Origin of the sequence: Phreatobacter aquaticus (assembly GCF_005160265.1) — a bacterium.
Lineage (GTDB): Bacteria > Pseudomonadota > Alphaproteobacteria > Rhizobiales > Phreatobacteraceae > Phreatobacter > Phreatobacter aquaticus.
Genome location: NZ_CP039865.1, coordinates 572,501 through 796,642 on the forward strand (window position 1 = coordinate 572,501; position 224,142 = coordinate 796,642).

At 66.6% G+C, this 224,142-nt stretch carries 213 protein-coding genes and 1 tRNA gene (1 of these 214 running past the window's edge); 107 read left to right on the forward strand and 107 right to left on the reverse strand.

Annotated features, from left to right (window positions below):
• The first annotated feature begins 53 nt into the window (after positions 1–53).
• Positions 54–1,994: a M23 family metallopeptidase gene (locus E8L99_RS02570; protein WP_137098075.1), complete on the forward strand. Its 1,941-nt coding sequence runs from the start codon at positions 54–56 to the stop codon at positions 1,992–1,994.
• Positions 1,995–1,997: 3 nt separating this feature from the next.
• Here the strand turns inward: E8L99_RS02570 and trmFO are convergent, their stop codons facing one another.
• The 3 genes from trmFO to clpB all read right to left on the reverse strand — a co-directional run bounded on the left by trmFO (position 1,998) and on the right by clpB (position 7,108).
• Positions 1,998–3,416, reverse strand: a complete 1,419-nt coding sequence (gene trmFO, locus E8L99_RS02575) for a methylenetetrahydrofolate--tRNA-(uracil(54)-C(5))-methyltransferase (FADH(2)-oxidizing) TrmFO (RefSeq protein ID WP_137098076.1) — start codon at positions 3,414–3,416, stop codon at positions 1,998–2,000.
• 58 nt (positions 3,417–3,474) lie between these two features.
• Entirely contained in the window at positions 3,475–4,332 is an 858-nt protein-coding gene (locus E8L99_RS02580; protein WP_137098077.1) for a hypothetical protein, read from the reverse strand.
• Positions 4,333–4,510: 178 nt separating this feature from the next.
• Complete coding sequence (gene clpB / locus E8L99_RS02585; RefSeq protein WP_137098078.1) at positions 4,511–7,108, reverse strand: ATP-dependent chaperone ClpB; 2,598 nt, start codon at positions 7,106–7,108, stop codon at positions 4,511–4,513.
• 172 nt (positions 7,109–7,280) lie between these two features.
• Between clpB and E8L99_RS02590 the strand changes: the two genes are divergently transcribed.
• From E8L99_RS02590 to E8L99_RS02600, 3 genes are read left to right on the forward strand one after another with little or no spacing between them, the layout of a single operon-like run.
• Positions 7,281–8,072 carry an MOSC domain-containing protein gene (locus E8L99_RS02590; protein ID WP_137098079.1) on the forward strand — a complete coding sequence of 264 codons (792 nt, stop codon included), beginning with the start codon at positions 7,281–7,283 and terminating at the stop codon, positions 8,070–8,072.
• Positions 8,073–8,126: 54 nt separating this feature from the next.
• Positions 8,127–8,852 (forward strand): sterol desaturase family protein, encoded by a 726-nt coding sequence (locus E8L99_RS02595; protein ID WP_168201529.1) that lies wholly within the window; start codon positions 8,127–8,129, stop codon positions 8,850–8,852.
• Positions 8,849–10,048 carry a BaiN/RdsA family NAD(P)/FAD-dependent oxidoreductase gene (locus E8L99_RS02600; protein WP_137098081.1) on the forward strand — a complete coding sequence of 400 codons (1,200 nt, stop codon included), beginning with the start codon at positions 8,849–8,851 and terminating at the stop codon, positions 10,046–10,048. The genes E8L99_RS02595 and E8L99_RS02600 overlap by 4 nt, the downstream gene beginning before the upstream one ends.
• 12 nt (positions 10,049–10,060) lie before the next feature.
• Here E8L99_RS02600 and E8L99_RS02605 read toward each other — a convergent pair whose 3' ends face one another.
• A complete protein-coding gene (locus E8L99_RS02605; RefSeq protein ID WP_137098082.1) occupies positions 10,061–10,453 on the reverse strand; it encodes a hypothetical protein in 393 nt (130 codons plus the stop codon).
• 262 nt (positions 10,454–10,715) lie between these two features.
• Positions 10,716–11,021, reverse strand: a complete 306-nt coding sequence (locus E8L99_RS02610; RefSeq protein ID WP_137098083.1) for a GIY-YIG nuclease family protein — start codon at positions 11,019–11,021, stop codon at positions 10,716–10,718.
• A 377-nt stretch (positions 11,022–11,398) separates the two neighbouring features.
• Here E8L99_RS02610 and E8L99_RS02615 point away from each other — a divergent pair, with 377 nt between their 5' ends.
• Complete coding sequence (locus E8L99_RS02615; protein WP_137098084.1) at positions 11,399–12,451, forward strand: hypothetical protein; 1,053 nt, start codon at positions 11,399–11,401, stop codon at positions 12,449–12,451.
• An 11-nt stretch (positions 12,452–12,462) separates the two neighbouring features.
• Here E8L99_RS02615 and uvrB read toward each other — a convergent pair whose 3' ends face one another.
• Positions 12,463–15,078 carry an excinuclease ABC subunit UvrB gene (gene uvrB, locus E8L99_RS02620; protein WP_137098085.1) on the reverse strand — a complete coding sequence of 872 codons (2,616 nt, stop codon included), beginning with the start codon at positions 15,076–15,078 and terminating at the stop codon, positions 12,463–12,465.
• Between the two features lie 85 nt (positions 15,079–15,163).
• Positions 15,164–15,382 carry a YgaP family membrane protein gene (locus E8L99_RS02625; RefSeq protein WP_137098086.1) on the reverse strand — a complete coding sequence of 73 codons (219 nt, stop codon included), beginning with the start codon at positions 15,380–15,382 and terminating at the stop codon, positions 15,164–15,166.
• A 142-nt stretch (positions 15,383–15,524) separates the two neighbouring features.
• On the opposite strand from E8L99_RS02625, the gene ppk2 reads away from it, so the two are divergent.
• Positions 15,525–16,607, forward strand: a complete 1,083-nt coding sequence (gene ppk2 / locus E8L99_RS02630) for a polyphosphate kinase 2 (protein WP_137098087.1) — start codon at positions 15,525–15,527, stop codon at positions 16,605–16,607.
• A gap of 113 nt (positions 16,608–16,720) precedes the next feature.
• Complete coding sequence (locus E8L99_RS02635) at positions 16,721–17,554, forward strand: FG-GAP repeat domain-containing protein (RefSeq protein ID WP_137098088.1); 834 nt, start codon at positions 16,721–16,723, stop codon at positions 17,552–17,554.
• Positions 17,555–17,768: 214 nt separating this feature from the next.
• Here the strand turns inward: E8L99_RS02635 and E8L99_RS02640 are convergent, their stop codons facing one another.
• The gene (locus E8L99_RS02640) at positions 17,769–20,249 is read right to left on the reverse strand and encodes a methyl-accepting chemotaxis protein (RefSeq protein WP_168201530.1); all 2,481 of its coding nucleotides are present in this window, start codon (positions 20,247–20,249) and stop codon (positions 17,769–17,771) included.
• Positions 20,250–20,349: 100 nt separating this feature from the next.
• Between E8L99_RS02640 and metC the strand changes: the two genes are divergently transcribed.
• Together metC and E8L99_RS02650 are read left to right on the forward strand one after the other, a co-directional pair.
• On the forward strand, positions 20,350–21,513 hold the full coding sequence (gene metC, locus E8L99_RS02645) for a cystathionine beta-lyase (protein WP_137098090.1): 1,164 nt from the start codon (positions 20,350–20,352) through the stop codon (positions 21,511–21,513).
• A gap of 70 nt (positions 21,514–21,583) precedes the next feature.
• Entirely contained in the window at positions 21,584–22,459 is an 876-nt protein-coding gene (locus tag E8L99_RS02650; RefSeq protein ID WP_137098091.1) for a LysR substrate-binding domain-containing protein, read from the forward strand.
• Positions 22,460–22,472: 13 nt separating this feature from the next.
• Here E8L99_RS02650 and E8L99_RS02655 read toward each other — a convergent pair whose 3' ends face one another.
• Both E8L99_RS02655 and E8L99_RS02660 read right to left on the reverse strand, forming a co-directional pair.
• Positions 22,473–23,453, reverse strand: a complete 981-nt coding sequence (locus E8L99_RS02655) for a Bug family tripartite tricarboxylate transporter substrate binding protein (RefSeq protein WP_137098092.1) — start codon at positions 23,451–23,453, stop codon at positions 22,473–22,475.
• Between the two features lie 60 nt (positions 23,454–23,513).
• A complete protein-coding gene (locus E8L99_RS02660; protein WP_168201531.1) occupies positions 23,514–23,972 on the reverse strand; it encodes a DUF3237 domain-containing protein in 459 nt (152 codons plus the stop codon).
• A gap of 287 nt (positions 23,973–24,259) precedes the next feature.
• Between E8L99_RS02660 and E8L99_RS02665 the strand changes: the two genes are divergently transcribed.
• From E8L99_RS02665 to E8L99_RS02685, 5 genes are all read left to right on the forward strand, one after another.
• On the forward strand, positions 24,260–24,754 hold the full coding sequence (locus E8L99_RS02665; RefSeq protein ID WP_137098093.1) for a hypothetical protein: 495 nt from the start codon (positions 24,260–24,262) through the stop codon (positions 24,752–24,754).
• An 11-nt stretch (positions 24,755–24,765) separates the two neighbouring features.
• Complete coding sequence (locus E8L99_RS02670; RefSeq protein ID WP_391527468.1) at positions 24,766–25,404, forward strand: L,D-transpeptidase; 639 nt, start codon at positions 24,766–24,768, stop codon at positions 25,402–25,404.
• A 62-nt stretch (positions 25,405–25,466) separates the two neighbouring features.
• Positions 25,467–26,492, forward strand: a complete 1,026-nt coding sequence (locus E8L99_RS02675; protein ID WP_137098094.1) for an amino acid ABC transporter substrate-binding protein — start codon at positions 25,467–25,469, stop codon at positions 26,490–26,492.
• A gap of 132 nt (positions 26,493–26,624) precedes the next feature.
• On the forward strand, positions 26,625–26,963 hold the full coding sequence (locus E8L99_RS02680; RefSeq protein WP_137098095.1) for a hypothetical protein: 339 nt from the start codon (positions 26,625–26,627) through the stop codon (positions 26,961–26,963).
• A gap of 174 nt (positions 26,964–27,137) precedes the next feature.
• The gene (locus E8L99_RS02685) at positions 27,138–28,109 is read left to right on the forward strand and encodes a Bug family tripartite tricarboxylate transporter substrate binding protein (protein ID WP_137098096.1); all 972 of its coding nucleotides are present in this window, start codon (positions 27,138–27,140) and stop codon (positions 28,107–28,109) included.
• Positions 28,110–28,366: 257 nt separating this feature from the next.
• Here E8L99_RS02685 and rplS read toward each other — a convergent pair whose 3' ends face one another.
• From rplS to E8L99_RS02725, 8 genes are all read right to left on the reverse strand, one after another.
• A complete protein-coding gene (gene rplS, locus E8L99_RS02690; RefSeq protein WP_137098097.1) occupies positions 28,367–28,741 on the reverse strand; it encodes a 50S ribosomal protein L19 in 375 nt (124 codons plus the stop codon).
• A 313-nt stretch (positions 28,742–29,054) separates the two neighbouring features.
• A complete protein-coding gene (trmD, locus tag E8L99_RS02695; protein WP_137098098.1) occupies positions 29,055–29,744 on the reverse strand; it encodes a tRNA (guanosine(37)-N1)-methyltransferase TrmD in 690 nt (229 codons plus the stop codon).
• On the reverse strand, positions 29,744–30,406 hold the full coding sequence (locus tag E8L99_RS02700) for an HAD family hydrolase (protein ID WP_137098099.1): 663 nt from the start codon (positions 30,404–30,406) through the stop codon (positions 29,744–29,746). Before E8L99_RS02700 ends, trmD begins: the two co-directional genes overlap by 1 nt.
• Positions 30,406–30,942 carry a ribosome maturation factor RimM gene (rimM, locus tag E8L99_RS02705; protein ID WP_137098100.1) on the reverse strand — a complete coding sequence of 179 codons (537 nt, stop codon included), beginning with the start codon at positions 30,940–30,942 and terminating at the stop codon, positions 30,406–30,408. Before rimM ends, E8L99_RS02700 begins: the two co-directional genes overlap by 1 nt.
• A 244-nt stretch (positions 30,943–31,186) precedes the next feature.
• On the reverse strand, positions 31,187–31,555 hold the full coding sequence (rpsP, locus tag E8L99_RS02710; RefSeq protein WP_137098101.1) for a 30S ribosomal protein S16: 369 nt from the start codon (positions 31,553–31,555) through the stop codon (positions 31,187–31,189).
• Between the two features lie 57 nt (positions 31,556–31,612).
• Positions 31,613–33,163, reverse strand: coding sequence for a signal recognition particle protein (gene ffh / locus E8L99_RS02715; protein ID WP_137098102.1), 1,551 nt, complete (start codon positions 33,161–33,163; stop codon positions 31,613–31,615).
• A 206-nt stretch (positions 33,164–33,369) separates the two neighbouring features.
• Positions 33,370–34,479 carry an Acg family FMN-binding oxidoreductase gene (locus E8L99_RS02720; protein ID WP_137098103.1) on the reverse strand — a complete coding sequence of 370 codons (1,110 nt, stop codon included), beginning with the start codon at positions 34,477–34,479 and terminating at the stop codon, positions 33,370–33,372.
• Positions 34,480–34,559: 80 nt separating this feature from the next.
• The gene (locus E8L99_RS02725; protein WP_137098104.1) at positions 34,560–34,931 is read right to left on the reverse strand and encodes a hypothetical protein; all 372 of its coding nucleotides are present in this window, start codon (positions 34,929–34,931) and stop codon (positions 34,560–34,562) included.
• Positions 34,932–35,084: 153 nt separating this feature from the next.
• On the opposite strand from E8L99_RS02725, the gene E8L99_RS02730 reads away from it, so the two are divergent.
• Positions 35,085–35,762 (forward strand): DUF2161 domain-containing phosphodiesterase, encoded by a 678-nt coding sequence (locus E8L99_RS02730; protein WP_137098105.1) that lies wholly within the window; start codon positions 35,085–35,087, stop codon positions 35,760–35,762.
• On the opposite strand, the gene E8L99_RS02735 is transcribed toward E8L99_RS02730, so the two are convergent.
• A complete protein-coding gene (locus E8L99_RS02735) occupies positions 35,729–36,523 on the reverse strand; it encodes a hypothetical protein (RefSeq protein ID WP_137098106.1) in 795 nt (264 codons plus the stop codon). The genes E8L99_RS02730 and E8L99_RS02735 overlap by 34 nt on opposite strands.
• Before the next feature lie 327 nt (positions 36,524–36,850).
• On the opposite strand from E8L99_RS02735, the gene E8L99_RS02740 reads away from it, so the two are divergent.
• Complete coding sequence (locus tag E8L99_RS02740) at positions 36,851–37,585, forward strand: EAL domain-containing protein (protein ID WP_137098107.1); 735 nt, start codon at positions 36,851–36,853, stop codon at positions 37,583–37,585.
• A gap of 9 nt (positions 37,586–37,594) precedes the next feature.
• Here the strand turns inward: E8L99_RS02740 and E8L99_RS02745 are convergent, their stop codons facing one another.
• The 6 genes from E8L99_RS02745 to E8L99_RS02770 form a co-directional block, all read right to left on the reverse strand.
• Positions 37,595–38,272 (reverse strand): ankyrin repeat domain-containing protein, encoded by a 678-nt coding sequence (locus E8L99_RS02745; protein ID WP_137098108.1) that lies wholly within the window; start codon positions 38,270–38,272, stop codon positions 37,595–37,597.
• Between the two features lie 102 nt (positions 38,273–38,374).
• On the reverse strand, positions 38,375–38,782 hold the full coding sequence (locus tag E8L99_RS02750) for a hypothetical protein (protein WP_137098109.1): 408 nt from the start codon (positions 38,780–38,782) through the stop codon (positions 38,375–38,377).
• Positions 38,783–38,899: 117 nt separating this feature from the next.
• On the reverse strand, positions 38,900–39,754 hold the full coding sequence (locus tag E8L99_RS02755; protein WP_137098110.1) for an alpha/beta fold hydrolase: 855 nt from the start codon (positions 39,752–39,754) through the stop codon (positions 38,900–38,902).
• Between the two features lie 58 nt (positions 39,755–39,812).
• Entirely contained in the window at positions 39,813–41,162 is a 1,350-nt protein-coding gene (locus tag E8L99_RS02760) for an Nramp family divalent metal transporter (RefSeq protein ID WP_137098111.1), read from the reverse strand.
• Between the two features lie 106 nt (positions 41,163–41,268).
• Positions 41,269–42,456: a Na+/H+ antiporter NhaA gene (nhaA, locus tag E8L99_RS02765; protein WP_137098112.1), complete on the reverse strand. Its 1,188-nt coding sequence runs from the start codon at positions 42,454–42,456 to the stop codon at positions 41,269–41,271.
• 86 nt (positions 42,457–42,542) lie between these two features.
• Positions 42,543–43,445, reverse strand: a complete 903-nt coding sequence (locus tag E8L99_RS02770; protein ID WP_137098113.1) for a hydrogen peroxide-inducible genes activator — start codon at positions 43,443–43,445, stop codon at positions 42,543–42,545.
• 105 nt (positions 43,446–43,550) lie between these two features.
• On the opposite strand from E8L99_RS02770, the gene E8L99_RS02775 reads away from it, so the two are divergent.
• The 3 genes from E8L99_RS02775 (at position 43,551) to E8L99_RS02785 (ending at position 46,356) form a co-directional block, all read left to right on the forward strand.
• Positions 43,551–45,029, forward strand: coding sequence for a catalase (locus E8L99_RS02775; RefSeq protein WP_137098114.1), 1,479 nt, complete (start codon positions 43,551–43,553; stop codon positions 45,027–45,029).
• Between the two features lie 96 nt (positions 45,030–45,125).
• On the forward strand, positions 45,126–45,326 hold the full coding sequence (locus E8L99_RS02780; protein WP_137098115.1) for a hypothetical protein: 201 nt from the start codon (positions 45,126–45,128) through the stop codon (positions 45,324–45,326).
• Between the two features lie 166 nt (positions 45,327–45,492).
• Complete coding sequence (locus E8L99_RS02785; RefSeq protein ID WP_137098116.1) at positions 45,493–46,356, forward strand: c-type cytochrome; 864 nt, start codon at positions 45,493–45,495, stop codon at positions 46,354–46,356.
• On the opposite strand, the gene E8L99_RS02790 is transcribed toward E8L99_RS02785, so the two are convergent.
• On the reverse strand, positions 46,357–46,749 hold the full coding sequence (locus E8L99_RS02790) for a hypothetical protein (RefSeq protein ID WP_137098117.1): 393 nt from the start codon (positions 46,747–46,749) through the stop codon (positions 46,357–46,359).
• Between the two features lie 312 nt (positions 46,750–47,061).
• On the opposite strand from E8L99_RS02790, the gene E8L99_RS02795 reads away from it, so the two are divergent.
• Positions 47,062–47,466 (forward strand): DoxX family protein, encoded by a 405-nt coding sequence (locus E8L99_RS02795; protein WP_137098118.1) that lies wholly within the window; start codon positions 47,062–47,064, stop codon positions 47,464–47,466.
• Between the two features lie 73 nt (positions 47,467–47,539).
• On the opposite strand, the gene E8L99_RS02800 is transcribed toward E8L99_RS02795, so the two are convergent.
• A complete protein-coding gene (locus E8L99_RS02800; protein WP_137098119.1) occupies positions 47,540–47,911 on the reverse strand; it encodes a ComEA family DNA-binding protein in 372 nt (123 codons plus the stop codon).
• Between the two features lie 300 nt (positions 47,912–48,211).
• Between E8L99_RS02800 and E8L99_RS23675 the strand changes: the two genes are divergently transcribed.
• From E8L99_RS23675 to E8L99_RS02815, 3 genes are read left to right on the forward strand one after another with little or no spacing between them, the layout of a single operon-like run.
• Positions 48,212–48,832, forward strand: coding sequence for a TetR/AcrR family transcriptional regulator (locus tag E8L99_RS23675; RefSeq protein WP_168201533.1), 621 nt, complete (start codon positions 48,212–48,214; stop codon positions 48,830–48,832).
• Positions 48,833–48,842: 10 nt separating this feature from the next.
• A complete protein-coding gene (locus E8L99_RS02810) occupies positions 48,843–49,982 on the forward strand; it encodes an efflux RND transporter periplasmic adaptor subunit (protein WP_137098120.1) in 1,140 nt (379 codons plus the stop codon).
• 11 nt (positions 49,983–49,993) lie between these two features.
• On the forward strand, positions 49,994–53,146 hold the full coding sequence (locus E8L99_RS02815) for an efflux RND transporter permease subunit (protein ID WP_137098121.1): 3,153 nt from the start codon (positions 49,994–49,996) through the stop codon (positions 53,144–53,146).
• 93 nt (positions 53,147–53,239) lie between these two features.
• On the opposite strand, the gene E8L99_RS02820 is transcribed toward E8L99_RS02815, so the two are convergent.
• Positions 53,240–54,124 carry a LysR family transcriptional regulator gene (locus E8L99_RS02820; protein WP_137098122.1) on the reverse strand — a complete coding sequence of 295 codons (885 nt, stop codon included), beginning with the start codon at positions 54,122–54,124 and terminating at the stop codon, positions 53,240–53,242.
• Positions 54,125–54,235: 111 nt separating this feature from the next.
• Between E8L99_RS02820 and E8L99_RS02825 the strand changes: the two genes are divergently transcribed.
• Positions 54,236–55,732 (forward strand): CoA-acylating methylmalonate-semialdehyde dehydrogenase, encoded by a 1,497-nt coding sequence (locus E8L99_RS02825; RefSeq protein WP_137098123.1) that lies wholly within the window; start codon positions 54,236–54,238, stop codon positions 55,730–55,732.
• 20 nt (positions 55,733–55,752) lie between these two features.
• Here the strand turns inward: E8L99_RS02825 and E8L99_RS02830 are convergent, their stop codons facing one another.
• Positions 55,753–56,712, reverse strand: coding sequence for a Bug family tripartite tricarboxylate transporter substrate binding protein (locus E8L99_RS02830; RefSeq protein ID WP_168201534.1), 960 nt, complete (start codon positions 56,710–56,712; stop codon positions 55,753–55,755).
• A gap of 177 nt (positions 56,713–56,889) precedes the next feature.
• Here E8L99_RS02830 and E8L99_RS02835 point away from each other — a divergent pair, with 177 nt between their 5' ends.
• Entirely contained in the window at positions 56,890–58,377 is a 1,488-nt protein-coding gene (locus tag E8L99_RS02835) for a M81 family metallopeptidase (protein ID WP_168201535.1), read from the forward strand.
• 5 nt (positions 58,378–58,382) lie between these two features.
• Here the strand turns inward: E8L99_RS02835 and E8L99_RS02840 are convergent, their stop codons facing one another.
• Together E8L99_RS02840 and E8L99_RS02845 are read right to left on the reverse strand one after the other, a co-directional pair.
• Complete coding sequence (locus E8L99_RS02840) at positions 58,383–59,366, reverse strand: ketopantoate reductase family protein (protein ID WP_137098126.1); 984 nt, start codon at positions 59,364–59,366, stop codon at positions 58,383–58,385.
• 36 nt (positions 59,367–59,402) lie between these two features.
• Complete coding sequence (locus tag E8L99_RS02845) at positions 59,403–60,623, reverse strand: NAD(P)/FAD-dependent oxidoreductase (RefSeq protein WP_137098127.1); 1,221 nt, start codon at positions 60,621–60,623, stop codon at positions 59,403–59,405.
• A 78-nt stretch (positions 60,624–60,701) separates the two neighbouring features.
• Here E8L99_RS02845 and E8L99_RS02850 point away from each other — a divergent pair, with 78 nt between their 5' ends.
• From E8L99_RS02850 to E8L99_RS02870, 5 genes are all read left to right on the forward strand, one after another.
• Positions 60,702–61,580 (forward strand): HpcH/HpaI aldolase/citrate lyase family protein, encoded by an 879-nt coding sequence (locus E8L99_RS02850; protein ID WP_137098128.1) that lies wholly within the window; start codon positions 60,702–60,704, stop codon positions 61,578–61,580.
• A gap of 67 nt (positions 61,581–61,647) precedes the next feature.
• Positions 61,648–62,238, forward strand: a complete 591-nt coding sequence (locus tag E8L99_RS02855; RefSeq protein WP_137098129.1) for a shikimate kinase — start codon at positions 61,648–61,650, stop codon at positions 62,236–62,238.
• Positions 62,235–63,371, forward strand: a complete 1,137-nt coding sequence (gene aroB, locus E8L99_RS02860; RefSeq protein WP_137098130.1) for a 3-dehydroquinate synthase — start codon at positions 62,235–62,237, stop codon at positions 63,369–63,371. Before E8L99_RS02855 ends, aroB begins: the two co-directional genes overlap by 4 nt.
• Positions 63,372–63,439: 68 nt before the next feature.
• Positions 63,440–64,723, forward strand: a complete 1,284-nt coding sequence (locus tag E8L99_RS02865) for an HlyC/CorC family transporter (protein ID WP_137098131.1) — start codon at positions 63,440–63,442, stop codon at positions 64,721–64,723.
• Positions 64,720–65,106 carry a methylglyoxal synthase gene (locus E8L99_RS02870; protein ID WP_137098132.1) on the forward strand — a complete coding sequence of 129 codons (387 nt, stop codon included), beginning with the start codon at positions 64,720–64,722 and terminating at the stop codon, positions 65,104–65,106. Before E8L99_RS02865 ends, E8L99_RS02870 begins: the two co-directional genes overlap by 4 nt.
• 12 nt (positions 65,107–65,118) lie before the next feature.
• Here E8L99_RS02870 and E8L99_RS02875 read toward each other — a convergent pair whose 3' ends face one another.
• Positions 65,119–65,385, reverse strand: coding sequence for a BolA family protein (locus E8L99_RS02875; protein ID WP_137098133.1), 267 nt, complete (start codon positions 65,383–65,385; stop codon positions 65,119–65,121).
• Positions 65,386–65,518: 133 nt separating this feature from the next.
• On the opposite strand from E8L99_RS02875, the gene leuD reads away from it, so the two are divergent.
• From leuD to E8L99_RS02910, 7 genes are all read left to right on the forward strand, one after another.
• Positions 65,519–66,124, forward strand: coding sequence for a 3-isopropylmalate dehydratase small subunit (leuD, locus tag E8L99_RS02880; protein ID WP_137098134.1), 606 nt, complete (start codon positions 65,519–65,521; stop codon positions 66,122–66,124).
• A 16-nt stretch (positions 66,125–66,140) separates the two neighbouring features.
• On the forward strand, positions 66,141–66,536 hold the full coding sequence (locus E8L99_RS02885; protein WP_137098135.1) for a RidA family protein: 396 nt from the start codon (positions 66,141–66,143) through the stop codon (positions 66,534–66,536).
• Between the two features lie 29 nt (positions 66,537–66,565).
• Complete coding sequence (locus E8L99_RS02890; RefSeq protein ID WP_137098136.1) at positions 66,566–67,363, forward strand: chorismate mutase; 798 nt, start codon at positions 66,566–66,568, stop codon at positions 67,361–67,363.
• Between the two features lie 32 nt (positions 67,364–67,395).
• Positions 67,396–68,514 carry a histidinol-phosphate transaminase gene (gene hisC, locus E8L99_RS02895; RefSeq protein ID WP_137098137.1) on the forward strand — a complete coding sequence of 373 codons (1,119 nt, stop codon included), beginning with the start codon at positions 67,396–67,398 and terminating at the stop codon, positions 68,512–68,514.
• Positions 68,511–69,431, forward strand: coding sequence for a prephenate/arogenate dehydrogenase family protein (locus E8L99_RS02900; protein ID WP_137098138.1), 921 nt, complete (start codon positions 68,511–68,513; stop codon positions 69,429–69,431). The genes hisC and E8L99_RS02900 overlap by 4 nt, the downstream gene beginning before the upstream one ends.
• Positions 69,428–69,859, forward strand: coding sequence for a cupin domain-containing protein (locus E8L99_RS02905; RefSeq protein ID WP_137098139.1), 432 nt, complete (start codon positions 69,428–69,430; stop codon positions 69,857–69,859). Before E8L99_RS02900 ends, E8L99_RS02905 begins: the two co-directional genes overlap by 4 nt.
• 73 nt (positions 69,860–69,932) lie before the next feature.
• On the forward strand, positions 69,933–70,727 hold the full coding sequence (locus E8L99_RS02910) for a GNAT family N-acetyltransferase (RefSeq protein WP_137098140.1): 795 nt from the start codon (positions 69,933–69,935) through the stop codon (positions 70,725–70,727).
• 4 nt (positions 70,728–70,731) lie between these two features.
• On the opposite strand, the gene yddG is transcribed toward E8L99_RS02910, so the two are convergent.
• The 4 genes from yddG to E8L99_RS02930 form a co-directional block, all read right to left on the reverse strand.
• Entirely contained in the window at positions 70,732–71,616 is an 885-nt protein-coding gene (gene yddG / locus E8L99_RS02915; RefSeq protein ID WP_137098141.1) for an aromatic amino acid exporter YddG, read from the reverse strand.
• A gap of 87 nt (positions 71,617–71,703) precedes the next feature.
• Positions 71,704–71,991: a translation initiation factor IF-1 gene (gene infA, locus E8L99_RS02920; protein ID WP_137098142.1), complete on the reverse strand. Its 288-nt coding sequence runs from the start codon at positions 71,989–71,991 to the stop codon at positions 71,704–71,706.
• Between the two features lie 168 nt (positions 71,992–72,159).
• Positions 72,160–72,372: a cold-shock protein gene (locus E8L99_RS02925; protein ID WP_137098143.1), complete on the reverse strand. Its 213-nt coding sequence runs from the start codon at positions 72,370–72,372 to the stop codon at positions 72,160–72,162.
• Positions 72,373–72,586: 214 nt separating this feature from the next.
• Positions 72,587–74,230, reverse strand: a complete 1,644-nt coding sequence (locus E8L99_RS02930; RefSeq protein ID WP_137098144.1) for a Na/Pi cotransporter family protein — start codon at positions 74,228–74,230, stop codon at positions 72,587–72,589.
• A 269-nt stretch (positions 74,231–74,499) separates the two neighbouring features.
• On the opposite strand from E8L99_RS02930, the gene E8L99_RS23680 reads away from it, so the two are divergent.
• Positions 74,500–74,646 carry a hypothetical protein gene (locus tag E8L99_RS23680; RefSeq protein ID WP_168201536.1) on the forward strand — a complete coding sequence of 49 codons (147 nt, stop codon included), beginning with the start codon at positions 74,500–74,502 and terminating at the stop codon, positions 74,644–74,646.
• A 25-nt stretch (positions 74,647–74,671) separates the two neighbouring features.
• Here E8L99_RS23680 and E8L99_RS02935 read toward each other — a convergent pair whose 3' ends face one another.
• On the reverse strand, positions 74,672–75,427 hold the full coding sequence (locus E8L99_RS02935) for a sulfite exporter TauE/SafE family protein (protein WP_137098145.1): 756 nt from the start codon (positions 75,425–75,427) through the stop codon (positions 74,672–74,674).
• Between the two features lie 102 nt (positions 75,428–75,529).
• On the opposite strand from E8L99_RS02935, the gene recD2 reads away from it, so the two are divergent.
• On the forward strand, positions 75,530–77,716 hold the full coding sequence (gene recD2, locus E8L99_RS02940) for an SF1B family DNA helicase RecD2 (RefSeq protein WP_137098146.1): 2,187 nt from the start codon (positions 75,530–75,532) through the stop codon (positions 77,714–77,716).
• A 616-nt stretch (positions 77,717–78,332) separates the two neighbouring features.
• Here recD2 and E8L99_RS02945 read toward each other — a convergent pair.
• The gene (locus E8L99_RS02945) at positions 78,333–79,073 is read right to left on the reverse strand and encodes a sulfite exporter TauE/SafE family protein (RefSeq protein ID WP_137098147.1); all 741 of its coding nucleotides are present in this window, start codon (positions 79,071–79,073) and stop codon (positions 78,333–78,335) included.
• A 112-nt stretch (positions 79,074–79,185) separates the two neighbouring features.
• Here E8L99_RS02945 and E8L99_RS02950 point away from each other — a divergent pair, with 112 nt between their 5' ends.
• Positions 79,186–79,896: an ArsR/SmtB family transcription factor gene (locus tag E8L99_RS02950; RefSeq protein WP_137098148.1), complete on the forward strand. Its 711-nt coding sequence runs from the start codon at positions 79,186–79,188 to the stop codon at positions 79,894–79,896.
• 222 nt (positions 79,897–80,118) lie between these two features.
• Here E8L99_RS02950 and E8L99_RS02955 read toward each other — a convergent pair whose 3' ends face one another.
• The 4 genes from E8L99_RS02955 to E8L99_RS02970 form a co-directional block, all read right to left on the reverse strand.
• Positions 80,119–82,467, reverse strand: a complete 2,349-nt coding sequence (locus E8L99_RS02955) for a DUF3772 domain-containing protein (RefSeq protein WP_137098149.1) — start codon at positions 82,465–82,467, stop codon at positions 80,119–80,121.
• 86 nt (positions 82,468–82,553) lie between these two features.
• Positions 82,554–84,470 (reverse strand): AsmA family protein, encoded by a 1,917-nt coding sequence (locus E8L99_RS02960; RefSeq protein WP_137098150.1) that lies wholly within the window; start codon positions 84,468–84,470, stop codon positions 82,554–82,556.
• A gap of 236 nt (positions 84,471–84,706) precedes the next feature.
• Complete coding sequence (locus E8L99_RS02965; RefSeq protein ID WP_137098151.1) at positions 84,707–85,366, reverse strand: 3-oxoacid CoA-transferase subunit B; 660 nt, start codon at positions 85,364–85,366, stop codon at positions 84,707–84,709.
• A 13-nt stretch (positions 85,367–85,379) separates the two neighbouring features.
• Complete coding sequence (locus E8L99_RS02970) at positions 85,380–86,090, reverse strand: CoA transferase subunit A (protein ID WP_137098152.1); 711 nt, start codon at positions 86,088–86,090, stop codon at positions 85,380–85,382.
• 233 nt (positions 86,091–86,323) lie between these two features.
• Here E8L99_RS02970 and E8L99_RS02975 point away from each other — a divergent pair, with 233 nt between their 5' ends.
• The 8 genes from E8L99_RS02975 to E8L99_RS03010 all read left to right on the forward strand — a co-directional run bounded on the left by E8L99_RS02975 (position 86,324) and on the right by E8L99_RS03010 (position 94,666).
• Positions 86,324–87,076 carry an SDR family NAD(P)-dependent oxidoreductase gene (locus tag E8L99_RS02975; RefSeq protein WP_168201537.1) on the forward strand — a complete coding sequence of 251 codons (753 nt, stop codon included), beginning with the start codon at positions 86,324–86,326 and terminating at the stop codon, positions 87,074–87,076.
• A 215-nt stretch (positions 87,077–87,291) separates the two neighbouring features.
• On the forward strand, positions 87,292–88,134 hold the full coding sequence (locus E8L99_RS02980; protein WP_137098153.1) for an ABC transporter ATP-binding protein: 843 nt from the start codon (positions 87,292–87,294) through the stop codon (positions 88,132–88,134).
• Positions 88,134–89,024, forward strand: coding sequence for a branched-chain amino acid ABC transporter permease (locus E8L99_RS02985; RefSeq protein WP_137098154.1), 891 nt, complete (start codon positions 88,134–88,136; stop codon positions 89,022–89,024). The genes E8L99_RS02980 and E8L99_RS02985 overlap by 1 nt, the downstream gene beginning before the upstream one ends.
• On the forward strand, positions 89,024–90,067 hold the full coding sequence (locus E8L99_RS02990) for a branched-chain amino acid ABC transporter permease (RefSeq protein WP_137098155.1): 1,044 nt from the start codon (positions 89,024–89,026) through the stop codon (positions 90,065–90,067). The genes E8L99_RS02985 and E8L99_RS02990 overlap by 1 nt, the downstream gene beginning before the upstream one ends.
• A gap of 56 nt (positions 90,068–90,123) precedes the next feature.
• The gene (locus E8L99_RS02995) at positions 90,124–91,305 is read left to right on the forward strand and encodes an ABC transporter substrate-binding protein (protein ID WP_137098156.1); all 1,182 of its coding nucleotides are present in this window, start codon (positions 90,124–90,126) and stop codon (positions 91,303–91,305) included.
• A 60-nt stretch (positions 91,306–91,365) separates the two neighbouring features.
• The gene (locus E8L99_RS03000) at positions 91,366–92,169 is read left to right on the forward strand and encodes an ABC transporter ATP-binding protein (protein WP_137098157.1); all 804 of its coding nucleotides are present in this window, start codon (positions 91,366–91,368) and stop codon (positions 92,167–92,169) included.
• Positions 92,166–94,034, forward strand: a complete 1,869-nt coding sequence (locus tag E8L99_RS03005; protein ID WP_252511241.1) for an AMP-dependent synthetase/ligase — start codon at positions 92,166–92,168, stop codon at positions 94,032–94,034. Before E8L99_RS03000 ends, E8L99_RS03005 begins: the two co-directional genes overlap by 4 nt.
• 26 nt (positions 94,035–94,060) lie before the next feature.
• Positions 94,061–94,666 carry a hypothetical protein gene (locus tag E8L99_RS03010; protein WP_137098158.1) on the forward strand — a complete coding sequence of 202 codons (606 nt, stop codon included), beginning with the start codon at positions 94,061–94,063 and terminating at the stop codon, positions 94,664–94,666.
• 14 nt (positions 94,667–94,680) lie between these two features.
• Here the strand turns inward: E8L99_RS03010 and E8L99_RS03015 are convergent, their stop codons facing one another.
• The 10 genes from E8L99_RS03015 to argE all read right to left on the reverse strand — a co-directional run bounded on the left by E8L99_RS03015 (position 94,681) and on the right by argE (position 104,291).
• Positions 94,681–95,688 carry a zinc-dependent alcohol dehydrogenase family protein gene (locus E8L99_RS03015; RefSeq protein ID WP_168201538.1) on the reverse strand — a complete coding sequence of 336 codons (1,008 nt, stop codon included), beginning with the start codon at positions 95,686–95,688 and terminating at the stop codon, positions 94,681–94,683.
• Positions 95,689–96,025: 337 nt separating this feature from the next.
• Positions 96,026–96,943 (reverse strand): hypothetical protein, encoded by a 918-nt coding sequence (locus E8L99_RS03020; protein ID WP_137098160.1) that lies wholly within the window; start codon positions 96,941–96,943, stop codon positions 96,026–96,028.
• 282 nt (positions 96,944–97,225) lie between these two features.
• Entirely contained in the window at positions 97,226–97,693 is a 468-nt protein-coding gene (locus E8L99_RS03025) for a DUF1178 family protein (protein WP_137098161.1), read from the reverse strand.
• Positions 97,690–98,526 (reverse strand): carbon-nitrogen hydrolase family protein, encoded by an 837-nt coding sequence (locus tag E8L99_RS03030; protein ID WP_252511242.1) that lies wholly within the window; start codon positions 98,524–98,526, stop codon positions 97,690–97,692. The genes E8L99_RS03025 and E8L99_RS03030 overlap by 4 nt, the downstream gene beginning before the upstream one ends.
• Before the next feature lie 4 nt (positions 98,527–98,530).
• Positions 98,531–98,788: a glutaredoxin 3 gene (gene grxC, locus E8L99_RS03035; protein WP_137098162.1), complete on the reverse strand. Its 258-nt coding sequence runs from the start codon at positions 98,786–98,788 to the stop codon at positions 98,531–98,533.
• A 31-nt stretch (positions 98,789–98,819) separates the two neighbouring features.
• Positions 98,820–99,635 (reverse strand): ComF family protein, encoded by an 816-nt coding sequence (locus E8L99_RS03040; protein WP_137098163.1) that lies wholly within the window; start codon positions 99,633–99,635, stop codon positions 98,820–98,822.
• A 292-nt stretch (positions 99,636–99,927) separates the two neighbouring features.
• On the reverse strand, positions 99,928–100,251 hold the full coding sequence (trxA, locus tag E8L99_RS03045; protein ID WP_137098164.1) for a thioredoxin: 324 nt from the start codon (positions 100,249–100,251) through the stop codon (positions 99,928–99,930).
• A 98-nt stretch (positions 100,252–100,349) separates the two neighbouring features.
• Positions 100,350–101,519, reverse strand: coding sequence for a benzoate/H(+) symporter BenE family transporter (locus tag E8L99_RS03050; RefSeq protein ID WP_137098165.1), 1,170 nt, complete (start codon positions 101,517–101,519; stop codon positions 100,350–100,352).
• Between the two features lie 69 nt (positions 101,520–101,588).
• Positions 101,589–102,989: an adenosylhomocysteinase gene (gene ahcY / locus E8L99_RS03055; RefSeq protein WP_137098166.1), complete on the reverse strand. Its 1,401-nt coding sequence runs from the start codon at positions 102,987–102,989 to the stop codon at positions 101,589–101,591.
• A gap of 141 nt (positions 102,990–103,130) precedes the next feature.
• Positions 103,131–104,291: an acetylornithine deacetylase gene (gene argE / locus E8L99_RS03060; protein ID WP_252511243.1), complete on the reverse strand. Its 1,161-nt coding sequence runs from the start codon at positions 104,289–104,291 to the stop codon at positions 103,131–103,133.
• Positions 104,292–104,415: 124 nt separating this feature from the next.
• Between argE and E8L99_RS03065 the strand changes: the two genes are divergently transcribed.
• From E8L99_RS03065 to E8L99_RS03090, 6 genes are all read left to right on the forward strand, one after another.
• Positions 104,416–105,579, forward strand: coding sequence for a M20 aminoacylase family protein (locus tag E8L99_RS03065; protein ID WP_137098168.1), 1,164 nt, complete (start codon positions 104,416–104,418; stop codon positions 105,577–105,579).
• 45 nt (positions 105,580–105,624) lie between these two features.
• On the forward strand, positions 105,625–106,791 hold the full coding sequence (locus tag E8L99_RS03070; RefSeq protein WP_137098169.1) for a M20 aminoacylase family protein: 1,167 nt from the start codon (positions 105,625–105,627) through the stop codon (positions 106,789–106,791).
• Between the two features lie 236 nt (positions 106,792–107,027).
• Positions 107,028–108,194 carry a M20 aminoacylase family protein gene (locus E8L99_RS03075; protein WP_137098170.1) on the forward strand — a complete coding sequence of 389 codons (1,167 nt, stop codon included), beginning with the start codon at positions 107,028–107,030 and terminating at the stop codon, positions 108,192–108,194.
• Between the two features lie 226 nt (positions 108,195–108,420).
• Positions 108,421–109,587, forward strand: a complete 1,167-nt coding sequence (locus E8L99_RS03080) for a M20 aminoacylase family protein (RefSeq protein WP_137098171.1) — start codon at positions 108,421–108,423, stop codon at positions 109,585–109,587.
• A 111-nt stretch (positions 109,588–109,698) separates the two neighbouring features.
• Positions 109,699–110,865, forward strand: coding sequence for a M20 aminoacylase family protein (locus E8L99_RS03085; protein WP_137098172.1), 1,167 nt, complete (start codon positions 109,699–109,701; stop codon positions 110,863–110,865).
• A 2-nt stretch (positions 110,866–110,867) separates the two neighbouring features.
• Positions 110,868–111,860, forward strand: a complete 993-nt coding sequence (locus E8L99_RS03090) for a Gfo/Idh/MocA family protein (RefSeq protein ID WP_137098173.1) — start codon at positions 110,868–110,870, stop codon at positions 111,858–111,860.
• On the opposite strand, the gene E8L99_RS03095 is transcribed toward E8L99_RS03090, so the two are convergent.
• Entirely contained in the window at positions 111,857–113,494 is a 1,638-nt protein-coding gene (locus E8L99_RS03095; protein WP_137098174.1) for a GMC family oxidoreductase, read from the reverse strand. The two genes, E8L99_RS03090 and E8L99_RS03095, sit on opposite strands and share 4 nt — an antisense overlap.
• 229 nt (positions 113,495–113,723) lie before the next feature.
• Here E8L99_RS03095 and denD point away from each other — a divergent pair, with 229 nt between their 5' ends.
• Positions 113,724–114,710, forward strand: coding sequence for a D-erythronate dehydrogenase (gene denD / locus E8L99_RS03100; protein ID WP_137098175.1), 987 nt, complete (start codon positions 113,724–113,726; stop codon positions 114,708–114,710).
• 19 nt (positions 114,711–114,729) lie between these two features.
• Complete coding sequence (gene sfsA / locus E8L99_RS03105) at positions 114,730–115,443, forward strand: DNA/RNA nuclease SfsA (protein WP_137098176.1); 714 nt, start codon at positions 114,730–114,732, stop codon at positions 115,441–115,443.
• Here sfsA and E8L99_RS03110 read toward each other — a convergent pair whose 3' ends face one another.
• Positions 115,444–116,484 carry a lysine-2,3-aminomutase-like protein gene (locus E8L99_RS03110; protein ID WP_137098177.1) on the reverse strand — a complete coding sequence of 347 codons (1,041 nt, stop codon included), beginning with the start codon at positions 116,482–116,484 and terminating at the stop codon, positions 115,444–115,446.
• 230 nt (positions 116,485–116,714) lie between these two features.
• Here E8L99_RS03110 and E8L99_RS03115 point away from each other — a divergent pair, with 230 nt between their 5' ends.
• Positions 116,715–118,328 (forward strand): phosphoenolpyruvate carboxykinase, encoded by a 1,614-nt coding sequence (locus tag E8L99_RS03115; protein WP_137098178.1) that lies wholly within the window; start codon positions 116,715–116,717, stop codon positions 118,326–118,328.
• A gap of 245 nt (positions 118,329–118,573) precedes the next feature.
• Here the strand turns inward: E8L99_RS03115 and E8L99_RS03120 are convergent, their stop codons facing one another.
• Together E8L99_RS03120 and E8L99_RS03125 are read right to left on the reverse strand one after the other, a co-directional pair.
• Entirely contained in the window at positions 118,574–119,401 is an 828-nt protein-coding gene (locus E8L99_RS03120; protein WP_252511244.1) for a tetratricopeptide repeat protein, read from the reverse strand.
• A 74-nt stretch (positions 119,402–119,475) separates the two neighbouring features.
• A complete protein-coding gene (locus E8L99_RS03125) occupies positions 119,476–120,837 on the reverse strand; it encodes a flavin monoamine oxidase family protein (RefSeq protein WP_168201539.1) in 1,362 nt (453 codons plus the stop codon).
• Positions 120,838–121,000: 163 nt separating this feature from the next.
• Between E8L99_RS03125 and E8L99_RS03130 the strand changes: the two genes are divergently transcribed.
• Positions 121,001–121,831 carry a C40 family peptidase gene (locus tag E8L99_RS03130; protein ID WP_137098181.1) on the forward strand — a complete coding sequence of 277 codons (831 nt, stop codon included), beginning with the start codon at positions 121,001–121,003 and terminating at the stop codon, positions 121,829–121,831.
• A gap of 6 nt (positions 121,832–121,837) precedes the next feature.
• Here E8L99_RS03130 and E8L99_RS03135 read toward each other — a convergent pair whose 3' ends face one another.
• From E8L99_RS03135 to E8L99_RS03145, 3 genes are read right to left on the reverse strand one after another with little or no spacing between them, the layout of a single operon-like run.
• Positions 121,838–122,500 (reverse strand): RraA family protein, encoded by a 663-nt coding sequence (locus tag E8L99_RS03135; protein ID WP_137098182.1) that lies wholly within the window; start codon positions 122,498–122,500, stop codon positions 121,838–121,840.
• 9 nt (positions 122,501–122,509) lie between these two features.
• Positions 122,510–123,274, reverse strand: coding sequence for an enoyl-CoA hydratase-related protein (locus tag E8L99_RS03140; RefSeq protein ID WP_137098183.1), 765 nt, complete (start codon positions 123,272–123,274; stop codon positions 122,510–122,512).
• Positions 123,271–124,437 (reverse strand): CaiB/BaiF CoA transferase family protein, encoded by a 1,167-nt coding sequence (locus E8L99_RS03145; protein WP_137098184.1) that lies wholly within the window; start codon positions 124,435–124,437, stop codon positions 123,271–123,273. The genes E8L99_RS03140 and E8L99_RS03145 overlap by 4 nt, the downstream gene beginning before the upstream one ends.
• Before the next feature lie 316 nt (positions 124,438–124,753).
• On the opposite strand from E8L99_RS03145, the gene trxA (E8L99_RS03150) reads away from it, so the two are divergent.
• On the forward strand, positions 124,754–125,668 hold the full coding sequence (trxA, locus tag E8L99_RS03150) for a thioredoxin (RefSeq protein WP_252511346.1): 915 nt from the start codon (positions 124,754–124,756) through the stop codon (positions 125,666–125,668).
• Between the two features lie 215 nt (positions 125,669–125,883).
• Here the strand turns inward: trxA (E8L99_RS03150) and E8L99_RS03155 are convergent, their stop codons facing one another.
• Positions 125,884–126,747: an SDR family NAD(P)-dependent oxidoreductase gene (locus E8L99_RS03155; protein ID WP_137098185.1), complete on the reverse strand. Its 864-nt coding sequence runs from the start codon at positions 126,745–126,747 to the stop codon at positions 125,884–125,886.
• Positions 126,744–128,003: a flavodoxin-dependent (E)-4-hydroxy-3-methylbut-2-enyl-diphosphate synthase gene (gene ispG, locus E8L99_RS03160; protein ID WP_137098186.1), complete on the reverse strand. Its 1,260-nt coding sequence runs from the start codon at positions 128,001–128,003 to the stop codon at positions 126,744–126,746. Before ispG ends, E8L99_RS03155 begins: the two co-directional genes overlap by 4 nt.
• A 235-nt stretch (positions 128,004–128,238) precedes the next feature.
• Here ispG and E8L99_RS03165 point away from each other — a divergent pair, with 235 nt between their 5' ends.
• Positions 128,239–130,332, forward strand: coding sequence for a methyl-accepting chemotaxis protein (locus tag E8L99_RS03165; protein WP_168201540.1), 2,094 nt, complete (start codon positions 128,239–128,241; stop codon positions 130,330–130,332).
• A gap of 36 nt (positions 130,333–130,368) precedes the next feature.
• Here E8L99_RS03165 and E8L99_RS03170 read toward each other — a convergent pair whose 3' ends face one another.
• Together E8L99_RS03170 and E8L99_RS03175 are read right to left on the reverse strand one after the other, a co-directional pair.
• A complete protein-coding gene (locus E8L99_RS03170) occupies positions 130,369–131,052 on the reverse strand; it encodes an alpha/beta fold hydrolase (RefSeq protein WP_137098188.1) in 684 nt (227 codons plus the stop codon).
• A gap of 22 nt (positions 131,053–131,074) precedes the next feature.
• A complete protein-coding gene (locus tag E8L99_RS03175) occupies positions 131,075–131,563 on the reverse strand; it encodes a Fur family transcriptional regulator (RefSeq protein WP_137098189.1) in 489 nt (162 codons plus the stop codon).
• A gap of 161 nt (positions 131,564–131,724) precedes the next feature.
• Here E8L99_RS03175 and E8L99_RS03180 point away from each other — a divergent pair, with 161 nt between their 5' ends.
• Both E8L99_RS03180 and E8L99_RS03185 read left to right on the forward strand, forming a co-directional pair.
• Positions 131,725–132,510 carry a 3-hydroxybutyrate dehydrogenase gene (locus tag E8L99_RS03180; protein ID WP_137098190.1) on the forward strand — a complete coding sequence of 262 codons (786 nt, stop codon included), beginning with the start codon at positions 131,725–131,727 and terminating at the stop codon, positions 132,508–132,510.
• The gene (locus tag E8L99_RS03185; protein WP_137098191.1) at positions 132,507–133,556 is read left to right on the forward strand and encodes a patatin-like phospholipase family protein; all 1,050 of its coding nucleotides are present in this window, start codon (positions 132,507–132,509) and stop codon (positions 133,554–133,556) included. Before E8L99_RS03180 ends, E8L99_RS03185 begins: the two co-directional genes overlap by 4 nt.
• Before the next feature lie 12 nt (positions 133,557–133,568).
• Here E8L99_RS03185 and E8L99_RS03190 read toward each other — a convergent pair whose 3' ends face one another.
• Entirely contained in the window at positions 133,569–133,982 is a 414-nt protein-coding gene (locus E8L99_RS03190; protein ID WP_168201541.1) for a tellurite resistance TerB family protein, read from the reverse strand.
• 173 nt (positions 133,983–134,155) lie between these two features.
• Here E8L99_RS03190 and E8L99_RS03195 point away from each other — a divergent pair, with 173 nt between their 5' ends.
• Entirely contained in the window at positions 134,156–134,506 is a 351-nt protein-coding gene (locus E8L99_RS03195) for a RidA family protein (protein WP_137098193.1), read from the forward strand.
• A 28-nt stretch (positions 134,507–134,534) separates the two neighbouring features.
• Here the strand turns inward: E8L99_RS03195 and E8L99_RS03200 are convergent, their stop codons facing one another.
• Complete coding sequence (locus tag E8L99_RS03200; RefSeq protein WP_137098194.1) at positions 134,535–136,511, reverse strand: methyl-accepting chemotaxis protein; 1,977 nt, start codon at positions 136,509–136,511, stop codon at positions 134,535–134,537.
• Positions 136,512–136,808: 297 nt separating this feature from the next.
• Between E8L99_RS03200 and E8L99_RS03205 the strand changes: the two genes are divergently transcribed.
• From E8L99_RS03205 to yidD, 3 genes are all read left to right on the forward strand, one after another.
• Positions 136,809–137,687, forward strand: a complete 879-nt coding sequence (locus tag E8L99_RS03205) for a DMT family transporter (RefSeq protein ID WP_137098195.1) — start codon at positions 136,809–136,811, stop codon at positions 137,685–137,687.
• A gap of 96 nt (positions 137,688–137,783) precedes the next feature.
• Positions 137,784–139,463: an acyl-CoA dehydrogenase family protein gene (locus tag E8L99_RS03210; RefSeq protein ID WP_137098196.1), complete on the forward strand. Its 1,680-nt coding sequence runs from the start codon at positions 137,784–137,786 to the stop codon at positions 139,461–139,463.
• Positions 139,464–139,580: 117 nt separating this feature from the next.
• Positions 139,581–139,967, forward strand: coding sequence for a membrane protein insertion efficiency factor YidD (gene yidD / locus E8L99_RS03215; protein ID WP_137098197.1), 387 nt, complete (start codon positions 139,581–139,583; stop codon positions 139,965–139,967).
• Between the two features lie 5 nt (positions 139,968–139,972).
• Here yidD and E8L99_RS03220 read toward each other — a convergent pair whose 3' ends face one another.
• The 3 genes from E8L99_RS03220 to E8L99_RS03230 form a co-directional block, all read right to left on the reverse strand.
• The gene (locus E8L99_RS03220; RefSeq protein ID WP_137098198.1) at positions 139,973–140,185 is read right to left on the reverse strand and encodes an alkylphosphonate utilization protein; all 213 of its coding nucleotides are present in this window, start codon (positions 140,183–140,185) and stop codon (positions 139,973–139,975) included.
• Positions 140,186–140,248: 63 nt separating this feature from the next.
• A complete protein-coding gene (locus E8L99_RS03225) occupies positions 140,249–141,241 on the reverse strand; it encodes a TRAP transporter substrate-binding protein (protein WP_168201542.1) in 993 nt (330 codons plus the stop codon).
• Positions 141,242–141,328: 87 nt separating this feature from the next.
• Positions 141,329–142,489, reverse strand: a complete 1,161-nt coding sequence (locus E8L99_RS03230; protein ID WP_137098200.1) for a trans-sulfuration enzyme family protein — start codon at positions 142,487–142,489, stop codon at positions 141,329–141,331.
• A 137-nt stretch (positions 142,490–142,626) separates the two neighbouring features.
• On the opposite strand from E8L99_RS03230, the gene E8L99_RS03235 reads away from it, so the two are divergent.
• Together E8L99_RS03235 and E8L99_RS03240 are read left to right on the forward strand one after the other, a co-directional pair.
• On the forward strand, positions 142,627–143,367 hold the full coding sequence (locus E8L99_RS03235; RefSeq protein ID WP_137098201.1) for a rhomboid family intramembrane serine protease: 741 nt from the start codon (positions 142,627–142,629) through the stop codon (positions 143,365–143,367).
• A 244-nt stretch (positions 143,368–143,611) separates the two neighbouring features.
• Entirely contained in the window at positions 143,612–144,532 is a 921-nt protein-coding gene (locus tag E8L99_RS03240) for a hypothetical protein (RefSeq protein WP_137098202.1), read from the forward strand.
• Positions 144,533–144,541: 9 nt separating this feature from the next.
• Here the strand turns inward: E8L99_RS03240 and E8L99_RS03245 are convergent, their stop codons facing one another.
• From E8L99_RS03245 to tlpA, 3 genes are all read right to left on the reverse strand, one after another.
• Positions 144,542–144,832, reverse strand: coding sequence for a 4a-hydroxytetrahydrobiopterin dehydratase (locus E8L99_RS03245; protein WP_137098203.1), 291 nt, complete (start codon positions 144,830–144,832; stop codon positions 144,542–144,544).
• Between the two features lie 332 nt (positions 144,833–145,164).
• Positions 145,165–145,680, reverse strand: a complete 516-nt coding sequence (locus E8L99_RS03250; RefSeq protein WP_137098204.1) for a prolyl-tRNA synthetase associated domain-containing protein — start codon at positions 145,678–145,680, stop codon at positions 145,165–145,167.
• Positions 145,681–145,696: 16 nt separating this feature from the next.
• Positions 145,697–146,356 (reverse strand): thiol:disulfide interchange protein TlpA, encoded by a 660-nt coding sequence (gene tlpA, locus E8L99_RS03255; protein WP_137101925.1) that lies wholly within the window; start codon positions 146,354–146,356, stop codon positions 145,697–145,699.
• Here tlpA and argH point away from each other — a divergent pair.
• Entirely contained in the window at positions 146,355–147,752 is a 1,398-nt protein-coding gene (argH, locus tag E8L99_RS03260; RefSeq protein WP_252511246.1) for an argininosuccinate lyase, read from the forward strand. The genes tlpA and argH overlap by 2 nt on opposite strands.
• 6 nt (positions 147,753–147,758) lie before the next feature.
• Here the strand turns inward: argH and E8L99_RS03265 are convergent, their stop codons facing one another.
• The gene (locus E8L99_RS03265) at positions 147,759–148,139 is read right to left on the reverse strand and encodes a GFA family protein (protein WP_168201543.1); all 381 of its coding nucleotides are present in this window, start codon (positions 148,137–148,139) and stop codon (positions 147,759–147,761) included.
• A gap of 99 nt (positions 148,140–148,238) precedes the next feature.
• Between E8L99_RS03265 and E8L99_RS23685 the strand changes: the two genes are divergently transcribed.
• Both E8L99_RS23685 and E8L99_RS03275 read left to right on the forward strand, forming a co-directional pair.
• Positions 148,239–148,571: a winged helix-turn-helix transcriptional regulator gene (locus E8L99_RS23685; RefSeq protein WP_168201544.1), complete on the forward strand. Its 333-nt coding sequence runs from the start codon at positions 148,239–148,241 to the stop codon at positions 148,569–148,571.
• Positions 148,572–148,671: 100 nt separating this feature from the next.
• Positions 148,672–148,938, forward strand: a complete 267-nt coding sequence (locus E8L99_RS03275) for a hypothetical protein (RefSeq protein WP_137098207.1) — start codon at positions 148,672–148,674, stop codon at positions 148,936–148,938.
• Between the two features lie 67 nt (positions 148,939–149,005).
• On the opposite strand, the gene E8L99_RS03280 is transcribed toward E8L99_RS03275, so the two are convergent.
• From E8L99_RS03280 to E8L99_RS03290, 3 genes are all read right to left on the reverse strand, one after another.
• Positions 149,006–150,241, reverse strand: coding sequence for an argininosuccinate synthase (locus E8L99_RS03280; RefSeq protein ID WP_137098208.1), 1,236 nt, complete (start codon positions 150,239–150,241; stop codon positions 149,006–149,008).
• Between the two features lie 72 nt (positions 150,242–150,313).
• Entirely contained in the window at positions 150,314–151,060 is a 747-nt protein-coding gene (locus E8L99_RS03285) for a phosphatase PAP2 family protein (protein WP_137098209.1), read from the reverse strand.
• A gap of 78 nt (positions 151,061–151,138) precedes the next feature.
• Entirely contained in the window at positions 151,139–151,750 is a 612-nt protein-coding gene (locus tag E8L99_RS03290) for a septation protein A (protein ID WP_137098210.1), read from the reverse strand.
• A 93-nt stretch (positions 151,751–151,843) separates the two neighbouring features.
• On the opposite strand from E8L99_RS03290, the gene E8L99_RS03295 reads away from it, so the two are divergent.
• Positions 151,844–152,542, forward strand: coding sequence for a fumarylacetoacetate hydrolase family protein (locus E8L99_RS03295; RefSeq protein WP_137098211.1), 699 nt, complete (start codon positions 151,844–151,846; stop codon positions 152,540–152,542).
• Here E8L99_RS03295 and E8L99_RS03300 read toward each other — a convergent pair.
• The 6 genes from E8L99_RS03300 to E8L99_RS03325 all read right to left on the reverse strand — a co-directional run bounded on the left by E8L99_RS03300 (position 152,523) and on the right by E8L99_RS03325 (position 160,123).
• Complete coding sequence (locus tag E8L99_RS03300; protein ID WP_137098212.1) at positions 152,523–153,068, reverse strand: YcxB family protein; 546 nt, start codon at positions 153,066–153,068, stop codon at positions 152,523–152,525. The two genes, E8L99_RS03295 and E8L99_RS03300, sit on opposite strands and share 20 nt — an antisense overlap.
• Before the next feature lie 159 nt (positions 153,069–153,227).
• Entirely contained in the window at positions 153,228–156,332 is a 3,105-nt protein-coding gene (gene infB, locus E8L99_RS03305; RefSeq protein ID WP_137098213.1) for a translation initiation factor IF-2, read from the reverse strand.
• A gap of 38 nt (positions 156,333–156,370) precedes the next feature.
• Positions 156,371–157,069, reverse strand: a complete 699-nt coding sequence (locus tag E8L99_RS03310; protein WP_252511247.1) for an RNA-binding protein — start codon at positions 157,067–157,069, stop codon at positions 156,371–156,373.
• Between the two features lie 20 nt (positions 157,070–157,089).
• Positions 157,090–158,682 carry a transcription termination factor NusA gene (nusA, locus tag E8L99_RS03315; RefSeq protein ID WP_137098214.1) on the reverse strand — a complete coding sequence of 531 codons (1,593 nt, stop codon included), beginning with the start codon at positions 158,680–158,682 and terminating at the stop codon, positions 157,090–157,092.
• Between the two features lie 16 nt (positions 158,683–158,698).
• Positions 158,699–159,505, reverse strand: a complete 807-nt coding sequence (rimP, locus tag E8L99_RS03320) for a ribosome maturation factor RimP (protein ID WP_315862566.1) — start codon at positions 159,503–159,505, stop codon at positions 158,699–158,701.
• A 210-nt stretch (positions 159,506–159,715) separates the two neighbouring features.
• Complete coding sequence (locus E8L99_RS03325; RefSeq protein ID WP_137098215.1) at positions 159,716–160,123, reverse strand: TIGR02300 family protein; 408 nt, start codon at positions 160,121–160,123, stop codon at positions 159,716–159,718.
• A 129-nt stretch (positions 160,124–160,252) separates the two neighbouring features.
• Between E8L99_RS03325 and aroA the strand changes: the two genes are divergently transcribed.
• The 3 genes from aroA to E8L99_RS03340 are packed head-to-tail and all read left to right on the forward strand — an operon-like array spanning position 160,253 to position 162,584.
• On the forward strand, positions 160,253–161,590 hold the full coding sequence (gene aroA, locus E8L99_RS03330) for a 3-phosphoshikimate 1-carboxyvinyltransferase (protein WP_210421791.1): 1,338 nt from the start codon (positions 160,253–160,255) through the stop codon (positions 161,588–161,590).
• A complete protein-coding gene (cmk, locus tag E8L99_RS03335) occupies positions 161,587–162,222 on the forward strand; it encodes a (d)CMP kinase (protein ID WP_137098216.1) in 636 nt (211 codons plus the stop codon). Before aroA ends, cmk begins: the two co-directional genes overlap by 4 nt.
• The gene (locus E8L99_RS03340; RefSeq protein ID WP_137098217.1) at positions 162,219–162,584 is read left to right on the forward strand and encodes a helix-turn-helix domain-containing protein; all 366 of its coding nucleotides are present in this window, start codon (positions 162,219–162,221) and stop codon (positions 162,582–162,584) included. Before cmk ends, E8L99_RS03340 begins: the two co-directional genes overlap by 4 nt.
• Here E8L99_RS03340 and E8L99_RS03345 read toward each other — a convergent pair.
• A complete protein-coding gene (locus E8L99_RS03345; protein WP_137098218.1) occupies positions 162,581–162,772 on the reverse strand; it encodes a hypothetical protein in 192 nt (63 codons plus the stop codon). The two genes, E8L99_RS03340 and E8L99_RS03345, sit on opposite strands and share 4 nt — an antisense overlap.
• A gap of 13 nt (positions 162,773–162,785) precedes the next feature.
• A complete protein-coding gene (locus E8L99_RS03350; RefSeq protein WP_137098219.1) occupies positions 162,786–163,526 on the reverse strand; it encodes a class I SAM-dependent methyltransferase in 741 nt (246 codons plus the stop codon).
• A gap of 101 nt (positions 163,527–163,627) precedes the next feature.
• Here E8L99_RS03350 and gloB point away from each other — a divergent pair, with 101 nt between their 5' ends.
• Positions 163,628–164,395, forward strand: coding sequence for a hydroxyacylglutathione hydrolase (gene gloB / locus E8L99_RS03355; protein ID WP_137098220.1), 768 nt, complete (start codon positions 163,628–163,630; stop codon positions 164,393–164,395).
• A gap of 33 nt (positions 164,396–164,428) precedes the next feature.
• Here gloB and E8L99_RS03360 read toward each other — a convergent pair whose 3' ends face one another.
• Entirely contained in the window at positions 164,429–164,674 is a 246-nt protein-coding gene (locus E8L99_RS03360; RefSeq protein WP_137098221.1) for a DUF1674 domain-containing protein, read from the reverse strand.
• Between the two features lie 126 nt (positions 164,675–164,800).
• Here E8L99_RS03360 and E8L99_RS03365 point away from each other — a divergent pair.
• Positions 164,801–164,882 (forward strand) — tRNA-Leu (locus E8L99_RS03365).
• Between the two features lie 122 nt (positions 164,883–165,004).
• Here the strand turns inward: E8L99_RS03365 and E8L99_RS03370 are convergent.
• On the reverse strand, positions 165,005–167,434 hold the full coding sequence (locus E8L99_RS03370; protein ID WP_168201545.1) for a methyl-accepting chemotaxis protein: 2,430 nt from the start codon (positions 167,432–167,434) through the stop codon (positions 165,005–165,007).
• Between the two features lie 346 nt (positions 167,435–167,780).
• Between E8L99_RS03370 and E8L99_RS23690 the strand changes: the two genes are divergently transcribed.
• A complete protein-coding gene (locus tag E8L99_RS23690) occupies positions 167,781–167,933 on the forward strand; it encodes a hypothetical protein (RefSeq protein WP_168201546.1) in 153 nt (50 codons plus the stop codon).
• 8 nt (positions 167,934–167,941) lie between these two features.
• Here E8L99_RS23690 and E8L99_RS03375 read toward each other — a convergent pair whose 3' ends face one another.
• On the reverse strand, positions 167,942–168,529 hold the full coding sequence (locus E8L99_RS03375) for a ferric reductase-like transmembrane domain-containing protein (protein WP_168201547.1): 588 nt from the start codon (positions 168,527–168,529) through the stop codon (positions 167,942–167,944).
• Between the two features lie 53 nt (positions 168,530–168,582).
• Positions 168,583–169,089 (reverse strand): twin-arginine translocation pathway signal, encoded by a 507-nt coding sequence (locus E8L99_RS03380; protein WP_137098224.1) that lies wholly within the window; start codon positions 169,087–169,089, stop codon positions 168,583–168,585.
• Positions 169,090–169,420: 331 nt separating this feature from the next.
• Here E8L99_RS03380 and E8L99_RS03385 point away from each other — a divergent pair, with 331 nt between their 5' ends.
• The 3 genes from E8L99_RS03385 to E8L99_RS03395 are packed head-to-tail and all read left to right on the forward strand — an operon-like array spanning position 169,421 to position 172,901.
• Complete coding sequence (locus tag E8L99_RS03385) at positions 169,421–170,581, forward strand: acyl-CoA dehydrogenase family protein (RefSeq protein WP_168201548.1); 1,161 nt, start codon at positions 169,421–169,423, stop codon at positions 170,579–170,581.
• Positions 170,578–171,441 carry an amidohydrolase family protein gene (locus E8L99_RS03390; protein WP_137098226.1) on the forward strand — a complete coding sequence of 288 codons (864 nt, stop codon included), beginning with the start codon at positions 170,578–170,580 and terminating at the stop codon, positions 171,439–171,441. Before E8L99_RS03385 ends, E8L99_RS03390 begins: the two co-directional genes overlap by 4 nt.
• Positions 171,441–172,901, forward strand: coding sequence for a class I adenylate-forming enzyme family protein (locus E8L99_RS03395; protein WP_168201549.1), 1,461 nt, complete (start codon positions 171,441–171,443; stop codon positions 172,899–172,901). The genes E8L99_RS03390 and E8L99_RS03395 overlap by 1 nt, the downstream gene beginning before the upstream one ends.
• 251 nt (positions 172,902–173,152) lie before the next feature.
• Here the strand turns inward: E8L99_RS03395 and E8L99_RS03400 are convergent, their stop codons facing one another.
• From E8L99_RS03400 to E8L99_RS03450, 11 genes are all read right to left on the reverse strand, one after another.
• On the reverse strand, positions 173,153–173,782 hold the full coding sequence (locus tag E8L99_RS03400; RefSeq protein ID WP_137098228.1) for a cysteine hydrolase family protein: 630 nt from the start codon (positions 173,780–173,782) through the stop codon (positions 173,153–173,155).
• Positions 173,782–174,804: an ABC transporter substrate-binding protein gene (locus E8L99_RS03405; RefSeq protein WP_137098229.1), complete on the reverse strand. Its 1,023-nt coding sequence runs from the start codon at positions 174,802–174,804 to the stop codon at positions 173,782–173,784. Before E8L99_RS03405 ends, E8L99_RS03400 begins: the two co-directional genes overlap by 1 nt.
• A gap of 101 nt (positions 174,805–174,905) precedes the next feature.
• Complete coding sequence (locus E8L99_RS03410; protein ID WP_215907047.1) at positions 174,906–175,745, reverse strand: ABC transporter permease; 840 nt, start codon at positions 175,743–175,745, stop codon at positions 174,906–174,908.
• Position 175,746: 1 nt separating this feature from the next.
• Positions 175,747–176,550, reverse strand: coding sequence for an ABC transporter ATP-binding protein (locus E8L99_RS03415; protein ID WP_137098230.1), 804 nt, complete (start codon positions 176,548–176,550; stop codon positions 175,747–175,749).
• Positions 176,551–176,638: 88 nt separating this feature from the next.
• Positions 176,639–178,051, reverse strand: coding sequence for an amidase (locus E8L99_RS03420; RefSeq protein ID WP_137098231.1), 1,413 nt, complete (start codon positions 178,049–178,051; stop codon positions 176,639–176,641).
• Between the two features lie 199 nt (positions 178,052–178,250).
• Positions 178,251–179,684, reverse strand: a complete 1,434-nt coding sequence (locus E8L99_RS03425; protein ID WP_137098232.1) for an enolase-like domain-containing protein — start codon at positions 179,682–179,684, stop codon at positions 178,251–178,253.
• Positions 179,681–180,523 carry a sugar phosphate isomerase/epimerase family protein gene (locus E8L99_RS03430; protein ID WP_215907048.1) on the reverse strand — a complete coding sequence of 281 codons (843 nt, stop codon included), beginning with the start codon at positions 180,521–180,523 and terminating at the stop codon, positions 179,681–179,683. Before E8L99_RS03430 ends, E8L99_RS03425 begins: the two co-directional genes overlap by 4 nt.
• A complete protein-coding gene (locus E8L99_RS03435) occupies positions 180,520–181,293 on the reverse strand; it encodes an ABC transporter ATP-binding protein (protein ID WP_215907049.1) in 774 nt (257 codons plus the stop codon). Before E8L99_RS03435 ends, E8L99_RS03430 begins: the two co-directional genes overlap by 4 nt.
• Before the next feature lie 262 nt (positions 181,294–181,555).
• Positions 181,556–182,572: an ABC transporter substrate-binding protein gene (locus tag E8L99_RS03440; protein ID WP_252511248.1), complete on the reverse strand. Its 1,017-nt coding sequence runs from the start codon at positions 182,570–182,572 to the stop codon at positions 181,556–181,558.
• Between the two features lie 32 nt (positions 182,573–182,604).
• The gene (locus tag E8L99_RS03445; RefSeq protein WP_252511249.1) at positions 182,605–183,378 is read right to left on the reverse strand and encodes an ABC transporter permease; all 774 of its coding nucleotides are present in this window, start codon (positions 183,376–183,378) and stop codon (positions 182,605–182,607) included.
• Positions 183,379–183,411: 33 nt separating this feature from the next.
• Positions 183,412–184,446 (reverse strand): NAD-dependent epimerase/dehydratase family protein, encoded by a 1,035-nt coding sequence (locus E8L99_RS03450; protein ID WP_137098233.1) that lies wholly within the window; start codon positions 184,444–184,446, stop codon positions 183,412–183,414.
• A 238-nt stretch (positions 184,447–184,684) separates the two neighbouring features.
• On the opposite strand from E8L99_RS03450, the gene E8L99_RS03455 reads away from it, so the two are divergent.
• From E8L99_RS03455 to E8L99_RS03465, 3 genes are all read left to right on the forward strand, one after another.
• Complete coding sequence (locus E8L99_RS03455) at positions 184,685–185,458, forward strand: 3-ketoacyl-ACP reductase (protein WP_137098234.1); 774 nt, start codon at positions 184,685–184,687, stop codon at positions 185,456–185,458.
• Positions 185,459–185,468: 10 nt separating this feature from the next.
• Positions 185,469–185,972, forward strand: a complete 504-nt coding sequence (locus tag E8L99_RS03460; protein ID WP_137098235.1) for a MaoC family dehydratase — start codon at positions 185,469–185,471, stop codon at positions 185,970–185,972.
• 151 nt (positions 185,973–186,123) lie between these two features.
• A complete protein-coding gene (locus tag E8L99_RS03465; RefSeq protein ID WP_137098236.1) occupies positions 186,124–187,761 on the forward strand; it encodes an ABC transporter substrate-binding protein in 1,638 nt (545 codons plus the stop codon).
• A 109-nt stretch (positions 187,762–187,870) separates the two neighbouring features.
• Here the strand turns inward: E8L99_RS03465 and E8L99_RS03470 are convergent, their stop codons facing one another.
• The 3 genes from E8L99_RS03470 to E8L99_RS03480 are packed head-to-tail and all read right to left on the reverse strand — an operon-like array spanning position 187,871 to position 190,477.
• Positions 187,871–188,701, reverse strand: a complete 831-nt coding sequence (locus E8L99_RS03470; RefSeq protein ID WP_137098237.1) for an amidohydrolase family protein — start codon at positions 188,699–188,701, stop codon at positions 187,871–187,873.
• 8 nt (positions 188,702–188,709) lie between these two features.
• Positions 188,710–189,687, reverse strand: coding sequence for an NAD(P)-dependent oxidoreductase (locus E8L99_RS03475; protein WP_252511250.1), 978 nt, complete (start codon positions 189,685–189,687; stop codon positions 188,710–188,712).
• A gap of 22 nt (positions 189,688–189,709) precedes the next feature.
• On the reverse strand, positions 189,710–190,477 hold the full coding sequence (locus tag E8L99_RS03480; RefSeq protein ID WP_137098239.1) for an enoyl-CoA hydratase/isomerase family protein: 768 nt from the start codon (positions 190,475–190,477) through the stop codon (positions 189,710–189,712).
• Positions 190,478–190,553: 76 nt separating this feature from the next.
• Here E8L99_RS03480 and E8L99_RS03485 point away from each other — a divergent pair, with 76 nt between their 5' ends.
• The 13 genes from E8L99_RS03485 (at position 190,554) to E8L99_RS03545 (ending at position 206,051) form a co-directional block, all read left to right on the forward strand.
• Positions 190,554–191,597, forward strand: coding sequence for a LacI family DNA-binding transcriptional regulator (locus E8L99_RS03485; protein ID WP_137098240.1), 1,044 nt, complete (start codon positions 190,554–190,556; stop codon positions 191,595–191,597).
• A 298-nt stretch (positions 191,598–191,895) separates the two neighbouring features.
• Entirely contained in the window at positions 191,896–192,906 is a 1,011-nt protein-coding gene (locus tag E8L99_RS03490) for an ABC transporter permease (protein ID WP_137098241.1), read from the forward strand.
• Positions 192,903–193,781 carry an ABC transporter permease gene (locus E8L99_RS03495; RefSeq protein WP_137098242.1) on the forward strand — a complete coding sequence of 293 codons (879 nt, stop codon included), beginning with the start codon at positions 192,903–192,905 and terminating at the stop codon, positions 193,779–193,781. Before E8L99_RS03490 ends, E8L99_RS03495 begins: the two co-directional genes overlap by 4 nt.
• Positions 193,782–193,786: 5 nt before the next feature.
• On the forward strand, positions 193,787–195,853 hold the full coding sequence (locus E8L99_RS03500) for an ABC transporter ATP-binding protein (RefSeq protein WP_168201550.1): 2,067 nt from the start codon (positions 193,787–193,789) through the stop codon (positions 195,851–195,853).
• Positions 195,854–195,872: 19 nt separating this feature from the next.
• On the forward strand, positions 195,873–197,489 hold the full coding sequence (locus E8L99_RS03505; RefSeq protein ID WP_137098244.1) for an acyl CoA:acetate/3-ketoacid CoA transferase: 1,617 nt from the start codon (positions 195,873–195,875) through the stop codon (positions 197,487–197,489).
• A gap of 11 nt (positions 197,490–197,500) precedes the next feature.
• On the forward strand, positions 197,501–198,322 hold the full coding sequence (locus E8L99_RS03510) for a shikimate dehydrogenase family protein (protein WP_168201551.1): 822 nt from the start codon (positions 197,501–197,503) through the stop codon (positions 198,320–198,322).
• A complete protein-coding gene (locus E8L99_RS03515; protein ID WP_137098246.1) occupies positions 198,319–198,759 on the forward strand; it encodes a MaoC family dehydratase in 441 nt (146 codons plus the stop codon). Before E8L99_RS03510 ends, E8L99_RS03515 begins: the two co-directional genes overlap by 4 nt.
• Before the next feature lie 28 nt (positions 198,760–198,787).
• The gene (locus tag E8L99_RS03520) at positions 198,788–199,933 is read left to right on the forward strand and encodes an acyl-CoA dehydrogenase family protein (protein WP_137098247.1); all 1,146 of its coding nucleotides are present in this window, start codon (positions 198,788–198,790) and stop codon (positions 199,931–199,933) included.
• Positions 199,934–200,019: 86 nt separating this feature from the next.
• Positions 200,020–200,760, forward strand: a complete 741-nt coding sequence (locus tag E8L99_RS03525) for a GntR family transcriptional regulator (protein WP_137098248.1) — start codon at positions 200,020–200,022, stop codon at positions 200,758–200,760.
• A 93-nt stretch (positions 200,761–200,853) separates the two neighbouring features.
• Positions 200,854–202,047 carry a CaiB/BaiF CoA transferase family protein gene (locus tag E8L99_RS03530; protein ID WP_168201552.1) on the forward strand — a complete coding sequence of 398 codons (1,194 nt, stop codon included), beginning with the start codon at positions 200,854–200,856 and terminating at the stop codon, positions 202,045–202,047.
• A complete protein-coding gene (locus E8L99_RS03535; protein ID WP_137098250.1) occupies positions 202,044–203,456 on the forward strand; it encodes an MmgE/PrpD family protein in 1,413 nt (470 codons plus the stop codon). The genes E8L99_RS03530 and E8L99_RS03535 overlap by 4 nt, the downstream gene beginning before the upstream one ends.
• A gap of 96 nt (positions 203,457–203,552) precedes the next feature.
• Positions 203,553–204,563, forward strand: a complete 1,011-nt coding sequence (locus tag E8L99_RS03540; protein ID WP_137098251.1) for a Bug family tripartite tricarboxylate transporter substrate binding protein — start codon at positions 203,553–203,555, stop codon at positions 204,561–204,563.
• Positions 204,564–204,641: 78 nt separating this feature from the next.
• Positions 204,642–206,051 carry a xylulokinase gene (locus E8L99_RS03545; RefSeq protein ID WP_168201553.1) on the forward strand — a complete coding sequence of 470 codons (1,410 nt, stop codon included), beginning with the start codon at positions 204,642–204,644 and terminating at the stop codon, positions 206,049–206,051.
• On the opposite strand, the gene E8L99_RS03550 is transcribed toward E8L99_RS03545, so the two are convergent.
• Complete coding sequence (locus E8L99_RS03550; protein ID WP_210421792.1) at positions 206,018–207,460, reverse strand: amidase family protein; 1,443 nt, start codon at positions 207,458–207,460, stop codon at positions 206,018–206,020. The genes E8L99_RS03545 and E8L99_RS03550 overlap by 34 nt on opposite strands.
• A gap of 31 nt (positions 207,461–207,491) precedes the next feature.
• Positions 207,492–209,525, reverse strand: a complete 2,034-nt coding sequence (locus E8L99_RS03555) for a molybdopterin-containing oxidoreductase family protein (protein ID WP_137098253.1) — start codon at positions 209,523–209,525, stop codon at positions 207,492–207,494.
• A 232-nt stretch (positions 209,526–209,757) separates the two neighbouring features.
• Between E8L99_RS03555 and E8L99_RS03560 the strand changes: the two genes are divergently transcribed.
• Complete coding sequence (locus tag E8L99_RS03560) at positions 209,758–211,176, forward strand: M20 family metallopeptidase (protein ID WP_137098254.1); 1,419 nt, start codon at positions 209,758–209,760, stop codon at positions 211,174–211,176.
• A gap of 16 nt (positions 211,177–211,192) precedes the next feature.
• Here the strand turns inward: E8L99_RS03560 and E8L99_RS03565 are convergent, their stop codons facing one another.
• Positions 211,193–212,020 (reverse strand): universal stress protein, encoded by an 828-nt coding sequence (locus E8L99_RS03565; protein ID WP_168201554.1) that lies wholly within the window; start codon positions 212,018–212,020, stop codon positions 211,193–211,195.
• A 98-nt stretch (positions 212,021–212,118) separates the two neighbouring features.
• Positions 212,119–212,445: a c-type cytochrome gene (locus tag E8L99_RS03570; protein WP_168201555.1), complete on the reverse strand. Its 327-nt coding sequence runs from the start codon at positions 212,443–212,445 to the stop codon at positions 212,119–212,121.
• A gap of 182 nt (positions 212,446–212,627) precedes the next feature.
• Between E8L99_RS03570 and E8L99_RS03575 the strand changes: the two genes are divergently transcribed.
• The 9 genes from E8L99_RS03575 to E8L99_RS03615 all read left to right on the forward strand — a co-directional run bounded on the left by E8L99_RS03575 (position 212,628) and on the right by E8L99_RS03615 (position 222,362).
• Positions 212,628–214,232 carry an MBL fold metallo-hydrolase gene (locus tag E8L99_RS03575; RefSeq protein WP_137098257.1) on the forward strand — a complete coding sequence of 535 codons (1,605 nt, stop codon included), beginning with the start codon at positions 212,628–212,630 and terminating at the stop codon, positions 214,230–214,232.
• A 12-nt stretch (positions 214,233–214,244) separates the two neighbouring features.
• Positions 214,245–215,771, forward strand: coding sequence for a bifunctional aminoglycoside phosphotransferase/ATP-binding protein (locus tag E8L99_RS03580; RefSeq protein ID WP_137098258.1), 1,527 nt, complete (start codon positions 214,245–214,247; stop codon positions 215,769–215,771).
• A 66-nt stretch (positions 215,772–215,837) separates the two neighbouring features.
• Positions 215,838–216,698 (forward strand): dioxygenase family protein, encoded by an 861-nt coding sequence (locus E8L99_RS03585; RefSeq protein ID WP_137098259.1) that lies wholly within the window; start codon positions 215,838–215,840, stop codon positions 216,696–216,698.
• 9 nt (positions 216,699–216,707) lie between these two features.
• Positions 216,708–217,460, forward strand: a complete 753-nt coding sequence (locus tag E8L99_RS03590) for an SDR family NAD(P)-dependent oxidoreductase (RefSeq protein WP_137098260.1) — start codon at positions 216,708–216,710, stop codon at positions 217,458–217,460.
• A gap of 61 nt (positions 217,461–217,521) precedes the next feature.
• Positions 217,522–218,409, forward strand: coding sequence for a BKACE family enzyme (locus tag E8L99_RS03595; RefSeq protein WP_137101936.1), 888 nt, complete (start codon positions 217,522–217,524; stop codon positions 218,407–218,409).
• Positions 218,410–218,436: 27 nt separating this feature from the next.
• On the forward strand, positions 218,437–219,462 hold the full coding sequence (locus E8L99_RS03600; protein ID WP_137098261.1) for a quinone oxidoreductase family protein: 1,026 nt from the start codon (positions 218,437–218,439) through the stop codon (positions 219,460–219,462).
• A 4-nt stretch (positions 219,463–219,466) separates the two neighbouring features.
• Positions 219,467–219,814, forward strand: coding sequence for a cupin domain-containing protein (locus E8L99_RS03605; protein WP_137098262.1), 348 nt, complete (start codon positions 219,467–219,469; stop codon positions 219,812–219,814).
• Between the two features lie 28 nt (positions 219,815–219,842).
• Positions 219,843–220,829 carry a Bug family tripartite tricarboxylate transporter substrate binding protein gene (locus E8L99_RS03610; protein WP_137098263.1) on the forward strand — a complete coding sequence of 329 codons (987 nt, stop codon included), beginning with the start codon at positions 219,843–219,845 and terminating at the stop codon, positions 220,827–220,829.
• Between the two features lie 75 nt (positions 220,830–220,904).
• Positions 220,905–222,362, forward strand: coding sequence for an amidohydrolase family protein (locus E8L99_RS03615; RefSeq protein ID WP_137098264.1), 1,458 nt, complete (start codon positions 220,905–220,907; stop codon positions 222,360–222,362).
• Between the two features lie 265 nt (positions 222,363–222,627).
• Here E8L99_RS03615 and mtaB read toward each other — a convergent pair whose 3' ends face one another.
• Complete coding sequence (gene mtaB / locus E8L99_RS03620; RefSeq protein WP_137101937.1) at positions 222,628–223,902, reverse strand: tRNA (N(6)-L-threonylcarbamoyladenosine(37)-C(2))-methylthiotransferase MtaB; 1,275 nt, start codon at positions 223,900–223,902, stop codon at positions 222,628–222,630.
• A gap of 4 nt (positions 223,903–223,906) precedes the next feature.
• Positions 223,907–224,142, reverse strand: partial view of a diaminopimelate epimerase gene (gene dapF, locus E8L99_RS03625; protein WP_137098265.1) — the final stretch only. The gene runs 631 nt beyond the window's last position; 236 of the gene's 867 nt are visible here — the last part of the coding sequence; its start codon lies beyond the right edge, outside the window; the stop codon is at positions 223,907–223,909.

The window sequence follows — 224,142 nt, forward strand, 5'->3', positions numbered from 1 at the left end:
TGCCGTCCTTCCGTCGATCGCATCATTCGACAGCAGGCATGCCGGCGGCAGGCATGGCGCCCAGCGCCGTGCTTGGCGACGAGCCGCCGCTGGCCGTCGACGGGTCGCAGCGTCGCGGCATCGAGGGACGCGGCATCAACCTGCGCTGGTTTTCCGGCACCGTCCTGACCGGGCTTTGCGGCGCCGGGCTGATGGGCGGCGCCGTCTGGGCGGCGCTCGAGAACCCGACGAGGCCCCCTGCCCCCGCCGAGCTGATGCAGCCGCTGGCGCGCGGGCCCGGCACGGCCGCCGACCGAATCACCAACACCGCCCGCAAGGGTGACAGGCTGACCCCGCTCGCCGACCTGTTCTCCACCTCCAAGCAGACCATCCGCGTCTCACAGACCCAGACGGTCGGCGACCGCGAGATCATCCGCGTCCGTCCGCACACCCGCGTGGTCGCGAACCTGATCCAGAGCTCCAGCGGCGATTACGACATTCCCGAGTTCAATCCGATGCGCCTGCTCGCCGGCGACCAGCCGGAACGGGCCGAGGATCCGAGCGAAGACAATACCGATGGCGAGGTGACCGTCGTCACCAAGCCGATCGCCGGACTGCAGCCGGCGGAACGCGCCATGATGACGCTCGGCACCGACGAGATCCTGGCGCGGGTTCGCGAGGTGTCGGCGCAGCGCGACCAGCCGGTGACCATTGCCCTGCCGATCGCCCTGTCCTTCGGCCGCCAGGCCAGCGATGCAACTGCTGACGAGGGTGCGACGAACATCCTGCGCGTTGCCAAGCAGGCCGCGGAAGCCGCCGCGCCGAACCAGGCGCCACCCGATCGGAGCGCGGTGGCCAAATCCGGCGACACGGTCACCGTCATCCTGATGGAGCTCGGCGCGACCCGCGACGATGCCCGCCTGGTGGCCACCGCCTTCAACCGCGGTGGCCGCGAGATCACGCTGCGTGAAGGTCAGCGTGTGCGCGTGCTGTTCACGGCGGGCCAGGGCGGCCGCCAGCAGCCCGCCCGCGTCATCCTGATGGGCGAGCGGGGACCGGAAGCCGCTGTCGCGCTGTCGGACGAAGGCCGCTATGTCGCGATGGAAGACCCGACCGACGCCGCCACCATCGCGCAGGATTCCGAGGACGACGACGACAGCCAGGGTCTGCGCCTCTACAACGCCATCTATGAGACGGCGCTGCGCCAGGAAATCCCCAAGCCGATCATCGACGAGATGATCCGCGTCTTCGCCCATGATGTCGACTTCAACCGCCGCGTGAGCCCGAGCGACCTGTTCGAGGTGTTCTATGCTTCGGATGAGGAAGGCACAGAGGCCGGGCGCGGCGACATTCTCTACATGGCGCTGACCGCAAGCGGTGAGACACGGCGCTATTATCGCTTCCATTCGACCGCCGACGGAATCGTCGATTATTACGACGAGAACGGCAAGTCGGCCCGCAAGTTCCTCATCCGCAAGCCCATCGTGTCCGGCCAGATGCGCTCCGAATTCGGCATGCGCCGCCACCCGGTCATGGGCTATTTCCGCATGCATTCCGGTGTCGACTGGGCCGACCGCGTCGGCACGCCCATTCTGGCCGCCGGCAATGGCACGGTGATCAAGGCCGCCTGGTCGAGCGGCTATGGCCGGCGCGTCGAGATCGAGCACGCCAACGGCTATGTCACGACCTATTCCCACATGTCAGGCTTTGCCCGCGGCATCGAGGATGGCCGGCGGGTCCGCCAGGGCCAGGTGATCGGCTATCTCGGCTCGTCCGGCCTGTCGACCGGGCCCCATCTCCATTACGAGGTGATGGTCAATGGCCGCTTCGTCGATCCCATGCGCGTACGCGTGCCGCGTGGCCGCGAGCTGGAAGGCCGGATGCTGGCCGACTTCCGCCGTGAGCGCGAGCGTGTCGACAATCTGATGACCCGCGACCGCGCCGAGGCGCGCGTCACCGCGGCTTCACCCGCGCCGACGCAGCCGGCAGTGGTTCCTGCGTCGGTCAGGCGCTGATCGCTATTCCGCCGCGACCTGGCCGCTGGCGCCAAGCCAGCGCTCGAGATCCACGATGGCGCGCGCCGACAGCACCTTCTTGCGCGCCTGGGTCTTGGCATTGCCGCGCAGCCGCTCGCCGTCCGGCCCCTTGTTCGGGGCGGCTTCCGTCAGGGGCGGGAACAGGCCGAAATTGACGTTCATCGGCTGGAACGAGCGCGGCCCCTCGTCGATCGTGGTCACGTGACCGCCGGTGATGTGGTTGATCAGCGCGCCGTGCGCCGTGGTCACCGGCGGCAGCGCGATCGCGCGCCCCAGCCGCTCGGCGGCGGCGAACCGGCCGACCAGCCCGCCGATCGCCGCGCTCTCCACATAGCCCTCGCAGCCCGTGATCTGGCCGGCGAACCGGATGCGCGGATCGGCCTTCAGCCGCAGCGTCTCGTCCAGAACCTTCGGCGAATTCAGATAGGTGTTGCGGTGGATGCCGCCGAGCCTCGCGAATTCGGCATTCTGCAGGCCCGGGATCATCCGGAATATTTTCGCCTGCTCGCCATATTTCAGCTTGGTCTGGAAGCCGGTCATGTTGAACAGCGTGCCGAGCTTGTTGTCCTGGCGCAGCTGGACCACCGCATAGGCCTTCACCGTCGGATTGTGGCTGTTGGTGAGCCCCACCGGCTTCATCGGCCCCCAGCGCAGCGTCTCGCGGCCGCGCTCCGCCATCACCTCGATCGGCAGGCAGCCATCGAAATAGGGCGTGCCCTCCCATTCCTTGAACTCGGTCTTCTCGGCGGCCAGCAGCGCGTCGATGAAGGCCTCGTACTGCGCCTTGTCCATCGGGCAGTTGATGTAGTCGGCACCCGTGCCGCCGGGACCCACCTTGTCGTAGCGCGACTGGAACCAGGCGGTCTCCATGTCGACGGATTCGAAATGGACGATCGGCGCGATGGCGTCGAAGAAGGCGAGCGAGGTCTCGCCGGATAGCTTGAGGATCGCCTCCGCCAGATCTGGCGAGGTCAGCGGCCCGGTCGCGATGATCACCTTGTCCCATGCGGCGGGCGGCAGGCCCGCCACCTCGCCCCGCTCGATCGTGACCAGCGGATGAGCCTCCAGTGCCGCCGTCACTGCCGCCGAAAAGCCGTCGCGGTCGACGGCCAGCGCGCCACCTGCAGGCACCTGGTTGGCGTCGCCCATCGCCATGATCAGCGAGCCCATGCGGCGCATCTCGGCGTGCAGCAGGCCGACCGCATTGGTCTCGGCGTCGTCGGAGCGGAATGAGTTCGAGCAGACCAGCTCGGCCAGGTCCTGGGTCTTGTGGGCATCGGTGCCGCGCACTGGCCGCATCTCGTGGATCACCACGGGCACGCCGGCCTGGGCAATCTGCCAGGCGGCTTCCGAACCGGCGAGGCCGCCGCCAACGATATGAATGGGGGAGATCTGGGTCATGAGCGGCTTTTAGGCCGGGCTGGTGGTGGGAGCAAGGCAGGAGGCCTAGTCACTCGGGTCAGCGCAGCGGAAACGCCACCGCGCGATATTCGCCGGAATCACTGTGGCCGACGTCGAGCAGGACCAGCACCACGACGCCGAGCGTCGTCGCATCGCTGTTGCGGTAGACGTCGGTCACGTGCACCCCGATGGCGCAGGTCTTCGGCGGCAGGACATAGTCGATCACCGCATTCTGCTCGGCGAAGGCCTGGGGATTGCGGCGCGCACTCTCGCGGTCCGACGCCGGAATTTCGGGCTTCAGCGTCACGGTGAGCCGGGCCGAAGCGCTGGCCTCCCGTTCGCGACACCTGAGCTGCGGATCGTGCGGCGCCGGCATGCGGGCTGTCAGCGTGTATTTCATAGACACGCCGGGATGCGCGCCGATGATATCGGGCCGCGTCATGAAGCGGATAGGCCCGTTGATCCGGGTGAGATCGGTCCAGCTGCGCCCGGCAAGGCGCTGGCCGGGATCGCTCAGACTGATCTCCTGGAGACGCGGCGCGGCGGCGGCCCTCGCCCAGGCGACGATCGCCGGCGTCTGCATGCTGTCATCCTTGTCCTCGTCGAAGGAGAAATCGCGCATTGCCTCGCGGCGGGCATCATTCGGCTCGGAATCCCAGCTGAGCTGTGTCACGCCGCGCGGAAAGCCGGTGGCAGAGCGGCCCGTGTTCCGGTCGATGACGTCGATGGCAAAGGCGCCGCGCTCGCTGGCTCCGTCACCGCCCGATTGCTCGATGCCGAAATGCCGACCATCGGCGGAGAATCCGAGAACGCGAAGTTCTGGCGCGGTGCCGAGTTCGCGGGCGATTGCAGGCTGGCCAATAGCAAGGCAGAGACCGGCAAGGACGAGAGAGGCAAAGACGGGGCGGGAAAGCATGAGGTCGATCCGGTCGGCGCACGCACTGAGCGGGCGTCTGGGCGAACCGACTAGACCCGCAGCCTTTCCCGCCGTTGCCGCTGCCCGGTGGCGGCTGTTTCAGACGATGCGGGGACGCAGCAAACAAAAGGCCCCCGATTTCCCGAGGGCCTTTGCATTCAGCAGTGAAGAACCGGCCTCACTCCGCCGCGAGCGCCTGCGGCGAGGTCTCGAAGAACAGCCGGTCGGCGCCGGCGGTGACCGTCACCCGGTCGCCATCCTTGACCTCGCCGGCGAGGATCTTCTCGGCCAGCGGATCCTGCACCTGCTTCTGGATCACCCGCTTCAGGGGCCTTGCGCCATAGGCGGGATCGTAGCCCTTGTCAGCAAGGAAGCTCTTCGCCTGGGCGTCGAGCTCGATGACGATCTTGCGGTCGTCGAGCAGCTTCTGCAGACGCTTCAGCTGGATCTCGACGATCTGGCCCATCTGCTCGCGCTGCAGGCGGCCGAACAGGATGATCTCGTCGACGCGGTTGAGGAACTCGGGCCGGAAATGCCCGCGCACGATCGACATCACGCCGTCGCGGACCTGTTCCACCGGCTCGCCCTCGCCCTGCATGACCAGAAGCTCGGAACCGAGATTGGAGGTCATGATGATCAGCACGTTGCGGAAGTCGACGGTGCGGCCCTGGCCATCGGTCAGGCGGCCGTCGTCGAGCACCTGCAGCAGGATGTTGAACACATCCGGATGCGCCTTCTCGATCTCGTCGAACAGCACGACCTGATAGGGCCGACGCCGCACGGCTTCGGTCAGCGCGCCGCCCTCATCGTAGCCGACATAGCCGGGAGGCGCACCGATGAGCCGGCTCACCGAATGCTTCTCCATATATTCCGACATATCCATGCGGACCATGGCGGTCTCGTCGTCGAACAGGAATTCGGCGAGCGCCTTGGTCAGCTCGGTCTTGCCGACGCCGGTGGGCCCCAGGAACATGAACGAGCCGATCGGCCGGTTCGGATCCTGCAGGCCGGCGCGCGCTCGGCGCACCGCGGTGGAGACAGCCTTCACCGCCTCGCCCTGGCCGACGACCCGCCTGCCGATCTCGTCCTCCATGCGGAGGAGCTTGTCCTTCTCACCCTCCAGCATCCGGTCGACCGGCACGCCGGTCCAGCGTGAGACCACCTGCGCGACGTGATCCGCCGTGACGGCCTCTTCCACCATCGCCTGGCTCGACACTTTTTCGGTCTCGGCCAGCGTCTTTTCGAGGCCCGGAATGACGCCATAGGAGAGTTCGCCGGCCTTCGCCCAATCGCCCTCGCGCTGCGCCTTGGCGAGCGTGTTGCGCGCCTCTTCCAGCTTCTTCTTGATGTCGGCGGCAGCGCCCAGCTTGTCCTTTTCCGCCTTCCAGCGGGCGGTGAGCGCGGCGCTCTCCTCCTCCAGGCCGGCCAGCTCTTTCTCGAGCTTCTTCAGCCGGTCCTTGGACGCCGCGTCGTTCTCCTTCTTCAGCGCTTCCTGCTCGATCTTGAGCTGGATGACGCGCCGGTCGATCTCGTCGAGCTCCTCGGGCTTGGAATCCACCTGCATGCGCAGGCGGGCCGAGGCCTCGTCCACCAGGTCGATCGCCTTGTCCGGCAGGAACCGGTCGGTGATGTAGCGGTTCGACAGGGTGGCGGCGGCCACGATCGCCGAGTCGGTGATCCGCACCTGATGGTGCTGCTCGTACTTTTCCTTCAGGCCGCGCAGGATCGAGACGGTGTCCTCCACCGTCGGCTCCGACACCAGCACCGGCTGGAAGCGACGGGCCAGCGCCGCGTCCTTCTCCACATGCTTGCGATATTCGTCGAGCGTGGTCGCGCCGATGCAGTGCAGCTCGCCGCGAGCAAGCGCCGGCTTCAGGAGGTTGGAGGCATCCATCGCGCCATCGGCCTTGCCGGCGCCGACCAGCGTGTGCATCTCGTCGATGAACAGCACGATGCCGCCGGCAGCCGAGGTCACCTCGTTGAGGATCGATTTCAGCCGCTCCTCAAACTCGCCGCGATATTTGGCACCCGCGATCAGCGCGCCCATGTCGAGCGCCAGGATCTGCTTGTCCTTCAGGCTCTCCGGCACGTCGCCGTTGACGACGCGCAGCGCCAGACCCTCGACAATGGCGGTCTTGCCGACGCCGGGTTCGCCAATCAGGACGGGATTGTTCTTGGTGCGCCGCGACAGGACCTGAATGGTGCGGCGGATCTCCTCGTCACGGCCGATGACCGGATCGAGCTTGCCGTCGCGCGCCGCCTGGGTCAGGTCGCGGGTATATTTCTTCAAGGCGTCATAGGCGTTCTCGGCGGAGGCCGAATCCGCGGTGCGCCCCTTGCGCAGGCCCTCGATCGCCTTGTTCAGCCCCTGTGGATTGATGCCGGCCGACGCCAGTGCCTTGCCGGCCTCGGTGTCCTTTTCCAGCGCCAGCGCAAGCAGCATCCGCTCGACCGTGACGAAGCTGTCGCCGGCCTTCTCGGCGGCCTGTTCGGCCGCGGTGAAGACGCGCGCGGTGCCCGGCGCCAGATAGAGCTGGCCGGCACCCGAACCCTGGACCTTCGGCAGCTTCTTCAACGCCGCCTCGGTCTGCATGAGCGCCACCTGCGGCTGGCCGCCGGCCGCACGAATGAGGCCACCGCACAGACCCTCGGGGTCGTCGAGCAGCACCTTCAGAAGATGGTCGGGGGCGAATTGCTGATGGCCTTCGCGGGTGGCCAGCGATTGCGCCGACTGCACGAAACCGCGGGCGCGTTCGGTATATTTCTCGAAGTTCATAGGGTCTCTCCTGATGCCCGCCACATGCGTCTCTGATGAGCCCGCAGACAGCGTCCGACCAATGGTGTGGCCCGGCCCCGAAGCGACCGGATCACGCCGGATATGGGAAGTGTCGCGCGAGTTGAAAGAGGGCGCGCTTGACCATTTCAGCGCCTTGCGCCACGTCAAACCGATGACCGAACAATCCCCCCGTATCGCCGCCCTCTATCGCTACCCCGTCAAGGGCCTCTCGGCCGAGCCGCTCACCGAGGCCTTGCTCGAAAAGAGTCGCCATTTCCCCGGCGACCGCCTCTTCGCCATCGAGAACGGCCCCTCCGGCTTCGATGCCGCCGCCCCCGAGCACCAGGCGAAGACCAAGTTCCTGGTCCTCGCCCGGCAGGCGGCGCTGGCCAAACTCCGCACCCGCTATGACGACGTGACCGGCGAGCTGTCCATTGTCGCCGACGAGATCGAGGCGGCTCGCGGCGACCTTTCGACGGCCGAAGGGCGCTCCGCCATCGAGGCCTTCTTCCGCATGTTCCTGGCCAAGGATCTGGCCGGCGAGCCGAAGGTCCTCGTAGCCCCGCCCGCCTTCCGCTTCATGGATTCGCGCTCCGGCTTCGTCTCCATCATCAATCTCGCCACTGTCCGCGCGCTGGAGAAGGAGACCGGCATGGCGATCGATCCCATCCGCTTCCGCGCCAATGTCTATATCGACGGTATCACGGCCTTTTCCGAGTTCGAGTGGGTCGGCCAGGAGATCAACCTCGGCGGCACGCGCCTCAAGGGCCTGAAGCGCACCGAGCGCTGCGCCGCGACCACCGTCAACCCGGCGACCGCTGTCCGCGACCTGATGATCCCGGCCTTCCTCATGCGCACCTATGGCCATGCCGATTGCGGCATTTACTGCGAAGTGACCGAAAGCGGGCGCATTGCAGTGCAGGATAGGCTATCGGTCACGGGCCCCGCTCCATCGCAGTCGTGACGCGGGCCAGTGCCGCAGGCTAATATGCCGGCGGATCACAACAGGAATGCCCCGATGTCCTTGATCGCAGAAATTCCGGCGCTTGGCCGCGACACCATGGTCGTGGTGCGCCAGCGCGAGCCGCGCTTCGCCGTGCTGCTCTATGCCGCCCTCTCGGCTGCCTTCTTCCTCTATGCCCTGCCGACCGCCGGCCTTTTCTGGACGTTGTTCGCGGTGGTCCTCGGCATTGCGACCATGCCCGTCGTTGAGTTCGTCGTGCACAAATATGTCCTGCACATCCTGGTGCTGGCGAAGACGCCGGCAACGGCCCAGTTCTGGGACCGCGTGCACTATGCCCACCACATGGAGCCGAAAGACCCGACCGTCATCCTGGCCCATCCGGCAAGCACGGTGCTGCTGGTTGGCGTCATCGGCACGATCGCCTGGGCCATCGGCATCCAGCCCGCCCCCATGGTCGGCATCGCCTTCGCGCTGTTCGCCTTCTACGAGGTCGTCCACTTCGCCTGCCACATGGACTACGATTTCGAGTCGCACTATTTCCGCATGCGGCGGCAGGCCCACGCGATCCATCATTATGTCGACGAGAACCGCAATTTCGGCATCACCTCGTCGGTGGCCGATCGCCTGCTCGGCACGATTGTCGGCGACAAGAAGGAGCTGAAGCGCTCCCCAACCGTGCGCAATCTTGGCTATACCGGCGCCTTCGCAGACCGCTACCCCTATCTGAAGCGCCCGGACGCGCCGACCGAAGACTCGTCCACCACCAAGTCGCCCCAGTGAGCCGCGCCCCCACGCCCCACCGGGTCGACGTCGTCGTGCTGGGCGCCGGCGCTGCCGGCATGATGGCCGCCATCGAGGCCGGCCGCCGCGGCCGCAAGGTGCTGATCATCGACCATGCCGATGAGCCCGGCGAGAAGATCCGCATTTCCGGCGGTGGCCGTTGCAACTTCACCAATCTCGGCTGCAGCCCGAAGGCCTTCATCTCCGACAATCCGCGCTTCTGCATCTCCGCGCTGACCCGCTACACCCAGCACGACTTCATCAAGAAGGTCGACCAGCACCGCATCCCCTGGCACGAGAAGACGCTCGGGCAATTGTTCTGCGACGGCTCGGCGATGGAGATCATCGCCATGCTGCGCGAGGAGATGGCGGAGGCGAACGTCGATCTCGCGCTGGAAACCTCCATCGACGCAGTCGAGAAGACCGAGAGCGGCTTTGCCCTGACGCTCTCCGGGCGGGCGGTCACCTGCAAGTCTCTTGTGGTCGCCACCGGCGGCAAGTCGATCCCGAAAATGGGCGCGACCGGCATCGGCTATGATCTCGCCCGCCAGTTTGGCTTGGCGATTGTCGAGCCCCGCGCCGGCCTCGTGCCCCTCACCTTCTCACCCGACCTCCTCCACACATTGAGCCCGCTCGCCGGCATCGCCGCCGATCCCGCCGCGGTCTCCTCCGGCAAGACGCGCTTTGAGGAGGCCGTGCTGTTCACCCATCGCGGCCTGTCGGGTCCGGCGATCCTGCAGATTTCGAGCTATTGGCGCGAGGGCGAGGCGATCGAGGTCGCGCTGGCGCCCGGCACCGACGTGCTCGGGCACATGCGCAAGGCCCGCTCGACCTATGGCCGGCAGGCGGCGCAGACGGCGCTGGCCGAGATCCTGCCGAAGCGGCTCGCCCAGGTCATCGTCGAGGACGAGAGGATCACCGGCAATCTTGCCGATCTCTCCGACAAGGTGCTGACCAAGCTCGCCGACCGGGTGAATGCCTGGAAGGTCGTGCCCAATGGCTCGGAGGGCTACCGCACGGCGGAGGTGACGCTTGGCGGCGTCGACACCCGCGACCTCGACCAGAAGACGATGGAAGCCCGCAGCGTTCCCGGCCTGCACTTCATCGGCGAGGTCGTCGATGTCACCGGCTGGCTCGGCGGCTACAATTTCCAGTGGGCCTGGTCATCGGGCTGGGCGGCCGGCCAGGCGGTGTGAGCCCGCCGGACGTCAGCGCGCGGCGCGGCGGAAGGTGCGGGGATTGAAGTCGGGGCAGGTCAGGACCAGGCGGTCGCTGGCGGTGACGCGCAGGGCGCAGGCCGGGGCGGTGCCGTTGGCGCCATTCTCGCATTTGCTGTTCTGGGCGAGCGAGGCGCTGCGGCGGGCAGGATCGTAGGTCCCGGTCAGGGCCTGGGTGCAGAGCGTGCCGTCGGTGCGCCACCGACGCACCGCGGCGATGCGCGCGCCCTCGGTGCGGATCTCCATGCCGCGTTCGTCGCGCGTGTCGGAGGTCCAGCGTCCCGCGAGATCGGCGGCGGCGCCGGGCGTCTGGGCGGAGGCGGCGGGAGCGAGGACGGCGAGCGCCAGGGCGGCGAGGAGAGCGGCGAGCAGCGGGCGGGACATGGTGGGCTCCGGTGGATCAGGGACCCATGGGTCGCGGTGGGATGGGAAAAGGTTCAGGGGGGCGATCAGCCTATTCTGTCTGCTTGCCACTCAAACTGCGCCATTTCTCCCGTCCTCATCCTGAGGTGCGAGCGTCAGCGAGCCTCGAAGGATCGCCTTCCGCTTGTCCGGCGGCATTGCGCTTGCGACGGCAAAGACGTCCTTCGAGGCTCGGTCGCTTTGCTCCCTCGCACCTCAGGATGAGGTATGGAGGGAGTGCGCATTACCCGTCTGAGCCTTGCCGCTTCGCTCTCGATGCGAGCGTCGGCAGTCGATCCCAGTCGCCGGCAATCAGCGCTTCCTTCTTGGCCCGGCTCCAGCCCTTCACCTGCCGCTCAAACGCCACCGCGTCGGATATCCGCTCGAACCCGTTCGACCAGACCAGTTCCACCGGCAGCCGCGTGGAGGTGTAGCCGCCATACGCACCCGTCTGATGTTCATGTAGCCGGCGCGAGACATCCTCGCTGCGGGTCGATCCCACATAATACGAGCCATCACGGCAGCGCAGGATGTAGACGTAGGCGGGCATGGGTGAATGCTCCCATCGCTCGTTCGAATAGGCAATCCGTCCTCGTCCAGTGCACAGGCAGGCGCAACCTCTCCCCACCTCATCCTGAGGTGCGAGCGCCAGCGAGCCTCGAAGGATCGGCTTCCGCCTGCCCGACTGCATCGCGCTTGCGGGGGCAAAGAGATCCTTCGAAGCTCGGTCGCTGCACTCCCTCGCACCTCAGGATGAGGTCAGGAGAGAGTGCGCCCGGCGCAATTGGCGGCGGCGCCGCGCGTCTGGAGGGAGGCATCAGGAACAAGCGCGACGCGCTGGACACGTGGCAAGCAGATCTGGGGGAGGGGCAAATTTCTTGACTGTCTGCCCAAAACTCGCACAGTCTCTAGAGATGGGGGAATATAATGGCAGAACCAACGACGTTGAAACTGATCTATGATGGCGGACTGGCGTCAGAAGGATCTCTTCATTTCTACGAATTCAGCCGCGCAAGTTATGCTTTCGCCCGATTGGTTTCGACTGTCGAGATTTTTCGACGCAGCGGCCACGTTCCTCAGAAAATCGGAAGCAAAAACTACGTTGATCTTGTAATTAAGGCGCCAGAAAAGGGTTCCTTTCCTCTTGATATCATCGTTCCAATAGCGGCAGAAGCTGCAAATATTGCAGCTCAGCTAAAGGGAATCCCATTAGATGTTCTTTTGAAATATGTTATACATATTATAAAAGGAATTTTGCCTAAATCCGATAAACTCGCTCTTGAGCTTGCGAAGGTTTCGCTTGACATGGAGAAAGAGCGGACCAAGCAGACAAAAGAAGAAACAAAACGACACAAAATTCTAAAAGATGTTGTTGAATCTGGAAACATGACCACCAACCTTGCGTTGGAGTTGCTCAAGGAATCGCTTGATAAGAAGAGCGAGCTGTTTAACAGACAAAAGAATACGGTGAGTGAATTGACAGATGCCAAAAATGAATTTGAGGAAAGCGCGAGGCGAGAGGCTGACTTCAGTGAAGTGCGACAAAAATTAGAACAAATTGACAATAGTAAGTTGGTTCAATTAACAACAAAAGTCCGCCCGCAAGTCGAAGAAATCGGATTACCCCTCAGGCGATCCGCGACCATTATGTCGCTCCAAGTCGGAAGGGAGCGACCGATAGCAACGTTTGATTCTGAAGCTATCCAAAATATCAACGATCGAGTCATTGATGAGATTGAGGCAGTCCATGAACTGAGAATGTTTGCTTATGATAGAGATGCTGGTTATGGCAAGTGCGATGTGACTGATATTGGTGTCTATAGAATAACATTCTCCGTTCCAGTGGACATGAGAGGCCGGTTGCGGAAGAAAATACTGGAAGCGATTGATAAAGATGCAACGACAGCAACGGTCCGGTTCGTACGGAATCGCGACAAGACGATTACAAGTGCGATACTAATTGACGTTAGAGACAGATAGTAGGCGAGGTTTCACCTCCCCCGTCCCTTCCCCTTCGGCTTCCAGCCGCCGCCCTTCTTCCTGACCTCGCCCCCCACCGGCACTTCGCGATCCGTGCCCGGGCCCATGCTGTCCAGCCCCGGCTTCGCCGCCCGGGTCGGCGGGAGGTTGGCCGATGAGCCGTATTTCCGGGCGCCCCTGTAACCCCCCGTCTTGTCGTCCACGGCCTCCTGCCGGGCCATGGGGTCGTCCATCACGGCAAGCTCGGTCTCACGCAGGCGCTTGAGCTCGTCGCGCAGGCGGGCTGCGTCCTCGAAGCGGAGGTCGGCGGCAGCCTCGCGCATCCGCTTTTCCAGATCCGCCGTGACGGCCGCGAGATTGTGGCCGACGGCGGCGCCGGACTTCGTCAGGCCCGCATCGACGGTGACGTGGTCCTTCTCGTAGACGCTGTCGAGAATCTGGGCGATGGCGCGCTTGATGGTCTGCGGCGTGATGCCGTGCTCGGCATTGTAGGCGAGCTGCTTCTCCCGCCTTCGGCTGGTCTCGGCCAGCGCGCGCTCCATCGAGCCGGTCATGTGGTCGGCATAGAGCAGCACGCGGCCGTCGACATTGCGGGCGGCGCGGCCGATGGTCTGGATCAGCGAGGTCTCGGAGCGCAGGAAGCCCTCCTTGTCGGCATCGAGAATGGCGACCAGCGCGCATTCCGGAATGTCGAGCCCCTCGCGCAGCAGGTTGATGCCGACGAGCGCGTCGAAGGCGCCGAGACGGAGGTCGCGCAGGATCTCGATGCGCTCGATCGTGTCGATGTCGGAATGCATGTAGCGCACGCGCACGCCCTGCTCATGCAGATATTCGGTCAGGTCCTCGGCCATGCGCTTGGTGAGCACGGTGATCAGCGAGCGATAGCCGGCGGCGGTCGTGGCCTTCACCTCGCCGATGAGATCGTCGACCTGGGTGCGGGCGGGGCGTATCTCGCAGGGCGGGTCGATCAGCCCGGTCGGGCGGATCACCTGTTCGGCGAAGACGCCGCCGGTCTGGTTCATCTCCCAGGGGCCGGGGGTGGCCGAGACATGGACGGTCTGCGGCCGCATGGCCTCCCATTCCTCGAAGCGCAGCGGACGGTTGTCCATGCAGGAGGGCAGGCGGAAGCCATATTCGGCCAGCGTCGCCTTGCGCCGGAAGTCGCCGCGATACATGCCGCCGATCTGCGGCACGGTGACGTGGCTCTCGTCGACGAAGATCAGCGCATTGTCGGGGACATATTCGAACAGGGTCGGCGGCGGCTCGCCGGGGCGGCGGCCGGTGAGCCAGCGCGAATAGTTCTCGATGCCGGCGCAGGAGCCGGTGGCCTCCATCATTTCGAGGTCATAGAGCGTGCGCTGCTCCAGCCGTTGCGCCTCCAGCAGGCGTCCCGCCTTGTTCAGCTCCTCAAGGCGCCAGCGCAGCTCCTCCTTGATGCCGGAAATCGCCTGGACCAGCGTCGGGCGCGGGGTCACATAGTGCGAATTGGCGTAGACCTTGACGAAGGAGAGGTCGGCATTCTTCTGGCCGGTGAGGGGATCGAACTCGGCGATCGATTCCACCTCGTCGCCGAACAGGTTGATGCGCCAGGCGCGGTCTTCCAGATGGGCCGGGAACAGCTCGATCGTGTCGCCGCGGACACGGAACGTGCCGCGGGCGAAGTCCATCTGGATGCGCTTGTACTGCAGCGCGATCAGGTCGGCGATCAGCTGGCGCTGGTCGATCTTCTCGCCCACCTTCACGCCGAAGGTCATGGCGGTATAGGTCTCCACCGAGCCGATGCCGTAGATGCAGGAGACGGAGGCGACGATGATCACGTCGTCGCGTTCGAGCAGGGCGCGCGTCGCCGAGTGGCGCATGCGGTCGATCTGCTCGTTGATCGAGGATTCCTTCTCGATATAGGTGTCCGAGCGCGGAACGTAGGCCTCCGGCTGGTAATAGTCGTAGTAGGAGACGAAATATTCCACCGCATTGTTCGGGAAGAAGCTCTTGAACTCGCCATAGAGCTGGGCCGCCAGCGTCTTGTTGGGGGCAAGCACGAGCGCCGGGCGCTGGGTCTCGTTGATGATCTGGGCGGCGGTGAAGGTCTTGCCCGAGCCGGTGACGCCGAGCAGCACCTGGTCGCGCTCGCCGGCCTTGATGCCGGTGACGAGCTCGGCAATGGCGGTGGGCTGGTCGCCGGCCGGGGAATATTCCGACACCAGCTCGAAATGCTTGCCGCCCTCCCACTTGTCGGGGCGGGCCGGCTTGTGCGGCAGCCAGACCTGGCCGTTGACCTCGGGCCGGCCCTCCTGGATCAGCCGCTCCAGCGCCTTGACCGTGGCGGTGACGCCGGACGTGCCGATCTCGCTCTCGATGTCGAGGGCCTGGGCCTGCTCGACATTGATGCCGAGGCGATGGGCCAGCGCCTTGTCGGCGAGCGTCGCTTCCGCCTTGAAGGCGGCCTGCGGGGCTTCAGAGAAGCCGGCGGACGGGCCGGTGCCCGAGCCGAGGCCGGCCGTGCCGCGGTTGATCGCGGGATTCAGCAGATCGGCCAGCGCCGGCCCAAGCGGCTTCAGCTCCGGCTTGGAGGCCTTGGAGCGGGGAGCCTTGGATTTCGGCGCGGGGGATCTGGGTGCTTTCGACATCGGCCGAATATGGCGACCGAATCGTGGGAACGGAAGGGGTACGGCGACAGGTCCGGTCGCCGCACCCTCGATTGTTTGCGGGACGCTATTTCGTGCCGCAGGTGTTGATGCCAAGCAGCGTATAGGCCGGGCAGAACCGCATGAAGGCGGTGGCGATCATCACGGCGCCCACCACCGGCAGGACCCAGATCCACTTGCCGAGCCCGGCCAGCAGGGCGGCGAGAGCGGGCACCAAGGCCACCGCGATGAGAATGATACCGACGACGATGCGGATGATGCGATCAGTGCTGCCGACATTGGCCATGAGAGCCTCCTGTTGATTAATTCAATATATCTGAAGATACGCAAATAAAAAGACATATCGGCCGGTCGTCAATTGATCCAGAGCATGGCGCAGCGTCACGCAATCATCATTCTGGGTGGGTTCAGCAGGAGACAGCGGCAGAATGACCGGCACACGACCCACCTCGGCGCGCAACGGCAAGACGACTCCCCGCGAGACCACCAGCGCTCCGGCATCGCCGGTGCCGCAGGCCGCTTTGGCAGGGCCAGTCGCAGACCCGGTCGAGCCGCTGGAGGGGGTCGGCGCGATCACGGCGGCAGCCGGTGCGGTCGGATCCTCCGAGCCGGCGCGCAAACCGGCGCGCACCCGTTCCGATCTCGCGCAGATGAAGCGCGATCCAGCGGTGATCCGCCGCCTGTTCGAGAGCGGCGAATATCCTTACGCGACCCGCATGCAGACCAAGCCTTACGAGGCGCACATGGTCGAGCTGCAGCGCGAATTGCTCAAGGCGCAGCGCTGGATCGAGGAGAGCGGCGAGCGGATCGTCGTGCTGTTCGAGGGCCGCGATGCCGCGGGCAAGGGCGGCACGATCAAGCGCTACATGGAGCACATGAATCCGCGCACCGCGCGCGTCGTGGCTCTCGCCAAGCCGAATGAACGTGAGCGCACGCAATGGTATTTCCAGCGCTATATCGCCCATCTGCCGGCGGCCGGTGAGCTCGCCCTGTTCGACCGCTCCTGGTACAACCGGGCCGGCGTCGAGCGGGTCATGGGCTTCTGCTCACCCACCGACTATCTCGAGTTCATGCGTCAGTGCCCCGAGTTCGAGCAGATGCTGACACGCTCGGGCATCCGGCTGTTCAAATACTGGTTCTCGGTGTCGCGCGACGAGCAGCGCCAGCGCTTCGAGGCGCGCGAGACCGATCCCCTCAAGCAGTGGAAGCTGTCGCCGATCGACCGGGCCTCGCTCGACAAGTGGGACGCCTATACCGAGGCCAAGGAGGCGATGTTCTTCTACACGGACACCGCCGATGCGCCCTGGACGATCATCAAGTCGGACGACAAGAAGCGGGCGCGGCTCGCCTGCATGCAGCATTTCCTGTCATCGCTGCCCTATCCGAACAAAGACACCAGCGTGGCGGTCCATCCTGATCCGCTGATCGTCGGCTCGACCAGCCATGTCATCGGCCGCGACGGCGGCATTCTCGGCAAGACCGTGCATCCGGAGCTCAGGCGCGGGGTCTGAGGCTATGACGAGTCGGCTGCAGAAAGGATGAAACGTTTCGCCTCGCAAGGTCGTATTCCAGTATCTGGGCGCGTTGAAGTGACGTGCCTGGCTGGACCCTGAGGCCTCGCGCCATGAACGAATCGCCTGCCCTCTCTCGCCGCCTAGCCGTCGCAGGCCTGATTGTCGCGACCGCATCGGCGACGGCCGAGGCGCCGCGTCGGAGACTGCCGGATACCGAGACGACGATGCACGGCGGCCTGTCGGCCTGGCTGGTCGATCCGACCACCCGCTATGCCCACGGCGTCCTCGGCGATGCCATTGAGGCGGGCGGATTCGTCGTGGACCGCGGCGGACGGCAGTTTCACGTCACTCTCCCGCAGGATGCCGTGTTCGAGGACCGCCGAGTCAGGTTGGAGGACATCGACGGCGATGGGCGTCCCGAGGCCATCGTCGTCAAGTCCAGCCTCAGGCACGGTGCGGCACTGGCCGTCTATCGCATCAGCGAGACAGGCATTGCGCCACTTGCCGAGAGTCAGCCGATCGGCATGCCCAATCGGTGGCTCAACCCTGTCGGGGTCGCGGATTTCACCGGAGATGGTGGGCCGCTGGTTGCCGCGGTGATCACGCCGCATATCGCGGGTTCGCTGCGGCTCTACCGGCTGCAGGCCGGCGCCCTCGTCGAGGTGGCGCGGCTCGACGGCGTCACCAATCACGTCATCGGGTCACGCGACCTCGACCTGGCGCGCATCAGCGATATCGATGGCGACGGTCGCCCCGAGATCGTTCTTCCTGTGCAGGACCGTACGAGCCTTGCGGCGGTCAGCTTTGCCGGCGGACGGGGCCGGATCGTCGCGCGGACGGCAGTGCCGAGCCCGATCGTGCGGGTTGAGCCGATGAACGGCCACGAGGCCGTGGTGCAGCTTCAGGACCGCAGAACGGTCACGCTCGTGCTGAGCCCTGGCTGACCGCGATCCCTCTGCTTTGCGCGCGAGGTTATCAGCATCGGGCAATTGCCTTGGGCCGCCGGAGCCGGTCCACGGCCATCAGCCCTTGGGGATCCCCGGCGCGTCCAACAACCCGCCACTCCTAACGGTGAGCAGCGATTCCAGCAGGCCGCCTGCGGCATTCTCGGCAAGACCGTGCATCCGGAGCACAGGCGCGGGGCCTGAGCGGGGACGATCAGGCGACCCGCTTCAGTTCGGCACTCTCGCTCAAGGGCATGTCGAACTGGATGCCGACCTCGCCGTCCTTGGCCCAGACCACCTTGGCATGCGCCTCGGTGCCATCGCTCAGGACCAGCGTCAGCGGCTTGCCGGTTTCGAGGCCTGGCAGGCTAGCGATCTTGGCGCCGGTTTCCGAAATGTTGGCGATCGCGACCGGATGACGGCTGCCATCCCGCAACGCCACGATGCCTTTGGTCGCACGGCGGCGGACAGCCGAGCGGCGCTCCTTCACGTCCTGGGCAACTTCGGTCAGGAATGTGTCGACGCTCGCAGCGAGGGAGTGCGCCGCGTCCGACAGCAGCTGGCTGGCACTCGACACACGCCCGGCTTCGCCGCTGGTCTTCTGAATGGCACCCGCGACTTCCGCGACATTCTCGGAGGCTACGGTTGAGCCGTCCGAGGCGCGGGCAATGGCGGCCGCGATCTCCTGCGTCGCCGCGCTCTGCTCCTCGACGGCCGCGGCAATGGATCCCGTGAGCCCATCGATTTCTTCAACCGTGGCACCGATTGCCCGAATGGCCGCGACGGCATTGTGTGTCGCCGACTGGATGGCGCTGACCTGACCGGCAATCTCATCGGTGGCCCTGGCTGTCTGACCGGCCAGGGTCTTGACCTCAGCTGCAACGATCGCGAAGCCGCGTCCCGCCTCGCCGGCTCGTGCCGCCTCGATCGTGGCATTCAGCGCCAGAAGGTTCGTCTGTTCGGCGATGGTGCGGATCATGTCGATGATCGCGCCGATCTTCTGGGCCAGTTCGGCCAGTCCTGAGACGTCGCGATCGGTGCTGCGCGACACTTCCGTCGCGCGGGCCAGGCAGGTCGTGGTCGAATGGATCTGGGTCGAAATCTCGGTGATGGAGGTGATCAGTTCCTCGGCTGCTGCCGAGACGGATTGAATGTTGATCGAGGACTCGTTCGACGCGTCCCTGGCGGACTGCGCCTTATCGGACGCCTGACCGGCAACGGAGGTCAGGGTCGTCGCCGTCGATCGCATATTGCCGGTTTCCGTTTCGACGGTGGCAACCACGTCGGCAATCGAGGCTCGGAACCGGCCGATCAGGTCGACCAGGACGCCCTGACGCTGGAGTTCGCGCTGACGTTCAAGCTCGGCCTCTTCTTCCAGACTGACGCGGGCCAGGGCATTCTCGCGGAACACCGCAACAGCCCGGCTCATGGCGCCGATTTCGTTGGTGCTATCGGCGCCGGGGAGCTGGTCGGAAGTATCGCCACGGGCGAGCTTCGCCATATGGGTGGTCAGGACATTGAGCGGGCGGGTAATGGAGCGGGCCGCTGCAAAGGCCGCAATGCCAGCCGCTAGGCTGATCGCGATGACCAGGCCGATCGCCGTGACCAGCCGGCTCCGCGCTTCGCCGGCAGAAATGGCAACGGCGGCGATCAGGTCTGAGGCAAAGCGCTCCTCCAGCCCCTTCATGCCCTCGATATAGGCTGTGGAGATGCGAAACCATTCCAAGGGCTCCACGCCCTTGTCGCCGTTCAAGGCGGCCGCGGCCGCGACGGGGCGGAGGCGTTTCACGGCCTCGGCCGCCGGTGATCGGCCAAGAGTCTGGATCAGGGCGGTCTGCTCGTTCGTGCCATAGCGCTGCGCGACGGCGAGGAAGCTCTCCTGCATGGCGCCGAGGGCAACGAACCGGGGCAATATGTCCTTGGCAAAGCCGGCGGAGGTGAAGGCGCCGGCGCCCGTTGCACGTTCGAGGCCCGCAGCTTCCTTGGCGCGGAGCATGCTGGAATAGACGATCACGGCACGGGCGGTCTGGCCGACCTGGCTGTGGCGGGCCAGAGCCTCCACTGGCGCCATGGCGGCCTCGACGATGGCGGTATAGCGACCAACCGCAGCGGCTGGCTCGATCGAGCCGGCGGCAACAAGCTGGCGGAGCGGTGCAAGATCTTCGGTCCTGGTGAGAGCCTGCCGGGCCGCCTCTGCGCTGGAGCCGGCCTCCGCGACGCTGGCCTGGACCGCGCTGCGCAGCCCCGTCAGGGCCGCGTCGACCTTCACCATCTGGGCGCTACGGGCCTGCGCTGCCGCCTGGTTCTGCGGATTGCGCATCATCGTGTTGGTAAGCCCGCGCTCGATCTGCAACTCATGGATGAACACGCCGAAATGGGGGCCGGATGCCGCGACCATCGCCATGTTGCGCGCGCTGTCGAGCGATCGCCAATCGTCCGCGATGATGAAACCGCCGAAGCCGATGGCGGAGAGCATGGGCACGGAGACTGCGAGCGCAATCCTCCGACCGATCGACCAGTTCTGCAAATTCAACATCGCCGATGACCCCAGGAGAACGGAATCAATGTTGCAGATCATGAATAACAATCTGTTACGGCAAAGAATTTGATGGGATTTTATTTGCCGCCATTTTGGGCACCCTATGTTATCAGTCCCATGAAATGTCGGGTCACCCTTACGGAAAGAGAAGGCCAATCCGACGGGCCTATCAGCTTTCCGCATGAGGTTATGTGCGCCGCTCAATTGCCACGGCGCGCCGCAGGCGCTCCTGTGTGGGCAGTCATCGAGGCCCCCCATGCGCGACAACACCCTCTGCGTGCAACACCCGCACATTTCCCGCGACGGCTTTGCCAGCCTGGCCGTTCCGACCTATCGCGCCTCGACCATCGTCTATCCCGACGCACAGTCGTTCCTGGATCGCAAGCACCGGGGCCCGGACGGCTATACCTATGGACTGCACGGCACCCCGACGACGCGCACGCTGGAGGCGCAAATTTCGGCTCTGCATGGGGCCGAGCGGACCATGCTGGTGCCATCCGGCCAAGCAGCGGTGTCGATGGTGTTCCTCGGCCTGCTCACTCCGGGTGACCGGGTCCTGATCCCGGACAATGTCTATCCGCCTGTCCGGAATTTCTGCGCCGAATATCTGAGACCGCGTGGCATCGCCTTCGCCGTCTATGACCCGATGATCGGCGCCGGGATCGCCGACCTGATCGACGATCGCACCCGGCTGGTCTGGGTGGAATCGCCGGGATCAGGCACGATGGAGGTGCAGGACCTGCCCGCCATCGCCGAGGCGGCCCATGCGCGCGGCGCGCTGGTCGGCATCGACAATACCTGGGCGACGGGGCTCCTGTTCAAGCCGCTGGACCATGGCGCGGACATCGTCTCGGAAGCACTGACCAAATATGTCGGCGGCCATTCCGACCTGCTGCTCGGCTCGATCTCTGTGCGGGATCTCGGCATCCGCAAGAAGATCAAGGATGTGCTGGGCATGCTCGGCATCGGCGTCTCGCCCGACGAGGCGGCGCTGGCCCTGCGCGGCATCGAGACAATGGCGGTCAGGCTCGCCCATATGGGCCGGGTATCGGTGGACATGGCGCGCCGGCTCGCCGCCTCGCCGCTGATCGAGAAGGTGCTGCATCCGGCGCTGCCCTCCTGCCCCGGACACGAAGTCTTCCTGCGCGACTTCAAGGGCGCGTCCGGCCTGTTCAGCGTGGTGCTGAAGCCAGCGGCAGCGGAGCGGCTGGCGGCCGGCATGGACGCGCTGAAGGTCTTCGCCATCGGCGCGTCCTGGGGCGGCACACGCAGCCTGCTCGCGCCGCAGCTTATCGGTCAGGATCGCTCGGTCACGCCCTGGCCTCATAAGGGCCCGCTGCTCAGGATCAGCATCGGGCTGGAAGACCCGGAAGACCTCTGGGCCGACCTTCAGCACATGCTCGCCGTGCTTGCCGGCTGAGGCGGGAGGACCTGGCACAGCGGCGCTGCTTGCGATTGACTCTTCGCCGCCACCCGGCGACCTCTTCCCCATGAACCACCGCCAGCTCGAAACCTTTGCCGCCGTAATGCGTGCCGGAACCGCCTCGCGGGCCGCCGACATTCTCGGCGTCACCCAGCCGGCGGTATCGCGCTCGCTGGCCGAGTTGGAAAAGGCCCTGGGCTTCCAGCTGTTCGCCCGCGTGCAGAACCGGCTGGTGCCGACGCCCGAGGCGCATCAGTTCTTCACCGAAGTCGAAGCCTCGTTCCGTGGCATCGACACGCTGCGCGCCGCTGCAGCCCGCATCCGCGACCATGGCTCGGGACAGTTGCGCATCGGCTCGCTCTCAGCTCTCGGGTCGTCGCTGGTGCCCAGGGCGATCGCGCGGTTCCGCCAGACCCATCCCGACATCGCGGTGACGCTGATTGTCGCCGCATCGCGCGAGATCCGCGATCAGGTGGCCTCCGGCGCCTTCGACCTCGGGCTTGCCGCCGACGAGATCGACACGACCGGCGTCCAGCACCAGCTGTTCGTCGCGCCCGATGCGGTCTGCGCGCTCCCCGTCGGTCACCGGCTCGCGGCAAAGGCGGTGATCACACCGGCCGATCTCGAGGGCGAGCCCATGATCGCCTATGTGCCGGAAGACCGCGCGCGCCAGCGCATCGACCGGATCTTCGACCAGGCCGGCATACGCCCGCGCATCGTGGTCGAGACGATCTATGCCGCGACCGTTTGCGCGCTGGTGTCGGAAGGCGTCGGTATCGGCTTCGTCTCGCGCTATGGCGCCGCCGGCCATGACCAGTCGCGCCTGGTCCTCAGACCCTTCGAACCGGCAGCGCCGATCCGCTCGCTCCTGATCCTGCCGCCGGACCGGCCAAAATCCGACTTGGTGCGCGCCATGATCGATGCGCTCATGGCCACGCGCTAGCGATCCGCTCGCCTCAATTGGTGATGCGGATGCCGGCGCGCTCGATCACCGGCTTCCAGCGGTCGCGTTCGCGCGCCACCATGGCCCTCACCTCGTCCGGGCTGGAACCCACCGCCTCGAAGCCCGCGCCGCGCAGCCGCTCCAGGGCAGCGCTGTCCTTCAACGCGGCAGCGGCCACACGGTGGATCTCGGCAACCGTCGCGGCCGGGACGGCGGCCGGCACCATCAGCACGAACCAGGACGACATCGCCAGATCCGGCACGTTCGCTTCGCGGGCCGTCGGCACGTCGGGCAGCATGTCGGCACGGGTGGCCCCGGTCTGCACCAGGGCACGGATGCCGCCGGAGCGAGCCTGGGCGGCCGCCAGCGGGATCGACAGGAAGGCGCCGGCGGTCTGGCCGCGGGCAATGTCGCCAATGCCATCCGCGACGGCGCGGTAATGGACGGGCTCTCCCTTGAAGCCGGCGCTCTGGGCAAAGAGTTCTGCCGCGATATGGCCGGGGCTGGTGACCCCAAATGTGCCGAGCAGGGTGCGGTCAGCCTTCCTGGCCGCCTCGATGAAGGCGGCGATCGAGACCGGGCCGTTCTGCGCCGGCACCACGAAGGCAAAATTGGTGCGGGCAACCTCGCTCACATAGGTGAAGTCGCGGGCGGGATCATAGGGCAGCGAGGTGAAGGCGAAGGGCGCGATGGCGACCGAACCGACCTCACCGAGCAGGATGGTGGCGCCATCGGGCGCGGCGCGCGCAACGCGGGCCGAGGCCACCTGTCCGCCGGCGCCCGGCACGTTCTCCACCACGACGCTGGCATTGCCGTTGCGCTGCATGGATTCGGCGAGGATGCGCGCCAGCGTGTCCGGCGCGGTGCCGCCGGCGAAGCCGACGACGAGGCTGATGGTGCGCTGTCCCTGGGCCTGGGCCTCGGTCAAGCTGCCGGGCGCAAGGCCGGCCAGAAGCGTCAAGGCGGCCGCGGCCGCGCGGAACAGAATGGTCACGATGTCCTCCCCTGCGGCTTTGCTTGTGAAGACGGCGGCCGCTCGCCGGGATCGAGCCGGTTATCCGACTTCGTAGATGTCGAGCAGCACGCGGTCCGGCAGGCGGGTGCCGACGCAGACGAAGATCGAGCGCATCAGCCACAAATGGTCGGGCGACGCCGTCTCGAAGCGCGGCACGGTGCGGAAATAGATCTTTGAGGCATCGATGACCTCGCCCTGGCGCAATCTCGCGATCAGATCCGGGGGGCCGCGCCGGATGCCGGTATTCTCGACATAGATGCGGGCGCCGTCCGCGGTCTCGATGACATAGCGGGCATGGATGTCGGCGAGGCCAGCATCGCGGATCGACTGGTAGTCGGTGCCGCCGGGCAGGACCTTGCCCGACAGCCGGGGGCCGGTGACCTCGCCGCCCAGGATCGGGATCAGCCGGCGCTCGCCAACCGGCGTCATCCCGACCTCGACAGCCGGCGCCACCTCGGCGGCGATCGAAAAGACGGGGACGAGGCTCGGCGCGGGCATGGGGGGTCTCCGGCTGGAGGCAAAACTCATCATCGGAAATAGTTATTGTCAATAACGATTGGCTGGCCGTTCGACCCAGCCGCAAGGATCCGCTGGCTCCGGATCCGGCCTCCCGCCTGGCCGGCACCGGAGCTTGTGCAAGCCTTGATCGATGGACGGGTGACGACAGCGCTGACGAAGGGGAAACTGCCAGTTGCGCCATTGGAATGTCATGGCATCATGGAACGCTCAGGTCCCGCAGAGAGACCGGCGGCAAGGGGAGCACGATCGTGTCGGTTGATCTTTCAATGACGTCGCAGGCACGCTTGGCAGCGGCCCTCGTCGCGGGCCTCGCCCTTGCAGGCTGTGCATCCGCGCCCCAGCAGACGGTTGCGCCGCAGCGCCCCACGCTCATGCCGGCCGCCTATCCGGTCGACCGGCTGGTCGGCACCTGGGGCATCGCCTCGTTCCGCGAGGAGCGTGACCGGCGGCGCACCGAGGCCATGGCGAGGCTCCATTGCCGGACACCCTATGTGATCACCCGCGGGCCGACCGATGGCGTGATGATGCATATGGCCGATGACGCGCAGCTCTATGAGCTGACGCTGAAAGGGGCTTCCGACGGCAAGACCTATCTCGGCTACGGCGTGCCCTCGCCCCACGAGCAGGATCGCGAGATCATCTCGCTCACCGACAACGAGATCGTCATGCGGTTCGTGGCGCCCGATGTGCACGCCCGCTACGGCACCTTCGTCTATCTGCGCTGCCCGTCGGCTCCCGCCACCGCAGCCCGTCGCTCCTGAAAGGCCCCCGCATGACAGCGTCCAGCCCCCTGCCGGCTCGCCGTTCGCTTCTGGCTCTCGCCCTCGCCGCTGCCGCAACATCCGTGGCGGGCCCCGCCATGGGACAGCCCGCACCGCCCTCGGCGCAGCGCGAGACCTTGTCGGTCGGCGATGAGCCCGGCCGTGTCTCAACCGAGGAGGTGACGATCCAGGAGGGGCCCTTTGCCCGGCAGGTGGTGTTCTTCCGCACCACCGAGGCGCCCGGCACGATGGTCATCCATACCTCCGAGCGGTTCCTCTACGTCGTGCTCGGCAACAACAGGGCACTGCGCTATGGCATCGGTGTCGGCCGCGAGGGCTTCACCTGGTCGGGGCTCGTGCGCATCTCGCGCAAGGCCGAATGGCCGGACTGGACGCCGCCGCCGGAAATGATCCAGCGCCAGCCCTATCTGCCGCGCTTCATGGCAGGTGGCCCCGGCAATCCGATGGGGTCGCGCGCGCTTTATCTCGGATCGACCGTCTACCGCGTGCACGGCACCAACCAGCCGGAGACCATCGGCCATGCGGTCTCGTCCGGCTGCTTCCGCCTCGCCAATGGCGACGTGATCGATCTTTATTCACGGGTCTCGGTGGGCACCAAGGTGATCATCCGCCACGCCGCGAGCCTGTGACATCGGCCCGGCGGGGACCGCCCGCCGCAAGCCCCAGAACACTTCCGAGGAGACATGCCGCCATGACGGTGAGGGCTTTCCGACTTCTGCGCACGCTCGCAACGCTAGCCACCCTGTCGGTTCCGGCGGTCGCCGCGGCTGGAACGCTCGACACCGTGCGCCAGCGCGGCACCCTCCAATGCGGTGTCAGCCAGGGCCTTCCGGGCTTCTCCGACCGCAATGCCCAGGGCGAGTGGTCGGGCTTCGATGTCGATTTCTGCAAGGCTCTTGCCGCCGCGATCTTCGACGATCCCGCCAAGGTGACCTATGTGCCCCTGTCGGCCGCGGAACGTTTCGATGCCCTGAAAGCGGGCCGGATCGACGTCCTGTCGCGCAACTCGACCTGGACGCTGGAGCGCGAGGCCAAGCTCGGCCTCTTGTTCGCGGGCATCACCTATCATGACGGCCAGGGATTTCTGGTGATGCGCCGGCCCAATATCACTTCGGCGCTGGAGCTCACGGGCGCCAAGATCTGCGTGCAGACCGGCACCAGCGGCGAACCGAATGTCGTCGACTTCTTCCGCGCCAATTCCATGCAGATGGAGATCAAGGCCTATCCAACAGCGGCGGAAGCGCTGGCGGCGCTCGCTGGCGGGGCATGCGACGTGCTCACCAACGACCAGTCCGGCCTCTATGCCATGCGCCTCCAGTTGCCGAAGCCCGGCGATGCCTTGATCCTGCCGGACATCATCTCCAAGGAGCCGCTCGGCCCCGTGGTGCGCAATGATGACCTCGTCTGGTTCAACGCGGTGAAATGGGTCGGCCATGCCCTCGTCAATGCCGAGGAGCTCGGCATTTCGCGGGCCACGGTTGCGGAAGCGCTCGCATCGACCAAGCCGGCCGTGCGCCGCTTCACCGGCGCGGAGGGCGATCTCGGCCGCGATCTGGGGCTGGACAATGCCTGGGCGATCCGCTCGGTCCGCGCCGTCGGCAATTATGCCGAGGTCTATGAGCGCAATGTCGGCGCCAATTCGCGGCTCGGCATCCCGCGCGGCCTCAACCAGCTCTGGACCATGGGCGGCATTCTCTACGCGCCGCCATTGCGCTAGGGCGCCTGCCTGCGCGTTGACATTTCGCGCGCATCTGCGCTGGTGGCATACCGCAACGGAATGGAGCGGTGACCGGCGATCCCTCGCCGACCGCGAAAGGACGTGCCTGTGACCCCCTCTCCCGATAGCGACTTGGCCACGGTCGACACGGCCGCGCCGGCAACGCCGTCCGAGGCTGCTCCGTTCGGCCGCCGGTTGTTCATGTTCAAGACCCTGCTTGGCGCCGTGGCGCTGACCCAGATCGCCAGCGTGGCAACCTCCGAGCCGGCCCAGGCCCAGCGCCTGCGGGTGACCGACAGTGATCCGCGCGACGGCGAAGGTCGGGGCCGTGGCGCCTATGTACGCCGGCGCGGCACCGACAATGATCCCTACGATGCGCAGGGCCGGGGCCGGGTGCGCACCTATCGTCGCCCCGTGCGGGTGACCGACAATGATCCGCGCGACGGGCGCGGCCGCGGTCGGGGCTGGTAGTCGCACCTGCGACGACCGCTATCGATAGTCTCGAAAGGCCGCTCATCGAGCGGCCTTTTTCGTTCAGCCGGTGCCCGGCTGTTGCGGAGCGGTCTTGCTTTCGTGCTCTTTGCCGATGGTTGCCAGCCGTGGCACCCTAGACGAGCTGTTCGATAACCGGATCCGGAGTGCATGATGACGACCTTCACCCGCCGCACCACCCTTGGCCTGATCGCATCCGCGGCGGCCGGGCCAGCCCTCGCCCAGGCCGATTATCCCAACCGGCCGGTGACCGTGATGGTGCCGCAGGCGCCAGGTGGGGCGAATGACATTATCGGGCGGATCATCGCCGAGAAGCTGTCCGAGGTGATGGGCCAGCGCTTCGTCATCGAGAACAAGGCCGGCGCCGGCGGCAATCTCGGCTCGCAGGCGGCCGCGCGCTCGACGCCCGACGGCTACACGCTGCTGGTGACCATTTCGGCGAGCCAGGCGATCAACCCGGCGCTCTATGCCCGGACCGGCTTCGACCCCGTCAAGGATTTCGCACCGATCTCGATGCTCGGCACGGTGCCGAACGTGCTCGTAGTCAATCCGAATTTCGAGGCCAAGTCAGTCGCCGACCTCATCCGTCTCGCCAAGGAGAAGCCGGGCTTCTACCAATATGCCTCGGCCGGCAACGGCACGCTGAACCATCTGGTCGGCGAGATGCTGAAGTCGCGCGCTGGCATCGATCTCAAGCACATTCCCTATCGCGGCATCGCGCCGGCCCTGTCGGACGTGATCGCCGGCCATGTGCCGATCACCTTCTCCAACCTGCCGGCCGTGATCAGCCAGATCCAGGCGGGCACGGTGCGGGCGCTGGGCGTCTCGACGTTGAAGCGCAATGCCAACATTCCCGATGTGCCGGCGATTGCCGAGACCGTGCCGGGCTTCGATGCGGAATTGTGGATCGCGCTCTATGCGGTTGCCGGCACGCCGCAGCCGATCATCGACAAGCTGGTGGAGGCGACCCACAAGGCGCTGGCCGCGCCGGAGATGAAGGCGAAGTTCGCCCAGCAGGGCGCCGATATCGTGCCGTCGACGCCGGCGGAACTCGCGGCCAAGCTCGAGGCTGATCTGAAGGTGTGGGCCGAGATCGTGCGGAGCTCGGGCGCCAAGATCGAGTGAGGGTTGAGCGCCGTCCACTGGCAGGCTCTCTCCCTTCCTCATCCTGAGGTGCTCAGCCATAGCGACAAGCTATGGCCGAGCCTCGAAGGACCTCTATCCGCGAGCGCAAAGCCGCCCTTCGAGGCTCGCTAACGCTCGCACCTCAGGGCGAGGTCCGGAGAGTATGTGCTGGGTGGTGAGAACAATGGGCGCGAGCGCCCCCAAACGAAAACGGGGCCCGAAGGCCCCGTCCGAATTCCTAAGATCGTTGGATTCGATCAGGCGTTGGTCTTGATGTCCGTGCGCTCGGCGATACGGGCCGACTTGCCGCGACGATCGCGCAGGTAATAGAGCTTGGCGCGACGCACCTTGCCGCGACGGACAACCTTGATCGAGTCGATCGAGGGGGAGTGGACCGGGAAGACGCGCTCGACGCCTTCGCCGTAGGAAATCTTGCGGACGGTGAAGCTCTCCATCAGGCCGCCGCCGGAACGCGAGATGCACACGCCCTCATAGGCCTGCACGCGCGAACGGTCGCCTTCGCGAACCTTCACGTTGACGATGACGGTGTCGCCGGGACCGAAGGTCGGGATGGTCTTGTCGCCGAGAACGCGGGCGGCTTCTTCGGCTTCGATGGTCTGGATCAGGTTCATGGGTCTCAGGTCCTTGTGGCCGGCGCTTTGCCCGGCATCTTGTTGGTCTTGGTTCGAAGGGATTTCGTCCATCCCGCTGACGGGAGGCGGCTCGATACTGGAAAAAGGCCGGCTTGTCACCCCATTTTCTCGCGTCCTGCGGCGAATGTCAGCCGAGCGGCATGATCACCCTCCCCTGGAGGGGGAGGGTCAGCGACCGGAGGTCGACGGGGTGGGGTGACGTTGTGCAGATGGGGCTTTCACCCCACCCCGATCTCGCCTTGCTCGATCGACCCTCCCCCTCCAGGGGAGGGTGAAGACCCAGCCCTGCCCGTCACTCGCCCTTCAGCTTCGCCCACAGGTCCGGCCGGCGCTCGCGGGTGATGCGTTCGGCCTCGGCGCGCCGCCACTTTGCAACCTTGGCATGGTCGCCCGAGGTGAGAATGGCTGGGATCTCGCGGTCTTCGAACACCTGCGGCCTTGTATATTGCGGATATTCCAGCAGGCCGGCCTCGAAGCTCTCCTCCGTGCCGGACTGGTCATGGCCCATGACGCCCGGCAGGAGCCGCACCACCGCATCGACCAGCACCATGGCGGCAAGCTCGCCGCCGGAGAGCACATAATCGCCGATGGAGACCTCCTCGAGGCCGCGCGCCTCGATCAGGCGCTCGTCGACGCCCTCGAAGCGGCCGCAGAGAATGATCGCACCCGGTCCCGCCGCGAGGTCGCGGACACGCTCTTGCGTCAATGGCCGGCCGCGCGGCGACATGTAGAAGCGCGGGCGGGGATCGCCTTCGGGCGCCGCCGCATCGATGGCGCGGGCGAGCACATCCGCCTTCATCACCATGCCCGGGCCGCCACCGGCCGGCGTGTCGTCGACCTGCCGGTGCTTTCCCGTCGCGAAGTCACGGATCTGGAACAGCTCGAGCTGCCAGGCCTCGCCGAGCGCCCGGCCGGCCAGGCTGGTGCCGAGCGGCCCCGGGAACATCTCGGGGAACAGGGTGAGCACGCTCGCGCGGAACATCAGCCGGCGTCCATCAGCCCGGCAAGGTCGAAGCCGGTGAAGTCCTGGATCGTGGCGATGCGGTTCGGATAGGTCAGGAAGGCCTCGGGTCCGACATGGGTGGTGACAGCGACCGCTTGCATGCCGGCACGGCGCGCCGCCTCGACGCCGAGCGGCGCGTCCTCGAAGACCAGGCAGGCCTCGGGCTGCACGTCCAGCAGTTCGGCGGCCTTCAGGAAGATGTCCGGATTGGGCTTGCCGCGCAGTCCCATCGACGGCGAAGCGATGGCGCCGAAGCGGCGGCGCAGGTCCAGCCTGTCGAGGATGAAGGCGATGTTGACCGGCGGCGCGGCGGTGGCGACCGCGAGCTTCAGGCCGCAAGCGTCGGCGGCGTCGAGCAAGGCCGAGAGGCCGGCGAGTTCGGCGACATGCGGGCCATAGCTCTCGTGATAGAGCGCTTCCTTCTCGGCGCCCCACGCTGCGTGGTCGGCGGCCGTCGAGCCGGGCTTGAGGCTGGCGAAGGTCTCAGCGGTCGTGCGCCCGGCGGTCGAGTGGAAATGCACCTCGGCGTCGAAGGTGAGCCCGTGGCGTCCATACCATTCGGCCCAGGCGGCGTCGTGATAGCGCATGTTGTCGACGATGGTGCCGTCCATGTCGAAGATCAGGGCGCGCAGGGCGGCCATCAGTCGCGGTCCTCGGGCGGGCGCGGCGTGTCCTCGAAATAGTCCGGCGGACAATCGACAGAGACGCGGCCGCCGGCCACGTTCACCTCGGGCACCATGGCCTTGGTGAAGGGGATGAGCACGGATTTGCGCGCCTTGCGGGCGACGTCCAGCATGGCGCCGGCGCCAAAGTCATGGACGGCGGTGATCGTGCCTATGAAGTCGCCTGCGACCGAATAGGCCTTGAGGTCGATCAGGTCGGAATGGAGGAACTCGTCCTCGTCCTCGGCCGGCGGGATGCGGTCCTTCGGCACGAGCAGGTCGAGATTGGTGACCGCCTCGGCGGCGTTGCGGTCCTTCAGCTCGGTGATGCGTGCCACCAGAACCTCGCGGGCGGGGCGCAGGCTCTCGATGTGGAAGAGCCGGCCGTCGCGGGTGGCGAGCGGCGAATAGTCGAGAAGGGCCTGGGGGTCCTGGGTGTAGGACTTGATGCGCACTTCGCCGCGCACGCCATGCGCCGCGCCGAACTTGGCCACCAGGACGAGATCGGAGGGCATGGGTCTATGGTCTCCGGACACCAGGAGGACGTGGTGCGTGCAAGCCGCATGAAGGTCGTCACCCCCGGCGAGCCCGAAGGGCGAGGGAAGGGGGTCCAGAGATGCCCACCGCACGATCGCAATCGATCCGGCGACAGATCAAAGTCTGGCCCCCCTTCCCTCGGCGCTGATCGCGCCTCGCCGGGGGTGACGGAGTGAGCCACGCAGGCAACCGTCTGACGGTCACCCGCGGAGTTCCGTTTCCTTACTCGGCCGAGGTCTCAGCCGGCTCGGCAGCCTTGGCGGCCTTGGCAGCCTTCGAGGCGGCGCGCTCGTCAGCCTTCTTGCCGGGAACGGCCTTCTCGGGGTTCGAACGGGCTTCGCGCTTCAGGATGCCCTCGGAATCGAAGAAGCGAGCGACGCGGTCGGTCGGGGTCGCGCCCTTGGCCATCCAGGCCTTGGCGGCCTCGATGTCGAACTCGAAGCGCTTCTGGTCCTTCGGCAGGATCGGGTTGTAGGTGCCGATCTTCTCGATGAAGCGGCCATCGCGCGGCGAGCGCGAGTCGGCGACGACGATCTGATAGAACGGGCGCTTCTTGGTGCCGCGGCGGGCGAGGCGGATCTTGAGGGACATGGGATACTCCTTGGATAGGTCTTGAGTGGGTTGGAATGGGATAAGTCGTAAGCCGGCTTATTTCTTCTTGCCGAAGGGAAAGCCGGGCAATCCGGGAAGCTTTCCGCCACCGAGCCCGCCGAGACCGGGGAACCCTGGGGGCAGGCCGCCGGGGGGAAGCCCCGGCATCTTGTCGGGCAGACCACCGGGCATGCCGCCCGGCAACTTCTTGGCCATTTCGGCGAGCATCTCAGGCGTCGGCTGCGGCATGCCGCCACCACCGCCGAGACCAAACATGTTGGCGAGGCCGGCCATCGGCCCGCGCTTGGCGCCGGGGCCGCCCATGGCCTTCATCATGTCGGCCATGCCGCGGTGCATCTTCAGCACCTTGTTGACCTCTTCCGGCCCGGTGCCGGCGCCCTTGGCGATGCGGCGGCGACGCTTGCCGTCGATTTCCTTGGGGTTGCGGCGCTCCCAGGGGGTCATGGCCTGGATCACCGCGCGCTGGCGCTTGATCGCCTTGTCGTCCATGGCGCCGGCCAGCTGCTTCTGCATGTTCTTGACGCCCGGCAGCATGCCCATCAGGCCCTGCATGCCGCCGATGTTGAGCATCTGGTCGAGCTGGTCCTTCAGGTCCTCCAGATTGAACTGGCCGGACTGCATGCGCTTGGCGATCGCCATGCCCTTTTCGGCATCGATCGATTCCGCGGCCTTCTCGACCAGCGAGACGATGTCGCCCATGCCGAGAATGCGGTTGGCGATGCGCGAGGGATGGAAATCCTCCAGCCCGTCCATCTTTTCCGACGTGCCGAGCAGCTTGATCGGCTTGCCGGTGACGGCGCGCATGGAGAGCGCCGCACCGCCGCGGCCATCGCCGTCGACGCGGGTGAGCACCACGCCGGTGACGTTCACCCGGCCGGTGAAGGAGCGCGCGACATTGACCGCGTCCTGGCCGGTGAGGCTGTCGACCACCAGCAGGACTTCATGGGGCTTCGCGGCGCGCTCGACCTCGGCGACCTCGGCCATCAGGGCCTCGTCGACATGGGTGCGGCCGGCGGTGTCCAGCATCACGACGTCGTAGCCGCCGAGCCGGGCGGCCTCGACGGCGCGCCGGGCGATCTGCACGGCCGACTGGCCGGCAACGATCGGCAGCGTGTCGACGCCCACCTGCTTGCCGAGAACGGCCAGCTGCTCCATCGCCGCGGGACGCCGCGTGTCGAGGGAGGCCATCAGCACTTTCTTCTTCTGTTTCTCGAAGAGGCGCTTGGCGATCTTGGCGGTGGTGGTGGTCTTGCCCGAGCCCTGCAGGCCGACCATCAGGATCGGCACCGGGGGAACGGCCTGGAAATCGAGGGCGACGCCGTCAGTGCCCAGCGTTTCGACCAGCGTGTCGTGGACGATCTTGACGACCATCTGGCCGGGGGTGACCGACTTGATGACCTCGGCGCCAATGGCGCGGTCGCGCACCTTGTCGGTGAACGAGCGGACGACTTCCAGCGCCACGTCGGCCTCGAGCAGGGCGCGGCGCACCTCGCGCATCGCCTCCTGCACATCGGCTTCGCTGAGCGCGCCGCGGCCCTTGAGGCGATCGAGGATGCCGGACAGTCGTGTCGACAGGCCTTCGAACATGGGTCGTCCCTGGGTTCTGATTTCCGGAGATCCGGAAATGGTCTCAGCCACCCCAAACCGCAACGCGTTTCGCGCCCGAGGGCGCATCAGCGCTGTCGGGCGAGAGCCTCCGGGATCAGGCCCCGGTCGGCGATTGCAGGTCTCGGATGAACGAGAGTGGGAGGGCGATTAAGCGGGATGGGGGGAAAAGTCAAGGAAAGGGGGCGTCACCCCAGCACGGCCTCGACGGGCCGGCGCGCCGAGAAGGGCATGGCTGCGCCATGGCCGAAGCGCATGACGAGGTTCGGGCGGCGGCCCGGCGTGCCGACCAGCGCGGCGAGGTCCGGCCGCAGGCGCGCCACCTCGACCGGCTGGTTGAGGAAGGCGTGCTTCAATCCGAGCCTGGTGGCGGTGAGAGCGAAGCGTTGCGAGGCGCGGCCCGCGCGCATCCAGTGTTCGGGATCATCGCGCTCGGCGACGAAGACCGCCATGCCGGCGGAGCTTGCGATCTGGCGGGCGCACTTGTCGTTCTCGTCCTTCGGGTTCAACACCATGTCGACCAGCCTTGTGCCAAGGGCCGTCGGGATGGTCGGGTTGCCGGTCAGGGCGGAGAAGAGGCCGTCGCCGGTGGAGAGCGCACTTTGCGGATTGAAGCGCAGCCAGGCCTTGAGTTCGGCGCGGAAAGCTGGATCACCCATCTGCACGCTGTTGCCGGCTAGGATCAGGTCGCGCAGCCGGTTGATCTGCGGGCGGTCGGTCAGGAGAACCAGATCGACGCCGGGGACGGCTGCGACAGAGGCGGCGAGGGCGCCGAGCTCGCTGGTGCCGATCGTGCGTCCGTCATAGTCGGCACGTGTCGACTGCCGGAGCGGGATGGCCTGAAACAGCTCCGGCTCGGCGACGGGTCCATCACCGAAGGTGACCGTCACAGCGCCGCCGTCCCGCGGGTCGAAGCCGACCGTCGCGCCGCGCCCCCCAACCCTTGCGGCGAGAGCGAGGTTCTCGGCCGCGCAGCCGAGGCTCGCCCAGAGGTGGTGGTCGTCCGGATCGACCGCCGCCAGACGGCGCGTCGGATCGGGCGAGATGGCAATGTGCCCCTCAGCGACGCGGAAGCGCCAGGGCTGGCTGTTGTGGCTGTTGGCGGCGAGCGTCGCATAACGGACAAGGTCGCGCATGTCCGATGGCACGGCCATCGGCCGGCGCATGTCGGCGACTGCGTCATCGTAATCCGCCTGGCTTCCGATGCTGGCGCGCCAGCCCAAAGCGGCAGCGCCGCCCGCAAAGACACATGCGCCTGCCCCGATGAGCAGGGTCCTTCGACCGGTGGGCCATGCCATGGGAGGACCTCGACGGGTTCAGCTATCCCTTCATCCCACATCGCCGCCGACTGGCGTTGCGCCAGGTCAAAGGGCGACGCTTACCCACCCACTCCATGGTTCATCGGCCGGCCGAACACCCCCTCATAACACCGTCTGCACGTCTCCGATCCCGGGCACGAGGGCACGATCAGCAGCGGCGCGATGATCAGCAGCGCTGCCGCGGTGAGCGCGATCAGGACGCCGAGGGTCGACACCCGCCGTCGGCCGAGCATCATCCACGGAATGACCAGCGCCTGGACCACGCACAGTCCGGTGAGCACGCGCCGCAATCCGAGCGTCTCCGCCTCATAGGCTGTGACATGGCCATCGGGAAAGCCGACCATGGACAGGCTGGCCATGGAGAGGCCTGCGAGGCCGAGGCCGAGGGCGCCCCAGACGAGCGCGAACGAGCGGAGGATGGTGCGTTGCATGCTGGCCTCCATGGGCGCTCGATGCTGCTGCCGTTTGTCAGAGGGGCGGCCCTTCCGACATGATGGCGAAAGATTCGGTCATGCGCCGGGGAACAGGCGCCCGGATCCTGGTGCCTTTGCCGGCGCTGACGCCTGCGGCAGGAACAACGTCCCTTGGAAACCTCGCTCTATCTCCCCGTGAAGACCCATCTCGAAAGCCTCGGCTTCGAGGTGAAGGGCGAGATCATGGGTTGCGACCTCGTCGCCCTGAAGGATGGCGAGCCGCAGGCAGTGGTGATCGGCGAACTCAAGCTCGCCTTCACGCTGGAACTGGTGTTGCAGGCGGTCGACCGGTCCGCCGCTGCCGACGAGGTGTGGCTGGCGGTCAAGGCCTCGGTAAAGGGCCGGGGCCGCGAGCACGATTCAAGGGTCAAGAAACTTTGCCGGCTCTGTGGCTTCGGGCTCCTGTCGGTGCTGCCCATGGGCGGTGTCGAGGTCGTGGTCGAGCCGGGGCCGTGGAAGCCGCGGCAAGACGGCAAGCGCCGCTCGCGGATCGTCGCCGAGCATCGCCGCCGCCGGGGGGATCCGGCGCTGGGTGGCTCCACGCGCCGTCCCATCATGACGGCCTATCGCCAGCGCACGCTCGCCATGGCGATGACGCTCGCCGCCGGGCCGCTGAGGCCGCGCGATCTGAAGGAGCTCGCGCCGGACGCTGCAGCCATCCTCCAGCGCAATGTCTATGGCTGGTTCGAGAAGACAGAGCGCGGGATCTACGGCCTGTCAGATGCCGGGCGGGCCGCGCTGGTCACCTGGAAGGATCACCTGCCCGAGCCGATCGCAGCCGCAGGCTGAAACGGACCGGGCTGAGGCGACGGGCCGGGCCGATCCGTGTGGGGCGATCCAGCGGACGGCGGCGCCGCACGATCCGCGACGATCAACCAGAGCGATGCGCCCGCAAAGGTCAGCGTCAGAAAGATCGGGCGTGGCAACATGGCGATGATCGGCATCCAGATCTTGGTCAGCCAGGCCATGGTTGCCGCCATCCCGCCGGGCTTGGTGATCAGCAGGACGGGCGGCACAAGTGTGACCACGGCATAGCCGACAAGCCCGCAGAAGATTGCGATCCAGACCAGATAGGCGAAGGCGAACCATCGGCCCGCCGGTTGTCCGCCGGCTTGATCACGGAGGATGCCGAGCGTCACGACCGCGATGATCGCGGCCAGCAATAGCCAGGGGGCCTGCAGGCTCAACACGCCAAGCGAGAAGGCAACGCCCCAATGGGAGCCGAACACGGTTGCGAACCCGATATCGCCCAGCATCACAACCGTGATCCCGAGCCCGATGAATGACGTGCGGCCGACCGAGGCTGCCCGGCGAGCGGCGATCCGCATCATCGACAGGGCGAACAGAAGGTAGATGAGGGGTTTCAGGTAGATGCCGAGCACGACAGCAAGAGCGCCCGACGCGCCGCTGACATTGCGTGCGCCCGAGATCTGGATGAGGAACATGACAAGGAACGGGAATCCTGCCGTGACCGCGACGAACAGGCCAATCCGCCCTGCAAGCCCCAAGGCATAGCGGCGGCGCGTGATGGCGCGCGTGAATCCCAACATGCCTGCCTTCCCCTCGTGTGAAACAGCGGGACCACCCTGGTCAGGGAAGCGTTTCAAGCCAGTTAAGTCAGGCGCTGGCATTGGGAGCGACTGCCGATTTTCGCGCCCTTGTGGATCATCGGGCCCGGTGTCCGCCGCCTTGAGGGATCATCTCGGCCCCGGGATCGACGATGGGCGCGGGGGTTGGCAGAGCCGGGTGACGTCCGCGCCCATCAGGCGGATCGCGTCCTCGGAGCGCGCGATCATCTGCCGGCCGAAATGGTCACGGCAAAAAACATTAAGGAATGACTTGTAGCGTCCCAAAAACGCAACTTGAGCGAATTACCGATGAAATGCGAAGCCTGTCGCGATGTGCAAGCATTGCCCTTCTCCTTTTCAATGGCGTTTCAGCCGATCGCCGATGTGAATACAGGCGCGATCTTTGCCTATGAGGCGCTGGTGCGCGGTCCAGCCGGCGAAGGTGCAGCAACTGTGCTGGGCGCGGTCAACGCGACCAATCGCTATGCCTTCGACCAACAGTGCCGGGTCAAGGCCATCGAGCTTGCCGCGAAGGGCGCTCCCGGCGAGACGAGGCTGTCGATCAACTTCATGCCCAACGCGGTCTACGAGCCGCGGGCCTGCATCCGCCTGACCCTGGAGACGGCGGAGCGCGTTGGCTTCGCGCTCAACCGCATCATCTTCGAGTTCACCGAGAACGAGGAGATCGATCCGGACCATCTGATCAATATCGTCCGCACCTACAAGGATATCGGCTTCGCCACCGCGATCGACGATTTCGGCGCCGGCCATTCCGGCCTGAACCTGCTCGCCCGGTTCCAGCCGGACATCGTCAAGCTCGACATGGCGCTGATCCGGGATATCGACACCGATCGCGCCAAGCGGATCGTCGTGCGGCATACGTTGGCCATGCTGGCCGACCTCGGCATCACCCCACTCTGCGAAGGTGTGGAGACGCTGGGGGAACTCGAGGCGCTACGCGATCTCGGCGTCGACCTCGTCCAGGGTTACCTGCTGGCGCGCCCCGCCTTTGAGCGGTTCGAGACCGTGCGTCTGGCGGCCTGAGCGCCACCCCTATTCCAGCAGCCTGACCATCGCGCCGTAGCCACGTCCGCGTGCCAGCATGAGCGGCGTCTGGCCCTGGCGGTCGGCAAGATCGCGTCTCGCTCCAGCCACTGTCAGCAGGCGCACCGTCTCGATGTGACGCGGCCCGCCCTGGCCGAGGATCACCGCCTCGATCAGCGCGGTCCAGCCGAGATTGTTGACGTGGTCGAGCGGCGCGCCGGCGCGGATCAGTTCGCCCACAACCGTGTCGTGGCCGAGATGGGCGGCGGCGATCAGCGCCGTGCCGTCATAGAGGCTGGTGATGGCCTTGGGATTGCCGCCGATGGCAATCGCCACCTTCATCGTCTCGAGATCGTCGGCCACCGCCGCGATGGTGATTGCGTCATAGCGCTGGTGCTCCAGCGCGCGCGGGTCGGCGCCGGCACGCACCAGGGCACGCATGGCGTCGTGGCGACGGGCAAAGGCGGCCACATGCAGCGGCGTGCGGCCCCGTCCGTCGCGGGCATTGAGGTCCTGACCGGACGCCGCCAATCGCTGGATCGCCGCGACATCGCCGCGATGGGCTGCGGCATGCAGCCCGCCATAGCCGGCAATGTCATCGGCCGAGGGCGGCACCTGGGCCAAGGCCGCGGGCATGGCCACGGCAAATGCCACCAGGCCGACTGTCAGCGCGCGTCTGGATATCATCGATGTCTCCCCATGTGCCGGATCGGACGTCCGGCTTGGGGAGCATGGGATCATCGGCTCAGGCGAGGGTCAATCAGGGCCGGCATCACGGTCGCGTGGGGTCTAGCGCGGCGTCTGGCAGAGCCTTGTGACGTCGGCGACCGTCAGGCGGATCGCGTCCTCGGAGCGCGCGATCATCTGCCGGCCGCTGGCCGACACGCAGTCCCAGCGATGATGGGCGCGAGCGGCGAGCGCCCGGCGATAGTGCTGCGCCAGCATGTTGACGGTGGCAGGCTCGATGCAGCCGCGCACCAGGCGGCGAAGGCGCGATTCCAGCGCCGGCGGGCGGCCGCAGGCCTTCAGGAAGGTTTCCACCAGCGCGTAGGAATCGACCCGCTGCATCAGCTGGCCGCGATAGGTCTCCGGCAGCATGCCGAGATGATAGGCCTGCTGGCCTTCCGCGCGCGCCGGCGTGGCCATGGCAAGTGTCGCCGCCACGCCGAGAACGGCGAGGGCGGGACGAAGTTGCAAGGGGGGCGGAATCGAGATCGGCATGGCAGAGGCAAAATCTAGCCGAACCAGACAGGTTGGCAATCGGGGGAGAGCCACGGCCTGGGGATAGCAAAGGTCCTTCGAGGCTCGCTTCGCTCACACCACGGCTTCGATGAACCGGCGAATGAGGTCCATCGCCCGCTCCGGATGATCGCCGATGACGCCATGGCCGCAATCGTCGAAGCGTTCGAACTGGACGGCACTGTTCGTCAGGCTCTGAGCGATGGTCTCGCTGAAGGCGATCGGCGTGATCGGGTCCATCTCGCCGGCGAGGACCAGCACGGGGCAGGTGATGCGGGCGAGATCGGCACGGAAGTCCATCCGGCCCTGCTCGTTGTGCGGCCCATTGAACCAGATCGCCACGTCGTTGCGGATGATGGCGCGCTTGAAGGCGGCGGGATCCCCCGGGTGTCGGCGATAGAGCGGCAGGCAGACCTCGAAATAGCGGGCTCGTGTCTCTGCGCTGGGCCCCAGCCAATAGGCTTCCGCAGCCGCGCGGGCTGCCGGTCCGCCCAGCCGTTCGAAGGCTGCGAAGATCGTCGGAAAATCGACCTTGGCCGCCGTACTGGTCAGGATTAGCCTGGAGAGGTGGTCCGGGTGCCGCGTCGCAAAGGACTGCGCGACGAAGCCGCCGAACGACACGCCATAGACGATGGGTTTCGCGATGCCGAGCGCATCGCAAAGTCCCTTCACGTCGTCACCCCACTGGGCAAGGTTCCAGGTGGCGGGATCGTCGCCGATGCTGCGGCCGCTGCCGCGATGGTCGACATAGACGATCTGGGCGATGTCGCTCAGTTGCGAGAAGGTGGGCTTGAAACCGCTGTGGTCGAAGCCCGGTCCGCCATGCAGAAGGACCAGCGTCGGCTTCCCGCGCATCGCCGGTCCATCGACCACGAGAGACGAGCCTTCGATGTCGACGAAGAGCCGCGCGCCATTGACCTCGACGAACATGGGCAAAGACCTCGGTGGCACCGGCAGAAGGGCCGGCGCATCGAAGCTATCGTGACCCTCAGCCCGTCGCCATGTCGATGATGATCTTGGCGTTCAGCGTGATCAGCGTCACCGCGATGAGCCCGGTAATGGCGGTCAGCCAGCGTGGCGAGACCAGCTCACCCATCCGGGTCTTCGAGGCTGTGAGATGGACCAGCGGCACGATGGCGAAGGGCAGCTGCAGGGACAGAACGACCTGGCTGAAGATCAGCAGCTTCGCCGTCTGCGCCTCGCCATAGATGATGGTGACCACGATGGCCGGCACGATGGCGATGAGCCGCGTCACCAGTCGCCTCGCCCAGGCCGCCATGCGGATGTCGATGAAGCCTTCCATGATGATCTGCCCCGCCATGGTGGCGGTGACCGTGGAATTGAGGCCGCAGCAGATCAGCGCGATGCCGAACAGGGTCGGCGCGATGGCCGAGCCGAGCAGGGGCGCGAGCAGGGAATGGGCCTGGCCGAGTTCTTCGACGCCGCGATTGCCGTTGGCGTGGAAGGCGGAGGCGGCCAGGATCAAGAGCGAGGCATTGATGGTGAGCGCGAACATCAGCGCGACGGTGGAATCGATCGTCGCGTATTTCAGCGCCTCGCGCTTTTCCGGCAGCGTGTCGCCATAGGCGCGGGTCTGCACGATGGAGGAGTGCAGGTAGAGGTTATGCGGCATGACGGTCGCGCCGATGATGCCGAGCGCGAGATAGAGCATGTCTGGATTGGTGACGATCTGCGTCGTCGGCGCGAAGCCCTTGATGACATCGCTCCAGACGGGGTTGGCGAGCCCGATCTGCACGATGAAGCAGATCGCAATGACGCCCATCAGGGTGATGATGAAGGCCTCGATCCAGCGGAAGCCCTTGGTCTGCAGCCAGAGGATCAGGAACACGTCGAGGGCTGTGACGACGACGCCGATCTCGAGCGGCAGGCCGAAGACCAGATTGAGGCCGATCGCGGTGCCGATGACCTCGGCGAGATCGGTGGCGATCACGGCGATTTCGGCGAACAGCCAGAGCGGCCAGGCCATCCAGCGCGGATAGGCGTCACGGCAGGCCTGTGCGAGATCGCGGGTGGTGGCAACCGCAAGCCTCGCGCAGAGGGCCTGCAGAAGGATCGCCATGATGTTCGACAGGAGCGCGATGAAGAGGAGCGCGTAGCCGAACTTGGAACCGCCGGCGAGCGAAGTCGCCCAATTGCCGGGATCCATATAGCCGACGGCGACCAGGTAGCCCGGGCCCATGAAGGCCACGAGCTTGCGCCATGACGACCCGGTGGTCGGCACGCGGATCGAGCGGAAGGTCTCGATCAGCGAGGGTTCGCCGCGTCCGCGCCGCCAGCCGCCGAGGCCGCTGGGGCCGTCCTGTTGAATCGCGCTCATGGTGCCGCCCTGATCCTGCAAATCATTCTCATGAGCATTCTTTCCACGCGTTAGAGAATGCGTCAAGCGTTCTGCAAATCATTCGCAACAAGTCGCGGACGGTAGGTCAGGCCGGGCGCTGCTCCCGCCGTGCGGCCATCAGCACCAGCGTGCCGACGAGGGCTGATGCGACAGAGCCCATGAGCACGCCGATCTTCACCTGGTCCTGCAACGTTTCCGATGTCGGGAACGCCAGAAGCCCGATGAACAGGCTCATGGTGAAGCCGATGCCGCAGAGCAGCGACACGCCATAGACCTGCGGCCATGACGCATGTTCCGGGCGATCGGCGAGGCCGAATGTGACCGCGGCCCAGGTCACCAGGAACACGCCGATCTGCTTGCCGAAGAACAGGCCTGCTGCGATGCCGAGCGGCACCGGCTGGACAAGGGCTGCGAGCGAGATGCCCGACAGCGACACGCCTGCATTGGCGAAGCCGAAGATCGGCACGATCAGATAGGCGACCCAAGGATGCAGCGCGTGTTCGAGGATATGGAGCGGCGAGTGGTGATCGTCGGGGGCGCCGGGGGAACGGCGCAGCGGAATGGTCATGGCGAGCGCGACGCCGGCCAGCGTGGCGTGGACACCGGATTTCAGCACGAAGAACCAGAGCACGGCGCCGATCACCAGATAGGGCGTCAGCTTCTCGATACCGGCGCGGTTCAGTCCGGCGAGCGCACCGATGAGAACCACGGCCCCGCCGAGCCAGGCGAGCGACAGGTCGGCCGTATAGAAGGCGGCGATGATGGCGACGGCGCCGAGGTCGTCGATGATGGCGAGCGCGGTGAGGAAGATCTTCAGCGAGACCGGCACGCGGCTGCCGATCAGCGCCAGCACGCCGAGCGCGAAGGCGATGTCGGTCGCCGTCGGGATCGCCCAGCCCCGCAATGTTGCCGGTGTCGCCAGATTGAAAGCGACGAAGATCAGGGCCGGCGCGATCATGCCGCCGGCAGCGGCCAGGCCCGGCAGGATGCGCCGCGGCCAGGTGGAGAGCTGGCCGTCGAGGAACTCGCGCTTGATCTCCAGTCCGACCAGCAGGAAGAACACGGCCATCAGCAGATCGTTGATCCAGTGAAGGATCGACAGGCCCAGCACATAGGTCTTCAGGACGCCGAAATAGGCCGGCGCCAGCGGTGAATTGGCAATCACCAGCGCGACGGCCGCCGCCACCATCAGCACGATGCCGCCACCCGCTTCGCTGGTGAGCAGGGCGCGCAGAGCGGATTGGGGACGGCGGGAGGCAGGTGCTGCGTTCATGGGGCGGTCCGGTCATGGGGGTCAGGAGCGAGTGCCCCCTTTTAGCCTGCCTCGTCCAAAGCCCCAATGACGTTTACCCCGCCGGTTCAGCCGAGTGATGCGATCGGCCGCATGGCGGTGATCATCTGCCCGAGCTCGATGAAGTCGCGCTTGCGCGGCGAGGTCCTGCGCCAGGCGAGGCCCAGCACGCGGCTTGGCTCGGGTTCGGCAAAGCGCATCAGGCGGATCGGCGCGCTGCGCGTTTCGACGTCGACGGCGATCTCCGGCAGCAGCGTCATGCCGAGGCCGTTCGCCACCATCTGCACCAGCGTCGACAGGCTGGACGCGCCAAACGTGTCGATGTTCTCGACCCTGCGCAGGCTGCAGAAGGCGAGCGCCTGGTCACGCATGCAATGGCCCTCCTCGAGCAGCAGGAGCTTCGAGCCATCGAGCAGGTCGGGCGTCGCCAGGGCCCGGCTGGTCTTCTCCTGATTGGCGGGCATGGCGAGCAGGAAGCGATCCTCGAACAGCCGGATCGTCTCGATCTCGGGATGGTCGATCGGCAGCGCCACCAGCAGGAGGTCGAGCGTGCCTTCCAGCAATTCGCGGGTCAGCTGGCCGGTCTGTGTCTCGCGCAGGTGCAGATCGAGGCCGGGATAGCGGTTGCGCAGTTCAGGCAGCACGCGCGGCAGCAGATAGGGCGCAACCGAGGGAATGACGCCGAGGCGCAGCGGCCCGGTCATCGCGCGGTCGCGATGCAGCGCATAATCCCTCAGGTCGCGCAGATCGGAGAGAATGCGGGCCGCCCGTCGAGCGATCTCGCGACCCTCGTCGGTCAGCTCGACGCCCGAACGGCGGCGCTCCAGAAGCTGCACCTTGAGATCCTTCTCCATGTCGAGGATCTGCATGGAGAGTGCCGGCTGGGTCACGGAACAGGCGTCCGCCGCGCGGCCGAAATGTTTGAGGCGCGCCACGGCATCGAAATAGCGCAGTTGTTTCAGTGAAAGCATGACGATCAGATTTCCTGATGGAGACTGATCGATAATACGATTGGCCTTGATCGCCAAGCCCGCCCTAGAACCATTCCATCCCCTGGACACGAACGGATGGATCCGATGTCAAAACCGCCCACACTGACCACGACAGCCGGCGCACCGATCTCCGACAATCAGAATTCGCTGAGCGCCGGCCCGCGCGGGCCCCTGTTGCTGCAGGACTACCAGCTGATCGAGAAGCTGGCGCACCAGAACCGCGAGCGCATCCCCGAGCGCGTGGTCCACGCCAAGGGCTGGGGCGCCTTCGGCACGCTGACCATCACCCACGACATCACCCGCTTCACCAAGGCTGATCTGTTCTCCAAGCTCGGCAAGACGACCGATCTCCTGCTGCGCTTCTCCACCGTTGCCGGCGAGCAGGGCGCGGCCGATGCCGAGCGCGACGTGCGCGGCTTCGCGCTGAAATTCTACACCGAGCAGGGCAACTGGGATCTCGTCGGCAACAACACGCCGGTGTTCTTCGTCCGCGATCCCATGAAGTTCCCGGACTTCATCCGTACCCAGAAGCGCCATCCGCGCTCCAACCTGCGCTCGCCCACCGCCATGTGGGACTTCTGGTCGCTGTCGCCGGAGAGCCTGCATCAGGTCACCATCCTGATGTCGGATCGCGGCCTGCCGGTCGCCCCCATGTTCATGAACGGCTACGGCTCCCACACGTTCTCGTTCATCAACGCGGCGAACGAGCGCTTCTGGGTGAAGTTCCACTTCAAGACCATGCAGGGCCACAAGCACTACACCAATGCCGAAGGCGCCCAGGTGATCGCCAAGTCGCGCGAGAGCTATCAGGAAGAGCTGTTCGGCGGCATCGAGCGCGGCCAGTTCCCGCGCTGGAAGATGCAGGTCCAGGTCATGCCGGAGGCGGATGCCGACAAGACGCCCTACAACCCGTTCGACCTGACCAAGGTCTGGCCACATGGCGACTATCCGCTGATCGATGTCGGCGTGCTCGAGCTCAACCGCAACGCCAACAATTACTTTGCTGAGATCGAGCAGGCGGCTTTCTCGCCGTCCAATATCGTGCCGGGCATCGGCTTCTCGCCGGACAAGATGCTGCAGGCGCGCATCTTCGCCTATGCGGATGCCCACCGCCACCGGATCGGCACCCATTACGAGGCACTGCCGGTCAACCAGCCGAAGAACCCGGCGCATCACTATCACAAGGATGGTGCGATGCGGTTCTTCCGCAATGATACCGGCAATCCAGATGCCTATTACGAGCCGAACTCAGTCAATGGCCCGGCGGAAGCGCCCGATTTCCGCGAGCCGCCGCTGGCGATCTCCGGCGATGCCGACCGCTACAACCACCGCATCGGCAATGACGATTACAGCCAGGCGGGCGCCCTGTTCCGCCTGATGACGCTCGAGCAGCGTGGCCGCCTGATGGACAATATCGCCGAGGCCATGCAGGGCGTGCCAGTCGAGATCATCAAGCGTCAGGTCGTGCATTTCTATCGCGCAGACCCCGATTACGGCATCGGCGTCGCCACCCGGATGGGCCTCTCCGCCGCCGATCTGCCCCAGGCGATCGCCGCCGAGTGAGCCTGGCGGCCCGTGGCCTACGGGCTGCCCGCGGAGCCGGTTTCCCCCGGCCGGCTCCGCCCCCTTATCCCTTATCACCGATCAGAGGAGGCCCAGATGGCCGCAACCGCCCTGAAGACCAACCGTGCCGCCGCCATCGGCGAGATCTATACCGAGGCCGGCATCGAGGCGCTGAACGCGGCGCTCGCCGATCGCGGCATTGGCGCCGATCGGATCATCTCGATCCTGCCGGTCGCCGCCGAGACTCTGATGTCGGCCAAGGCCGCGCAGTTCCGGGTTCTGTACCGGGCGATCTGAGGGGGCGGATGGAGTGCGGCGCGGCGGGAGTGGTCGGTCCCGGACGCCCCATCGCCGCGCCGATGAACCTTTCCCCTCCCCCGCAAAATCCCGGACGTGACAGGTCGTCTTCCCCTTCGGCACTCTGGCACCACAGGCGCCACCCCGAGGCGCCGGGAGACCGGCCATGCCCCCGAAGCAGCATGAAGTTCGCCGTCCGCGCCGCGTTCTCGCAGCCCTTGTCCTGCTGGCCGGCCTCGGCACCGGCTCGGCGCAGGCCCAGACGCCGCTGGAGCGCGGCCGCTACCTGATGAACGGCATCGTCGCCTGCGGCAATTGCCACACGCCGATCGGACCGCAGGGACCTGTGGCCGGCCAGGAACTGGCGGGTCGGTTGCTCGCCGACGAACCGCCATTCACTGCCTATGCGTCCAACATCACGCCCGATCCGGAAACCGGCATCGGCCGCTGGACCGATGAGCAGATCATCCTGGCGATCCGCGAGGGCAAGCGTCCCGACGGCTCGATCATCGGGCCGCCCATGCCCATCGAACTCTATCGCGGCATGGCCGACGAGGATGTGCGCGCCATCGCCGCCTATCTCCGCGCGGTGCCGCCGGTGCGCAATGCCGTGCCACGCTCCATCTATCGCATCCCGCTGCCGCCGAACTACGGCCCGCCGGTTGGCTCTGTGCCGCGTCCTTTGCCGGCTCAAGGATTGGCCTATGGCGCCTATCTCGCAGGACCGCTGGGCCATTGCACCGATTGCCATTCCGCCCGCCTGCCGACCGGCGGTCCGGACCTGGAGAAGGGCCTCGGCGCCGGCGGCATGCCCTTCGCCGGGCCCTGGGGCATCAGCCATGCCGCCAACCTGACACCGACCGGGCTCTCACGCTGGAGCGATGCCCAGGTGAAGGCGATGATCACCACCGGCGTCAGGCCGGACGGCAGCCGGATGAACCCGCCCATGGGCTATGGCTTCTATGCCACCATGACCACCGCCGACCTCGACGCGCTGGTCGCCTATCTGAGGTCGCTGCCGCCCAAGTGATCAGCGCACCGGTAGCGCGCGCTCGCAGCGGCGGTAGAACCGCACGGGGTCGCGGTCGAGCGTGACGCCGAGCCGTTCGCCCCGGAGCGTCATGACGATGCGGCCGCGCGGCTCGTCGCTGCCATCCTGGCCTTCCTCGACACAGGCAGTCTGCGCGGTCAGCCGTCCGTCGCGATCGATGCGCGGCCGGCGCAGCGCGCAGGCCGAGGCGAAGAACTGGATGGAATCGGCCTCCACCGCGATGCGGCCATCGCTCTCCTGCACTGTGCAGGCCTCGGGGGCATCGTCGGCGGCATAGGTTCCGCGAAACCGCTGCGGCACCTCCTGCGCGATGGCCGCGACGGGGACAACAAGCAGGGCAAGCGCGAGCAGCGGAAGGCGGCGGATGGGCATGCGGGTCTCCTGATGGCGCCAGGCCTCGCACGAAACGGTTTCGCTTCTGTGTCATCGGCGGCCGGAACGAGACCTCTCTCCTGTTCCACGACGGCTCGCGCCAGGGCCGGGAATCGGGCCCGCCGGCCGGACAATGTCGCGGAGACGTTCTGCGACGTTTCGGCGCACCCCGCCGCTTGTGCGGACACGAACCTGTGAGGCCGGGCCTGCGGCGCTTTCGCGCAGGCGGAGCGCTCCCTAGGGTCGCCCGCGTCAACAAGAGCTGCCGGCGATCAAGTCCGGTGGCATTCCGATCCAACTGACGGGGCACACATGGACAACCTTCTTCCCACTCTCAACGCCTGGCAGCCGCGCATCCTCAGCGTGCTGCGCATCATGGCGGCGCTGCTGCTGCTTCAGCACGGCCTGGTCAAGATCCTCTCCTTCCCGACCGCCTTCCCGATGCCGGTTGGCCTGTTCTCGCGCTACTGGTTCGCCGGCGTGATCGAGATCATCGGTGGCCTGCTGCTGCTCGCCGGCTTCTACACGCGCTACGTGGCCTTCGTGCTGGCTGGCCTGATGGCCTTCGCCTATTTCCTCGGCCATGCCGGCCGCAGCTTCTTCCCCATCATGAATGGCGGCTCGCTCGCCATCCTCTACTGCTTCACCTTCCTCTATCTCGTCTTCGCTGGCCCCGGCCCGTGGAGCGTCGACGCCCAGCGCTCGAACACCTACTGAGCCTGCCACAGATACAGGAAAGGGTCCGCAGCCACCCGGCGGCGGACCCTTTTTCATGCGTCAGATCAGTATCTTAGCGCTGGCGCGCGATGATCCGGTCCTTGATGCCGTCATAGACGCCCTGCGGAATGATGTTGCGGTTCACCAGGTCGTCCTTGCCGCGATAGGGCCGGCCGCGGATGATCGCGGCGGCGCGCGCCTCGCCGATGCCGTTCAGCACGCGCAGCTCGGCCTCGGACGCGGAATTGATGTCGATCAGGGCCGAAGCCGGGGTCGTCGCGGCAGGCGCAGCCGCAGGAGCTGCGGGACGCGCGGGGGTTGCCGGGGCGGTTGCGGCCGGCGGTGCGGCGGGCCTGGCGGGCGTCGCCGGCTGGGTTGCGGTCTGGGCGAGCGCCGCCGAGGCGGCAAGGCCCAGGGCACCGGCAAGGAACAAGGTCTTGAGCATGGATGTCTCCCGTGTCGTCGGATGCTGACCGGCCGAATCGGCCTTGTATCCGTGGCACCCGTTTGACCATCCGATCATGACCGGAGGTTGTCCTCAATCCGCGACATTCCCAGTCTGGAGCCTGGTTCGGGCGGCGTGAACCGCCGGGAAACGGCCGCCGTACTGACCCACGCATCCGAAGCCTGAGGCGTTGCACGCGCCTCCGCGCTGCAAGCAGCACGGGTGAAAGCGAACGTTCACTCTCTTTTATGTTGCAGCGCCTGCTACAATTCGTTACCAGAGCGGCCGGAGGAGCAGCCCGTGCCCCGCATCGACAGTGTCCAGCGCACCGATAAAAAATCCGCCATCCTGGATGCCGCCGAGCGCTGTTTCGCGCGCTCCGGCTTCCACGGCGCGTCGATGAGCGAGATCTGCGCCGAGGCCGGCATGAGCCCTGGCAACCTCTATCGCTATTTCCGCTCCAAGGAGCAGATGATCGAGGGTCTCTGCGAGCGCGATCTGGCCGCAGCGGCCCATGGCTTCGATGCCCTGGCGACCGCGCCCGACCTTTGGACGGCCTTTCGCGCGCTCGCCCACATGCATCTGGTGGAAGAGCCGCGCGACAGCTGCGCGGTCTGGATCGAGACCCTCTCCGAGGTGGCGCGCAATCCGCAGATCGCGGCGCTGCGTCTCAGGACCGACAATTTTATTCATGAGAAACTGCTTGGTGCCCTGAAGATTGCGCAGAGCCGCGGCCAGACCGCGCCCCATGCCGATCTCGAGCGCACAGTGCAGTTCATGATGACCTTCGCCGACGGGCTGATGCTGCGCCGCGTCCGCGACGAGGCCTTCGACCCGGCGCCTCATCTCGAGATCATGTTCGAGGTGATGCGCACCATGCTGCTGGCACCCCTGCTGCCGTCCAACGACAACATCACCTGAAGTGTTCGCCATGTCCCCCCGTCTCCGACTTGCCGCAGCCATTCTTGCCCTCTCCGCCGGCGCCAGCCTGGCCGACGATCGCGCGCCCTCTGTCACCGTCGCAACGGCCGTGCGCGGCGAAATCCGCGAGACGGTCGTCGTCACCGGCTCCTTCGTCGCGCGCGAGGAAGTGCTGATCTCGCCCGAGGTCGAGGGCCTGGCGATCATCGAGATCCTGGCCGAAGAGGGTGACAAGGTCGCCGCCGGCCAGGTTCTGGCTCGCCTGAACCGCCAGATGCTCGACGTCCAGATCGAGCAGAATGCCGCCCAGATTTCCCGCGCCGAGGCGGCCATCGCCCAGGCCCGCGCGTCGATCGCGGAGGCCACCGCCAACAAGACGCTGGCCGACCAGCAATTGCAGCGCACCCGCCAGCTCCAGCAGACAGGTGCTGCGTCCAACGATCAGCTCGACCAGCGCCAGACCGCCTCGCGCAGCGCCAATGCGCGGCTCGACAATGCCACCAATGCGCTGCGCCTCGGCGAGGCCGACCTGACGCTCGCCAAGGCGCAGCGGTCGGATATCGAACTCAGGATCGCGCGCTCGGAGATCAAGTCGCGGGTGGGCGGCACGATCTCGCGGCGTACTGCCCGCCTCGGCGCCGTCGCCTCCGCGACAGGCGAACCCCTGTTCCGCATCATCGCGGAATCGGCGGTCGAGCTGGAGGGCGAGGTCGCCGAGACCACCTTCGCCCGCCTGCGTGCCGGTCAGCCGGCCATTGTCGAGGCCGCGGGCTTCGACAAGCCCTTCGCCGCCACCGTCCGCCTCGTCGCAGCCGAGGTGAACCGCACCAACCGTCTTGGCCGCGTGCGCCTGGCGCTTGCCGCCGACGAGCGCCCGCCGCTGGGCGCCTTCGGGCGTGGCACGGTCGAGGTGGCGCGCTCGCAGGGCATCCTGGTGCCGCTCTCGTCCGTCATGTTCGGCCAGCCGGCAACGATCCAGGTCGTCAAGAACGGCGTCATCGAAACCCGCCAGGTCACGCCCGGCCTGCGCGCGGAAGGCCGCATCGAGATCCGCCAGGGGCTGGCCGAGGGCGAACAGGTCGTCGCCGTGTCCGGCAGCTTCGTGCGCAATGGCGACAAGGTGACAGCCGTCACCCTGTCCAACCGCTGAGGAGGCGCACCATGGCGTTCAACGTCTCCGCCAGTTCCATCCGCCAGCCGGTTCCGGCCATTGTCCTGTTCGTGGTGCTCTGCTTCCTCGGCTGGATGAGCTACACCAACCTGCCGATCACCCGGTTCCCGAATATCGACATTCCGCTGATCCAGGTGACGGTGACCCAGTCGGGCGCCGCCCCTGCCGAGCTTGAATCCCAGATCGCCAAGAAGATCGAGGACGGCGTCGCCAACATCACCGGCGTCAAGAACGTCATCACCAATCTGACCGATGGCTCGGCCGTCGTGACCATCGAGTTCCGCCTGGAGGTCAACACCGACCGGGCGCTGAACGATGTGAAGGACGCGGTCGCCAAGATCCGTGCCGACCTGCCGCGCAATATCGACGAGCCGATCATCCAGCGACTCGACGTCGAGAACCAGGCCGTCATGACGGTCGCGGTGGCGACACCCTCGCTGACACTCGAGCAATTGTCGTGGTTCGTCGACGACACGGTGAAGCGCGAGGTCCAGGGTCTGAAGGGCGTCGGCCGCGTCGAGCGCAATGGCGGCGTTCTGCGCGAGATCCGTGTCTCGCTCGATCCCGACCGGCTGATGGCGCTCGGCATCACGGCTGGCGACGTCAACCGGCAGGTCCGCGCAACCAATGTCGATCTCGCCGGCGGACGCGGCGATATCGGCGGCCAGGAGCAGACGATCCGCACCTTGGCCGGCGCGGCCAATGTCGAACAGCTTGCCGGAACCAAGATCGTGCTGCCAGGTGGCCGCGAGGTCAGGCTCTCCGATCTCGGGACCGTCAGCGACCTCTATGAGGAGCCGCGTGCCTTCACGCGGCTCAACGGCGACATCCCGACCGTCGCCTTCCAGGTCTTCCGCTCCAAGGGGGCGTCCGACGCCCGCGTGGCGGCTTTGGCGCGCGCCCGTGTCGACGAGCTGCGCAAAGCCAATCCGAACATCACCTTCAGCGAGATCGACAATTCGGTGAACTACACCGAGGGCAATTTCCATTCGGCGATGACCATGCTGCTGGAAGGCGCCGGCCTCACCGTCATCGTGGTGTTCCTGTTCCTGCGCGATCTCCGCGCAACCCTCATCTCGGCCTTTGCCCTGCCGCTCTCCATCATCCCCACCTTCTGGGCAATGGAGCTGATGGGCTTCTCGATGAACCTCGTCTCGTTGCTCGCCATCATCCTGGTGACCGGCATTCTGGTGGATGACGCCATCGTCGAGATCGAGAACATCGTCCGGCATATGAAGATGGGCAAATCGCCCTATCGCGCCTCGATGGAGGCCGCCGACGAGATCGGGCTGGCGGTCATCGCCATCTCACTGACCATCGTCGCCGTCTTTGCGCCGGTCTCGTTCATGGGCGGTGTTGCCGGCCAGTATTTCAAGCAGTTCGGCCTGGTGGTTGCGATCGCGGTGTTGTTCTCACTGCTTGTAGCGAGATTGGTCACGCCGATGATGGCGGCCTATTTTCTCAGGCCGCACGCTTATCACGAGCCCAAGGACGGCGTGCTGTTGCGCGCCTACCTGAAGTTCCTGTCGGGCACGATCCGCTTCCGCTACCTCACCCTGCTCGCCGGCATCGGCGTCTTCGCCCTGTCAATCTGGGCGATCAAGTTCCTGCCAACCGGCTTCATTCCCTTTCCCGACGAGGCGCGCTTCGTTGTCTCGGTGGAATTGCCGCCAGGCTCGACGCTGGAGGATACCCGCAGGCGCACCGACGATCTCGCCAAGCTGATCCGCAAGGAGATTCCGGAGGTCCAGTCCGTGCTGGTGGTCGGCGGGTCGAACCCGATCGGCACCCGCGAGATCCGGCGCGCCACCGTTATCGTCCGGCTCCAGCACAAGACCGAGCGCACCCGTTCTCAGAGGCAGATCCAGCAGGCGGTGTCGCCACTGTTCAACCAGATCCCGGATATCCGCGCCTGGTACGTCAATGATCGCGGTGAGCGCGAATTGTCGATCATCGTACGCGGCACCAATGCCGCCAATCTGTCGAAGGCGGTTGCCGATATCGAGGCGCAGATGCGCCAGATCCCTGGCTTCGTGAACGTCGCGGCCACAGCGGGTCTCGACCGGCCGGAGATCCGTGTCGTGCCGCGCGCCGACGAGGCCGCACGCTATGGCGTGACGACCGACCAGATCTCAGAGGCCGTCCGCATCGCCACGATCGGCGACATCGCAGCCAATCTCGCCAAGTTCAATGCGGGCGACCGGCAGATCCCGATCCGCGTCCAGCTGGAGACCACGGCACGCACCAGCACCGACACCTTGTCGGCGCTGACAGTCACCACCGCGACCGGGCAGCAGGTGCCGCTGACCGCGGTGGCCGACATCAGCTTCGGCCAGGGCCCCTCCTCCATCGAACGCTACAACCGCGTCCGCCGCGTCAATATCGGCACCGACCTGACCGGCGGAATCGAGATCGGCCCGGCGCTTGAGCAGGTCTTCGCGCTGCCGGCGGCGCAGAACCTGCCCGCGGGCGTGTCGTTCCAGCGCGGCGGCGACGCCGAGGTGATGGCGGAAGTGTTCCAGGGCTTCGCCATTGCCATGGGCACCGGCATCCTGATGGTGCTGGGCGTGCTGGTCCTGCTGTTCCACTCGTTGTTCCAACCGCTGACCATTCTGATGTCCCTGCCGCTGTCGCTCGGCGGCGTGATCATCGCGCTGCTGCTGACCGGCAATGCCATCTCCATGCCGGTGGTCATCGGCATCCTCATGCTGATGGGCATCGTCACCAAGAACGCCATCATGCTGGTCGACTTCGCGGTCGAGGAAGTGCGCGCCGGCGTGCCGCGCCGGGAGGCCATCCTCGATGCCGGGCGCAAGCGCGCGCGACCCATCATCATGACCACGCTTGCCATGGCGGTCGGCATGGTGCCGCCGGCACTTGGCATGGGTGACGGCGGCGAGTTCCGCGCGCCCATGGCGATCGCAGTGATCGGCGGCCTGCTCGTCTCGACCGTGCTCAGCCTCGTCTTCGTGCCGTCGTTCTATACGGTGATGGACGATGTCGGCCGGTTCTTTGGCTGGGTGTTCGGCCGCTTTGTCGGCAAGGCCGACGAGGGCGACGATCAGCCGACGGCGCCTGACCATGGTCATGGAACGTCGCCATCAGCGCCTCAGCCGGGCACGATCCGGATGGCCGCCGAATAGAGGCTCTCCGGCCTCGGCCGGAGCGATGGAAGAGCCTGGTGCCGGCAGGTCCGCCCCTGCTGTCGCCGGGCTCTTTCGCTTTTGATATGCCGGCTAACGAAATAACCCCGCCGCTCCATCCACCTCTTCGACGACGAAGCGATAGGCCTGGTCGACGCGGGCGATGCGCCGGGTGTCGACATGGGCAACCAGGTGATAGGTGCGGTGGATGCTGATCGCCGGCAGGATGCGCACGAGGTCCGCGACGTCGCGGGCGGCGTAGTTGTGCAGGATGCCGACCCCGACGCCAGCGCGCACCGCCTCGAACTGCGCCGAGACGCTGGCGCATTCGAGCCGCCGCTGGCCGGCGTCGAAAGCCGGTTGGTAGTAGATCTGCGCTTCCGAGTAGTGGAGATCCATCACCGAGCTGACCAGCAGGTGCCGCTTCAGACCGGGCTCATCCTCCGGCGCGCCATGACGGTCGAGGTAGGTCCGCGCGGCGTAGAAGCCGAGCCCGTAATCGGTCAGCTTGCGCACTGTCAGCCGGCCGTCCTTCGGCGGGTCGATGACGATGGCGAGGTCGGCCTCGCGCTTCGACAGGGACAGGGTCCGCTGCAGGGGTACGAGCTGGATCGTCAGTTGCGGATGGCGCTCGGCGAGCCGCCCGAGGCGCGGCGCCAGGAAGAACCCGCCGAAGCCTTCCGGCGCGCCGATCCTCACCGTGCCCGACACCACCCGGTCGGCCTGTGACAGACCCGCCTGGGCATCGAGCCAGGCCGTCTCCATATCCTCGGCGGCACCGAGGAAGGTCTCGCCCGCGGGTGTCAGGCTGACGCCGGCGGTTGACCGCGAGACGAGTTGCGCGCCCAGTGCCTCTTCCAGCAGGGCGATGCGGCGCGCCACCGTCGCATGGTCGAGCGACAGCGCGCGCGAGGCCGACAGGAACTGACCCGTGCGCGCAACGGCGAGAAAGACCCGGACATGATCCCAGTTCGACATGGCCGGGTGATCTTACGCCAAAATGCGCACAACGCATGCGCCATTTTGGCGCTTGGGTTCTGCACAGCTTCGCTCTAGTGCTCCACCATCCACGATAGCGGGAGGCTCCCAATGCGCAATTACGGTCATTTCATCGGCGGCAAGCACGTCGCCGGCAAGTCCGGCCGCACGGCCGATGTGTTCCAGCCGCTGGACGGCTCGGTATTCGGCAAGGTGGCCCTTGCCACCAAGGACGAGGTCCGCGCAGCGGTCGAGAACGCCGCCGCCGCCCAGCCGGCCTGGGCCGCCACCAATCCGCAGCGCCGCGCCCGCGTGCTGATGAAGTTTCTGGAACTCTGCGCCCGCGACAACGAGAAGATGGCCGAGCTGCTGGCCCGCGAGCACGGCAAGACCATTCCCGACGCCAAGGGCGACATCCAGCGCGGCCTCGAGGTCATCGAGTTCTCGATCGGCGCGCCGCAGATGCTGAAGGGCGAATATACCGACGGCGCAGGCCCCGGCATCGACATCTACTCGATGCGCCAGCCGCTCGGCGTCGTCGCCGGCATCACGCCGTTCAACTTCCCGGCCATGATCCCGCTGTGGAAGGCCGGCCCGGCCATCGCCGCCGGCAATGCCTTCATCCTGAAGCCCTCGGAGCGCGATCCGGGTGTCCCGATGATGCTGGCGGAGCTGTTCATTGAGGCCGGCCTGCCGCCGGGCATCTTCAATGTCGTCAACGGCGACAAGGAAGCTGTCGATGCCGTGCTGGACGATCCCGACATCAAGGCCGTCGGCTTCGTCGGATCCACCTCGATCGCCGAATATGTCTATGCGCGCGGCTGCGCGACCGGCAAGCGCGTCCAGTGCTTCGGTGGCGCCAAGAACCACATGATCGTCATGCCCGATGCCGACATGGACCAGGCGGTCGATGCGCTCATCGGCGCCGGCTATGGCTCGGCTGGCGAGCGCTGCATGGCGATCTCGGTCGCGGTTCCGGTCGGCAAGGAAGCCGCCGACAAGCTGATGGCCAAGCTGACCCCGCGCGTCGAGAGCCTCAAGATCGGCCCCTCGACCTCGGCCGATGCCGATTTCGGCCCGCTCGTCACCGCCCAGGCGCTGGAGCGCGTGAAGGGCTATGTCGATATCGGCGTCAAGGAAGGGGCCAAGCTGGTCGTCGACGGCCGCGGCTTCAAGATGCAGGGCTACGAGAACGGCTACTACATGGGTGGCTGTCTCTTCGACAACGTCACCAAGGACATGCGCATCTACAAGGAGGAGATCTTCGGACCGGTCCTCTCCGTGGTGCGCGCCGAGACCTATACGGAAGCCCTCTCGCTCGCCAACGACCATGAATATGGCAATGGCGTCGCGATCTTCACCCGCGACGGCGACGCCGCCCGCGACTTCGCCGCCAAGGTGCAGGTCGGCATGGTCGGCATCAATGTGCCGATCCCGGTGCCGCTGGCCTATTACACCTTCGGTGGCTGGAAGCGCTCGTCCTTCGGCGACCTGAACCAGCACGGCCCGGATGCCTTCCGGTTCTACACCAAGACGAAGACCGTCACGTCCCGGTGGCCCTCGGGCGTCAAGGACGGCGCGAGCTTCGTCATCCCGACCATGGGCTGATCCAGCGCCGGCGGGCGGGTCTATTTCAGGCCCGCCTGCCGGACGGCATCGACCACAGACTGGTTCTCGGCTGCCAGGAAGCCCGCATAGGCCTCGGGCGCCATGTCGGCGATGGTCACGCCATGCGGCTCGAGCCGCGCCCTCACGCCGGGATCGGCGAGCGCGGCCCTGACCGCGATATTCCAGCGATCGACGATCGCCGTGGGCGTCCCCGCCTTCATCACCAGACCGAACCACGATTTCGACGTGAACCCGGCCACGCCTGCCTCGGCGACCGTCGGCACGTCCGGCAGCGAGGCGAGCCTCGTCTCGTTGGCAACCGCGATTGCCCTGAGATTGCCCGAGGCCAACTGCTCGCGGACGTTCTGCAGGTCGCCGAGCATGGCCGGCACATGACCACCGATCAGGTCCTTCATGGCCGGAGCGCTGCCGCCATAGGGCACATGCATGAGCTCGATTCCCAGCCGGCGCTTGAGCACTTCGAAGCCCAGATGGTTGGAGGCTCCCCGCCCGAAGGATGCGAAGGCCGCCGTGGCACTGTTGGCCTTTGCCCATGCCGATAACTCGGTAAGTGTCCGTGCAGGTACCGAGGGATGCACCACCAGCACATGCGGGCTCGACGCCATCGGCGCCACGCCGACGAAGTCGCGGATGGGATCATAGGGCGCGCGCTCCGCCAGCAGCGGCGAGACGAGGAAACTGTTGGAGATGGCCAGCAGCGCATAGCCATCGGCCGGCATAGCGGCGACCGACTGGGTCGCGATCATCGTGCCACCGCCCGGCTTGTTTTCGATGACGATGGATGCGCCCCAGGCCTTCGCCACATGTTCGGCGACGATCCGCGTGACCGCGTCGGTCCCGCCGCCGGCCGTGAAGGGCACGACGATGCGGATGGGGCGGCCGGCTGCAGGATAGTCGTCGGCAAAGGCCGTAGAATTGGCGCAGATCGCCAGGACCAGCCCCAGAGCAAGACCCTTCATGTCGTCCTCCATCGCCGCCTCGTTCAGATCGGGCAACCTAGTCGCAAGGTTAGATCACGGGTGTCGGCCGGCGCCACCAACTGTGCCGAGCATGGAAGCCCCGCGCTGGCGGGGATGACGCAGCCGCCACGATCAGTCACCAATAGGCCCCCAAACCGATCACGAGAGATTTCCGACATGCGCATCGCCTGCGGCGGCTTCATGCACGAGACCAACACCTTCGTTCCCGAGCCGACCGGCTGGGCGAGCTTCACGCAGGAAGGCGCATGGCCCGGCTTCACGCGCGGCGGCGAAATCCTCACCAAGTTCCGCCCCTTCAACATCGCGATTGCCGGCTTCATGGATGTCGCGGAGAAGGCCGGGCACACGATCGTCCCGCTGTCCTGGTCGTTCGCCCAGCCGTCCGGCAAGGTGGCCGACAGCGTGTTCGAGCGGGCCTGTGCCTATCTCCTCGCAGACATTGCCGACACGGCGCCCGATGCGGTGTTCCTCGAGTTGCACGGCGCCATGACGGCGGAGTCCTTCGAGGACGCCGAAGGCGAGCTGCTCGCCCGCGTGCGCCGCCTCGTCGGACCCGACATGACGGTGGTGGCCTCGCTCGACCTCCATGCCAATGTCACCACCAAGATGGTCGACAATGCGAGCTTCATGTCGGCCTACCGGACCTATCCGCATATCGACTGGCTGCAGACCGGACAGCGCGTTGCCCAATGGTTCGACCGTGTGAAGGCCTGGGGGCCGCAACCGGCGCGCGCCTTCCGCCAGATCCCGTTCCTGATCCCGATCGCGTCCGGCTGCTCGATGATCGAGCCGATGAAGGGCCTCTATGCCCTGCTCGCCGAGATCGAGGCCGAGACCGGCGTCCATCTGTCGCTCTGCCCCGGCTTCCCCTCCGCCGACATCTTCGACATGGGCGCGACCGTCATCGGCTACGGCGCCGACCAGAAGACAGTGGATGCCGCCGTCGACAGGCTGACCGGCGCGGTCATCCGCTCCGAGGCGGCATTCCTCGAACATCTCGCCAAGCCGCAGGACGAGGCGCTGGACATCGCCTACAAGCGCGCCGCTGGCGCGACAAAGCCCGTGATCATCGCCGACACTCAGGACAATCCGGGCGCTGGCGGCGCATCGATGACCACCGGCTTCCTCAAGGGCCTGATCGACCGCAAGGCCGAGAACACCCTTCTGGCGCTGCTCCACGAACCGGGCATCGCCGCCACCGCGCACCAGGCAGGCAAGGGTGCGATGATCGACGTGACCTTTGCGGCTTCGGGCACCGGCCCAGGCGAGGTCCCCCTCGCCGCCCGCGCCGAGATCATCGCTCTGTCGGACGGCCGCTTCACCGGCACGGGCCCGATGGTCGGCGGCCAGCCGATCAATATGGGGCCGTCTGCCTGGCTGCGGATCGGCGGCATCGACGTGGTCGTCGGCACGGTGCGCCAGCAGCCGCACTGCATCGCGGTCTGCACCCATCTCGGCATCGACATCACCGGCTACAAGGTGGTGGTGCTGAAGAGCTCGGTCCATTTCCGCGGCGACTGGCAACCCTATGCCGATTCAGTCGTGGTTGGCGCATCGCCCGGCGCCGCGCTGGACGACACCGGCACGATCCCCTTCGTCCACCTGCGTCCGAATGTCCGCAGGCGGCCGATGTCCAACCACTAGGGTCGTCAGGCCGGCCGGCTCACCGCCACGTCGAGGCCGCGCAGCATCGGCAGCACCACGTCGATCGCCGGCGTGGCCACGCCGTTCTCGCGGCCGAAAGCCTGGACCTGGCCGACGATCGCCTCGACCTCCATGGGCCGGCCAGCTTCGACATCCTGCAGCATGGACGGCCGGCCGCCGGACTTGTTCGGCCGGGTCGGAACCGCCTTGGCGGGGTCGATGACATCGGTGAGGTCCCAGCCCATGGATTTGGCGACCTCCAGCGTCTCGGTGATCATCCGGACGCCAAGATCAGAGATGCCGGGGGCCTCGACCCAGCGGCCGAGCGGCAGGCGGGTGAGCGCCGCCAGCGGATTGGCCGCGATGTTGAGGGTCAGCTTCTCCCACATGTCGCGCCGGATATCCGGCGAAATGGGCGCATGAAGGCCCGACTTCTCGAAGATGTCGGAGGCCTCCTCGGCACGGAGGGAGGTGCCGCCGCCGGGTTCGCCGATGATCCACTTGTTGGCGGCATAATGGGTGATTATGCCGGGCGCATTGATCGCATTGGACGAGTGCACGACGCCGCCCAGCACGCGCTCCGGCCCGAGATCCCGCCACAGCACGCCTTCCGGGTCGAGCAGCTTCAGGGAGCCGTCCTCATCCATGCCGTGATGCCACCACCAGGGAATGCCGTTGGTGAAGAACAAGGCGGCGGCGCCGAGCCGCAGAAGATTGTGCAGCGGCTTGGCGATGCCCGGCAGGGAATGGGCCTTCAGCGTCACGACGACCAGGTCCTGCTGCGGCAGGGTCGAAGGGTCGTCCGTCGCCGCCGCGGGCTTGCCGCCGATCCGTTGGCCCTCGGTCTCAAGGAACAGGCCTGTGGTGCGGATGGCATCGAGATGGGCGCCGCGCGCCACCACCGAGACCTCGGCGTGACCGCCAGCGATCAGGCGGGCCGCCGCATGGCCACCAACCGCGCCCGCGCCATAGACACAGATCTTCATCATAGGCTTCTGCCCCGCGGGGGATTTGGACGAGGCTCGTCAGATAACGTTGAGTTCGAGCACCGGTTCATTGCGCAGGATGCGCTCGAAACCGAAGACCGAGAGATCAAGGCTGCGATAGCCGCCATGAACGATCAGTTCGGCAATGGCGCGCCCTGCAGCAGGCGCCTGCTGCAATCCGTGGCCCGAGAAGCCGTTGATGAACTGCAGGTTGGCGATCTCCGGATGGGGACCGAGGATGGCGTTGTGATCGAGGACATTGAAGTCATAGTGCCCGGCCCAGGCACGGATCTGCCGGAGTTCCTCCAGGGCGGGAATGCGAGCGGCCCAGGCAGGCCAGACATAGGTTTCGAACTCGTCGTGGTTCGGCTCGAAGTCGCCATAGGCCGCAGGATCGGGATCAGCCTCCCCCGGCCCCCAGCCGCCGATGATCAGATCGCGCTCGGGGCGCAGCCAGACGCCCGACGGATCGACAATCAGTGGCATCCCAGCAAGTGCGGTCGGGCATTTGGCGACGAACACCGTGCGCTTGCGCGGCTCCACCGGCAGCGGCACATCGACCGCTTGCGCGAGCCGCCCGGCCCAGGCGCCGGCCGCCAGCACCAGCGTGCCGCAACCAAAGGCGCGGCCATCGGTCAGCGTCGCCCCGGTCATCCGGTTGCCGTCACGGGTGAGGCTCGCCACCTCGCCCTTCTCGTAAATCGCGCCGGCGGCCCGCGCCGCCTTGCGGAACAGGTCAAGCAGCAGGGCTGCGTCGAACCAGCCCTCCCCGGTCCGCCCCCAGGCACCGGCTGTCAATCCATCGACTGAAAGCCAGGGAAAACGAGCAGAGAGCGCCTCAGGATCGAGCAGCAGAATGTCCGCGCCCTCTGCCTGCTGCGTGCGCCAGTTCGATTCCAGCACCAGTTTGCCGGCCTCGCCCGCCAGGATCAGGTAGCCGCCCTCGTGGAAGCCGATATCGGCATCGGCGCCGAAGCGCTCCTTCAGCGAGCGGATAATCTCGATGCCGAACCGGCTCATCCGGATGTTCTCGGGCGTCGAGAATTGCTGCCGGATCGAGGCCGCCGACAGTGTGGTCGAGGCTTGCGCATAGGTCGGGTCGCGCTCGATGACGCGCACCGTGCCGGAAAAGCCGAGTTCGGTCTTGAGAAAATAGGCCGTGCAGGATCCCATGATCCCGCCACCCACGATCAGAACGTCAGAATGTGTCACGCGCGCCCGGGGGTTCCACAGCGAATTCCAGCGAACGGACGATGGCATGTGCAGTGCAACGCGGCTAGCCTTTCGGGCACATAGCCCCCTTGCCCGGCCTCACGAGCCGCCATCCGGACCAAAACCATGACCATCCGCCCTCGCCGATCCGCCCTCTACATGCCGGGATCCAACGCCCGCGCCATCGAGAAGGCGCGCACCCTTGCAGCAGACATCGTCATCCTCGATCTCGAGGACGCCGTTGCGCCCGACGCCAAGGAGATGGCGCGTGGTCAGGTGGCTGCGGCTGTTCGGCAGGGTGGCTTCGGCCCGCGCGAGATCATGGTGCGGATCAACGGGCTCGACACGCCCTGGGGCGCGACAGACCTCGCGGAGCTTGCCGGCTGCGGCGCCGACGTCATCCTGCTGCCGAAGGTGAGCGATGCAGCCTCGCTGATCGCTACGGGCGAGGCGCTGGCCAAGGCCGGCATGGCCGACAACACGCGGATATGGGCGATGATGGAAACGCCTCTCGCCATGCTCAATGCCGGTTCCATCGCGGCCGCCGCCAGCCACCCGGCAACGCGGCTTTCGGGCTTCGTGATGGGCACCAATGACCTCGCCAAGGAGACCGGCGCGCGGATCGTGCCCGGTCGCGCGCCGATGAACGCCTGGCTGATGACCTGCCTGGCCGCTGCCCGTGCCCATGGGCTGGCCATCCTCGACGGCGTCTGGAACGAGATTGCCGACGAGGCGGGCTTCGTCCGGGAATGCCAGGAGGCCCGCGACATGGGCTTCGACGGCAAGACTTTGATCCACCCCAACCAGATCGCCCCCTGCAACGCAGCCTTCTCGCCAGCTGACAAGGATGTCGCCTGGGCCCGCATCATCATCGCAGCCTTCGAGCAGCCGGAGAATGCCACCAAGGGCGCGATCCAGATCGAGGGCCGCATGGTCGAGCGGCTCCATGCCGACATGGGCAAGCGGCTGGTCGCGATCGCCGATGCGATCGCCGCCCGCGCCTGACCCGCAAGACCACCCGTTGCCCTCGCTGCCACTTCATGACAGAGGGGAGACAACGACGAGGAACGCCATGGCCATAGCGGCCGCAGACATCGACATCCAGCAGGTGCGGCAGGCCCTCGGCACGCGATCCATCGTGCTGGTGGGTCTCATGGGCGCCGGAAAGTCCTCTATCGGCCGCAGGCTGGCCAACCGCATGGGCCTGCCCTTCATCGATGCCGACACGGAAATCGAGAAAGCGGCTGACATGACGATCCCGGAGATCTTCGCCAAGCACGGCGAAGCCTATTTCCGTGCCGGTGAGGTCCGCGTCGTTGCTCGCATTCTCGAACAGGGCCCGCAGATCCTGGCAACCGGCGGCGGCGCCTACATGAACGCCGAGACCCGGGCCAACATTCGCGCCCGCGGCTTGTCCATCTGGCTGAACGCTGAGCTCGACGTGCTGCTGCGCCGGGTCAAGCGCCGGGCCGACCGGCCGCTGCTGAAATCCGGCGATCCAGAAGGCGTCCTGAGGCGCCTGATCGACGAGCGCTATCCGGTGTATGCGGATGCAGATCTCACCGTCATGTCGCGTGATGCAACCCATGACGAGATCGTCGACGAGGTGCTGGCGGCCCTTGCGCACCACCTGCTGCCGCATGGCGAAGGACAATCCACGTGACTGCCGCAACCGCCGATGATGCGCCGACCCAGGTCCCGGTTATCCTTGGCGACCGCTCCTATGACATTCTGATCGGCACGGGGCTGATCGAGTCGGCGGGCGAGACGATTGCTGCACGCTATCCCGGACGCGCCGTCGCCGTTGTCACCGACGCCCATGTCGGGGCCATCCACGCCGAAGCGCTGGAGGCAGGGCTTGCAGGAGCTGGCATCCGCCATCAGCGCATCACCGTGCCGCCGGGCGAGGCGACCAAGCGCTTTGCCATGCTGGAGCAGGTGGTCGACGAGATCCTGGCCGCCCGCATGGAGCGCGGTGACATCGTTCTCGCGCTGGGTGGCGGCGTGGTTGGCGACCTCGCGGGCTTTGCCGCCGCCATCGTGCGGCGCGGCATGGGCTTCATCCAGATGCCGACGAGCCTTCTGGCACAAGTCGATTCCTCCGTCGGCGGCAAGACCGGCATCAACACGCGCCACGGCAAGAACCTGGTCGGCGCCTTCTACCAGCCGGGCCTGGTGCTGGCCGACACCGACGCGCTCGATACCCTCTCCACCCGCGAATTCCGCGCCGGTTATGCCGAAGTCGCCAAATACGGACTTATCGACGATCCCGCCTTCTTCGGCTGGCTCGAACAGAACTGGCGCGGTGTCTTCCAGGGCGGACGCGATCGCGTGCACGCCATCGCGGTCTCCTGCCGGGCCAAGGCCGCGGTGGTGGCGCGCGACGAGACAGAGACCGGCGACCGGGCCCTGCTGAACCTAGGGCACACATTCGGCCATGCTCTGGAATCCGCCACCGGCTATGACGGCTCGCGTCTGGTCCATGGCGAGGGCGTCGCCATCGGCATGGCCCAGGCCTTCCGCTTCTCGGCGAAGCTCGGGCTCTGCGCGGCCGATGATGCCGCCCGCATGGCCGCTCATCTCACGACGGTTGGATTGCCGACCGAACTCGCCCATATTCCCGGCGGCGTCGGCGATGTCGACCGGCTGATGACGGCGATCGGCCAGGACAAGAAGGTGTCGCGCGGCGCGCTGACCTTCATCCTGGCCCGCGGCATCGGCCAGAGCTTCATCGCCAGGGACGTCGATCCGGTTGCGGTGCGCGCCTTCCTCACCGAGGAATTGGCGCGCATCTGAAGACTGCCCCGATCGGGCATCGTGCCCCGGTCGGCGGGATAGCCGCCGCTGCGGCGGCCGAGGAGACGATGGAAGACATCATCATCAATCCCTGGCTGGCGCTGGCCATCATCGTGCTGAGCCTGATGCTGTCGGCCTTCTTCTCCATGGGCGAGACCGCCATGTCGGCGGTCTCCAAGGCGCGCATCCTGGCGATGGAAACCGCAGGCGACCAGCGGGCCGGCATCATCAACCGGCTGCTCAACACCCGCGAGCGGCTGATCGGCGCCATGCTGGTCGGCAACAATGTCGTCAACATTGGCGTCTCCGCCTTCACCACCAGCCTGCTGGTCGGCCTGTTTGGCACCGAGGGCGTGATCTATGCCACCGTGATCATGTCGATCCTCATCATCGTCTTTGCCGAGGTGATGCCGAAGACAGTCGCCATCGTCCGACCGGAACAGGTCGCGCTGAGGATCGCCCGCCCGGTCTACTGGGTGGTTGCCATCCTCGGGCCTGTCCTGTTGGCGATCGAGGCGGTCGTGCGCGCCTTCCTCCGGCTGTTCGGCCTCAGGATCAACGAGGGCCAGTCGGTGCTATCCGGGGCCGAAGAGCTGCGCGGCACGGTCGACCTGATGCACAAGGAGGGCTCGTTCGAGAAGCTCGACCGCGACATGGTCGGCGGCATCCTCGACCTCAAGGACTTGAGCGTCTCCGACGTCATGGTCCACCGCACCAAGATGGTCACCATCGATGTCGGCGACACGCCCGACAAGGTGGTGCGCGACGTGCTGGCGGCGCCCTATACCCGCATCCCGCTCTGGCGCGACACGCCTGAGAACATCGTCGGCGTGCTGCACGGCAAGGACTTGCTTCGGGCCATGGCCGCCGCCAATGGCGACGTCTCCAAGATCGACCTGACCAGCCTCGCCCTGCCCGCCTGGTTCGTGCCGGAATCGACCAGCCTGCAGGATCAGCTGAAGGCCTTCCTCCGGCGCAAGACCCACTTCGCCCTGGTTGTCGACGAATATGGCGTGGTGATGGGCCTCGTCACGCTCGAGGACATCATTGAAGAGATCGTCGGCGACATCAAGGACGAGCACGACGTGCAGGTCACCGGCGTCCGTCCGCAGGCCGACGGATCGGTCAATGTCGACGGCTCGGTCCCGATCCGCGATCTCAACCGCGCAATGGACTGGCGCCTGCCCGACGAGGAGGCGACCACCATTGCCGGCCTCGTCATCCACGAGGCGCAATCGATCCCCGAGACCGGCCAGGCCTTCACCTTCCACGGCTTCCGCTTCCATGTGCTGCGCAAGCAGAGGAATCGTATCACAGCACTTAAGATCACGCCGCTGGAGCCGAAGGCATGAGCGAGCCGTCGCCCTCCATCGCGCTGATCGCCCATGACCAGAAGAAGCCGGACATGGTGGTGTGGGCAACGCGTCACCGCGACGTGCTCAGCCGCCATGCGCTGGTTGCGACCGGCACGACGGGCACCATGCTCTTGCGCGAGCTTCCCGAGCTTTCGATCAGCCTGATGAAGAGCGGACCGCTCGGTGGCGACCAGCAGATCGGCGCGCTTATCGTCGAGGGACGGATCAGCCTGCTGGTCTTCCTGGTCGATCCCCTATCGCCTCACCCGCACGATGTCGACGTGAAGGCCCTGACCCGTCTCGCCGTGGTCTACAACGTGCCCATGGCCTGCAACCTGGCCACTGCCGACATCCTCATCGCGGATCTCGCGCGGAACTGACGTTCGGGCCAATCATTCGCCCGGCGCGCGTGCCTCGATGGCGAGTGCATGCACCCGGCCCTTGAGCTCCGCATCAAGCGTCTGGTTGACCGCGCGATGGCGATCCACCCGCGACTTGCCGGCAAAGGCCGCCGAGACGATCTTCACCCGGAAATGGGTCTCGCCGCCCTCGCGCCAGCCGCCATGTCCGTGATGGTTCTCGCTCTCGTCGATGACATCGAGCGATACCGGCGCAAAGGCCTCCGTCAGCTTGGTCGTGATGGTCGCGGCAACGGTCATGATGAACTCCAGTCCTGCCCGATATCGGTGAGATGTCCCGCCGCCGCAACCCCGTGCCGCGCCTGTCGCACGGCCGCCTTGCCCCGGATGGTGTGCCTCTGATACATCCGCCCGACGTTCAAGGGGGAACCCCATGCAGAAGTTCACAGTGCTGACCGGCGTCGCCGCGCCCATGCGCACGATCAATGTCGATACCGACATGATCATTCCCAAGCAGTACCTGAAGACCATCAAGCGCACTGGCCTCGGCAAGGGCCTGTTCTCGGAAGCGCGCTACAAGGATGACGGCACCGAGAATCCGGATTTCGTGCTCAACAAGCCGGCCTATCGCAATGCCCAGGTGCTGGTTGCCGGCGACAATTTCGGCTGCGGTTCGTCGCGCGAGCACGCGCCGTGGGCGCTGCTGGATTTCGGCATCCGCTGCGTGATCTCGACCAGCTTCGCCGACATCTTCTACAACAACTGCTTCAAGAACGGCATTCTGCCGATCAAGGTCACACCTGAGCAGCTGGAGAAGCTGTTCGAGGATGCCGATCGCGGCTCGAACGCCACGCTCACCATCGATCTCGAGGCCCAGGAAATCCGCGGCCCCGACGGCGGCACGATCAAGTTCGACGTCGACGCCTTCCGCAAGCACTGCCTGATCAACGGCCTCGACGATATCGGCCTGACCATGGTCAAGGCGAAGTCGATCGACACATTCGAACAGACGGTCTCGGCCGCCCGTCCCTGGCTTTGATCACGGGACGCAAACGATGAACCGCCGTCTGATCTCGACCGGGTCACCTTTTGAGAAGACGGCGGGCTATTCGCGCGCTGTCGTGCAGGGCGGCTTCGTCTTCGTCGCCGGCACCACCGGCTACGACTACGCGACCATGACCCTTCCCGAAGGGGTCGAGGCGCAGACGCGCAATTGCCTTGCGACCATCGCGGATACCCTGGCCAAAGCCGGCACCTCGCTCGAGAATGTCGTGCGCGTGACCTATTACATCACCGACGCCGCCGACGCGGACAAGGTGTTCCCGATCTTCGGCGAGGTGTTCGGCGACATTCGTCCGGCCTCTACCCTGCTCGTCGTCGCTGGCCTGCTGAAGCCGGAGATGAAGATCGAGATCGAAGCCACCGCCATGCTGCCGGCCGCGCATCCCTGACGCAGCCTCCCTCAGACGTCCGGATCATCATGACCACGCCGAAGCCCCCAAGCCTTGCTGATCTGCGGGGCGAGATCGATCGCATCGATGCCGCCATGCACGATCTCCTGATGGAGCGCGGGCGCATCATCGAGACCCTGATCGAGGTCAAGAAGACCGCCGAGACCGGCTCGGCCTTTCGCCCGGCCCGTGAGGCCGATGTGGTCCGCCGCCTGGTCAAGAACCATCAGGGCCTGCTGCCGGTGGAACTGATCGTCCAGATCTGGCGGCAGATCATCTCCACCTTCACCTATGTCCAGTCGCCCCATTCGGTCCATGTGGTGATGGGCCCGGAGCAGGAGGACGCCCGCGGCCTCGCCCGCTTCCATTTCGGCTTCGGCGTGCCGCTGGTGAAACATTCCAGCGCCGGTTCTGTCGTCTCGGCCATCGGCCGCGAGCGCGGCGATCTCGGCCTGATCGGGCTTGGTGCAGCTGCCGAGCCCTGGTGGGAGAAGCTCGGTCACGAGGGCCAGCCGATCGGCATGGCGACCGCCCCGGCGATCGCGCGGGCGGCAAGCCCCCGCCCGCCGCAGGCGCTTGTCATCGGCCATCCCTCGATCGACACCGCCGGGCTCGACACCCGCCTCGTTGCGATCCGCCTGCCGGCCCCGCCGAAGGTCTCCGTCGACGCGGTGATCGCCCATGCCGAGAAGGACGGGAAGCACTATGTGCTGGCCTGGGGGCCGCGCGAGGCTGACGAAGCCGAGATCGCCCGCGATGTCGCATCCGGCCAGACAGTTGAAGAGGCGCGCACGGTCGGCTACACCGCGAAGCCTATCGCGGCCTGACGTCCCGAAGCCGCGGCTTTCCCGGTGTTCTCATGAGCAGTTCCGCAGCCTCGCGTCCCGTTCCCCGTCCCGGTGTCATGGCGATCGAGGCCTATGTGCCCGGCAAGTCGGGCGCGCCCGGCGCCGCCAAGGTGTTCAAGCTGTCGTCGAACGAGACGCCGCTCGGCGCGAGCCCGGCCGCGATCAAGGCCTATGCCGACATTGCGAGCAAGCTGGAGCTCTATCCCGAGGGCACATCCGCGGCGCTGCGCGAGGCGATCGGCAAGCTCTACGGGCTCGATCCTGCACGCCTGATCTGCGGCTCGGGCTCGGACGAACTCCTCTCGCTCCTGACCAATGCCTATATCGGCCCAGGCGATGAAGGCATCTTCACCGAGCACGGCTTCCTTGTGTACCGGATCGCGATCCTGGCGGCCGGCGGCACGCCGGTCGTGGTCAAGGAGCAGAACCTCCAGACCGATGTCGACGCCATCCTCAAGGCGGTGACGCCGAAGACGAAGATCGTCTATCTGGCCAACCCCAACAATCCGACCGGCACCTACATCCCGTTCGACGAGGTCAAGAGGCTGCATGCCGGGCTGCCGAAGAACGTGCTGCTGATCCTTGACGCCGCCTATGCCGAATATGTCCGCCGCAACGACTATGAGAGCGGGCTGGAACTGGTCGCCTCCAACGAGAACGTCGTGATGACCCGCACGTTCTCGAAGATCTATGGCCTGGCGGCCCTGCGCATTGGCTGGCTCTACGGGCCAGAGCATCTGGTCGATGCGTTGAACCGTATCCGCGGCCCGTTCAATGTCAGCGCGGCGGCGATTGCCGCCGGCGCGGCGGCGATCGAGGACCAGGCCCATGTCCAGATGGCTCTGGAGCACAACGACCGCTGGCTGCCCTGGCTGACCGCCGAGATCGAGAAGCTCGGTCTCACAGTCACGCCGTCGGTCGGCAACTTCATGCTGATCCACTTCCCCACGACCAGGGGCCGGACGGCCGATGAGGCCGACGCCTTCCTCGTCTCGAAGGGCCTCGTGCTCCGCAAGGTCGGCGCCTACGGCTTGCCGAACGCGCTGCGGCTGACCATCGGCACCGAGGAGGCCAACCGCCTGCTGGTATCCACCCTTGCGGCCTTCATGGGCGGCAAGGCGGGGTCGTGAGCACCGAGGCTCTGTTCGGCCAGGTCACGCTGATCGGCATCGGGCTGATCGGCTCGTCGATCGCGCGCGCGCTCAAGGGCGTGAAGCTCGCCGATCGTGTGGTGGCCGCCGACCTGTCGCCCGGCGTGATCGCGCGGGTGACCGAACTCGGCATTGCCGACGAGGCGACAACCGATCTTGCCGCTGCTGTCCGCCAGGCCGATCTCGTCATCTGCTGCGTGCCGGTCGGCGCGATGGGGCTGGTTGCCGAGGTCATCGGCCCGCATCTGAAGCCGGGCTGCATCGTCTCAGACGTCGGGTCCACCAAGGGCTCGATCGTCGCCCAGATGGCGCCGCACATGCCGGCGGGCGTCCATCTGATCCCGGCCCATCCCGTGGCGGGCACCGAGCATTCCGGCCCGGATTCAGGGTTCGCGGCACTGTTCCAGGACCGCTGGTGCATCATCACGCCGGTTCCGGGCAGCGATCAGGCGGCCGTCGACAAGCTCGCGGCCTTCTGGCAGGCGCTGGGCTCCAAGACGGAGGTCATGGCGCCCGATCACCATGATCTGGTGCTCGCCATCACCAGCCATGTGCCGCATCTGATCGCCTACAACATCGTCGGCACGGCTTCCGATCTCGAGCAGGTCACCGAGAGCGAGGTGATCAAGTTCTCGGCCGGCGGCTTCCGCGACTTCACCCGCATCGCCGCCTCCGATCCGACCATGTGGCGAGACGTGTTCCTCCACAACAAGGAGGCGGTGCTGGAGGTTCTGGGCCGCTTCACCGAGGACCTGATCGCGCTCCAGCGCAACATCCGCTGGGGCCAGGGCGACCAGCTGTTCGACCTGTTCACCCGGACCCGCGCCATCCGCCGCTCGATCATCGACCAGCGGCAGGATACTGCCGATCCGGACTTCGGTCGCGGACGCAAATGACCCTGACCGCCGACGCCATCATCCGCCTGCTCGACCTCCAGCCGCATCCCGAAGGCGGCTACTTTCGCGAGACATTCCGGGACGTTGCGCCCGATGGCGGGCGCGCGGCCTCGACGCTGATCTACTTCCTCCTGAAGCGCGGCGAACGCTCGCACTGGCACCGCGTCGATGCGGTCGAGACCTGGCATGTCTATGCCGGGGCGCCGCTGCGCCTCTCGATGGCCGCGACCGATGCCGGCCCGGTGACCGAGCTGATCCTCGGCTCCGACCTCGCCCGCGGCGAGCGGCCGCAAGGGGTCGTGCCGACCGATCACTGGCAGGCCGCCGAGAGCCTTGGCGACTGGACCCTGGTCGGCTGCACCGTCGCTCCGGGCTTCGACTTCGCCGGCTTCACGCTGGCCCCGCCGGGCTGGGCACCGGGGGCCTGATGGCGGAGCTGTCGTGGAACAGGACGGAGACCTCTCTCCGGCTGATGATCCATCTTTCAAGGAGTTGGCGGCCATGACGGCGGACACGTCCCGGACCTTGCCGGACATCGCTCTCGTCCGTGACCTCGAAGAGCGGCTGTTCAACGCCTGGCCGGCGCTGCAGACCATCTATATCGACGGCTGGCTGCTCCGCATGGCCGATGGCCACACAAAAAGATCCAATGCCGCCAGCCCGCTTTTTCCGTCGAACCTGACGGGTGAGGAACTGATCCGTCACGTCCGCACTTTATACCGCAAGGCCGGTATCGAGCCAATGGTGCGCATCACGCCGCTGGCGAGCCCGGGCATCGACGAGGCCTTCGCCGGCGCCGGCTGGACCATCTACGACGAGACCCATGTGATGACCGCGCCGCTCGCCGAGCGGATCAAGCTGACCGGATCCACCGAAGCCTCAGTCGTGCTCTCCGAGGAGCCGTCGCAGGCCTGGGTCGAGGGCGCGGCCGAGGCCTATGAGTTCGCCGATTGGCAGCGCGAGGTGCTCGGCCGGATCGTCGCCAGCATTCGGGTCGAGACGGCCTTCGCGACCGTCTATGTCGATCGTCAGCCGGTCGGCTACGGCCTCGGCGTGACCGATCGCGGCTATGTCGGCCTCTACGACCTGGCGGTGACGCCCGCCGCCCGCGGCACGGGCGCAGGCTCGCGCATGATCACGTCGCTGATGCACTGGGGCCGCTCGCATGGCGCTCATACCGCCTATCTGCAGGTGCGCGACACCAACCTGAAGGCCCGCGCGCTCTATGGCCGACTCGGCTTTTCGCCGGTCTATGGCTATCATTGCCGCCGCCAGCAGGCTGCATCCCCGGTGTGACCGGTCAGGCCTTGCGCCGCAGCATGTCCTTCGACGCGATCAGCGATCCGGCGACGATCAGCGCCACCGCAAGCGCCAGCACCGGGCTCGGGCTGGCATAGCCGAAGGCCACCAGCGCAAGCGTCGAGAGCACAGGCGCTGCATAGCTAGCGGCACCCAGCACCTGGATGTCGCCGCGCTTCATGCCGAGATCCCAGAGGTAGAAGGCGGCGCCCACCGGCCCAAGGCCCATGGCGACGATCGCCAGCCATTCGAGCGTCGATGCCGGCCAGACAGTCGTCTCGAAGGCGAGATGGCAGAGTGCTGCCAGCAGGGCTGTTGCCAGACAGAAGCCGGACACGGCCTCGGTCGGCACGTCGGCGATCAGCCGCGCCGTCACGGAATAGATCGACCAGGCCAGCGCGCAGCCAAAGGCCGCCGCATAGCCGAGGACATGGGCGCTCTCGAAGCCGGCACCGAGCCCGCCGCGCGCAGCTATCAGCACCACCGTGCCGGCAAGGCCGAGCAATGCGCCAAGCACGTGGTGGGCGCTGAGGCGATGCCCCGGCAGCAGCGCCGAGAACACGACGATCAGCAGGGGCCAGAGATAGTTCAGGAGATTGGCTTCGGCGGCGGGGGCAAAGCGCAGCGCCGTGAAGTAAAGCGCGTGATAGCCGAAGAGCCCGGCCACACCGTGAAGCCAGACGATGGGCGGCTGCCGGGTGAGGACACCGAGGCCGCCCGGGCGCCGTGCCACCAGCACAAGCCCGACCACGGCTCCGACGGCGAAGGTCATGGCTGTCAGCTGGAAAGGCGGCACCGTGCCGGACGCAGCCGTCAGAAGCGCGAGCAGGCCCCAGAGGCCGATGGCGCCGAAGCCGAGGAAGGTCGCGGCACGGGAGGAGGTCATGCGCGAAGGTCCACCGGCGTTCAGGCCCGCGCTGCGTCCCGCCAGAATGTCGGGGCGGGACCAGGAATCAGGACGACAAGCGTCGGATCAGCGGCGGCGCTGCGGGCCACCCGGACGGGCGGGACCACCGGGGCGCGGGCCGGGAGCGGGGCTGTCGCCCTTGTGGCGGAACACGAGACGGCCCTTATCGAGATCGTAGGGCGTCATTTCCACGGTCACGCGGTCACCGACCAGCGTCTTGATACGGTTCTTCTTCATTTTCCCGGCCGTGTAGACGACGACCATGTGGCCATTGTCCAGCTCGACGCGGAAACGCGCGTCCGGCATGACTTCCGTCACCTTGCCTTCGAAATTGAGGACGTCTTCCTTCGCCATCGGCAATTCATCCCTTGAGCGCGCCGAGTGCTACGGCGCAAAAGAACCCCGGCCACAGCGAACGAGTCGCCGCGACCAGGGTTCGGGTCTTATAGAATTTGTTGACGCGAAACTACCCTCAGGCCGCCGGTACATCCATGGTCGGCAGGAAGACGTCTCGCGTCGGGATCAGGCCTCGACCTTCAGCTGGTCAGCAGCCGACTTGCCGGTACGGCGATCGGCGACCACTTCGAAGGAGATCTTCTGGCCTTCACCAAGGTCATAGAGACCAGCGCGCTCGACGGCGCTGATGTGGACGAACACGTCGGGTCCGCCGCCGTCGGGCTGAATGAAGCCGAAGCCCTTTTGGGCGTTGAACCACTTCACGGTGCCGGTAGCCATAGGTGTAACCTTTCAGGGTAGATATAGGTAGTGAGCAGCCATCCCCGAAGGAAGTGCGCCCGGTATATCGACGTTAGGGATGGTGAGGTCGTCAGCGGTAGCACCGACCGCGGACGGGGTGCGGGCCAAGTCGTTCGGCCGAAACTCGATGGACCCTAGGTAGACGTCATATGCGTCAAAAATAAGGCAGAGGCCGTGCCCCATCAGCCAAATGTCAGGTCAGCCGGCTCTGCCTGAGCATCTCGCTTTGCTCCAGCAGCGGATAGGCCGTGGCGATGATATGGGCCGAAATCCGCTTCAAATCACGCAAAATATCGAGGTGGACACCGCTGACCTCGTAGCTTTCGCGCTTCCCGTCACGAACGCGGGCGAAGTGCCGCTCGGTCGCTTCGCGCTCGCCATTGCGAAAAAATTCCTTGTCCTCGACCAGTTTGCGTGCGGCGCCGACATCGCCGCCGGTGAACACGGCGGTCGCCAGTTGCAGGTCCTCCAGCAGGCGCTGGTGCATGGTGTCGATCTCGGCAAGCGCATCCGGCGGCAGGGTCAGCCGGTTCTTGATCTGCTTGGCGGCGAGCTTCATCAGGCTCTTCTCCACGACATCGCCGACATGTTCGAGATTGATCGCATAGGCGAGGATATCGGAGAGGCGGCGCGTCTCGGCTTCCGTCAGCGTCTCGCCGTCCACCGCGGAGAGATAGCTCTCGATCGCGGCATGCAGCCGGTCGAGGATATTGTCCATCTGGCCCACCTCGCCGACGCGCTTGCGGTCGCCGGACTGGAACACGTCCTGCGATCCCCTGAGCATGGCCTCCACCACGTCGCTCATCCGGAGTGTCTCGCGCACCGCATTGGCGAGCGCGACCGCCGGCGTATCGAGCGCCGAGGAGGACAGGTATTTGGGTGTCGAGGGATCGTCCGCCTTGAGCGTCTTGGGGAACAGCGCCACCAGGGCGCGGGCGACCAGCGGCAGGAGACCGATGAAGGCCGCCGCCAGAACCAGGTTGAAGCCAAGGTGGAAGCTTGCCGCGACCGCGCCGGCGCCGAGACCGAGGCTGGCAAGCCAGGCCGACAGCACGCCGAGGAACGGCAGGGCTGCGCCACAGCCGATCACGCGGTTGGCGAGATTGCCGGCGGCGAGGCGAAGCTTGGCGGGATCGCCGCCAATGCTCTCGATCAGCGGATTGAGCGCGCTGCCGAGATTGGCGCCCAGCACCATGGCAAGCGCCGCCGGACCCGAGACGATGCCGGCCATGGCGAGCGACATGATGAACAGCACCACCGCGACGCTCGAATGCGCCGCCCAGGTGAGCAGCGCCGCCATGGCGAGATTGAGCAGGGGATCGCGGGTCAGCGCCGCGAACAATTCGCGCACCGCCGGCGCACCCTCCACCGGTCGCATGGTCTCGGCCAACAGATGCAACGCCAGCAGCATGAGGCCGAGGCCGATGGCGGCCCGGCCGAGATCGCGCACCCGCGTGCGCTGGCCCCGGCGGAACGCCACAAGACCAAGGAAGATGAAGACCGGGAAGACCAGCGAGACATCGAAGGAGAAGACCTGGACGATGATCGCCGTGCCGACATTGGCGCCCAGCATGAGGGCCAGCGCCGGCACCAGGCGCACCGACCCATGCGAGGCGAACGAGGTCGCCAGAAGCGCGGTCGCCGTGCTGCTTTGCAGCGCTGTCGTCACCGCGACGCCCGAGATGAAGGCCGAGAAGCGGTTGCGCAGGCCGACCGCCAGGACCTGCCGCAGCTCCGTGCCAAGCGCCCGCATGACGCCCGAATGCACCATGTGAATGCCCCAGAGCAGCAGCGCGACATCGCCGAGAAGGCGGATGATGACCTGGGTCGCCGTCATGTCTGTTCCCGGGGGCGGAGAGGCGTGAACCGACACATTGGCCGCCAATGGCGGCAAAGTCACGACCACTGTCATAAAACTGTCATATGCGGGAGACTGTGACGCGCACCGGACATCTCCCGCGGCATCTCTCCTGCCCCCATCCTGAGGTGCCCGTGAGGCGACAGCCGAACGGGCCTCGAAGGACCCGCCTCCACCCGGCGCAGAAGAGGTCCTTCGAGGCTCGCTTCGCTCGCGCCTCAGGATGAGGAAGGGAGGGATGCCACCTGATGCCGCGCCGCGTGTTTCTCGCCGTATCTCCATTCGTCATGCCCGCCCATGTGGCGGGCATCCACGCCTTCTATGCACGGACAAAGGAAGGCGTGGATGGCCGGGACAAGCCCGGCCATGACGCGGAGAGAGACGGAACAGCCTGAGTGAGTAACGCGCCCCGCCCTCACCTCACATCATCAGCCCGCGCGCCATCACCGCGATCCCGCCGATGACGATCACAGTCTCCAGCATCAGCGTGTGCAGGCGCACCGGCAGCCGGTCGAGGATCCATTTGGCGACGAAGGCGCCGGGCACCGTGGCGCAGCCCACCAGCAGCGCGAACATCAGTACCGGCGTGGGGAGCGCGTCGTTGTAGCCAAAGGTCAGCGCCTTCGCGATCCCGATGACGATGGAGATGGCGGCGTCGGTGGCTATGACGGCGGCGCCTGTCAGGCCCGCCGACATCAGGAACGACACGAGGATGACCCCCGCGCCTGTCGAGGCACCAGTGACGAAACCATAGGTGCCGCCGGCCGGAATGAGCTGCCAGCCCTGCAGGCGGAAGCCGACGCTCTGCAGCCAGCGGCGCAGCGGCACCAGCACGATCAGCATGGCGCCGATCAGGATCGACGCGCCCCGCGTGTCCAGCCGCGTGAAGCCATAGGCCGAGATCATCACCAGAGGCACCGCCGCCGGCAGCATCAGCGCAACCTTCTGCCAGTCGACGGAGGCCCGCATGGCCGCGAACCGGCTGACATTGGTGAACAGGGCCGAGACCGCGATGACCGGCACGACATTCTCCGCCCCGATGACCGGCACCAGCACCAGAGGCAGGAGCAGGCCCGTGCCATAGCCGGCCATGCCGCCGATGATCGCCGCGCCAAAGGCGGTACCGGCGACCAGCACCGCCTGGATCAGGCTGACATCGGAAAGCGCGAAGGCCATGGGGGATAGGCTCGGTTCGAGCGGGCGCGGCGTGGACGGGTGAAGCGCGCCGGTCTAGGTTCGGTCCAGTTTCCCGTTCATCGTCAACCACGATTCGCCGCCATGCGCGAGAGCGCGTCTTCGCTTACCGATCAGCCGCTCGAGACCATTACCGGTACGATCGAGCGCGTGACCTTCCATTCCCCCGCGACGGGATTCGCGGTGCTGAAGGTCCGTGTCCGCGGCAAGCCACAGCCTGTGGCGGTGGTCGGCTCGGCCTCGGCGGTGGCGGCCGGCGAGATGATGACGGCGCAGGGCGTCTGGGTGAACGACCGCACCCACGGCCTGCAGTTCAAGGCCTCCGCCCTTGTCACCGCCCCGCCCGCCTCCAAGGACGGCATCGAGCGCTATCTCTCCTCCGGCGCGATCAAGGGCATCGGCATCGCCACCGCCCACAAGATCGTCCAGGCCTTCGGCAAGCGCACCTTCGAGGTGCTGGATAGCGAGCCGCACCGGCTCTCCGAGATCGCCGGGCTGACGACTGCCCGCATCAAGCGCATTGCCGACAGCTGGGCCGAGGACCGCATGGTCCGCGATCTCGGCGTGTTCCTGCAGGAGCATGGGTTGGGCCTGGGCCAGGCCGCCCGCGTCCATCGCGCGCTCGGCAATGACGCGATCGCCCTGATACGCCAGGATCCCTATCGCCTCGCCCGCGATGTCCGCGGCATCGGCTTTCTCACCGCCGACCAGGTGGCGATGTCGCTGGGGCTCGCCCGCGACGCGCCGGAGCGGCTGCGCGCCGGCCTCACCTATGCGCTGCAGGAAGCCCGCGACGACGGCCATACCGGCCTGCCCCGCCACGAGGCGATCCAGCTCGCCGCCCGCCTGCTCGAAGCCGACGAGGATCTCGTCGAACACGCGGCGCAGGCGGAAGTCGCCAGCCGCAGCCTGATCGCCGACGATCTCGGCGGCGAGCCACATCTCTTCCTGAAGGACCTCTACCGCGCCGAGAAGACCATCGGCGAGACCTTGAAGGAACTGACCAAGGGCACACCGCCCTGGGGCGCGATCGATCTCGACACCGAAGTGCCGCGGGTCGAGGCGCGTACCGGCAAGGCGCTGGCGCCCTCGCAGCGCGAGGCGCTGGCGACCATCCTGTCCGCGAAGGTCTCCGTCATCACCGGCGGCCCCGGCGTCGGCAAGACGACGCTGCTCGACACGATCCTGAAGATCCTCGCCCGCCACGACGTCTCCGTCATTCTGGCGGCTCCCACCGGCCGTGCCGCCAAGCGCATGACCGAGCAGACCGGCATCGAGGCGAAGACCATCCACCGCCTGCTGGAGATCGATCCCGATTTCGGCGCCTTCTCGCGCGGCCGCGAGAACGCGCTGGAATGCGACCTGCTGGTGGTCGACGAGACCTCGATGGTCGACGTGCCGCTGATGCTGGCACTGGTCGAATCCGTGCCGGCCAACGCAGCGCTGCTGCTGGTCGGCGACGTCGACCAGCTGCCGCCCGTCGGCCCCGGCCAGGCGCTGGCCGACATCATCGCATCCGGTCTCGTGCCCGTGGCGCGGCTGACGGAAGTGTTCCGTCAGGCGGAAGCCAGCCGCATCATCTCGACGGCGCATCGCATCAACCGGGGCGAGATGCCCGAGCCCGTGCCGCCCGGTGCCGAGAGCGACTTCTACTGGGTCGAGGCCACCACGCCCGAAAGCGGGCTCGCCAAGATCATCGAGATGGTGAAGGAGCGCATTCCCCGCCGCTTCGGGCTCGACCCCATGCGCGACGTGCAGGTGCTGGCGCCGATGAACAAGGGCGTGCTCGGCGCACGCAACCTGAACATTGAGCTGCAGAAGGTGCTTAACCCGCCGCAGGGGCGCTCGGTGGAGCGCTTCGGCTGGACCTATGCCGCCGGCGACCGCGTCATGCAGACCGCCAACGACTATGACCGCGACGTGTTCAACGGCGATCTCGGCCAGGTGCTGCGCATCGATCAGGAGGAGAGCGAGCTGGTGGCGCTCTTCGATGGCCGACAGGTGAGCTACTCGTTCAACGAGCTGGAAAACCTGATGCCGGCCTATGCCACCACCATCCACAAGAGCCAGGGCTCGGAATATCCGGCCGTGGTCATCCCGGTGACGACGCAGCACTACGCCATGCTGGCGCGCAATCTCATCTACACCGCGGTGACGCGTGGTCGCTCGCTCGTGGTGCTGGTCGGCGAGACGCGGGCGCTGAAGATCGCGGTCGATGGCGGGCGCATGAAGCCGCGCATCACCAAGCTCAGGGAATGGCTGACCATGTGAGGGGGAGTTCTGCCTACCTCGACGTGATGCTTGCCGAAGTCTGTCGCCTGCTCTCCCCAAGGCGCACACGTCACCCCCGGCGAGACGCCAACAGGCGTCGAGAGAAGGGGGTCCAGAAAGAGCCCGGGCAGGCTGAGAAGCGGGAAGTCTGGATCCCCTTCCCTCGCCGTTTCACGGCTCGCCGGGGATGACGTCCGTGGTGTGACGCTGGTCGGTCCAGCCCCGACCTCTCCCTTATCCGACGCGCTCTCTCCCTTCCTCATCCTGAGGTGCGAGGCAAAGCCGAGCCTCGAAGGACCTCTTCTCGGCCCAGTCCAAAGGCGTCCTTCGAGGCTCAGTCACTAACGCTCCCTCGCACCTCAGGATGAGGTGAGGAGAGGCTTGTGCGTCACGCAGACAAAACGGCCCCCCCTCACGACGTCATCCCCGGCGAGACGCGCAGCGTCGAGGGAAGGGGATCCAGGAGCCACGCGATCGGTTCCGGCCGCAGGCAAAGCTGCCACGCCCTGGCGAACTGCCCCTGGGCCCCCTTCCCTCGCTTCGCTCGCCGGGGGTGACGACTGCGCATGCGACGATGGCCGGGCGCGGCTGGGTGCCAGGGCGGCAACGAGCCCCCTCACAACAACGGCTTCAGCGCCAGGTGCAGCCCCAATCCCACCAGCCCGATCAGGAACCAGAAGCGGAACCGTTCCGCGCTGATCCGACCCCGGACGATCTGGCCGAGCCACATGCCGAGAAGCGCCGGCACAAGCATCGCGAGCGAGGCCCCCGCGACATCCAGCCGGAACACGCCCGACTGCGCGAGGCCTGCGGCCAGCGCCAGGGTCGCGGCGAGAAACGTGATGCCCAGAGCCTGGACGAGATCATCCTTCTCGAAGCCCAGCGCCTGCAGATAGGGCACCGAGGGCATGACGAAGATGCCGGTGGCCGCCGAGACAACGCCCGTGACGATCCCGACCAGCGGTCCAAGCCATGGTTCGGCGGCGGCGGGCACCGCGAACTTCACCTTCGCCAGTCCGACCAATGCATAGACGACCAGCACGATGCCGAGCGCCACCGCCGCCTGGGCCGCACGCGCTCCGGTCAGCACGCCGGAGCCGAGCCAGGTGCCGACCGCGATCCCGATCAGCAGCAGGGCGATACGGCGCGTCAGGCTCCAGAGATTGGGGCCGGCCGCGATCTGCCAGATATTGGTGATCAGCGAGGGCACCAGCATCAGCGAGGCCGCGCCCGCCGGCGGCAGGATGAGGCTGAGAAAGCCGACCGCCACAGTTGGCAGGCCGAGGCCGATCACGCCCTTGACGAAGCCTGCGGCGACGAAGACGAGGGCGGCGATCACAAGCGTCTGGGTGTCCAAGATGCGTCTCCGTTGCGGCCATCCGATATGCCGGCACTCTCGCCGATCCGCCAGACCGAATGGTTCGGCGCAGGCCGAAACATCCCGCCGGAAATCTGGCTAGGATGACATCATGAAGGAAGGTCCCTCCATTGCCGCCATCGCCGCCCTGATCGGCGATCCCGCCCGCGCCAACATGCTGGACGCGCTGATGAGCGGCCGCGCCCTCACCGCCGGCGAGCTGGCGGCGGAAGCCGGCATCTCACCGCAGACCGCCAGCGGCCATCTGGCCAAGCTGCGCGAGGCAGGCCTTGTCCTCGTCACATCCCAGGGTCGCCACCGCTATTTCCGCCTGTCCGGCCCGGACATTGCCCAGGTGCTGGAAGGGTTGATGGGGATTGCCGCGCGCACCGGCCGGACACGCACCCGCACCGGTCCGCGCGATCCCGCCATGCGCACCGCCCGCCTCTGCTACGACCATCTTGCCGGCGAATGGGGCGTGCGCCTGTTCGACGCTTTCGTCGCCCATGGCCAGCTGGCAAGCGACGGCGAGGCTGCCTCGCTCACCGACCAGGGGCGACGCTTCTTCGCAGCCGAGGGGATCGACATGGCCGAGCTCGATCGGAGCAGGCGGCCCCTGTGTCGCGCCTGCCTCGACTGGAGCGAAAGGCGCCCGCATCTTGCCGGCGCACTCGGCAAGGCTGTGCTCGATCTGGCGCTCAGGCGGGGCTATCTGCGGCGGGTGGGCGAGAACCGCACGCTGGCGGTGACACCGCCGGGCCAGCGGGCATTGATGACCTGGTGCGAGGAGCCGGGCGGACGGCGCCTGCGCGCGGTGCCGTAAGCCTGGGGTCGCGGACTGACGCCCCACCCCAACCCTCCCCTCATGGAGGAGTGGGGGTTCCATTCCAACGGCTCTCAGACTCCGCCCAATGGCCAGGGCCGGTTGATGCCAGTCACACGGACGACCGAGGGCGGCGCGCCATGCCCCCTCCCCGCTTGCGGGAGGGTTGGGTGGGGTGTCGCGGAACACCTGCCGATACTTAGCCGGCGTGCAGCCAGCACCTCACCCAGCGGGCGTCGCGTTCTGCGGCGGCTGGATCGGCGGGGCAATGATGATGCCCTTGGCGCGGAACCGGGAAAGGATCGCCAGTTGCAATTCGCTGCGCACGGTCAGCGAATAATCGACATTCTTGACGATGCAGCGCAGTTCGAAATCGAGGCCGAGATCGGCGAAGCGCATCAGGAACACGCGCGGCGGCGGCTCCTGGATGACCAGCCGGTTCTCGCAGGCCGCCTTCATCAGTTCCTCGCGGACCAGCTCCGGATCGGAATCGTAGGCAACGCGCACCGGGATCGCCACCCGACCCATCGTGTTGGAATGGGTCCAGTTCTTGACCACGCCGGAGATCAGGTCGGCATTGGGCAGGATGACGGTCGCCCGCTCGAAGGTCTCGATCTCGGTGGAACGCACCGAGATCTTGCGCACATAGCCTTCCTCGCCCTTCACGACGATGGAGTCGCCGACCCGGATCGGCCGCTCGGCCAGAAGGATCAGGCCCGAGACGAAGTTCGACACGATCGACTGGAGGCCGAAACCGATGCCGACCGACAAGGCACCGGCGACGATCGCAATATTGGACAGATCGAGCCCCAGCTGCCGAAGCGCAATGGCGATGACCAGCGCGACGCCGGCATAGTTGAAGATCGTCGACACCGAGTTCTGCAGGCCGGCATCCATGCCGGTGCGCGGCAGAACCTTGTCGCGGATCCAGCGCTGGACGGCGCGCAGCAGCAGGAAGCCGATCGCCAGCACGCAGCCCGCGATCGCCACCGTCAGCGCAAGGGCCTGCGCGTCGCCGAGCCGGAAGCCCAGCACGGCATCGTCGATGGTGGCGCCAAACGCGGCGAGCACCGAACCGACGATGACGGCGACATGCAGGATGCCGCCAAGCAGCGTGCCGAGAAGGTCGAGCCGGTCGGGCTTGATGCCGATGGAGGCGGCAACGGAACGGCCGCGCACGGTGGTGGCGCCGAACCATTCGGCGATCAGGGCATCGAGCAGCACCAGGACCATGACCGTGCCGGCGAAGATGACGACCGCGCCGGCGACATGGGTGGCGATGAAGGCGGCGAGCGCTGTATAGCCGGCGAACAACGCACCGATGATCACGGCAATGGCGAGCCAGAGCGCGGGCCGGGTCCAGGCCCAGGGTTGCGACGCCGCGGGCTTCGGTGCCGACTTGTCCTCCCCCTCGACCTCGGGCTCGTCCCGCTCGGTCGTGCCGCGCAGGAAATTGACCCCGACGGTTGCAATGGCCAGCGCGGTGAGGCTCGCGATCAGCACGGTAGCGGCGACCGGCGCGATGATCACCTGCGCGAAACTCATCAGCAGGATGTAGATCGCGATGATCCAGGCGATCTGGCGCATCGCGTGATAGACCGCCTCGGCGAAGGCATCCGGCAGGGCGATCAGCCGATAGGCCGGCACGCCGGGCGCGAGGGCCCCCTGCAGCACGCCGCGGGTGAAGGCGATGACGACGGCGGCCGTGATGATCGCCTGCGGGATCAGGGTCTGGCCGCGTGGCAGGATCAGTTCGAAATTGGCGGCAATCCCAAGGCCGACGCCGACCAGCGCTGGCAGGACCAGCGAGCGCTCGGCCGCCACCCTGATATCGGACAGAACCATGGAGAGCCTGGACGGCGGGGTGTCTGCGGGTGGCGCATAGAGGCCGTGACGGCGCAGGATCCGATAGAGCACGATCAGGCCGGCCATGGCCGCGAGACTGACGATGCCCGCGACAGCCAGCCGGGCGGCCCCGACATTGCGGGCCAGATGATCCCACCAGTCCGAGGCAAGGAACCGGGTTCCGCGCAGCACGCGCGGTATGGCGGCGCTGAGTTCGGACCAGAATCGCGGATCGACGACCGATGTGGAGCGCTGGAACAATTGGGCGGTGAACAATTGCCGGCGCCGCTCGACGATCCGGGCGGCGACCTGATCGGCGCGCACCTGCTGAACCTTGAGCCCCCTTACACGCACGTCGATCTCGGCGACGGCCTTGGTCTGCTCCTCGCGCTGCTGCTTGGCCTCGGGCGCCTCGGGCGGCGCATTGGCGGCCGGCGCCGCGCCAAGCTGGCTCAAGCGGTCCCGGGCCTCCGCGAGACGCGGCTCGACTTCAGCCAGCGCCGCCGCCAGCTGATCACGGACAGGGTCGAGCCTGCGCCGCACAGCGGTCAGTTCGTCGCTGGTCAGCCGCCGCTCGAGCATGGCCTCGATCTGGTCGAGTTCCGGCTTGGCTGTCTCCGCCGCGTCGCGCGCCGGAGCCTGCGCCATGGCCGTGCCGGCAAGGCACATCGCGACCAGAACACAGGCGAGCGCACGGGCGAATCGGTCGAGCAATCGGCTGCGCATGGGGTCTCCGGCGGATGTGATTCGGGCGCGGCGAGAGTGCCACAGGAGGGCGCGTGGACCGAGAGCCGCACCGCGCCGATTGCGGTTCAGTTGCCGCCCGGCTTGCTGATGGCGGGGAATGGCGCGAAGGAGCTGACCGGCGGCGAGGCCTCGCTGGCGGCCTCCTGGTTGCCCTGCCGATTGATCGCGTCGAGCACGGCACGCAAGGCGTCGCGGTCGCGCGTCACGTCGCGCAGCGGCGCGGCGGCGCCCGAGCGCCGGATCAGGCTCTGCGGATCGGGGAGCGCGAACGGATCTTCCCAATTGCCCTGCACGACGAAAGGCAGCTCGAAATTGCCCTCGCGGGTCGAGCGCTTGAGCATGGCGATACCGTGCATGTCGAGCTCGCGCGCGGGCAGCTGGATGGCGCCCCCCATGCTGACCCGGATGATCGGGCCATCGAGGACCAGGTCCTCGGTGCTGGCGACCCCGTTCACGATGCGCAAGGTAGCTGCGACCCGGTCATAGGGCGTGCGGCCCGAGCGCGCATCGGCGCCGGTCGATGCCAGTGGCCGGCGCTCCAGCCGGCGCAGGATCGCCTCCGCATTGAAGCCGTGGACGGCCCCCTCGACCGCGGAAACCGTCGCCTGGCCCGAGGCCGTGCGGGCGAAATCGGCCATGTGGGCGCCACGGGCCTCCAGCGCGACCTGGATATTGGCGGTGCCCTCGAGCCGGCGGAAGCCGAACCACGCTCCGAGGCCCTGGCCGAGCTGGGCGCGCTGCACGGTCAGCGACGCGCGCGCCTCGAAGCCGCTCGCATGGGGCTGGATGACGAGGGCGCCGCGCAGGTCGCCGCCATAGGCCTGCGCCTCGCCGACGGTGAGCGTCAGGCGGCCATTGCGGGCAACAACGGCCGCGGCGGAGCGGCCGAAGGTTGCGCTGCCGATCACCACCTCGCGCGCCGACAGGCGGAGATCCAGATCCGACGCGATGATCGGCGACAGGTCGATCGGCCGGCGGCTCCAGCCGCGGCTATGATCCGGCGCCACATCGAGATCGGCGAAATAGGGCGTGGCATTGACCCGGCCGGCATCCAGCGTGCCCTGGACCTGAGGCCGCTCGCCGCCAAGCGTCACGGTCAGCGCGCCATCGGCGACATTGCCGTCGAGCTCGGCATTGACCTTGGAGAAGGCGAGCGCATTCGGCGAGATCCGCACCTCGCCCTTGAGCGCGAAGGAGCCGAGCGCCGGGCCGATGCCGGGGTTCTGGCCGATCCAGCGCAGGAATGTCCGGAGCGAGGGGCCGTCGAGCGTCATCAGCCCCGAGGCGGTGGTGCCGTCGCCGGAACTGACCTCGCCGTCGAACCCACCGCGCAGCGGCGCGGAGGCGAAGCGCATCTTCAAGCCACTGGACTCGCCGCCGAGCAGGGCCAGCGGCCGCGCGACGATGGCGCTGATCTCGGTTGCTTCCCCACGCAGCACGAACCGGCCGGAAATATTGGCCTGGCGCTCGAACCCCGGCCAGGCCACCGCAAGCTCGATAGCGCTGAGGTCGATCCGCTGCTGCGTCTTCTCGTCGACGATCGCGGCCTCGCCATCGACAATGCGGAAGTCCGGCACGCCGCTGCGGTTCTGCAGCGACACCTGGCGCACCGCGTCGAGTGCCGCGTCCCAGTTGGACCGGCCGTCTCCGGCGACCTGGATGGCGATGCGCGGGCGGACCAGCACATAGTCGGAGATCGACACCTGGCCGGTGAGGAGCGGCAGCAGCCTCAGCGCGCCGACCACGCTGTCGCCGGTGGCAAGTGCCGGGCGGTCAGGTGCGCCGATGCGGATCGTCTCCAGATGGACGGCCAGCTGCGGCAGGATCGAGATCGATACCGATCCACTGACCGTGACGGGAACCCCGAGCCGCTGGCCGAGTTCCTGGACCACGATCCGCCGCACGCTCTCCGAGGGAACGATCAGCGGCACCAATGCCAGAACGCAGGCGAGCAACACCGCGGCTGCGCCGACGATGGTCATGACCCGTTTGATGGCGGAAGCTAGGCTCAAGCGACACTGCCCTGCTGCGGTCCGGCACGGCCGGACGTTTCGATGACGAGACTGCGATCAACGATGGGGCGGAGACAGTTGGGGGTCGGCCATGGCTTTTCGATGGCCGCAAAACCACGCGAGGACGCGACTGGCGGCGAACCTTCAGGCAGCAGCGCCGCTCGCGGTTGAGGCAAGCGGCGCGCCGGTGGTTGAGGGCCAGGCCGTCAGGCGGCCTTGGCGAGCGACGGGCTGACCTTGAACGAGGCTTCCGTCTGCGCCTTCACCTCATCGAGCGTGACGCCGTCGGCGAGTTCGAGCAGCGTCATGCCGGTGCCGCCCTTCTTGTCGATCGAGAACACGCCGAGATCGGTGATCACGATATCGACGACGCCGGCGCCGGTGAGCGGCAGGTTGCAGCGCTTGAGCAGCTTCGGGCCATCCTTGGCCGAATGCTCCATCACCACCACCACGCGCTGGACGCCCGCGACGAGATCCATCGCGCCGCCCATGCCCTTCACCATCTTGCCCGGGATCATCCAGTTGGCGAGATCGCCGTTCTCGGCCACCTGCATGGCGCCGAGGATCGACAGGTTGATGTGGCCGCCGCGGATCATCGCAAAGGAATCCGACGAGGAGAAATAGCTCGTCGTCGGCAGCTCGGTGATCGTCTGCTTGCCGGCATTGATCAGGTCCGGGTCTTCCTCGCCCTCAAAGGGGAAGGGGCCCATGCCAAGCATGCCGTTCTCCGACTGGAGCTGCACGTTCATGCCGGCAGGAATGTGGTTCGACACCAGCGTCGGGATGCCGATGCCGAGATTGACGTAAAAGCCGTCGCGCAATTCCTTGGCGGCGCGGGCGGCCATCTGGTCACGAGTCCATGCCATCGGGTCTCTCCTCTCAGGCAGCTTGGCGCGGGCGGGTGGTGCGCTGCTCGATCCGCTTCACCGGATTGGCGAGGTGGACGATGCGCTTCACATAGATGCCGGCGGTGTGGATATGGTCGGGATCGATCTCGCCCGGCTCGACCAGATGCTCGACCTGGGCGATCGTCATCCGCGAGGCCGTCGCCATCATCGGGTTGAAATTGCGGGCGGTCTTGCGGAAGACAAGGTTGCCCTCCTTGTCGGCCTTCCAGGCGTGGACGAGCGAGATGTCGGCGAACAGGCCGGTTTCCATCACGAATTGCTCGCCGTTGAACTCGCGCACTTCCTTGCCGTCGGCGATGATCGTGCCGACGCCAGTCTTGGTGAAGAAGGCCGGGATGCCGGCGCCGCCGGCGCGGATGCGCTCGGCCAAGGTGCCCTGGGGATTGAACTCGAGCTCCAGCTCGCCCGACAGGAACTGCTGCGCGAACAGCTTGTTCTCGCCGACATAGGACGAGATCATCTTCTTGATCTGCTTGGTCTCGAGCAGGATGCCGAGGCCAGCGCCATCGACGCCGGCATTGTTGGAGATGACCGTCAGGTTCTTGGCGCCCGAATCGCGAACGGCCTCGATCAGCACGTCGGGAATGCCGCAGAGGCCGAAGCCGCCGGACATGATGGTCATGCCGTCCTTGATCTGGCCCGCCAGTGCATCCTTGGCGGTTGAATAGGTCTTCGAACTCATCGCAAATCGCCTCGCAGACGGGCCTTGTCAAAGGCCTCGATCGAATGCATGCCGCACTCTTGCAGATTGAACCGGCGGACAATGGGGGATTTCGGCCCGCCCATCAAGAACCAACAGCCGAACAGATGATGCCCAGGGCCCATTCCAGATAACGGCCATGCAGGCGGGCGCGTGACATCACCCCTGCGAGGTGCTTTCGTCCCGGCCAAATCAGAGACAACGAGGAGACGACCATGGACAGGACCATCATCGCCATTACCGGTGGTGCATCCGGCATCGGACTGGCTGCCGCGCGCGCCGCCGTCGCCAAGGGCTGGCATGTGGCGGTCGGCGACCGCGACGAACGCGCACTGGCCGCCGCCGAGACGGCGCTGGGCAACAAGGCGACCTATACCGGTCTCGACGTCACCGACGAGGCCGCCGTCGATGCCTGGATCGACGCGGCCACCGCCCGCGGACGGCTGGCGGGTCTCGTCACCTCCGCCGGCATCGGCGCCGACGTGCCGGCCCTCGACACATCGGTCGATCTGTTCCGCCGGGTCCATGCGGTCAATGTGCTGGGCACGTTCCTGTGCGCCCGCGCCGCCGGCCGGGTGATGCGCGATTCCGGTGGCGGCTCCATCGTCACCATCGCCTCGGTCTCCGGCGTCCGCGGCTCCAAGGGCCGGGTCGCCTATGGCTCGTCGAAGGCCGCCGTCATCAACATGACCCAGGGGCTCTCGACCGACCTCGCCCGCTTCGGCATTCGCGCCAATGCTGTCTGCCCCGGCCCGATCGAGACGCCGATGACCGCCGAGATCCACGACCGCGCCACCCGCGAGAGCTGGCTCAGCCATGTGCCGATGCGCCGCTATGGCACGCCGGACGAGATGGCGACGCTGATCGCCTTCCTGCTCGACGAGACCCAGTCGAGCTACATCACCGGTCAGGCGATCTCCGCCGACGGTGGCTTCGCCGGAGCCGGACTTCCTAATTTGGACGGCTGAACCACCATTTTTCGAGGCAATGCGTCGATTGGTCATCGTCCAAACGGCCTACCGGGCCTGTTTTTGCGCGAAATTGCATTGACCTTCCCGTCCGGCCCGATAGTCTTTTTGGCGAAGCTCGAAATCATATTTCGGGCAATGAAACGCAAGTTTCAGTCAGGGAAATGTTTGGGCACGAAGACGGCGACAAGCCGCGCGGGCCTTCCAGGGAGGACATGGCGTTGGCGCCATCTGATCCGGCCGCGCCTCAGCGGCCGTCTGCTGCACGTCTGGATGTTGATGGCCTGTCGCTGCAATTTGGCGGCGTGAAGGCGCTCGACGGCGTATCGCTGTCGGTCGAGCCGGGCTCGATAACCGCTCTCATCGGCCCGAATGGCGCCGGCAAGACCTCCGCCTTCAATGCCATTTCCGGCTTCTACAAGCCGAAGAGCGGCACGGTGACGCTAGACGGCGCCGACATCACCCAGGTGCCGGCGCGCGACCGCGCCAAGCTCGGCCTTGCCCGCACCTTCCAGAACATCGCGCTGTTTCGCGGCATGACCGTGCTCGACAATATCAAGCTCGGCCGCCACGCCCATCTCACCACCAATGTCTTCGATGCCTTCTTCTACTGGGGCAAGGCGAAGCGCGAGGAGATGGAACTCCGCGCCGAGATCGAGCGCGACGTCATCGATTTCCTTGAGCTCGACCACATCCGCAACACCCCCGTGGCGATCCTGCCCTACGGCCTGCAGAAGAAGGTGGAGCTCGCCCGCGCGCTCGCCATGCGGCCGCGCATCCTGATGCTGGACGAACCGGTCGCCGGCATGAACCGCGAGGAGACCGAGGACATGGCCCGCGCCATCCTCGATGTGCGCGACGAATGGGGCGTCACCGTCCTCCTGGTCGAGCACGACATGGGCATGGTGATGGACATTTCCGACCATGTCTGCGTGCTCAATTTCGGCCGCCGCATTGCCGCGGGATCGCCGGCCGAGGTGCGCGCCAATCCGGATGTCATCAAGGCCTATCTCGGCTCGTCCGGCGACCCCCGCAAAGCCGATCTGGAGGTCGCGTGATGTTTGGTGCGATCGATCCCATCGACATCATCGAGACGAGCATTGCGGGCCTTGGCACCGGCGCGCTGCTGGCGCTGACCGGCGTCGCCTTCGTCATCATCTACAAGGCCACCAAGGTCATCAATCTCGCCATCGGCGAGATGCTGATGATCGGCGCCTTCGTATTCTATGGCTTCTCGGCGGGCCTTGCCCTGCCGATCTGGATCTCGATCCCGGCAACGCTCGTCGTGGCTGCCCTGATCGGTGGCGGCATCGAGCGGCTGATGATCCGCCCGCTGATGAAGGACAATCCGGTCTCGGTCTTCATGGTGACGATCGGGCTCACCTCCATCCTCATCGGCATTGTCGAACTGATCTGGACCGCCGAGCCGCGCCGCCTGCCGGAATTCCTGCCGGGACAACCGATCGTGCTCGGAGAGGCCTTCATCGGCTCGAAGACCGCCTATTCCTTCCTGATCGCAGCCGCCGTCATCGCCGTGCTGCTGGTAGTCTTCGCCTTCTGGCGTGGCGGCATCGCCCTGCGCGCAACCGCCACCGACCGCGCCGCCGCCTCCTCCGTCGGCATCAACATCGCCGGCGTCTTCTCCTTCTCCTGGATGCTCGCCGCCATGGTGGCCGCGCTCGCCGGCATCCTCGTCGGATCGGTCGGCGGCATCTCCTCGGCCATGGGCCTGTTCGGCCTGTCGGTTTTCGTGGTGGTGATCGTCGGCGGGCTGGATTCGATTGCCGGCGCGCTGATCGCCGGCCTGTTCATTGGCTGGCTGGAGGCCATGGTCGGCCGCTTCTTCGGCGGCGAGTTCAAGCTGCTCGCCACCTTCTCGATCCTGCTCGTCGTGCTGGTCGTCCGGCCCTACGGCCTGTTCGGCACCCATGAGATCGAGAGGCTCTGATGCGCGTCGCAACGGCAAAAGAGAGCTACGCGGCCGACGAGGCGCTGTTCAAGACCGACACCCAGAAGGTCTGGTTCGGCGTGCTGATGGCAGGACTCCTGCTCTATCCCTTCGTCGGCTCGGGCTACTGGATGTTCCTCGCCGTGCTGGTGATGATCAACGTCATTTCCACGACGGGCCTCAACATCCTCACCGGCTATACCGGCCAGGTCAGCCTCGGCCATGCCGCCTTCATGGCGGTGGGCGCCTATGCGGTCGCCTTCTTCGACACCCGCTTCAACACGCCGGTGCTCCTGAACCTCGTCATTGCCGGCGCGCTCTCCGCCGCCATCGGCATTCTGGTCGGCCTGCCGTCGCTGCGCATCAAGGGGCTCTATCTCGCCATCGCGACGCTGGCCGCCTCCGTCATCCTGCACTTCGTCTTCCTCAACTGGACGCCGGTGACCGGCGGCCTGCGCGGCCTGAACGTGCCGACCGCCACCATCGCCGGCATCGAGTTGGCTACCCCGGAGCGGCTCTACTGGCTGGTCATGCCGATCACCGTCGTCATGGTGCTGGCGGCCAAGAACCTGTTCCGCACCCGCGTCGGCCGCGCCTTCATCGCCATCCGCGACCGCGACATCTCCGCCGAGATCATCGGCATCTCGCTGTTCCAGTACAAGCTGACCAGCTTCGCCATCTCGTCCTTCTATGCGGGGGTCGCTGGCGGCCTCTGGGCCTACATGTTCCGCGTCGTGACGCCGGAAAGCTTTCCGGGCCTCGCCTCGATCTTCTTCCTCGCGGCCGTCATCGTCGGCGGCGCGGGCACCATCATCGGTGGCCTGTTCGGCGCGATCTTCATGACGCTGGTGCCGGAACTCCTGAAGCTGGTCGCGGCCCTCGTCACCCCGTTCTATCCGGACGCGCCGATCTATCTGGCCCCCGTCCGGAACATCGTCTTCGGCCTGCTCATCGTCGGCTTCCTGATCTTCGAACCGATGGGCCTCGCCGAGGTCTGGCGACGCATGCGGCGCTTCTTCGCGCTCTGGCCGTTCAGAACCTGAAAATCCACAGCACAACCGCCAGCCAAGGCGGGACCCCTGACCCGAGGAGACACACCATGACAAAGCTCGATCGACGCACATTCGGCAAGCTCGGCCTCGGCGCCGCGCTCGTCTCAACCAGCACCGGCCGCGCCTTCGCCCAGGCCCCCGACATCGTCATCGGCGCGGCCAGCCCGCTCACCGGCGTCTTCGCCTTTGCCGGCGTGGAAGGCTTCGAGGGCGCCCGCGACCATTTCGACTGGGTCAACCGCCAGGGCGGCGTCGCCGGCCGCAAGATCCGCTACATCGCCGAGGATTCCGGCTACCGGGTCGACAATGCGGTGGCGATCTTCACCAAGCTGACCAGCCAGCACCAGATCCCGATCTTCTTCGGTGATTCCACCGGCTTCCAGAAGGCGATCAATCCGGAGCTGAACCGCCGCAGCACCACCGTGATGGCAGGCGCTTCCTTTGCCACCGAGATCGACGACGCAACCACCTTCCCCAACCAGTGGATCCCGGGCCCGAACTATTCCGACCAGGCCAAGGTGCTGCTGCGCTACATCGCCCAGCAGAAGCGCGGCGCCTCCGTCGTGCTGGTCAATTCCGACACCGAGTTCGGCCGTGATCCGATCGCCGCCTCGGAAGCGGAGGCCAAGCGCCTCGGCCTCAACATCGTGGAAAAGATCCTGACCGCGCCGGGCTCGGTGGACGTCTCCGGCGACGTGCTGAAGATCCGCCGTCGCAACCCCGACTACGTGATCTTCCACGGCTATGTCCTGCAGCCGATCCCGGAATTCATGGCCCAGGCACGCCAGGCCGGCATGACCTCCAAGTTCATGGGCACGTTCTATTCCACCGACACCGTGCTGATGAACCGCGCGGGCGCGGCCGCAGACGGCTATCTCGGCGTCTCCTGCTACAATTTCGAGGCCAATGCGCAGGGCGCGCACATGGCGCAGATCCGCGAGATCAACAAGGAGAAGGTGCGCACCAACGCCTATTTCCAGGGCTGGACCAATGCCGGCATCGCGCTCGAAACCCTGAAGCGGACGCTCGCCGCCAACCAGGAGCTGAACGCCGCGAACCTGATGAAGGCCGCCCGTTCGATCCAGAACTTCGACACCGGCGGCGTCATCGGCGTGCCGACCTCGATCGTCAAGAACGCCATTCCCGTCGGCCGCATCTGGGAGTTCAAGGCCGCCGAGAAGCGCCTTGTCGCGGCCTCCGACTGGATGACCATCTCGGCCGCCGGCTGATCCAGACCAGGGGCGGCTGCGTGGCAGCCGTCCCACCTTCTCGCGCATGAGGCCTGCGGCATGACGGCTGAGACCGGTTCGATCCTCGAGGTGAACAATATCGAGGTCGTCTACAACAAGGCCATCCAGGCCTTGCGTGGACTGTCGCTGGCTGTCCCAAAGGGCAAGATCGTCGCCCTGCTGGGCTCCAATGGCGCGGGCAAGTCGACCGTGCTGAAGGCCGTCTCGGCGCTCCTGCCGATGGAGAACGGCCTGGTCACCGATGGCCGCATCCTGTTCGACGGACAGCCCGTCGAGCAGGGTTCGCCGCACCGTCTCGTGCGCTCCGGCCTGTTCCACGTCATGGAGGGACGGCGCATCTTCGCCGACCTGACAGTGGAGGAAAACCTCGTCGCGGCGACCTATGCGCTGACCGGGCGTGCCGACCAGAAGCCCGACTTCGACCGCGTCTATCGCTATTTCCCAAGGCTTGCCGAGCGCCGCAAGGGCCTGGCCGGCTATCTCTCCGGCGGCGAGCAGCAGATGCTCGCCATCGGCCGTGCCCTAGTGGCCAAGCCCCGCGTGATCCTGCTGGACGAGCCGTCCCTTGGCCTCGCGCCCCTGCTGGTGGAGGAGATCTTCGCCATCATCGCGCGCATCAATGCCGAGGAAGGCGTCTCCATGCTGCTGGTCGAGCAGAACGCCTCCGTCGCGCTCTCCATCGCGCACTATGGCTACATCATGGAAACCGGCCGCATCGTCATCGACGGCCCGACCGAGAAGCTTCTCGGCGACCGCGACGTGCAGGAATTCTATCTCGGCCTCGCCCACAAGAGCTATCGCGACATCAAGCACTACAAGCGCCGCAAGAGGTGGCTGTCATGACCGCGACCGTCATTCCCCTCGCCCAGGCCCGCGAGGCCGCAGGCGCCGCTTCGGCCGCCGCCGATCCCTCGGCCCTGCCGATGAAGAGTGTGGTCGAGATGCTGCGCGAGCACGCGCGCACGCGGCCCGACGACGTTGCCATTCGCCAGAAGCGCTTCGGCATCTGGCAGCCCACGACCTATGCCGAATACTGGCGCCGTGCCCGCCATGTGGGCCTTGGCTTCCGGGCGCTGGGCCTTGGCCGGAAGGGCCATCTCGGCATCCTCTCCGAGAACCGCATCGAATGGGTTCTCTCCCAGATCGGCGCGGGCATTGTCGGCGGCGTGACGGTTGGCGTCTATCCGACCAGCCCGGCGAACGAGGTCGCCTATGTGCTCGACCATGCCGATGTCGCCATCGTCGTCTGCGAGGACCAGGAGCAGATCGACAAGGTGGTGGAGGCACGCGCCGAGCTGCCGAAGATCCTGAAGATCATCGCGCTGGAAGACCGTGGCCTCGCCGGCTACGAGCCCGGCCTGGTCATGACCTTCGACGAACTGGAGGCCCTTGGCCGCGCCGAGGACGAGAAGAACCCCGGCATCGCCGACGAGCTGATGCGCGACCATCAGCTCTCCGACATCGCGCTGCTCATCTACACATCGGGTTCCACCGGCAAGCCCAAGGGCGCGATGCTGTCCTATCGCAACATCCGCGCGGGTGCGACGGGCCTGCTCGACCGCTATGGCATCGGCGAGGGCTGGTCGACCCTGTCCTACCTGCCGCTCTGCCACGTCGCCGAACAGGCGACCACGATCTTCGGACCGCTCTATTCGGGAGCCCAGGTCAATTTCGGCGAGAGCCTGCGCACCGTGCAGGAGGACCTGCGCGAGGTCGCGCCGAAGAGCTTCCTCGGCGTTCCCCGCATCTGGGAGAAGATGCATTCCGGCATCCGCGTGAAGATGATGGAGGCCCGACCGCTGCAGCAATGGCTCTACAAGACCGCCTTCGCGGCCTGCGAGCCCTTCGCCGCCAAGGCACCCTCGCAATGGACATTGACCGAGCGCCTGACCTACTGGGCCAGCTACCTCGCGGTGTTCCGCGCGCTCAAGAACGCCATCGGGCTCACCCATTGCCGCGTCGCCTTCACCGGCGCCGCCCCGATCTCACCGGAAGTGATCCGCTTCTTCCGCACGCTTGGCGTGCCGCTGGTCGAGATCTACGGCATGACCGAGACGTCCGGCGGCATTCTCGGCCAGACGCCTGACGACGTGATCGTCGGCACGGTCGGCAAACCGATGAAGGGCACCGAGGTGAAGCTCGCCGAGGACGGCGAGATCATCGCCCGCGGCCAGACCATCTTCGAGGGCTATTACAAGAACGAGGACGCCACGCGCGCGACCGTCGTCGATGGCTGGCTGCATACCGGCGATGTCGGCCAGATGCAGGATGGCCATATCAAGATCATCGACCGCAAGAAGGACATCATGATCACCGCCGGCGGCAAGAACCTGTCGCCGACCGAGATCGAGCATGCGGTGAAGACCAGCCCCTATATCAAGGAATGCATCGTTTTCGGCGACCGCCGGAAATATGTCGCGGCCCTGATCCAGATCGAGATCGACACAGTCGGCAAATGGGCCGAAATGAAGGGCATCGCCTTCACCAATTACAAGAACCTGTCGCAGCATCCGGGCGTGCGGGAACTGATCGCCGCCGATGTCGACCGCGCCAACGAGACCCTGGCGCAGGTCGCCAATATCCGGCGCTTCGAGATCATGGACAAGGAACTCGACCACGACGATGGCGAGGTGACCGCGACGATGAAGGTCCGCCGCCAGGCCATCGAGGCGAAATATGCCGAGGCGATCGGGCGGCTGTATCGGTGAGGACAGCGAACACGCGAGGCCGATCCATGTCGTCACTCGACGCGTTCGAGCGCGAACTGGTCAACCAGATCGGGCGTCCGACCCAATTAAGGCCGTTCGTGTGTGATGGCTCGCCGTTAGATGCTCGTGTTTTCCTGGTAGGGTTCAATCCAGCCAGTGAGATGAGTGCTGATTTCTGGGACTTCTGGGTGCCAGGATACGGGTTCGACAAGTCTCGCTGGTTTGCCGAATACAAAAGAGACCGAGCTACGCGACCGCTCAAGCCGGGAAAGAAATCCCGACCGGCCGTTAGCCCGTCACGGCGGATTATCGAACAAATCGTTACAGGACTGGGTCGCCATAGCTGTCTAGAAACCAACGTCTTCACATTTCCATCGCCAAACGAAGCCTCGTTGGAGCAGGTTCATAGAGACGTGGCGCTTTTCCGCTGGCTAGTTGAAACAATTCGGCCCGAACTGCTCATTGTTCATGGTGCTAGCGCGGCTGCAGAAATCGAACGCATGAGCATCTCCGCCGAAACTCGGCTGGTGCCGCATTTTTCTAGAGGGTGGTCATATGCAAAGGCTTCGGCGTTAGGCCTCGAAACGGGTCAATGGTTGGCGTCCAAGGCGACCCAATCCGATAGTGGCTAGACGCCAAACCTCATCTACCCCCCATAGGCCTTGGTCACCATCAGCACCTTGCCGGCCCGGCCACCCTCGCCGGCGGCCGCCATGGCGCGCTTGGCCTCCTCCATCGGGATGACCTCGGCGACCGGCGTCGTCAGCGTGCCATCAACCATGCCCGCCGCCATCCGGGCATAGGTCGCAGCCAGCTTCTCGCGTCCGGCCTCCTGGAACCAGTGGATCAGCCAGAAGCCCTTCAGCGTCACCTTCCGGAAAATGAGGTGCTGCGCATCGATCCGGCACTGCTCACCGGACAGCAGCCCGTAGTTGACGATCGCGCCACCATCGGCCAGCGCATTGGCCATCACGCCCGTGGCGCCGCCGCCAATCGCGTCGATGGCAAGCTTCACCGGCGCCCCGCCGGTCAGATCCTTGACGGCCTTGCGGAAGGCGCGCGGGTCATCCAGCGCATCCGCCACCACCGCCGTGCCACCGGACGCCTTGACGCTGGCCACAGCGCTCTCGCGTCGGACCACGTTCAGCGTGTTGATGCCGCGCTGTCTCGCCAGCTTCACCAGGAAGGTGCCAACGGCGGAATTGGCGGCGTTCTGCATCAGCCAGTCGCCCGGCTGCAGCGTCACCTGGTCGGAGAGCAGCGCTTCGGCGGTGGCCGGATTGCCCTTCAGCATGGAGGCCTGGAGAAGGTCGATGCCAGCGGGCAGCTTCATGGCGAGCGAGGCCTTGATGGTCACCCGCTCCAGCCAGCAATTGAGGATCATCGGCGAGACGATGTCGCCGATGGCCAGACCCTTGACGCCTTCGCCGAGCGCGCTGATCCGGCCGACCGCCTCGCCGCCCGGAATGAACGGCAGTGGCGGCTTCGACACGCCATAGAGCCCCTGGATCTGCAGGAGGTCCGACGGATTGATGTTGAGCACCAGCATCTCGACCGTCACCTCGCCGGGGCCGGGGGCTGCCGGTTCGGGCAGGTCCTGGAGCTCGATCGTGCTGGCGGGATCGCCGAACCCGTTGATGACGATGGCCTTCATGACGCGCTCCCTGTGTCCGGCGGCTCTGGAATCCCGGCCGCCCTGTCGTGCTGTTGCACGAAGAACGAAGCATCCTGGCGGAGCCAAGGCAAGCGGGGCCGAGGAACGCCGTTTGGGCGAGACGTCATCGCCCGTCACAACGTCACCCCCGGCGAGGCCGGTAGCGAGAGGCGAACGCATCTCGCGTTCGCTCGATGCTATAGGCCGAGGGAAGGGGGTCCAGGATCCCTGGGTGCGACCTTTGGGGCCCCTGGATCCCCTTCCCTCGCCGTTGCACGGCTCGCCGGGGATGACGTCAGAGCGTCAGTAGGACGGGGCGCAGACGCCCCCTGCCCCCTCAGTCCTGAAACCGCGAGAACAGGTGATCCGGCGAGGAGGTGTTGTGCCGGCTCGGCACGTTGCGGCCGATCCGCGCCTCGATGCCCTCGGCGCCGCGAAAACTCATGATCGGGCTCTGCATCCAGCGGTTTTCGCCGGCCTTGCGCCATTCGATCTGCGCGCTGTCGGCATTGGCTTCCGTGACATACATCGAGCGCATGGCGGCGAACGGGCCACCGGTCACCGGCCGCTCCAGCGTCACATCCACCGCCACCCGCTCCTGATCGACCGCTTCCACCTTCACCTTCGCGCTGCCGCCCGCCTTGAAGGTGAGGTCGAAGGTCATGGTGGCAGGATCGAACACGATGGCCGAGAGATTGACCACCGGGCGCTGCATCATCTCCACCGGGCCGACGAGGAACGACGAGCCATAGACGATGTCGCGGAGATGGGCCGGCGGGCGCGGTTTGATGCGCCAATAGCCATCGACCGGATACATGACGAGGAACTCGTAAGGGGGCTTGCCCCGCTCCTTCCAGAACAGCTGGAACAGGTGGAAACCTTCCTCCCGGCGCGTGCCGACGGTGACCGGCACGCGCTCCGGCCGCCAGAACTTGTCGAAGGTGATGCCGACCACCCTGAGACGGGCGTCGTCGTGCAGCACCACCCGGCGCGGCGTGAAGCGGAAATCCGCCTTGTCGGTGATCGTGCAATTGGTGAAGTCGGGCGCCGTGCGGTCCCGCACGATGGTGCCGATCACGTTGGGATGGAACGCCTCGACGCGGAACTGCCGCACCGTATCCGACAGGAAGCGCACGTCCACATTGTCCTCTTCCGCGCAGAGCGTCGGATGGCTCTCGTTGATCATGCGGACGGTTGAGGGCTCGGCAAGCGCCGGCAGGCTGAACAGGCAGGCGAGGATGGCAAGGCGCTTCATCGGGCGGGCTCCGGCAGGTGTCCTCGCCTAGCAGCGGCAGGCCGCCGAGGGAAGCCCGGAGGTGTGTCGCGGGCAGTGAGTGCGCTGATCGATAGGACCCCTCACCCTACCCTCTCCCCGTGAACGGGGAGAGGGAACGCAACCACCTGTTTCGCCGACGATCATGCTGCGGATTGAAGCAGGCAAGGCCGGATGAAGCGCGCTGGAATTCCCTCTCCCCGCCTGCGGGGAGAGGGCGAGGGTGAGGAACCAAGCACAGCTGAAGGTCAGGACGCCCGACGATCAGTTCCGCTCGTCCGGCAGGACCGGGATCGGGTGGAACTCGACGCCTTCCTCGATCAGCTCGCGGGCTTCCTCGGGCGTCGCCTGACCATGGATGGTCCGGTGCTCGGTCTCGCCATAATGGATCTTGCGGGCTTCCTCGGCGAAGCGATCGCCGACCGATTCCGACTTCGCCAGCAGCTGGTCGCGGAATTCGCGAATCTTGGCACGCAGTTCCTGCTCGGCTTCCGAGACGATGGCGACCGGCTGGGGCGCCTGCGGCGCCGGAACCGGCGCATTGGAGATCGGCTCAGGCCGGCGGTCGCGGCGCGCCACCTGCGGCGCCATGATCACCTTAGCCACCTTGGTCGATCCGCAGACCGGGCAGGCGACGAGCCCGCGTGTCTGCTGCGCATCGAAACTGTCGGAGGAGGGAAACCAGCTCTCGAACTCGTGGGCCTTGTCGCAGGCGAGCGCATATTTGATCATGGCGGCCCTCCCAGCGTGAAGGCCCTCCCATTGGCGAGCGAGGGGATGCGCCCGCGGATCTCGGCGACTTTGGCCATGTCGATCTCGGCCAGCACCACGGCCGGCTCGTCATGGTCGGCCTCCGCGATCACCGTGCCCCAGGGATCGACGATCAGGCTGTGGCCATAGGTATCGCGCCCGCAGACATGGTGGCCGCCCTGGGCCGCCGCGATCACGAAGCAGCCGTTCTCCACCGCGCGCGCCCGCATCAGCAGGTGCCAGTGCGCCTTGCCGGTCGGAACCGTGAAGGACGAGGGAATGGCCAGCACGCCCGCGCCGGCCTCGGCCAGCGCCCGATAGAGATGGGGAAAGCGCAGGTCGTAGCAGATAGTGACGCCGAGCTTGGCCCACGGCAGATCCGCCAGCACGGCACGGTCGCCGGGCTTGTAGGCGGCGGATTCTCGGTAGGTCTGCCCGTTCGCGAGATTGACGTCGAACATGTGGATCTTGTCATAGGTCGCGGTGACCGCGCCCTCCGGCGAGATCAGGAAGGCGCGGTTGGCGGCCTGCGTTTCGCCGGTCTTGATCGCCAGCGAGCCGATATGCAGCCAGATGCCCAGGCGCTTGGCCTCGGCCTGGAACACTGGCAGCGACAGGTCGTCCTCCTGCGCGCGGATCGCCTCGTAGAATTTCGGGCGATCCGGCTGCAGGATATTGGTCATTTCCGGCGTCTGGACATAGGTCGCGCCGTCACCGGCCGCGCCCGCGATCAGCGTCACCGCCTGTTCCAGGCTGCGAGCCGGATCGATGTCCGCCCGCATCTGCACGCAGGCCGCCGTGAATGTCCCGCCCATGGCTTCAGGCCGCCAGCAGCTTGTCGAGGCCGCCGGCATCGTCCAGCGCATGGATGTCGTCGGAACCGCCGACATGGGTGGTGCCGATGAAGATCTGCGGCACGGAGGTGCGACCGCCGGCCTTCTCGATCATTTCGGCCCGGCGCTCGGGATGCTTCTGGATATCCACTTCGGTGAAGGCCGCGCCCTTCTTGGTCAGCAGCGCCTTGGCGGCGTGGCAATAGGGGCAATAGTCCTTGGTGTAGATCACGATCTCGGGCATGGCGGGGTCTCTTTGGCGCCGTTTCAGGTCATCAGATATGGACCGCGAAGGGGCCGTCCACAACCCTCGCGGCGGTGAGCACATCGATCCGTGCGGCCCCTGCCCTGCGGAGCACGCGGGCGCAGGCCTCGATGGTCGCGCCGGTGGTGAGCACGTCGTCGACAAGAACCAGATGGAGCCCACGCACCAAGGCCTTGCGCTCCTCTGCGATCCGGAAGGCGCCCGACACATTGTCCAGCCGCTGTGCCCGGGTGAGACCCACCTGGTGGGCGGTGCGGCGGGCCCGCTTCAGCACCATCGGCTCGTTGGCAATGCCGGTGATGGCAGAGAGATGCCGCGTCAGCTCGGCGGCCTGGTTGAAGCGGCGGCGGAACAGCCGCGTCCAGTGCAGCGGCACCGGGATCAGCGCATCTGCCCCTTCCAGCACCTCGCGGCCGGCGCGCGCCATCCAGGCGGCCAGAGCCGGGGCTATCTCCAGGCGGTCGCCATATTTCAACCCGTGGATCAGGGCGCGGCCGGCTTCGTCGAAGCGGAAGGCAGCGCGGGCTCGGTCGAAGCCCGGCGGACTGGCAATGGCGGCAGGCGAAAGGGCTCCGGGACCAAGATCAAAGGGCAGCGGCGTGCCGAGTCGGTCGCAGACGGGGGCCTCGATGAAATCGATCGTCGCCCAGCAGGAGGGGCAGAGCGCGCCGTGGGAGCCGACCTGCACGCGGCAGGCAAGGCAGAGGGGCGGCAGCAGCCAGTCAAGCGTGCGGGTGCGCGCGCTGCCCATCCGCTGGCGCCATGTCGGCCTCGGAGCGGCCCAGTCCTCGCCCTCGATCTCCATGAGGGCAAGGCTAGCGGACATCGGAGGGTGATTGAATTCGGTAGGTTGCGGGTGCGGCGGCCACTTGAGGAGACGGCGCGCTCCATCCGGTCCTCATCCTGAGGTGCTCGCCAGAGGCGAGCCTCGAAGGATCTCTTGCCTTGCGCCGGGTGGACGCGTCCTTCGAGGCTCGGCTGCGCCTCGCACCTCAGGATGAGGAATGGTGAGAGGCTGACGGCGGACTGGTGGCCTGCCTCCGCGTCGCAATCTCCGTCACCCAACGAAAAAGCCGCCGGAAACCGGCGGCTCTGACGTCGATGCGGCTGATGCCGGATCAGGCGTAGGCGGAGATCCACTGCTTCAGGGCGGCCTGCGGAGCAGCGCCCGTCTTGCGGTCGACCATCTCGCCGCCCTTGAAGATCATCAGCGTCGGGATCGACATGATGCCGTAGTTCGACGCGATCTTCGGGTTCTCGTCGACATTGACCTTGACGATCTTCACCTTGTCGCCGAGTTCGGCCGAGATGGCGTCAAGGGCGGGTGCGATCATGCGGCAGGGGCCGCACCAGGGCGCCCAGAAGTCCACCACGACCGGCTCGGTCGACTTGATGACATCGGCATCGAATGTTGCATCGGTGGTGGCTGCGACGGCGCTCATGGGGCCCTCCTAGAATCGGCTCGTTGGAGGCTGAACGTAGGTACCCCCTCCCCCCTCCGTCAAGGAGCGGGCCCCGTGAACTCACTGTCTCGTGACGCTCATAGCGCCTTGGTGATCGCGTGAAGGCGCTCGATTCCAAGCGCAACGAGCCCGATGGCGAGCCCCCAGAAGGCCGCCCCGACACCGAAGGCGGAAACGCCGGAAGCGGCGGTTGCGAAGGTCAGAATGGCGGGAAACCGCGCCCGCTCCTCGGCCATGGCGATGGTCAGCGCGCCCATCAGCGCACCGGTGAGCGCCAGTCCCGCGATGGTCGCGATCAGCGCCTTGGGCATAGCGGCGAAGAGGGCGACGAAAGGTCCGGCAAAGGCCGCCAGCAGAATGAAGGCCAGGCCATAGACGATACCCGATGGCCAGCGCCTAGCGGGATCGGGATGGGCGTCAGGCCCTGCGCAGATCGCCGCCGTGATCGCCGCGAGATTGCTGGTATGGGCGCCGAACGGCGCGGAGATGAGCGACACGATGCCGGTGGTCGTCAGGATCGGCCCGACCTCCGGCTTGTAGCCATTGGCCCTGAGCACGGCGAGCCCCGGCAGGTTCTGCGCCGCCATGGTGACGAGATAAAGCGGCAGGCCGAGCCCGATGAGGGTCGCGGCATCGAAGGTCGGCGTGGTCCATTCGAGCCTGGCCAGGCCGAGATCGGTCGGAAGCGGCCCGGCAAGACCGAGGCCGTAGGTCAGTGCGACACCGGCCGCCACCACAACCAGCATGGCGCTGGCGCCATGGATGAGCCGCGCCACCAGGAAGATCGCCACCAGCGGCAGGACCAGCAGCGGCGTGGTCGGCGCCATGACAGCGACATCGGCGACGAAACGGAACAGCACGCCCGCCAGCATGGCGGAGGCGATGCCGGCCGGAATGCGCGCGACAAGATCGCCGATCGGCCGGACGAGGCCGGTCAGGATGATGAGGATCGCCGCAAGAACGAAGGCGCCTTCGGCCGCGGGAAAGGCGATCGTGCCGCCGGTCGCCGCGATCAGGGCTGCGCCGGGCGTCGACCAGGCCATGATGATCGGGATCTTGTACCGCCAGGTCAGCGCCATGCCGCCGATCGCCTTGGCGAGCGAGATGGCGGCAAGCCAGGAGATCGTCTGTCCAGGCGTCGCGCCGACTGCCTGGGCAGCCGCGATCACCAGCGCGACGGTGCCGGCAAAGCCGACCAGCGGGGCGATGATCCCGGCGGTGACGGTGGAAAGCGAGAAAGGCGGCATGGGCGACCGGAAACGAAAAGGGCCCGGCTTTGCGCCGGGCCCATCGTGTCGCAGAGGTTCAGGCTGCGATCAATAGCGGTAGTGGTCCGACTTGAACGGGCCCTTCTCTGGTACGCCGATATAGGCGGCCTGGTCGGGGCGCAGCTTGGTCAGCTTCACGCCGATCTTCTCGAGATGCAGCATGGCCACCTTCTCGTCGAGGTGCTTGGGCAGCGTGTAGACCTTGTTCTCGTACTTGCCGGGGTTCGTCCACAGCTCGATCTGGGCGATCGTCTGGTTGGTGAACGAGGCCGACATGACGAAGGACGGGTGGCCCATGGCGTTGCCGAGGTTCACCAGGCGGCCTTCCGACAGGAGGATGATGCGCTTGCCCGACGACAGCTCGATCTCGTCGACCTGCGGCTTGATGTTGTTCCACTTGAAGTTCTTGAGACCCGCGACCTGAATCTCGTTGTCGAAGTGGCCGATGTTGCAGACGATCGCCCGGTCCTTCATGCCACGCATGTGGTCGACCGTGACAATGTCCTTGTTGCCGGTGGCGGTGACATAGATGTCGGCGCGCGGCAGGGCGTCCTCGATGGTGACGACCTCGTAGCCTTCCATCGCCGCCTGCAGGGCGCAGATCGGGTCGACTTCGGAGACGAGCACGCGGCAGCCGGCCTGGCGGAGCGAGGCGGCCGAACCCTTGCCGACATCGCCGAAGCCGGCGACGAAGGCGACCTTGCCCGACATCATGACGTCGGTACCGCGACGGATCGCGTCGACCAGCGATTCACGGCAGCCATAGAGGTTGTCGAACTTCGACTTGGTGACCGAGTCGTTGACGTTGATCGCCGGGAACAGCAGCTTGCCGGCCGCAGCCAGCTGGTACAGGCGGTTGACGCCCGTCGTGGTCTCTTCCGAGACGCCCTTGATGTTCTTGGCGAGCTCGGCGAACCAGCCCTTCGGCTTCTCGGCGAGCTTCTTCTTCAGAAGGGCGAAGAAGATCTCTTCCTCTTCCGATTCCGGCTTGTCGAGGAAGGCGGTGTCGCCGTTCTCGGCGCGCAGGCCGAGATGGACGAACATGGTGGCATCGCCGCCGTCATCCAGGATCATGTTCGGCGTGCCGCCGCCATGCCAGTCGAACAGCTTGGCGGTGTAGTCCCAGTACTCGGTCAGCGTCTCGCCCTTGTAGGCGAAGACCGGGATGCCGGCGGCGGCGATCGCGGCGGCGGCATGGTCCTGGGTCGAGTAGATGTTGCAGGACACCCAGCGGATGTCGGCGCCAAGAGCCTTGAGGGTCTCGATCAGCACCGCGGTCTGGATGGTCATGTGCAGCGAGCCGGCGATGCGGGCGCCCTTCAGCGGCTGCGAGGCGCCGAATTCGGCGCGCGTCGCCATCAGGCCCGGCATTTCGGTTTCGGCGAGGTCGATTTCCTTGCGGCCGAAAGCAGCGAGCGAGATGTCTTTGACGATATAATCGTTGGCCATGGGATCCTCTGGCGGACGCGGGAAGCGGGATCACCGACATAGGGACCCAAGCTCTGGGCGCGGCTCTACCATGCCCTCGCCGCCGAGGCAATAAAGACATAAAGATTTCTTTATGTGCTTAACCGAGCGGCCGTCGGTGGCTCAGGCAGCGCACTCCTTGATCAGGCCCGCCAGGAACGCGTCGCACTTGTCGAGCTCGGAAAGCTCGATCCACTCGTCGGGCTGATGCGCCTGCGCGATATCACCAGGCCCACAGATGATCGTGGAGATGCCGGCTTCCTGGAAGAGGCCCGCCTCCGCGCCATAGGCGACGACATGGATGGCATTGTCGCCGGTCAGCCGGCGGGCGACCCGTTCGGCCTCGCCATCCGGCTCCTGGCCGAGCGCGGGACCACCGACGCGATATTGGATGGTCACTCCCGCATCGGGATGCACCGCCTTCATGGCCGGCTCGATCTCGGTGCGGATGTAATGCTCGTATTCGCGCACATATTTGCCGCCATCGTCGCCGGGAACGGTGCGGATGCCGGTGACGAAATGGGCGTCGAGCGCGGTGATGTTGTGCGCCGTGCCGCCATGCATCTGGCCGACATGCAGCATGGTCCAGCCGGGATCGAAATGGGGCACGCCGCCATAGGCCTCGGCATCGGCCTTGTTCTTCAGGTCGCGCTGCTCGATCCAGGAGATCAGCTTGGCCGCCACGAACACGGCGGAGACGCCGACATAGCGGTTGGAGGAATGGACCTCGTGGCCGCGCACATGGGTGTCGATCCGCCAATAGCCCTTGTGACCGGTGACCACCTTCATCCGGCTCGGCTCGCCGACGATGCACATGGAGGGCTTGGTCCAGCCCTTGTCGAATTTCTCGATGATGGCGCGGGCACCGTCCATGCGGATCTCCTCATCCGCCGACAGGCAGATGTGGACCGGCCGCTTGAGGCCGGCCTTGAGCATGGCGGGGATGGCTGCCAGCACGCAGGCGTCGAAGCCCTTCATGTCGCAGGAGCCACGGCCATAGACGCGGCCGTCGCCCTTGTTGATCAGCTTGAATGGATCGGTGGTCCAGGGCTGGCCCGCCACCGGCACCACGTCGACATGGCCCGACAGCATCACGCCACCCGGCACATTCGGCCCGACGGTGGCGAAGATGTTGAAATTCCGCCCGTCCGCCTGCGGCACCACCTCGAAGGGCACGCCGTGGCTCTTCAGATAGTCGGAGACGAAGGCGACGAGATCGACATTGGTCGCGTCCGACACGGTCGGGAAGGCGACGAGGCGTTCGAGAAGTTCAAGGCTGGTCATCTGCATGGCGCCCAAGGAGCCGCACCGGAGCCATGCACGTCAAGAGCACCTATTCGCATGGCTGGTCGATTGACCCCGGCGGGTTCGTCCGGTTCTCTTGGCGGCGCGTCCTTGGAAACCGTCAATGCCGATCGTCAACCGGATCGCCGCACTGCATGATGAAGCCACCCTATGGCGGCGGGACTTTCATCAGCATCCCGAGCTGAACTTCGACCTGCCGCGGACCTGCGGCATTGTCGCCGACAAGCTGCGCGCATTCGGCTGCGACGAGGTCGTGACCGGCCTTGGCAGGACTGGCGTCGTCGGCATCATCCGCGGGCGCGGCCAGGGCTCGGGCAAGGTGATCGGACTGCGCGCCGACATGGACGCCCTGCCGATCCATGAGATCAGCGGCAAGGACCATGCGTCCACCACCCCCGGCAAGATGCACGCCTGCGGCCATGACGGCCACACCACCATGTTGCTCGGCGCCGCCAAATATCTCGCCGAGACGCGCAATTTCGACGGCACGGTCGCCCTCATCTTCCAGCCCGACGAGGAAGGCGGCCACGGCGCCCGCGCCATGATCGCAGACCGCCTGATGGAGCGCTTCGGCATCCAGGAGGTCTACGGGATGCACAACAGTGCGGCTCCCGTCGGCACGTTCTCGGTGCGCCAGGGTGCATCGAGCGCGGCGGTCGACTGGATCCATATTGTCGTCGAGGGCAAGGGCGGTCATGCCGCCAAGCCCCATCTGGCCGTCGACACCATCCTCGTCGCGGCGCAGATTGTCGTCGCCGTGCAGTCGATCGTCGCCCGCAATGTCGATCCGCTCGAGAGCGCCGTGATCTCGCTCTGCAGTCTGAACGCCGGTTTCACCAACAATGTCATCCCGCAGACGGCCGAATTGCGCGGCACCGTCCGTACCCTGTCCAAGGACGTGCAGGATCAGATCGAAGACCGTCTCCGCTCTGTCGTGGAGATGACCGCGAAAACCTTCGGCGCCACGGCCACCCTCACCTATCAGCGGGCCTGCCCGATGGTGGTCAACCACGCCGCCGAAGCCGATCACGCCGCCCTGGCCGCCGCCTCCGTCGTTGGCGACATCCAGGTCGACCGGATCAGTCCGCCCGGCATGGGTGGCGAGGATTTTGCTTTCATGCTCGAGACGCGCCCCGGCTGCATGGTCGGCATCGGCCAGGGCGGCGACTATGGCCTGCATCACCCGGCCTATGACTTCAACGACGAGATTCTGCCCATCGGCATGAGCTACTGGGCAAGGCTCGTCGAAACCAGGATGCCCGCCTGACACGCCGACGGCCAGGCCAGAACCAACCCATTGCCGGAGCTTCCCATGCCCATCGTCAACCGGATCGCCGCGCTGCAGGACGAAGTCACTGCCTGGCGCCGCGACATCCATGAAAATCCCGAACTGATGTTCGACGTGCATCGCACTGCGGCGCTTGTCGCGACCAAGCTGAAGGAGTTCGGTTGCGACGAAATCGTCACCGGCATCGGCCGCACAGGCGTGGTCGGCATCATCAAGGGCCGCAATACCGGCTCGGGCAAGGTGATCGGCCTGCGCGCCGACATGGATGCCCTGCCGCTGCATGAGGCAACCGGCAAGCCCTATGCCTCCAAGGTTCCCGGCAAGATGCACGCCTGCGGCCATGACGGCCACACCGCCATGCTGCTCGGCGCGGCGAAATATCTCGCCGAGACCCGGAATTTCGACGGCTCGGTGGCCGTCATCTTCCAGCCGGCCGAAGAGGGCGGCGGCGGCGGCCGCGAGATGGTCAATGACGGCATGATGGAGCGCTTCGGCATCCAGGAGGTCTATGGCATGCACACCGCCGCCGGCATGCCGGTGGGGTCCTTTGCCCTGCGCCCGGGCCCGATGATGGCCTCGTCCGACCGCATGCGCGTCGTGGTCGAGGGCAAGGGCGGCCACGCCGCCAAGCCCCATCTCGCCGTCGACACGATCCTGGTTGCCTCCCACATTGTCGTGGCGCTGCAGTCGATCGTCGCCCGCAATGTGGACCCGCTGGAAAACGCGGTCATCACCATCGGCGCCTTCAATGCCGGCTTCACCAACAACGTGATCCCGCAGACCGCCGAGATCCTGGCCACGATCCGCACGCTGAAGCCCGAGATCCGCGATCTCGTCGAGACGCGCATCAAGGCGGTGGTCGCGGGCACGGCGGCCCTGTTCGGCGCCCGCGCCGACATCGAATATGTCCGCGGCTATCCGGTGACCCGCAACCACGATGCCAACACGACCTTTGCGGCCGATGCCGCGGCCGCGATCGTCGGCGATGCCGGCATCAACCGCGACATCACGCCGATCATGGGCAGCGAGGACTTTTCCTACATGCTGGACTCGCGCCCCGGCGCCTTCATCTTCATCGGCCAGGGCGAAGGGCCCTTCGTCCATCACCCCGCCTTCGACTTCAACGACGAGATCCTGCCCATCGGCATGAGCTATTGGGCGAAGCTCGTCGAGACACGCCTCGCGGCGTAATGTCAGCCGACCGATCGCGGGGTGGTCTCGTTTCAACCGACCGCGCGGCAGGTCAAGCAACTCGTTCGTCATCCCCGGCGAGCCCGTGAGGGGGAGGGAAGGGGATCCAGGGGCCTCAAGGTCCGAGCCAACAACTCCTGGACCCCCTCCCTCGCTTCGCTCGCCGGGGGTGACAATCATCCGCGAAAGGTGATGATCCGCCTTTTGCCAGACCATGACCCTCCGGGAGCATCCCCATGCCGATCGTCAACCGCATCTCCGCCCTCCACGAGGAAGTCACAGGCTGGCGCCGTGACATCCACGAACATCCCGAACTGATGTTCGATGTGCACCGCACCGCCGCCTTCGTCGCCGAGAAGCTGAAGGAATTCGGCTGCGACGAGATCGTCACCGGCATCGGCAAGACCGGTGTCGTCGGCATCATCAAGGGATCGAAGTCAGGTTCGGGCAAGGTGATCGGGCTGCGCGCCGACATGGATGCCCTGCCGCTGACCGAGATCACCGGTAAGCCCTATGCCTCGAAGGTGCCCGGCAAGATGCACGCCTGCGGCCATGACGGTCACACCGCCATGCTGCTTGGCGCCGCCAAGTACCTCGCCGAGACCCGCAATTTCGACGGTTCGGTGGCGGTCATCTTCCAGCCGGCCGAAGAGGGCGGCGGCGGCGGCCGCGAGATGGTCAATGACGGCATGATGGACCGCTTCGGCATCCAGGAAGTCTATGGCATGCACAACGCGCCGGGCCTGCCGGTCGGCGCCTTCGCGCTGCGTCCCGGCCCTCTCATGGCGGCCGCCGATCGCATCCTGATCGAGGTCGAGGGCAAGGGCGGCCATGCGGCCAAGCCCCATCTCGCCGTCGACACGATCCTGGTCGCCTCGCAGATCATCGTGAACTGCCAGTCGATCGTCTCGCGCAATGTCGATCCGCTCGGCAATGCGGTGGTCTCGATCTGCGCCTTCAATGCCGGCTTCACCGACAATGTCATCCCGCAGACCGCGACCCTGCAGGGCACGGTCCGCACGCTGACCCCGGAGATGCGTGACCTGGTGGAAGCCCGCCTGCATGCCATCGTCGAGGGCACGGCGGCGCTGTTCGGCGCCAAGGCCAAGCTCACCTATCATCGCGACTATCCGGTGACCCGGAACAATCCGGAGAACACGGTCTATGCGGCGGATGTCGCGGAGGCCGTGGTGGGTGCGGCTGGCGTCAACCGCGAGACCGTGCCGGTCATGGGCGGCGAGGATTTCTCCTTCATGCTGCAAGCGCGCCCCGGCGCCTTCATCTTCATCGGCCAGGGCGATGGCCCGAACGTCCATCACCCGGCCTATGACTTCAACGACGAGATCATCCCGATCGGCATGAGCTATTGGGCGAAGCTGGTCGAGACCCGCCTCGCGGCGTAATCACGGGCCCTGTCGCGTCGGTATCGTTCTTCGCAGCACAACAGGGCCGCACGCACACACGTCATCCCCGGCGAGCCCGTGGGGGCGAGGGAAGATGATCCAGGGGCCGCAAGGCTGAGCAACAAAGTCTGGACCCCCTTCCCTCGCTTCGGTCGCCGGGGGTGACTTTCATCCGCGAAAGGCGATGATCCGCCTTCCGCCAGAACATTCCGTCCCGGAGCATCCCATGCCGATCGTCAACCGCATCTCCGCCCTGCACGATGAAGTCACCGCCTGGCGCCGCGACTTCCACGAATATCCCGAGCTGCAGTTCGACGTGCACCGCACCGCCGGCATCGTCGCCGAGAAGCTGAAGGAGTTCGGCTGCGACGAGGTCGTCACCGGCATCGGCCGCACCGGTGTGGTCGGCATCATCCGCGGCAAGTCGAACAATTCGGGCAAGGTGATCGGGCTTCGCGCCGACATGGACGCTCTGCCGCTGACCGAGATCACCGGCCTGCCCCATGCCTCCAAGGTGCCCGGCAAGATGCACGCCTGCGGCCATGACGGCCACACCGCCATGCTGCTGGGTGCGGCCAAATATCTCGCCGAGACCCGCAATTTCGATGGCACGGCGATCATCATCTTCCAGCCGGCCGAAGAGGGCGAGAACGGCGCCCAGGCCATGGTCGAGGACGGACTGATGGAGCGCTTCGGCGTCCAGGAGGTCTATGGCATGCACAATGCGCCGGGACTGCCGGTTGGCCAGTTCGCGCTGCGCCCCGGCCCGCTTCTGGCGGCGGTCGACAATTTCCGCATCGAAGTGGAAGGCAAGGGCGGCCACGCCGCCAAGCCCCATCTCTCCGTCGATACGATCCTGGTCACCGCCCATATCGTCACGGCGCTCCAATCGATCGTCTCGCGCAATATCGACCCTTTGAAGAACGCGGTCGTCACGGTCGGCGCCTTCAATGCCGGCTTCACCAACAACGTCATCCCGCAGACCGCGGAGCTGCGCGGCACGGTGCGCACCCTCGATGCCGAGGTCCGCGACTATGTCGAGCAGCGGCTGAAGGCGGTGGCCGAGGGGACTGCGGCGCTGTTCGGCGCCAAGGCGACTGTGCACTACGAGCGCGTGGTGGCTGTCACCGTCAACGATCCCGCCCACACGCCCTATGCCGCCGATGCGGCCGCGTCGGTGGTCGGCGACACCGCCGTCAACCGCGAGTCGGTGCCGGTCATGGGCGGCGAGGACTTCTCCTATATGCTGCAGGCCCGCCCCGGCGCCTTCATCTTCATCGGCCAGGGCAACACGGCGAGCGTCCACCACCCGGCTTACGACTTCAACGACGAGATCATCCCGCTCGGCATGAGCTATTGGGCGAAGCTCGTCGAAAGCCGCCTGGCGGCGTAGGACTTGCTGCACGCCAACCTTCAACATGCCCTCCGGCGCGCGACCGTGCGTCGCGGCGCCAAACGACTGATCGACGCCGGCTTGGCCGGCTAAAACCATACCGGAGTTCCCATGCCTATCATCAACCGCGTTGCCGACCTCGCCGACGAGATCACTGCCTGGCGCCGTGACTTCCACGAGAATCCGGAACTGCTGTTCGACGTCCACCGCACCGCCGGCATCGTCGCCGAGAAGCTGAAGGAATTCGGCTGCGACGAAGTCACCACCGGCATCGGCCAGACCGGCGTCGTCGCGGTGATCAAGGGCCGCAAGTCAGGCTCGGGCAAGGTGATCGGGCTGCGCGCCGACATGGACGCGCTGCCGATCGAGGAGGCGACCGGCCTCGCCTATGCCTCCAAGGTGCCCGGCAAGATGCACGCCTGCGGCCATGACGGTCATACCGCCATGCTGCTCGGCGCCGCCAAATATCTCGCCGAGACCCGTAATTTCGACGGCACCGCGATCATCATCTTCCAGCCGGCCGAAGAGGGCGGCGGCGGTGGCGATGCCATGGTCAAGGACGGTCTGATGGAGCGCTGGGGCATCCAGGAGGTCTATGGCATGCACAATATGCCGGGCATTCCGGTCGGCCAGTTCGCGGTCCGCACCGGCCCCGCCATGGCGGCCGCCGACCGCTTCGTCATCGACCTCGAGGGCAAGGGCGGCCACGGCGCCATGCCGCACCTGGCGATCGATCCCGTGCCGGTCGCCTTCTCCATCGGCCAGGCGCTGCAGACCATCGTCTCGCGCAATGTCGATCCGGTGGAATGCGCGGTCATCTCGATCACCGCGATCCATGCGGGCGAAGCCTTCAACGTCATCCCGCAGACGCTGCGCATGATCGGCACGGTGCGCACCTTCAAGCCTGAAGTGCAGGATCTCGTCGAGGCCCGCATGAAGCAGACGGTGGAGGGCATCGCCGCCGCCATGAACTGCACCGGCACCTGCGACTATCTGCGCGGTTATCCCGTGACCTTCAACCACGAGAAGCAGACCGAGTTCGCCGCCGGCGTCGCCAAGGCGATCGTCGGCGCCGACAAGGTGGACACCGACACGCCGCCGCTGATGGGCGCGGAGGACTTCTCCTACATGCTGAATGCCCGGCCCGGCTGCTACATCTTCGTCGGCAATGGCGACACCGCGAGCTGCCACCACCCGGCCTATAATTTCGACGACAAGGCGATCCCCGCCGGCACCAGCTACTGGGCCAAGCTCGTCGAAACCGCGATGCCGGCGTGACCATGGCAGCAGCAAAGGACGCACGCCCGGCCATCGGCATCATCGGTGCGGGGATCATGGGTGAGCGCATGCTCGGCGCGATCCTCGAGCCGGCGAGCGGCATTGTCCGCGCAGCGGGCATCTGGGATCCGGCGCCGGCGGCGCTGGCCCGCATCGGCTCGACCGCTCCCGGCGTGCCGCTGCTTGCCAGTGCGGCAGAGGTGATCGCAGCGAGCGACTGCGTTTACATCGCCTCGCCGCCGGCCTCCCATCTCGGCCATGCCCGGGCGGCTCTGGCGGCGGGCAAGACCGTGTTCTGCGAGAAGCCGCTGGCCGTCGACTATGACGATGCCCGCGCCTTCGTCGCGGAAGCCGGCAAGCGCGGGGCGGTCAACTTCCCCTTCGCGTCCTCACTCGGCGTCGCGACGCTTGCAAAGTGGATCGAGGATGGCCTGGTCGGGCCGTTGAAGAGCATCAGCATCGAGGTTGCCTTCGCCACCTGGCCGCGCTCCTGGCAGGTGGACGCTGCGGCCTGGCTTGATGCGCCGGCGCAGGGCGGGTTCACCCGCGAGGTCGTCTCGCATTTCCTGTTCCTGTCACGCCGGCTTGTGGGACCCCTGCACGACCTGGAATCGAGCGCCTCCTTCCCCGAACCGGGTAAGTCCGAACGGCGGATCGAGGCCCGGCTGATGGCAGCGGGCGTGCCCATCGCCCTCACCGGCAGTATCGGCACAACGGCCAAGGACGACCACAATGTCTGGACGCTCGAAGGCGCCAATGGCGCGGTCCGGCTCTGCGACTGGTCGATCGCCGAACGCCGGATGCCCGACGGCACCTGGCAACCGGACCCGAACGCCATGCCCAACCCGCAGGCACGGCCGCTCGTGCTGAAGCGCCAGCTCGAAGGCGTGGCGAAGCTGGTCCGCGGCGAGCCGCATCATCTGGCGACGCTTCCCGAGGCCCTCGACGTGCAGGCGATGGTCGAGGCGATCCTCGTCTCGGGAACGCGGGCCTAGGCTTTCGCCGCGGCGCGCGCGTCCTCCAGGATCATCCGCGCGCCGTTCTCGGCGATCATCAGCGTCGGCGTGTTGGTATTGCCCGACGTGATGGTCGGCATGACCGAGGCATCGACCACCCTCAAGCCATCGATGCCGATGACCCGCAGCCGCTCATCGACTACGGCGTTCGGATCGGAGCGCAGCCCCATCCTGGCGGTGCCGACCGGATGGAAGATCGTCGTGCCGATATCGCCGGCGGCGCGGGCAAGGCTTGCCTCGTCGTCGCCAATCGCGGGACCAGGCAGCACCTCCTCCGGACGATAGGCGGCAAGCGCCTGCTGGCGCATCAGGGTGCGGGCGACCCGGAGCGAATCCGCCGCCACCTGGCGATCCTCGTCGGTGGAGAGATAGTTCGGCGCGATGATCGGCTTGTCGTCCGGCTCGGCCGAGCGGATATGGATCGACCCGCGTGAGGTGGGCCTGAGATTGCAGGGCGCCACCGTCACCGCGGGATAGCGGTGCAGCGGCTCGCCGAACCGGTCGAGCGACAGCGGCTGGATATGGAACTGGATATTGGCCCGCACCTGGTGCGGGTCGGACTTGGTGAAGATGCCGAGCTGGCTCGGCGCCATGGTCAGCGGGCCAGTGCGCCTCAGCGCATATTCGAGGCCCATCAGGCCCCGCTTGAACAGATTGTGGTAAGTCTCGTTCAGCGTCTTGACGCCATGGACCTTGTAGATCGAGCGAATCTGCAGATGGTCCTGCAGGTTCTCGCCGACGCCCGGCTTGTCGAGCACCACCGGAATGCCGTGCTGGCCAAGCACCTCGCCGCGGCCGATGCCGGAGCGCTCCATGATGGCGACCGAGCCGAGCGAGCCAGCCGCCAGAACGACCTCGCCGGCAGCCCGCGCGATCACCTGTTCGCCGTGATTGGCGAACTGGACGCCGGTGACACGGCCGGCCTCGACGACCAGCTTGTTGACCGTGACACCGGAGAGCACCTCGAGATTGTCGCGCTCGTCGATGATCGACTTGAGGAAGCCGCGCGCAGATGACCAGCGCAGGCCCTTCTTCTGATTGACGTGGAAATAGGCGGCGCCCTCGTTGTCACCGGTGTTGAAATCGTCGATCGCCGGAATGCCCATCTCGCCGGCGGCCTGGCGCACCTTGTCGAGCAGGTCCCAGCGCACGCGTGGTGCTTCCACCCGCCATTCGCCGCCCTTGCCGTGATGCTCGCTGTCGCCGAGGAAATGGTCCTCCAGCTTGCGAAACAGCGGACGCACATCGTCCCAGCCCCAGCCGGCAAGTCCCAGCTGGCGCCAATGGTCATAATCGGCGGCCTGGCCGCGCATCACGATCATCGCATTGATCGCCGAGGAGCCGCCCATCACCTTGCCGCGCGGATAGGCGAGCGCACGGCCGTTGAGGCCCGCCTCCGGCTCGGTCTTGAACATCCAGTCGGAGCGCGGATTGCCGATGGCGAAGAGATAGCCGACCGGAATGTGGAACCAGATCCAGTCGTCCTTGGTGCCCGCCTCCAGCAGCAGCACGCGGTTCCTTGGGTTGGCCGAGAGACGGTTGGCCAGCAGGCAGCCGGCGGTGCCCGCGCCGCACACGATATAGTCCCACTCGCCGCCGAGCTGTCGCGCCATGATCCCTCAACCTGTCGTCGCACGGGCTCTCGGATGCGGCCCTTGGCCCGATCCATCGCGCGCCGGGGCCGGAAGGTCAATTGCGACGGAAGGCGTGGGGCAGGGACACGGGCCGTTCCTGCATGTCCATCCGTCCTTGCAACCCGCTCCCTCTTCGCCCCCCATTCCCTGCCGTCGCGGACCGCGCTAGCCTGCCATTCAAATCGTTTGAAAAGCAGAGGATACGCCCATGCACATTCTGATCATCGGGGCCGCCGGAATGGTTGGCCGCAAGCTCACCGAGAAGCTGGTCAAGGACGGCCATCTCGGCGGCAAGCCGGTCGATGCCCTGTCGCTCTGCGACGTGGTCAAACCCGATGCGCCCAAGGGCTTCACCGGCAAGCTGACCACGTGGGCGGTGGATATTTCGGCGCCCTGCACCGCCGGCCCGATGGTCGCCGGCCGTCCCGACGTGATCTTCCACCTCGCCGCCATCGTCTCGGGCGAGGCCGAGGTCGATTTCGACAAGGGCTACCGGATCAACCTCGACGGCACCCGCCAGATCTACGAGGCGATCCGCCAGGAGGGCGCCAAGGCCCCCTACCATCCGCGCCTCGTCTTCACCTCGTCGATCGCCGTCTATGGCGCACCGTTCCATGAATTCATCGAGGACGAGTTCTTCCACACGCCGCTGACCAGCTATGGCACCCAGAAATCCATCGGCGAGCTGCTGCTGACCGACTATTCGCGGAAAGGCTTCTTCGACGGCGTCGGCATCCGTCTGCCGACCATCTGCGTGCGTCCGGGCAAGCCCAACAAGGCGGCCTCCGGCTTCTTCTCCAACATCATCCGCGAACCGCTGGTGGGCCTGGAAGCCGTGCTGCCGGTCGGCGACGACGTGGTACACACCCATGCAAGCCCGCGCTCGGCGGTCGGCTTCCTCATCCATGCCGCGACCATGGACACCGCCCAGCTCGGCTGGCGCCGCAACCTCTCGATGCCCGGCGTGGTGGCGACTGTCGGCGAACAGCTGGAAGCACTGCGCAAGATCGGTGGCGACAAGGCGCTGAAGCTGGTCCGCCGCGAGCCGGACGAGCTGATCATCCGCATCGTCTCGGGCTGGTCGCAGCGGTTCAACGCCAAGCGTGCGGCCGAGCTCGGCTTCACGGCCGAGACGAGCTTCGAGGAGATCGTCCGCGCCCATGTCGACGATGAGCTCGGCGGCAAGGTGGCGTAACACGAAGCGGCCAGGGGCGATGCGCTTCCCCACCCCCCTCATCCCCGGCCGCCTGATCCGCCGTTACAAGCGCTTCCTCGCCGATGTCCGGCTCGACACCGGCGAGGAGCTGACCGCCCATTGCGCCAATCCCGGCGCGATGACGGGTCTGAACGTGCCTGGCGCGCGGGTCTGGTTGTCGAAATCCGACAAGCCCGGCCGCAAGCTCAGCCACAGCTGGGAGCTCGCCGAGATCGATTTCGGGCAGGGCCTCGAGACGGTCGGCATCAACACGGCCCACCCCAATGCGCTGGTGGCCGAGGCGATCGGCGCCGGAACCATCGTAGAACTGGACGGATATCTCTCTCTGGCCCGCGAGGTGGCCTATGGCCGGGCGAGCCGCGTCGACATGGTGCTGTCCGCTGCAGACCGGCCGCCCTGCTATGTCGAGGTGAAGAACGTCCACCTGATGCGCCAGCCGCAGCTCGCCGAATTCCCGGATTCGGTCACCACGCGCGGCGCGAAGCATCTGGAAGAGCTTGGAGACCAGGTGGAGGCAGGCGCCCGCGCCGTCATGGTGTTCCTCATCCAGTATGGCGGTGCCGAGCGCTTCTGCCTCGCCCGCGACATCGACCCTGCCTATGGCCGCGCTTTTGACCGGGCCCGCACCCGAGGCGTCGAGATGCTCGCCTATCGCTGCCGCCTGACGCCGGAAGAGATCGTGGTCGAGCGGGCCGTGCCGATTATGGAATGATCAGTCCGGCGGATAGCGGTGGGTGCCGCCGCGATAGTCGCTGACCTCGCCCTCGCCCGCATAGGCGGGCCCAACCGGCACCTTGCCCTCGCCGCCAGGGATGTCGAGCACATAGGTCGGCTGCGCCAGCCCCGACAGCCGGCCCCGGAGCGCCCGCATCAGCGCCTGGCCCTCGGCAATCGTCGTGCGGAAATGGCTGGTGCCGGGCGCGAGATCCGCATGGTGGAGATAGTAGGGCTTCACCCGGTTGGCGAGAAAGGCCCGCATCAGATCGGCGAGCGTTCCGGCATCGTCGTTGATCCCCTTCAGCAGCACCGACTGGCTGACCAGCGCGATCCCGGCATCGGCGAGCCTCGCCAGCGCGACAGTGGCGTCGGCGGAGAACTCGCGCGCATGGTTGGCATGCACGGCGACATAGACGGCCTTGCCGGCGGGAGCCCGCAGCGCGCGAGCAAACTCGGGCGTGACCCGTCCCGGATCCACCACCGGCACCCGCGTGTGCCAGCGGATCACCTTCACATGGCCGATCGCCGCGATCGCCTGCGTCAGGTCGCGTACGCGCCTCGCCGACAGCATGAAGGGATCGCCACCGGTCAGGATCACCTCGAAGATCTCCGGCCGCGCCGCCACATAGGCCAGAGCTTCGGCGATCTCCGGCCCGCTCAGGCTGCCGTCGCCATCGGGCCCCACCATCTCGCGGCGGAAGCAGAAGCGGCAATAGACCGGGCAGACATGCACCACCTTCAGCAGCACCCGGTCGGGATAGCGGTGCACCAGCCCCTTCACCGGCATGAAGGCCTTGTCGCCGATCGGATCGGCGCGCTCCTCCGGCCGGGATTCCAGTTCCCTTGCGTCAGGCACGAATTGTGCTTGGATCGGATCGGCCGGATCGGTGCGTTCGATCAACGCGGCGATCACCGGCGTCACCGCGACCGCGTAGCGGCGGGCAACCTCTTGCGCCTCGACCAGCCGGTCGGGCGCGAGCAGTCCCGCCGCAATGAGGTCATCCGGCGAACGCAGGGTGCGGTCGGAGGTTGTCATGGGCAGGTCTGTGCCCCGGTCGGCGTCCGAGAGCAAGGCTGGAACCACGGGGATTCACCCTGGTTCATAAGATTGTCTTGGAAAGGGTCCCTCGGCCAAGGGTCGCACTTGCCGCTTGGGGGGCTTTCCATTACGGGGTTCGCCGTCGCACGGGCGCTGTCCACGCGCTGATGCGGCGAAGCGCGGGCCACACGCGATTGCCGGCCACGGAAGACGAGGGGATATTCTCCATGCAGCAGACGGGCACCTGGAACAAAGCGCATGGGGCCGAGGCCTTCGGATTTTCCGGCCTGAAGGCGGTCCACTGGAACTATCTCGAGCCGAAGCTCGTCGAAGAGGCGATTGCCCGCGGCGAGGCCAAGCTCTCGGCCGGCGGCTGCGTCGTTGCCGAGACCGGCCAGCACACCGGCCGTTCGCCGAAGGACAAGTTCGTCGTCCGCGACGCCACCACCAAGGACACGGTGTGGTGGGACAACAATGGCGCCATCGAGCCCGCGGCCTTCGAGCTGCTCATGGCCGACATGCTGGAGCACGCCAAGGGTCGCGAGCTCTTCGTGCAGGATCTCCACGGCGGCGCTGACCCGGCGACACGGATCAAGACCCGCGTCTTCACCGAATATGCCTGGCACAACCTGTTCATCCGCAACCTGCTGATCCGCCCGGATGCGAGCGACCTTGCCTCCTTCGTGCCGGACATGACGATCGTCGATCTGCCGTCGTTCAAGGCAGACCCGAAGAAATATGGCGTTCGCACCGAGACGGTGATCGCCTGTGACTTCACCCGCAAGATCGTGCTGATCGGCGGCACCTCCTATGCCGGCGAGATGAAGAAGTCGGTCTTCACCATGCTGAACTTCCTGCTGCCGCCGCAGCACGTCATGCCGATGCATTGCTCGGCCAACGTGTCGTCGAACGGCGAAGTGGCGGTGTTCTTCGGCCTGTCCGGCACCGGCAAGACGACGCTCTCGGCCGACGCCACCCGCACCCTCATCGGCGACGACGAGCATGGCTGGGGCAAGGACGGCGTGTTCAACTTCGAGGGCGGCTGCTACGCCAAGGCGATCAAGCTGTCGCGCGAGGCGGAGCCCGAGATTTACGCGACCTCCGAGCGCTTCGGCTCGGTGATGGAGAACGTGGTCATCGATCCCGTCACCCGCGTGCCGGATTTCGACGACGGCTCGAAGACCGAGAACACCCGCATCGCCTACCCGCTGCACTTCATCCCGAATGCCTCCGAGACCGGCCGCGCCGGCCATCCGAAGAACATCGTGATGCTGACGGCCGATGCCTTCGGCGTCATGCCGCCGATCGCCAAGCTGACGCCCGCGGAAGCCATGTACCACTTCCTCTCGGGATTCACGGCCAAGGTCGCCGGCACCGAGAAGGGCGTCACCGAGCCGCAGCCGACATTCTCGACCTGCTTTGGCGCGCCGTTCATGCCGCGCCACCCGTCCGAATACGGCAACCTGCTGCGCGAACTGATCGCCAAGCACCATGTCGATTGCTGGCTGGTGAACACCGGCTGGACCGGCGGCAAGCACGGCGTCGGCCGCCGCATGCCGATCTCGATCACCCGCCTGCTGCTGCGCTCGGCGCTGGATGGTTCGCTGAACCGGGCCGACTTCCGCCGCGACCCCTATTTCGGCTTTGCGGTGCCGACCTCGGTGCCCGGCGTGCCGCCGCACATGCTCTATCCGAGCAAAACCTGGCGCGACAAAGCCGAGTTCGACACCACGGCTCGCAAGCTCGTCGAGATGTTCCAGGAGAACTTCACCAAGTTCGAGCCCTATGTGGATTCGGACGTGAAGGCTGCCGCACCGGCCGTGCGCCTGGCCGCTGAATAAGCGCCAGGCTTAGTCCCGTTCTTTCTTCACAATGCCCGGCCTCGCGCCGGGCATTGTCGTATCTGGCGCCGTGGGGCACCGCCAAACCCTCTCCCCGTTCACGGGGAGGGGGCAAGGGTGAGGGGCTGGTCCCGCCGGGCAGAATGGACAGCGCATTGGCGGAAGGGATGAAGCTCCTCATCCGCCCGAGGCTCCGCCTCGGTCGACCTCTCCCCGCAGGCGGGGCGAGGTAAAGGCGGCCGCCTTCAACCCCGAGGCGCGGCGGGAGGTGTCTGCTGGGTCTGCTGCGCGGCAGGACGGCGCTGCCCCTGGCCCATCTGGCGCCAGGTGTTCGGCTGGCTGATCATGGCGCGCATCGCGGCGACGTTCTGCTCGGCCTCGGCGGGCGGCAGATCGCGGCGGGCGATCTCTTCCGCCTCCTGGAAGCGCCCCTGCAAACCTACCACAAGCGCCAGATTCTGACGCATGCGGGCATCGGCTTGCGGATGGGCGGCTGCCTGACGCAGCACCTGCTCGGCTTGCGGCAGCTTGCGTGACAGCGCATAGGAAAGACCGAGATTGGCCAGTACGGTCGGCTGTCCCGGCGACATTCTCAGCGCGTCCTCATAGGCCTTCTGCGCCTCGTCGTGACGGCCCATCTGGTCGTAGATCGAACCCTGGACATTGACGATGCGCCAATCCGGCTGGTCGGGACGGTGGGCGCCGGACAGGACCTGCAGCGCCTGATCATAGCGACCGACATCAGCCAGCGCCCGGCCATATTCGCCGAGCACGACGGGCGAACGCTGTGTGCCGATGGCGACCCGCTCGAGCACTGCGACAGCCTGGGCCGACTGGCCGGTCGCGCGCAGCGCGCGGCCATAGCGCACCGCATTGGCCATGTCGGTCGGCGAGGAGCGGTAGCGCGCGGCCAGTTGGTCGATCTCGCTGCGGGCCTGCGCCTGTGTGATGGGCTGGCTGATCGAACCGGTGACATCGCCGCCGGAGCGGCCGGTGAGCGTGCACCCGGCTGCGCCGAGGCCTGTGGCAAGCGCCACGGCAAGGCAGGTCAGACGGGAAAGGGAACGCGACATCATGAACCTCGGATCAGGCTAGCCCCGATCCAATGGTCATAGTCCGTTAACCTTAACGATCCGTTGAGACCCCTTCAGCGCCGGTTCGGCGGATTGGTCTGGCGGTTGCCGGCAGGCTGAGGCGCGACGATCCGCACGGCGGCATCCGCTGCCCGCTCGCCGGACGCCCAGGCGCCGCCCACCGTGCCCCACAGGCCATCGTCTGTCGCCTCACCGGCGAACAGCAGCCGTTGTCCCACCGGCTCGGCGAGCCTGAGGCGCTGCCCCGTCGCACCCGGCCCCGCCACCGACCAGGAACCGCGAATGAACGGATCGGTGGTCCATGACGTGACATGGATCTCGCCGAGAGCGCGGCGGGCGCGTGGCCCCAGTTCATTGCCGACGAATTCGGCAGCAAAGGCCTTCATCGCGGTCGGTCCCGCATTGGCGAGATCACGGGCGAACTTGCCGCCAATGTCGAGATACCACCAGTCCGAGCCGCCGATGCGGGCGAGCGGCTTGGCGGTCGCCGATGTGTCGGCCTTGACCACGAAGGGCTCATCGGGCTTCGCATCCATCGGATTGTCGGCAAGATGCACGATCAGGTGCTCATAGGCGCCGCAACCCAGGGCCTGGATCGCATCGAGCTGGCGCTTCGGGATCGCGGGCGCGAAGCGGATCACGTTGGAGGCCAGCACAGCCGTCGACACGGTGACGATGGCCACCCGCGCCTGGATCTTCCCCGACGGCGTTTCCACTGTCACGCCCCGACCGGACCAGTCGACGCGGGTCACCGCTGTCGACAGGCGCACAGGAAGGCCCTCGCCGAGTTTCTCGATCACTGCGCCATAACCCTGGCGGCAGAACTGGTCGCGCGTCTCCAGCGCATTGTAGAAATCGACGCAGGAGATTTCCGAGGTCTCCTTGCCGGAATCCCAGGCTCCCCGCAGGAACTCGATGGTCGGTCGCCAGTCGGCGAGGTCGGACGGCATCACCTCTGACAGCGGCACCTCGCGCCCAGCCTCGCCGGCATCAAGAATGGCCCGCTGGCTGCGCCGGAGCGCACCTGCAAAGCTCTCGCGCTCGCCCTCCCGCGGACCTCGGCCCTTGATCAGCAGGCGCGGCCGTTCGGGATCGTCATAGAGGTCGAAGCCCGCCGCCTTGGCCAGCGGCACGACGGGGTTGTCGGCGGGGGCATGGATCCAGTGGGCGCCGAGATCCATCGGCACGCCGAAAGTGACCACATCGGTATGGGCGCGGCCGCCGATGCGGTCCTTGGCCTCCACCACCACGACCGTGCGCCCGGCGGCCTTCAGCCGCCGCGCCGCGGCAATCCCGGCGGCTCCAGCGCCGATCACCACCACGTCCACATCAACGACCGGCGGTCGCGTCCCCTGGCCGAGCGCGGGCGCCGACAGGATCGTGGCTGTTCCGGCGATGAGGCCGCGGCGGGTCATCAAGCTTCCGTTCATCGTGCTTCGCGAATCCTGCTCATAACGGGTCCATATCACGGGCTCATTTCACCGGCGTTGCGCCACGGGCATCTTTCGTGAACCGCTTGGCAACGGATAGCGACCCACACTCAGCGTCCAAGAACGACAGTCCCTGGGGAGGGACATCATGGGAGAGAGATTGCTCGAGGCACTGGGACAGCGCCTCGCCGGATTCCTCGACAAGCGCACGCCGGGCTACCAGCCGACGACGCCGAGTGACCCCTGTGCGCTGCGCCAGGCGCTGCGCCCGGCCGACATCCTGCTGGTCGAAGGCGACACCCGCATTTCCGCGGTGATCAAATATCTCACCCAGTCCACCTGGTCGCATGCGGCCATGTATGTCGGGCCGATCGAGGGACGCTGCGAACCCGACGGCGAACCGCATGTGCTGATCGAGGCCTATCTCGGCGAGGGCGTGATTTCCGCGCCGCTGTCCAAATATCGCGACTTTCATACCCGCATCTGCCGTCCTGTGGGACTGACGAACGAGGACCAGAGCCAGGTTGTCAGCTTCGTCACCGCGCGCATCGGGCTCGACTACGATGTGAAGAACATCCTCGACATGCTCCGCTTCCTGGTGCCCCTGCCCGTACCGGTGCGCTGGCGCAGGCGGATGATCGCCTTCGGCTCCGGCGATCCGACCCGCGCCATCTGCTCGACGCTGATCGCCCAGGCCTTCGAATCGGTGCGTTACCCGATCCTGCCGAAGATCGAGCATGTTGCGAAGGAGGGCGAACAGCGCGTGCGCGGCAGGGCCGCTCGCCGCGAAGTGCTGCACATCCGCCACCATTCGCTCTACGCCCCGCGCGATTTCGACATCTCGCCCTATTTTGCCGTGGTGAAGCCGACCATCCAGCGCGGTTTCAAGTACAAGAAGCTGAACTGGGGCGACCTGCCGAGCGAGATGGAAACCTCGACCGGTTATGCGGAAGCGCCGCCGCTCAGCGACGTCGCCTGAGCGCTCTCACAGCAATCCGTGCTTCCTGAAGGCATCGGCCAGCGTCATGCCGCCCTCGATATCGGCGCGCATGTGCCGTTCGCCGGTGATCTTGCCAAGCGCGGTCGCCAGCACCGCGGCAGCGGCGCTGCGTGGCACCACCACCACACCATCGACATCGCCGACGATGATGTCGCCCGGCGCGATATCGGTCTCGCCGATGCGGATCGTCACGTCCTTCCTGGTCATCATGCCGCGGTGCTGCGTGTCGGCCGGCGAGAGCGCACCCGTGAACATGGGAAAGCCCATGGCGCGCACGGCCACCACGTCGCGGGCGGCGCCATCCGACAGGAAACCGGCAGCGCCAAGATAGCGCGCGCGGGTCGACAGGAGCTCGCCCCAGGGGCCGATTGCCAGATTGCCGCTGGTGCCCAGCACGCAGACCTCGCCGGCCTTGAGATCGTCGACCAGCGCAATCTCCAGATCGTAGATATTGGCTACGAAGCTGTTGATCGGCTCGTAGGAGCCGGTACGGGCTGGGCCGAACAGGACCGTGGAATCATCGGCCGGACGGATGTTCGGCGGCAGGATCTGATGGTGGAAGCCGTGCTGGTCCAGGGCGTCGGATACGGGCGCGGCAGCGATCAGCGGGCGGGCCTGTTCGAGAAGGGCGGTCAGCGTATCGGTCATGGGGAACTCTCAGCTCGTCCGTTTGCCCAGGAAATTGGCGACACCGGCGGCAAAGGCCGGCCGGGTGATGAGACCGATCTGGGTCTCGCGCTCGTCGTCGAGCTGGGCGTCAAGCTCGCGGGTCTCTGCGGCATCAAGAAGGCGGCGGATCTCGAAGAAGGTCTCGGCCGACCCTTTCGCCAACCGGCCGGCGATCATGCGGGCTGTCGCCAGGCACTCGGCATCGTCCACCACCTGCCAGATGAGGCCCCATTCGCAGGCCTTATCCGCTGGCAGCTTGTCGCCGAGCAGGGCCAGCGCCCTTGAGCGCGCCCGTCCGATGGCGCGTGGCAGGAACCAGGTGACGCCGAGATCGGGAACGAGGCCGAGCTGCGGCCCGAAGGTCAGCACGAAGGAGGCCGAACGCGCGGCCACCTGGATGTCGGTCGCCAGTGCAAGGCCGACGCCCGCGCCGGCGGCAACCCCGTTGATCGCCGAGACGGTCGGCTTGGGGAACCGGTCGATGGCCAGGATCAGCGGATTGTAGAGATCGCGCATGGCGGCATTGATCCCCTCCGCGCTCGGCACGATCCCCGCCAGATCCGCACCGGCGCAGAAGCCGCGGCCCTCGCCGGTGATGATCAGCGCCTTGACCGCCGGGTCCGCCGCGGCGCGCTCCAGCGCCGCAAGCGCCGCGCTGACCAGATCGTTGTTGAAGGCATTCAGCCGCTCGGGCCGGTTGAGCGTCAGGGTGGCGATGCCGTCCTCGATCGCATAGGTCGCAGCCTCGTTCATCGCTCGGTCCTTCCTGCCACGATGCCGGCTTCCAGGGCTGCGGCGATCTCGGTGTCGGTGAACCCTGCCGCGCGCAGGATCGCGCCCGTCTCGCTGCCGGGCACGCCTGCCATGGGTGGGATCGCCGTTGGTGTGCCGGAGAAGCGCGGCGCCGGCTTCGGCACCACGCCCTGGTCGCTCGGCTGGAACGTGCCGCGCGCCACATTGTGCCGATGCTGCGTCGCCTCGATCGGATCGAGCACCGGCGCGAAGCAGACATCGCCGCCCTCGAGCAGGGCCGACCATTCATCGCGTGTCTTGGAGCGGAACGTCGCGGTCAGCGCGGCCCTGAGATCCGGCCACATCGCCTTGTCCCATTGCTTGGTGAAGCGCGGATCGGTGAGGTTCAGCGACGACAGCAGCGCCGCATAGAACTGCGGCTCCAGCGACCCGATAGAGACATATTTGCCGTCGGACGTCTCGTAGACCCCATAGAACGGCGTCGCCCCGTCCAGCATGTTGGCCTCACGCTCGACCTTCCAGCGCCCAGCCCCGATCATGCCGAAGATCATAGTGCCGAGCACGGCCGCGCCATCGACCATGGCGGCATCGACAACCTGGCCCTTGCCGGTTGTCCGGGCGCTGAGGATCGCCGCGACGATGCCCAGCGCCAGCATCATGCCGCCGCCGCCGAAATCACCGACCAGATTGAGCGGCGCCGGTGGCGGACGGTCGGCCGGGCCGATCGGCCAGAGCATGCCGGACAGCGCGAGATAATTGATGTCGTGGCCGGGCGCCGAGGCGAGCGGCCCCTCCTGGCCCCAGCCGGTCATGCGGCCATAGACGAGCTTCGGATTGACGGCGAGGCAGGCGTCCGGCCCAAGGCCCAGCCGCTCGGCGACGCCTGGACGATAGCCCTCGATCAGCGCATCCGCGCCGGCGACCAGCCTGAGGACGAGATCGGCGGCGCCCGGTTTCTTGAGATCGACCGCGATCGACTTGCGGCCACGTCCGAGCGAATCCCCCGCGCCCCAGGGTGTGTTGCCCGCCCGGTCGACGCGGATCAGCTCGGCGCCGAGATCGGCCAGCATCATGCCGCAGAATGGTCCTGGCCCGATGCCGGCCAGTTCCACGATCCTCACGCCGGCGAGCGGCCCCTTGCCTGTCACGATCTTCCCCCCCATGCCGTCTTGTGCGGCTCCTGTCCCATGGTTGGAACGCTAGCATTCCTGTCAAGGCAATCGCCTTCCGTCATCCGGCCGATGCGCCGCGCCGTGGACCCCGCCGGACCGATTTCACGTTGCAATTTTGGCCTGAGCGTCCATCTATGCCTCGAACAACGCGCAAGCGCGGGCCCGTCGAGCGGCACGCCTGGGAGAATGATCGATGAGCGGCAATGGCGGAGCGAAAATCGGGGCTTCATTCGCGGGCGGCTATGGCGGCGGCATGGGCTCTGGCCTCGGCAGCGGCATGAGCGGCTTCGGCGCACCTGCCCAGCCCATGGCGGCGCCCGCCCCCGAGCCTGCGGCAGCCGGCGCTGAGGTCGAGGGCCTGATCAAGGACACCACGACCCGCGACTTCGTGAAGGACGTCATCGAGGAATCGAAGAACCAGCCCGTGCTGGTCGATTTCTGGGCGACCTGGTGCGGCCCCTGCAAGCAGCTCACCCCCGTGCTCGAGAAGGTCGTGAAGGCCTTCAAGGGCAAGGTGAAGCTGGTGAAGATGGATATCGACAAATATCCGGAAGTCGCCGGTCAGCTGGGCATCCAGTCGATCCCCGCCATCGTCGCCTTCGACAAGGGCCAGGGCATTGACGGCTTCATGGGCGCGCTGCCCGAGAGCCAGGTCACCGCCTTCATCGAGAAGCTCGCGGGCGGCAAGGCAGGCCCTGACATGACCGAAGCGCTGGCCGCCGCTGACGCGGCGCTGGTCGAGGGAGATGCGCCGGGTGCCGCTGGCATCTATGCGCAGGTTCTCGGCGTCGAGCCGGACAATCTCCATGCGCTGGCCGGCCTTGCCCGCTGCGCCATCGAGACCGGCGAACTGGAACAGGCCAAGGCGATCCTCGAGCAGGTTCCGGCCGGCAAGGAGAATGACAAGGCCGTGGTCGCGGCGAAAGCCGCCCTTGAGCTGGCCGAACAGGCCGCCGATCTGGGCCCCATCCATGAGCTGGAGCACAAGCTGGTGGCGAACCCCGCCGACCATCAGGCGCGCTTCGACCTCGCGGTGGCGCTGAACGGCGCCGGACGTCGCGACGAGGCCGCCGACCACCTGCTCGACATCTTCAAGCGCGACCGCACCTGGAACGACGACGGCGCGCGCAAGCAGCTGGTCCAGTTCTTCGAGGCCTGGGGACCGATGGACGAGGCGACCCTCGCCGGCCGCCGCAAGCTGTCGTCGCTTCTGTTCCGGTAAGAGGCGGGGCGAGCGGCCTGTGCTCGTCACCCCACCCCGATCTCGCTGACGCTCGATCGACCCTCCCCCTCCAGGGGGGGTGCACCCTGCGGCCGCCTGCCGATAGAAAAATGAAAGCAGTGGGCTCGCATTCAACCGGCGAGGTCGGGCCCCTTCACCCTCCCCTGGAGGGGGAGGGTCGGCGACTGAAGGTCGCCCCGGGTAGGGTGCCCAGCTCAGGGCTTCTGCGTCAGCCCCAGCCGCTTCGCCGCGATCCGGTCCAGCCAGCGATGCGGCAGGATCAGCGGCAAGAGCCAGTTGGTCAGCGGTGACGCCGTCACCGCATAGCGCACCTTGGGCTTGGCTGCGCTCAGCGCCTCGAACACGATAGCGGCGATCGCCTGCGCCGGCAGCGCATCCTTGGCCCGCGCCAGAACTTCCTTCTCGAAGCCCTCGATGATCGGCCCGTAGATGGTCGCCTTGTAGCGTTCGCGGTCGATGGCCGCCGACGACTTCTCCCAGATCGGCGTTGCCACCGGCCCCGGCCCGACGATCACCACGTCGACGCCGAACGGCATCAGCTCGCGGCGGAGCGCATGGCTCACCGCTTCCAGCGCATGTTTCGACGCGGCATAGCCGCCGACAAAGGGCCAGGCGAGCCGGCCCGACACCGACGACATCATGACGATACGGCCGGGCTTGCCGGCAAAGCCGGGCTCGGCGCCGACCAGTGGCCCGAAGGCCTGCACGGTCGCCACGACGCCCAGCACATTGACCCGGAGTTGCCGGTCGAGCTCGTCGAGCGGCTGGTTGAGCAGCGGGCCGGGCAGCGAAATCCCGGCATTGCAGACAAGGCCGTCAAGCGTGCGACCATCCAGTGCTGTCGCCACCTTCGCCGCCGCGTCCGACAGACTGCCAGGGTCGGTGACATCGGCAATCAGCGGCGTGAACAACTGGCCGAGGTCATTGTCCAGCCGCTCGGCATCGTCCATGCGCCGGACCGTTCCGAACACGCGCCAACCGCGCTTCACCAGATCGGCGGCAATCGCCTCGCCAATGCCGGTGGAAACACCGGTGATCAGGCAGGTCGGCGCGCTCATTCCGCGGCCTCGGACCGGCCGGGACCGCCAATGCCGTAGCGCTTGTCGATATAGTCGATGACCATGGCCTTGAAGTCGGCGGCAACCGTCGGACCGCGGAGCGTCGCGACCTTCTGCCCGTCGACGAAGACGGGAGCGGCCGGGTTCTCGCCGGTGCCGGGCAGCGAAATGCCGATATCGGCATGTTTCGATTCACCGGGGCCGTTGACGATGCAGCCCATCACCGCGACGTTCAGCGCTTCCACGCCGGGATAGCGCGTCTTCCACTCGGGCATCGAGGTGTGGATGAAGCCCTGGATGTCCTGGGCAAGCTCCTGGAACAGCGTCGAGGTCGTGCGCCCGCAGCCGGGGCAGGCGGCAACCAGCGGCACGAAGGTGCGGATGCCCATGGTCTGCAGGATCTCCTGCGCGACCTTGACCTCCAGCGTCCGGTCGCCGTTCGGCTCCGGCGTCAGCGAGACGCGGATTGTGTCGCCAATGCCGGCCTGCAGCACCACGCCGAGAGCTGCCGACGAAGCGACGATGCCCTTCGAGCCCATGCCGGCCTCGGTCAGCCCCAGATGCAGCGCATAGTCGGAGCGGCTGGCGAGGATCGAATAGACCGAGATCAGGTCCTGAACCGCCGAGACCTTGGCCGACAGGATGATGCGGTTCTTCGGCAGGCCGATCTCGACGGCACGCTCGGCGGAGAGCAGGCACGACTGCACCATGGCCTCATGCATCACGGCGCGGGCATCGAGCGGCGCGGCACTCTTCGCGTTCTCGTCCATCAGATGGGTGAGCAGCTCCTGGTCGAGCGAACCCCAGTTCGCACCGATCCTGACAGCCTTGCCGTGCTGGATCGCCTTTTCGACAATCATCGAGAACTGGCGGTCCTTCTTGGCCTTGAAGCCGACATTGCCGGGATTGATCCGGTATTTGTCGAGCGCCTCGGCGCAGGCCGGGTGATCGGTCAGCAGCGTGTGACCGATATAGTGGAAATCGCCGACGATCGGCACATTGACGCCCATCCGGACCAGCCGGTCGCGGATATGGGGCACGGCCGCCGCGCTCTCGTCGCGATCCACCGTGATCCGCACCAGTTCCGAGCCGGCGCGGGCCAGCGCCGCCACCTGGCGGACCGTCGCCTCGATATCGGCGGTATCGGTGTTGGTCATCGACTGGACGACGATGGGGGCACCGCCGCCGACCCGGACGGAACCGACATCGACACCGACAGTGGGGTGGCGCGGCTTGACGCCAAAAGCTTCGATCATGGAGCGGTCTCCGTCTCGCTGACCCTGCACATAAACCGCCGGGAAGGCCGACGCCAGCTTGTGCTGCCAGGCGTCGCCATTGGAGCCATCACGTGTGACGGCGCGATGCAACACCTCGATGACCTCACAAAATGCAACCTATGGTACCGGCATCTGCCCGCCTCAACACGAACTTAACGGAACATTCACTCTGTCTTGTTGTCCTTGATCCCAATGAAAACATGAGGGAATGCCGATGCTCGCTCTCAATCTCCGCGGCAAGCTGATCGCCGGCTTTGCCGCGCTGATCGCCATATCGGCAGCATCGGCTGGCTTTTCGCTGTGGAAGGCCGGCGACATCGCGGCAAGCGTCGACATGGTGGCGACGCAGCGCTCGCCCGCAGCGGTCCTCGGCGCGCGCATCGTGGCCAGCGTCAACCAGGCGCGCGTGATCGTCGCGGAACAGTTGATCGATCCCCAGCCGCAAAACCTGGCCGTGTGGGAACAGGTCTGGACCGACCTCACGCGCTCCCGCGACGAGATGGACCGCTATGCTGCCGGCTTCGTCTCCGCGGAGAACCGCGCGAAATGGCAGGGAATCCGCGCAGTCTTCGACGAGATGAAGGCGTCCCAGCGCCGCCTGATGAACCTCGTCGGCACCGACGAACAATATCCCGCACAGACCGCCTATGAGCGCGATGTCATGCCAAGGCTCCAGCCGCTGGAGCAGGCGCTCACCACACTGGTCTCGCGGGAGATCGACAAGGGCGCCGACGCTTCCGAGCAGGTCATGTCGATCCTGGTGACGCTACAGGCCCGCACGCTCTCGGCCGTGCGCGACCTGGGAAGCTACGTCCATTCCGGCCGCGACCAGGAAAAGACCCAGTACGAACAGTCCTGGTCCAAGGCGCAGGAACGGCTGAGCGATCTCTCCATTTTTGGCGGCACGCTCAACACGGAACAGAACACGGCGCTCGACAAGGTCCGCGCAGCCATGTCCGCCATCCGCGACGGCGCAACCGATGCCGTCGAATTGCGCGGCGAGGCCGGATGGAATGCGCCGCTCGCGCTGATGCGCACCGAGGTGATGCCCCTGGCCGACAAGATCCTCACCGCACTGGAAGGGCCGGCCGGATCGAACGGCCTGAGATCCGGCGGACTGATCGACGCCCAGATAGCCCTTCTCAACAGCGATGCCCGCTCGGCGGCGGAGCTCGCGACCGCCCTCTCGCTGATGCTGACCATCGCCGCGGGCCTGTCGCTGGCGGCCGGTCTTGCCATCGCCCTGGTGCTGGCGCGGATGATCGTCCGCCCGATCGCCGGCATGACGCTCGCCATGCAGGAGCTCGCATCGGGCCGCCACGAGATCGTCATTCCCGGCGCCGGCCGCAGCGACGAGGTCGGCGCCATGGCGGGCGCCATGGAGGTGTTCCGCGACACGATGGTGGCAGCCGAGGCCGCCCGCGCCGATCAGGATGCCCGCCAGCTGGCCGAAGCGGAAAGGCTGGCGCGGCGCAATCAGGTCGCCGAAGCCTTCGTCGTCAAGATGAGCGATCTCGCCGCCGGCTTCACCGGATCGTCCGGTCGCGTGGCACAGGCCGCGCGCGATCTGTCCGAGACCGCCGAACTGACGACCCGTCAGGCAACTGCCGTGTCTGGCGCCGCGGAAGAAGCCTCCAGCAATGTCGAGACGGTGGCCGCGGCCACCGAGCAGCTCGCCTCCTCCGTACGCGAGATCAATGTCCAGGTGGTGAAGTCGGCCGAGAGCGCCGACGCAGCCGTTGCTGACGCCAGGCGGACGGAAGCCCAGATCCGCGAACTCGCCTCTGCCGCCGACCGGATCGGCGACGTCGTCAACCTCATTCGCGCCATTGCCGACCAGACCAACCTTCTGGCGCTCAACGCCACCATCGAGGCGGCACGCGCCGGCGAAGCGGGTCGCGGCTTTGCGATCGTCGCATCCGAGGTGAAGAGCCTGGCCTCCCAGACGGCCAGGGCGACCGAGGACATTGCGCTCAAGGTCGCCGAGATCCAGAGCGCGACAGCCGACACCGTCGATTCGATTGCGACCATCGCCAGTTCGATCGATCAGATCCGGGCCATGACCATCGCGGTCGCCGGTGCGGTCGAGGAGCAGGGCGCGGCAACCTCGGACATTGCCGGCAATTGCCAGCGGACAGCGGCCGCTGCCAGTGGCGTCACCGGCACGATTGCCGAAGTCGGGCGATCTGCGGAAGCGACGGGCCTTTCGGCGTCAGGGCTGAACACGCTCGCTACCGATCTCTCGGATCACGCGGCCACCCTGCAGCACGAGGTCCAGTCCTTTGTCGACGCGCTGAAGGCGGCGTGAAGGCTGAAGCCTCTCCTGGTCATCGGACGCGCCGAGCTATGTTTGAGCCGTGATGACATCGCGAAGGATCGCATTCACTGCCTCGGGCCTCTCCAGCGGCACATAGTGACCACATTCCGGAACGATGTGCAGCGCCCCGTTCCGTGCCTGACTGGCCTGCACCATATTGGCATCCCGTCCAGGAGCACGGTCGTCCTCGCCTGTGACGAAGACCAGAGGCTGGCGACACTGCGCCAGCAGCCCATCCCGGCTTGGACGCGAATGGAAGGCGGTCACGCCCGCTTCGACATCGCGCGCGGTTTGGCGAAGCGCGATGCCCTTGGCCTGGTCGACGACATGATGGGGAGTAGCATCCGAAAACAACGGAGCCCAGAACGCTCTCCAGGCCGCTTCGAGTCCCTCGTTGCGCAGCAGGGATAGAGCCGCACCATGAAGCGCCGGATCTGGACGATGTTGGGCTTTCGTTCCGATCAGAACGAGGGCTGCAACCCTCTCGGGCGCGATAGCCGCGACTTCAAGTGCGCAGGAGCCACCGACCGAGCAGCCAACGACGATCATGCGGTCGCCCTTGACCAGTGACACAGCTGCGCGAGCCCATTGTCCGACGCTATCGCCCATTCCGTAGAGTGTCGGCGCGTAGGAGGGGTTTGGCAGGAATCTGCGCTGCGCATCCCACATCGAGCCATCGAGGGGAAGCGCATGCAGGAACAGGATGTCCATCTCGCTGCCTGATTGATACCGCTCAGGCGCAGTGCGCGCAGCGGCCGAAGATTTCGACGACCTTGGTGGTCGGCTTGAAATTCGCGGCGGCGGCGATCAGGTCGAGGTCGGCCTGCACCTTGGCGGCGGGGGCTTCCGAGACGCAGCCGCAGGCATCGCAGATCATGAACAGAACCAGGTCGGAATGCTCGTGGCGATGGGCGCAGGCGACATAGGCGTTGCGGCTCTCGATCCGGTGGGCAAGGCCCGCCTCCAGCAGGAATTCCAGCGCCCGGTAGACGGTGATCGGTGCCGGGCGGCGGCCCTTGGCGCGCTCCATCCGCTCGATCAGGTCATAGGCGCCGACCGGCGCCGGCGAACCCGCCAGATGTTCCAGCACCTCGCGGCGGATCGGCGTCAGCTTCAGGCGGCGCTCGGCGCAGCGCGCTTCTGCAAAGGTCAGCGCATCGGTCGGCGGATGGCCGTGCGCGCAGGCCTCGTGGTCATGGGCGTGGTGATGAGCCTTCGACATGTCCCGGTTTCGATTCCTGTTCGCCCTATGCTCTTATCACGAGCCCGTGCACGCCCAAAGCCGCGCCGCTTTTCGGCCCATGTTGCATTGCAAACCGCACGGGCTCATCAGATCGTGCCGCCCGCCTCATGCGAACGGCCCCGAGGCAGGAGATAGGTATCATGAACTTGCAAGGAAAGAGCGCTGTCATCACCGGCTCGACCAGCGGCATTGGCCTCGCCATCGCCAAGGCGCTTGCGGCCCAGGGCTGCGACATCATGCTGAACGGCCTGGGCGATGCCGGCGAGATCGAGCAGATCCGCTCGGGGCTTGAGAAGGAGAGCGGCCGTAAAGTGCTCTACAATGGCGCCAACATGATGAAGCCGGACGAGATCGCGGGCCTGGTGAAGGCCGCCGAAACCGGCCTGGGCAAGGTCGACATCCTCGTCTCCAATGCCGGCATCCAGCATGTCTCGCCGGTCGAGGATTTCCCGATCGACAAGTGGGACGCCATCATCGCCATCAACATGACCGCGACCTTCCATCTGGTGCGCGCGGCGGTTCCCGGCATGAAGGCGCGCAAGTCCGGCCGCATCATCAACATGGCCTCGGCCCATTCGCTGGTCGCTTCCCCGTTCAAGTCGGCCTATGTCTCGGCCAAGCACGGCCTGCTCGGCTTCACCAAGACCATCGCGCTGGAACTGGCCACCTTCGGCATCACGGCGAACTGCATTTCGCCAGGCTATGTCTGGACGCCTCTCGTCGAGAAGCAGATCCCCGACACGATGAAGGCGCGGGGCATGACCAAGGAGCAGGTCATGAACGACGTGCTGCTTGCGGCCCAGCCCACCAAGCAGTTCGTCCAGACCGAGGAGATCGCCGCCATGGCGCTCTATCTCTGCTCCGACATGGCCAAGAACATCACCGGCGCCAACATGGTGGTGGACGGCGGCTGGACCGCCGCATGACCGGGCGACGCGGCGTCAAGCGCATCAATCTGGCCCTGCAGGGCGGAGGCGCCCACGGCGCCTTCACCTGGGGCGTGGTCGATGCGCTGCTCGCCGATGGACGGCTCGTTATTGACGGAATCACCGGAGCCTCCGCCGGCGCGGTCAATGCCGTTCTGCTGGCCGGCGGGCTCGCCGAGGGCGGGCCCAAGGTCGCGCAGGACAAGCTCGCCTCGTTCTGGCGGGCCGCCTCGCTCGACGGCAAGATGCCGGAGATCCAGCGCAAGGCACTCGACCGGCTGTTCGCCATCGTGCCGTTCGAGGGCTCGCCGATGGAGGCCTGGCTCTCCTCCATGCAGCGCTTCTTCTCGCCCTATGACCTCAATCCCTTTGACATCAATCCGCTTGAGGACCTGATCCGCGAACACGTGGATTTCGAACAACTGGCCGCCCACAAGGCGCTGCAGGTCTTCATCTCGGCGACCAATGTGCAGACCGGCAAGCTCGCGATCTTCCCGCGCGAGAAGATCACGGCCAAAGCCGTGATGGCCTCGGCCTGCCTTCCCGCGCTGTTCAAGGCTGTCGAGATCGACGGCGTGCCCTATTGGGATGGCGGCTATATGGGCAATCCGCCGATCTTCCCGCTGTTCCGCACCACCGAGGCCGAGGACGTGATCCTCATCCAGATCAATCCGGTGGTGCGCCAGGAGAAGCCGACCTCGTCGCGCGAGATCATGAACCGACTGAACGAAATCACCTTCAACTCGCCCTTGCAGGCGGAGCTGCGTGCGGTGGAGTTCGTCGCCCGCCTCGTGCGCCAGGGCACCCTGCCGCACGGCCGCTCGTCAGGCCAATATCGCGAGGTGAAGATGCACCGGATCGCGCTGAGCGACGCCATGACCGATCTCACCGCCGGCTCGAAGGCGACGACCGACTATGACTTCCTGCTGCGCCTCGCGGATGCCGGGCGGACCGCCGGCGAGACCTTCCTGAAGGACCATTTCGCCGATCTCGGCGTGAAGGGCACGCTCAACCTGGAAGCCGAGATCGCGGCGGAATGGATGTGAGCGGACGCGGGATCAAGGCCTCGCGCTGACGCCGAGCAGTTCGGCGGCGCGGGCCACCGTCGCATCCTCCGATTCCACCGCCTGCCCATCTGCCAGCACGAGATCCCACAGCATCGCCACGATCCGCTGGCGTGCCGGCTCGTCGAGCGCGCGACGCAGCACACCGGTGAAGCGGACCATGTCGACTGTCTCCTGCTCCAGCCCGGTCGCGGCCTCGATCAGCCGGCGGGTGTCAGGCGGGGTCATGGCGAAGCCGGCGGACAGGATGGTTTCCAGCTTGGTCTCCTCAGCGGGCGTCACCTTGCCATCGACCGTCATGACATGGATGAGCAGGGCCGCGGCGGCCAGCCGGTAATCGCCCTCCTCGAAAGCCGGGGGGCTTTCGCCGGCGAGGTTCTGGATCAGGGCGAAGAAACTGTCGAGCATGGGGGAACTCATCCTTGGGCGCGTCATCATCGCGTTGCAGCACCGCCTCGCGCAAGCAATCCCTTGAGCCGCGCATAAGACCTCCTCGCCAATTGGACGGGGAACGGGTTGGCCCGCGGCCTCCGGCGCGCTAGGAGACGGCACCGCCTATCGCGGCTGAACGGAGAATGATCATGGCAATCGAGCGCAAGCACGTCGGCCCCCGCATGAGCGGCGCCGTCATCCACGGCAACACCGTCTATCTCGCCGGCCAGGTGGCCAAGGAAGCCGCCGGCAAGTCGGTGGGCGAGCAGACCAAGGAAATCCTGTCGATCATCGATGGCCTGCTGGCTGAATGCGGCACGTCGAAGCTGAACCTCGTCTCCACCAACATCTGGCTGTCGGACATGTCGACCTTCGCCGAGATGAACAAGGAATGGGACGCCTGGGTTGCTCCCGGCCACACCCCGGCCCGCGCCACGGTGGAGGCGAAGCTCGCCGCCCCCCAGTTCACCGTCGAGATCATGGTCGTCGCCGCCAAGTAAGCGGCTGACAGGCTTCGGGCGGGCGGCCTCAGGCCGCCCGAACGCCCTCGAGGAACGAGCGGATCTCGGTCTCGAGCTTCACCGCTTCCTCGCCGAGCCGGCCGGACAGCGAGCGCACGTCCTCGGCTGTCTTGCGCGCCGACTGGGCCGTGCCACCGACACGCACCATTGCATCGGCACCGCCATGGGTCTCCTCGGACGCGCGGTTGACCGCCTCCGCGATCGTCGAGACCGCGGCATTCTGCTCTTCCACAGCGGCCGCGACCGACGCCGCGATCTGGCGCATCTCGCCGATCACGGTTCCGACCTTGTCGATGGCATCGACCGCATCGCCCGAGGCTTCCTGGATTGCGCCGATCTGCGAGGCAATCTCCTCGGTCGCCTTGGCCGTCTGGGCGGCAAGCCCCTTCACTTCCGATGCCACGACCGCGAAGCCCTTGCCGGCCTCGCCGGCGCGTGCCGCCTCGATCGTGGCGTTCAGCGCCAGCAGGTTGGTCTGGGCGGCGATCGCCTGGATCAGGTTGACGACCTCGCCGATGCGGGTCGCCGCCTGGGCCAGCGATCCCATGGTCTGGGCCGTGCGCTCGGCGGCTTCCACCGCAGTGCCGGCGACCTCGGTCGATTTCGCGGCCTGCGTGGCGATCTCGGAAATCGAGGCTGACAGCTCCTCTGCCGCGGCGGCAGCCGAAGCCACCGAATGCGAGGCCTGTTCCATGGCCGACGAAGCGGTCAGGGTCTCGGAGGTCACGGCGCCGGAGGAAGTCTCCATGGCGTCTGACGCGCCGTCCAGCTGGCCCGAGGCGCCGCGCAGGGCATGGAGCGACAGGTCGGAGCTTTCCTCGAACGAGCGGATGAGCTGATCAACAGCCGTCGCGCGGCGGTTGCGGGCCTCCACTTCGGCGATCTGTTCGGCAGCGAGCCGCTCACGCTCAATGGCATTGTCGCGGAACACCAGAACGGCCCGGGCCATTTCGCCGAGCTCGTCGGTGGCATCCGTGGCCGGCACGGCAATCGACGTGTCGCCGCTGGCGAGACCGCGCATGGCACCGGTGATGCCGCTGATCTGCCGGGTGATGGACCGTCCGAGCACGAAGCCGACGAGGCCGCAGAGCAGGATGACCGCGCCGATGATGCCGAGCACCATCACCTGGGTCGATTCCTGCGCGGCGAGCCGCTGCTCGTTTGCCCGCGTCTTGCCGTCGTCGGCGGCGGAGACCAGCACGTTGGTGGTCTGGTCGAGACCGGCGAGCAGCGATTCCAGCGCCTTGACCGTCGTCTCGACCGTCTTGGAGCCCTCGACGAAGGCTTCCATGGCAGGCCAGTAGACTTCGCCAGCCTTCATCAGCTCCGTCTTCATTGCGGGCGCAATGACCGAGCGGGACACTTCGTTGATGAACTTGTTGCGCGCCTGCTTGAACAGTTCGAGATCCTGTTCGTTGCCGCGGATCATGAAATCCTTCTCGTGGCGCCGCATCTGCAGCACCTGCTCGAGAATACCGGCACCGTCGTCGAAATTCTGGGCGACCCGGCGCGCCAGAACTTCCAGCTGCTGGACCGATTCGTTCATGCGACCGGTGAGACCCGATGTCTCGTCGAGGCCGAGCGTTTCAATCGTCGACTTGACGAGATCGAAGGCCTGGCCGGCTTCAGCCAGTTGCTTCAAGGAGCGCTCGATATCTCCCGAGAGAGCGGCGGCCTGCGGCTTCCGCTGGGCCTCGCGCAGCGCCATCGTGGCGGCGACCCGCGCCTGGGCGAAGGCACCGGTCGCGCTGGTCGAGTAGCGTTCGGCGAAATCGACGGCGGTGAACCGCAGGTCGCGCACGCTGGCCCTGACCCGGTTCGCATCGGCCGCGAGGTTCGCGTAGCCGTCATAGGAATTGAACGCCGCGGAAGCGGCGCGCTCGCCGTACCAGGAGACACCCGCGGCAGCGAGGACGCCGGCGATCGGGAAGATCGCGAGAAGGGCAATGCGGACGCGAATCGAGAGGGCTGGCAGCAACGACATGGACACTCGATCCCAAAACAGATGTCAGAGGTCCGCAAGATTGCCGCGAAAGAGTTAAGGAAGCCCTAGTTCATTGCTATGCTGATTTGAATTGTACTGCCGGAGCAAAGCGTTAGATTCCGCAACGGAAAGCAGAAATCTGATCACTGGCTTTTCCTCGAGTAGCGACGACAACAGCAGAGGCGGTCGATCCGACCGGCGACCTTTTTCCCCGCCACGGCAGTGCCAGCCATCTGGCAGGCCTTCCCCGCGCGCCCAATGCCACCTAGGGTCGCGGCCCCCTGTCAGGTTGCCTCGATGTCGCGTCTCGTCCAGATCGCCCCGGCCATTTTCGTCTTCCTCTGGTCAACCGGCTGGATTGTCGCCGGCTTCTCCGCACGCCTGGCGGATCCGCTCTGGTTCCTGTTGCTGCGCTTTTCCATGGCGGCGATCATTGTCGCGCTGATCGCTTTCGTGATGAAGGCGCCATGGCCCGCCAGCCGCCGCGATGCCGCCCATGCCATGGTCTCCGGCGTGCTGCTGCACACGATCTATCTCGCCGGCGTCTGGTGGGCGGTCGCCAACGGCGTGCCCGCGGGCGTCTCGGGGATCATGGCGGGACTGCAGCCGGTCCTCACCACCCTGCTCGCGCCGAGCCTTGCCGGCGAATATATCGGAAGGCGGCAGGTGGCGGGCGTGGTGCTCGGCTTTACCGGGGTCATCCTGGTGCTGATGCCGAAGATCGTCGGTGTCGATCCATCGGCCCTGCGGGCCATTGCCCTGCCGCTCGGGGTCAATCTGTTCGGCATGGTCGCCGTCACGCTCGGCACCTTCTACCAGAAGCGCTTCGTCTCCGGCGGCGACCTGCGCACCACCACCGCCTGGCAATATGTCGGCGCGGCGCTCACCACTTTGCCGCTGTTCCTGCTGTTCGGCGAGGCGCGCGCCGAATGGAATCTGACGCTTGTCCTCACCATGGCCTGGTCGGTGCTGGCCCTGTCGGTGGGCGGGATTGGCCTCTTCCTGTTCCTCATCGCGCGCGGCGCCGTATCGCGCACAGCGGCCTTCATCTACCTGGTACCAGCGGCCTCCGCCCTGATGGCCTATCTGATCTTCGGCGAGACGCTGACGCCTGTTCAGCTCATCGGCATGGCCGTCACCGCCACCGGCGTCTGGCTCGCGACGCGCCCGGCCTGAGCCAAAAGCCGCATCGGCCTTTAGCGGCATTGCATCGCAGCAGCACTGCGGTATTTTGCATTGCAGCATGAGAAGATCTCGTCACGGAGACGCCCGATGAGCCCCGCCCTTGCCGTCAAGGACAATGCACCGCCGCTGGCAGACCTCGCCCAGGGCGCCGTGATCGCCGTCGACGCCATTCTCGCCGATGCTACCGCCGCGGTCAGGGCGCTGGTCACCGAGAACGGCCGCATCTCCAACGCGGCCATGGAACGCGAGCAGCGCGCGACCCACGGCCTGTCCTGGCTGGCGACCTACGTGGAAAGCGTCCGCCAGCTCGCCTCCTATGCCGAGCGCCTGGGTGCCACTGGCAAGTTCGGCGAGATCGAGGAGCTGATCGTCCGCATCGGCCTTGGCGAATATTGCAGCCAGATTCTCGGCGGCATCCCGATGAGCCAGGGCGAGACAGTGCGCCCGGTCGATCTCGGCTTGTCGGCGTCCGACATCGCCCGCCGTTTCGCAGACCCGGTCGATGCGCTGATTGCGACCGGCAACACCGCCGCCAATCGCGCAAGGCTGGCCGTCCTCGTCCAGGAACGCGAGACATCCGGCCATTTCGGCGAACCGGCCATCGACGAGACGCTGGAGCAGATCCGCGACGAGATGCGCAAGTTCGCGCTCGCCGAGGTCATTCCCTTCGCCCACGAATGGCACCTGAAGAACGAATACATCCCGATGGATGTCATCGCCAAGCTGTCCGAGCTCGGCGTGTTCGGCCTGACATTGCCGGAAGAATTCGGCGGCATGGGCCTCGGCAAGGAATCCATGTGCGTCGTCTCCGAGGAGCTGTCGCGCGGCTATATCGGCGTCGGCTCGCTCGGCACCCGCTCGGAGATCGCCTGCGAGCTGATCCTCGCTGGCGGTACCGAGGAGCAGAAGGAGAAGTGGCTGCCCAGGATCGCCTCCGGCGAGATCTTGCCGACCGCAGTCTTCACCGAGCCCAATACCGGCTCCGACCTTGCGTCCCTCAAGACCCGCGCGGTCAGGTCCGGAGACGTCTACAAGGTCTCCGGCAACAAGACCTGGATCACCCATCCCGTCCGCGCCGACGTGATGACGCTGCTCGCCCGCACCAATCCGGATGAGCCCGGCTACAAGGGCCTCTCGATGTTCCTCGCGGAAAAGCCGCGCGGCAGTGACGAGAACCCCTTCCCCGCTCCCGGCATGACCGGCGGCGAGATCGAGGTGCTCGGCTATCGCGGCATGAAGGAATACGAGATCGGCTTCGACGGCTTCGAGGTGAAGGCGGAGAACCTGCTCGGCGGCGTCGAGGGCCAGGGCTTCAAGCAGCTGATGCAGACCTTCGAGGCAGCCCGCATCCAGACGGCCGCCCGCGCCGTCGGCGTGGCGCAGGCCGCCATGGACCTGGGCCTTCGCTATGCCCAGGAGCGCATCCAGTTCGGCAAGCCGCTGATCGCCTTCCCGCGTGTTGCCGACAAGATCGCCATGATGGCGGTCGAGGTGATGATCGCGCGCCAACTGACCTATTACGCCGCACGCCAGAAGGACCACGACCGGCGCTGCGATCTGGAAGCCGGCATGGCCAAGCTGCTCGGCGCCCGCGTCGCCTGGGCCGCCGCCGACAACGCTCTGCAGATTCACGGCGGCAACGGTTTCGCGCTGGAATATCCGGTCAGCCGCGTGCTCTGCGACGCGCGCATCCTCAACATCTTCGAGGGCGCGGCCGAAATCCAGGCGCAGGTGATCGCCAGGCGCCTGCTCGACGGCAGCAACTGAGCAAGCGCTGACGCGGCCGGTAATGATGCCGGCCGATCGCCGCAACAATCCAGCAATGCTGGAGATCCAACCTTGCCAAGGGGCGGGCCTGAGGGCACCGGCCCATGGGGGCACATCATGTTGCGCTATGCCGCGGCCGGATCGATTTCGGCCTATCAGAAATGGCTGTCGCCCCGTAAGGGCTATTGCTGCGCCTATGGTGTTGCCACCGGACGCTGGACCTGTTCGTCCTACGCCAAGAAGGTCGTGACGGAGCGTGGGACGCTGGCGCTCGCGAAGGCGCTGCCCCGCCAGTTCGCCCGCTGCCGGAAGGCTCACACCGCCCTGCTGGCCATGGCGGCGGCCGGCATTGCGGGCATCACTACACTCGGGTCGGAAGAGGCAGGCGATGCCGAGGCCGGGGAGAAAAAGCCCGAAACCAAGAAGGCCGAATCCAGCTGGTGGGGGGACGGCGCCTGCGCCGTCCTGGAAATCGCGTCCTGCCTGCCCTGCGACGGCCTGTAAGGCCCTTAGGCCTTCTTGACGAATTCGGTCCTGAGCACGAGGCCCTTCACCTTCTCGTAGCGGCAGTCGATCTCATCCTCGTTGTCGGTGAGCTGGATCGACTTGATCAGCGTGCCCCGCTTCAGCGTGACATTGGCGCCCTTGACCTTGAGGTCCTTGATGAGCGTGACGGAATCGCCGTCCTTCAGCTCGGTGCCGTTGGAATCCTTGACCTTCATGGCGCGTTGTCCTTCTTCGTCCGGTGGTGCCGAACCCTCCGGGGGAGCAGGGCTTGCGAATCGTCATTTCGCTGGCTGGCCGCTCCTATAGCGCTGAATGATCTCGCGGTCTTCCGGACTGGCCTTCTCCGCCCAGGCGGCGATGGCGGGAGCCGCCGCTGCCTGCAACGCCGCGACCAGGTCCGGCGCGATCGGTGACGTGATGGTCATGCCATTTTCGCGCATGGTGGCATAGTTCGCCTCGACGCGGCCGGTCATCGCGGCCCATTGCCGCTCGGAAACCTCGCGGCCGATCTGCTCAAGTGCCGAGCGCGTCTCGGGATCGAGCCTGTTCCAGGCATCGAGGTTGATCGTGCCGAAGGACAGCGGGATCGCGTAATTGATGGCGGCGAAATGCGGCAGGAAGCGCCACAGCTTGCGGCCGGCACCGCCATCGCCCGACGACAGAACCGCATCGATGGAGCCCGCGGTCAGCCGCGGCTCGACATCGGCAAAGGAGATCACCTCGGCCGATGTGGCGATGGAGCGGAACAGCGCCGTGCCGGTCGTGTCATAGGTGCGCACCCGCAGCGCCTTCAGGGCGGCAAGCCCATCGACCGGGCGCACCGTCCAGAGCCCCGAGGCCGGCCAGGGCGAGACGAAGAGGAGCTTCTGGTTGCGCCTGGCGAAGGCCGTCTGATAGCGCGCCTCTGCCAGTTCCAGCAGCCGCCGGGCATCGGCGATGGTGGGGGTCAGGAACGGCAGCGAGGGAATGGCCAGCGCCGGGTCGAGATCACCGATCGCGCCGCCGAACGTATTGGCCATGGCGACCCGCCCCTCGGCGACCGCCGCGACCTGGTCACGCGAGCGCAGGCCCGAGGCGGCGTTCGGAACGGGCCGGACGACCAGCCTGGCTGACAGCCGCGCCGCCACCAGATCGGCAAAGGCCTTGTCGGCCTCGCCCGGCAGCGAGCTGGCGGGGTACTCGTTGACCAGGTCGAAGGTGGCCGGCTGGGCCGCGGCGGCAACAAGGCCACCAAGGATCAGGACAAGGGTGGCGGTGAACCGGCGCAGCATCGACATGCACTCCTCAAGACATTGCCCGAAGAGTGATGCATGCGCCGGGCCAAACTCAATACGCGTTGCCGCGCACGGCCGCCTCTATCAGTCGTTCGCGCCGCGCAGCGCCCGGTCGATGTCGGCGTAAAGGTCATCCACCGCCTCGATGCCGACCGACAGGCGCAGCAGATCGGTCGGGCAGGGCGAGCCCGCGCCCTCGATGGAGGCGCGATGCTCGATCAGGCTCTCGACGCCGCCGAGCGAGGTCGCCCGCTTCCACACGGCCACGCGCGCCGCCGTCGACACCGCCGCCTGTTCGCCGGCCTTCACCCGGATCGACAGCATGCCGGAGAAGCCGCCCTGCATCTGGCGCACGGCCAGCGCATGCTGCGGATGCGTCGTCAGACCGGGATAGAGCACGTCGGCGACCAGCGGATGCGCCTTCAGCTTCTCGGCGAGCGACAGCGCGGCCTTGGCCTGCGCCTCGGCGCGCACATGCAGGGTGCGCATGCCGCGCATCAGCAGGAAGGCCTCGAACGGGCCCAGGATCTGCCCGTGCATAGACCGCACGCGCCGGACCTTCGCCCAGAAATCGTTGGCTTCGCGGGTGACCAGCGCACCGGCCACCACGTCCGAATGGCCGTTGAGATACTTGGTCGCCGCATGCATGACGATATCGGCGCCAAGTGTCAGCGGGCGCGTGAAGACCGGCGTGGCGACGGTCGAATCGACCGCGCAGATCGCGCCGGCGGCATGGGCGATCTCCGAGATCGCGGCGATGTCGGCGAGCGTCCACAAGGGATTGGACGGCGTCTCCAGCCAGATGAGCTTGGTCTTGCCCGGCTGGACCGCGGCCTTCACCGCAGCAAGATCGGCGGTGTCGACGAAACTCGTCGTATAGCCATAGGTCGGCGCATCGTTCATCAGCCAGTTGCGCAATGCCCAATACATGATCGTCGGCGCGATGATATGGGCGCCAGCCGGCAGCGCCATGATGACGGCGGTCGCGGCCGACATGCCGGAGCCGAGCACCATCGCCTCCTTGCCCTCTTCCAGCATGGCCAGCACAGCTTCCGCCTGCTTGACGGTCTGGTTGTCCGGCCGGCCGTAGACGAAGCCGTTGCGATACTGATTGTCGGGATCGCGGATATAGGTCGTCGCCACGTGGATGGGCGTCACCACACCATGGGTTTCCGGTTCCTCCCAGCCGAGCGCCTGGGCGGCGAGCGTGCGGGGCTGGAGGCCCGAAGGCTTGGACTGGGTCATGGTTCTGGTTCCCGAAGGTCTGGGCGGCGCGCGCGGCGCTCCACTCTCACATCTGAGACTACAAATCTCACATCGTGGAATCAAGCCGCAACGAGGAGGATGACAGTTCCGGGGCGGAGCGGCTAATCTTTCCGCCCATGTTCCTCCCCCTCGCCGACGACAATCCCCACCGCCGCATCACGGCTCCCTATGTCACCTACGCGCTGATCGCGGCCAATATCACGGTCTTCCTGACGACCACGGCGCTGGTCCCGGGCGCGACAGCCAATGCCAATGCGCTGGGCCTTGGATTGATCCCCGCTGTCATCACCGGCAAGGCATCGCTGGCGGTCGACCTGGCTCTTGTCTCGCCCTGGCAGACCTGGCTCACCTACATGTTCATGCATGGCGGCTGGATGCATCTCATCGGCAACATGCTGTTTCTCTGGGTCTTCGCCGACAATGTCGAGGACGCCATGGGCCATGTGCGGTTCCTGGCCTTCTACCTGATCTGCGGGTTTGCCGGGGCCGCGGCCCATCTCCTGATGAACACTGCCTCGCAGGCCCCGCTGGTCGGCGCATCCGGCGCCATATCCGGCGTGCTGGCGGCCTATCTCCTGCTGTTTCCCCATGTCCGTGTGTTTGGACTGGCGCTCAACATTGTCCCGGTCTCGATCCCCGTCTGGCTGGCGCTTGGCGCCTGGATCTGCCTCCAGATCGTGCATCTCGTGACCTCGGTCGGCGGCGACACGGCCTGGTGGGCCCATGTCGGCGGCCTGATCGCAGGTGCCGCCCTGGTCGCCCTGTTCAAGGCGCCCGATGTCCGATTGTTCAATCCCCGAAGGACGCTCATTGTCACGACGCCGAGGCTGCCGCTCCGACGCAACCCATTGCGCTGAGCGGCGTTGCAAACCATAACCATTTACCGGTCGCCAAATCTGCAGGACCATGTCCGCTCTTTTTGCACGCCTTTTTGCCACGGTTTCGCCCGAAGCTGGCCAATCCCTGGCCCCAGGGCTGACGCTTCCATGCCGGTCTGGTCTGGATGTCAGCGCGCCGGTTGGAGACGACGGCGCCGATATGCCAGGCGGCTTCGCCCGCCTGACTGGCCTATACTGACCAACTGAACGTCAAGGACCGCTTGTGGACGTCGCACCGCTCGTCTCCGCCTTCCGCTACCGCTACCATGTGCTGGATGCCTATGGGACGCGGCTCGGCGGACTTGCGCGACCTGCAGCCTCCATCGAGGAAGCGTTGCGGAAGGCCGCGGCCGATCTGAAGCTGACGGCCGACCCACCGTCTGAACTGCGCCGGCGTGCCGCCGAGATCAACAGCGAGACCCGGTCAGCACTGCGCGACGCCATCGCCCGTGCCGAGAACGACCTCGCCATCGCGATCACCCGCTACGGCACCGATATCGGCGCACCGGATGTCGGGCCGCATATCGAGATGCGCACCACGCTCGACGGCATCGACCGCTCCTACCGGGCGATGGATCCCGAGCCCCATGATTTCGATGGCTGGTACGACCAGCTCGATGCCCAGATCGGCCATATGGCCTCGCTGGAGACGCTTGAGCGGGAACTTGAGACAACGCGCAATGGCGGCCAGAAGGCGGTCAAGCTGCCGGATGCCTCGCCCGGCCGGCTGAAATGGTTCCTGGTCGCCATGGTTCTGGCGGCACTTGCGGCGCTCGGCATTGCCGTCTTCACAACGATGAACCTGGGCAATGTCGCAGCGACCCTGCCGCAGCCGGGCCCCGAAGCCCCGCGCGTGGTTCGCACGGTGCCGATCATCGTCACGCCGCCGCCGGAAGCCGTCGTCACCCAGCCTTGCCGGACGCTGGAGGTGGAGATTGCGGCCGAGGGCGCGAGCCTGCTCGATGCGCCGCTCGGCGGCCAGCCGATCGTGCGGCTGGAGCCCGGCGAGAAGGTTCAGGTGAAGCAGGTCATCGACATGCCGAGCGGCCGCCTGATCGAAGTCGACGTGCCGGCGCGGACCGCGCATGGCTTCATCGGCGAACGCGAGGCGCGCCTGCCGGTGATGACCTGGAGCTGCAACTAGGTCGTCGAACTAGGCCGCGATCTCGTCCATGGCGCGGGCAAGCTTGATGTCGAGCTCGGTCACGCCGCCCGCATCATGGGTGGAGAGCGTCACCTCAACCTTGCTGTAGACATTGGTCCATTCGGGATGGTGATCCATTCCCTCGGCCACCAGCGCGGCGCGGCTCATGAAGCCCCAGGCTTCCGAGAAATTGCGGAACTTGAAGACCCGCGTGATCGCGTCGCGGCCATCGACCTCGACCCAGCCATGAAGCGAGGCGAGAGCGGCGGAACGCTTGTCGGGTGTCAGCTTGGCAGCCATGGCGTCTGGTCCCTCTTTCGGCCGCGGATCATGCCACAGACCTTGATGAATGAAGAGCGGGCCGGCGCGGGAGCGCCGACCCGCCACGTTCGCGTCGGAGGGGATGACCGAACGTATGACCACGAACCAACAAGTCCGTGGCGCTCGTTGTCGACCGAATGACGCGCCCCGGGGGGCTGGGGGGCTGAAGAGTCCGGAGCGGACACCGGCCAGACGACGAGACAACGAGGGGAAGGGTCGCGCCGCGTCTTGGCCCCACGGGGGCCGAAATGGGGCCGGACCATGGCGTCGATGACGCTCCCGTGAAGGCTGCTTCCTGCTGCCTGCAAGGCTCAGGCAGGCGGCTGGCTCACCGGCAGGATGAGCGGGTCATGCCCCGTCGCCTTGAGGAAGGTCACCAGATCGGCGCGGGCGATGCTCGTGGTCGCCGTGTTCTCGAGCGGATGATAGTTGAGAACCTCGTGTTCCATCATCGCCTGATCGAGCACCACCGTGACCCGGCCACCAGGATCGGCGATGGCGCCGAACGGCGTCACAGATCCGGGCTTCACGCCCCAGACCTCTTCCAGCAATTCGCCGGAGCCGAACGACAGCCGGCCATTGGCACCGATCACCTCATGAAGGCGCTTCAGGTCGATGACCGCCGACCCCAGGGCGACGACCAGGAACAGCCGGCTCTTCTTGTCCTTGAGGAACAGGTTCTTGGTGTGCCCGCCAGGTATCGTGTCCTTGACGTGCTGGCTCTCCGCCACCGTGAACACCGCCACATGCTCGTGGGTGGTGGTGGCGATGCCGAGGCGGTCAAACGTGGCGAACAGGTCGGCGCGGCGGGCTGCGATATCGGTCATGACAGAGGCAATGCGGTTAGCGGGCAAGCGCGGTGCGGATCAGCTTCAGGGCATCGTCGCTCGCCCATTCGGCCGGGCCGGAAATATGGCCGAGTTCGCAGCCATTGCCGTCGATCAGAAGGGTCGTCGGCATGCCGAAGGCCCGCCCGACAGCCTTCAGATCCTGGAACACCTTGCCGGACACATCGGAATAATGCGCCATGTTGCGGATGCCGGTGTCGCGCAGCCAGGTTTCGGCGCGCTCGGGATTGCGCGTGTCGATATTGATGGCCACCACCTCGAACTTCTCGCCGCCGAGCGTTGCCTGCAGCTTGTCGAGCGCCGGCATCTCGTGTCGGCAGGGCGCACACCAGGTCGCCCAGAGGTTCAGGAGGATCGTCCGGCCGCGGAAATCAGCCAGGGTCAGGTCGCGGCCATCCGGCGCCTTGAAGCGCAGATTGGTGGCAAGCGCCGGCGTTTCCGTCACCCGGAAGGCGGCAACTTCGCCATGGGCGAGCGGCGACATGGCGGTCGCCACCGGCTTTGCCGCCGCGCAGGCCGCAACAGCCGGATTGCTTGAGAGGCCTCCCGTCCAGTAGAAGGCCGCAAAGCCCGCGCCAAGGCCGATGAGGCCGGTCACCAGGACGATCGCTTTGGCACGGGACAACACGGCACAACCTTTCGAGGACGAGACCATGACCAGCGGCAGTTCAGACGGCAATGCCATGTGGGGTGGCCGCTACGCCACCGGACCTGCCGCCGTGATGGAAGACATCAACGTCTCCATCGAATTCGACAAGCGTCTGTATAGGCAGGACATCGCCGGCTCGAAAGCCCATGCCCGCATGCTGGCCGCTCAAGGCATCGTGAGCGCCGCTGACGAATCCGCGATCCAGAAGGGTCTGGACCAGGTTCTGGCCGAGATCGAGGGCGGCACGTTCACGTTCAAGCGGAGCCTCGAGGACATCCACATGAATGTGGAGGCGAGGCTTGCCGAGATCATCGGAGCGCCCGCCGGCCGGCTGCACACCGCCCGTTCGCGCAATGATCAGGTCGCAACCGACTTCAAGCTCTGGGTGCGCGACGCCGCCGACGGGCTCGATGCCCAGTTGAAGGACCTACAGAAGGCACTGGCCGAGAAGGCGCTGGCGGAAGCCGCCACCGTCATGCCCGGCTTCACCCATCTCCAGGTCGCCCAGCCCACCACCTTCGGCCATCACCTCATGGCCTATGTCGAGATGATCGGCCGCGATCGCGGCCGGCTCGCCGATGCCCGCAAGCGGCTGAACGAAAGCCCGCTCGGTGCCGCGGCGCTGTGCGGCACGTCCTTCCCGATCGACCGCCACATGACCGCCAAGGCGCTGGGCTTTGACCGCCCGACCGCCAATTCGCTGGATTCGGTCGCCGACCGCGACTTCGTCATGGAAGTGCTCTCGACTGCCACGATCACCGCCGTCCATCTGTCCCGCCTCGCGGAAGAGATCGTGATCTGGTGCTCCTCGCCCTTCTCCTTCGTGAAGCTGTCGGATGCCTTCTCCACCGGCTCGTCCATCATGCCGCAGAAGCGCAATCCCGACGCTGCCGAACTGGTGCGCGCCAAGGTCGGCCGGATCCTCGGCGGTTTCACCGCCATCGTCGTGGTGCTGAAGGGCCTGCCGCTGACCTACCAGAAGGACATGCAGGAAGATAAGGAGCCCGCCATGGACGCGCTGGCCTCCCTGTCGCTGGCGATCGCGGCCGCCGCCGGCATGGTCCGCGACATGACGGCCCAGAGCGCCAACATGAAGAAGGCGGCGGGCCAGGGCTATTCGACCGCCACCGACCTTGCCGACTGGTGCGTGCGCAGCCTCAACATCCCGTTCCGCGACAGCCACCACATTGCGGCGCGCAGCGTGGGCCTCGCATCCGAGAAGGGCGTGCCGCTGCACAAGCTGTCGCTCGCCGATTTCCAGAGCGTCGAGCCGCGGATCACCGAGGGCGTCTATTCGGTCCTGTCGGTGACGAAGTCGGTGGCGAGCCGCCTGAGCTACGGCGGCACGGCGCCGAAGAACGTCCGCGCCCAGGCCAAACGCTGGTTGAAGAAGCTCGGCTGACGCTAATCAGGCCGGCGGCACTTCCGCCGGCAGCTCGTACCAGTCGCCTTTCGACTGGGTCCAGATGTTCTTCATGACATGCAGGCCGGTGGGCGGATCGATCACGCCCATCGACACCATCAGCCGGTCCGACCCGAGATTGTCCTTGAACAGGCGGCTGGCGCAGGTGGTGCAGAAGCCACGGCGCGCCTTGTCGGACGAGGCGTACCAGGCAAGCGTCTCGTCGGCGTCGAACACCACGGCGTCGCGGGGAGCGGCTGCCATGGCGTTGTAATTGCCGTGCATCTGCTGGCAGTCGCGGCAATGGCACAGGATCGCGCCGGCAACCGGTTGGGTGATCCGGAAGCGCACGCCCCCGCAATGGCATCGGCCGGTCATCTCGGTCATGTCTTGCCTCCCTGGGAACAGTGCGGTCATTGTTCCGGTGAACTGACCCAAGGGCAAGAACGGTCCTACGCGTCAGATACTGACACCGGTGTGAGCACCATGGCCGAATTCGCCTTCGCCGACGAACGCCATTCCTGTCCGCTGCAGCTCGGCCTCGCGCTGCTGGGCGGCCGCTGGCGAACCCTCATCCTTCACCATGTCGGCCTTGGTCAGCACCGGTTCGGCGAGCTTGGCCGGGCCATCGACGGCATTTCCGAGCGGATGCTGGCGCGCGAACTGAAGGCGCTGGTGCGCCTCGGCTTCCTCGAGCGCGAGGCCTTTGCCGAGATCCCGCCACGCACCGAATATCGCCTGACCGAGCTCGGCCGCGAGGCGCGCAGCGCGCTTGAACCGCTGCGGCGCTGGGGGCTGCGCTTCAAGGTCGAGGATTAAGCGGAAATATGCCGCAACCGATCGAACCTTATCCGTCGCCAACACCACCCATGGTCACTTCGCAGCACATCGCTGCGGGGCTTGAACCGGGGAGGCGACCATGTTTGCGATCATCGACATTCGAAAGTCGGCTCTCACCTTGCTTGGCGCCGCAGCTTTGTCCCTTGCCGGCATGGTCGCCTCCTCGGTTCACGCCTCGCCGCTGGCTGCCGGAATGCGCACCGCAGCTGAGACGAGCCTCGATCTGTCCGGCTATGGCGCGGCGCAGGATGGCCAGAACCACCACCGCCTGACCCGCCCCGCCAATCGCTTCCAGGGCTTTGTCGGTTCGGCCGATCAGCGCCCGGCGATCGTCCAGGGCCGCTAAGATCCAAGCCCTCAACGCAAAAGGCCGGGCATGAGCCCGGCCTTGCGTGTTCCATCCGAAACCAGGCTCAGAGGCCGAGCTTCTTCTTCCGCTGGCCGAGCGTGCGCAGGCGCAGCGCATTCAGCTTGATGAAGCCCGCGGCATCGCGGTGGTCGTAGGCAACCGCGCCTTCCTCGAAGGTCACCAGGTCCTGATCGTAGAGCGAATAGACGCTCTCGCGGCCAATGGTGATGACATTGCCCTTGTAGAGCTTCAGCCGCACCGTGCCGGTGACGAATTCCTGGCTCTTGTCGATCAGCGCCTGCAGCATCTCGCGCTCGGGCGAGAACCAGAAGCCATTGTAGATCAGCTCGGCATATTTCGGCATGATCTCGTCCTTGAGATGCGCCGCGCCGCGGTCGAGCGTGATGCTCTCGATGGCACGATGCGCCATGGCGAGGATCGTGCCGCCCGGCGTCTCGTACATGCCGCGCGACTTCATGCCGACGAAGCGGTTCTCGACGAGGTCGAGGCGGCCGATGCCGTTGATCTTGCCAAGCTCGTTGAGCTTGGTGAGGAGCGTCGCCGGCGACATGGCCTGGCCGTTGATGCCGACGGGATCGCCTTCCTTGAAGTCGATCGTGATGACCGTCGCCTTGTCCGGCGCGCTCTCCGGGCCATCAGTGCGCGAATAGACGTAATCCGGCACTTCCTGCGCCGGATCCTCCAGCACCTTGCCCTCGGACGAGGCGTGCAGGAGGTTGGCGTCGACCGAGAACGGCGCTTCACCGCGCTTGTCCTTGGCGATCGGGATCTGGTGCTGCTCGGCAAACGCGATCAGCTGCTCGCGCGAACGCAGGTCCCACTCGCGCCAGGGCGCGATGATCGTGATGTCGGGCTTCAGCGCGTAGTAGGACAGCTCGAAGCGAACCTGGTCATTGCCCTTGCCGGTGGCGCCATGGGAGACGGCATCGGCGCCGACCTGCTCGGCGATCTCGATCTGGCGCTTGGCGATCAGGGGACGGGCAATCGAGGTGCCCAGCAGATAGAGGCCCTCATACATCGCATTGGCGCGGAACATCGGGAAGACGTAGTCCTTCACGAAGGTCTCGCGCAGGTCGTCCATGAAGATGTTCTCGGGCTTGATGCCGAGCAGCAGCGCCTTGTCGCGCGCCGGTCCCAGCTCCTCGCCCTGGCCGAGATCGGCCGTGAAGGTCACGACCTCGCAGCCATAGGTGGTCTGCAGCCACTTCAGGATGATCGAGGTGTCGAGGCCGCCCGAATAGGCGAGGACGACCTTCTTGACGGCTTTCTGCGGGGCCATGGCTTGATATCCAGCACGAAGAACGAATGAGGAAGCGACGACTTACGGGAGAGCGCGAAACCGCGCAAGCGTTCAGGCCTTGCGGCGGATCAAGCCGGTCAGCCGGGAGCCCAGTGCCGCGAGCCCGGCGGCGGCCCGCTGCTCGTCCGGATGACCGGGCCGGCGATAGATCCGGTAGTGCACCAGCGCGATCAGGAGCAGCGTCACGAGAGCGCCGAGCATGACGTCTGAGAGGAAATGGCCGCCGAAGGCGATGCGCAGCGCGCTGACCGCCGCGGTATAGGCGCCAGCCGCCAGCAGCGCCGGAATCCGCCAGGGTGGCGGTGCCAGCAGCGCAGGCGCCGCGAGCCACGCTGCGCCAGACGCCTCGCCCGACACGAAGGAGCAGTTCGTCGTGCACTGGCCGCCGACGCCGAATTGCCACCAGGGCGTGAAGGTCCAGGCGCCGCCGAATTCGGTCACCTGAACCGGCCGCGCGCGCTCCCAATGTTCCTTGAATCCGCCATTGACCACCAGAAGCGGCGCCACGATTACGGTGGCGAGCAGGAACATGGCCGCGCGTGCCCGCATGAACTGGCGGGTCGCCGGCCAGAACATGTGCTGGATCAACGAGACCAGCGCCGCGATGCCCAGAATGGCTGTCGGCCACATGCTGAGCTTGCGCACCACCTGCGCCCATCCCTGCCGCGATAGGGCAAAGCCCGCTTCGGGCGTCCAGAACAGCCGCGACACCGCGAGATCGAGGCTCGGGTACACCGCCAGGACAAGGGCGATCAGCGCGGTTGCGGCGGTCAGCCACAGGAGCAGTCGACGGGCCAAACCGGGATCCCTGGTTAAGTTGGTCTGCGGCTTTCTACAGGAGCCGCCGCAAGGCCGGAAGACCGGCACATCGCCGCGTCAGATGGCATCCTCGCCGCCTTCGGGGGCTTCGTGGCGCATGATCAGCGGCATCTGGGCCAGGGCGAAGATCATGGTGAGCGGCATGATGCCCCAGACCTTGAAGGCGACCCAGAAATCGGTCGTCTGGGTACGCCAGACCACCTCATTCAAGCCCGCCAGCAGGAAGAAGAAGAAGGCCCAGCGCCAGGTGAGCTGGCGCCAGCCCTCATCGGTGATGGAGAAGACGGAATCGAGCACCACCTTCAACAGGTTGCGCCCCGTCGCCGCGGCCCAGATCAGGATCGTGCCGAACAGCGAATTGACGATGGTTGGCTTGAGCTTGATGAACAATTCGTCGTGCAGGATCAGCGTCAGCCCGCCGAAGACCAGGACCACGACCGCCGAGACCAGCGGCATGATCGGCAGCTTGCCGACCAGCGAATAGGTCACGCCGAGTGACACCAACACGGCCACCATGAACACGCCGGTCGCCACAAAGAGCCGCGAACTGCTGGCGAGATCGAACAGCCGCTCGCCATAGGCATTGGTCAGGAAGAACAGGACCAGCGGCCCCATCTCGAGGGCAAGCTTCAGGAGCGGCGGCAGGCTGTGCTTTTCGGTATGTGTCATCAGCCTTGAAGCCATGGACAAATCGGTCTGGCAGTTTAGCGTGCGCGCGTCATCAAGACCACCTCCCTCACGCCATCCGTTCCGGAGCGCCCCTTGTCTTTCGTGTTCGACCCCGTTGCCCGCCCTGCCCTTCCCGTTGTCGGTTCCGACAAGCTGTTTCCGGTTCGCCGCGTCTATTGCGTCGGCCGCAACTACGCGGCCCATGCCCGCGAGATGGGTCACGATCCGAACCGCGAGCCGCCCTTCTTCTTCCAGAAGCCGGCTGACGCGCTGCAGGTGATCCCGACCGGCCAGACCGTCGATCATCCCTATCCGCCGAAGACCTCGAACTATCATTTCGAGATCGAGATGGTCGTGGCGCTGTCCAAGGGCGGCAAGGACATTCCCGTCGAGAAGGCGCTGGACTGCGTGTTCGGCTACGGCATCGGCCTCGACATGACCCGCCGCGACCTGCAGGACGAGGCCAAGCAGCTGAAGCGCCCGTGGGAGCCCGGCAAGGCTTCCGACCTCTCCGGTCCCTGCAGCCCGATCTATCCGGTGGCCCAGGTCGGTCACCGCGAGAAGGGCGCGATCTCGCTGTCGGTCGACGGCGTGGTCAAGCAGACCTCCGACCTCTCGGCCATGATCTGGTCGGTGGCCGAGCAGATCTCCTACCTCTCGTCCTATTTCGAGGTGTTCCCTGGCGACGTCATCTTCTCCGGCACGCCGGAAGGCGTGGGCGCGGTCGTCCGCGGCCAGACCATGGTCGGCGCGGTCGAGGGTCTTGGCGAGATCAAGCTGAAGGTGGTGTGACCCCGCGCGCGGACATCCGCGCGTCGACGAAATCCAGGAAGGCGGCAAAGTCGCCTTCCTGAAGGCCCCGCGATGGCAGGGTGATCCCCTCGATCTTGCTGAGGAACAGGAAGGCGTGGCTGTCGGTATGGACAGTCGCGGTGACGCTTGCCCAGGGCGCAGCGCCGGTGATCGGTCCGAGAGTCCAGTTCACGCCTGACTGATCGACCTCCACGACCGCCTCGCGGTTGGCGATCGCATAGCGCGAGAACACCCAGCGATAGACGACATGGCGGAAGAACAGGTCGATCGCGAAGATCATGATCGGGATGACCAGCAGCCAGACCAGAACGTCTGCCTCCCGAAGGACCTGAAGATCCATGCCACTGCTCAACCAGAGCGTGGCGAGGAAGACTGCAATCCAGACAGGATAGCGCAGGGGCCGTCCCCAGCCGCGTAACGGCCCGAGGCTCTCCCGCGCGCGGGAGAGCGCAATGTAGTCGGCAAAAGTCATCACGAAGGTGAAGCGGTAGGTCGTCTGGGCCATTGTCCGCTCCGCTGGTGACTGCGGCCCCTCCTCATGGCGAGCCGGTTCGAGGGATCACTTGACCATGGGTCGCGTGCACCCCCTGCCGGGTTCAATGCTGCGCACGAAAAAGGCGGCCTCGAGGGCCGCCTTTTCCAGATCGTCTTCGTCGAGACCCGCTCAGAGCGAGCGCTTGATCTCTTCGACGCGGAAGCACTCGATGACATCGCCTGCGCGCATGTCCTGGTAGCTCTCGAAGGCCATGCCGCATTCCTGGCCGACCTGGACTTCCTTGACCTCGTCCTTGAAGCGCTTGAGCGTCGAGAGCTTGCCCTCGTGCACAACCACGTTGTCGCGGATGAGGCGGACATTGGCACCACGTTCGACGCGGCCCTCGACCACCCGGCAACCGGCGACCTTGCCGACCTTGGTGATGTTGAACACCTCCATGATCTCGGCATTGCCGAGCATGGTTTCGCGCAGTTCCGGCGTGAGCAGTCCGGACATGGCGGCTTTGATGTCGTCCACCAGGTCGTAGATGATCGCGTAGTAGCGGATCTCGATGCCGCCACGGTCGGCGGCCTCGCGCGCTTCCTTGTGCGCACGGGTGTTGAAGCCGATGACGGCCGCACCCGAGGCTTCCGCCAGCGTGATGTCGCTCTCGGTGATGCCGCCGACACCCGACAGGATGACGCGGGCCGAAACCTCGTCATTGCCGACCTTGGCCAGTGCACCGACGATCGCTTCCACCGAACCCTGCACGTCGCCCTTGATGATCAGCGGGAATTCCTTCTTCCCCGCACCAGCCTTGAGCTGGCTCATCATGTCCACCAGCGAACCGCGGCCGGCACCCACGCGGGCTGCCTGCTTCTCGCGCTTCTGATGCTGGCGATAGGCCGTGATCTCACGGGCACGGGCTTCGCTCTCGACCACCGCGACGCGGTCGCCCGCCTCCGGTGTGCCGTTGAAGCCGAGCACCTCGACCGGGGTCGAGGGGCCAGCCTCTGCGAGCTGGTCGCCCTTGTCGGACACCAGCGCGCGGACACGGCCCCATTCGGCGCCGGCCACCACGATGTCGCCGACCTGCAGCGTGCCGCGCTGGATCAGCACGGTTGCCACCGGACCGCGGCCGCGATCGAGCTTGGCCTCGATGACAGTACCCTCGGCCAGACGGTCGGGGTTCGCCTTGAGATCAAGCACTTCGGCCTGCAGCTGGATCAGTTCCAGCAGCTTGTCGAGGTTCTGGCCGGTCTTGGCCGACAGCTCGACCTCGAGCACGTCGCCGCCCAGGGTTTCGACCTGAACTTCGTACTGCAGGAGATCGGTCTTGACCCGCTCGGGGCGGGCGTCGGGCAGGTCGACCTTGTTGATCGCCACGATCAGCGGAACCTTGGCGGCCTTGGCGTGATTGATCGCCTCGATCGTCTGCGGCATGACCGAGTCGTTCGCAGCAACCACCAGCACCACGATATCCGTCACCTTGGCGCCGCGGGCGCGCATGGCAGTGAAGGCGGCGTGGCCCGGCGTATCGATGAAGGTGATCTTGCCGCCGAGCGGTGACACCACCTGATAGGCGCCGATATGCTGGGTGATGCCACCGGCTTCGCCGGAGACAACATTGGTCTTGCGCAGGGCGTCGAGCAGCGAGGTCTTGCCGTGGTCGACGTGGCCCATGATGGTCACGACCGGTGCACGCGATTCCAGGCTCTCGTCGGCGTCGGGCACATCGAACAGGCCCTCTTCCACGTCGGACTCGGCAACACGCTTGACCGTGTGGCCCAGTTCCTCGGCGATCAGCTGGGCGGTGTCGGCATCGATCACGTCGGTGATCTTGTGCATCGCGCCCTGCTTCATCAGCATGCGGATGATGTCGACGCCGCGCTCCGACATGCGGTTGGCGAGATCCGCGATCGTGATCGTCTCGGGGATCGTCACTTCGCGCATGATCTTTTCTTTTTGCTCGGTCACGCGACGACCGGTCATGCGCTGCACGCGGCGGCGGAACGAGGCTTCCGAGCGCATGCGCTCCGAGGCATCTTCCAGTGCGTTGGTCAGCGTCAGGCGCGTACGGCTGGGGGCAGCCGGCGTCTGGGTCGGGCGCGGCGGCGGAACGGCAGCCTTGCCCGGAGCGCCCCGGCGCGGTGCGCCGCGCGGCGCGTCATCGTCATCGCCCGCGGACCGCGGACGGCCGAGCGACGGCGGACCCGAACGCATCGGGCCGGCACCTTCGGGACGGGTCGGAATGGCGCTGGCAGCCGGCGCGCCGGCATTGAACGGGCGCGGCGGACGCGGGCTGTCGAGGCGCGGCGGACGGCCGTCGCGCATCGGCGGACGCTCACCGAAGCCACCTTCACGCGGCGGACGATCACCGAACGGACGGTCACCCGGCGGACGCGGCGGACGATCACCGAACGGGCGGTCGCCCGGCGGACGCGGCGGACGATCGCCAAACGGACGGTCACCCGGCGGACGCGGCGGACGATCGCCGAACGGACGGTCGCCCGGCGGGCGCGGCGGACGGTCGCCATAGGCAGGGCGTTCACCCTGGGGGCGCTCGCCATAGGGGCGGGCCGGCGGGCGGTCGCCATAGGGACGGGCGGGCGGACGGTCACCCTGCGGGCGATCGCCACCGGCGGGCGCCGACGGAGCGCGCGCCTCGACGGGCGCGGCGGCAGCCGGTGCCTCGGCCGGTTCGGCAACGCGCGCCGGACGGCCAATGTCATCCAGGCTCTGCGGACGGCCATCGCCGGAGAAGCGGCGGCGAGCCTCGAACTCGGCGCGGCGGCGCGTCTCGTCCTCGCGCCGATGACGCTCTTCTTCCTCGGCCTTGCGGCGATCCTGCTCGGCGCGCTCGGCCGCACGGCGGGCATCCTCTTCGGCGCGACGGCCGGCCTGGTCGGCGGCCACCTTGCGCTCATCAGCTTCGCGCGAGCGGGCGTCGGCGAGCGCGCGGTCCCGCGCATCGCGCTCCTCGTCGGAGAGCGTCTTGAGGATCAGGCCGGGAGCGGGAGCCTTCGGCGGAGCCGGAGGAGCAACCGGACGCGGAGCCTCTGCCACCGGCGCCGGGGGCGCTGGCGTCGGGGCGACGGGCGCGGCAGCCGGACGCTGCGGCGGCGCGAACGCGCGCGGTTTGGCCGAGACCTTCTCCACCACCACAGTCTTGCTGCGGCCATGGCTGAAGCTCTGGCGAACCATGCTCTGTTCGTGTCCGGCGGGTTTCTTCAGACTGAGCGTTTTGCCGGTCAGGCTGAGGGTCTTGTCGCCGGGGGTCTTCTCATCGGTCATTCGGTTCGGTCCTGCGCCCTACGGCTGGTCCTGAAAAGTCAGTGTTTCGGCTCGTTAACGGAAGCCGGAGATGGTCCGCCGGTCAGGGCACCGGAGCGGAAAACCTCGAGGGCAGCGCAGCGCGCGAGAAAATGAGCGCTCGGCCCGCCGGCGAGCAGCGCTGCATGTACCACATTCATGCGGCCCAATGCCAAATCCAATTGTGAGGAGTCGAACAGCGTTACCCGCGCGACTTGTCCCTCGTCGTCCCCATGGCGGCGGCGGACCGCCTGGGCCTGTTTCTTCACCCCATCCTCACCGGCATCGCTGGCATGGATGAGGCCTGCAATATCCTGGTTGGAGGCCGCGGCCTCTACCTTGGAAAAGCCTGTGATGATGGCGCCCGCCTTGTTGGCAAGCGACAGGGCGGACAGCGCCTGCCCCTCCAGCAAGGCATCCACCCTGTCGGCAATGTCGGCCGGCACGGTGACCTCACTCTTGAAGGCGCGGGCAAAAGCCTTGCGGCGGACCGCCTCGGTCAGCGCGGCCCGGGTGGCGGTCACCCAGGCACCGCGGCCCGGCAGCTTGGCCTTGAGGTCGGCGATGACGACGCCTTCGGGATCGATGACGAAACGGATCAGACCGTCCGGTGAGCCGGCGGTGCGATTGACGATACAGGTCCGCTCAGCCTCGCCACGCCGGACGCGCGGTCCGGCATCGAGGTTGAGATCGGGACCCTCTTCGATCGTCATCATCATCCCTTGGGGTCATCCGAGGCTCACGCCCCGGCCTCCTCGTGAACGGCTTCGGCTTCCGCCTCGGCCGGAGCCTCGATCCAGCCGGCCTTGACGCGGGCCGCCATGATCATGGCTTCGGCCTCTTCCTTCGACAGGTCGAACCCGTCGAGATAGCCGGCATGCTTGGTGGTCTGGCCTTCCTTGCGCTCCGACCAGCCGACGAGGTCGTCTGGCACGCAGCCGGCGAAGTCCTCGAGCGACTTCACGTCGTTCTCGCCGAGCTTGACCATCATGGCGGTGGTGATGCCCTCGACCTCGCGGAGGTCGTCGGCGACACCGAGCGCCTTGCGCTTCTCGTCGTGCTCGGCCTCGATCCGGCCGAGATAATCCAGCGCGCGGCGCTGCAGTTCCTGCGCCGTCTCCTCGTCAAAGCCCTCGATGCCCGCGAGATCGACGAGATCGACATAGGCGACCTCCTCGACGGTGCGGAAGCCTTCCGAGGTGAGCAACTGGCCGACAACCTCGTCAACATCCAGGGCGCCCATGAACAGCTTGGTGCGGGCCTCGAACTCGGCCTGGCGGCGCTCGCTCTCCTCGGCCTCGGTCAGGATGTCGATGTCCCAGCCGGTCAGCTGCGAGGCCAGGCGGACGTTCTGGCCGCGACGGCCGATCGCCAGCGACAGCTGCGCATCGGGAACCACAACCTCGATACGCTCGCGGTCCTCGTCGAGCACCACCTTGGCGACTTCGGCGGGCGCCAGCGCATTCACCACGAAGGTGGCGATGTCACCGTTCCACGGAATGATGTCGACCTTCTCGCCCTGCAGTTCGGCGACGACCGCCTGAACGCGCGAGCCGCGCATGCCGACGCAGGCGCCGACCGGGTCGATGGACGAGTCGCGCGACACGACGGCGATCTTGGCGCGCGAGCCGGGGTCGCGGGCGACCGCCTTGATCTCGACGATGCCGTCGTAGATTTCCGGCACTTCCTGGGCGAACAGCTTCGCCATGAACTGCGGATGGGTGCGCGACAGGAAGATCTGCGGCCCGCGCTGCTCGCGGCGGACGTCGAAGAGATAGGCGCGGACGCGATCGCCGTTGCGGAACAATTCGCGCGGGATCAGCTCGTCGCGGCGGATGATCGCCTCGCCGCGGCCGAGATCGACCACCACGTTGCCGTATTCCACGCGCTTGACCAGACCCGAGACGATCTCGCCGACACGATCCTTGTATTCGTCGAACTGGCGGTCGCGCTCGGCCTCGCGGACCTTCTGCACGATGACCTGCTTGGCCGACTGTGCGGCGATGCGGCCGAAATCGAAGGGCGGCAGTGTCTCGGCGATCCAGTCACCCGGCTGCGCCGCCGGGTTCTTGCGGCGGGCCTCGTCGGTCGCGATCTGGGTCGCGAGATTGTCGATCGCATCCACCACCTGCAGCAGGCGGGACAGGCGGATCTCGCCGGACTTCGGATTGATCTCGGCGCGGACCTCGGTCTCCTGGCCATAGCGCGAGCGCGCGGCCTTCTGGATCGCGTCCTCCATCGCCTCAAGCACGATCTGCCGGTCGATCTGTTTCTCGCGTGCGACCGCGTCAGCGATCTGCAGCAATTCGAGGCGGTTGGCTGAAACGGCCATGGCTCGGTTTCCCCCTTCAGCGGGTCGGTTTTGGTTTGGCAAATCGGCCCGGCCCCTTGGGCTTCGGACCACGCGGCCCGTCGCTGTGCGGAACGGGCTTCGATTGGGGTGACTTCTTCGGCGCCTGCGCGGCCTTGACCGGCCGTGGCGTCGCGGGCCGCACGACGATCATGTCGGGGCTCTCGTCATTCTCGTTGTCGGCATCCGGCGGCAGGAAGTCGTCGTCCTCGTCGTCGAGGTCGTCGGCATCCTCGTCGTCGTCTTCCATCGAGCGTCCCGCCTGCTTGGCACGCCGCAGCGCCTCGCGGATCAGCTCGTCCGTGAGAACCAGGCGTGCCTCGCCGATTTCCTCGATCGGCAACAGCGCATCGACCTCCTCGCCCGGATTGGCGTCGGTCCGCCGGAGCTTCGCCGACGCACCGGATGTGCCGAGCAGGATGCCGCGATAGCGCTTGCGACCTGCCTGGGCGACGGCCATCTCGACGCGCATCTCGTGGCCCGACCAGCGATCGAAATCGCCGACGCGCACCAGCGGGCGATCGATGCCCGGCGATGACATTTCCAGGCTGTAGGCTTCGGTGATCGGATCCTCGACGTCCAGCACCGGTGACAGGGCGCGGCTCGCGGCCTCGCAATCCTCGATGGTGAAGGTGCCGTCCGGCCGCTCGGCCATGATCTGCAAGGTGACGCCGCTGTTGCCGCCGCCAGAGACGCGGACACGCACCAGCCGGAAGCCCATGCCCTCGAGCACAGGTTCGACAATGGCGGCCACGCGGGCTGCCATTCCGGTTTCAACGATCAGGCGCGGATCTTCCGCCGACAAGCGCTTCTCCACTCGGGTGCTTCAGGGCCCTTCCGAAACGAAAAGAGCGGGCCCCGGACGGAACCCACTCTCACGATCGGATCGATGAGGGCGATAGGCGCTTCACATACGCCCAACCCGGCGGTTTCGCAAGGCCCTGACTGCGCAGCGCCCGGCTATCGGCCAAGTTTCGCGCCGGCAGGGCCCAAAGGGACCCCGGCCGGCTCGAGATCAGACCTCGTCGTCGGTCTCGATGGCGTCGCCGATCAGGTCGGTGACGTCGTCACCGGCATCGTCCTCGTCTTCCTCGAGGAAGGTGTCGGCATCGTCGGCCGCGTCGTCCTCGACCTCGATGTCGTCATCGACGACAACCACCTTGGCGGCGCCCGTGGCCTCGTCATCGGCCTCTTCAAGGCTGATGAGCTCGGCGTCCGGCACTTCGAGCTCGACTTCCTCGTCGGCGACCACCGGAGCAGCCTTGGCGGCGGCAGCGGCCGAACCACGGCGCACGGGCTCGAAGATGGCGCGGGGCAGCACCTCGCCCGTGTAGGGCGACACGATCGGATCGCGGTTGAGATCGTAGAACTTCTTGCCCGTCGTCGGGTCGATGCGCTTCACGCCAAGTTCGGGTCTCGCCACGGCGGACTCCTTGTTAGATACGGAACATCTCTTGAAGGGGCGTCAGTTGGCCTTGCGAACTCCTATTGTCAAGAGGCTTCAGGCGCGGGATAGAGCGCATCCTTGATTTCTCATGACCGGATCGATGCCGTGAGCGCCAGCGAAACCCCGCAGCCGATGACCTCCCGCCGCTCCGGCGCGCTTGCCGGTACGCTCACTGTGCCGGGCGACAAGTCGATCTCGCACCGCGCGCTGATGTTCGGCCTGATGACCGTCGGCGAGACGAAGATCACCGGTCTGCTCGAGGGCGAGGACGTGCTCAACACGGCCAAGGTCTGCCGCCAACTCGGCGCCAAGGTCGAACGCACCGGCCCCGGCGCCTGGACCGTTCACGGCGTCGGCGTCGGCGGCCTGCACCAGCCGGCAGAACCACTCGATTTCGGCAACTCCGGCACCGGCGCGCGGCTGATGATGGGCGTCGTCGGCGCCAATCCGATCCGTGCGACCTTCGATGGCGATGCCTCGCTGCGCAAGCGGCCGATGCGCCGCGCGCTCGATCCGCTGGAGCTATTCGGCCTGACCGTCGTCGCCCAGGCAGAAGGCGGCCGCCTGCCGATTACCATCGAGGGGCCCAAGAACGCCATTCCCGTGACCTATGCGTCGCCGGTTGCCTCGGCGCAGGTGAAGTCGGCGGTGCTGCTCGCCGGCCTCAATGCGCCGGGTGTCACCACCGTGATCGAGAAGGAAGCGACCCGCGACCATACAGAGCGGATGCTGATCCATTTCGGCGCCGACGTGACCGTGACCCCGGAGGGCGAGCACGGCCGCCGCATCGCGCTGGTCGGCCAGCCGGAGCTGAAGCCCGCCCCGGTCGTCGTGCCCGCGGACCCGTCCTCGGCTGCCTTCCCGCTGGTCGCCGCCGCGATCGTGCCGGGCTCCGATGTCACCATCACCGGCGTGATGATGAACCCGCTGCGCACCGGCCTGCTCACCACGCTGATCGAGATGGGCGCCGATATCCAGACGCTGAACGCGCGCGTCGAATCCGGCGAGGATGTCGCCGATCTGCGTGTGCGCGGCTCGAAGCTCCACGGGGTCGATGTTCCGGCCCATCGCGCGCCCTCGATGATCGACGAATATCCGGTGCTCGCGGTGGCGGCCGCCTTCGCCATTGGCACCACCCGCATGCGCGGCCTGCACGAATTGCGCGTCAAGGAATCCGACCGCCTGGCAGCCGTTGCCGCCGGCCTCGCCGTGACCGGCGTCGATCACGTGATCGAAGGCGATGATCTCATCGTGCGCGGCACCGGCCGCGCCCCCGGTGGCGGCCCGGTCGAGACCCATATGGACCACCGCATCGCCATGAGCTTCCTGGTCATGGGGCTCGCCGCCGACAATCCGGTGACGGTCGACGACACCACGTTCATCGCCACCAGCTTCCCGGATTTCATCCCGCTGATGCGCCGCCTCGGGGGCGAGCTCTCGTGATCATCGCGATCGACGGACCGGCCGCCTCCGGCAAGGGCACCCTCGCCCGCAGGCTCGCCGCGCATTATCGCCTGCCGCATCTCGATACCGGCCTGCTCTATCGCGGCGTCGGCCGCATCATGCTCGACCGCGGCTTCCCGCTCGACAATGTCGAGATCGCCCAGGCGATTGCCGAGAACCTCGACCTCGCCGACCTCGATGCCGAGAAGCTGCGCACCCGAGACACCGGCGAAGCCGCTTCCGTCGTCGCAGCCCACGGCCCGGTGCGCCAGGCCTTGCTGGCGCTGCAGCGGACCTTCGCGAGCCAGACCGGCGGCGCCGTGCTCGATGGCCGCGACATCGCAACCGTCATCGCGCCCGATGCCGAGGCCAAGCTCTTCATCACGGCAAGCCCCGAGGAGCGCGCGCGCCGCCGTTTCCGTGAACTCGTCGGACGCGGTGAGCTTGCCGACACCGCCGACAGCTACCAGGCGGTGCTCGCCGACATCGCCAAGCGCGACGCCCGCGATTCCGGCAGGGCCGACGCACCGCTCATCGTCGCCCCCGGGGCCGTCGTGATCGACACGACCGACCTTGCCATCGAGCCAGCCTTCGCGGCGGCTCTGGCAGCCGTCGAGGCCGCGCTGCGATGACGCCGTTCGGCGCCCGGGTCCGCTCGCTCCGCGAGGCCAAGGGCACCACCCTGACCGCCATGGCGGAAGCAATCGGCGTCTCGGCCGCCTATCTCTCGGCGCTCGAGCACGGCAAGCGCGGCCGTCCCAGCTGGTATCTGGTCCAGCGGATCATCGCCTATTTCGGCATCATCTGGGACGAGGCGGAGGAGCTGGCTAAGCTCGCCGAGATCTCGCACCCGCGCATCGTCATTGATACGTCGGGCCTGTCGCCGCAGGCGACCGAACTTGCCAACCTGCTGGCGCGCCGCATCGGCCTGCTGGCCGATGAGGAGATCGCCGACCTGCTCTTCGTGCTGAAGTCGAAGCTACCGGGGCGCTAGCGAGCGTTCATCATCTTGACGAGGGCGCCGATCAGCGCGAACAGCGCAAGCGCCAGCAGGCCATACTGCATCACCTTGAGCGCCGTGCTGGGAGCCTCGGTCGCACCAAAGATCTGGTAGAGGAGCAGCGCCGAGGTCGCCCCGCTCATCAGGGCAAGCCGGATCCATTTTCCGCGGCCTTCGTCCATCGTGCAGCCTCCGTCAGGTGTCCTGCGCAATCCGCGTGGCCGGGCTCGGAGCCAGCGAAGGCCGGAAGATCTCGACCGCGCGCTCGCGCCTGACCGCCGCCGGCTTGTAGACCTGCTTGGTGGCTTCCACGAGATGGACGCCGGCAAAGGGCAGCGACAGCGCCGAGCCCACCCGCTCCCAGGCGGCGGCCGAACGCAGCACCACCGATTCCCGGATAGGCGGCACCCACAGCGCCTGGCTCCAGGCGACGGGTGTGAACGAGGATTGCCGCATCAGTTCGGTCAGCTGCCGCGACGAATAGGGCCGCCCCTGGCCGAACGGCGTCGTGTCGCGCTGCGCCCACAGGCCGCGGCGGTTCGGCACGACGGCCAGCACGCGCCCGCCGGCTGCCAGCACCCGCCAGACCTCGCCGAGCAGCGAACCGACATCATCCGACATCTCCAGCGCATGGACGATCAGCATGCGGTCGACTGCCGCGTCGGGCAGCGGCAGCATGTCGTCCTCCACCAGCGCCGAGCGGCCCGGCCTTGCCGTCGGCCAATGGATGACGCCCTGGCGGGCCGGCATGAAGGCGAGCGACCGGTCGGCATCCTCGCGAAACAGGCCGAGATAGGGCGTGCAATAGCCAAGCCCCACCACGGTCATGCCGCGCGCGCCCGCCCAGTGGGCGCGGATCGCACGGTTGACCATGCGCCGTGCCACCATGCCGAGCGAGGACGTATAGAAGGCGCGCAGATCGACGACGTCGGACATGGGCCGGCAGGTTCACTTTCAGGTCAGAGATCTGCAGAATGGATTGGCGGAGCACGGTGAGCAATGAGATAAGCGCGCCAGTTCATTGCCGGGAGACCCTGATGGCCGCCGAGATCGCTCTCTTCACCTGCCTGTCCGACAATTTTGGCCTGCTGATCCACGATCCCGCGACGGGAGCGACCGCCGCCGTCGACGTGCCCGAGGCCGAGCCGGTCCTGGCCGCCGCCAAGGCGAAGGGCTGGACCATCAGCCACATCCTGGTGACCCACCATCACCCGGACCACGTGCAGGGCATTGCCGCGGTGAAGGCCACCACCGGCGCCCATGTCATCGCGAATGCCGCCGACAAGCATCGCATCCCCGAGGTCGACGAGTGGGTGAGCCCCGGGGGCACCGCCAGCTTCGGCAGCCTCACCGCCGATGTCATCGACACGCCCGGCCATACCGTCGGCCACATCGTCTATCACTTCGCCGCCGAGAAGCTGCTCGCCTCCGGCGACACGCTGTTCTCCATGGGCTGCGGGCGTCTCTTCGAGGGCACGCCGGCCCAGATGTGGGGCGCGCTGCAGGTGCTGCGCAAACTGCCGGCAGACACCAAGGTCTATTGCGGCCACGAATACACTCTGTCGAATGCCCGGTTCGCACTGACCGTCGATCCCGCCAATGCGGCCCTCAAGGTGCGCGCCGCCGAGGTCGAGACCCTGCGCGAGAAGGGGCTGTCGACGCTGCCGACCACGATCGGTCAGGAACTCGCGACCAACCCGTTCCTGCGCGCCGACGATCCGGCCATCGCCGCCCATCTCGGCCTGGCCGGCTCGGATTCGGTCGCCGTCTTCACCGAACTGCGCGAACGCAAGAACCGCAGCTGACGGGAAGTCAGCCGGGTCAGATCAGCCGCTGAACTAGAAATCGACGGCGATGCCGCCGATTTCCCAATCGTCGTAGCGCACCGGATCGGCGCCGCCACGGCCATTGAGCTCGGCATCCTTGGCCAGCTCGGCCGCCTTGGCATCCAGCGCCGCGCGCCGCTCGGCGGCCTCTGCCAGCGCGCGCTGGGCAGCAGCCGAAAGCTCCCGCTTCGGCGCTTCAACGGCTGCAGTCGGCTTGTCGATGGCCACGGCGGTTGTGAAAGAGGGCTGGTCGCTCATGCTCGTCTCAAACTCCCACACCCGCCTGTTGTCAACAGGAGGCCTTCGTTTGTCCTACGGCCGGCGCGCAAAGCTGGATCGCCGGATTGACCCCGGACCTTCCGTGGCTATAGTCCGCCGCGCGTTGCCCCTATGGCGGAATTGGTAGACGCGCTCGACTCAAAATCGAGTTCCGCAAGGAGTGCTGGTTCGATCCCGGCTAGGGGCACGTCTTCGTTTTTGCAGCTCCGGACCTTCGGCGGGGTCGCAGGCCCCGACCACCCCGGCCAAGGACGGCTTTGGGGGTGATCTGTCTCCCCACCCCCATAGGCCGAGCCGGATGGACCAGGCTTAAGCGGCCATGCCGACCGACCGCATCGTCGGAATACGGCCCAGCCTCTGCATGAACTGCAGACCCGCGCCCTCCGCATCGACGCGGACGACCTCGGCCGACACGTCGCGACCATCCAGTAGGACGCTGACCTTGTGTCCCATCGCGAGGTCTGCCGCCGGTTCCACACGACAGCCGATGAGGCTGATGTCGGCGAGACGAACGTCGCGAGAGCTATTGCCGGACGTCAACGGCACAACGACATCGGCGGGCCGGCGGATCGCCTTTCGCCGCTCGTTCACGTCGGCTTCCACGCCCTTCAGGAAGGTCTCGACAGCCTGGGCAAGTCGCGACTGCGCTTCGCCAAGCAGCCGCGCGCCATCGGACACCAGGGCTGCCTCACGCCCCGTCTCGCCTGCGGCGGCGGTCACGGCCCGGACATTGTCCGACACGACCATGCTGCCATCCGCCGCGATCGCCACATTGGCAGCGATGTCGCGGGTCGCGGCCTCCTGCTCCTCCACGGCCGATGCAATCGACGAGGTGAACATGTTGATCTCGCCGATCCGGCCAATGATGCCGCGGATCGAGGAGACGGCGCTTTGCGTCGACGACTGGATGCCGGCGACCTGGGTCGCGATCTCTTCTGTTGCCCGCGCCGTCTGTGTCGCGAGGGCCTTGACCTCGGATGCGACAACGGCAAAGCCCTTGCCGGCCTCGCCGGCGCGCGCGGCCTCGATCGTGGCGTTGAGGGCGAGCAGGTTGGTCTGCTCGGCAATGTTGCGGATCAGGCCGATGATGGCTCCGATCCTTTCGGCCAGCGCCACGAGGCCTGACACTTCCTGGTCTGTCTGCTGGCCCTGCACGGTGGTCTCGCCGACCACGACGCTGGCGCGCTGCGCCTGCTGGGCGATCTCCCGCACGCAGGAGCCGAGCTCCTCGGTCGCGGCAGCGACGGCCTGGGCACTCGCGGCCGCATTGTCGGCCGCCCTTGCGGCGGACCCTGCCTCGCTGGTGGTTGTGGTGGCAGCCCCCAGAAGGGTATCGGCCGACCGGCCCATCGAGCCGATCTGGGAGGTCAGTTCGGTCATGACGACCGTGACGACCGATTGGAAATCGACGATCAGCTTCTCGACATGCCGTTGGCGTGCCACCTCGGTGGACTGCGCCTGCAGGGCCTCACCCTCGAGCTTCTGCCGCTCCACCGCATTGTCGCGGAACACGGCAACCGCCCTGTTCATGGCGCCGATTTCGTCGCCGCGAGCGACATCGGCAAGCGCAATATCGTTGTCGCCATCGGCCAGCGAGCGCATCTCGCCGACGAGGGACACGATGGGCCGGGTCAGGCTTCGCGCAACCACATAGCCAAGCAAGCCGATGACGGCCAGAATGAGCAGCGACGCAAGCGCCACATTGTTGCGCAGCGCGACGACCGGAGCCATGTCCTCGGCCTCGCCGCGGGTGGCGACGACTGCCCAGGTGAGATCGCCGAAGCGGAAAGGCACAGCCGTTGCCAGCGCGGACTCGCCCCGATAGCTCATGGCCGACTGGCCATTGCGCCCCTGGATCGCCTGCGTCACGGCCTCCGACTCGATGCGCGTCTTCAGGATCGTGCTGTCACCGGTCGCCGAGAAGCGGGAATTCGACCGCATCAGCCCATCGGAACCGACGATGAAGGCATCGCCCGTCTGTCCGAGACCATGCGTGGCGTTCATGACCGCATTGATGCGGTCAACCGGCATCTGGAAGGCAAAGACCCCCATCGGCTTGCCGTCAGGGCCCATGATCGGCGTCGCGATGAAGCTCGCCGGAACGTTTTCGGATGGGGCATAGGGCCGGAAGTCCGAGACATGAACCGAGCCGGCGGTGCCGCTCGCCATGGCCGCGCGATAGACCGCGCCGAGATCGGTGTCCTTCCACTGGCCGGTGAGCACATTGGTGCCGAAATCCAGCTCCTTGAACACCGTGTAGATCACGTTGCCCTCGCGGTCGAAAACGAAGACGTCGTAATAGCCGCGCTCGCGCTGGAGACGATGAAACCAGGGATGCAGCCGGGCATGCTCGCGCGAGAAGCGCGAACCGTCGCCGGCATCGTCGAGCTCGTCCTTCTTCCCGTTGGGGTTAGGATTGGCCTCGATGTAGAGTTGCTGCAGACGCGGACCAGAATTGGCACCCATCTCGCGCCAGGCCGCCGAGAAGCTGGCCAGCGCATCCGCTGCGATCGCACTGCCCCCGATCAGCGACGTGTCTTCCTTGATCGCGTTGAAATAGCTTTCCAGTGCCTTCTGCCGGTCGGTCGCAACCGACGACAGCGCAACCGTCAGCATGTTCACCGTATTGGACCGTGCCGTGACGAAGGCTGAAACCCCCAGGATGATGGCTGTCAGCGCAGCGCACACCACGACCAGCGCGGGAATCTTGATCGACATGCGAATGTCTGCGACGCGCATGGGCCTGTCTTTCTGCAACCGGGGACACTTCATAACGTAACGCCAATTCGTCTACGTTGAATGAATGCCAGGCGTGGCGCTGCGCGGACACGCTCATCGTCCGGCCAGCGCCCGCCAACAGATGTGCAGCAGATAACCTTTTCCAAACAACACTTTGATCCAGCGTGACGCCGGGGGCTGCTGGCTGCGGTGCCTGCTCGTTGATCAACACGCGGCGAGATTTGCCGGCGAACAAGACCTGCGGCGCACAACCCTGCTGCGGTTGAGGCAGGCCGCAAGGCTGGAACAGGTGGCGGGAACAAGTGCCACGCTCCCGCGTTGTTGGGCCACCTGACCGGAGACAAGCATGACCCTCTCGCGCCCTATGCTTCTTGCCATCATCGCAATCCTTGGCGTGGTGGCTGTTGGCGCCGTCGCCGCTTACATGCAGGAGCGCAATCGCAGCCCAGGCGTTGAAATCCGCATGGACGAGCGCGGGCTGCGCATCGAGAACCGCTGAGATCGGGTTCAGGCGCGGCGCGACCTCTGCCGCAGCCGCAAGGGCCTGAGCACATTGACCTCGATCACGGCGCCGGTTGTCGCCGTCAGCGCCGCGATGCAGATGGCGATCTTGGACATGTCCTCCATCGCGCCCTCGATCTGGATCGCATGGACGGCTCCCGCGCCAACGACCGCGACCGCCAGGACGCTGTGAAGGATGCTCCACAGCTGCTGGTCGAAGTTCAGCGCGCGCCGCGTGGCCGCCAGAACGGCCGTCAGCACGAGGCACCACAGGCTGATCACGCCATAGACCGAGAACGGCGTCGGCGCCGTCAGGAGCAGCGCATCCGTGATGTCATCGGGGCTGTAGGCATAGAGCGCGCCGACATGCAGGGCCACCAGCCCCACGATCGCCATGCCGCCGAGGCGGTGCCACCGCACGCCGTCCCGCGGTGCGAGCAGGGGCGGCGCGGCCGCCTTCAGAAGCGGCTGAACGAACAGAAGGCTCAGCGCAACGACGCCGGCCATGCCGCCGACAAACCACAGGAATTCCCGCCCCCGCTGCAACGGGCTGGCGGCAGCGAAGATCACCGGGACGACCGCTAGAACAAGCACTACGATCCAGGCTGCGATACGCAGGGTTCGCCCTGGTCTGCCGCCCTTCATCCTCAAACGGCGGGGGCAAGCACGAAATCGGCACTCATGGTCTTGTCGTGCCGGCTGCCGAGAACCGGGCGCAGGAACAGCGTGGCAAAGCCTGGATCGTCATAGGCGATGTGAATGTGCGGCTGGCCGAACTGGGGCACGATCGGCGAGATGTCGAGGCTGTAGCGGCCATCCGGACCGGTCATCACGCTGCCCCGATTGCTCGGCACCCGCTCGCCGCCGCGCTCGGTGGCCGCCCAGATCTGGACGCGCAGATTGGGCAGCGGTTGACCGTCGCCGGCCCTGCGCACCACCCCCGACACGGTGAAGCCCGTGCCGAGATTCTGCACGAGCGGTGCATTGGGAAAGTAATTGTTGGCGCCGCCCGGCATGGTCGCCGTCGCTGCCAGCGCTCCGGCGGCCTGCGCAACGCCCGATACCCCGACCCCGGGCATTAAGCCTGCGGCGGCCAGTGCCGCGGAACCACCGAGAAAAACTCTGCGATCGAGAACGATGATCTTGCCGGTCATTGTCTGCTCCTTCGCTAGGACGCCGCTGGCCTTCAACCACCGCGCAAAGCGGCTGATCGCGGCCGGGCGGGCTTGATGACCCTTCAAGGCTAGCGGCTCAGCGCCGCGCAAGTCCACTGGCGGCGGCTGAACCCTGCGCGAGGCGCGATCACCTTCGCGTCATGGCCGGCGGTTGCCGCCCACAGCCGGGCATGATCCAGTCTGCCCATTGGTCAGCCGTGCATGAGGCCCAACCCTGCCAACCATCCGCTTTGTCTGCTGACCTGACCGCTTGTCTTATCTTGTCTTATTGATCAGGCTGATCCACCAGCCGTTGCGAGGTATGCAGTCGATGGATGCCCTGCTGACCGAGGACCAGCGCCGGATTGTGGCGAGCGTCGACCGCTTTGCGGAGCGCCACCTGCCGCCGGACGAGGTGCGGCGGCGCGACCGCGAGCATATCCCGCCCTACGACCTGCTGCCGGCCATGGGTGAAGCCGGCTTCTTCGCGCTTGGCGTGCCGGCCGATATGGGCGGCCTTGGCCTCGACTGGACCCATGTCGCTCTCGTGCAGGACCGGCTCGGCCGCCACGGCTATATGGCCGCCTCCATCTTCAATCGCGTCGTCGGCTTCGGCCTGAGCTCGGTGCTGACCTATGGCTCGCCCGCGCAGAAGGCGGCGTTCCTGCCCGGCCTGATGACCGGCACCTTCTTCATCGCGCTGGCCCTGACCGAGCCCGGCGCCGGCAGCGATGCCGCCGCCATCCGCACCCGTGCACGGCGCACCGCCAACGGCTACGCGATCTCCGGCAACAAGATCTGGATCAGCGATGCGAAGGGCGCGCGCTATCTCCTGACCGCCGCCCGCACCGGCCCCGAGCCGACAGGCGCCAACGGCATAACCCTGTTCCTCGTGCCGAGCGATGCGAAGGGCATTGCGCTCAATCCGCTCGCCAAGATCGGCAACAATTGCATGCCGAGTTTCGATGTTGGGTTCGACGAGGTCGAAGTCGGCGAGGATGCCGTCATCGGCGAGGTCGGCAACGGCTTCCGGCACCTCATGTCGACGCTGCATTTCTCGCGCGCCAGCATGGCGGCCACTGTCACCGGGGCGGCCCAGGCAGCGCTTGGCGGCGTCGTAGCCCACGCCACCACCCGCGAGCAATTCGGTCGCCCCATCGCCTCGTTCCAGGTGATCGCCCACCGGCTCGCCGACCTGCAGATCCGCATCGATCTTTCCCGCCTGATGGTCGGCCATCTTGCAACTCTGATCGCCCGCGGCCTGCCCTGCCGACGCGAATCCGCCCAGGCCAAGATCGTCGCCACCGAGACGCTGCGCGACGTCGCCGATCAGGGCATGCAGATCATGGCGAGCGCCGGCTATTCGGCCGAGAGCGACATCCAGCGCTTCTGGCGCGACTCGCGCCTCTACACATTCGGCGAGGGCGCCAACGAAGTGCTCCGCGATTCCATTGCCCGCGACCTCGGGCTCCATGCGAAGGGAAGACCATGACCGGCGTGAAGGCGATCGACACCGTCGTCAATATCTGGACGCCCGAGGCGCTGGCCGGCCGGCCCGACCGTACGGGCTTCTACACCGAGAAGATGAAGGTCAACGCCAAGACCTTTGCCGGCACAACACACAAGGAAATGCTCGAGCGCATGGACCGCGCCGGCATCGAGAAGAGCTTCCTGATTGCCGCCAAGGTTGGCCAGCTCGGCCATCCCGCCTGCTATCACGTGCCCTACAAACTGGTGGCCGAAGCGGTGCAGGCCCATCCCGACCGCTTCTACGGGCTTGCCGGCCTCGATCCGACGGAGGGCATGCGCGGCGTGCGCGAGCTGGAGCACGCGGTGAAGGAATACGGCTTCATCGGCGCGCATTTCTATCCGCACTGGTTCGAACTCGCGCCCGACCATGCCAAATGGTACCCATTCTACGCCAAATGCGTGGAGCTCGACGTGCCGATCCAGCTCCAGGTCGGCCAGTCCATGGTCTATGACCCGACCTATCCGCGCCGCTCGGTCGGCCGTCCGATCTCCCTCGACGCGGTCGCCTGCGACTTCCCGGAACTGAAGATCGTCGGCATCCATGTCGGCATTCCCTGGACCGACGAGATGATCGCCATGTCATGGAAGCACAAGAATGTCTATATCGGTTCGGACGCGCACAGCCCGAAATACTGGCCGCAATCCTTCGTCCATTTCATCAAGTCGTTCGGCAAGACCAAGGTGATCTTCGGCACGGATTTCCCGGTGCTGGATTTCGAGCGCACCATGGCCGAGATCGACGCGCTCGGCTTTTCCGACGAGGTCCGCGCCCTGTTCCTGCGCGACAATGCCATCAAGCTCTACAAGCTCGACCAGCGATGATGAACCTCGCCGATGCTCTCGACATCCACGCGGTCGCGCGGCCCGACCATCCGGCGATCGTGGAAGACGGCGCGATCATCACCTATGCCGAACTACGCGACCGTGTCAGGCGGCTCGCGTCGCTCATCACCGCCCGGGTGCCGGATGAGACCGCTATCGTCGGCCTCTGCCTGGCGGATACGGCGCGCTATGTGATCGCGCTCTATGCGCTGGCGCGTGCCGGACGCGCCATCCTGCCCATGGACCTCCGCTGGACCGAGACCGAGCGCGCCAATGTCGCGGTCCATTTCGGCGCGACGCTGGTGCTCGGCGAGCCCGGCCAACCGGATGTCGCGGGCGTGCCGACGCTTGTCTGGGACGACCATCTCGACAGCGCAATCGACCGCGCCGACCCCGCCATCGCCTTTCCGAAGGATGGCGAGACGCCCTTCGTCCTGTCGCTCTCGTCGGGCACGACAGGCCGGCCCAAGGGACCGCTGATCGCTCACCGGCACTTCTTTCGCCGGTTCATGACCCACTGGATCAATCTCGGTCTCAATGGCCGGGACCGCTTCGTCATGGCAACGCCGCTCTATTTCGGCGGAGGGCGCACCTTCGCCATGTCGGTGCTGTTCTCCGGCGGCACCGTCATCATGAAGCCGCCGCCCTGCTCGCCGGAAGAGCTGATCCGCACCATCGATACCGAACAGGGCACCAGCCTGTTCCTGGTGCCAACCCAGTTCCGCCGGCTGCTGGAACTCTCCGATGAGGCGCTCGCGCCCCTGAAGCGGCTGAACCTCCTGTTCTCATCAGGAGCCCCCCTCTCGTCCGATGAGCGCCGTGCGATCCGCTCCCGCATGTGCGAGCGCTTCTTCGAATATTACGCCTCGACCGAAGGCGGCGGCATCACCTTGCTGGGCCCGGCTGACATCGACGACCATGGCGAGAGCGTCGGACGGCCGGTCTTCGCGGTGGAGGTCGAGGTTGTCGATGACGAGGATCGCCCGCTATCGGCTGGCACCATCGGCAAACTGCGCTATCGCGGCCCTGGTGTCGCCACCGCCTATTACCGCGATCCCGAGGCCTCGGTCGAAGCCTTCCGGCACGGCTGGTTCTATCCCGGCGACCTCGCCGAGATCGATGCGGCGGGCTTCGTCACGCTTAAGGGCCGCGCCAAGGACATGATCATCCGCGGCGGCATCAACATCTATCCCGCCGATGTCGAGGCCGCGCTGACGGCCCATCCGGCGGTGGCCGAAGCAGCTGTCGTCGGCTGGCCGTCGCAGGAGTTTGGCGAGGAGATCGCCGCCTTTGTCCGGCTCGCGGCACCGGCGGACGAGGCGGCGCTGATCGCGTTTGCGAAGGAGCGGCTGGCCCGCGCCAAATGGCCGAAGGCGGTGTTCGTGGTCGAGGATCTGCCGAAGAACGGTGCCGGCAAGGTTCTGAAGCGGGAGCTGGTGGAGCGGCTGCCGAAGGGGTGAGGCCTGGCTGCGGCGTTTCATTCGGTCAGGCCGCTGACCGACATTCCGCGTGACACCCCAACCCAACCCTCCCCGCAAGCGGGGAGGGGGTTCTAGTGCGCCTTCTCTGAGTGCGCGCAGCGCAGGCCGCTGCAGCTCTTCAATCGGGAAGAACGAACCCTGAAGGTACGAACGAACTCTGAGCTGACACGTCAGAGCCCCCTCACCGCTTGCGGGGAGGGTTGGGGTGGGGCCTCTACAACAGCCCAACCTCACCCGATCGGAAAATCCGCGGTCCCGCCGGCCATCGCCGCCGTCATCGCATCCAGTCCCACCACCCGCCCGAAGCCGAAGGCAATGGCCGAGAGCGATGCCTGGTGGCGCGCCTCGTCGAAATCGGCCACCGCCTCGCGCACCACGAAGGTGCGGATGTCGCGCTGCGCGGCATCGCGCGCCGTCGTCTCCACGCACATCGATGTGGTGACCCCGCCGAGCACCAGGCTGCGGATGCCGTTGGCCGCCAGCAGCATGTCGAGATCGGTGCTGAAGAAGGCGGAATAGCGCGGCTTGTCGATGATCCAGTCGGAGGGATCGACCTCGGCGCCCTCATAGAGCTCGATATCCGGCGTGCCGCGCTTCAGCGCGCCGAGCTCGCCGAGCCGGGGACGTATCTCGGTCACCAGCAATCCGCCATCGGCATAATCGGCGCGCAGCACGTGACGGGTCCAGATGACCTTCATGCCGGCGGCACGCGCCGCGCGGGCTAGCGCCACGCCCCGATCCGCCGCGCGCTTGCTGGCCGACACGTCGCGGCCCTGCCGGGCGACGAAGCCGTCCTCGTCGACAAAGCCGCGCTGCAGGTCGATCAGAACGAGGGCTGCCTCGCGCCGGTCGAAGCGCATCACTTCAACGCCTGCTCGACATATTCATTGGTGTAGAGCCCGTCGGCCTTGCCCGGCGGCGTGAAACCTGCGGCGACCATCAGGTCATAGCCCTTCTGCCAGCGCTCCGGCACGTTGCGCAGCATGTTCTCGCGGCCTGCGGTGAGCCAGTATTTCATCTCGTTCTTCAGGATGAGGGGCGCGACGGCCTTGTTGCGCATCTCGGCGATCTCGAAGCCTTCGAGCCGCTTCATCGTGGTGGTGAGATCGGTGTCGGCCAGCATGTCGTCGAGCGAGCGCTTCACCGCGCGCAGGAACCGCACGACCAGATCGCCATTGGCGCGCAGGCTGTCACGCTTGGCGATGTAGCACTGGGCCGGGATCGGCGCGTACTCGTCGGTGTTCCACGACAGGAAACGCTCATTGGTCGCCCGCAGCGCCACCGGCACGCCGGCACTGACGATATAGGCGTCGATCCGCCCCTGGGCGATCAGCGCCATGCCGGCCGGCGTGTTGGGCGCCTGCACGCGCTGGACCTTGGTCTTGTCGACGCCGGTTGCGACCAGCATGCAGTCGAGCAGGATTTCGGTGGCACCGCCGACCGACAGGATGCCGATCGTCTTGCCTTCCATGTCCTTCGGGTTTCGGATCGGCTTGTCGGCCGAGGAGATCACGTAGAAGGGCGAACCCTGGCTGATCGTGCCGACCGCGATCAGCGCATCGCCGCCGGGGCGCGACGCCGCGCGGATCTGGTCCATGCCGCCGGTGCGCGACAGCAATCCGCCGCCGCCCAGGACCTGCTGCACCGCCATGGCGGAGCCGCGGCCCTGCTCGATGGAAACATCCAGACCCTCGCGCTCGAAATAGCCGCCGCCCTTGGCATGCAGGATGTCGACGAAGGCCAGGATATAAGCGAAGGGCGTGATGAAGGTCAGCGGCTTGGCCGTCTGTGCGCCCGCCGCCCGGATCGTGATGGCGGTGAAGGCGCCAACGCCGAGTGCCAGCGCCGAACGGCGGGACACGGAACCATCTGAGGTCGTCATGGTGCTCTCCGTTATCTTGGGGGTGTCAGCGGTCGGTCGAGATTACGAGGCTGGTGCGCGGGGGCAATCGGATCGCCCATGGAACATTTGGACGCGGCGGATCATTTCGCCGCCCCCGTGGCGTGCCACGGGATCAGCAGGCGCTTGAGGAAGCCGATGGCGAAATAGAAGGCGAAGCCGATCAGCGACATCTGGATCAGCACGGCGAACATCTGGCTGGTCTCGAAGCCGTTCATGCTCTGGATCAGCAGATGGCCGAGGCCCTGGCTGCCGCCGAGATATTCGCCCACCACCGCGCCGATGATGGCAAGCACGATGCCCACCTCGAAGCCGGTGAGGATATAGGGCAGCGCCGAGGGCAGCTCGAGCCGCTTGAACACCTGCCAGCGGCTGGCATTGAGCGCCGTCATCACGTCGCGATGGCCCTCGTCGATCGACTTCACGCCCAGCACCGTGTTGGTCAGGATCGGGAAGAAGGCGAGCACGCCGGCAACGATCACCTTGGACGTGATGCCGAAGCCGAACCAGACGACGAACAGCGGCACCAGCGCCACTTTCGGGATCACCTGGGTCGCCACGATGAAGGGATTGAGCGTCAGCTCGAGCCAGCGGATGCGGGCGATCAGCACGCCCAGCACGACGCCGATCAGCGCTGCCCAGAAGAAGCCGACCAGCGTCGCATAGACGGTCATTCCGGCATGGAACCAGGCGCGCCGGTTTGTCAGCATCTCGATCCAATCGGAGACCACGGCACCGGGCGCCGGCAGGATGAAGGGCGAGATGCCGGTCATGCGCACATAGACGTGCCAGATCAGCACCAGGATCCCCAGAAGGAGCGGGGTCGTGATCCAGGGGATCGTCGCCTCGCGGCCGGCGATGAAGCTGCGGCGCACCGGCAGCGGCATGGTGGGTGTGGAGATGTCCTTGGTCGGCTCGGCCATGTCAGGAAATCTCCGCCAGCCGTTCGCGCAAGCTCAGCACGATATCCTGGAACGCTGCCGTCGCCTGCAATTCCAGCGTGCGCGGCCGGGCGAAGGGCACGGTCACGATGCGGTCGATCTTGCCGGGGCGCGGCGACAGGAGAACGATGCGGTCGGCAAGGAACACGGCTTCCGCGATGGAGTGCGTGACGAGGACGATCGACTTCTCGGTGGCGAGAAACAGCCGCTGCAATTCCATGTTCATCGCGTCACGCGTCATGGCGTCGAGCGCGCCGAACGGCTCGTCCATCAGCAGGATCTTCGGATTATAGGAGAGCGCCCGGGCAATGGCCGCGCGCTGGCGCATGCCACCGGAGAGCTCGCGCGGCCAACGCTTCTCAAAACCGGCAATGCCGACGAGCTTCATCAGCTCGCGCGCCTTGGCCCGGCGATCGGCAACACCCATGCCCTTCAATTCCAGCGGCAGGGCAATGTTGTCCTCGATGGTGAGCCAGGGAAACAGGTTGGCGTCCTGGAACACCATGCCGAGATCGGCCAGCGCCTCGCTCTGCCGCCCACCCTTCTCCCACAGGCTGCGCCCGACGATGGAGAGCGAGCCCGCTGTCGGTTCGATCAGCCCGCCGATCATACGCAGCAGCGTCGTCTTGCCGCAGCCTGACGGCCCAAGAAGGACCAGCAATTCGCCCGCGCCGACATCGAGATCGGTAGCCGACAGCGCGTGAACAGGCTCGTCGCGCGTTCCGTACCACTTCTCGATGGCACGAAGGGCGATGACCGGGGCCGTTACGGGGCGATCAGACAACATAAGACAAATCAATCACGATGCGCTGAAGACCACAACCTCCACTCTGTCACGCAGGGCTGTGCTGCTGCAATGCAGCACGCTCAATGCGCTAGTACGGCGGCCGCCGGTTGGCCCAGGGACGCGCCTGCTCGAGCTGCGCCGCCAGCCGGTAGAGCAGCCCTTCCTCACCCGTCCGCGCGGCGAAGTGGACGCCGATCGGCAGGCCCTCATCCGACCAGTGCAGCGGCACCGACATGGCCGGTTGTCCCGTGACGTTGCACAGCACGGTGAAGGGGATGAAGGCCATCACCTTGGCCATCCAGGCCTCGGCATCGGTAGCATGGGTATCGAACGCCCCAATCGGCTGCGGCGGCAGGGCCAGGGTCGGCGTCAGCCAGAGATCGACGCGCTCGTAGAAGGCCATGATGCGCCGTGCCTGCCGGTGCAGGCTCTGCAGCGCGGCGATGTAGTCGGTCGCCGGGACGCGCAGGCCAGCAATCGCGAAGGCGCGCGTCACAGGTTCGATCGCATCGCCCTCCGGCAAGCGCCCGCCATTGAAGCGGGTCACATTCAGCGCCGTATTGGCGAAGAAGATGATGGTGGTCGCGCGCCGCACTTCCGCTGCATCGAAATCCGGTGCGCCATGCTCCACATGGTGGCCAAGCTCCTCGCAGAGGCGCGCGGCCTCTTCCACCGCCGTGACGCAGGCCGGATCGACCGGCACGCCGGTGGGCGCGCGGGTTGAGACGGCGATGCGCAGACGACCGGGCGGCTGCTGGGCCTCCGACAGGAAGCTGCGCGCCGGCGGCGGGGCCGTATAGGGATCGCCCGGCATGGGCCCACAGGTCGCGTCGAGCAGCGCCGCGCTGTCGCGCACCGAGCGCGTGACCGCGTGCTGCGCGGCAAGTCCGCCAAGTCCCTCGCCACCTTCGGGACCTGCCGTGATGCGCGCCCGCGTCGGCTTCAGCCCGAACAGGCCGCAGGCGGAGGCCGGAATGCGGATCGAGCCGCCGCCATCGGTCGCGTGGCCCATCGGCAGGATGCGGGCGGCAACCGCAGCCGCGGAACCGCCGGACGAGCCGCCGGGCGACAGGGCGAGATTCCAGGGGTTGCGGGTCTCGCCGAACAGATGGGATTCGGTTGCCGGCGCCAGGCCGAATTCGGACGAATTGGTCTTGGCGAGGATCACCAGTCCCGCCCGCTTGTAGCGCGCGACGAGTTCGCTGTCGGCCGCCGGCATGTTGCCGGCGAGCATCCGCGAGGCCGAGGTCGTCGGCGCCCCGACGATCGAGACGAGCAGTTCCTTCAGCGCGAAGGGCACGCCCTCGAAGGGCCCCTTCGGCAGGCCGCCAGCAATGGCCTGTCGCGCCAGATCGTCGAGCCGCGTGACGATGGCGTTGAGCCGGGGATTTTCCGCTTCGATGCGGGCCAACGCCGCGTCCAGCAGTTCGGACGCCGTCACCTCGCCCTTCCGCACAAGGGCCGCCAGCGCCAGTCCGTCAAAATCCTCGTAGGGGAACATCGAATTCTCCCGGTCTTGAATCACGAATGCCGCCGAAAGGCTCCCACGTCATCCCCGGCGAGCGCAGCGAGGGAAGGGGATCCAGAGAAGCTCGTCGAAATGCGGACGCCTTCCAACAGTCCTGGACCCCCGTCCCTCGCCCTTCGGGCTCGCCGGGGGTGACGAACACGTTGACGAGGTTCCTCAGCGGGCACCTGACCTACCCATCCCAACCCGACTTCCGCATCGGCGCCAGCACCGAGACATCCGGCGGCGGCGAGGCGGCAAAGCCCGGCCGATCCAGCGAGCCGATGGCCAGCCGCCCCTCGACGATGGCCAGCCTCACCCGGCCGTGGTCGTCGCGGTAGAGGTCAGGATGGGCGGCGAGATGGGCGCGCGCCTCCGTCTCCGGGCGCTCGTCGAACCCGTCGATGAAATGATGCGCATTGCGCTCGACATGGGTGATGCCGAGCAGGCTGACCAGCGCCAGATCCTGCTGGATCGAGGCGCCCATCTGCGTCGTCAGATCCTCGCCCGACATGAAATAGGGACCATCGGCGCCACCGTTCCACATCCGGCAGCGCGCCAGATTGAGGATCGACTTGTAGAGCCCCTTGCAGACCTTCGACGACACGCCGTGATAGCCGAGCGCTCTTGCCCGCGGGAACGCGTCGAGATCGCCATCGGATTCATCGATGATCACCGGCTTCGGCGGGGCCGCAGCGCCCAGCGGCTGGCTCAGCGCAGCGTGGCGCGCGATCGGCTGTTCGATCAGCACGATGGCCTCCCAGAGTTTCGCCAGCGACGGCCTCGCCTGAATGGCCTGCCAGAGCGGCGCGAAGGCCTCCGCGGTCTCATATTGCTCATTGCCATCGAGTGTCGCGCGATAGCCGCCGGGAATGCGGTCGAGCACGGCGGCGATCTTCTCCAGCCGCGCGATGTCGGAGGGCACGTCGCCCGCCACCTTCAGCTTGTACCAGCGGCAGCCATAGAAGGAGACGACCTCTTCCAGCGTTTCCGGCAGGCCGTCATCAACCCGCGTGCCGGGCGCCTGATCGGCGGCAACGATCGGGTCGACCAGTCCCACCGTGTGGCGCACATCGATGCCGGCCTGCGGGCTGAGACCTGCGAGGAAACCCGCAAGATCGAAACCATCGAGATCCGCAATGATCGGATGGTGACCGATACCCGGCAGATTGGTGCGGATCGCCTCATAGAAGCTGACGTTCTCGAGCCGGCAAAGTGCATCCAGAACGGCGCGATCAAGGAGTGCCGGGCCGTAGCTTGCCACCAGCGGATTCAGCCGTTCCTGCGCGCCCGCCGCGATCTGCCCGCGATAGCCATCGGCAAACAGGCCAAACGCCGTCGAGGGCGCCGCCACGAGATAGGCAGCCGTGGCAATCTCCAGCGCCCGGCGCAGCTGATCGAGATTCTGGTCATCCGACAGGGTCTTGTCCTTGTCGAACCATTTGGCGCCCAGCGCTTCCGCCGCATGACCGAACTCCTCCCGGCCATCCTGATGGCGGATGCGCACGCGGGTGACCGCCTGGATGCCGTGGGTCACCGTAATGACGCCGAAGCGGAACGGCATCCGCAGCTTGTAAGGGCGCTCGAACAGCTCGACCGACAGGACCTTGACCTTGGGCGCCGTCATGACAGGGCCTCCTCGATACCGCGGAGATAGCCGATCGCGCGGGCGGCAGAGCCCGGTCCGTCCGGCACATAGTCGAAGGGTTCGACGCCGGTCCAGCCGGCAAAGGCCTGACGTCGGAGGGCATCAAGGACTGGCGCCAGCGCAAGTGCGCCCTGCCCCGGCCCGCGCCGGTTCGGATCGTTGAAATGGATATGGCTGATCAGCCCGGTCGGCAGGTAGCGGTCAATCAGATCCGGTACACTCAAGCTCTCGGTGCGCGCCGCCGAGCAGTCGATCATTGTCTTGAGACCCGGAAGGTTGATGGCGCGGACGATGCCGACAGCCTCCTCCACCGTCGTCACGAACTGCGTGTCGGTCGAAGCCAGCGGCTCGATGCAATAGGTCAGGCCGGTCCTGGTCGCGACCTCACCGATGGCAGCAAACATGTCGGTGCCCCGCTGGCGCGCTTGGACGGCGCCCGCGCCATCCGGCAACTCCCGCTGTCCCGGTGACCCATGAACCAGCACGCCCGCGCCGAGATCGGCGGCGAGATCGACGAGCCCGCGCATGACGTCGAGCGACCGCGCGCGGATCGCAACATCGTCCGTCGTGATCGACAGGCCGGCCGGTGCTACCAGGAGCCAGTGCAGACCGCAAATCGCGATCCCCGCATCCGCGGCTGCACGGCGCGCCGCCGCTCGATCAGAAGCCGGCAAAAGATGCGGTTCCGTTCCCAGCGTGAACGGCGCGATTTCCAGCCCGTCATAGCCAAGGCTTGCTGCCAGTTCGCATTGCTGCGCGAAGGGCAGATCGCGCACGACCTCATTGCAGAGCGCAATGCGCATGCGCTGTCCGCTCATGCCGGCACCCGGCCATGAAGCCGGTGATAGATCGCCATGGACAGCTCTCCGAACTCGGGCCTGATCCGCGTCTCCACTGTGCGCGGCCGCGCCAAGTGGATCGGCGTCACCTCGGCAATGCGGCCGGGCCGCGGCGACATGACGACCGCGCGATCGGCAAGGAACACCGCCTCGGGGATGGAGTGGGTGACGAACAGGATGGTCTTTCGTTTGCCGGCTTCGGACGTCTCGCCCCAGACGCGCAGCAGTTCGATATTCATCTCGTCGCGTGTCATGGCGTCGAGCGCGCCGAACGGCTCATCCATCAGTAGGAGCGGCGGATCGAGCAGCAGCGCGCGCACGATCGAGGCGCGCTGCTGCATGCCGCCGGAGAGCTCACGCGGCAGTTTGGATGCGAAATCGCTTAAACCCACAATGCCGAGAAGATCCATCGCCCGGTCGCGATATTTGCGGGCGTCGTGGCCGGCAAGTTCGGCCGGCAGCAGGACATTGTCGAGAATGGTCCGCCATTTCAGCAGGACGGGCGCCTGGAACACCATTCCCACCGACGTGAGCGGCCGCGTGACCGGTTCGCCGGCCACCCGCACCGCGCCCGATGTCATCGGACGAAGCCCCGCGATGATGCGCAGAAGAGTAGACTTGCCGCAGCCGGACGGTCCGACCAGCGCGATGAACTCGCCATCGGCAATGGTCAGCGAAATGTCGCGCAACGCCTCTACCGGACCGCTACCGGTCTCGTAGACCATGCCGACGTGGTCGATCTCGATCATGGAAGGTGGGTGTCCGCTCTGGTCATGCGCATGGGTCGAAGTCGTGGATCACGTGGCGAGAAGGTCCTTCGAGGCTCGGCTTTGCCTCGCACCTCAGGATGAGGAATGGAGAGATCGCATATGACGATGGCGCTACGTCTGTCGTGTGGCCCTGTCGAGGTCCGCCTCCTCCTCACCTCATCCTGAGGTGCGAGCGAAGCGAGCCTCGAAGGATCACCGTGTCGTCAAGCGGGGCCTCTCAATGAAGGCCCCGCTCGTCCAATCACCGCGCTGGCGGCATGTCCACCCGCGTGTAGAAGCTCGCATTGAACGTCTCGTCGCAGGTCACCTGCCGGGGCAAGCCCATATTCGCATTGATGATGTCGACGGAGGCGCACATCTTGGCCCGGTCGATCGCGCCAATGCCATTTGCCCGGAAGCGGTCGGTCCGCATCAGGCCAAGACCCAGCATCATGTTCGGCTGCATCACCGAGACATCGACCTCCGGCACCCGGCGCTTGAAGATCGCCATCGAGCCCTCCGGATCCGCCATCACGTCGCGCCAGCCAAGATAGGCCGCCTCGAGGAACTTCCTCAGAACCTCGGGCCGCTCGCGGATGGTCTTGTCGCTCGCCATGATCGACATGGAATACATGTCGAGGCCGAAATCGGCCCATTGCATCATCACCACATTGCCCTGGCCCATGGCCTTCTCGTAGAGCGGCAGGCCGGTGGAATAGTCGGCGATCGTGTCGACGCGGCCGGTGGCGAGCGCCGCGATCTTGGCGGCCGGCTCGACATTCACCCATTCGACCCTGGAACCGTCGATGCCGGTGGCGCGCACGAAGGCCGGCCAGATCTGCCGCTGGCTGTCGCCGGGAGGCGCGCCAATGGTCCGGCCCAGAAGATCGGCCGGCGTCCGGGCAGGCTTCGAGGCCGGCGAGAAGATGTTGAGCGGCGTCTTGTCGAAGACGATGCCGATGATGCGCGCGGTCGACCCGCGCGACAGGGCCGAGACGATCACGGCAGCATCGGCAAGGCCGGCATCGGCGCGGCCGGTATCGACCTTGGCGATGGAATCGCCCGATCCGCGCGAATTCTCCAGCGTCACGTCGAGGCCGCGGTCGCGGAAATAGCCCTTCTCCAGCGCCACCCAATAAGCCGCGTGGTCGCCCACCGCGAACCAGTTGAGCGCGAAGGTGAACTTCTCAAGCTGCTGTGCCTGCGCGCCCACCGCCCCCGCGACAGCGAGGACCATGGCGGCTGCGAAGGATATCCAGGTCGATCTGCACGTCGTCATGACACTCTCCCTTGAGGTCGGCGGTTCGGACTTCAGCGATCGGACCCCTGCGCCCAGGGCGCGGCGATGGCGGCAATGCCGCTCACCGCGCCATAGAGCAGGAGGCCGATGATCGAGATCCAGGCAAGCGCAGCAAACGCCACCGGCGTGTTCATGCTCGACTGGGTGGTGACGATGACAAAACCGAGGCCCGCCTGCGAGGCGACAAACTCGCCCACCACGGCACCGACCACGGCGGCGGTCGCGGTCACCTTCAGCGCGCTCAGGATATAGGGCAGCGCATTGGGCATGCGGATCTTGAGGAAGATCTTCCAGGTCGGCGCGTTGAACACCCGCCCGAGGTCGAGCATGTCGTCCTCGATCTGGGTGAGGCCGACCGCCGTGTTGATGACCACCGGAAAGAAGCCGATCAGCGCGCCGATCAGCATGTTCGGCCAGATGCCATAGCCGAGCCAGAGCATGAATAGCGGCGCGATCGCCACCTTGGGCAGCACGTTGACGAAGACGAGAAAGGGCGTCAGCGAGCGCGCCACCGGCTGCGACCAGGCGATGGCGGTGCCGAGCAGCACGCCGGCACTGGCTGCCAGCGCGAAGGCGCCGAGGATCGCGGCACCCGTGAACAGGATATGGCGGGTCCAGGGAATGTCGCCGCCGGCCATGGCCTGCACCACCTTCCAGGGGCCGGGCAGCAGGAACTCGCGCACCTGGAAGAAGTCGACCGAGAATTGCCACAGCGCGATGAGAACGACGAAAGGCGCGACCACCGGCACCAGCGACAGGATCTGGCGGCCCCCCTTCGGCATCATCCGCGTCCTCCGGAACGACAGCGCGCAATCATGTCAGAACCGGCCATCACGCGCCTCGAACTTGGTCGGCTTGCCGTGGCTCGGCATGGAGCGGGCGACCCAGTCAGCCGTCCAGTCGAGCATCCGGTCAAGCGGCACGTGCGGATAGCCGAAAAGCCCGGAGGCCCGCGACGTGTCGGTCAAGAGCGCCGTCGGGCTCTCCTCGCCGATGATGATGGCGGGCCTGCCGAGCCTGGCGCCGAAGGCCTGGGCCAGCCGGCGCACCGACAGCGTCTCCGGACCCGAGACATTGAGGATCAGCGGCGGGTTCGCCGCATGTTTGAGCGCTCTCAGCGCCTGGGCATTGGCATCGCCCTGCCAGATCACATTGACATGGCCCATCGTGACATCCACCGGCTGCCCCGCCGCCACTTTCGAGGCGATGTCGAACAGCACGCCGTAGCGCATGTCGATCGCGTAATTGAGCCGGAACAGCACCGTCTTCGTGCCATGGACCGAGGCGCCATATTCGAACACCCGCTCCCGGCCGAGACACGACTGGGCATATTCGCCGACCGGACCGGGCATGGCGGTCTCGTCCGGCGCGGCGCCGGCAACCGCTGCCAGCGGATAGACGTTACCGGTGGAGAAGGCGACGATCCGCGAGGCGTGAAAGGTCTCGGCGACGGCGGCCGGCACCAGGCAGTTCATCGCCCAGGTCAGGCCCAGCGCGCCGCTCGCGCCGAACTTGCGTCCCGCCATGAAGATGACATTCGGCGCCTTCGGCAGCGCCTCGATCGCCTTGCGGTCGAGCAGGTCGGCCTTGATCGTCTCGATGCCGTGGCGCTGCAGACCGGCCTCGAGCCCGGGCTCGGAAAAGCGTGCGACGCCGATGATCCGCCGTCCCGGCGAGGCCGCCCGCGCCATCCTCGCCAGTGTCGGCCCCATCTTGCCGGCAACGCCCAGGATCAGGATATCGCCGTCGACCGCGGCCAGGTCGGCAGCGACCCCGGCCGAGTGGCTGCTCAGAAAGGCTTCCAGATCCTCGATCGAGGCGAAGCGATCAGGCAGAGACGTCACGTCCGGCATCAATCCCTCGACGGGCAGCGCCCGAATTCCGGCGGGCCTTGAGCGAGCCTGCCTCTGTTCAACCGGACAGGCAATGCCCGCCACAGACCCTGAGCCTGCATGACCGGACCGCAAGTGTCAAACAACCAGTTGGATGCTTCGCGCCTGTTGAAATCCTGATTTAGATCGGTCTAAATGGCCCACATGGACGCGAGTGCCGACAAGCGCCTCGAAAAGATCCGGATGACAGGGACGGGACATGACAGGCAGCGGTGGCAGGACGGCCTTCGTCACGGGCGCGGGGCGCGGCATCGGGCGGGGCATCGCGCTGGCGCTTGCGGCCGAGCGGTTCCGCCTGGTCCTGAACGACCTCACCCTCTCCATCGATCTCGAGGAGACGCTGGCCGCTGTCCGCGCCATGGGCTGCGAGGCGCTCGCCGCGCCAGGCGACATCAGCGACCTCTCCCGTCACGAAGCACTGGTGGATCAGGTATGGTCGGCCTTTGGCGGGCTCGACTGCCTGGTCAACAATGCCGGCATCTCGGTGGCGGTGCGCGGTGACCTGTTCGAGGTGACGCCGGAGAGCTTCGACCGGCAGATCCACGTCAATCTGCGCGGGCCCTTCTTTCTCACCCAGGCTGTCGCAAAGCGCATGGCGGCGGCGCCGGCATCCGGCTTCCGCTCCATCGTCACCATCTCCTCGTTCAATGCCGAGGCGGCTTCCCCCGACCGCGCGGAATATTGCATCGCCAAGACCGGGCTTGCCATGATGACCCGCGTCTTCGCGCTCCGCCTCGCCGAGCTTGGCATCATGACCTACGAGGTGCGCCCGGGCGTCATCCGCACCGCCATGACGGCGGTGGCGAAGGAGAAATACGACCGGCTCTTCGCCTCCGGCTTCGCGCCCATCGCCCGCTGGGGCGAACCGGAGGATGTCGGCCGCGCGGTGGCGACCCTTGCCTCCGGCGGATTGCCCTATGCCACCGGCGAGACCGTCCATATCGACGGCGGCCTGTCGATCACCCGGCTTTGAGGAACGCGCCATGGTGACATCCACCTCCGGCCGCCTGCTCGAACCTGGCGAATACTGGTTCGAGGACCTGCGCGATGGCGACCACTACAGCACCGGCCATATCGTCATCACCGATGCCCACATCATCGGCTTCGCCGGGCTCTCCGGCGACTTCTTCGACCTGCACATGGACGACGAATTCGCCCGCGAGCAGGGCTTTCCCGGCCGGGTGGCGCATGGCCTGCTCGGCCTTGCCATGGCGGACGGGCTGAAGAACCGATCCTCCGTCCGCATCATGGCGGTGGCATCGCTCGGCTGGACCTGGGCCTTCAAGGGCCCGATCCTGGTCGGCGACCGCATCGGTGTCACCGTGACGGTGAAGGGCAAGCGCCTGACGTCCAAGGGGGATCGCGGCATCACCAACCTCGGCTTCGCCGTGTCCAACCAGGACGGCCGCGTCGTGCAGGACGGCGAGACGGCGCTGCTGACCAGGCTCAGACCGGCGGCCTTGCCGGCAAGTTCTTCAACGGATTGACGTTCCCGAGGCGCCGACGCAGAGTTGGCCCTCATTCCGAAAGGCCCGATCGGCGCTCCCCCGCTATTCCGGACTGACGCTGAATTGGATCGATCTAACAACAAGCCAAGCCGGGACAATCGGCCAGATTTCCGTTTCAGGGAGAAACACCATGACGACCAAGAAGGATATGAAGCAGGGCTGGATGAGCCGGCGCGACCTCGCCAAGCTCCTCGGCATCGGTGGCGCGGCGATCGCCGCCGGCCTGCCGGAGAAGGTCTTCGCCCAGACCCGGCGCAACACGCTGGTCATCGGCATCGACATTTCCGATTGCGTGACGCTCGATCCGGCCCGCCAGGCGCAATATTCGACGCCGATGTCGCTGCTCGCCGCCTATGACATGCTCGTCACGATGTCGCCGGGCGACTACATCACCATCCGCCCGTCGCTTGCCACCTCCTGGGCACGCACGCCCGACGGCAAGGGCTGGCGCTTCACGCTGCGCGAGAACGTCAAGTTCGCCAGCGGCAATGTGATGACCGCCGAGGACGTGAAGTGGTCGATGGAGCGCGTGCTGCGGCTCGGCGACCAGACCTCGCAATATATCAGCCACGTCGAGCGCACCGAGGTGGTGGACGCCAAGACCGTCGACATCATCCTGAAGGATCCGACCCAGCCGCTGCTCACCATCATCGCGGCGCCGGGCTTCCCGGTCTATGACCGCAAGGTGGTCGAGGCCCAGGGCGGCGACGCCAGCATGGATGCCAAGACCAAGGACAAGGCGACCACCTGGCTGAACGAGAATTCCGCAGGCACCGGCGCCTACCGGATCACCCGCTGGGAGCGCAACCAGCAGATCCAGTTCGTCCGCAACGACAATCACTGGCGGGGCAAGCCGCCCTTCGAGCGGATCATCATCCGCCACATCGGCGACAGCGCGGCGCAGCTCCTGTCGATCCGCCGCGGCGACATCGACATCGCCTTCAACCTGATCCCGGAACAGGTCTCCACCATCAAGGCCGATCCGAACCTCCGGCTCGAGGCCCTGACCAGCCTCGACTTCGTCTACATGGCGCTGACCGAGAACCCCGAGTTCAACAAGGCTCTGGCGGTGAAGGAAGCCCGCCAGGCCATCGGCCAGGCCATCGACTATGACGGCATCATCAAGAACCTGCTCGGCGGGGCCGCGGTGCGCTGCGCCAACTTCCTGCCGATCGGCGTGTCGGGTTCGACCGAGGCCATCGCCAAGGAGGTCGGCTACAGCCAGAACCTCGACAAGGCCAAGCAGCTTCTGCAGAAGGCGGGCCTTGCAGACGGGTTCGAGTTCGACATCGCCTATGGCAATGCCGCGATCGCCGGCGTGACCTACCAGACGCTGGCGCAGAAGATCCAGGCCGACCTTGCCCGGGTCAATATCCGCGCCAAGCTGACACCCATGGATCAGGTCAACCTGCGCACCACCTTCACCGGCAACCGGGCTCAGGGCGGCGTGCTGACCTTCTGGAACCCGCCGGCGGTGGAGAACCTGCTCTGGGCGGCCGCCTCGGTGGAACGCGTCGCACGGCGCGTCCATTGGAAGGTGACGCCGGATGTCCTGAAACTGGTGCGCGATGCCGCCGCCGAAACGGATGCCAAGAAGCAGGCCGATCTCTGGGTGGAGTACCAGAAGCGGGTGGTGGACCAGGCGAACTACTTCATCCTGTTCCAGCCGATCTATCAGGTCGCAGCCCGCAGCCATCTCGGCAAGCTGCCGCTGACGGCGGCCGGCTGGATGCTCGATATGCACGACGTGAAGCCCGCCTCGGCCTGAGGCTTGGTCTCTTGAGGTGCGTGGAACCGGCGGGTCGCAAGGCCCGCCGGTTTTGCATTCAGAAAGAGGGCTGCGGCGAGCGCCGTTGTGAGACGTGAGCCCCGCTCCCTCAGAACCCGTAAACCTCCGCCGGGTTGTCGACCAGGATCCGCTGCCTGACCGCCTCGTCCGGCGCCCAGTCGGCGAGAATATCCAGCAGAGCTGCATCGTCGGGCCGCGGATTCTGGCCGGGATGCGGCCAGTTGGTCGCCCACAGCATGCGCTCGGGCGCATGTTTCACCAGTGCACGGGCAAGCCGGCTCACATCCTCATAGGCCGGTGCGCCGGTCTTCGATGTCTCATAGGGCGCCGACAGCTTCACCCAGACCCGGCCGGTATCGACCAGCGACAAGAGCGTTCGGAACGCTTCGCTGTCGACATCCACTGGTTCGAGGAACTTGCCGTTGTGGTCGATGACGATGCGACCGCTCCACGAGCGGATCTGCGCCTGATGCTCGGGCAACGTCCGCCCATCCGTCTGGAACTGCACGTGCCAACCGATCGCCTGCACCTTGGCCGCGACGCTGTCGAGCATGGCCCAGGGGATGGCGCCGCCCGGCATCATCAGGAACCGGGCGCCGCGCATTCCGCAAGCCGTCAGGCGTTCCAGTTCGGCATCGGTCACCCGGTCATCAACCACCGCGACGCCACGGGTGACATCCGCCCCGAGCGCAGCGATGCCTTCCAGCGTGCAGCTGTTGTCGGTGCCATAGACCGAGGGCTGGACGATCACGGTTCGCGTCAGGCCAAGCCGCGCCTTGACCGCGCGGTAGTCGTCGACGCTCGCCGCGAGCGGCGCGGCACTCGCAGCTGTCGGCGCCAGCGCGAAACGCGGGTCATAGACATGGATATGGGTGTCGCAGGCGCCCGCAGGCACGATCGGTGTCGGAGCAATCGCCATGGGAGCACCTATACCTTGAGCCGGCTAAGGCGCGAGGCCTCTGCCGCATTGACCGCCCCCGGAGGAACCTCGCCGGCGATCAGCGCGCGGACCTGCTCGACCGTGTCGAACGCCTGGTGCTCGATGGCAGCCGGCGTCAACCCACCGACATGCGGCGCGGCGATCACATCCGGCCGTTCTGCCAGGAACAGCGACGGCTTCTGGTCGGGCGCGCGGCCGACATCCATGGCCGCGCCGGCGAGCTGCTTGCTGTCGAGGGCCGCTTCCAGCGCTTGCTCATCGACGAGGTTGCCGCGCGACAGATTGACGAAGAAGGCGCCGGGTTTCATCGCCGCAAACGCTGACGCGTTCATCAGGTTCTCGGTCGCCTCGGTCGCCACCACGAGGCAGACAACGAAGTCCGAACGTTCCAGGAGCTCCGCCATCGCGACCTGCGCGACGCCGGGATCTGAAATGGTCTTGTGAGGGTCGCTCGCCAGCACATCCATGCCAAGCGCCAGGCCGATTTCCGCCATGCGGCGACCGATCGCGCCATAGCCGAGAATGCCAAGCGTCGAGCCCTTGAGCTGCCGGCCCATCAGGACGGAGACCTCTCTCCTGTTCCAGTAAGCCTCCGCCGATTTTGACATGTTGCGGGCGAGATCGATCATCATGCCGAAGCCGAGCTCGGCCACGGAATCGATGAATCCGGGGGTCGCCCGCGTGCACAGGATGCCGTGTCTGCTGGCCCGTTCGACATCGACATTGCGGATGTCGACGGCACAGCGCAGGAACGCGACGAGGTCCGGCGCCTGGTCGAAATAGCCAGCGAATCCAGGGGTCTGGCGGTCGGAAACGACGATATCGACGCCCTGGGCGTGGCGGATCAGGCCCGCCTCGTCGAGCACCTCACCGGTCGGGTTGATGACCACCTCGGCCATCTCCTGCAGCGCCGCGACGGCACGGGGGCCGTAATAATTGGCCAGCATATCGGCGGAATGGGTCAAAAAGACGCGTCTTTTCATAGACTTAGGCCTTGAATTCGGCATTGCGCTTCTGCTGGAAGGCGCGGATGCCCTCCATGTGATCGCCGGCCGAGAAGCACAGCGTGTTCATCTCGTTCTCGTAGCGGATGCCCGCCGCGAGCGATGACGACAGGGCCATGCGGACGGAGGCCTTCACCGATTCGACCGCGACCGGACTGAACCCCGCGAACTTCCGGCACAGTGCCCGCGCCTCGCCCGCAACATCCTGATCTTCCACGAGATATTCGACAATGCCGAGCCGATGCGCCTCCTCGGCGCCGATCGGATCGCCGGTCAGCAGGAGCTTCATCGCCTGCCCGTAGCCGACAAGGCGGGGCAGCATCTGCGAGGCGCCACCGCCGCCGACCCAGCCGCGCACCACCTCCGGAAAGCCCATCCGGGCGCCGCGTCCCATCACGCGGATATCGGCCGACAGCGCCATCTCGGCACCACCCCCCAGCACCCAGCCATGGAGCGCTGCAACCACGGGCTTGCGCATGTCCCTGACGGCGGTTGCATATTCCACCCGATTGCGGAACGCCCATGCACTCGAATAGTCCGCCAGCGCGTTGAGATCGGAGCCCGCGCAGAAGGCCCGGTCCCCGGTGCCGCGCAGCAGGACGGCGCGCACCTGATCGTCGCGATCGAGCTCACGGCACAGCCGCTCGATCGTCGCGGCCATGGCGGGCGTCACGGCATTCATCTTGGCGGGGCGATTGAGCACGATCTCGGCAACGAAGCCGTCGCGTACCAGCTGAACCTCGTCATCCATGGACATCCACTCCAGCAAACCGGTGAAAGGCAAAGACATCTTGCTTTCGCAAGCCCTTGGGAGGCATGAAGCAAGCATGACGGAGATCGAGAAGACACTCGACAGGCCGCAGCGCATGACGCTGCACGATCTGGCCCGCCATGCCGGCGTGTCCCGCGCGACGGTATCCCTGGTGTTGCGCAAGAGCCCGCTGGTCGCCGAGAAGACGCGTGCGGCAGTGCTCGAGTCCATGCGGGCGCTTGGCTATGTCTACAATCGCGGCGCCGCCAACCTGCGCACCCAGCGCTCGCACACGATCGGCGTCTCGATCAACGAGATCACCAATCCCTATTTCACTGAACTGACGGCGGCGATCCAGAGCGCCTTTCTCAACCACGGGCGCACCGTCTTCATCGCCAATTCCGAGGAAGACCCCGCCCGCCAGGACCAGTTCATCGCCACCATGCGCGAATACAATGCCGACGGCCTGGCGATCTGCCCGTCCCGCGGCACATCGCGTGAGACGCTGCGCCGCCTGAAGGCGCAAGGGGTGGCCTGCGTGCTGGTCTCGCGCGACATTGCTGGCTCTGGGCTCGATTATGCCGGCCACGCCAACGAGGCCGGCATGTGCGAGGCGGTCGAGCACCTGATCGGCCTCGGTCACCGCCGTATCGCGATGATCGGGGGCAACGATCTGGTTTCCACCGGACGCGAGCGGCGCGCTGGCCACCGCAAGGCGCTGGAACGCCACGGCATTGCCGTCGACCCGCGCCTGGTGGTGGAAGGCGATGCCGCCACCCGCAGCTTCGGGGCGGCGACCGTCAAACACCTGCTGACCTTGGACGAGCCTCCCACGGCAGCCGTCTGCTTCAACGACGTCATCGCCTTCGGCGTCATGCTGGGCTTGCGCCAGGTCGGCAAGGAGCCGGGTCGTGACTTTGCGGTGGTCGGTTACGACGATCTCGCCGAGGCCGAACTCTGGATGCCTGCCCTGTCCACAGTGCGCAACGACACGGTCGCGCTCGGCGCGGCCGCCGCCCAACTTCTGCTCGACCGCATCGAGGCGCCTGATGCGCCGGCGAGGCGCATCGTGCTGGCCCCAAAGCTCGTGCTGCGCGAATCCAGCTGCCCGCCGCGCTAAAGCCTGCGCCGCTGCTGCCATCGACGCGCCGGCGGCCCCGGCCACCCATGCCGATCCTGCCTCGACAGGCATTCCTCACCCCTTTTGACAGTCTGTCCGCTTGAGCGCCGACTGCTCTTGGCGCAACATTAGGAGGTGATTGACATCGCGTCGACTGAAATTTAGAACGATCTAAATAAGAAAAATACCGGAGGAAACATGGGAATGGCCCGCTTGAGCGGATGTCTGGACGCGTGCGCGCCAAATCTCGGCGCAGCCCGGCGCAGCTTGCCTGCCCGGCCCCGGGTGGGCGTCTGACATGGTCCGGTTCATCGTCGCGCGCCTCGGCATCACGCTGGTCATGGCCCTCCTGGCGACGCTGGTGATCTTCCTGATCTCCAACATGGTGCCGGGCGATCCGATCCTGGCCGCGCTTGGCGATGTCGCCGCCTCGAACAAGGAATTCGTCGCGGAATGGCGGGCCAAATGGGGCCTCGACCTGCCGCTCTGGCAGCGCTACCTGATCTTCCTGAAGGGGCTGCTCCACGGCGACCTCGGCATATCGATATCGTCGCAGCGGCCGGTGATGGAAGACATCGCCCAGTTCGCGCCAGCGACCCTCGAGCTTGCAACCATCAGCTTCCTGCTGGCGCTCGGCATCGGCATTCCGCTGGGCATCACAGCCGCGGTCTGGCGCGACACCTGGGTCGACCATGTCGCCCGCGTCGTCTCGCTGATCGGCGTCTCCTCACCCACATTCTGGCTCGCCTTCATCATGCTGGCGATCTTCTATGGCGGGCTGGAGATCGCGCCCGGCCCCGGCCGGCTCGATGCCATCGCCCTGCCGCCCCGCACGATCACCGGCCTGCTGCTGATTGACACGATCATCGCCGGCGACTGGGAGACCTTCCGCGATGCGGCCGCCCATCTCGTCCTGCCCTCCATCGTGCTGGCGGCCGCGACCCTCGGCCTCATCACCCGCACCATGCGCGCGGCGATGCTCGAAAGCATCCAGCAGGACTATGTCCGCGTCGCCCGCGCCAAGGGGCTGAAGCGCTTCTCCATCGTCATAGGCCACGTTCTGCCCAATGCCATGATCCCGGTCGTGACGCTCGGCGGTCTCGCCTATGCCAACCTGCTCACCGGCGCCGTGATGACCGAAACCGTGTTCTCGTGGCCCGGCCTCGGCCGCTACACGTTCCGCAGCGCCGCCACCCTCGATTTCCCGGCGATCATGGGCATCACCCTGATCGTCGCCATGGTCTATCTGATCGTCAACCTGATCACCGACATCAGCTACGCCCTGCTCGATCCCCGGGTGATGCGATGACCGACACGATCGATCGCCCGACCGTCCACGTCATCGCGCCGGTTCGCACGCGGGCGCAACGCTGGCGCAGGCGCTATGGCCTCGCCGCCATGGGTGCGGGGATCGTCATTCTATGGGTGCTCATCGCCATCGCGGCGCCCCTGCTGACGCCCTATGACCCGAATGCCGTCGACGTCACGGCGCGCCTCAAGCCACCATCCTGGACCAACTGGCTCGGCACCGACGTTCTCGGTCGCGATGTCTTCACCCGGCTTCTGTTCGGCGCCCGCATCTCGCTCACCACCGGCTTTGTCGTGGTGATCATCGGCGCCGTGGTCGGCACCCTGCTCGGTGGCATCGCAGCCTTTGCCCGCGGGCGCATCGAGGCTGTCATCATGCGCCTCACCGACCTCGTGCTCTGCTTCCCGCCGATCATCCTGGCGCTCGCCATCGCGGCCGGTCTTGGCATCGGCACCACCAACACGATCATCGCCATGCTCGTCGTCTGGTGGCCGAAATTCGCCCGCCTCGCCCACAGCCTGGTGCTGGTGCAGCGCAGCCAGGAATATGTCGAGGCGGCCACGGTCATCGGCTATTCGCCGGCCCGCATCCTGGTCCGCCACATCATCCCGAACTCGGTCGGGCCGTTGATCGTGTTGATCACGCTGGATGTCGGCAATGCCATCATCACCTTTGCCGGCCTGTCATTCCTCGGCCTCGGCGTGGTGCCGCCAACGGCGGAATGGGGCTCGATGGTCGCAGAGGGGCGCGAACTGGTCCAGCAATGGTGGGTGGCGGCGTTCCCGGGACTGGCCATCCTCTCCATCGTTCTCGGCTTCAATTTCCTCGGCGACGGCGTGCGCGACTGGCTCGATCCGAAGGCGCGCAAGCGGTGACCGCCATGACCTCCAACGCGATGCCTGCCGATACGAATACCGCCGTTCCAGCGCTGGAAGTACGCGATCTCAAGACCCAGTTCTTCACCGACGACGGCGTGGTGAAGGCGGTCGATGGCGTGAGCTTCACCGTCGCCCCCGGCGAGGCGCTCGGCATCGTCGGTGAATCCGGTTCCGGCAAGAGCGTCACGGCGCTGTCGCTGATGCGCCTGCTGGAAGAACCCAGCCGCATTGTCGGGGGCGAGATCCGCTTCCAGGGCAAGAACGTGCTGGAAGCCACCGACGAGGAAATGCGCAACCTGCGCGGCGACCGAATGGCCATGGTGTTCCAGGACCCCATGACCTCGCTCAACCCGGTGATCAAGATCGCACGGCAATTGATCGAGACCATGGTCGTCCATGGCCGCTACACGCCGGATGCCGCCGCCAAGCGTGCCGTCAGCCTGCTCGGCCGCATGGGCGTCGGCGCACCCGAGCGCGCCCTTGACTCCTATCCGCACCAGTTCTCTGGTGGCATGCGCCAGCGCGTCATGCTGGCGCTCGGCATGAGCAACGAGCCGGCCCTTCTGATCGCCGACGAGCCGACGACGGCGCTCGACGTGACGATCCAGGCGCAGATCCTCGATCTCCTGCGCGAACTGAACCGCGATTTCGGCACGGCCATCGTCCTGATCAGCCACGACCTCGGAGTCATCGCCCGTGTCTGCACCCGCACCATCGTCATGTATGGCGGCGAGGTGGTGGAGGAGGGACCGACTGAGGACCTGCTGCGCGATCCACGCCATCCCTACTCCTGGGCGCTGATCAATGCGGTGCCGCGCATCGACGAGACAACCTCCGGCGATCGGCGCCTGACCACCATCGAAGGCCAGCCGCCCGATCCCCTGAACATGCCTGGAGGTTGCCGGTTTGCGCCGCGCTGCCCGTTCCGCATCGCCAAATGCGAGGAGCATCCGGAGCTTGAAGAAGTGCTTCCCGGCCGCAAGGCCCGCTGCTGGGTCACTCAGGGCGGCCAGAAACTGGAGCTGAACCGTCGGGCGACCGAAGCCACGGCGGAGCCCTCCACGCACCGGGCGCCCGCAACAACCGGCGAGCCGGTGTTGAAGGTGCGTGGCCTCGTCAAGCACTTCCCACTGCCGAAGACCGGCTTCTTCCAGCCGCGGCGCGTCGTCCACGCGGTCGATGACGTCGATCTCGACGTATTCCGCGGCGAGACCGTCGGACTGGTGGGCGAGTCCGGTTGTGGCAAGTCGACGCTTGCCCGTCTCGTCACCCGCATCCACACGCCCGATGCCGGCACCATCGCCTTCGATGGCACCGACATCGCGCAGGCAAAGCAGGCCGAGATCAGGCCGCTGCGCCGGCGCATGCAGATGGTCTTCCAGGACCCCTATGCTTCGCTCAATCCCCGCATGAGCGTCGGCGACATTCTGGGCGAGCCCCTGCTGTTTCATGGCCTGACCAAGACAAGGGCTGAGACGAACGACCGCATCCAGGAGCTCTTGGCGACAGTCGGGCTCAATCCGAAATCCGCCGAGCGCTACCCGCACGAATTCTCCGGCGGCCAGCGTCAGCGCATCTCCATCGCCCGCGCGCTCGCGGTGAAGCCGGACTTCATCGTCGCCGACGAGCCGATCTCGGCGCTCGACGTCAACATCCAGGCGCAGATCATCAACCTGATGCTCGATCTCCAGGAGCGTCTGGGCCTGACCTATCTGTTCATCGCCCACGATCTGGCGGTCGTCCGTCACATCTCGGATCGCGTGGTGGTGCTCTATCTCGGCAAGGTCATGGAGATCGCGCCGTCGGGGGCCATCTTCGACCGGCCGCTCCACCCCTATACGCGCTACCTGATCTCGGCCGTGCCGATCCCGGATGCCGCCGTGGAGCGAGGACGTTCGCATCTGGCGCTCGCCGGCGAATTGCCGAGCGCCGTCGATCCGCCGTCTGGCTGCCGGTTCCGCACCCGCTGCCCGCTCGCCAAGCCGATTTGTGCGGCCGAGCCGCCACCGCTTCTCGAACATGCGCCCGGCCAGTTTGCTGCGTGTCATTTCGCGGGGCAACTGACCTGAAGACCCTGAGGAGGCAAACGTGCAGCGCGTCACCGCCGACGAAGCCGTCAAACTCATCCGCTCCGGCGATACGATCCTGATCGGTGGCTCGGGTGGCGGCCATGCCGTCCCTGAAGCGCTGATGGCCGCCGTCGAGAAGCGCTTTCTGGCCGAGGGCCTGCCCCGCGACATCACGGCCATCCACCCGGTAGGTCTGGGCGATGGCGACACCAAGGGCGCCGGCCATTTCGCCCATGTCGGGCTGCTCAAGCGCGCGATCTCCGGCACTTTCGTCAACTCGCCGAAGATCTCCGACATGGCGCTCGCCAATCAGATCGAGGGCTACACCCTGCCCCAAGGCGCCATGTCGCAGCTGATGCGCGAGATGGCGGCGGGCCGGCCGGGCCTGATGACCAAGACGGGCCTGCACACCTTCGTTGATCCGCGCCTGCAGGGCGGCCGCCAGAGCGAATGCGCGCCGGAGGGCGTCGTCGAACTGGTCGATTTCCGCGGCGAGGAATATCTGTTCTTCAAGCCCTTCCACGTCGATGTCTGCTTCCTGCGCGGCACCACCGCCGACGAGGACGGCAACATCTCGATGGAACAGGAGGCCGTGTTCCTGGAGATGCTCTCTGAGGCGCAGGCGACCAAGCGCTGCGGCGGCCTCGTCATCGTGCAGGTGAAGCGCATCGCCAAGCGCGGCACCCTGCCGCCGAAATCGGTGAAGATCCCGGGGATCCTGGTCGATCTCGTGGTGGTCGAGCCGAACCAGTGGCAGACCTATCTGGTCGAATACTCGCCCTCCTATGCGGGTGAACTCCGCATGCCGCTCTCCGACATTCCCGTTCTGCCGCTCGATGCCCGCAAGATCATCGCGCGCCGCGCCGCGCTGGAGCTGTTCCCGGGCGCGATCTGCAACCTTGGCTCAGGAATTTCCACCGGCATCGCCAATGTGGCCGCCGAGGAGAACGCCCTCGACGAGGTCTGTCTCACCAACGAGCAGGGCCTGATCGGCGGCGCGCCGGCCTCTGGTGGCGATGCGGGTGCTGCCCGCAACTACGCGGCCATCGTCGACCAGCCCTATCAGTTCGATTTCTATGACGGCGGCGGGCTCGACCTCGCCTTCCTGTCGTTTGCCGAGGTGGACAAACAGGGCAATGTCAATGTCAGCCGCTTCGGCGACCGGATCGTCGGTCCCGGCGGCTTCATCAACATCAGCCAGAACGCCAAGGCAGTGATCTTCTCGGGCACGTTCAATGCCGGCAAGTCCGACCTGTCCTGGCCCGGCGGGCAGATGCGGATCGCCCGTGACGGCACTCAGGCGAAGCTGGTCGATAAGGTCCAGCAGGTGACCTATTCCGGCCGCTATGGCGCCGAACGCGGCCAGCGCGTGCTCTATGTCACCGAGCGCGCGGTGTTCCAGCTGACCTCGGCCGGCATCGAGCTGATCGAGATCGCACCCGGCGCCGATCTCGAGCGCGATGTGCTCGCCCACATGGACTTCAAGCCGATCGTCTCCCCGACCCTGAAGCTGATGGACGCAAGACTGTTCCAGCCGGAGCCGATGGGCCTTGCCGCTCATCTGGCCGATCGCCCGCGACGCGCGCCGCCGGCGCATCTTGCTACCGATCGCGGCCACGCCGTCGCAGCCGAATGACTGGACATCCCATGCCCGAGACACCGCAGCAGCCGATCATCGACGGAGCGACCCGGCTCTATGTGATCATTGGCGATCCCGTCGCGCAGGTGAAGTCGCCCGGCGTCTACAATGCGCGCTTCGCGGAAGCCGGGATGAACACGGTCTTCGTGCCGGCTCACGTGCCCTCCGACCGGTTCGACGAGACGATGCGCGGCATCATGAACCTCGGCAATCTCGACGGCCTGATGATCACCGTGCCGTTCAAGGCCCATATGATGCGCCTCGTCGATCGCGTGCTGCCGATGGGCGCCAAGGTCGGTGCGATCAATGCCGCCCGCCGCGAGGCTGACGGCAGCTGGACCGGCGACATGTTCGATGGCACCGGCCTGATCCGGGGCCTGAAGAACCGCTCGATCTCCATGACGGGGCGCAAGGTGATGCTGGTCGGCGCCGGCGGTGGCGGCAGTGCGGTAGCGGTGGCCGTGGCCGATGCCGGCGCGTCCCATGTCTCGATCCACGATGCCGATCAGGCCAAGGCCGCCGCTCTCGCCGAGCGGGTCAAGGCCGCCTGCCCGGCCTGCATCGTCAACCACGGCGCCGTCTCCTTCGAAGGCCGCGACACGTTCATCAACGCGACCCCGATCGGCATGAGCCCAGGCGACGGAACGCCGGTACCGCTCAAGGGCCTCCGGCCCGACATGCTGGTCATCGACATCATCATGAAGCCGGAAGTGACGCCGCTTCTCGCCGCGGCCCAGGCGCTGGGATGCCAGACCGTCGGCGGTCGCGCCATGCTGGAGGGCCAGGCCGTCGAGGTCGCTGAATTCTACAGGATCGGCAAGCCGGCATGAGCACGACCTTCCTCACGATCGGCGAGACCGCGACCTTCGCCAAGACCATCACCGAAACGGACCTTGTCCTGTTTTCCGGCCTCACCGGTGATTTCGATCCCATCCACGTCAACGAGGCCTATGCGCGTTCGACGCCGTTCGGGAAGCGCATCGCGCACGGTGCGCTGGTCATGGGGCTTCTGTCGACGACCGCCTCGATGATGTCGCGCCGCTCGGTCGAGCGCGGCTCGACGGCCACCTCCGTCTCGCTCGGTTACGACCGCATCCGCTTCCTCAAACCCGTCTTCATCGGCGACACGCTGACCGCCCGCTACGAAATCGAGGCGATCGACGAGGAAGCGTTGCGCAGCCGCTCGAAGGTCGAGGTCAGCAACCAGGATGGCGAGCTCTGCCTTGTCGGCATCCACATCATGAAATGGGTCGCCAATCCCAGCTGAGGCTGGTGCGCACCTGAAGGGAACTCCCATGCGTCTGAGCGAAACCCACGAGGAGATCCGGCGCACCGCCCGACGCTTTGCCGAGGATGTCGTGCGCCCGCGGGCTGAGGCGCTCGACCGGGACGAGGCCTTTCCTGCCGACATCTATGCCGAGATGGCGAAACTCGGCCTGTTCGGCATCACCGCGCCGGCAGAGCTCGGAGGCACGGGCCTCGATCCCCTCGCCTATGCGCTCGTCATGGAGGAATTGTCGCGCGGCTATGCCTCTGTCGCCGATCAGTGCGGCCTCTATGAGCTGATCTCCACCCTCCTCTCGGTTCATGGCACGCCGGACCAGCAGGCACGTTGGCTTGGCCCCCTGCTGCGGGCCGAGATCCGCCCGGCCTATTGCATCACCGAGGCCGAGGCCGGCAGCGATGTCTCCGGCATCAAGACCACGGCGGAGCGCACCGCCACCGGCTGGCGGCTGAACGGCGCCAAGCTCTGGATCCACAACGCGCCGGTGGCCGATGTCGGCTTCGTCCTCGCGCGCACCGACAAGGCCGCCGGCAAGCGCGGCATGAGCATCTTCATCGTGCCCTTCGACAGTCCCAGCGTGACGCGCGGACCGAAGGAACACAAGATGGGCCAGCGGGCCTCGCAGGTCGGCGCACTGCAGTTCGACAATGTCGACCTTCCCGCCGATTCCCTGCTCGGGGCGGAGGGCCGCGGCTTCCACATCATGATGAGCGCACTCGACAAGGGCCGCGTCGGCATTGCGGCGCTGGCCGTCGGCATCGCGCAGGCAAGCCTCGAGGCCGCGCTCGACTATGCGAAGACCCGCCGGCAGTTCGGCCAGGCAGTGGCGGATTTCCAGGGCCTGCAATGGATGCTTGCCGACATGGCGAAGGAGATCACCGCTGCCCGGCTCATGGTCCATCACGCGGCCGAAGCACTCGAAACCGGGCAGAATGCGACGATCCTCTGCTCCATGGCCAAGTGCTTCGCATCCGACATGGCGGTCACCCAGACGGCCAATGCTGTGCAGATCTTCGGCGGCTCCGGCTATATCCGCGGCTTCGAGGTCGAGCGGCTCTACCGCGATGCCAAGATCACCCAGATCTACGAGGGCACCAACCAGATCCAGCGCACCATCATCGCGCGGGAGTTGCTGGCCCACGGGGTGCCTGTCTGAGCGATGGCACTTGCCAAGCCGCACGCATAGGATGCATGGGCTTCGGCGTGGACGCCCCCCACGCCTGCCTTCGCACCCGATAGCCGATGACCGCACCGCCCCTTGGCCTGAGCCTTCGCCACCGCGACCTTGCCGACATCCTGTCGCGCGAGATCGCGTCGGGAACGCCGCCGGTCGGCGAGAGGTTTCCAACAGAGCATGAGCTGGTTGCCCGCTTCGGCGTCGGCCGTCACACGGTGCGGGAGGCGTTGAAGCTGCTCACCGAACAGGGACTGCTCGGCCGGCGCCGCAAGACGGGTACGGTGGTGCTCGCGGCCAGCCCCATCTCGCACTATGCCCACAGCCTACGCGACCTGCTGGGCCTTCTCGACTTCGCCAAGAATACCGTGCTCGACATCCGCTACGACAATCTCGTCACCGCGTCTGAGAAGACGGGCACCGAATTCGCCGGGCTGCCGGATCACCGCTGGCTCAGACTCGCCGGTATCCGCTCGACCCGCAACGACGGCCGACCGCTCTGCTGGACGGAAATCTTCGTGCCCGAACGCTTTGCATCGGCACGCGTCGATTTCCGCAAGGGCGACCGCGCCATCTATGAGCGGGTGCTGGAGACTCAAGGCCTGAAGCTTGAATATGTCGAGCAGGACGTCACCGCCGTTGACCTGACCCAGCCGATGGCAGACCTGCTCGCCGCAGGACACGTGATGGCCGGACTGATGGTCACCCGCCGCTATGTCGCCCATACCGGCGACACGTTCGAGATATCGCGCAACATCTATCCCGCCGGGCGCTATTCCATGCGCAGTCTGCTGCGCCAGCGCGCCTGATACCCGCCACCCGACGGATTGTCGCGGCTCTTGCCGCCAATTATGTTCGAACAAATAAGGCGTAACGAAGCAAGCCTGCGCGGAAACCTCCCGATGCTCGAAACCATCCTCTCCGGCACGCGCGTCATCGACTTCACCCAGAACGTCGCCGGCCCCTATGCGACCCAGATCCTTGGAGATTTTGGCGCGGAGGTGATCAAGGTCGAGCGTCCGGGGAGGGGTGACGACACACGCGACTGGTTGCCGCCCGAGATCGGCGGAAAGTCGGCGACCTTCCTGGCACTGAACCGCAACAAGGCAAGCATCTGCGTCGACATCGACAAGCCGGCCGGCCGCGATGTGATGCGGAAGCTGGTCGCCAGTGCCGATGTGTTCATCCACTCGATGAAGCCCGGCAGCGCGGAAGCCCGTGGCCTTGGCTACGACGATCTGTCCGCCGTCAATCCGAAGCTCGTCTATTGCGCCATCAGTGCGTTCGGCCAGGTGGGTCCGCTGAAGGGCCTGCCGGGCTATGATCCTCTGATGCAGGCCTTTACTGGCATCATGAGCACCACCGGCAATGCCGGCGACGATCCCGTCCGGGTCGGCGTGTCGCTGATCGACATGGGCACCGGGCTCTGGTCAGCGCTCGGGATCTTCGCCGCCCTGATGAACCGCATGAAGACCGGCCAGGGCGCCTCGGTGGAGGCGAGCCTGATGGAGACCGGCATCAGCTGGATGACGGTCTTCGTCGCAAGCTATCTCGCGACGGGCCGCCTGCCGCAGAAACTCGGCTCGGCCATGGCGATGACCGCGCCCTATGAGCTGTTTCCGAGTGCCGATGGGCATGCCTTCATTGCGGCCGGCAATGACCGGCTGTTCGAGAAGGTCTGCGAAGGCCTCGGCTGCCCGGAGCTTGCCCGCGACGACCGGTTCCGCACCAACTCCCTGCGCGTAGCCAACCGCGCTGCCTTGCGCGAGGCCCTGTCGGCCCGAACCCGCGTCCAGACGACCGCGGCTATCGTCGCGGCGCTCCGCAAGGCCGGCGCCCCCTGCAGCGAGATGAACGATGTCTCCCAGATGCTCGGCCACGAGCAGGTTCAGGCATCGGGCATGGTGGAGAGCCTGCCGGTCGAGGGCGCGCCGCAGCACCGCGTGGTGGCCTTGCCGCTGAAGATCAACGGCCACCGCGCCGGGGGCGCGAAACCGCCCCCGCGGCTCGGGGCCGATACCGTGCAGGTTCTCGCCGATCTCGGCTATGACACCGCAGCCCTCGACACGCTTGTCCGTGAAGGAGCCATCGCATGACCGCCCATGTGCGCCACCTGAACGATCTGACCGCCAGCGCCCGGGTCGCCGAGTTCATCCGCTCGGCAACCGTGGACGACGAAACCCGCCGGCGATGCATATCGGTCATTGTCGATACGCTCGCTGTAACGCTCGCCGGCAGCGCCGAGCCCGGCGTGAAGGCGCTGGAGGCAACGCTGGAGCCGGCGTCGGGCCATTGCGTTCCCTCGCTCTGGTCGCCCCACGCCTATCGCCGGGACGATGCCGCGCTGCTCATCGGCATGGCGAGCCATATCCTGGACTATGACGATGTCAGCATGCTGGCGGTCTGCCATCCGACGGCGCCGGTGCTGACGGCGGCTCTTTGCGCTGTTCCGTGGGCCGACCTCTCCGGCACCGATCTGGTCGATGCCGTCGCCATTGGCACCGAGGTGATGATCCGCACCGGCCAGGCGATGGGCTTCCGCCATTACGACATCGGTTTCCACGCCACGGCGACGCTTGGCACAATGGGTGCCGCCGCCGCCGCCGCGCGGCTGATGGGCCTCGATCAAGCCCAGACAATCAACGCACTGGCGATCGCCGCAAGCCTTGCCTCGGGCTTGCGCAAGAATTTCGGCTCCATGGTGAAATCGCTCCATGTCGGGCTTGCCGCGTCGAACGGCGTGAAGGCGGCCCAATGGGCAAAGGCCGGCATCACCGGCGCTGCCGATCCGCTGGAGAGCGAGGGCTTCCTGCGGGCCTTCTCCGGCGGCAGCGTGGACCATTGGCCGGACGATCTGGCGCTCAGCCGCCCCTTCGTTCTGGCCGAGCCGGGCTTCGAGCAGAAGCGCTACCCCTGCTGCTACATGCTGCACCGGATGATCGAGGGCACGTTGACTCTGGTGCGCGACACCGGCGTCTCGCTCGATGATGTCGCCAGCGCCGAGGTGTCCATGCCGAAGGGCGGCACCAAGCCGCTGATCCACCCGTTCCCGAAGACCGGCCTCAACGCGCTGTTCAGCGGGCCCTACGCGGTGGCAGCAAGCCTTCGCGACGGCCGCATCAACCTGAAGAGCTTCACCGACAAGGCGGTGGCGCGCCCTGACGTGCAGGCGAGACTTGCCGACATCAGCCTGGTCGAGCGCGATGGTGAGCCGGCCCAGGGCAGCGATCTTGGCAATGCTCCGGTCACCGTCCAGCTGGTGCTCCGCGATGGCACCGTCCGCTCGCAGACGATCCTGGTATCGCCGGGCTCGTTCGACGATCCGCTGACGGCCTCACAGCTCCTGGCAAAATGGAGCGACTGCCTAGAGCGCGCCAATCCCGCGATCAACGCAGGGCAGGCGGCTGCCCTGTTCGAACAGGCCATGGACCTCGCCGCCCTGCCATCGATCGACGGCTGGCTCCATGGGCTTGCCGGCACGCTACGCTCCGTTCCAGTCAATTGACGAGTCGATCGCACCGCCTATAGTTCGAACAAAATACAGACAAGCGGCCGGCCATGTCCTGATGGGCGCGGATCGGAGCCGCCCGGGGAGAAGATCATGAAGCGTCGGCAATTCTTGGGTGGGATGGCGCTTGCGCCGGCGATCGCAACGGCCGGTTGGGGCAGCGCCACCTGGGCGGCAGACAGTTATCCCGCGCGCGCCGTCACCATCCTCAACGGCTATGCCCCTGGCGGGTCCACGGATGTGTCGGCCAGACTCCTGGCTCAGGGCCTGTCTGCGCGCCTCGGCAACGCTTCGGTGATCGTCGAGGGCAAGCCGGGAGCATCGGGGACGCTCGCCAGCGAGTCCCTCACCCGCCAGCCGCCAGACGGCTATACCCTGATGCTGTCGGAATCCTCGTCCTTCGCGATCTGGCCGTCCATGCATGTCAACGGCACGCGGTACAAGCCGCTTGAGGATTTCACCTGGGTCTCGATCGTCTGCACCTCGCCGCTGGTGTTCATCGTCGCCCCGAACTTCCCGGCCGACAATGTCAAGGATGCCATGGCGCTGCTCGGGTCGCCGAAATCGACTGACCTGGCATTCTCCAGTTCGGGAGCCGGGTCGATCCCGCATATCTGCGCCGAACTGCTGAAGCACACGGTCGGGCCGGGCGCCAAGTCGCAGCATATCCCCTATCGCGGCGGGTCGCCTGCCGTCCTCAGCGTGTCGAAGGGCGAGACGGCCTGGGGCATGGCAACCCTGGGCTCTGCTGCCGGTCTGATCGAAGGCGGAATGCTCAAGGCCCTTGCCGTCACGAGCCCGACACGGTTCTCCAAGTTTCCCAATATCCCGACCTTCACGGAATCGGGCGTGCCGGAAATGGAGCTCAATACCTATTACATGATGCATGGCCCCGCGGGCCTGCCCCAGCCGATCGTCGACAAGCTCAACAAGGCAGGATCGGCGGCGGTCGCCAGCACCGAGTGGAAGGATCGTTTCGTTGCTGCCGGCATGGAAGCCTGGACCGGTCCGAACAGCCCGGCCGATGCTCGCCAGGTCGTCGTCGACCAGCTTGCCCGGTTCAAGGCCATCGCGGATCGCACCGGCATCCGCATTTCGAGCTGAGGCGCCGGGACGGAGCCTTGGCCGGCGGCCCCGCTACACCGCTCAGCAACCATCACGCGCATGACGGCAGGATCGAACTTGGCCGATGACCGCACGATCCTCGCCGTCGATCTCGGCACCCAGAGCCTGCGCGTCTCGGCGATCACAACGGCCAGCAGACGTCTCTGGCACTGGCAGCAGCCGGTCACCTCGTTCATTGACGGCGAAGCGAATGAACAGGACCCGGCCGAATGGGCGAGCCTGATCGACCGGGCCTTGGCCGAGGCCGCCAGCGCGGGCATCCGGCCTGACGCTGTCGCGGCTGCAGGCCCGCTTGCCGGCTGGGTTCCGCTCGATGCCGACGGGCAGGCGCTCGCCCGCGCGACCATGTATTTCGATGGCCGGACGGCGCCCGATACGCAGCTTGTCGCATCGGCGTTGCACGACCGGCCAGCGGCGCCACGGCCGACCATCGCAGACCCGCTGCCCCAGCTTCTGCGCCTCCAGCGGGAGCAGCCGTCCTGGCTTCCGCGCCTGCATGTCCTGCTCGACGCGACCGGGTGGCTGGTTCACCGCCTGACCGGTCATTCCACCCTCGACGCCTTTACCGCGATCCGTCTCTATGACCGTGAGGTCGTCGCACGCCTCGGGATCGATCTCGCACGCTTCGGCCGCGGCGTCGCGGTGGGCGAGAATGTCGCGCCCCTGTCGCCCCAATATGCAAGCCTGTTCGGCAACCCGCGCATTCCGGTGATCGCGGCCACCTTCGACAGCAAATGCGCCTATCTCGCGAGCGGCATCGAGCAGGACGGCGAGGCGCTCGACATATCGGGAACCGTCACCTCCTTTGGCGTCGCATCCACCCGGCAGGTGATCGATCCCGCCCGGCGCATCTACTCGGTACCGCTCGGCGACAGATGGCTGGTGCGCGGCTCGATGGGCGGCACCGGCAGCGTCCTCGAATGGGCGCGCGCAACCGTTCTCGGCAATGACTTCCGGGCGATCGAGGCAGACGTTGCTGCCGTCCCACCGGGCGCCCATGGCGTGACGTTCCTGCCCTTTCACTCCGGCGCGCGGGCCCCGCTCTGGAACCCGCATGTGCGCGGCGCCTTCCTCGGCCTGTCGCTTGATACCGGTCGCCCCGCCATGGCGCGCGCGGTCTATGAGGGGCTGGTCTATGGGCTCCGCCACATCGTCGACACCATGGCCGAGGCTGGCGTGGTGGTCGCTGATATCCGGCTGGCCGGCGGCCTTGCGCGCAGCGATCTGCTCAGCCGGATGAAGGCCGACATCCTCGGGCGGCCTGTCATCCGCCTTGTCGACTACGAGCTCACCACGCTGGGTCTCGTGGTCATCGCCAGCGTCGGCCTCGGTGCCTTCCCGACACGTGGCGAGGCAAGTGCCGCGCTGGTCGGCAGGGCCGGACGGATCGAGCCATCGGCCCTCCATGACGCTTATGACGAACCCTATCGCCGCTATCTCAAGTCTGCGGCCTTGCTCGGAAGCTGATCGTCATAGGGGCGCCTGCGGAACGGCCTCGCCGTCAGATAGGCATGGGCTGCTGCCATCACGGCGGCATCGTCATGGCGCGGTCCGACGATCTGCAGGCCGACCGGCAGTCCGCCCTTGGTCAACCCGCAAGGTACCGAGATCGCCGGATTGTGCGCGAGGTTGAACGGGTAGGAGAACTCCGCCCAGGAGATCCAGTCCCAGGCATGATCCGGCCAGTGCGCCGGGCGTTGCCGGCCAACCTCGAAGGCTGCGACCGAGGCCGCCGGAGTCAGCAGGAGATCCCAGCCGCTGTCGAACCAATGGCCGATGGCGGCGGCATAGGCGATGCGCCGCGCCTGCGCCGCCTGCACGTCGCCGAGGGTCGCCCCGTCGCTGTCGCGAAGACAGGCGATAAGCCCCTCATCCATAGACTCAGCAGCTTCCGCATCGGCCGGCCGCGCGCTGAGCAGAGCCGCCCCCCACAGCGCCCGGATGAGGTCGGGGCCTTGGGGCCCCCAGTCGGGCTCGACCTCCTCGACATAGGCGCCAAGGTCGGCGAAGGCGCGCCCCGCCTCCGCCACCAGATCGGCAACCTCCGGATCGACGCGGGCATGACCGAGCGTCGGGCTATAGGCGATCCGTAGCCCCTTCAGCTCGGCGCGCTCGAAATCGGGCGCGCGAAAGCCGATCGGCAATGACGTGAAATCGGCCGCATGCGGCCCGGCCATCACCTCCAGCATCAGGGCCCCATCGGGCACATCGCCCGTCAGGGGACCGATATGGGAAAGGCTGCCATTGTTGGGAACCGGCACATAGGGCACCCGGCCGAAGCTCGGCTTGAAGCCGACCACACCGCAGAAATGCGCGGGGATCCGCACGGAACCGGCGCCGTCGGTGCCGAGGTGCAGCGGCCCGCAACCGGCGGCCGCGAGCGCCGCAGCGCCGGCAGACGATCCACCGGAGGTGAAGCCGTGCTTCCAGGGATTGTGGGTCGTGCCCGTGAGCGGGCTGTCGCTGACCGCCGTCCAGCCATGTTCGGTCATCGTCGTCTTGCCGAGGATCAGCGCGCCCGCCGCCCTTAGCCGGGCGACCGCCGGCGAATCCTGCTCGGCGTGATCTGCCGTCGTCAGCCGGGAGCCCCGGCGGGTCGGCAGGCCGGCCACTGCCTGCACGTCCTTCACCGTCACCGGGACGCCGTGCAGCGGTCCCAGAAAGCGGTCCTGCATCATCAACGCCTCGGACTGCCGCGCGGCATCGCGGACACGATCGATGTCCAGAGCCGCGAAGGCGTTGATCTCCGGCTCCAGCCGCTCGATGCGAGCAAGCACTGCGTCGACGATCTCCATCGGCGAGGCAATCCGCCGGCGCACCAAGGTGGCCATGGTCCGCGCCGACAGACCGGCGAGATGGGCGATGCTGCGGCTCATGACGTCACGGGGATCCGAAGAGGCCGCCGGCTCAAGCCTTGGCCTCCCAGGCCGCGACATCGAGGAACGTGCTCTGATAGGAGGCGCCCTCGCCGATATCGGTCAGGCGGTCGGAGCAGAGCATGTTGACCGTGCCCTCCGGCGCTTCCGCATCCGGCCGCTGGCCCGGCACCAGGATGATCCCCTCGCCGACTTCATCGCTGACCTTGAGCGCGAGCCCGATGGTCGCGCGCTCGTTGAACAGCCGCACCTTCTGGCCATTGGCGAGGTTCCGTTTGAGGGCTTCCTTTGGGTGAATGACGCAATGCGGCTCACCCTCGCGCTTGCGCAGGAAGTCGACGCCCGAGAACGCCGTGTGCGGCTGGAAATAGGACGGCGCGGTCAGGAGCCTGAGCGGCCAGCGCGCGGCATCGCGCACCTCTTCCGGGTCCGGCTCCCAGATCGGCATGGGCGGCACGCCCTCGGCTGCGAGCGACGCCGAGTAGATCTCGAGCTTGCCGGACGGCGTGCGGAACTCCTGCGGTCCCGGCGGCGGCGCGGCCTTGACCGGCTTGTGGTCCAGAAGGCTTGCCGGATCGACCTTGGCGACCGCCCCGGTCACACCCTCGAAGAAGTGCGGCAGGATCTCGCGTTCGGTCTGGCGGAACACCGCATCGGTCAGGCCCATGCGACGGGCCAGTTCCTGCGCCAGCCGGAAGTTCGACCAGGCCTCGCCTTGAGGCTGAACGGCGGCCGGCGAGAACTGCATGTAGAAGCTGCCATAGCCGCGATAGAAGTCCTCGGTCTCCAGATAGGTGGTCGCCGGCAGGACGATATCGGCATAGCGCGCGGTATCGGTCAGGAACGGATCGTGGACCACCGTGAACAGGTCCTCGCGGGAGAGCCCCTCGCGTACCTTCTTGGCATCGGGGCAGGTCACCGCCGGATTGTTGGCGCCGATGAAGATGGAGCGCAGCGGCGGCCCGTCCATCCGCACCAGTTCAAGCCCGAGCAGGCTGTGATTGACGAGACGGGTTGTCGCCGGGCCGGAGGGCTTGCGGATATAGGCGAAGTTGAAGTCCATCGAGCCCGCTGTCAGCAGCAGGGCGCCGCCGCCCTTGCGGCCGTAAGCGCCGGTGACCGCCGGAAGCGTCGCGACAGCCCGCAACGCCTGGCCGCCACGGGCGAGGCGCGTCATGCCCTCGCCGATGCGGATGAACGAGTGCTTGGCCGCGCCATACATGGCAGCAAGCTTCTCGATATCAGCCACCGACAGGCCGGTGATCTCCGACACACGCTGCGGCGTGAAGCCCGGAATCACCTCCCGCTCCCACTGGTCGAAGCCCAGCGTATTGGCGGCGAGATAGGCGCGGTCGCACAGGCCGTCGCGCACCAGGATATGGACGATGCCGAGGGCCAGCGCCGCGTCGGTGCCAATCCGGATCGGCAGGTGCCAGTCGGCGGCGGCCGCTGTGCGGCTGCGGCGGGGATCGATCACCACGACCTTGACGCCCTTCTTGCGGACGCTGTCGAGCTTCGCCCAGAAATGGACATTGACCGCCATCAGGTCGCAACCCCAGGCGATGACCAGATCGGAATCGACCACCGATTCCGGATCGGCGCCGCCAACCGGTCCAAGCGTTGCGTCCCATGCGGTCTCACAGCAGGTGTCGCAGACCGTGCCAGCCTGCAGCCGGCTGGTGCCCATGGCATGGAACAGGCCGTTGACGATGTGGCGGTTCATCTGGCCCTGATGGGCCGAATAGGCATAGCCGAGCAGGGCCAGCGGGCCGGATTCGGCGATGATCGCCTTCCAGCGCGTCTCGATCTCGTCGAGCGCTGCATCCCAGCTGATCGGCTGGAACTGGCCGGAGCCCTTGGGGCCGACGCGCTTCAGCGGCGTGGTGATCCGCTCCGGCGAATGAACCAGTTCGGCGTCGCGGTTGACCTTGGCGCAGGCAAATCCCGCCGTGTAGGGCTGGTCCGGGTCGCCCTCGACGCGGGTCACCTTGCCGTTCTCGACATGGGCGATCAGCGAGCACATGTCGGGGCAATCATGGGCACAGACGACGCGAACGGCGGACATGGGCTTCTCCTCGGCGCAACGGACAAAGGGCCGGCAAACGGCACCGGCCTGATCATGTCAGTCTGATACTGTTCCAAAATTCTGGTCTGCCGGAAATGACCAGTTGCCATCATCCGGCAAGACCAGTTCAGCGGTCTGGCCTCGAACGATGCATCGCAGGCCCGCGAGGACGGTCTGGACTTCGGCCAGCCTGCCGCGTCAGATGCCTCCTTGCAGACTTATCGAGGGCATCATGGACAATCGGCGCGACGTTTGGCGGCATGTGGACCAGCATCGGGAGCGGCTCATCGAGCTCTCCGACCGGGTCTGGGGCATGCCCGAGGTCTGCTACACGGAGGCGCGTTCGGTCGCGGAGCATGTCGCGGAACTCCGCCACCAGGGCTTCCGCATCACCGAGAACGTCGCCGGCATTCCGACAGCAGTGATCGGCGAGGCCGGCGAAGGCGGGCCGGTGATCGCCATCATGGGCGAGTACGACGCGCTTCCCGGCCTCAGCCAGGAGGCCGGCGTTGCCGAGCACAAGCCGGTCGAGACCGGTGGCCACGGCCATGGCTGCGGCCACAATCTCCTGGGCTCGGCGGCGCTGCTGGCCGCCACCGCCGTCAAGGACTGGCTCGCCGAGAACAAGATACCCGGCCGCGTGCGCTATTACGGCTGCCCGGCCGAAGAAGGCGGCGCCGCCAAGGCCTTCATGGTGCGCGCTGGCGCCTTCAAGGATGCCGATATCGCGATCTCCTGGCACCCCTCCTCCTGGTGGGAGGTGACCCCGCCCCTGTCGCTCGCCAATACCCGCGCAGACTTCGTCTTCACCGGCCGGACCTCGCATGCCGCGGCCTCGCCCCATCTCGGCCGTTCCGCGCTCGACGCGGTGGAACTGATGAGCGTCGGCGTCAACTACATGCGCGAGCACATGCCGAGCGACGCGCGCGTCCACTACGCCATCCTCGACACCGGCGGCATCGCGCCAAACGTCGTCCAGGCCCATGCCCGCGTGCGCTATTCGATCCGCGCCCGCGACCTGCCGGGCATGCTCGAACTGGTTGGCCGCGTTCGCAAGATTGCCGAGGGTGCCGCCCTGATGACCGAAACCAAGATGGAGATGCGCATCATCAGCGCCGTCTCCAACATGGTCGGCAACACGCCGCTGGAGGCAGCCCTCCAGGAGGTGATGGAAGACCTCGGGCCGCCGCCCTTCGACGACCGCGACCGGGCCTTCGCCGCCGAGATCCGCAAGACCTTCTCCGACGGCGACATCGCCGCCACCTATCGCTCGATCGGCTATGAGGAGACCGACGCGCCGCTCGCCGACTTCACCGTGCCGCTCGATGCCAAGCGCAATCCGGCCATCGGCTCGACCGATATCGGCGATGTCAGCTGGGTTGTGCCGACGGTGCAGGCCCATGCGCCGACGGTTGCGATCGGCACGCCGTTCCACACCTGGCAGGTGGTGGCACAGGGCAAGGAGCCGGCGGCCCACAAGGCCATGGTGCAAGTCGCGAAGGCCATGGCCGATCTCGGCGCGAAGGCGATCATGAACCCCGAGCTGATCGCCGCCGCCAAGGCGGATCTCGCCAAGCGGACGGCGAAGAACCCCTACATCTCGCCGATCCCGCCCGAGGTGAACCCGCCGCTCGACATGTCGCGCGGCTGACGGCAGCAGCGTCTGCTCAATGGGCGATCAGGAGCGGCACGGTGCTGGCCTGGATCACATCCAGCGTCGTGCCCCCCATCACCCATTCGCGCAAGCGTAAATGGCCATAGCCACCCATCACGATCAGGTCGGATGACAGACGGCGCGCCTCGGTGAGGATCGCATCGGCAACCGATCGTCCATCGCTCGCCACCACTTCGACCGTCACCGTGGCGCCGTGACGATCGAGATAGCGGGCAAGGTCGCTGGCGGTCGCATCCGGCTCGGCATCCACCAGCACCACATCCACCTTGCTCGCCCGCGTGATCAGCGGCATCGCCTCGGCAACAGCGCGGGCGGCTTCCCGGGTATCTCGCCAGGCGATCAGCACGCCCCTGAGAACATCGGGCGCACGGCGGCCTGGCGGTACCAGCAGGGTGCCCCGTCCGCTGCCGAACAGAGCTGCTTCGATGAGCGGGTCCCACAGGGCGCCTACGCCGCTGCGATAGGGTGATGTCGCAATGAACAGGTCGGAACAGCGCAGCGTCGTCAGGCTATCCCGCACGATATCCTCCATGCGGGCGTCGATACGGACGAGATCGCTGGTCTGGGCAAGGGCATCGAGGCTCGAAGCCATCCGGGGCGCCTGATCGGTGGCGCGGACACGAATCTCGGTCTCAAGCTCGGCAAACAGGGCAGCGGCCGCGACCGCCGAGTCCGGCGATGCCAACAGGCCGATGTCAGGCAGCGCACTGGTGAACAGCCCGGTCAGATGGGCGCCGAAGGTTGTGGCCAGCAGACCGGCATAGGACAGGCGGCTCGCTTCCTCGGGGCCCCCGTCCAGGTGAACAACGATGTCCTTCATCGGAGAAACTCCCTGAAACCGCGCCACAAACGGACAATCCATCAAACTTAGGGCCGCGCGCGCTTGCTGCCTTGCGGTGGATCAGGGCGTGTGCGCGATCACGGAACAGCGCGCAGCGACAGGATATAGGCGCCGATCTCCCGCATCTCGTCCGGCGACAGCTGGATGTTCGGCATCGTCTTGTGGGCGGTCGACAGCGCCACCGTGATGGCGATGCCGGTGATCCCGGGCGTCGCAGCCAGCGTCTGGAAGCTCGGTGCATCGGCGATCGGCGAGGCGGCCTGACCGGCGCCGACGCCGTGGCAGGCAACACAGGTCGAGCGCGCCAGCGCTTCTCCACGGCGGGCCTGATCCCTGTCCTGGGCCGATGCGATCGCCGGCAAGGCGCAGATGAGGGCGGCGGCGATCAGGGTCGTCTTGCGCATGGAGGCCTCCCGGCTGGCGGTGCTGCCGGCAGTAGAACGCCGCAGCGCGCCAATCGGCTTGGGCTGGATCAAATTCCCCGGCATGCCGCCGGCCTCCGGCTCCCGGACAGGTCGCGTGGCCCGAGCACCCATGCGACAACAGCACGGCCAACGTCCCGGCTGACCGAGCCCCAGGAACCGCCATGACCGCGCTGCTTCATGTCCACGGCGCCGCCCGCACTGTGACCGGCTCCTGCTACCTGCTGGAGGCCGCCGGCCGCCGGATCCTCATCGATTGCGGCATGTTCCAGGGTTCCAAGACCCTGAAGGAACTGAACTACCGTTCCTTCCCCTTCGATCCCGCCACGCTCGACGCAGTCCTGCTGACCCATGCCCATATCGACCATTCCGGCCTGCTGCCGAAACTGGTGAAGGCCGGCTACAGGGGACCGATCCACGCGACGCCAGCAACCGTCGACCTCTGTTCGATCATGCTGCCGGACAGCGGCCACATCCAGGAGATGGAGGTGGAGATGCTGAACCGCCGGCGCGCCCGCAAGGCCGAGGCGCGGGTCGAGCCCATCTACACCGCCGAGGACGCCGAAGCCTGCCTCGATCAGTTCCAGCCGATCGCCTACGGCACCTGGCTGCCGCTCGGGCCCGATCTGCGGGCCCGCTACTGGAACGCCGGCCATATGCTCGGATCCTCGTCGATCGAGTTCGAGATTGGCGGGATTGCGGGGCGCAGCCAGCCGTTCCGCCTGCTCATGTCCGGCGATATCGGCCCCGATGCCAAGCTGTTCCACCCCGATCCGCACGGTCCCGCCGGCGTCGACCTCGTCGTCTGCGAGGCGACCTATGGCGACCGCGACCGCCCGGCGGTCACCATTGCCGAGCGGCGCCGGCAACTGGCCCTGGAAGTGGCGGCGGCAGCCCGGCGCGGCGGCGCGCTGCTCATCCCCTCCTTCGCGGTGGAACGCACCCAGGAGGTCACCGCCGACCTGCTCGATGCCATGGCGTCGGGCGCCGTGCCGGAAGCGCCGATCTTCATCGACTCGCCACTTGCCGCCAAGGCGACACGGATCTTCCTGGAGCATGTGGCCGGGCTTGAGGACGGACCGGAACTTGCGCGGCTGCGCACCTCCAGCCAAGTCCGCATCACCGAGAGCGCCGACCAGAGCCGGGGCCTCGAGAAGCTTCGCGGCTTCCACATCATCATCGCCGCCAGCGGCATGTGCGATGCCGGCCGCATTCGCCACCACCTCAAGAACCACCTGTGGCGCCACGATGCGACGGTCCTGATGGTCGGCTATCAGGCCGTCGGCTCGCTCGGCCGCATCCTGGAAGACGGCGCCAGGGCCGTGCGCATCCAGGGCGATGACGTGCGCGTGCAGGCGACCATCCGCAAGCTTGAGACCTACTCGGCCCATGCCGACCGCCAGGAGCTCCATGACTGGCTGGCCGAACGCGGCCCGATCCGCGGCGCCGTCGCACTGGTCCATGCGGAGGAGGTCGCGCTTCAGGCCTTCGCTGACATGATCGATGGCAAGGTGGCGCCAGCAGGCCATGTGCTAGTCCCGACCCTGGATTCGACCATCGATCTTGCCGGCGACATGCCCCGCCTGATCGAGGGCCCGGCCCGGCCGCCGCGCATCCCCGCCGATGTAGTCGGCCGTCAGGACTGGCACAACGACGTCTCGGCCTTCCTGCTCGACCTGCGCGAGGCGCTGGACCAGGCAGCCGACGACCGCACGCGGGCCAAGCTGCTGCGCCGCCTCAAGCGCGCGCTCGACGACGGCGAGCGCTGAGCGGGAGTGCCCATGACACGGTTCGAAGCCCCTGACGTCATCGCCTTCCTGCGCCGCGCCGCCGATCCGGCCGGCGCCGGTGCCGAGGTCATCTCGACCCACATCTCCCACGTGGTCATCGGGCCGGCGACGGTGTTCAAGCTGAAGCGGCCGGTCAGCCTCGGCTATCTCGACTTCTCCGATCCCGCCCACCGGCTCGACCTCTGCCGCACCGAGGTGGCGCTGAACCTGCGCGCGCCTGGCGCCGATCGCATCTACCGCCGCGCCCGTGCCATCACGCGCGGCGCCGACGGCAGTCTCGGCTTGGACGGTGAGGGAGCGCTCGTCGACGGCGTCGTCGAGATGGCGGCCTTCGACCAGGCGCAGTTGCTCGATCGCCTGGCAGAACAGGGGCCGCTCGACGGCGCGATGATCGACCGACTGGCGGCCACGATCGCAGCGTTCCACAACGCTGCTGAGCCAGCCGCGAAGCCCCATGGCGCAGCAAGGCTCGCCCGCGTCCTCGACATCAATGCGACGGCCTTCGTCGCCAGCGGCCTGCGCGACGAGACCGCGGCGGCGGCCCTCGACCAGCGGTTCCGCGACCGGCTCGAACGCCATGCCAAGGCCCTCGACCGGCGGGCTGTGGCAGGCCATGTCCGTCGCTGCCATGGCGACCTACACCTGAGGAACATCTGCCTGATCGATGGCGAGCCGGTCCTGTTCGACTGCCTCGAGTTCGACGAGGACCTCGCCACCACCGACACGCTCTACGACCTCGCCTTCCTGCTGATGGACCTCTGGCATCGCGACCGGCGGGTCGAGGCCAACCGGTTGATGAACCGCTATGCCGACCTCTCCGGCGAGGCGGACGATCTCGCTCTGCTGCCGTTCCTGATCGCCGTGCGCGCCGCCATCCGGGCCCATGTGACGGCGGCGGCGGCTGCCAGCCAGACCGCCACGGAGGCGGAGACATCGTGGAACATGGCGGAGACCATGCTCCGGCTGGCCGAGGCGGCTCTGCAAGGCTCTGAGCCCCGCCTGGTCGCCGTTGGCGGCCTCTCCGGCTCGGGAAAATCGAGCCTGGCGCGGGCCATCGCGCCCGAAATCGGCGGCGCACCCGGTGCCCGGATTCTGGCGAGCGACCGAATCCGCAAGGAAAAAATCGGCGCCGCCAGCGGCCCGCCCGCTGAAGGCCTCTACACGCCGGAGATCACGCAGGCAGTCTATCACAGAATGCGCACCGACGCCCGCGCGCTGCTCGATTCCGGTGTCAGCGTGATCGCCGATGCGGTCCATGCGCGGCCCGGCGAGCGGGCAGCCATCGCGGCCGTGGCGACGGAAGCCGGCGTCCCCTTCACCGGCCTCTGGCTCGATCTTGCGACCAGCGACCGCGCGAGCCGGGTGGAAGCCCGCCGCAACGACATCTCCGACGCTGATGTTGCCGTGGTCGAGGCGCAGGCCGGCTACGACATCGGCCCCCTCGACTGGACAAGGCTCGATGCCTCAGGCGACCCCGAGACGACCGCCCGCGCGGCATTGACGCGTATCGCAACCTGATTCCCCATCGGTCGGCATTGACCGTTGCAATCGATTGCAGTAAATCCACATCAAGGGAGTGAAACAATGATAATCGAGCGCCAGGAACAGGTGACCGAGGCCGTGCTCTCGGCCATGGCCGGAACGAGCGATCCGCGGCTGAAGCAGATCATGACCTCGCTGGTCACCCATCTCCACGCATTCGCGCGCGACGTGAAGCTGACCGAGGCGGAATGGGAGAAGGCCGTCGGCTTCGTCGTCGGCCTCGGCCAGCTCACCAACGACACCCATAACGAGGTGGTGCTGGCCTCCGACGCTGTTGGCTTCTCGACCCTGGTCTGCCTGCTGAACAACGGCGCCGAGGGCAATACCGAGACGGCCGCGGCCCTGCTCGGGCCCTTCTGGCGCATGCATTCGCCGCGCACCGAGAATGGCGGCTCCATCGTCCGCTCGGCCACCCCGGGTCCGGAACTGATCGCCAATCTCCGCGTGAAGGACAGCGCCGGCCGCCCGATCGCCGGCGTCGAGGTCGACGTCTGGCATTCATCCCCGGTCGGCATGTACGAGAACCAGGACGCGACCCAGGCCGACATGAACCTGCGCGGCAAGTTCGTCACCGACGCGGAAGGCCGTTTCTCGTTTCGCTCAGTGAAACCCGCTGGCTATCCCGTGCCGGTCAACGGCCCGGTGGGTACGCTGCTCGCAGCCCAGAACCGCCACCCCTACAGGCCGGCCCATGTTCATTTCCTGCTGTTCAAACCCGGCTTCAAGACGCTGGTGACCCAGGTCTTCGTCGACGACGACCAATATCTGGAAAGCGACGTGGTGTTCGGCGTGACCAAGTCTCTGATCGGCGGCTTCAGCCGCAATGGCGACAGCTACGGGCTGGACTACACCTTCACGATGGAGCCCGGCGAAGCCGTGCTGCCGGCCCCTCCGATCAAGTGAGCTGATCCCATGTCCCGTTCCCCCGCTCTGACCGACAAGGTCGCCGTCATTCTCGGCGGCTCCGGCGGCATCGGCGCCGCCGCGGCGAAACTGTTCGCCGACGAAGGCGCAACCGTCGTCGTCACCTATCGCTCCGACAAGGCCGGCGCCGAGGCGCTTGTGGCCTCGCTGCCCGGCAAGGGCCATCTCGCAGCACCCGCGATCATGGAGGATTCGTCCTCGCTTCAGGGGCTGGCCGGACTGGTCGAAAGCAAGCTCGGCCGCACCGATATCCTGGTGAATTCAGCCGGCTACACGAAACCGGTTCCCGCAGGCGATCTTGAGGGTCTGACGGACGATTTCATCGACGAGATGATGCGGGTGAACTTCCGCGGCCAGTTCGCCGCCATCCGCATCTTCCGCAAGCTCCTCGACGCCAGCGGCGATGGCCTGGTCATCAATGTCTCCTCGCTTGCCGCCCAGACCGGCCAGGGGTCCAACATCGCCTATGCCGGCGCCAAGGCGGCGCTCGATTCCATGTCCAAGGGTCTCGCCCGTGCGCTCGCACCCGCCATCCGCGTGATGACCGTGTCGCCCGGCGCCGTCGACACCGATTTCGTCCCCGGTCGCGGAGCGGAACAATTGGCCAAGATCGCCCCGACCATCCCGCTGAAACGGGTGGCGACCGTCGATGATTGCGCCAAGGCCATCGTCGCCTGCGCCACCCACCTGCCCTATTCCACGGGCTCGATCATTCTGGTCGAGGGCGGCCGCGCCCTCTGACGTCTGCCACCAAAGACAACAACGACAACAAGACTTTTCGGGAGAGACCCCCATGCGGCCCATGCTGAACAAGGTGGTGATCACCTGCGCGGTCACCGGCAATCTGACGACGCCGGACCAGACGCCCCATCTGCCGATCACGCCCGAGGAGATCGCCGATGCCTGCCTCGGCGCGGCGGAAGCCGGCGCCGCCGTCACCCACATCCATGTGCGGGAGCCGGGCACCGGCAAGCCCTCGATGGAGCTGGAATATTACCGCGACGTGGTGGACCGCATCCGGCGGATGAACCCCAAGCTGATCCTCAACATCACGACCGGCCCCGGCGGCCGCTTCGTGCCCTCCGAGGACGATCCGAAGGTCGCCGCTCCCGGCACCACCCTCGTCGTGCCGGAAAAGCGCGTCGAGCATATCGCGGTGCTGAAGCCCGAAATCTGCACGCTCGACCTCAACACGATGAATTCGGGCGGCCAGGTGGTGATCAACACCCCCGGCAATGCGCGGCGCATGGCGAAGGTCATCAAGGCAGCCGGCGTGAAGCCCGAGATCGAACTGTTCGATTCCGGCGATATCGCCCTGATGCATGACCTCCTGAAGGATGGCTCGATCTCCGGCCCCTCCATCGCCTCCTTCGTCATGGGCGTGAAATACGGCTTCCAGCCCAATCCCGAGACGGTGATCTATGCCCGCAACATGCTGCCGGCCAACACCGAGTTCACGGTGATCGGCACGGGACGCTCCTCCTTCCCCATGGTGGCGCAGTCGGTGCTCGCCGGCGGCCATGCCCGCACGGGGCTTGAGGACGCGGTCATGCTGGAGCGCGGTGTGCTCGCGCCCTCCAATGCCGCGATGGTGGAGAAGGCCCGCCGCATCGTCGAGGAGCTCGGCGCTCAGATCGCCACCACGGCGGAAGCGCGCGAGATCTTCCACCTGCCCTCGCAGGCATCCTGACTTAAGCGCGAACCCGAGGAGCCCCCGATGACCGCCCGTTCAGCGCTGAAGGCCGCCGCCACCGGTGCCATGCAGAGCCTGCGCCTGGCTGCCAAGGCCGAGACGATCGAGGCCATCCAGCCGGTGATCGAACCCCTGTCGCTCAGCCGCACCCGCGACGAGGACGTGCTGGTCGAGGTGCGCGCCGCCGCCGTCAATCCATCCGACGCCAAGGCGGCCATCGGCATGATGCCCTATGCGGTGTTCCCCCGCACGCCCGGCCGCGACTTCGCCGGCATCGTGCTGGAAGGGCCGGCCGAACTCGTCGGCCGGGAGGTCTTCGGTTCCTCGGGCGATCTCGGCATCCGCCGCGACGGCACCCATGCCACCCATCTGGTGGTCGAGGCCGCCGCCCTGGTCGAGAAGCCGGCAAACATTACCCTGGCCGAAGCCGCCGGCATCGGCGTGCCCTTCGTCACAGCCCAGGAAGGTTTCCGGCGCGCCGGCATGCCGAAGCCCGGCGAGACCGTTGTCATTCTCGGGCTCAACGGCAAGGTCGGCCAGGCTGCGGCCCAGATCGCCTCATGGCTCGGCGCCAATGTCATCGGCGTTGTGCGCAAGGCCGAGGGACACGCGGGACACGCATCGAAGCCGGTGACCGTGATCGATTCCTCGCTCGAGGACGTTGCTGCCCGCGTGCGCGAGCTGACCGGTGGGCGCGGCGCCGATATCGTCTACAACACGGTGGGCGAGCCCTATTATGAAGCCGGCACGAAGTCGCTCGCCGTCACGGGCCGGCAGATCTTCATCGCCGCCTTCAAGCAGACCGTGCCCTTCGACATCTTCGCCTTCTATCGCGGCCGCCACACCTATGTCGGCATCGACACGCTGGCGCTCTCATCGGTCGCCACCGGCGAAGTGCTGCGCGATCTGGTGCCGGGCTTTGCCTCCGGTGCGCTGAAGCCCTTCCCGATCGAGGAGCGCGCCATCTATCCGCTCGAACGCGCTGCCGAAGCCTATGCAGCCGTGCTTGGGGCTGCCCGCGACCGCGTCGTCTTCCTGCCCAACGGGTGATCCCATGCACGTCAATCGCTTCGCCGATCTGAAGCCCTACCAGTCGCCCGGCCATCACGACATGCGCATGCTGCGCATGCAGGGCCGCGAGGCCGGCCCCGCCGACGTGCTGTGGCTGGGCGTCTCCCAGCTGCTGCCGGGCGGGCACATCGATCTCTCCGGGTCTCCGGAAGAAAAGTTCTACGTCGTCCTCGAAGGGGACCTGACGGTGGAAACGGAGACCGGCTCGGCCGTGCTCTCCCAATGGGACAGCGTGCGTATCGCTCCCAATGAAAAACGGGCCTTGAAGAACCTGACCAACAAAACAGCCGTCGTGCTGCTCGCCATGCCGCTGCCGAAAGCCGCCCCATGAGCCGCACGGGCCACAGGAGGAAACCCCCATGCCTCACGACCCCAGGACGATCCACCGCCGCGCATTTCTAAGCACTGCCGCCCTCTCTGTAGCCGGCTTATCGCTCTCGTCGGGCCCGGCATCGGCTCAGGCCGCCTATCCGAACCAGATGGTTCGGCTGATCGTGCCGTTCACGCCGGGATCGATGACCGATATCCTTGCCCGCTCGCTGGCCGAGAAGCTGCGCGAGACCTGGGGCCAGCAGGTCATCGTCGAGAACCGTCCCGGCATTGCCGGCACGGGCGGCGTCGCCCGTTCGGCTCCCGACGGCTATACGCTGATGCTGACCTCCAACGGCCATGCGGTGATCCGCGCGGTCAACCGCGACGCGACCTTCGATCCGGTGAAGGACTTCACCGGCATTGCCAAGGTGGCGTCCATGCCGTCGATCCTGATCGCGCCGGCCGATGGTGAGATCCGCACGATCAAGGATCTGGTGGAGGCCGCCAAGGCCCGCCCCGGCCAGCTCAATTACGGCTCGGCGGGCCTCGGCTCGTCCACCGGCATTGCGGCCGAGGTCTTCCGCCAGGCCACCGGCACCCGCATGCAGCTCGTGCCCTATCGCGGCATGCCGGAAAGCCAGACGGCGGTGCTCAGGGGCGATTCTGCCTTCGCCTTCACCTTCTTCAATGTCGGCGGCGATCTGATCCAGGCCGGGCGCCTGCGTGCGCTCGCCGTCACTGGCGAGACCCGCATCCCGCAGCTGCCCAATGTGCCGACCTTCCGCGAGGCAGGGCTGACCGACTTCACCTATGACGCCTGGTTTGGCGTGATGGGCCCGGCCGGCATGCCGAAGCCGATGGTCGACAAGATCGCCGGCGACATCGCCAAGGCGCTTGCCGCCCCCGACATGAAGGACCGGTTCACCGGCCAGGGCGTCAACCTCGTCACCACGACGCCCTCAGCCTTCGACGCCGAGATCGCCCGCGATGCCGAACGCTACGGCCCGCTGGTGCGTCAGGCCGCCGGCGGCTGATCCATCCCATCATGGGGCGAGGCGGCCGCAAGAGCCGCCCGCCTTCTGCACACGGAAACATTCAAGGAGAGACCCATGGCCACCCATGGACTGGACCGCCGCGCCCTGCTCGCGGCAACGGCTGCATCCGCCACCCTCATCGCCGCAAGCGAGACCCGCGCGCAGACACCGCCCGCGCCGAACCCGCGCGACCGCGAGACGATCCTGATCCGCGGCGCCACCATCGTCTCGATGGATCCGGCTGTCGGCACCCTCGCCAATGGCGACATCCTGATCGAACGCGGCGTGATCCGCGCGATCGGCACCGGGCTCGCCGCACCCGCCGATGCGCTGGTGATCGACGGCGCCGGCAAGATCGCCTGCCCCGGCTTCGTCAACGGCCATATCCACCTGCCGCAGGTGCTGCAGCGCGGGCTCTCCGCCGACCATTCCTTCACCGACTATTTCCGCAACATCGTGCTGCGCTATTCCAACCGCATGACGGTGGCCGATGTGGCGCTGGGCGTGCGCGCCGGCGGCCTGGAACAGCTCTCGGTCGGCACAACCACGATCGTCGACTGGAACCGCGAAGTCGTCTCGCCCGACCATGCCGATGCCGCCGTGGAGAGCCACCTCGCTTCCGGCGCCCGCGTCGTCTTCTGCTACACGGTGCCGCTGCGCCCGCAGGACGGTTCCACGCCCAACCATGCCCGCATGATGACCCACGCCAAGACGCTGAAGGCCGGCAAGCTCGCCTCCGGCCGGGTCAGCCTCGGCGTCTGCCTGCCCGGCCCCGACTTCATGCCGCTGGAGCCGGCGCTCGCCGACCTCACCATGCTGAAGGAGCTCGGCGTGCTCACCGCCTTCCATTGCGGCGCGCCAATCTATGCCGCGCGCAAGAAGCGAACGGTGGCAACGCTCGCCGAACGCGGCCTGCTCGATGGCAATACTCAGCTCGTCCACGCCAATGATCTCGAGGCCGACGAATACAAGATCGCCGCCGACAAGGGGGCATCCTTGTCCTCGACCCCCGAGGCCGAGATGCATATGGGCCACGGCTTCGCCGCCATCGGCAAGGCGCGCGATGCCGGTCTTCCCGTCAGCCTCGGCACCGACATCCCCTCGGCCTTCGGCGGCTCCATGCTGGAACAGGCCCGCCTCGCCTATGCGGCGGATCTCGCCCTGCGCAACCAGGCCTCGTTTGCCGCAACGGGCAAACCGCCGGAGGTAAAGCCCTGGACGGCGCGGGCCATGCTGGAAGTGCTGACCATCGGCGGCGCCAAGGCCGTCGGCCTTGATCGCGTGACGGGATCGCTCACCGTCGGCAAGCGTGCCGACATCCTGCTGATCGATGGCCTCTCGGCCGGCGTCGCGCCGGTGCTCGATCCCATTGGCGCCATCATGCTGCAGGCTTCCGTCGCCGATATCGGCACAGTCATCGCCGATGGCCGCGTGCAGAAATTTGCCGGCAAACTGACGGACCCCGCCCTGCCGCAGATCATCGAGCAGGTGAAGGCCCGCTCGGCGGCCATGGTGGAAGCGGCGAAGCAGTAACGCGGGCAAGAAGCACCTCGTCGGCGCTCGCTGCCACGCGAGAGGCCCCACCCCAACCCTCCCCGCAAGCGGGGAGGGGGCTCTGATCCGCTATCGGCACGTCTGAACTCAACACCCAGCCAGCGCTGGTCTGCGACCGAAACTATCCCTGCTTAAGTCCAAGCCAATTGAGCATCCGATCGACCGGGCGCGCTCGGCCCCCTCCCCGCTTGCGGGGAGGGTTGGGGCGGGGTGTTCAGCACCATCCCTCCACCCACTCAAAACCTCACGCCGCCAGCGCTTCCCGCCCGTCATGCCCGGCAATGGTCAGCTCGACCATCTCGCCGGGCTCGACCGGCCGGGCGAGCCGCACCGCCGTGAAGTCAGGCGTGCGGCCGGTGCCGCCGATCTCGGCGAGCACCGGGAAGCTCCGCCCGACGATCCCGTCGAGATGAGCTCTCACAGCCTGTTCGCCCTTTTCGCGCAGGCGGCGCGCGCGCTCCTTCACCACATCACCCGGAACCGGCGGCATGCGCGCTGCCGGCGTGCCGGGACGCGCCGAGAACGGGAAGACGTGCAGATGCGTGAGCTCGCAGGCATCGACGATCTCGAGCGAGCGGGCGAACATGTCCTCGGTCTCGGTCGGGAAGCCGGCAATGATATCGGCGCCGAACACCATGTCGGGACGCAGGCGGCGCACATCGGCACAGAAGCGGACGACATCGGCGCTCAGGTGCCGCCGCTTCATCCGCTTGAGGATCATGTCGTCGCCCGCCTGCAGCGACAGGTGAAGATGCGGCATGAACCGCTCGTCCCCGGCAATCACATCCATCAAGTCCGGATCGGCCTCGACGGAATCGATCGACGAGATGCGCAGGCGCTTGAGCTCCGGCACGTGGCGCAGCACCGCCTTGATCATCTGCCCGAGCTTCGGCTCGCCCGGCAGGCCCTGGCCATAGCTGGTGATGTCGACGCCGGTCAGCACCACTTCGCGATAGCCGTTCTCGACCAGGCGGCGGATCTGATCGACCACCTCGCCCATGGGCACCGAACGTGAATTGCCGCGCCCGAACGGGATGATGCAGAAGGTGCAGCGATGGTCGCAGCCGTTCTGCACCTGCACGAAGGCGCGGGTGCGGCCGGCAAAGCCCTCGACCAGATGGAGCGCCTGCTCCTTGACCGCCATGATGTCGTTGACCGCGATCTTCTCGGAAGCCGCGACACCGAAATCGGGCGGGGCCGCGAGCAGCGCACCAACCTCGCTCCAGGCCTCAGGCTTCAGCTTGGAATCATTGCCGATGACCCGGTCCACCTCGGGCATGGCGGCAAACATGGCGGGATCGGTCTGCGCCGCGCAGCCCGTCACCACGATGCGGGCCTCAGGGTTGTCGCGCTTCATCCGGCGAATGGTCTGGCGTGCCTGGCGGGTCGCCTCGGCGGTCACGGCGCAGGTGTTGACCACCGTGACGTCGCCCAGCCCCGCCTTGGCCGCAAGATCGCCGATGACCTCTGACTCCGAGATATTGAGCCGGCAACCGAATGTGACGACTTCAATCCCCATGGCCTCAGGCGGCATCCGCGAACAGGGCCGCATCGAACGTGCCGACATGTTCCAGCTCGGTCGGCCCGGTCATGATGATGTGATTGTCATCCCGCCATTCGATGTGAAGCTCGCCGCCCGGCAGCGACACGGTCGCCGCACGATCGGTGCGCTTGGTGCGCGCCGCCGAGACCAGCGTGGCGCAGGCCGCCGAACCGCAGGCGCGCGTGATGCCGGCGCCGCGTTCCCACACCCACAGCA

What these genes read in the sequence shown, in the direction of transcription:
- E8L99_RS03470 (WP_137098237.1), bottom strand. Translation starts at nt 188,701, where the DNA reads ATGGCGATTGCTCCGACACCGATCGTGCCTGCGGGCGCCTGCGACACC.
- E8L99_RS02840 (WP_137098126.1), bottom strand. Translation starts at nt 59,366, where the DNA reads ATGATGAAGATCTGTGTCTATGGCGCGGGCGCGGTTGGTGGCCATGCG.
- E8L99_RS02815 (WP_137098121.1), top strand. Translation starts at nt 49,994, where the DNA reads ATGGCGTTCAACGTCTCCGCCAGTTCCATCCGCCAGCCGGTTCCGGCC.
- E8L99_RS02870 (WP_137098132.1), top strand. Translation starts at nt 64,720, where the DNA reads ATGAGCGAGCCGTCGCCCTCCATCGCGCTGATCGCCCATGACCAGAAG.
- E8L99_RS03385 (WP_168201548.1), top strand. Translation starts at nt 169,421, where the DNA reads ATGGATGCCCTGCTGACCGAGGACCAGCGCCGGATTGTGGCGAGCGTC.
- E8L99_RS02950 (WP_137098148.1), top strand. Translation starts at nt 79,186, where the DNA reads ATGAAGGAAGGTCCCTCCATTGCCGCCATCGCCGCCCTGATCGGCGAT.
- E8L99_RS03135 (WP_137098182.1), bottom strand. Translation starts at nt 122,500, where the DNA reads ATGACCGATACGCTGACCGCCCTTCTCGAACAGGCCCGCCCGCTGATC.
- E8L99_RS23690 (WP_168201546.1), top strand. Translation starts at nt 167,781, where the DNA reads ATGACCCTCTCGCGCCCTATGCTTCTTGCCATCATCGCAATCCTTGGC.
- argH (WP_252511246.1), top strand. Translation starts at nt 146,355, where the DNA reads ATGACCAGCGGCAGTTCAGACGGCAATGCCATGTGGGGTGGCCGCTAC.
- sfsA (WP_137098176.1), top strand. Translation starts at nt 114,730, where the DNA reads ATGCGCTTCCCCACCCCCCTCATCCCCGGCCGCCTGATCCGCCGTTAC.
- E8L99_RS02755 (WP_137098110.1), bottom strand. Translation starts at nt 39,754, where the DNA reads ATGTTCGTCGAGGTCAATGGCGCGCGGCTCTTCGTCGACATCGAAGGC.
- E8L99_RS03065 (WP_137098168.1), top strand. Translation starts at nt 104,416, where the DNA reads ATGCCGATCGTCAACCGGATCGCCGCACTGCATGATGAAGCCACCCTA.
- E8L99_RS02685 (WP_137098096.1), top strand. Translation starts at nt 27,138, where the DNA reads ATGACGACCTTCACCCGCCGCACCACCCTTGGCCTGATCGCATCCGCG.
- E8L99_RS03530 (WP_168201552.1), top strand. Translation starts at nt 200,854, where the DNA reads ATGCTCGAAACCATCCTCTCCGGCACGCGCGTCATCGACTTCACCCAG.
- E8L99_RS03340 (WP_137098217.1), top strand. Translation starts at nt 162,219, where the DNA reads ATGACGCCGTTCGGCGCCCGGGTCCGCTCGCTCCGCGAGGCCAAGGGC.
- E8L99_RS03575 (WP_137098257.1), top strand. Translation starts at nt 212,628, where the DNA reads ATGACCGCGCTGCTTCATGTCCACGGCGCCGCCCGCACTGTGACCGGC.
- E8L99_RS02830 (WP_168201534.1), bottom strand. Translation starts at nt 56,712, where the DNA reads ATGAAGGGTCTTGCTCTGGGGCTGGTCCTGGCGATCTGCGCCAATTCT.
- E8L99_RS02905 (WP_137098139.1), top strand. Translation starts at nt 69,428, where the DNA reads ATGACCCTGACCGCCGACGCCATCATCCGCCTGCTCGACCTCCAGCCG.
- E8L99_RS03280 (WP_137098208.1), bottom strand. Translation starts at nt 150,241, where the DNA reads ATGGCCCCGCAGAAAGCCGTCAAGAAGGTCGTCCTCGCCTATTCGGGC.
- E8L99_RS03460 (WP_137098235.1), top strand. Translation starts at nt 185,469, where the DNA reads ATGGTGACATCCACCTCCGGCCGCCTGCTCGAACCTGGCGAATACTGG.
- E8L99_RS03155 (WP_137098185.1), bottom strand. Translation starts at nt 126,747, where the DNA reads ATGAGCGCGCCGACCTGCCTGATCACCGGTGTTTCCACCGGCATTGGC.
- E8L99_RS03585 (WP_137098259.1), top strand. Translation starts at nt 215,838, where the DNA reads ATGATAATCGAGCGCCAGGAACAGGTGACCGAGGCCGTGCTCTCGGCC.
- E8L99_RS03440 (WP_252511248.1), bottom strand. Translation starts at nt 182,572, where the DNA reads ATGACGACGTGCAGATCGACCTGGATATCCTTCGCAGCCGCCATGGTC.
- E8L99_RS03085 (WP_137098172.1), top strand. Translation starts at nt 109,699, where the DNA reads ATGCCTATCATCAACCGCGTTGCCGACCTCGCCGACGAGATCACTGCC.
- E8L99_RS03110 (WP_137098177.1), bottom strand. Translation starts at nt 116,484, where the DNA reads ATGACAACCTCCGACCGCACCCTGCGTTCGCCGGATGACCTCATTGCG.
- E8L99_RS03525 (WP_137098248.1), top strand. Translation starts at nt 200,020, where the DNA reads ATGACCGCACCGCCCCTTGGCCTGAGCCTTCGCCACCGCGACCTTGCC.
- E8L99_RS03115 (WP_137098178.1), top strand. Translation starts at nt 116,715, where the DNA reads ATGCAGCAGACGGGCACCTGGAACAAAGCGCATGGGGCCGAGGCCTTC.
- E8L99_RS03015 (WP_168201538.1), bottom strand. Translation starts at nt 95,688, where the DNA reads ATGAAGGCCATCGTCATCAACGGGTTCGGCGATCCCGCCAGCACGATC.
- E8L99_RS03165 (WP_168201540.1), top strand. Translation starts at nt 128,239, where the DNA reads ATGCTCGCTCTCAATCTCCGCGGCAAGCTGATCGCCGGCTTTGCCGCG.
- E8L99_RS03070 (WP_137098169.1), top strand. Translation starts at nt 105,625, where the DNA reads ATGCCCATCGTCAACCGGATCGCCGCGCTGCAGGACGAAGTCACTGCC.
- E8L99_RS02760 (WP_137098111.1), bottom strand. Translation starts at nt 41,162, where the DNA reads ATGAGCGCGATTCAACAGGACGGCCCCAGCGGCCTCGGCGGCTGGCGG.
- E8L99_RS02875 (WP_137098133.1), bottom strand. Translation starts at nt 65,385, where the DNA reads ATGACCGTTGCCGCGACCATCACGACCAAGCTGACGGAGGCCTTTGCG.
- E8L99_RS02745 (WP_137098108.1), bottom strand. Translation starts at nt 38,272, where the DNA reads ATGATATCCAGACGCGCGCTGACAGTCGGCCTGGTGGCATTTGCCGTG.
- E8L99_RS03005 (WP_252511241.1), top strand. Translation starts at nt 92,166, where the DNA reads ATGACCGCGACCGTCATTCCCCTCGCCCAGGCCCGCGAGGCCGCAGGC.
- E8L99_RS02650 (WP_137098091.1), top strand. Translation starts at nt 21,584, where the DNA reads ATGAACCACCGCCAGCTCGAAACCTTTGCCGCCGTAATGCGTGCCGGA.
- E8L99_RS03200 (WP_137098194.1), bottom strand. Translation starts at nt 136,511, where the DNA reads ATGTCGTTGCTGCCAGCCCTCTCGATTCGCGTCCGCATTGCCCTTCTC.
- E8L99_RS02850 (WP_137098128.1), top strand. Translation starts at nt 60,702, where the DNA reads ATGACCATCCGCCCTCGCCGATCCGCCCTCTACATGCCGGGATCCAAC.
- E8L99_RS03480 (WP_137098239.1), bottom strand. Translation starts at nt 190,477, where the DNA reads ATGGATGACGAGGTTCAGCTGGTACGCGACGGCTTCGTTGCCGAGATC.
- E8L99_RS02625 (WP_137098086.1), bottom strand. Translation starts at nt 15,382, where the DNA reads ATGGCCAATGTCGGCAGCACTGATCGCATCATCCGCATCGTCGTCGGT.
- E8L99_RS02700 (WP_137098099.1), bottom strand. Translation starts at nt 30,406, where the DNA reads ATGGCCGCCCTGCGCGCCCTGATCTTCGACATGGACGGCACCATCGTC.
- E8L99_RS02590 (WP_137098079.1), top strand. Translation starts at nt 7,281, where the DNA reads ATGACCGAACAATCCCCCCGTATCGCCGCCCTCTATCGCTACCCCGTC.
- E8L99_RS03230 (WP_137098200.1), bottom strand. Translation starts at nt 142,489, where the DNA reads ATGACCCAGTCCAAGCCTTCGGGCCTCCAGCCCCGCACGCTCGCCGCC.
- recD2 (WP_137098146.1), top strand. Translation starts at nt 75,530, where the DNA reads ATGCGCGAGAGCGCGTCTTCGCTTACCGATCAGCCGCTCGAGACCATT.
- E8L99_RS02855 (WP_137098129.1), top strand. Translation starts at nt 61,648, where the DNA reads ATGGCCATAGCGGCCGCAGACATCGACATCCAGCAGGTGCGGCAGGCC.
- gloB (WP_137098220.1), top strand. Translation starts at nt 163,628, where the DNA reads ATGGCCGCCGAGATCGCTCTCTTCACCTGCCTGTCCGACAATTTTGGC.
- E8L99_RS02810 (WP_137098120.1), top strand. Translation starts at nt 48,843, where the DNA reads ATGTCCCCCCGTCTCCGACTTGCCGCAGCCATTCTTGCCCTCTCCGCC.
- E8L99_RS02795 (WP_137098118.1), top strand. Translation starts at nt 47,062, where the DNA reads ATGGACAACCTTCTTCCCACTCTCAACGCCTGGCAGCCGCGCATCCTC.
- E8L99_RS02820 (WP_137098122.1), bottom strand. Translation starts at nt 54,124, where the DNA reads ATGTCGAACTGGGATCATGTCCGGGTCTTTCTCGCCGTTGCGCGCACG.
- yddG (WP_137098141.1), bottom strand. Translation starts at nt 71,616, where the DNA reads ATGACCTCCTCCCGTGCCGCGACCTTCCTCGGCTTCGGCGCCATCGGC.
- E8L99_RS02935 (WP_137098145.1), bottom strand. Translation starts at nt 75,427, where the DNA reads ATGGCCTTCGCGCTTTCCGATGTCAGCCTGATCCAGGCGGTGCTGGTC.
- rpsP (WP_137098101.1), bottom strand. Translation starts at nt 31,555, where the DNA reads ATGTCCCTCAAGATCCGCCTCGCCCGCCGCGGCACCAAGAAGCGCCCG.
- yidD (WP_137098197.1), top strand. Translation starts at nt 139,581, where the DNA reads ATGTTGCGCTATGCCGCGGCCGGATCGATTTCGGCCTATCAGAAATGG.
- E8L99_RS03180 (WP_137098190.1), top strand. Translation starts at nt 131,725, where the DNA reads ATGAACTTGCAAGGAAAGAGCGCTGTCATCACCGGCTCGACCAGCGGC.
- E8L99_RS03225 (WP_168201542.1), bottom strand. Translation starts at nt 141,241, where the DNA reads ATGCTGCGCCGGTTCACCGCCACCCTTGTCCTGATCCTTGGTGGCCTT.
- metC (WP_137098090.1), top strand. Translation starts at nt 20,350, where the DNA reads ATGCGCGACAACACCCTCTGCGTGCAACACCCGCACATTTCCCGCGAC.
- E8L99_RS02910 (WP_137098140.1), top strand. Translation starts at nt 69,933, where the DNA reads ATGACGGCGGACACGTCCCGGACCTTGCCGGACATCGCTCTCGTCCGT.
- E8L99_RS02790 (WP_137098117.1), bottom strand. Translation starts at nt 46,749, where the DNA reads ATGCCCATCCGCCGCCTTCCGCTGCTCGCGCTTGCCCTGCTTGTTGTC.
- E8L99_RS03220 (WP_137098198.1), bottom strand. Translation starts at nt 140,185, where the DNA reads ATGAAGGTCAAGGATTCCAACGGCACCGAGCTGAAGGACGGCGATTCC.
- mtaB (WP_137101937.1), bottom strand. Translation starts at nt 223,902, where the DNA reads ATGGGGATTGAAGTCGTCACATTCGGTTGCCGGCTCAATATCTCGGAG.
- argE (WP_252511243.1), bottom strand. Translation starts at nt 104,291, where the DNA reads ATGACCAGCCTTGAACTTCTCGAACGCCTCGTCGCCTTCCCGACCGTG.
- E8L99_RS03025 (WP_137098161.1), bottom strand. Translation starts at nt 97,693, where the DNA reads ATGATCAAATATGCGCTCGCCTGCGACAAGGCCCACGAGTTCGAGAGC.
- clpB (WP_137098078.1), bottom strand. Translation starts at nt 7,108, where the DNA reads ATGAACTTCGAGAAATATACCGAACGCGCCCGCGGTTTCGTGCAGTCG.
- infB (WP_137098213.1), bottom strand. Translation starts at nt 156,332, where the DNA reads ATGACCGATGAGAAGACCCCCGGCGACAAGACCCTCAGCCTGACCGGC.
- E8L99_RS03275 (WP_137098207.1), top strand. Translation starts at nt 148,672, where the DNA reads ATGTTTGCGATCATCGACATTCGAAAGTCGGCTCTCACCTTGCTTGGC.
- trxA (WP_252511346.1), top strand. Translation starts at nt 124,754, where the DNA reads ATGGCGGCGCCCGCCCCCGAGCCTGCGGCAGCCGGCGCTGAGGTCGAG.
- leuD (WP_137098134.1), top strand. Translation starts at nt 65,519, where the DNA reads ATGCAGAAGTTCACAGTGCTGACCGGCGTCGCCGCGCCCATGCGCACG.
- E8L99_RS03210 (WP_137098196.1), top strand. Translation starts at nt 137,784, where the DNA reads ATGAGCCCCGCCCTTGCCGTCAAGGACAATGCACCGCCGCTGGCAGAC.
- E8L99_RS03415 (WP_137098230.1), bottom strand. Translation starts at nt 176,550, where the DNA reads ATGTTGTCTGATCGCCCCGTAACGGCCCCGGTCATCGCCCTTCGTGCC.
- trmD (WP_137098098.1), bottom strand. Translation starts at nt 29,744, where the DNA reads ATGTTCCGCGCGAGCGTGCTCACCCTGTTCCCCGAGATGTTCCCGGGG.
- E8L99_RS02635 (WP_137098088.1), top strand. Translation starts at nt 16,721, where the DNA reads ATGAACGAATCGCCTGCCCTCTCTCGCCGCCTAGCCGTCGCAGGCCTG.
- E8L99_RS03570 (WP_168201555.1), bottom strand. Translation starts at nt 212,445, where the DNA reads ATGCGCAAGACGACCCTGATCGCCGCCGCCCTCATCTGCGCCTTGCCG.
- E8L99_RS03445 (WP_252511249.1), bottom strand. Translation starts at nt 183,378, where the DNA reads ATGATGCCGAAGGGGGGCCGCCAGATCCTGTCGCTGGTGCCGGTGGTC.
- E8L99_RS03125 (WP_168201539.1), bottom strand. Translation starts at nt 120,837, where the DNA reads ATGACCCGCCGCGGCCTCATCGCCGGAACAGCCACGATCCTGTCGGCG.
- E8L99_RS03020 (WP_137098160.1), bottom strand. Translation starts at nt 96,943, where the DNA reads ATGAAGCGCCTTGCCATCCTCGCCTGCCTGTTCAGCCTGCCGGCGCTT.
- E8L99_RS03175 (WP_137098189.1), bottom strand. Translation starts at nt 131,563, where the DNA reads ATGTCGAAGGCTCATCACCACGCCCATGACCACGAGGCCTGCGCGCAC.
- E8L99_RS03395 (WP_168201549.1), top strand. Translation starts at nt 171,441, where the DNA reads ATGAACCTCGCCGATGCTCTCGACATCCACGCGGTCGCGCGGCCCGAC.
- nhaA (WP_137098112.1), bottom strand. Translation starts at nt 42,456, where the DNA reads ATGAACGCAGCACCTGCCTCCCGCCGTCCCCAATCCGCTCTGCGCGCC.
- E8L99_RS02975 (WP_168201537.1), top strand. Translation starts at nt 86,324, where the DNA reads ATGGACAGGACCATCATCGCCATTACCGGTGGTGCATCCGGCATCGGA.
- E8L99_RS03605 (WP_137098262.1), top strand. Translation starts at nt 219,467, where the DNA reads ATGCACGTCAATCGCTTCGCCGATCTGAAGCCCTACCAGTCGCCCGGC.
- E8L99_RS03250 (WP_137098204.1), bottom strand. Translation starts at nt 145,680, where the DNA reads ATGACCGATATCGCAGCCCGCCGCGCCGACCTGTTCGCCACGTTTGAC.
- rimM (WP_137098100.1), bottom strand. Translation starts at nt 30,942, where the DNA reads ATGCCCTCCGATCTCGTCCTGGTGGCCAAGTTCGGCGCGGCGCATGGC.
- E8L99_RS03465 (WP_137098236.1), top strand. Translation starts at nt 186,124, where the DNA reads ATGACGACCAAGAAGGATATGAAGCAGGGCTGGATGAGCCGGCGCGAC.
- E8L99_RS03000 (WP_137098157.1), top strand. Translation starts at nt 91,366, where the DNA reads ATGACGGCTGAGACCGGTTCGATCCTCGAGGTGAACAATATCGAGGTC.
- E8L99_RS03435 (WP_215907049.1), bottom strand. Translation starts at nt 181,293, where the DNA reads ATGATCGAGATCGACCACGTCGGCATGGTCTACGAGACCGGTAGCGGT.
- denD (WP_137098175.1), top strand. Translation starts at nt 113,724, where the DNA reads ATGCACATTCTGATCATCGGGGCCGCCGGAATGGTTGGCCGCAAGCTC.
- E8L99_RS02670 (WP_391527468.1), top strand. Translation starts at nt 24,766, where the DNA reads ATGACAGCGTCCAGCCCCCTGCCGGCTCGCCGTTCGCTTCTGGCTCTC.
- E8L99_RS03510 (WP_168201551.1), top strand. Translation starts at nt 197,501, where the DNA reads ATGCCCGAGACACCGCAGCAGCCGATCATCGACGGAGCGACCCGGCTC.
- E8L99_RS02665 (WP_137098093.1), top strand. Translation starts at nt 24,260, where the DNA reads ATGACGTCGCAGGCACGCTTGGCAGCGGCCCTCGTCGCGGGCCTCGCC.
- E8L99_RS02800 (WP_137098119.1), bottom strand. Translation starts at nt 47,911, where the DNA reads ATGCTCAAGACCTTGTTCCTTGCCGGTGCCCTGGGCCTTGCCGCCTCG.
- E8L99_RS03390 (WP_137098226.1), top strand. Translation starts at nt 170,578, where the DNA reads ATGACCGGCGTGAAGGCGATCGACACCGTCGTCAATATCTGGACGCCC.
- E8L99_RS23680 (WP_168201536.1), top strand. Translation starts at nt 74,500, where the DNA reads ATGCCGCGCCGCGTGTTTCTCGCCGTATCTCCATTCGTCATGCCCGCC.
- E8L99_RS03245 (WP_137098203.1), bottom strand. Translation starts at nt 144,832, where the DNA reads ATGGCTGCCAAGCTGACACCCGACAAGCGTTCCGCCGCTCTCGCCTCG.
- E8L99_RS03600 (WP_137098261.1), top strand. Translation starts at nt 218,437, where the DNA reads ATGACCGCCCGTTCAGCGCTGAAGGCCGCCGCCACCGGTGCCATGCAG.
- E8L99_RS03190 (WP_168201541.1), bottom strand. Translation starts at nt 133,982, where the DNA reads ATGCTCGACAGTTTCTTCGCCCTGATCCAGAACCTCGCCGGCGAAAGC.
- hisC (WP_137098137.1), top strand. Translation starts at nt 67,396, where the DNA reads ATGAGCAGTTCCGCAGCCTCGCGTCCCGTTCCCCGTCCCGGTGTCATG.
- E8L99_RS03350 (WP_137098219.1), bottom strand. Translation starts at nt 163,526, where the DNA reads ATGTCCGACGTCGTCGATCTGCGCGCCTTCTATACGTCCTCGCTCGGC.
- E8L99_RS02885 (WP_137098135.1), top strand. Translation starts at nt 66,141, where the DNA reads ATGAACCGCCGTCTGATCTCGACCGGGTCACCTTTTGAGAAGACGGCG.
- E8L99_RS03300 (WP_137098212.1), bottom strand. Translation starts at nt 153,068, where the DNA reads ATGGCCCAGACGACCTACCGCTTCACCTTCGTGATGACTTTTGCCGAC.
- infA (WP_137098142.1), bottom strand. Translation starts at nt 71,991, where the DNA reads ATGGCGAAGGAAGACGTCCTCAATTTCGAAGGCAAGGTGACGGAAGTC.
- E8L99_RS02835 (WP_168201535.1), top strand. Translation starts at nt 56,890, where the DNA reads ATGCGCATCGCCTGCGGCGGCTTCATGCACGAGACCAACACCTTCGTT.
- E8L99_RS03490 (WP_137098241.1), top strand. Translation starts at nt 191,896, where the DNA reads ATGGTCCGGTTCATCGTCGCGCGCCTCGGCATCACGCTGGTCATGGCC.
- E8L99_RS03120 (WP_252511244.1), bottom strand. Translation starts at nt 119,401, where the DNA reads ATGTCGCGTTCCCTTTCCCGTCTGACCTGCCTTGCCGTGGCGCTTGCC.
- E8L99_RS03145 (WP_137098184.1), bottom strand. Translation starts at nt 124,437, where the DNA reads ATGGGGGGGAAGATCGTGACAGGCAAGGGGCCGCTCGCCGGCGTGAGG.
- E8L99_RS03590 (WP_137098260.1), top strand. Translation starts at nt 216,708, where the DNA reads ATGTCCCGTTCCCCCGCTCTGACCGACAAGGTCGCCGTCATTCTCGGC.
- E8L99_RS02615 (WP_137098084.1), top strand. Translation starts at nt 11,399, where the DNA reads ATGGCAGAACCAACGACGTTGAAACTGATCTATGATGGCGGACTGGCG.
- E8L99_RS03430 (WP_215907048.1), bottom strand. Translation starts at nt 180,523, where the DNA reads ATGAGCGGACAGCGCATGCGCATTGCGCTCTGCAATGAGGTCGTGCGC.
- E8L99_RS03370 (WP_168201545.1), bottom strand. Translation starts at nt 167,434, where the DNA reads ATGCGCGTCGCAGACATTCGCATGTCGATCAAGATTCCCGCGCTGGTC.
- E8L99_RS02825 (WP_137098123.1), top strand. Translation starts at nt 54,236, where the DNA reads ATGCGCAATTACGGTCATTTCATCGGCGGCAAGCACGTCGCCGGCAAG.
- E8L99_RS03170 (WP_137098188.1), bottom strand. Translation starts at nt 131,052, where the DNA reads ATGGACATCCTGTTCCTGCATGCGCTTCCCCTCGATGGCTCGATGTGG.
- E8L99_RS03185 (WP_137098191.1), top strand. Translation starts at nt 132,507, where the DNA reads ATGACCGGGCGACGCGGCGTCAAGCGCATCAATCTGGCCCTGCAGGGC.
- E8L99_RS02865 (WP_137098131.1), top strand. Translation starts at nt 63,440, where the DNA reads ATGGAAGACATCATCATCAATCCCTGGCTGGCGCTGGCCATCATCGTG.
- E8L99_RS03235 (WP_137098201.1), top strand. Translation starts at nt 142,627, where the DNA reads ATGTTCCTCCCCCTCGCCGACGACAATCCCCACCGCCGCATCACGGCT.
- E8L99_RS03535 (WP_137098250.1), top strand. Translation starts at nt 202,044, where the DNA reads ATGACCGCCCATGTGCGCCACCTGAACGATCTGACCGCCAGCGCCCGG.
- E8L99_RS03420 (WP_137098231.1), bottom strand. Translation starts at nt 178,051, where the DNA reads ATGTTCCCCTACGAGGATTTTGACGGACTGGCGCTGGCGGCCCTTGTG.
- E8L99_RS23685 (WP_168201544.1), top strand. Translation starts at nt 148,239, where the DNA reads ATGGCCGAATTCGCCTTCGCCGACGAACGCCATTCCTGTCCGCTGCAG.
- E8L99_RS03500 (WP_168201550.1), top strand. Translation starts at nt 193,787, where the DNA reads ATGACCTCCAACGCGATGCCTGCCGATACGAATACCGCCGTTCCAGCG.
- E8L99_RS03360 (WP_137098221.1), bottom strand. Translation starts at nt 164,674, where the DNA reads ATGAGCGACCAGCCCTCTTTCACAACCGCCGTGGCCATCGACAAGCCG.
- E8L99_RS03380 (WP_137098224.1), bottom strand. Translation starts at nt 169,089, where the DNA reads ATGACCGGCAAGATCATCGTTCTCGATCGCAGAGTTTTTCTCGGTGGT.
- E8L99_RS02925 (WP_137098143.1), bottom strand. Translation starts at nt 72,372, where the DNA reads ATGGCTACCGGCACCGTGAAGTGGTTCAACGCCCAAAAGGGCTTCGGC.
- E8L99_RS02785 (WP_137098116.1), top strand. Translation starts at nt 45,493, where the DNA reads ATGCCCCCGAAGCAGCATGAAGTTCGCCGTCCGCGCCGCGTTCTCGCA.
- E8L99_RS02660 (WP_168201531.1), bottom strand. Translation starts at nt 23,972, where the DNA reads ATGCCCGCGCCGAGCCTCGTCCCCGTCTTTTCGATCGCCGCCGAGGTG.
- E8L99_RS03090 (WP_137098173.1), top strand. Translation starts at nt 110,868, where the DNA reads ATGGCAGCAGCAAAGGACGCACGCCCGGCCATCGGCATCATCGGTGCG.
- E8L99_RS03310 (WP_252511247.1), bottom strand. Translation starts at nt 157,069, where the DNA reads ATGATGATGACGATCGAAGAGGGTCCCGATCTCAACCTCGATGCCGGA.
- E8L99_RS03050 (WP_137098165.1), bottom strand. Translation starts at nt 101,519, where the DNA reads ATGCCGCCTTTCTCGCTTTCCACCGTCACCGCCGGGATCATCGCCCCG.
- E8L99_RS03595 (WP_137101936.1), top strand. Translation starts at nt 217,522, where the DNA reads ATGCTGAACAAGGTGGTGATCACCTGCGCGGTCACCGGCAATCTGACG.
- E8L99_RS03205 (WP_137098195.1), top strand. Translation starts at nt 136,809, where the DNA reads ATGTCGCGTCTCGTCCAGATCGCCCCGGCCATTTTCGTCTTCCTCTGG.
- nusA (WP_137098214.1), bottom strand. Translation starts at nt 158,682, where the DNA reads ATGGCCGTTTCAGCCAACCGCCTCGAATTGCTGCAGATCGCTGACGCG.
- E8L99_RS03580 (WP_137098258.1), top strand. Translation starts at nt 214,245, where the DNA reads ATGACACGGTTCGAAGCCCCTGACGTCATCGCCTTCCTGCGCCGCGCC.
- E8L99_RS03040 (WP_137098163.1), bottom strand. Translation starts at nt 99,635, where the DNA reads ATGTCCGCTAGCCTTGCCCTCATGGAGATCGAGGGCGAGGACTGGGCC.
- E8L99_RS03410 (WP_215907047.1), bottom strand. Translation starts at nt 175,745, where the DNA reads ATGGCCGAGCCGACCAAGGACATCTCCACACCCACCATGCCGCTGCCG.
- E8L99_RS03425 (WP_137098232.1), bottom strand. Translation starts at nt 179,684, where the DNA reads ATGACGGCGCCCAAGGTCAAGGTCCTGTCGGTCGAGCTGTTCGAGCGC.
- E8L99_RS02675 (WP_137098094.1), top strand. Translation starts at nt 25,467, where the DNA reads ATGACGGTGAGGGCTTTCCGACTTCTGCGCACGCTCGCAACGCTAGCC.
- E8L99_RS02740 (WP_137098107.1), top strand. Translation starts at nt 36,851, where the DNA reads ATGAAATGCGAAGCCTGTCGCGATGTGCAAGCATTGCCCTTCTCCTTT.
- E8L99_RS03405 (WP_137098229.1), bottom strand. Translation starts at nt 174,804, where the DNA reads ATGACGACCTCAGATGGTTCCGTGTCCCGCCGTTCGGCGCTGGCACTC.
- E8L99_RS03455 (WP_137098234.1), top strand. Translation starts at nt 184,685, where the DNA reads ATGACAGGCAGCGGTGGCAGGACGGCCTTCGTCACGGGCGCGGGGCGC.
- E8L99_RS02930 (WP_137098144.1), bottom strand. Translation starts at nt 74,230, where the DNA reads ATGACGGCGACCCAGGTCATCATCCGCCTTCTCGGCGATGTCGCGCTG.
- E8L99_RS03075 (WP_137098170.1), top strand. Translation starts at nt 107,028, where the DNA reads ATGCCGATCGTCAACCGCATCTCCGCCCTCCACGAGGAAGTCACAGGC.
- E8L99_RS02595 (WP_168201529.1), top strand. Translation starts at nt 8,127, where the DNA reads ATGTCCTTGATCGCAGAAATTCCGGCGCTTGGCCGCGACACCATGGTC.
- E8L99_RS02955 (WP_137098149.1), bottom strand. Translation starts at nt 82,467, where the DNA reads ATGCGCAGCCGATTGCTCGACCGATTCGCCCGTGCGCTCGCCTGTGTT.
- grxC (WP_137098162.1), bottom strand. Translation starts at nt 98,788, where the DNA reads ATGCCCGAGATCGTGATCTACACCAAGGACTATTGCCCCTATTGCCAC.
- E8L99_RS02720 (WP_137098103.1), bottom strand. Translation starts at nt 34,479, where the DNA reads ATGGCATGGCCCACCGGTCGAAGGACCCTGCTCATCGGGGCAGGCGCA.
- E8L99_RS03195 (WP_137098193.1), top strand. Translation starts at nt 134,156, where the DNA reads ATGGCAATCGAGCGCAAGCACGTCGGCCCCCGCATGAGCGGCGCCGTC.
- trmFO (WP_137098076.1), bottom strand. Translation starts at nt 3,416, where the DNA reads ATGACCCAGATCTCCCCCATTCATATCGTTGGCGGCGGCCTCGCCGGT.
- E8L99_RS03560 (WP_137098254.1), top strand. Translation starts at nt 209,758, where the DNA reads ATGGACAATCGGCGCGACGTTTGGCGGCATGTGGACCAGCATCGGGAG.
- E8L99_RS03550 (WP_210421792.1), bottom strand. Translation starts at nt 207,460, where the DNA reads ATGAGCCGCAGCATCGCCCATCTCGCCGGTCTGTCGGCGCGGACCATG.
- E8L99_RS03030 (WP_252511242.1), bottom strand. Translation starts at nt 98,526, where the DNA reads ATGGGCGGGACATTCACGGCGGCCTGCGTGCAGATGCGGGCGGACATC.
- E8L99_RS02995 (WP_137098156.1), top strand. Translation starts at nt 90,124, where the DNA reads ATGACAAAGCTCGATCGACGCACATTCGGCAAGCTCGGCCTCGGCGCC.
- E8L99_RS03095 (WP_137098174.1), bottom strand. Translation starts at nt 113,494, where the DNA reads ATGGCGCGACAGCTCGGCGGCGAGTGGGACTATATCGTGTGCGGCGCG.
- E8L99_RS02980 (WP_137098153.1), top strand. Translation starts at nt 87,292, where the DNA reads ATGGCGTTGGCGCCATCTGATCCGGCCGCGCCTCAGCGGCCGTCTGCT.
- E8L99_RS03265 (WP_168201543.1), bottom strand. Translation starts at nt 148,139, where the DNA reads ATGACCGAGATGACCGGCCGATGCCATTGCGGGGGCGTGCGCTTCCGG.
- E8L99_RS02570 (WP_137098075.1), top strand. Translation starts at nt 54, where the DNA reads ATGGCGCCCAGCGCCGTGCTTGGCGACGAGCCGCCGCTGGCCGTCGAC.
- E8L99_RS03555 (WP_137098253.1), bottom strand. Translation starts at nt 209,525, where the DNA reads ATGTCCGCCGTTCGCGTCGTCTGTGCCCATGATTGCCCCGACATGTGC.
- E8L99_RS03080 (WP_137098171.1), top strand. Translation starts at nt 108,421, where the DNA reads ATGCCGATCGTCAACCGCATCTCCGCCCTGCACGATGAAGTCACCGCC.
- E8L99_RS03520 (WP_137098247.1), top strand. Translation starts at nt 198,788, where the DNA reads ATGCGTCTGAGCGAAACCCACGAGGAGATCCGGCGCACCGCCCGACGC.
- ispG (WP_137098186.1), bottom strand. Translation starts at nt 128,003, where the DNA reads ATGATCGAAGCTTTTGGCGTCAAGCCGCGCCACCCCACTGTCGGTGTC.
- E8L99_RS03140 (WP_137098183.1), bottom strand. Translation starts at nt 123,274, where the DNA reads ATGAACGAGGCTGCGACCTATGCGATCGAGGACGGCATCGCCACCCTG.
- E8L99_RS03565 (WP_168201554.1), bottom strand. Translation starts at nt 212,020, where the DNA reads ATGAAGGACATCGTTGTTCACCTGGACGGGGGCCCCGAGGAAGCGAGC.
- rplS (WP_137098097.1), bottom strand. Translation starts at nt 28,741, where the DNA reads ATGAACCTGATCCAGACCATCGAAGCCGAAGAAGCCGCCCGCGTTCTC.
- E8L99_RS02605 (WP_137098082.1), bottom strand. Translation starts at nt 10,453, where the DNA reads ATGTCCCGCCCGCTGCTCGCCGCTCTCCTCGCCGCCCTGGCGCTCGCC.
- E8L99_RS03130 (WP_137098181.1), top strand. Translation starts at nt 121,001, where the DNA reads ATGGGAGAGAGATTGCTCGAGGCACTGGGACAGCGCCTCGCCGGATTC.
- E8L99_RS03400 (WP_137098228.1), bottom strand. Translation starts at nt 173,782, where the DNA reads ATGCGCTTCGACCGGCGCGAGGCAGCCCTCGTTCTGATCGACCTGCAG.
- E8L99_RS02970 (WP_137098152.1), bottom strand. Translation starts at nt 86,090, where the DNA reads ATGAGTTCGAAGACCTATTCAACCGCCAAGGATGCACTGGCGGGCCAG.
- E8L99_RS03485 (WP_137098240.1), top strand. Translation starts at nt 190,554, where the DNA reads ATGACGGAGATCGAGAAGACACTCGACAGGCCGCAGCGCATGACGCTG.
- E8L99_RS03515 (WP_137098246.1), top strand. Translation starts at nt 198,319, where the DNA reads ATGAGCACGACCTTCCTCACGATCGGCGAGACCGCGACCTTCGCCAAG.
- E8L99_RS02775 (WP_137098114.1), top strand. Translation starts at nt 43,551, where the DNA reads ATGTCAAAACCGCCCACACTGACCACGACAGCCGGCGCACCGATCTCC.
- ffh (WP_137098102.1), bottom strand. Translation starts at nt 33,163, where the DNA reads ATGTTCGAAGGCCTGTCGACACGACTGTCCGGCATCCTCGATCGCCTC.
- ahcY (WP_137098166.1), bottom strand. Translation starts at nt 102,989, where the DNA reads ATGGCCAACGATTATATCGTCAAAGACATCTCGCTCGCTGCTTTCGGC.
- uvrB (WP_137098085.1), bottom strand. Translation starts at nt 15,078, where the DNA reads ATGTCGAAAGCACCCAGATCCCCCGCGCCGAAATCCAAGGCTCCCCGC.
- E8L99_RS02990 (WP_137098155.1), top strand. Translation starts at nt 89,024, where the DNA reads ATGCGCGTCGCAACGGCAAAAGAGAGCTACGCGGCCGACGAGGCGCTG.
- E8L99_RS02890 (WP_137098136.1), top strand. Translation starts at nt 66,566, where the DNA reads ATGACCACGCCGAAGCCCCCAAGCCTTGCTGATCTGCGGGGCGAGATC.
- E8L99_RS03450 (WP_137098233.1), bottom strand. Translation starts at nt 184,446, where the DNA reads ATGCCGGACGTGACGTCTCTGCCTGATCGCTTCGCCTCGATCGAGGAT.
- trxA (WP_137098164.1), bottom strand. Translation starts at nt 100,251, where the DNA reads ATGAGCGCCGTCGCAGCCACCACCGATGCAACATTCGATGCCGATGTC.
- E8L99_RS02960 (WP_137098150.1), bottom strand. Translation starts at nt 84,470, where the DNA reads ATGACCATCGTCGGCGCAGCCGCGGTGTTGCTCGCCTGCGTTCTGGCA.
- E8L99_RS02770 (WP_137098113.1), bottom strand. Translation starts at nt 43,445, where the DNA reads ATGCTTTCACTGAAACAACTGCGCTATTTCGATGCCGTGGCGCGCCTC.
- E8L99_RS03290 (WP_137098210.1), bottom strand. Translation starts at nt 151,750, where the DNA reads ATGACACATACCGAAAAGCACAGCCTGCCGCCGCTCCTGAAGCTTGCC.
- tlpA (WP_137101925.1), bottom strand. Translation starts at nt 146,356, where the DNA reads ATGGTCTCGTCCTCGAAAGGTTGTGCCGTGTTGTCCCGTGCCAAAGCG.
- E8L99_RS02845 (WP_137098127.1), bottom strand. Translation starts at nt 60,623, where the DNA reads ATGCCATCGTCCGTTCGCTGGAATTCGCTGTGGAACCCCCGGGCGCGC.
- E8L99_RS02965 (WP_137098151.1), bottom strand. Translation starts at nt 85,366, where the DNA reads ATGGCATGGACTCGTGACCAGATGGCCGCCCGCGCCGCCAAGGAATTG.
- E8L99_RS03495 (WP_137098242.1), top strand. Translation starts at nt 192,903, where the DNA reads ATGACCGACACGATCGATCGCCCGACCGTCCACGTCATCGCGCCGGTT.
- E8L99_RS03615 (WP_137098264.1), top strand. Translation starts at nt 220,905, where the DNA reads ATGGCCACCCATGGACTGGACCGCCGCGCCCTGCTCGCGGCAACGGCT.
- E8L99_RS03610 (WP_137098263.1), top strand. Translation starts at nt 219,843, where the DNA reads ATGCCTCACGACCCCAGGACGATCCACCGCCGCGCATTTCTAAGCACT.
- E8L99_RS02610 (WP_137098083.1), bottom strand. Translation starts at nt 11,021, where the DNA reads ATGCCCGCCTACGTCTACATCCTGCGCTGCCGTGATGGCTCGTATTAT.
- E8L99_RS02780 (WP_137098115.1), top strand. Translation starts at nt 45,126, where the DNA reads ATGGCCGCAACCGCCCTGAAGACCAACCGTGCCGCCGCCATCGGCGAG.
- E8L99_RS02580 (WP_137098077.1), bottom strand. Translation starts at nt 4,332, where the DNA reads ATGCTTTCCCGCCCCGTCTTTGCCTCTCTCGTCCTTGCCGGTCTCTGC.
- E8L99_RS02985 (WP_137098154.1), top strand. Translation starts at nt 88,134, where the DNA reads ATGTTTGGTGCGATCGATCCCATCGACATCATCGAGACGAGCATTGCG.
- E8L99_RS02735 (WP_137098106.1), bottom strand. Translation starts at nt 36,523, where the DNA reads ATGTTGGGATTCACGCGCGCCATCACGCGCCGCCGCTATGCCTTGGGG.
- E8L99_RS02725 (WP_137098104.1), bottom strand. Translation starts at nt 34,931, where the DNA reads ATGCAACGCACCATCCTCCGCTCGTTCGCGCTCGTCTGGGGCGCCCTC.
- E8L99_RS03345 (WP_137098218.1), bottom strand. Translation starts at nt 162,772, where the DNA reads ATGGACGAAGGCCGCGGAAAATGGATCCGGCTTGCCCTGATGAGCGGG.
- E8L99_RS03540 (WP_137098251.1), top strand. Translation starts at nt 203,553, where the DNA reads ATGAAGCGTCGGCAATTCTTGGGTGGGATGGCGCTTGCGCCGGCGATC.
- ppk2 (WP_137098087.1), top strand. Translation starts at nt 15,525, where the DNA reads ATGACCGGCACACGACCCACCTCGGCGCGCAACGGCAAGACGACTCCC.
- E8L99_RS03010 (WP_137098158.1), top strand. Translation starts at nt 94,061, where the DNA reads ATGTCGTCACTCGACGCGTTCGAGCGCGAACTGGTCAACCAGATCGGG.